This window comes from Pseudomonas flexibilis (genome assembly GCF_000806415.1).
Lineage (GTDB): Bacteria > Pseudomonadota > Gammaproteobacteria > Pseudomonadales > Pseudomonadaceae > Serpens > Serpens flexibilis.
On the sequence record NZ_JTAK01000002.1, the window covers coordinates 279,554 to 500,436 of the forward strand.

The following is a 220,883-nucleotide window of genomic DNA, read 5'->3' on the forward strand; positions in this document are numbered from 1 at the left end:
CCGTTGTTCTCGGCCCTGCAGGCCCTGCAGAGCGCCGCTCCGCAGCCGCCGACCCTTGCGGTTGCCATGCATGCCGGCCATGGGGTTGACTCGCACGCCCAGCACGCCCAGCACGCCCAGCACGCCCAGCACGCCCAGCACGCCAGCCACGCCGCTTCCGAGCAGGCTGGCGGCCATGGCATGCATCACCGTTCGACGCCCGGCGAACCGGCCTGGCTGGCCGCGCTGGAAATGTGCGGCTATTGCGAGCTGCTGACCCTCAATCCGCCGCTTAGCCTGTCCCTGCAACTGGTGCTGCCCGAGCACCGGCCCACCTTCGCGCTGCCGCTGCCGGATGCCCCCCAGCCGGCGGCGCCGCGCCGCAGCAGCGGCCACCCGCGCGCACCTCCCGTCTTGCACAGCTGATCGAGCAGTCGAGCCGCGCCGGCGGCTTGTCCGAATTCTCTGTGAGAGACCCTTTTATGACTCGTAACATCCGTTACGCGGCCTCTGCGCGCGTGCGCACCGCGTTTACCTTCAATGTGCACCGCATGCGCTGGAAGCTGGCCCACGCCGCTTTGCTGGCCGGACTGAGCGGCGGCGTCCTGGCCGCCGACCATTCCCAGCACGAGCTGGCGCCCACCGTCATCACCGGCGTGGCACCGGCCGCCAGCGTGACCGTGGTCACCGATCCGAAGATCCCGCGCCAGCCGGTGCCGGCCAGCGACGCCGGCGACTACCTGCAGACCATTCCTGGCTTCTCCGCCGTACGTGGCGGCGGCTCCAACGCCGACCCGGTGTTCCGCGGCATGTTCGGCTCGCGCCTGAACCTGCTGAGCAACGGCGGCGTGATGCTTGGCGCTTGCCCGAGCCGCATGGACTCGCCGAGCTCCTACATCACCCCGCAGAACTTCGACAGCCTCACGGTGATCAAGGGCCCGCAGACCGTGCTCTGGGGACCGGGCGCCTCGGCGGCGACCATCCTGTTCGAGCGCGAGCCGGAGAACTTCACCGAGCTGGGCGGGCGTGTCGACGCCAGCCTGCTGGCCGGCTCGGAAGGGCGCTTCGACAGCGCCATCGATGCCGCCACTGGCAGCAGTCAGGGCTACCTGCGCCTGCTGGCCAACCACTCCACCTCCAACGACTACCAGGACGGCAACGGCGATGACGTGCATTCCCAGTGGGAGAAGTGGAGCAGCGACCTGGTGCTCGGCTGGACACCCACCGCCGACACCCTGGTCGAACTGACCGTCGGCACCGGCGACGGCGAAACCGCCTACGCCGGGCGCGGCATGGACGGCACCCAGTTCGAGCGGCAGAGCCTGGCGCTGCGCGTGGCGCAGGAGAACCTCGGCGAGGTGCTGCAGAAGGTCGAGGCGCGGGTTTATTACAACTACGCCGACCATGTGATGGACAACTACACGCTGCGCCAGCCCAACCCCAACGACGTGATGATGCCCATGCGCAACCCCATGGCAACCAACGTGGATCGCCGTACCCTGGGCGGACGTCTGGCCTCCACCTGGCAATGGGGTGCTTACGAACTGGTCACGGGGGTCGACGCCCAGACCAACGAGCACCGCAAGCGCAGCGGCATGGGCATCGACACCTACCGGGATGCGTCCTGGGTCAAGGATGCCGAGTTCAGCCAGTACGGGGTGTTTGGCGAGCTGACACGTCGGCTGGAAGGCGAAAGCCGGATCATCAGCGGTCTGAGGGCCGACCGGGTTTCGGTCACGGATGAGCGTGCGCAGCTCTGCAACATGATGGGCATGGCCTGCCGCGTGAACCCCACGGCAGAAGACAAGCGCAGCGACACGCTGGGCAGCGGCTTCCTGCGCTACGAGCATGCGCTGGCCAGTCTGCCGGCCACCGCCTATGTGGGTCTCGGTCACAGCCAGCGCTTCCCTGACTATTGGGAGCTGTTCTCCGCCGCCAACCAGGTTGGCAAGCCGACCGCCTACGAGACGGTGGAGCCGGAGAAGACCACCCAGCTGGACGTGGGTCTGCAGTATCGCAGTGGCCCGGTCGAAGCCTGGGTTTCCGCCTATGCCGGCGAAGTGCGGGACTACATCCTGTTCTCTTACGGTCCGGGAGCGAACCCGCTGCACACCATTTCTTGGGTAAACAACATCGACGCCCGCATCGCCGGCGCCGAACTCGGCGGCAGCTACAAGCTGACCGACAACTGGAAGGCCGACGCCAGCCTGGCCTACGCCTGGGGTGAAAACACCACCGACGAGCGCGCCATGCCGCAAATTCCGCCGCTGGAAGCCCGCTTCGGCCTCGGCTACGAGCGCGGCAACTGGAGCGCTGCCGGCCTGTGGCGCGTGGTGGCGGCGCAGACCCGGGTGGCCGAGATGCAGGGCAACGTGACCAGCAAGGACTTCGACGAAAGCAGCGGCTTCGGCGTTCTGTCGCTCAACGCGGCCTACCGCGTGAGCAAGAACTTCAAGCTCAGCGCCGGCGTCGACAACCTGCTGGACAAGGCCTACAGCGAGCACCTCAACCAGGCTGGCAATGCCGGTGTCGGCATGTCTGCCAGTGAACGCATCAACGAGCCGGGTCGCAGCCTCTGGGCCCGCATGGATGTGAGTTTCTAAATCGAGGGAGGGGAGCGCAACGCTCCCCGATCGCGGGTTGGCGCTGGGCATGGAGCTCGGGCGCCGGCTCGAGGGCTGGCCTCAGGGACGAGGCAATGGGCAGTCCGACCGTCGGCGCTCGCGCCTCGTGCGCAGCGCCAACCCGCGCTCTCGTGAAGCCATCAGCAAAGCCAAGGTCCGCACCAGCCTGTAGGAGCGACTTCAGTCGCGAACTCCCGGGTGAGTCCTGCACGACAAGCAAAGCTCGCGGACCAGTCCGCTCCCACCGAAAAGCGGCGCCGCACGCACCCTCCCCTGTGGGAGCGAATTCATTCGCGAGCTCCTGAGCATGGTCCAGCCGAAGCGCCTGCCAGCCCCCTTCGCTACCGCCTGACCACCAGCGTCTTCTGCCGCAGGATGTAGATGCTCACCAGCGTGGCGCTGGTCAGCATGCCGACGCGCGCCCAGAACAGCGGCACCAGCCAGCAAGCGAAGCCGATGCTCGTCCACATCAGCAGCAGCGTATACACCTTGCCCTTGAGCGGGATGCCCTGGCCTTCCAGGTAGTCACGAATCCACGGGCCGAGGTGCGGGTGGCCGACCAGCCAGGTGTAGAAGCGCGGCGAACTGCGCGCGAAACAGGCGGCGGCCAGCAGGAGGAAGGGGGTGGTGGGCAGCACCGGCAGGAAGATGCCGATCACGCCAAGAACGACGCTCAGCCAGCCCACCGACAGCAGCGTGTAGCGCAGCCAGAGCGGCAGCGCACGCGGCAATCGGTGGGGCTCGCGCATGGTCTCAGTGGCGCGGCTTGAGCAGCGAGGGCTTCTCTTCCGGGGCCTGGAACAGCAGGTAGAGGGCGGTGAGCACCTCCGGGATCTGCTCGATCATGCTGTCGACCAGGTCGCGGTCGGCGGCGATCTCGTCGAACTCCGGCTGCTCCTCGAACAGGCCGGAACCGACCATGATCGGCAGCAGCAGCTCGCTGACTTCATCCTCGGCGTTCTCGAACCAGGCGGCCTCGCGCAGGAACACGCCTTCCATGAAGCCGATGCACCAGCCGCGCAGGTCGGAGAGGTCCGGCTCCTCGCCCAGGTCCAGATCGCAGGGCAGTTCCATGTCCTCGTCGCTGGCCAGCTGCTGGGCGATGCGCGCCTTGAGCTGCACCAGGGCCTGTTCGATGTCCTGGCGCTGAGCCTCGTCCTGGTAGTGCGGCGGCTCGGCGAACAGCGCGTCGATCCACTCGCGCTCCTCGACCGGTTCAGGCGAGACGCACAGGGCAGTCAGATAGCCATGGGCGGCCACGTAGTCCAGCGCTTCCTCGTGCAGGTCATCGGAATCGAGGAACTCCTGCAGACGGGTCAATTGTTCGGCAAACGACATACGGGCACTACCTTGGCGGATGGATAGCGACGAATTCTAGTCGAGTGGGGAGGGCAGGGCTACCGGCATGCGCAGCGGCGCGCCGATCCGTCGCGCGGCGGGACGCCGCCGACGCGAGGCTCGCGTATACTTCGCCGCCTGTTTCGGAGACCGGCATGCTCGACCAAGCCCAGCGCATCCTCAAAGACGTATTCGGCTACGACGCCTTTCGTGGCAATCAGGCCGCCATCATCGAGCGGGTGGCCGGCGGCGGCGATGCCCTGGTGCTGATGCCCACCGGTGGCGGCAAATCGCTCTGCTATCAGGTGCCGGCGCTGCTGCGCGACGGCCTGGCGGTGGTGGTGTCGCCGCTGATCGCACTGATGGACGACCAGGTCGCGACCCTCGACGAACTGGGCGTGTCGGCCGTGGCGCTCAACTCCACGCTGAGTGCCGACGAGCAGCGCGAGATCGCCGAGCGCCTGCGCCGCCAGGAGATCAAGGCGCTGTACCTGGCCCCCGAACGCCTGGTGCAGCCGCGCATGCTGGCGTTCCTGCAGCGCCTGCCGATCGCGCTGTTCGCCATCGACGAGGCGCATTGCGTGTCCCAGTGGGGCCACGACTTCCGCCCGGAGTACCTGCAGCTGGGCCAACTGGCCGAGCTGTTCCCCGGCGTGCCGCGCATCGCCCTGACCGCCACGGCGGACAAGCGCACCCGCGAGGAGATCGTCCAGCGCCTCAAGCTGGAGAACGCCGAGCGTTTCCTGTCCAGCTTCGACCGGCCGAACATCTTCTACCGCATCGTGCCCAAGGATCAGCCGCGCAAGCAGTTGCTGGCCTTCCTGGCCGAGCGCAAGGGTGACGCCGGCATCGTCTACTGCATGTCACGCAAGAAGGTCGACGAACTGGCCGCCTTCCTCACCGAACAGGGCTTTCCCGCGCTGCCCTACCACGCCGGCCTGCCCAGCGACCTGCGCGCCTACCACCAGAAGCGCTTCCTCAACGAGGAAGGGCTGATCATGGTGGCGACCATCGCCTTCGGCATGGGCATCGACAAGCCCAACGTGCGCTTCGTGGCGCACCTGGACCTGCCCAAGAGCCTGGAAGCCTACTACCAGGAAACCGGCCGTGCCGGCCGCGACGGCCTGCCCGCCGACGCCTGGATGGCCTACGGCCTGCAGGACGTGATCTTCCTCAAGCAGATGCTCAGCAATTCCGAGGGCGACGAGCAGCACAAGCGCGTCGAGCAGCACAAGCTGGAAGCCATGCTGGCGCTGTGCGAGGAAACCCGCTGTCGCCGCCAGGCGTTGCTGGCCTACTTTGATGAAGACCTGCCGCAGCCCTGCGGACATTGCGACAACTGCGTCGACGGCGTGCAGACCTGGGACGTGACCGAGCCGGCGCGCCAGGCGCTGTCGACCATCTACCGCAGTGGCCAGCGCTACGGCGTCGGCCATCTGGTCGACATCCTGCTGGGTCGCGACAACGACAAGATCCGCCAGTTCGGCCATCAGCACCTGTCGGTGTACGGCGTCGGCAAGGCGCTGTCGGAAGGCGACTGGCGCACGCTGTTCCGCCAACTGGTCGCCCGCGGCCTGGCCGATGTGGACCTGGACGCCTTCGGCGGCCTGCGCCTGACCGACAAATGTCGCCCGCTGCTGCGCGGCGAGGTCACCCTGGAGCTGCGTCGTGAGCTGATCGGCAAGCAGCCCAAGCAGACCGGCGGGCCGAGCCCGGCCAGCCAGCTGGTGCGCGCCGAGGAGCGCGACACCTGGGAAGCTTTGCGCAGCCTGCGCCGCAAGCTGGCCGAGGAACACGGCGTGCCGCCCTACGTGATCTTCCCCGACGCCACGCTGCTGGAAATGCTGCGCAGCCAGCCGCGCACCCTGGCCGAGATGGGGCGGGTCAGCGGCGTTGGTGCGCGCAAACTGGAGCGCTACGGCGAGGCGTTCCTCGAAGTGCTCGGCGGCGGCGCCCAGGGCGAGGCGCCGCGGGTGGTCACCGACCTGCGCCACGAGCTGATCAGCCTGGCCCGCGCCGGCATGACCCCGGCGCAGATCGCCAGCCAGCTCAACTGCACCGAAAAGAACGTCTACAGCCTGCTCGCCGAAGCCATCGGCAACCAGCAGCTGTCGCTGGACCAGGCCCTGGACCTGCCCGAGGAACTGATGATGGAAGTGCAGGACGCCTTCCTCGACGGCGAAGGCGAACTGCCGCCGGTGGCCGAGATCGCCGAACAGTTCAAGGGGCGTGTGCCGGTCGGCGTGCTGCACTGCGTGCGCGCGGCGCTGCAGAGCGAGTTCGAGCTTTAAGCGGTTGACCACCCTACGTGCTGCGGGGCTTGGGTAGGGCGGTCGGCGTTGTTCCGGCCGCCGCTGCGCGCGACGGCGCCAACGTTGTCCGCCCTACGCTGGCTCCTCGGTCGTCTTCGTGAACAGCTTCTCCCCGCAGCGGCTGCAGAACGCTGCCTGGGGTTCGTGGTGGTCCTTGTGGCAGGTCGGGCAGTCGTGGAGCAGGCTGTCCTGGCGCATGGCGTTGGCCAGTTCGGCGGTGAAGATGCCGGTGGGCACGGCGATGATCGAGTAGCCGGTGACCATGATCAGCGTGGCCAGTGTCTTGCCCAGTCCGGTGTGCGGCACCATGTCGCCGTAGCCGACAGTGGTCAGCGTCACCACCGCCCAGTACACGCTGGTGGGTATGCTGGTGAAGCCGTTTTCCGGGCCCTCGATCACGTACATCAGCGTGCCGAAGATCACCACCAGGGTGCTCACCGTGAGCAGGAACACGATGATCTTCTGCCGGCTGCCGCGCAGCGCCACCAGCAGGAAGTTGGCCTGGCTCAGGTAAGGGGTCAGTTTGAGAATCCGGAACACCCGCAGCAGGCGCAGCACGCGCACCACGATCAGGTATTGGCTGCCGGGCACCAGCAGGGCCAGGAAACTGGGCAGGAACGACAGCAGGTCGACCACCCCATAGAAACTGAAGATGTACTTGCGCGGTTCCGGATGGCAGTAGACGCGCACTCCGTATTCGACCATGAACAGCAGGGTGAACAGCCATTCCAGCGCCAGCAGCGGCAGACCCGCTTCGGCATTGACCGAGGGGATGCTGTCGAGCATCACCACCAGCAGGCTGGCCAGGATAGTCACCAGTAGCCAGGCATCGAAACGCCGACCTTCCGGGGTGTTGGTGAAGAAGATCACCACGTACAGGCGCTCGCGCCAGCTCAGTTCACTCAGGGGATTGTCCATCGCTGCTCGCCCAGATCGTCGACTGCCGGCTAGGGTAACCGCTGCACGCCGCCTGTGCCGCGCCCGGGGGCGGAAAATCTGCCACAATCGCGCCCTTTCCGATTTGCCCGCGACTGCTCGATGACCGACGCCCTGCCTGCCATTGCCACCCTGCTGAAGAATCTCGACCAGGCGTTCTCCGCCGATCGCCATCGCCTGCGCCGCCAGCTGCAGGACCTGCAGAAGAAGCCCGACGACGCCCGCCTGGCCCAGTGGCTGGAGCGCTTCCAGGCCAGTTGCGCCAAGGTGCAGGCGCGCCGCGCGAGCGTGCCGGCCATTCGTTACGACGATGCGCTGCCGATTGCCGCCAAGCGCGACGAGATCAAGGCCGCGCTGGAGAAGCATCAGGTGCTGGTGATCGCCGGCGAGACCGGTTCGGGCAAGACCACCCAGTTGCCGAAGATCTGCCTGGAGATCGGCCGGGGCGTGAACGGCCTGATCGGCCATACCCAGCCGCGCCGGCTGGCGGCGCGCAGCGTGGCCACCCGGGTCGCCGAGGAGCTGGCCGCGCCGCTGGGTGAGCTGGTCGGCTACCAGGTGCGCTTCGAGGACCAGAGCACCGAGCGCACCCTGATCAAGCTGATGACCGACGGCATCCTGCTGGCGGAAACCCAGCACGATCGCTTCCTGGAAAAGTACGACACGCTGATCGTCGACGAGGCCCACGAGCGCTCGCTGAACATCGACTTCCTGCTCGGCTACCTGAAGAAGCTGCTGCCGCGCCGCCCGGACCTGAAGGTGATCATCACCTCGGCGACCATCGATCTGGAGCGCTTCAGCAAGCATTTTGATAACGCGCCGATCATCGAAGTCTCCGGGCGCACCTACCCGGTGGAAACCTGGTACCGCCCGCTGGCCGCCGAGACCGACGAGGACGGCAACCGGGTCGAGGACGACCTGACGGTCGATCAGGGCATCCTCGCCGCGCTGGCCGAAATCGAGGCCCACGAGAAGAGCGTTGGCAAGCGCCCCGGCGACGTACTGGTGTTCCTGCCCGGCGAGCGCGAGATTCGCGACGCCGCCGAGGTGCTGCGCAAGGCCAATCTGCGCCTGACCGAGGTGCTGCCGCTGTATGCGCGGTTGACCCCGGCCGAGCAGCAGAAGATCTTCAAGCCCGCCGCCGGGCGCAAGATCGTGCTGGCCACCAACGTGGCGGAAACCTCGTTGACCGTGCCGGGCATCCGCTACGTGATCGACTCCGGCACCGCGCGCATCAGCCGCTACAGCTATCGCTCCAAGGTGCAGCGCCTGCCCATCGAGGCGGTGTCGCAGGCCAGCGCCAACCAGCGCAAGGGCCGCTGCGGACGCGTCGAGCCGGGCATCTGCATCCGCCTGTACAGCGAGGAGGATTTCCTCGGCCGGCCGGAATTCACCGATCCGGAGATCCTGCGCACCAACCTGGCGGCGGTGATCCTGCAGATGCTGCACCTGCGCCTGGGCGACATCGCGGATTTCCCCTTCATCGAACCGCCGGACGGCAAAGCGATCAGCGACGGTTTCAACCTGCTGCAGGAACTGTCGGCGGTGGACCGCGAAGGCCGCATCAGCGCCCTGGGTCGCCAGCTGGCGCGCATTCCCATCGACCCGCGCCTGGGCCGCATGCTGCTGGAAGCCGCGCGCCTGGGCAGCCTCGACGAGGTGCTGATCGTGGCCAGCGCGCTGTCCGTGCAGGATGTGCGCGAACGCCCGGCCGACCGCCAGCAGGCCGCCGACCAGGCCCATGCCCAGTGGAAGGACCCGGATTCGGACTTCGCCGCGCTGATCAACCTGTGGCGCGGCTTCGAGGAAAAACGCCAGGAGCTGGGCGCCAACGCGCTGCGCAGCTGGTGCCGCAAGAACTTCCTCAACTACCTGCGCCTGCGCGAATGGCGCGATGCGCATCGGCAACTGCTGTTGATCGTGCGCGAACTCAAGCTCAGCGCCGGCAAGGCGGTGGATGGCTCCGGCCATCCACCCTACGCAGCGACCAACGACCGTAGGGTTGAAGACGGCGAAGCCTCTTCCACCAATCGCATCACCCCCACCACCGACACCAAGCTCAACGCCAAGCTCAAGGAGCAGGCCGAAGCCCGGGCCGCCGCCCAGCGCGCCAAGGGCTACGCCGCCGTGCACCAGGCGATTCTGTCCGGCCTGCTCAGCCACATCGGCAGCAAGACCGAGGACGGCGATTTCCTCGGCGCCCGCCAGCGGCGCTTCTGGATTCACCCCTCCAGCGTCATCGGCCGCAAGAAGCCGCAGTGGGTGATGGCCGCCGAGCTGGTGGAAACCACCAAGCTGTTCGCGCGCATGGTGGCGAAGATCGAGCCGGACTGGATCGAGCCGCTGGCCGGGCACCTGATCAAGAAGAACCACTTCGAGCCGCACTGGGAGAAGAAGCGCGGCCAGGTGGTGGCCTTCGAGCAGATCACCCTGTTCGGCCTGATCGTAGTCGGCAAGCGCCCGGTGCATTACGGCCCCGTCGACCCGCCGGCGGCCCGCGAGCTGTTCATCCGCGAGGGGCTGGTGCGCGGCGAGATCAATAGCCGCGCCAAGTGCCTCACCGAAAATCGCGACCTGCTGGAGCTGCTCGACGAGCTGGAGGCCAAGGCGCGGCGCCGCGACATCCTCGCCGACGAGGACACGCTGTTCGCCTACTACGACGCGCGCCTGCCGCAGGACATCTACCAGGCCGCCAGCTTCGAGAGCTGGTACAAGCGCGAGAGCCAGAAAAACCCGCAGCTGCTGCTGATGCGCGAGGAAGACGTGCTGGCCCGCGACGCCAGCGAGATCACCGCCGCCCAGTACCCGGATCACCTGCGCCTGGGCGAGCTGCAATTGCCGCTGACCTATCACTTCGAGCCCGGCCATCCGCGCGACGGCGTGACCGTGCGCGTGCCCGCGCCGCTCCTGCCGCAGTTGCCGGCCGAGCGCCTGGAATGGCTGGTGCCGGGCCTCCTGGAAGCCCGCGCCATCGAGCTGGTGCGCAACCTGCCCAAGGCGATGCGCAAGAACTTCGTGCCGGTGCCGGACTTCGTGCGCGCCGCGCTGGCCAAACTGCCCTTCGCCGAAGGCTCGCTGCCCGAGGCGCTGGGCCGCGAACTGCAGCGCATGACCGGTGCCCGGGTGCCGGAGGAAGCTTGGGCCGAGGCCGGCGAGAAGGTGGAAAGCCATCTGCGCATGAACATCGAAGTGGTGGACGCGCGCGGCAAGTTTCTCGGCGAAGGCCGCGACCTGGCGGAAATCACCGCGCGTTTCAGCGAAGCCAGCCAGGCGGCGCTGGCGCTGCCGGCGCAGAACGCCGAACAGCAGAAGCCGGTGGAGGCCAAGGGCTTCGCCCCGGTGGCCGAGAAGACCCAGCAGAAGATCGCCGGCCTGGCCATGACCGTCTACCCGGCGCTGGTGGAAGAGGGCGGCGTGGTCAAGGAAGGGCGCTTCCCGACCCAGGCCGAGGCCGAGTTCCAGCATCGCCGCGCGCTGCAGCGCCTGCTGCTGCAGCAGTTGAGCGAACAGGCGAAATTCCTGCGCGGCAAGCTGCCGGGGCTGACCGACATGGGCCTGCTCTATCGCGACCTGGGCCGCGTCGAGGCGCTGACCGAGGACATCCTGCTGGCCAGCCTGGACAGCTGCATCCTCGACGGCGTCGAGCCGCTGCCGCGCGACGGTGCGGCGCTAGCCTCGCTGGCCGAGCAGAAGCGCGGCGCCTGGACCGAGCACGCCGAGCGCCTGTCGCGGCTGGTGCTGGAAATCCTCAAGCACTGGCATGCCCTGCAGAAGCGCTTCAAGGGCCGCATCGACCTGGCCCAGGCGGTGGCGCTCAACGACATCAAGGCGCAGCTGGGCAATCTCATCTACCCCGGCTTCGTGCGCGAGACGCCGGGCGAATGGCTGCGCGAATATCCCCGTTACCTCAAGGCCATCGAGCAGCGCTTCGACAAGATTGGCGCGCAGCTGCAGCGCGACCGGGTGTGGAGCGGCGAGCTGGCCGGCTACGGGGAGCAGTACCAGGCGCGCCTGAAGAAGCACCTGCAGGAAGGCAAGCGCGACCCTGAATTAGTGGCTTACCGCTGGATGCTGGAGGAATACCGCGTCTCACTGTGGGCCCAGCAACTGGGCACGAAGATGCCGGTGTCGGACAAGCGCCTGAGCAAGCAGTGGGCGCTGGTGGAAGCGTGAGTTGCGTGCGGAACCCGTAGGGCGGACAACGTCGTTCTTGTCCGCCGTGCGCGGCTACGGCCGGGGCCAGTCGGCGGACAGGAAAGCGCTGTCCGCCCTACAGGGCTGGTGACTCGTAGGGCGGGCAAGGCAATGCCTTGTCCGCCGAGACGAGGCATCGGTGCGCACCGATGCGGCGACCGGGAAAAACGCCGTTCGACCTACCGTTACCTGGCGGCGCTCCGGCTCAGCGCCTCGATGGAATATCCCAACTGATAAACGCCCAGCGCATCGGCGCACCGCCGCTGCGGGCGCGCTCCGGGTCGACCTGGTACCAGCGTTGCAATTCGACGCGCTGGTCGGCATCGATCGGCCCGAAGGCCCAGGCCACGCGCTGGGCGAATGCCTCGAAGTCGCGAGTGCCGCCCAGGCGGTTGCGGGTTTCCAGGTAGTCCAGGCGCGGGTGGATGTCGCGCTGGTGCAGCAGGCTGACGGTGTACAGGTAATCCGGCAGGCGCCGGGGCTGGCGGCCGAGCAGGGCGGCGATTTCCGGCTCGCTGAAGGCGCCACCGACCAGTTGGGTCATGTAGGCGCGCAGCCGGCCGTGGCGGTTCATCTTGTCCAGGGCGTCGGCCAGGTCTTCGACCAGCCCCGAGCGCGACGCCACCACGATGTCGCACACGGGCACGTCGCTCCAGTCCTCTTCCCAGGCGCGCTGGATGCCCTGCACATTGCCCAGGCCCTGCTCTTGGGCGTTCTGGGCCAGGCAGGCGAGCATGCCGGCGCTGAAGTCCAGGCCGTACACCCGCTCCAGCCGCGCGGCCAGCGGCAGCGCCAGGGTGCCCGGCCCGCAGCCGATGTCCAGCAGCGTGCGGGCGCCGTCCAGGTTCATGCGGCCGATGAAGTCGCTGGCGTAGCGCGAGGCCTGGCTGCTGCGGTTCAGTTCGCCGGCGCGGCGGTCCCAGTCGCTGGCCGGCTTGGGCGCGCGGCCGGCCTGGCGCAGGTGCTCGCGGTAGAGGGTGGCGAAGTCGATATCGTCGAGGGTCATGGGCGGGGTCGATCGTTTGCGGCCGGTGGACCCAGTCTGGCGGCGCAGCCGCGACAATCCCCTGCGACCCGTCGTCGCGGCGGACGGGGCGCCTGATGGAGCGGATGCTGGCCAGACGACGTCATCCGGGGCTTTTCGGCCTTTCCGGGGGCTGCACACGCCTTCCGTTCGGTAGACCAAAAGACTGCGTTCGGTGCATTTTCCCCGGCGATAATCATTGACTCGCTTCCTGCGGGGTCGGTAGCGTGCGCAGCCGGCCGCCCGCCGTAGGCGCGCTGAATAAAGCCAAGAGCCATAGACAACAATAATGCTGGCGCTCCACAAGGGCGTCCTTCGGAGAGTTGCATGCAAACCAGCCAACTTCTGCTCGAAGGTGTTGAACTCATGCTATTCGGCATGGGTTCGGTCTTCGTCTTCCTGATTCTGCTGATCTTCTGCATTCGCCTGATGACCTTCCTGACCGGCCGCTTCGTCAGCGAGCCGCCGGCCACGCCGACTCAGCAGGTTGCCACGCCTGCGCCGGCCGATGCAGACACCCTGGCCGCCATCCGGGCCGCGATTCACCTTCACCGCGCGCGCCGCGCCTGACCCAGGAAAGGGAAATCCCCATGACCGTTTCGAACAAGAAGCCGCTCGGCATTACCGATGTGGTGCTGCGTGACGCCCACCAGTCCATCCTCGCCACCCGCGTGCGCCTGGAAGACATGCTGCCCATCGCGCCCAAACTCGACCAGGTAGGTTTCTGGTCGGTGGAAAGCTGGGGTGGCGCGACCTTCGACGCCTGCATCCGCTATCTGGGCGAGGACCCCTGGGAGCGCATCCGCGAGCTGAAGAAGGCGATGCCCAACACCCGCCAGCAGATGCTGCTGCGTGGCCAGAACCTCCTCGGCTACCGCCACTACGCCGATGACGTGGTGGAGAAGTTCGTCGAGCGCGCCGCGATCAACGGCGTGGACGTGTTCCGCGTGTTCGACGCGATGAACGACCCGCGCAACCTGGACACCGCGCTGCGCGCCGTGAAGCGCCAGGGCAAGCACGCCCAGGGCACCATTTCCTACACCACCAGCCCGGTGCACACCCTGGACATGTGGGTCGACCTGGCCAAGCAGATCGAAGACATGGGCGCCGACTCGGTGGCCATCAAGGACATGGCCGGCATCCTCACCCCGTACCAGGCCTACGAGCTGGTCTCGCGCCTCAAGACCAGCCTGGCCATTCCGGTGCACATGCAGTGCCACGCCACCGCCGGGCTGTCCACCGCCGCCATCCTCAAGGCCGTGGAAGCCGGCATCGACAACGTCGACACCGCCATCTCCTCGCTGTCCATGACCTACGGCCATTCGCCGACCGAGTCGGTGGTGGCGATCTTCCAGGGCACCGAGCGCGACACCGGCCTGAACCTGGAACTGCTCGAAGAAGTGGCCGCCTACTTTCGCGAGGTGCGCAAGAAGTACGCGAAGTTCGAAGGCACCCTGCGCGGCGTCGACTCGCGCATCCTGGTCGCCCAGGTGCCCGGCGGCATGCTGACCAACATGGAAAGCCAGCTCAAGGAACAGGGCGCGCTGGACAAGTTCGACCAGGTGCTGGACGAGATCCCGCGCGTGCGCGAGGACCTGGGCTTCATCCCGCTGGTCACCCCCACCTCGCAGATCGTCGGTACCCAGGCGGTGATCAACGTGCTCACCGGCGAGCGCTACAAGTCGATCACCAAGGAAACCGCCGGCGTGCTCAAGGGCGAGTACGGCGCGGCGCCGGCGCCGTTCAACGCCGAACTGCAGGCCCGGGTGCTGGATGGTGGTGAAGCGATCACCTGCCGCCCGGCCGACCTGCTCGAGGCCGAGATGGACAAGCTGACCGCCGAGCTCAAGGGTATCGCCCGCGAGAAGGGCATCCGCCTGGCCGCCGACGAGATCGACGACGTGCTGACCTATGCGTTGTTCCCGCAGATCGGCCTGAAGTTCCTGGAGAACCGTGGCAACCCGGCGGCCTTCGAGCCGGCGCCGAACGGCCGGGAAGCGGCGCCCCGCGAGGAGGGCAAGCCGGAGGTCTACACCGTGGACGTCAATGGCAAGTCGTTCGTGGTGCAGGTCAGCGATGGCGGTGACATCGAGGGTATCAAGCCGCTCAATGGCGCCGCTTCGCCGACGGCCGCCGCGTCCGCCGCCGTGCCGGCGTCCGGCGAGCCGCAGCCCGCGCCGCTGGCCGGCAACATCTTCAAGGTCCTGGTACAGCCCGGCCAATTGGTACAGGAAGGCGACCTGGTGGTGATCCTCGAGGCCATGAAGATGGAAACCGAGATCCGCGCCTTCAAGGCCGGCACCGTCTCCACCGTCGAGGTGAAGGTCGGCGACGCGGTCGCGGTTGGCCATCCCCTGCTGAGCATCGCCTAAGGAGCGTTCCATGGAAAAGTTGCTCACGCTCTGGCAGAGCACCGGCCTGTATCATCTGGAGGCCGGTCAGGCGCTGATGATGCTGGTCTGCATCGGTCTGATCTACCTGGCGATCCGCAAGGGTTTCGAACCCTTGCTGCTGATTCCCATCGGCTTCGGCGGCATCCTGGCCAACATCCCGGTGGCCAACATGGCCGAGGGCGCCGGCATCCTGCACCTGTTCTACGAGGTGGGTCTGCCGACCAGCGTGTTCCCGCTGCTGATCTTCATGGGCGTCGGCGCCATGACCGATTTCGGTCCGATGCTGGCCAACCCCAAGACGCTGCTGCTCGGCGCCGCCGCGCAGTTCGGCATCTTCGGCACGCTGCTGGGCGCCCTGGCGCTGACCGCCAGCGGCATCCCCGGCCTGGAGTTCACCCTCAAGGAAGCCGCGTCGATCGCCATCATTGGTGGCGCCGATGGTCCGACCTCGATCTTCGTCACCTCCAAGCTGGCGCCGGACCTGCTCGGTCCGATCGCCGTGGCTGCATACTCCTACATGGCCCTGGTGCCGCTGATCCAGCCGCCGATCATGCGTGCGCTGACCACACCGGAAGAGCGCGCCATCGTCATGACCCAGCTGCGGCATGTCAGCCAGGTGGAGAAGATCGTCTTCCCGCTGCTGCTGTGCCTGCTGGTCGGCATGCTGCTGCCGGATGCCGCGCCGCTGATCGGCATGTTTGCCTTCGGCAACCTGCTGCGCGAATGCGGTGTGGTGGATCGCCTGGCCGATACCTCGCGTAACGCGCTGATCAACATCATCACCATCGCGCTGGGCTTGACCGTCGGCTCCAAGCTGTCCGCCGAGGCCTTCCTGCAGATGAAGACCCTGGGCATCCTGGCGCTGGGCATGGTGGCGTTCTCGGCCGGTACCGCCGCGGGGATCATCATGGCCAAGATCATGAACCGCTTCAGCACCAACCAGATCAACCCGCTGATCGGCTCGGCGGGTGTCTCGGCGGTGCCAATGGCAGCCCGGGTGTCGAACAAGGTCGGGCTTGAGGCCAACTCGCAGAACTTCCTGCTCATGCACGCCATGGGACCCAACGTGGCCGGTGTCATCGGCTCCGCCGTGGCCGCAGGGGTGCTGCTCAGCTTCGTTGGCTGACCCGCCTTCGAGCTCCGAGATAAGAACCCCGCCGCCGGCGGGGTTCTTTTTTGCGGCCGCCAGAATCGGTCCACAGAGCGGGGCGTGACGCGCGTCACGCTTTTCTGTGCGGAGGCGCAGGCCGCAACGGCATCGACTAAAGTTCGCACTGCCTTCCCCACGGCCGCCGCCGCGCAGCAGGATGCTGATCGCCGACATGGACTTCGCCCGCGTATCGCCCTTATTTGCCCGAACCCTTCTGTGCCTGTTGCTGCTGCTGCCCGCGAGCCCGGTCCGGCCCGGCAACCTGGACGACGAGCTCAATGGTTTCATCGTCGACCAGACGATCAGCCACATCGGGCACCGGTTCTACCGGTATTTCAGCGAGCGGCTGCGCGACACCAGTCGCCTGGACTTCAATCTGGTGGTGCGCGAGCGACCCTCGGCGCGCTGGGGCAGCCTGATCTGGGTGGAGTACGAGCAGCGCACCGTCTACCGTAGCTTCCTGGCGCCCAACACCGCGCAGCTGCAAACGGTGGCCTACGCGGCAGCCGATCAGGTCAAGGAAACGGTGATCCGAAGGCGGCTGGAAATCCTCCTGCAGGACACCACGGACATGGAGCGAGACGAGTTATGAGATGGCAGTGGAGCGCGCGGTTCGCCGCGCTGGGGCTGGCCTGTAGCGGCCTGCTCGCAAGCGTTCAGGCCAGCGAGCTGGTCTATACGCCGATCAACCCTTCGTTCGGGGGCAACCCGCTGAATGGCGGGTGGCTGCTGGGCAATGCCCAGGCACAGAACGACCACTCAGCCCCAGGGTCCGGGCTGGGCGCGGGCTATACCGGTACCACCGCGCTGGAACGTTTCACCAGCCAGCTGGAATCGCGGCTGCTGTCGCAGCTGATGACCAACATCGAGAGCGGCCAGACCGGCACCCTGACCACCAGTGCCTTCATCATCGAGATCCAGGACAACGCGAACTCCGGAATCCTCAGCATTCTGGTGACCGACCGCGTCACCGGCGAGGTGTCGGAGATCGTACTCAGCGGCTGGACGCCGAACTGATCCATGAAACAGGGATGTGGCATGAGAACCTTACTAGCGGTGGCATTGGCCGGCGCGCTGTTGCAGGGCTGTTCGTTGCGTGAGCCGATGCCGGCCGAGCACGATGCGGAAATACCCACACTGACCCCCCGGGCATCGACCTACCATGACCTGGTCAACATGCCCAAGCCGAGGGGATTGGTCGTCACGGCGGTCTACGGGTTCCGTGACCAGACCGGGCAATACAAGCCGTCTCCGGCCAGTTCCTTTTCCACCAGCGTCACCCAGGGCGCGGCCAGCATGCTGATGGATGCTTTGCAGGCCAGCGGCTGGTTCATGGTGCTGGAGCGCGAGGGCCTGCAGAACCTGCTGACCGAGCGCAAGATCATCCGCGCCTCGCAGCAGAAGGATGGCACGCCGGCCAATATCCTCGCCGAGTTGCCGCCGCTGCAGGCGGCCAACATCGTGCTGGAGGGCGGCATCGTCGCCTTCGACAGCAATGTGCGCACGGGCGGCGAGGGCGCCCGTTACCTGGGCATCGGCGTGTCGAACGAGTACCGGGTGGACCAGGTATCTGTGAGCCTGCGGGCGGTGGATGTGCGCAGCGGACAAGTGTTGGCCAATGTCATGACCAGCAAGACGATCTACTCGGTGGCGCGCAGCGCTGGCGTGTTCAAGTTCATCGAACTGAAGGAGCTGCTCGAAGCAGAGGCCGGTTACACCATCAACGAGCCTGCGCAGCTCTGTGTGCTGTCGGCCATCGAAGCGGCGGTCGCCCACCTGATCGCTCAAGGCATCGAGCGCAAGCTGTGGCAGGCCGCCAATCCGGCCGCACTGGCCGATTCGACGCTGGGCAAGTACCTGGCCAACGCCCGTTGAGGTGATCCAGGACAAAACAAAGGGGGGGACGGAAATCCGTCCCCCCCTTTGTTTTGCGTGTTGCGAAGGCGCGGGAGCGAAAAACTTCGCTCCCGCGCACGGCCTCAGCGCTGCAGCGCGCTGGCCTGGTTGCCGTAGCCGTACTGGTGGATGGTGCTGACCTGGTTGTAGCCCGCCTGGTTCACCACGGCGTAGTTCAGCGAGCCTGCCTGGCTGACGTAAGCGCTGCCGTTGCTGCCGTACTGCGTGATGTCCGCGGTGTTCAGGTGGCCGCTCTGGCGCAGGGTGGCCTGGTTGAAGCTGCCGTCCTGGTCCAGATAGCCGGTGTTGTGCCAGCCGTTGCTGCTGCCATCGAAGCGGTTGGAGGTGCCACGCTGCTCGGCAATCAGCAGGTTGTCGCTGCCGTTCTGATCGAAGTACAGCTCGTTGTAGTTGCCGGTCTGGGTCAGCCGCACGCGGTTGTCGCCGCCGTTGGCAGTCAGGGTCACGCTGTTGCCTTCGCCGCTTTGCTCCAGGGTCTGGTTGTTGCCCACGCCGTGCTGGGTGAGTCGCGCGGTGAGGTGGGTGCCGTCGATCTGCTCGACCTGCAGGCTGTTGCCTTCGCCGGTCTGCAGGGTCTCGATCAGGCTGTGGTCGGCGGCTGCCTGGTGGACGGTGACGTCCTGCAGGCCGCCGAACTGGGTGATCTGCACCTGGCTGCCAGTCTGGCTGCGCTGGGTGATGCTGGCGGAGCTGTTGACGCCGTTCTGCAGGGTGGTCACCCGGTTGCCGGCGGTGTCGAGCTGATACACGCTGATCTGGTGCAGGGTGCCCTGTTGCTCGATGTCGATGCTGCCGCCCAGCGTGAAGCGCTGCTCGGCGGAGGCCTCGTTCAGCGAGCCTTGCTGTTCGATCCGGGCGCGGCTGTGCAGGCTCAGGTCCTGGCGCACCTGGGCACTGTTGTCATCCCCGCGCTGGATGGTGGTGGCGCGGCTGTGCGCACTGCCGTACTGGGCGACCGAGGAATCGTTGCCATTGCCCAGCTGGACCTGGTTGGCGCTGCTGCCCCAGCTGCCGAACTGGGTGGCGTGGGCGTCGTTGGCATGGCCTTCCTGCACCTGGCGGATGCTGCTGCCCGGGCCGGCGAGGTGCTGGTCGGCGTTCGCCCGGTTGTGAGTGCCCTGCTGGCGCTGATTGATCGTGCCGACGCTGACGGTCTGCAGCGAGCGAGCGTCGTTGCCGGCGCCATCCTGCAGTTGCAGGGCGTGCGCGTTGCCGCCGACCTGCACCACTGCCGCGTCATTGTGCCAGCCCTGTTGGGTTTGTTCGGAAACGCCGTCGGCCAGCACCGGACCGGCGCTGAGCATCAGAATCGCTGCGGCGAGGGGGGATTTGTTGAACATGGTATTGCCTCCTTGTTGGTGTACTACTGCTTTCCTTATTGGTGTTTCTCGGGGCGTCAGCGCTGTCGCACCTGCGCGTGCAGCCCGACGCCCACCTGCGTGATCCGGCCATATAGCCCTGATCCGGATTGCTCGATGCTGGCCGTGTTGTGTGCGCCGGCCTGGATGATCTGGGCTTCATTGCCGTAGCCGAACTGGAGGATGGCGGCCTGGTTGCCATAGCCCTGCTGCCAGATGCTGGCCATCAGGTTGCTGCCTTGCTGCAGCAGATAGGCTTCGTGATGGCTGCCCTGTTGCACGATGCCGCCAAGCAGCGAGTCACCCTGCTGATCGAGCATGGCCAGGTTGTGCTGACCCTGCTGGCTGATGTGCAGTTGCAGTTCGCCGGCTATCACCTGGCGCGCCTCGTACAGATCGGCATTGCCAGCCAGGTCGCCGTTGTCCAGCAGGTCGAAGGCGAATGCCGCACCACTCTGCAGGATCAGGGCCATGGTTGCGGCGAAGGGGGCGTGGCGTTTCATTCCCGTGTCCTTGGGTCTTTGTTCCGGTAAGGCGCTCGCGTCCTGCGGGTCGCCGTCGGTGGGTCGACTTGCGCAAGAGCATGGTTCAGGTTGTGAATTCCAGCAAATCGCCGCGCGCATCGGTGGGCCTGGGCTGGCCGACGGATTGGGGCGATGCCCCTCTCTGGACGGGAGAGGGGGCAGGAGGGGAGGTTAGGGGCGGCCCACTGGCGGGCTGTCCAGCGAATCGTTGCCGGTCACGGTGCTGGTGTGCGTGGCCGCTTCGGCGTTGCGCCGTTGCTGCTCATGTTCCTCGATCGAGCAGTACTCGCCCTCGGCGCAGGATCGGCACAGGGCCCGCTTGGCCGCGCATTGGCCGGTCATGCCGCGGGCCAGCGCCATGCCGCCGAGGCCCAGTTCCACCAGGCCGGCAAGACCACCCTTGCGCAGGCCATAGGCCAGCAGGAAGAAGCCGCCGGCGATGGACAGGGTACGTTCCCAGCCGTGCACGTTTTGCGCCCGGTGTTCGGAGGAGGTGTCGTAGCCATGCATAGTGCGTACTCCCGGTTCGAGGCTGTGTTCTGCTGACTGCCGCGCGTGCGGGCTGTTCGCGGCAGGCGACTACCGGCCTTTGTCCGGATGAAGAAACTTATGCCGCTGCGCCCCGTCCCTGTTCAGGCGAGCTGAAGGGAGAGGAACGCATGTTCGATCTGCGCGGACTGGGCTTCGTCGAGCTGATGAAGCGATCGTTCAGGGAGTTCGGCGAAGACGAGATGGAAACCTATGCCGCCGCCCTGGCTTTTCGCGGGCTGTTCTCGCTGTTCCCCTTCCTGCTGTTTCTGGTGGCGGTGGTCGGCTATCTCGATCTGCAGGCTTTCTACGACTGGCTGCGCAGCCAGGCCGCGTTGCTGCTGCCGCCCCAGGCCATGGAGCAGGTGGATGCGGTGATCGTGCAATTCGAGCGTCAGAAGTCCGGGTTGTTCTCCATCGCCATCCTGTTTGCCCTGTGGACGGCGTCGGCCGGGATCCGTTCGGCCATGGTCGCCATGAACCGTGCCTATGACGTGCGCGAGGGGCGCCCCCTCTGGAAGCGCTATCCGCTGTCGGTGCTCTACACGGTGGGCATGGCTGCCATGCTGCTGACGGCGGCCGCACTGATGGTGGTCGGCCCGACGCTGATGGGCTGGCTCGCCGACCTGTTCGGCCTGCAACAGATGGTAGTGACGGTCTGGGCGTGGCTGCGCTGGCCGGTGGCGGTGCTTTTGCTGGTGCTGGCAGTGGCCGTGTTCTATTACGTCACGCCGGACGTCGAGCAGGAATTCCGCTTCATCACTCCCGGCTCGCTGATCGCCGTGCTGACCTGGATCGCCGCCTCGCTGGGCTTCGGCTACTACGTGCAGAACTTCGCCGACTACAGCGCCACCTACGGCAGCATCGGCGCGATCATCGTGCTGCTGATGTATTTCTACCTGTCCGCCGCGGTGCTGCTGTTTGGCGCCGAACTCAACGCGGTGATCGAGCACCAGGACCCGAGCGGCAAGGATCCTGGCCAGAAGGTGGCACATCCGGGCGGAGCACAGTAGGACGATTGCCTGTAGGAGCGGACGTGTCCGCGAGCTTTTTTGGCGGCCGGCGAGGTGCGGCCGGCAAGGTGCGGCCGGCGAGGTGGTTGCAACCACAGCCAGAAGCTCGCGAATGAATTCGCTCCCCCAGGTTCGCTGTGGCCTCAGCCTGTTGCCAGGCCCAGCACCTTGAGCAGGAAGGCGTATTCCAGCGCCACGTCGTGCAAGGCCTGGTAGCGGCCGCTCATGCCGCCGTGGCCGGCGCTCATTTCGGTCTTGAGCAGCAGCAGGTGGTCGTCGGCCTTGGTGGCGCGCAGGCGGGCGACCCACTTGGCGGCCTCCCAGTATTGCACGCGGCTGTCGTGGTAGCCGGCCACCACCAGCAGCGGCGGATAGATCTGGGCGCGTACGTTCTCGTAGGGCGCGTAGCCCTGGATGCGCGCATGCACCTCGGGATCGCGCGGGTCGCCCCATTCGTCGTATTCGGTGACGGTGAGCGGTAGATCCGGGTTGAGCATGCTGTTCAGCACGTCCACGAAGGGCACTTCGGCGATAGCGGCGCCGAAGAGATCCGGGCGCCGGTTGAGCACCGCGCCGATCAGCAGGCCGCCGGCACTGCCGCCGCTGATGGCCAGTTTCTCCGGCTGGGTGAGGCCGCTGGCGACGAGGGTTTCCGCCACGGCGATGAAATCGCCGAAGGTGTTGGCCTTGTGCTCCAGCTTGCCGGCGCGGTACCAGGCCTCGCCCATCTCGCCGCCGCCGCGCACGTGCGCGATAGCGAAGATGAAGCCGCGCTCCAGCAGCGACAGGCGCGCGTGGGAGAACCAGGGATCGAGGCTTTCGCCATAGGCGCCATAACCGTAGAGATAGAGTGGCGCCGGCTGGCCGGCGGCGAACACCTCGCGGCGCGCCACCAGGCTGACCGGGATGCGCGTGCCGTCCGGCGCGGTGGCCCACAGCCGCCGGCTCTCGTAGGCCTGGGCATCGAACGGGCCTTCCACCGGGGTTTCCTTGAGCACCTGCTGCGTGCCGCTGGCCAGCTCCAGCTGGCGCAGCTGCGCCGGCCGGTTGAGCGATTCGTAGCGCAGGCGGATCACCGGGCTGTCGAATTCCAGGGTGCTGGCCACGTGCAGGCTGTACACGGCATCGGGCAGGGTAACCCGGTAGGGCGCGGCGCCGGCCGGATGGACTTCCAGCACCGAGAGGCCGCCCTCGCGCAGGCTGAGCACATGGGCCGTGCTGTTCAGGTCGATATCTTCCAGCATCACCGCGGGGTCGTGGGCGCGCAGCAGTTGCCAGTGGGCACGTTCCGGGTTGGCCTGCGGGGCGGTGTACAGGGCGAAATTGATGCCGGCCTGGTTGCTGCGGATGAACCAGCGCCACTCACCGTCGAGCAGGCCGTGATCGAGATCGTACTCGTGGCCTTCCTCGCGCGGCGCGACGCAGACGAAGGCGTCGTGCGGCCGCTCGGCGTCCAGCACCCAGGCCTCGCTGGTGGTCTTGCTGGTACTGGCCAGCACCAGCTGGCGCTCGGAGCTGGTGCGGTAGCAGTGGATGAAGAAGCGCCCGTCCGGCTCGTTGAACACCAGCTGCGCCTCGGCGTCGCCCAACCGGTAGCGGTACAGCTTGTGCGGGCGGTGGGTGTCGTCCAGTTCGGCGAAGAACAGCGTCTGGCTGTCGTTGGCCCAGCACAGGCTGCCGTCGCAGTCCTCGAACGGCAGTTCGCTGATCTCGCCGCTGTGCAGGTCCTTGATGAACAGCCGGTAGATCTCGTCGCCGGTGGTGTCCAGGCTGTAGCCGAGCAGGCGCTGGTCGGGACTCAGGCTGAAGGCGCCCAGCGACAGGAAGCCGCCGTCGGCCAGGGTGTTGGGGTCCAGCAGCAATTGTTCGCTGGCGTCGTCGATGGCCAGCGAGCCATCCGCCGGGCGGCGGCAGCGATAGTGGCGCGGATACTCGTCACCCGCAGTGGTGCGCTGGTAGTAGAGAAAGTCCTTCCAGGGTGCCGGCAGGGAAAGGTCGGTCTCGCGGATGCGGCCCTTGATCTCCTCGAACAGCCGCTGGCGCAGCTCGGCCTGGTCCGCCAGGCAGGCGTCGGTGTAGGCGTTTTCCGCCTGCAGGTAATCGAGCACCTCGGCGCTGTCGCGGTTTTCCAGCCACTGGTAGGGATCGGCGCCAGGGATGCTGCGGGCGATGGGGGCTTGGCTCATGGGTGGCCTCGAAAGCGGGAGAGGGTGCACCGGGTAGGTGGCCCGCTGCAAAAGCCGCTATCATATGCGCCCCTTTCACCGCCCGAAACGCCAATGATCGACAACGACTACCTGCTTGCCTGGGCCCTGTACCTCAGCGCCGGCCTTGGCCTGATGCTGGTGTGGATGCGCCTGACCCGCTGGATGTGGCGCTGGTTGCGCGAAATCCTGCGTCTGGCGGCCGCCGTGCTGCTGTTCACGCCGACCCTGGTGGACCCGTCCCGCGACTTGCTGGCGCCAGCCATCGCCATCGGTGCGCTGGATCTCGGCTTCAAGGTTGGCGACAGCGTGTGGCGGGCGCTGGCCGACCTGTCCATGTACGGCCTGATCGCCCTGGTGCTCTACCTGATCTTCGCCGCCGCGCGCTGGCCGATCGAGCGCTGGCTGCGGGAGCGCGCCGCTGCGCGGGCGGACGGCGGGGACGCCCGCCGCGTCGAGCCGCAGGCCTGACCGCGGAGACGCTGCCATGTGTGAACTGCTCGGCATGAGCGCCAATGTGCCCACCGACATCCTGTTCAGCTTCACCGGACTGATGCAGCGTGGCGGCCGCACCGGCCCGCACAGCGATGGCTGGGGCATCGGCTTCTACGAAGGGCGCGGGCTGCGCCTGTTCCAGGACCCAACCGCCAGTGCCGACTCCGAGGTGGCGCGCCTGGTACAACGCTATCCGATCAAGAGCAAGGTGGTCATCGGGCATATCCGCCAGGCCAATGCCGGGCCGGTCTCGCTGGCCAACACCCACCCCTTTTCCCGCGAGCTGTGGGGGCGCTACTGGTGCTTCGCCCACAACGGCCAGCTGCGGGATTTCCATGCCGAGGCGGGCTTCTATCGGCCAGTGGGCGAAACCGACAGCGAGGCGGCGTTCTGCGAACTGCTCAACCGGGTTCGCCAGGCCTTTCCCGCCCCGGTGGACGTGACGCTGCTGCTGCCGACGCTGGTGGCCGCCTGCGCCGAGTACCGTGGCAAGGGCGTGTTCAACTGCCTGCTCAGCGATGGCGACTGGCTGTTCAGCTTCTGCACCACCAAGCTGGCGCAGATCACCCGCCGCGCGCCCTTCGGGCCGGCGCGTCTGAAGGATGCCGACGTGACCGTGGATTTTCAGGCGGAAACCAGCCCCGACGACGTGGTGACCGTGCTGGCCACCGAGCCGCTGACCGATAACGAACGCTGGATCGCCCACGAGCCGGGCGACTGGACCCTGTGGCGGCGCGGCGAGTGCATCGCCAGCGGCAAGGCCTGAGCGGCACGCCGCTTGCAGTCAGTCCGCACCTTCAGTCAGGAATCTCTCCATGTTGCGTAGTTACCTGCGTCTGCTGCTGTTTGCCTTCGGCCTGCTGGTGGGGGTGCAGATCCCCGCGTTCATGGATGTCTACACCCAGCGTCTGGAAGCCCACCGCCTGGAATCGGCGCACAGCCTGGAAGGCTTCCGCGACACCGCGCGGCGTTTCTTCGCCGGCGACCTGCAGGCGCTGCTGCGGCATTATCGCGCCAGTGACGATCCGGTGATGCGCAGCGATGCCGGCAGCATCGAGCACCTCGTGGGCCGCGCCGAATTGCTCGACCGCGAGTGGCAGGCCATGCAGGGGCCCTGGTACGCGCGCGCCTGGCACCTGTTCAGCGCCGCCGACCCGCGACTGACCCGTGATGCGTTGCGTGGCTACCAGTACCAGGTACCGCTGGACCCGGCGGCCATCGCCTGGGGTCTGTCCTGCGGCCTGCTGCTGGCGGCGCTGGTGGAAAGCCTGCTGGCCATGCTCGGCTCCCTGCTGTTCACCCGCCGCGTGCGTCCCCTCTGATCTTGCGGCGGGCGCCCGTACCGATCGTAGGAGCGACTTCAGTCGCGAGCTCTTGGCTAAGGCCCGCACGAAGGCCACGGCGCTGAAGCCCCTCGGCATCACTCCACGCGCAGCTCGCCAGTGAACTGCAGCGTTGCCCTGCAGCGTCGGCACAGATAGCGCCGACCCTTGGCGACCAGGCCGTGGCGCTGGGCGCTGAACGGGAACAGGCCTTCCGGGCATTGGCAGCGATAGACGTAACGGGTCGCCTTGCGCCGTGGCACGTCGTAGTGATGGCAGCGCTCGGGGGGCAACTGGAACACGCCGCGCATGATTTTCTGCCATTCCTCGCCATGCGGGCGGATGCGCAGGCCGAACAGCTGGTGGGCGACCAGATGGGCGACCTCGTGGGCCACGGTCTGGCGCAGGAAGTGTTCGGTGTTTTCCCGATACAGCTGGGCATTGAAGCGCAGCAGGTTCTCCTGCAGATGCGCGACGCCCGCCTTCTGCCCGCGCAACTGCAGGCTGACCCGCGGGCGGGAGAAGCTGCGCTTGAAGAACGCCTCGGCCTGGCGATAGCACTCTTCGACGCGGGCTTCGAGCAACTGGGGCATGGCGGCCTCTCGGTGGGACAGGCGCGCCAGTATAGAGAAGTCGCGGGGCGCAGGCAGCATGCGCCCCGGCTTGGGTCAGAGCGTGTAGATCGGGCCGATGCCCATGCCCCACAGCACCACCGAGACTGCCAGCATCGCCACCAGCACCACCAGGCCCACCGCCAGCACCGAGCTTGAGAACAGGAAGCCCTCGTCCGGGTGGATGTCCATGAAGGTAGGCAGACCGACGTACAGCAGATAGGCGGTATAGGCCACCGCCGCCGTGCCGATGATCATGCCAAGCCACAGGCTGGGATACAGCGCCGACAGCCCGGCGATGAACAGCGGCGTGGCCGTATAGGCCGCGAACATCACGCACTGACGCAGGGTCGGGTTGGCGTGGTAGGTGCGGGCCATCCAGTGGATGAACCAGCCCATCACCAGCACACCGACCAGCATGGCCAGGTAGGACAGCACCGCCAGGGGCAGGGCGCTGGCTTCGGTCAGCCGCACCGCCGGGGCGTTGCCGTGGGCCCAGCCGACCCGGGTGGTGCCGATGAAGGCGGAAACGGGCGGGATGGCCGCCAGGACGAACAAGGCATACAGCCGTGGATGGCTGGTCTGCTCCTCGCCGCGGATCTCGCGCCATTCGCTGTTGGGATGGGTGAACAGCCCCCAGACATGATTGATCATGGCCTGCACCTCCTCGTTAGCGGGTCGTCTCCCGTGGCAGTCCGCCAGCGTGCGACCTTGTGTCGCAGTATAGGAGTGCTGGCGAAACGGTTACCGGGGCGCCCGCTGATCCGGATCAGTGGTAATGGCGCTCGAGGATTTCCATGGCGGCGTTGATGCTCTGCAGGTGTTCGGTGCTGCCGCCACGGTCAGGGTGGTGGCGACTGACCAGTTGGCGGTAGCGAAAACGGATGCGCGCCAGGTCCAGCTGCGGTTCATCCTCCAGTTCGAACAGGCGCAGTGCGTCGCGGGTCTGGTCGCCGCCGTTGTCCAGGCGCTTCCAGAAGCTGTCCAGCAGCTGTTCCACATCCGCTTCGGTGGTCGCATACAACTGGTTCATGTCCAGGTAGTAGTCGCGCAACGGGTCGCTTTCGCTCAGCCCCTGGCTGCCGGCCTGGTAGGGCAGCAGGCGAATGCGCAGCGGACTGATTTCCAGATGCCCGGCCTGTTCGCGCCAGAGCCGTTCGCGCAGGCGATACAGGGCGTTGAACACCAGGAAATGGGTGCGGAACAGCACCAGCGGGTCCTGCAGTGAGCGCTGCGACAGGTGCGGGTTGCCATCGGCGCGCAGCGTCTGGATCAACTGGTACTCGCTGCTGCCGCCGGGCGCCGCGCGCAACAGCGTGAGCAGCGTATCGCTGAGGTCGGTGGCGGGAAAGGCGTCGACGGTCATGGGCGGTGGGGTTGGGCGGCGTGGGTGCAGGGGAGCCTAGCACAGGGTCTGAATCCGCAACCGTTGATGACCGACTGTCGGGCTGGGGAAATGGCGGCTTTGCGCGTAAAATGCGCGTCCCTTTCAACCGCCGGGATTTGCCACGCATCATGGGTACGCTGTCCGTCAACCAGAACAAACTGCAGAAACGCCTGCGCCGGCTGGTCGGCGAAGCGGTCGCCGACTTCAACATGATCGAGGACGGCGACAAGATCATGGTCTGTCTGTCCGGTGGCAAGGACAGCTACACGTTGCTGGACATCCTGCTGTACCTGCAGAAGGTGGCGCCGATCCGCTTCGAGATCGTCGCGGTGAACCTCGACCAGAAGCAGCCCGGCTTCCCCGAGCACGTGTTGCCGCAGTACCTGGAATCCATCGGCGTGCCGTACCACATCATCGAGAAGGACACCTATTCGGTGGTGAAGGAGAAGATCCCGGAGGGCAAGACCACCTGCTCGCTGTGCTCGCGCCTGCGTCGCGGCACGCTGTACACCTACGCCGACGAGATCGGCGCGACCAAGATGGCGCTGGGGCACCACCGCGACGACATCCTGGAAACCTTCTTCCTCAATCTGTTCTACGGCGGCACCCTGAAGGCCATGCCACCCAAGCTGCGTTCCGACGATGGCCGCAACGTGGTGATCCGCCCGCTGGCCTACTGCAGCGAGAAGGACATCGAGGCCTACGCGAAACTCCAGGAATTCCCGATCATCCCGTGCAACCTGTGCGGTTCGCAGGAGAACCTGCAGCGTCAGGTGGTCAAGGAGATGCTGCTGGACTGGGAGCGCAAGAGCCCGGGGCGTACCGAGGTGATGTTCCGCGCGCTGCAGAATGTGGCGCCCTCGCAGCTGGCCGACCGCAACCTGTACGACTTCAAGAGCCTGAAGATCGACGAGGCCGCTACGCCACGCTTCATCGATGCGATGAGCATCTGAGGCTTGAACCGGGCCGGTGGATTGCAGTAAGGTCCGGTCCATCGTTTCGGAGAATCCGACCCATGCTCGACCACACCGTATCTTCCGCTTCGCTCGGCGCCCCGCGTGCCCTGGCATGCGGCTGCGCGGTCGAAGCGACTGGTTATTTCTTCTACGGGTATTGGTTTAGCCACTCCGGCGTCTGATACCCAGCAGGCGCCCCGGCAAACAGGGTCGCCTACCGCAACGTTTCACAAGAACCCCCGGTCGGCCACCCGACCGGGGGTTTTGTTTTTCCGGGCCCACAAGGCCGTGCCAACCACATCGAGGACTACACCATGTACCGCTATCTCACTGCTTACCGCTACACCCGTGCCTTCTGGCGATTTAGCCGCGTTGCCGCCGCGCTGACACCACTCGAACGATCGACTCGCTAGTGCCGGGCGGCTCTCGACCGCCGGCACACACAAGGAACTTGCCAGATGAACGCTTCCGCCCCACTCGCCGCACTTCAGCCTGCCGTCGCCGCGCGACGCATCGCCCAGCCCCTGCCTTCTCCCGCCCTGCTGCGCCAGCGCCTGCCGCTGGAACCCGCCCTGGCCGCCCGTGTGCATGATCAGCGCCAGGCCGTTCGCGCGATCCTCGATGGTCGCGACCCGCGCCTGCTGGTGGTGGTCGGTCCCTGCTCCATCCACGATCCCGAGGCCGCCCTGGATTATGCCCGTCGCCTGGCTGATCTGGCGCCCGAGGTGGAGGACCAGTTGCTGCTGGTGATGCGCGCCTACATGGAAAAGCCGCGCACCACGGTCGGTTGGAAAGGGCTGGCCTACGATCCGCACCTGGATGGCAGTCACGCCATGGCGGAAGGGCTCACGCTGTCGCGGCGCCTGATGCTCGACATGCTGGCGCTGGGCCTGCCGCTCGCCACCGAGCTGCTGCAGCCGCTGGTGGCGGGCTACTTCGACGACCTGCTGGCCTGGGCGGCCATCGGCGCGCGCACCAGCGAATCGCAGATCCACCGCGAGCTGGTCAGCGGCCTGGACCTGCCGGTGGGCTTCAAGAACGGCACCGATGGCAGCCTGGGCATCGCCTGTGACGCCATGCGCTCGGCGGCCCACCCGCACAGTCACTTCGGCATCGATGCGCTAGGGCACCCGGCGCTGGTGGAAACCGCCGGCAATCCCGACACCCACCTGGTGCTGCGTGGCGGGCATGCCGGCCCCAACTTCGATGCGGCCAGCGTCGCGGCGGCGCGCGCAGCGCTGGAGAAGCAGGGGATCGCCCCGCGCATCATGGTCGATTGCAGTCATGCCAACAGCGGCAAGGACCCGCTGCGCCAGCCGGCGGTGCTGGCGGAGGTGCTGACCCAACGCCTGGCCGGCGACCGCACGCTGCGGGGCGTCATGCTGGAAAGCCACCTGTTCGACGGCTGCCAGCCGCTGTCCGGTGAATTGCGCTATGGCGTGTCGGTCACCGACGGCTGCCTGGGTTGGAGCGGTACCGAGCAACTGTTGCGCGAGGCCGCCAGCCGCCTGCGCGGTTGACCACCCTACGGAGCCGCGTTCGCCCCGTGCGGTTGCCGCAACGGAGCGGACGGGGCACCCTGTGCACCGCTTCGCTCCCCAAGAGACACTTGCCCATGCGTGACTACCGCTGGCTTCACGAATACTGCCTCAACCGCTTCGGCTCTGCCGAGGCGCTGGAGGCGCGGCTGCCGGTGCCGGCGAGCGCCGAGACGCTGCGCGCCGTGCCGGACGACCGCTACCTGTCGCAGATCAGCCTGCGGGTCTTCCGCGCGGGCCTCAAGCACAGCCTGGTGGATGCCAAGTGGCCGGCCTTCGAGGAGGCGTTCTTCGGTTTCGTGCCGCAGAAGGTGGTGCTGATGGGCGCCGAGCACCTGGAGCGGTTGATGGGTGACGCCCGGCTGATTCGCCACGCGGGCAAGCTGGCCAGCGTGCCGCGCAATGCGCAGATGATTCTCGAGATCGCGGCCGAGCACGGCAGCTTCGGCGCCTTCCTGGCCGACTGGCCGGGCGAGGACATCGTCGGCCTGTGGCGTTACCTGGCCAAGCACGGCAATCAGTTGGGCGGGCTCTCCGCGCCGCGTCTGCTGCGCATGGTCGGCAAGGACACCTTCATCCCCAGCGAGGACGTGGTGGCCGCACTCAAGGCCCAGGGCATCGTCGACAAGGCGCCGAGCAGCCAGCGCGACCTGGCGGCGGTGCAAGCCGCCTTCAACGCCTGGCGAGCGGAGAGCGGTCGGCCGCTCTGCCAGCTGTCGATGATGCTGGCGCTGACCGTCAATCACTGAAACGGGCGCATTGGCGTTGTTGTGCTACCCGCTTCGGTCAAATACCGTTGATCGATAGTTTTTGAAAATCGATCCCTGGGTAGGCATAGTCCGCGCACTGTTTTTTGCCACGACACGATCGAGCCATGCCCAACCGCCTTGCTGCCCTCGTGCCCCTCGCCCTCGCCACGCTCCTCGTGGGCTGCGCCACGACGCCCGCCCAGTCGCTACCGGAGCACACGGCCCTGCGTGAAACCCAAACCCGCCTGGCGGACCTTGAAGCCGAGCTGGAGCTCGCCCGGCAGCTGGCGCTGGAGCAGCGCCGCCAGGAACGCCAGGTGGAGCGCCTGCTGGATCGCGGCTTCCAACTGGTTGGCACCCGCTATCGGTATGGCGGCACCACGGTCAAGACCGGCTTCGATTGCAGTGGCTTCATCGGCTATCTGTTCCGCAACGAGGCGGGCATTCGCCTGCCGCGTTCCACGCGCCAGCTGATTCGCTACGACGCCCCCAAGGTCGCGCGCGACGCGCTGCAGCCCGGGGACATCGTGTTCTTCAGTACCCGTCGCCACGGGCGGGTGGATCATGCCGGCATCTATATCGGCGACAACCGTTTCATCCACTCGGCCAGCCGCCGCAGCGGCGTGCGTGTGGACCGGCTCGATCAGGGCTACTGGGCGCCGCGCTACCTGCAGGCCAAGCGCGTGCTGGAGAGTCCGCCGCAGGCCCTGAATCTGGCCCGGCTGGAGCCCTGATATCGCGGCTGAGGCCGCTCCTACAACAGCGGCGAACCTGTAGGAGCGACTTCAGTCGCGAGCTCCTGGCTCGGGCCTGCACAAAAGCTGCGGGCCGGCGCGGGTTGCTCTCGGCCGCAACACTGGGCAAAGTGATGGCTCTCTCGTCCGAGGAGCCCGCCATGCCCACCCCGGTCCGTCTACTGCTCTGGCCCGTTCTGTTTGGCCTGCTGGCTGCCTGTTCTTCCCACCAGCCGGATTCCGGCGTCGTCTATACCGCACGTTCGGCCTCCGCGCAGCCCAGTGACGTGCTGTTTCGCGCCATCGGGCTGGTGGGCACGCCGTACCGCTGGGGGGGCAACACGCCGGAAAGCGGCTTCGATTGCAGCGGGCTGATCGGTTTCGTCTACCGCGATGCGGCGGGTATCGTGCTGCCGCGCACGACGCGCCAGCTGGGCGAGCTGGGCGCCCCCGCGGTCAAGCGTCAGGCGCTGCAACCGGGCGACCTGGTGCTTTTCGCCACCAGCGGTTGGGGGAAGGTCAGCCACGCGGGCATCTATGTGGGCGAGGGGCGTTTCGTGCATGCGCCCTCCTCGGGAGGGACGGTGCGCCTGGACAGTCTGTCCAATCGGTATTGGGCGAACGCCTATGTCGGGGCGAAACGAATTCTTGACGACAAGGAGCTGGCGCATCGTTGATCCTTCGACCAATGATTGAGCGTTTTTAATAAGTTTTTGCCTCCAGTTTGTGCCCGGAACATCCCTATAATCCCGCCGGTTTTCGCTGTACACATGCAATCGTTCCTGCAAGGTCCGGCCGGTGGTAATTCGGCATCGACTCTGCCGAAGGTTGATCGTGATGAATTCGCGGCTGGTCCGCGAGTAGCACTAGGAGCCGCCTCATGAGCCTGTTTTGGTGGCAGGAACCCTGTCAGTCGCTGGACCATGTCGCCTTGCGCAAGGCCACCGAGCGCCAGCGTCGCCAGCTCAAGCCGGTCCGCGCCCTTGGCCGGCTGGAACCCGTCGTGATCCGTCTTGCTGCCCAGCAGGGGAGGGAGCTGCCCCAGCTGTCCCGCCTGGGATGCTATCTGTTCGTCGCCGACCATGGTGTGGCCGAAGTGGGTGTATCGGCCGTGCCGCGCCCGGTAACCGGCATGATGCTCGGCAATCTTGCCGAGGGTGTGTCGACGTTGGCCATCCTGGCCAGGCGGCTGGATGCCACGCTGGACATCATCGATCTGGGTACCGTGCGTCCCTCGACAGGGCTGCCGGGGGTGCGCCATCTGCAACTGGCCGCCGGTACGCGCAACTTCCTGGTCGAGGATGCCATGACGCCGGCGCAGTGCCTGGTCGCCCTGCAATCCGGGCGCGAAGCGGCAGAGCGTGCGATGGCCGCCAATCTCGACCTGTTCATCGGCGGTGCCCTGGGGGTGGGGTCCAGCACGGCCGCCAGTGCGCTGGCCTGTGCCTTGCTCGGCTGCCCCGCGGAGCTGATGGTCGGTCCCGGCTGTGGACTGGACGCCGCTGGCGTGGCGCGCAAGCGAACCCTCATCGAAGCAGCCCTGGAGCGGCACGAGGCCTCGCTGGCCAATCCGCTGGGTCTGCTGCAGAGCCTCGGCGGCTTCGAGATCGCCGCGTTGACCGGTGCCTACCTGGGCTGCGCCCAGCTGGGCGTGCCAGTGCTGGTGGATGGTTTTGTCAGCACCGTCGCCGCCTTGCTGGCCACTCACTTGAATCCCCGATGCCGCCCCTGGTTGCTGTTCTCCCATTGCACCGCCGAACCGGGCCACCACTGGTTGCTGGATGCGCTCAAGGCCGAGCCGTTGTTGCAGCTGGACCTGCTGCTCGGCGACGGCAGCGGCGCCGCCCTGGCGGTGCCCATGCTGCAGGCGGCGTGTGCGCTGCATGCCGAGCTGGTGACCCTGGATGAAGGCCTGAAGCACATGGCGGCGCCGGAAGAATCCGTGCCGGCGCGGCAGGTGGGCGGCTGACGTTAGGCCAGTGGCAGGTCGAGGGTGGCGATGAAGCCGCCTTCGGGATGATTGGCCAGCAAGAGTTGCCCACCATGACGTTCGGCCGCCCGGCGAGCAATGGCCAGACCCAGGCCGTAGCCCGCAGCGGCCTGGCCCGGTGCCCGGAAGAACGGTTCGCCGAGTTGGCCCAGATGCTCGTCCGGAACACCGGGGCCATGGTCGCGCACGCTCAATACCAGACGACCCTGGTGCCGCTCGGCGCGCACCTCGACGGGCTGGCCTTGTGGACCGAAGCGCAATGCGTTGCGCAGCAGATTGTCTACCGCCCGCTCCAGCATGTCCGGCCAACCCAGCAGGGTCAGGCCGGGCTCCATCTCGAGGCGGATTTCCTGCTCGGGTGCTGTCAGCCGCGCGTCGTCGCGCAGCCGGCCGAGCAGCTCGGCCACGTCGATGGCATGGCTGGCACCGGGGTTGCTGTCGAGGCGGGCCAGGGCCAGGATTTCGCTGATCAGTGCCTCGAGGCGATCGCACTCCTGATTCAGGCGTGGCCAGAGCCTGGCCCGCTCTGCGTCGTCGGCCCGTTCCGACAGCGCCAGGGCGATGCGCAGGCGCGCCAACGGCGAGCGCAGCTCATGGGAAACGTCGCGCAGCAATTGGCGCTGGCTGTTGATCAGCCCCTGCAGGCGTTCGCCCATGCGGTTGAAGTCGCCGGCCAGCACGCCGAATTCATCCTTGCGCGCCGCCAGCGCCGCCAGGCTGTTCTGCTGATAGGTCGTCTGTCCCAGGTCGTGCACCGCGCTGCGCAGGCGGTTGAGCGGCCGGCTGATGGCCAGGGTCAGCAGCAGGCTGAACAGGGTGAGCACCACCAGCGCGATGCCCAGCGCACTCAGCGGCCAGAGCAGGCTGTCGCGATGCCAGGCGGCCAGTTCCGTATGGGGAATGCGGTACAGAAAGAGGTAGGTATCGCCCGTCTGCGGACTGGTGTAATCGGTTCCCAGGCGCCGCCAGGGTAGGTGCTGCCCACGGGCCCGGGGGCCTTCCAGAGCGGCGATGCGACGTGGCGTGGTGCCGCGCAGCAACGGCTCGCCACTGTCGTCGAACACCTGCACGTCGATACGGTGTTCGCGGCGCACGGCTTCGAGGAACTGCTGGGCCCTGGCCGCCCCCTGTCTTTCATAGACCTGGGTCCAGCGCTCGGCGAGGTCCTTGACCACCGGATGGCGCGCCAGGATCCACGAATCCTGATTCAGGGTGCGGCCCAGCAGCAGCGACAGGCCGGCCACCAGGGCCAGGGCCAGCCAGAAGCTCGCCAGGATTCGCCAGAAGATCGAGCGCACGGCATTCTCCGGAAGCAAAAATGCCGGTCAGGCTGTGACCTGACCGGCGTTACGGTGGGTGTGGATATTACCGGGCTTTGGCCTTGTCGGCCTTCCACTCCTGGAACTCGCTCCACTCGGCCTGGCGCTCGTCCATGGCCTTGCGCATCTCGTCGAAGCGCTTCTGCTGTTCGGGTGTCAGCAGCTTGCGCACTTCCTGCTGGCGCTTCTCGCGGTTGTCGCGCATTTCCTTCTGCATGGCTTCGCGCTCTTTCTGCGGCAGCTTGTCCAGGTAGCGCTGGTGGATTTCCCAATGAGCCTTGTGCTGTTCGCCCATGATGCGGCGCATCTCGCGACGCTGCTCGCGGGTCAGGTCCAGGTCGCGCATGCCGCCGTCATGCTTGCCGTGGAAGGCCTTGTGCTGCATGCCTTGCACGGCCTCCGGTGCGCAGGGTGCCGACGGGCCGGGCATGGCCAGGGCGGCGGCGGGGAGGGCGGCGGCGATCAGCAGGGCAGCGAGAGTCTTGCGCATGGGTACATCCTCTTCAGTCGTTCCGGCGATTCCGGATGAGCCCAGTCTAAGGATGCGAAGGTCAGGCGCGGTCAGCCGACGGTAAAGCCTGGGTAAAGGAAGCGCCGCGCGATCAGCGGGGCTGGCGGCTGTAGTAGTAGCCGCGGCTGCGCAGCGCGAGGATGCGCGGGCTGCCGTCCGGGTGCGGGCCGAGTTTCTTGCGCAGGTTGCTGACGTGCATGTCCAGGCTGCGGTCGTAGAGCGTCAGCTTGCGGCCGAGGGCCAGCTGGGCGAGCTCCTGTTTGTCCAGCGGCTCGCCCGGCTGCGCGAGCAGGGCTTCGAGCAGGCGGCCTTCGGACACCGTGAGGCTGACCTCGTGCTCACCGATGCGCGCCACGCCACGCGCGGGGCTGAAGGTCAGGTCGTCCAGCTCCAACTGGCTGGGCGCGCTCGGCGCCACGCTGCGGCGCAGTACGGCGCGCAGGCGGGCGGTCAGTTCGCGGGGATCGCAGGGCTTGGCCAGATAATCGTCGGCGCCCAGCTCCAGGCCAAGAATGCGGTCCAGCGGTTCGCCACGCGCCGAAAGCATCAGCACCGGCAGCTCGGCATGCCGACTGCGCAGCTGCTTGAGCAGCTCCAGGCCGCTGCCGTCGGGCAGCATCACGTCCAACACCACGGCGGCGGGCGCGTTCTGCGCCAGCTCCGCGCGCGCGCTTTGCCCATCGTGGCAGGCGCGCACCTCGAAACCTTCCTGACGCAGCCAGCTGGCCAGCAGCTCGCAGAGCTCCTGGTCGTCGTCGATCAGCAGCACATGGCTCATGGCGTCAGGGGAAGACCTGCTTGAACGGTTTGACGATGACGTTGGCGTACACGCCGGCATCTCGATAGGGATCGGCGGCCGCCCAGTCACGCGCGGCCTGCAGGGAGTCGAACTCGGCGACCACCAGGCTGCCGGTGAAGCCTTCGCCGTCCTCGGCCGGGTGCGGGCCGGCCAGCACCAGGCGGCCCTCGTCCTTCAGCTGTTGCAGGCGCGCCAGATGGGCCGGACGGGCGGCCAGGCGCTGTTCCAGGGTGCCAGGTACATCGGTGGCGATAATGGCGTACAGCATGTTCAATCCTCGCCCTGCTTGGGGGCGTCGTGTTGCAGGTGGCGCGCCAGGAAGATGCCCTGGCCGACCAGGAACAGCAGGGTCATGCCCAGGCTGCCGAAGACCTTGAAGTCCACCCAGATGTCATGGAAGGTGAAGGCCACGAACAGGTTGGCGAAGCCGCTGATCAGGAAAAACACCACCCAGGCCAGGTTCAGGCGCACCCACAGGTGCTGCGGCAGGCTGATGGCGTGGCCCATGATGCGCTGCACCAGCGGGCGGTCGCCGATGAAATGCGTGGCGGCGAAGGCCGTGGCGAACAGCCAGTTGACCACGGGGGCTTTCCACTTGAGGAAGGTCTCGCTGTGGAAGGCCAGCGTCATGCCGCCGAACACCAGGCAGGCGAGGAGGGTCAACCACTGGCCCTTCTCCAGTTTTTTCTGTTGCACGAAGAGCAGGCCGTAGACGATCACCGAGCTGGCGATCAGCACGGCGGTGGCGCTGAAGATGCCGCCGAGCTCGATGCTCTGGCCGGCCAGTTCGACGCTGCGCGGGTCCATCTTGTAGACGATGAAGAACAGGATCAGCGGAATGAAATCGATCAGTTGTTTCACAGTGGCAGCCAGGCGCGGGATGACGCGGCATAATAACAAACATGACTGAATGCGAAAGCGGCCCCCTGAAGGTCGACCTGCACTGCCACAGCACTGCTTCCGACGGCGTATTCGCGCCCGCCGATGTGGTGGCGCGCGCCCATGCCTGCGGCGTGGGCCTGCTGGCCCTGACCGATCACGACACCCTGGACGGCCTGGACGAAGCCCGTGCCGCAGCCGAGCGGCTGGGCATGCGCTTCGTCAACGGCGTTGAGCTGTCCTGCCTGTGGGGTGGCGCCACCATCCATGTGCTGGGTTACGGCTTCGACCGCCAGGCGCCAGCACTGTGTGCGGCGCTGGAAGACTTGCGCCTGGCGCGCTGGAGCCGCGCCGAGGAGATCGCCCGACGCCTGGCGGCCAAGGGCATGCCCGGCGCGCTGGAGGGCGCCCGGGCGATCCAGCATGAGCTGGGCGACGGCCAGAATGCCCCGGGGCGACCGCATTTCGCCGAATTCCTGCTGCGCGCCGGGCATGTGCGCGATCGTTCCGAGGCGTTCCGCAAGTGGCTGGGCGCCGGCAAGCTGGGTGACGTGAAACAGCACTGGCCGAGCCTGGAGCAGACAGTGGCGACCCTGCGTGCCGCCGGCGCCTGGGTCAGCCTGGCCCATCCGCGCCATTACGACTTCACCCGCAGCAAGCGGCGTCGGCTGGTCAGCGAATTCATTGCCGCCGGCGGCCAGGCGCTGGAAGTGGTCAATGGCCTGCAGCCCGCCGAGCAGGTCGGCAGCCTGGCCATCCTGGCCCGCGAGTTCGGTCTGCTGGCCAGTATCGGCAGCGATTTCCATGCGCCGGCCCAGTGGGCCGAGCTGGGACTTTATCGCCCTCTGCCGGAAGATCTGTCGCCATTGTGGCTGCGTTTCAGCGACAGTCCGCCCAGGGCCGTGCATTGAGCAAGGGAGAGGTCATGAGCCAGTTTTTCCAGATCCACCCGGAGAATCCCCAGCCGCGGCTGATCAAGCAGACCGCGGAAATCCTGCGCGCCGGCGGGGTGATCGTCTACCCGACCGACTCCTCCTACGCGCTGGGCTGCCAGTTGGGCGACAAGGGCGCGCTGGAGCGCATCCGTCGCCTGCGCCGGCTGGACGACAAACACAACTTCACCCTGGTGTGCTGCGACCTCTCGCAGCTGGGCATCTTCGCCAAGGTGGACACCGGCGCGTTCCGGCTGCTGAAGACGCATACCCCGGGCCCCTACACCTTCATCCTCGACGCCACCCGCGAAGTGCCGCGCATGCTGCTGCACCCCAAGCGCCGCACCATCGGCCTGCGCGTGCCGGCCCACCCGATTGCCCAGGCGCTGCTGCGCGAGCTGGATGCGCCGCTGATGTCGGTGAGCCTGATCATGCCCGGCGAGGACCTGCCGCTCAGCGATCCCTACGACATGCGCGGCCTGCTGGAACATCATGTCGATCTGATCATCGACGGCGGCTTCGGTGGCCTGGAGGCGTCGACGGTGGTCAACCTGACCGGCGACAGGCCCGAGGTGGCGCGGGTCGGCTGCGGCGATCCGGCGCCGTTCCAGGAAAGCGCCTGACGCCATGACGTCGATCGAGGCGCAGGCCGCCATCCCCGTTCCGGAGCAGTTGCCGCTGGCGCTGGTATACGGCGAGGCCGTCACCGAAATGCCCCAGGACCTGTACATCCCGCCGGATGCCCTGGAGGTGTTCCTCGAAGCGTTCGAGGGGCCGCTGGACCTGCTGCTCTACCTGATCCGCAAGCAGAACATCGACATCCTCGACATCCCGGTGGCGGAGATCACCCGCCAGTACATGGGGTATGTCGAACTGATGAAGGTCGCGCGCCTGGAGCTGGCCGCCGAGTACCTGGTGATGGCCGCCATGCTGGCGGAGATCAAGTCGCGCATGCTGCTGCCGCGCTCCAGCGAAGAAGATGAGGACGAGGAGGACCCGCGTGCCGAGCTGATCCGCCGCCTGCAGGAGTACGAGCGCTTCAAGGCCGCCGCCGAGGACCTCGACGAGCTGCCGCGCCTGGGCCGCGATCTGCATGTACCGCGTCTGGAAGCGCCGCAGGCGCGGGCGCGCATGCTGCTGCCGCAGGTCGAGCTGTCCGAGCTGCTGCTGGCCATGGCCGAGGTGCTGCGTCGCGCCGATATGTTCGAAAGCCACCAGGTGACCCGCGAGGCGCTGTCCACCCGCGAGCGCATGAGTGAAGTGCTGGAGCGCCTGCGCGACGGGCACTTCGTGCCGTTCGTCCAGCTGTTCCGGGTGGAGGAGGGCCGCCTGGGTGTGGTGGTGACCTTCATGGCCATTCTCGAACTCATCAAGGAATCCCTGGTCGAGCTGGTGCAGAACGAACCCTTCGCCCCCATCCACGTCCGCGTCCGCGCAGAGGCCGAGCAAGCATGAACCTGTCCGACCCGAACGATCTGGCCACCCTGCTGGAAGCCCTGCTGCTGGCAGCTGGCAAGCCCTTGTCACTGGAACGCATGAGCGAGCTGTTCGACGAGGCCGAGCGTCCGGATGCCGCCCAGCTGCGTGCGGCGCTGGAGGTGCTGGGCCTGCGTTGCGAAGGGCGCGCCTTCGAGCTGAAGGAAGTCGCCAGCGGCTACCGCCTGCAGGTGCGCGAGCGCTTCGCCCCATGGGTCGGCCGCCTGTGGGAGGAGCGCCCGCAACGCTATTCCCGCGCGCTGCTGGAAACCCTGGCGTTGATCGCCTACCGCCAGCCGATTACCCGGGGCGAGATCGAGGATATCCGCGGCGTGCAGGTCAGCAGCCAGATCGTCAAGACCCTGCAGGAGCGCGAGTGGATCCGCGTCGTCGGTTATCGCGAGGTGCCCGGCCGGCCGGCGATGCTGGCCACCACCAAGGCCTTTCTGGACCATTTCAACCTGAGCAGCCTGGATGCGCTGCCGCCGCTGGCCGAACTGCGCGCCATGGAGCCGGAGCCGACGCCGGTACAGGATGACGAGCTGCCGGTGCCGGCGGGCCTGCAAGCCCGTGCCGACGTTGCCGGCGCGGACGAGGAGGGGGGCTCGCCGGCGGCGGGCGAGATCAGCTTCCGCACCTTGTTGGCCGAACTGGACGAGATGGAGCAGGGGCTCAAGACCGATTTCGACGACCTGCTCGAAGAGACTGTCGAGTCATCCGAAGGGGCTGATGAAGAGGATCCATCGTTCGAACCTGGGCGCTGATCGCGCTTTTGTGCCGGCCTTTTGACACATTATGATGTCATATTGCAGTCAGTCACCCAGGGCGTTAGGGTGGCGCGAGTTGATAGATCAGGGAATGACAATTGGGCAATGCGCTTCGCTTACGACTTGAGGATGTACCCACCAACCCCTATGCGGAACAGCTGGAACGCGGCTTCCGGTGGCTGAGCTTCACGCCGGAGCTGGAGGCGGAGTACCAGCGTTACCAGCTTGACCACACGTTTGCGCTGCGGCGCATTGCCTTGCTGGTCTGTGTCCTGATCCTGCTGGTGCAGGGGCTGCTGGACTTCCGTTTCATTGCCCCGCCGGTGCTCTGGTGGGTGCTGGCCGTGCGCGCCGGGGTGCTGGTGTTGCTGCTGGCCTGTGTTGGCCTGGTGCTGCAGCGCCGCCATATCGTCCTGCTGGGTCCGCTCACCCTGGTCTGTGTGCTGGCCATGGGCCTCGGCACCGCCGTGGTGGTGGTGATGGCGCAATGGGTCTTCCCCGGCTATCCCTCCGAAGGCCTGCTGCTGATCTGTCTGGGCAGCTATTTTCTGGCCGGCCTGCGCCTACCCGAAGCCATCGGGGTCTCCCTCGCCATCCTGCTCGGCTATGCAGCGCTGGAGTTCACCATCGGTACCCAGAGCTCGCTGCTGTCGCAGCTGCTGTATCTGCTGTTCGGCAACCTGATTGGCGCGGTGGGCTGCTACCAGCTCGAATACAAGTCCCGGGAGCAGTTCCTGATCCGCTGCCTGTTGCGCCAGCTGGCCGATCACGACAGCCTCACCGGCCTGCACAACCGGCGCAGCTTCCACCGTCACCTGGACGCCCTGTGGCGCCAGAGCCAGCGCGAGGGACAGCCGCTGGCGATGCTGCTGGGCGACATCGATCACTTCAAGCGCTACAACGACTGCTACGGTCACCAGGCCGGCGACGAGACGCTGCAGCAGGTGGCCCGGCTGTTCGAGCAGGCCGCGCGCCGGCCGCTGGACATGGCGGTGCGTCTGGGCGGTGAAGAGTTTGCCCTGCTGTTGTATGGCAGCACTGCCCACGATGCCCGCGAACGGGCCGAAGCCCTGTGCGCGCGGTTGCGCAATCTGGCCATCGAACACGCGGCGTCGCCCTCCGGCGTGGTGACGCTGTCGCTCGGTGGCGTCAGCATTGTCAACGGCGACGTGCTGCGCTCGATCGACGAGCTGTACGTGCGGGCCGACCAGGCGCTGTACCGGGCCAAGGCGTCCGGCCGCAACCGTGTGGTGATGGCCAGCGACCGGCTGGATCTGGAGCCGGAGGTCGATCTGGATCGCGACGACTTCCGCCAGGACGTCTGAGACGTGCGGCGTCGAGCGACGACACAACCCCCACAACAGGAAGACCAGACGCCATGGACCGCCTGATACAGGCCGACGGCCAGCCAAGGATCGGGATCTTTCCCCGAGGTCCGGCGCTGGTCAATCATCGCGACTTCGATCTGCGCTCACCCATGGGGCGGCGGCTGGGCCGGCTGGCCAAGTGGCGCCGCTTTCACCAGTTCCAGTATTTCGGCCTGATCAGCGACGAGTTGATCGGCGGTTGTGCACTGGCCGATCTGAGTCTGCTCGGGGCCGGGTTCGTCTACCTCTACCACCCGGCCAGCGGCCGGCGCGTTGAGCGGCAGTTTCGCCTGCCGCTGGGCCTGGGGAAGCGGTTCTCGCAGGCGCCGGACGACGGTATCTGCGAGTTGAGCTGGCGCGGCAACCGCTTGCGCATGGACAACCGGGGTGGCGTGAAGCGCCTCGATGTCGCCCTCGACGACGGCTTGCACATCGAGGCGTCCTTCGACGAGCAGGCCTTCCAGCCCATGCACATCTGCACGCCCACCGGGCCGACCGGCTGGGTTTACGCCCGCAAGGTGGCCGGCGTGCGCTGCGACGGGCAGGTGCGCAGCCCGCTCGGTGCGTTCGATCTGCAGGCGCTCGACTGTTTCGCCCACCACGACTGGTCGGCGGGCTACATGCGTCCGGAAACCTACTGGAACTGGGCCTGCCTGTCCGGCGTCGCGCAGGGCCAGCGGGTCGGCCTCAACCTGTCCTGCGGCGTCAATGAAACCAGCTTCAGCGAAAACTGCTTCTGGCTGGACGGCGAGCTGGTGCCGGTGGGCGGGGTGCGTTTCGAGTTCCAGCGGGACCGGCCGCTGGCACCCTGGCGTATACGCTCCGGCGATGGCCGGGTCGAGCTGACGTTCGCGGGCTGCGGCTTGCACGCCGAGCGGGTGAATGCCCTGCTGCTGGCCAGCAATTTCAAGCAGGTGTACGGCCGTTTCGACGGCTGGCTGCGGCCGCCCGGTCGCGCCGCCATCCGTCTCGACAACCTCTGGGGCTTCGTCGAGGACCACTATGCGAAATGGTGACGCCTCCCTGGTCGGCGTCCTGGCGTATTATTTAGCCCACTAATGGTTAGCCCAACTACAAGAATATGAGTCAGTTCGAACAGCACACCTTCGCAATGCAGCTCACCCAACTGTCCCGTTCCTGGCGCGCCGAGCTGGACCGCCGGCTGGCGGACATCGGCCTGTCCCAGGCGCGCTGGCTGGTGCTGCTGCATCTCTCGCGCTTCGAGGCTGCGCCCACCCAGAGCCAGTTAGCGCAAAGTGTCGGCATCGAGGGGCCGACACTGGCGCGCCTGCTCGACAGCCTGGAAGGCCAGGGACTGGTGCAGCGTCTGGAGGCGCCGGAAGACCGCCGTGCCAAACGGGTGATGCTCTGCGAGCAGGCGCTGCCGCTGATCAAGCGCATCCAGCACATCGCCGATGAGCTGCGCGGCCAGCTGCTGGCCGGCATCGACCCCGCCGACCTGCAGCTGTGCCAGCAGGTGCACCGTCGCATCCTGGCCAATCTGCAGGCGTTGGGGTAAAGGGGCGCAATCCGCGTTGAGCGCTTGGCTCGGGCAGGCGTATAATGCCGCGCTTCCGAAATTTCCCGCCTGGGAGCCCCCGCCATGCTGCGTATCAGCCAAGAAGCCCTGACTTTCGACGACGTCCTCCTGATCCCCGGATATTCCGAGGTGCTGCCCAAGGATGTCAGCCTCAAGACCAACCTGACTCGTGGCATCGAGCTGAACATTCCGCTGGTTTCCGCGGCAATGGACACGGTCACCGAGGCGCGCTTGGCCATTGCCATGGCCCAGGAAGGCGGCATCGGCATCATCCACAAGAACATGAGCATCGAGCAGCAGGCTGCCGAGGTGCGCAAGGTCAAGCGTCACGAGACCGCCATCGTGCGCGATCCGGCGACCGTCACCCCGGAAACCAAGATCAGCGAGCTGCTGGCCAAGGCCCGCGAGTATGGCTTCAGCGGCTTCCCGGTGGTCAAGGGCAACGAGTTGGTGGGTATCGTCACCGGTCGTGACCTGCGCTTCACTCCGAACGCCGGCGACACCGTGGCCGCCATCATGACTCCCAAGGACAAGCTGGTCACCGTGCTGGAAGGCACGCCGCTGGAAGAGATCCGCGCCAAGCTGTACGAGAACCGCATCGAGAAGATGCTGGTGGTTGACGATGGCTTCAACCTGCGTGGCCTGGTGACGTTCCGTGACCTGGAGAAGGCCAAGACCTATCCGCTGGCCTCCAAGGACGATCAGGGCCGCCTGCGCGTTGGGGCCGCCGTCGGCACCGGCGCCGATACCGAAGAACGCATCCGCGCGCTGGCCGCCGCCGGCGTCGACGTGGTGGTGGTGGACACCGCCCACGGCCATTCCCGTGGCGTGATCGAGCGTGTGCGCTGGGTCAAGCAGAACCTGCCCGAGCTGCAGGTGATCGGCGGCAACATCGCCACCGCTGAAGCCGCCCTGGCGCTGGTCGAAGCCGGCGCCGATGGTGTGAAGGTCGGCATCGGCCCGGGCTCCATCTGCACCACCCGCATCGTCGCCGGTGTCGGCGTGCCGCAGATCAGTGCCGTGGCCAATGTCTCCGAGGCCCTCAAGGGCACCGGCGTGCCGATGATCGCCGACGGCGGCATCCGCTTCTCCGGTGACCTGGCCAAGGCTATCGCCGCTGGCGCCAACGCGGTGATGATGGGCTCCATGTTCGCGGGCACCGAAGAAGCCCCGGGCGAAACCGAGCTGTTCCAGGGTCGTACCTACAAGGCCTACCGCGGCATGGGCTCGCTGGGCGCCATGGCCCAGGCCCAGGGTTCCTCCGACCGCTACTTCCAGGACTCCTCCGCCGGCGCCGAGAAGCTGGTGCCGGAAGGCATCGAAGGTCGTGTGCCGTACAAGGGCGCCCTGTCGGCCATCATCCATCAGCTGATGGGCGGCCTGCGCGCCTCCATGGGCTACACCGGCAGCGCCGACATCGAGACGATGCGTACCCGTCCGCAGTTCGTGCGCATCACCGGCGCCGGCATGGCCGAGTCCCACGTGCACGATGTGCAGATCACCAAGGAAGCCCCGAATTATCGAGTGGGCTGATCCACTCGGCTAAACAGGCGCCGGAAGCTGGAAGTTGAAAGTCGCGAGCATGGGCTCCGCTTTCTCTTCCAGCTTCCGGCTTTCCGCTTCAAGCTTTTTCCGAAGGAAAGCCCATGTCTCATCCTGACATCCACGCCCACCGGATCCTGATCCTGGACTTCGGTTCCCAGTACACCCAGCTGATCGCCCGCCGCGTGCGCGAGATCGGCGTGTACTGTGAACTGCACCCGTTCGACATGAGCGACGAGGCGATCCGCGCCTTCAATCCGCGCGGCATCATCCTCGCCGGCGGGCCGGAGTCGGTGCACCAGGCCGAAAGCCCGCGCGCGCCGCAGGCGGTATTCGACCTGGGCGTACCGGTGTTCGGCATCTGCTACGGCATGCAGACCATGGCCGAACAACTGGGCGGCAAGGTGGAAGGTTCCGACCTGCGCGAATTCGGCTATGCCCGTGTCGATGTGGTTGGCAAGAGCCGCCTGCTGGACGGCATCGAGGACCATGTGGACGCCGATGGCGTGCTGGGCCTGGACGTGTGGATGAGCCACGGTGACAAGGTCACCCGCCTGCCGGAAGGTTTCCACATCCTGGCCAGCACCCCGAGCTGCCCGATCGCGGCGATGGCCGACGACACGCGCGCCTACTACGGTGTGCAGTTCCACCCGGAAGTGACCCATACCAAGCAGGGCCTGCGCATCCTGTCGCGCTTCATTCTCGACATCTGCGGCTGCGCGGCGCTGTGGACCCCGGCCAACATCGTCGAGGACGCCATCGCCCAGGTACGCGCCCAGGTCGGCGACGCCAACGTGCTGCTCGGCCTGTCCGGCGGCGTGGACTCCTCCGTGGTTGCCGCGCTGCTGCACAAGGCCATCGGCGACCAGCTGACCTGCGTGTTCGTCGACAACGGCCTGCTGCGCCTGCACGAGGGTGACCAGGTGATGGCCATGTTCGCCGAGAACATGGGCGTCAAGGTCATTCGCGCCAACGCCGAAGAAAAGTTCCTCGGCAACCTGGCCGGCGTTTCCGACCCGGAGCAGAAGCGCAAGATCATCGGCCGCACCTTCATCGAAGTGTTCGACGAGGAGTCCGGCAAGCTGGACAACATCCAGTTCCTCGCCCAGGGCACCATCTACCCGGACGTGATCGAGTCGGCCGGCGCCAAGACCGGCAAGGCCCACGTGATCAAGAGCCACCACAACGTCGGCGGTCTGCCCGAGGACATGAAGCTCAAGCTGGTCGAGCCGCTGCGCGAACTGTTCAAGGACGAGGTGCGCAAGATCGGCCTGGAGCTGGGCCTGCCCTACGACATGGTCTACCGCCACCCGTTCCCGGGTCCGGGCCTGGGCGTGCGCATCCTTGGCGAAGTGAAGAAGGAGTACGCCGACCTGCTGCGTCGCGCCGACCACATCTTCATTGAGGAGCTGCGCAACTTCGACTGGTACCACAAGACCAGCCAGGCCTTCGTGGTGTTCCAGCCGGTGAAATCCGTCGGTGTGGTCGGTGATGGCCGTCGCTACGCCTGGGTCGTCGCTCTGCGCGCCGTAGAAACCATCGACTTCATGACCGCGCGCTGGGCGCACCTGCCCTACGAGCTGCTGGAGAAGGTCTCCAACCGCATCATCAACGAGATCGAAGGCATCTCCCGCGTCACCTACGACGTGTCGAGCAAGCCGCCGGCCACCATCGAGTGGGAATGATCAGGTAGCGTTTTTTACCGTTCAACGTCATTCGTGAAATACACAAAGGCCCCTGTAAATACAGGGGCCTTTGTGTTTCTGTCGTTCGCTAACCATCATCGGTAGACACTGGCTGGCGCCGGTCGATCTGGTGGCCGACCTGTCGGCCACCACAATCTAGAACCTGGAGAAGCGCGGCGAGTTCCCGCAGCACTTCATGCTGACGCCGCGCTGCGCCGGGTGGTTCGAGGCCGAAGTCGATGCCTGGCTGGATCAGCGCATGGCCAAGCCCAGGAGCTGCCGCAGGGCGCCTATGTGGGCGCTGTCGAGCTGCTCACCGACGGCCCGCCGTGCGCGCCTTGCCTTGAAAAGGCCCGCAGCACCTAGGCTCACGCCTGCGTGGGAGCGACGGAAAATGGTCTTTCCGCGTCTCCCCAAATAGTTGTATAGAATCAACAGCTTGCGTGTTAATTGCTGGATAATAATCTAACCAGTAAGCGTTTATTTATTTCCGGGAAACCTGCAAAGAAAATAAAACTATACCTTTTCAGGAATTAGCGTATATTCGACTCACTGCTTTGCGATTGCCACTTCGATACACAGTTTGATGCTTCAATGCCTCATCTCCCTGGTTCGTTTTGCTATTGGCTTCTCAGTCTCGGCCTGAATGTTTCAGCGTCGAAGTCTTAATTTACCCTGGAGATACAGCATGTCTACTCGTCAAACTGGCACCGTCAAGTGGTTCAACGATGAAAAAGGTTTCGGCTTCATCACCCCGACTGATGGCAGCGCCGACCTGTTCGTTCACTACCGCTCAATCGAAAGCGCAGGCTTCAAAAGCCTGAGCGAAGGCCAATCCGTCTCTTTCGTGCCGGCCAAAGGCCAGAAAGGGATGCAGGCTGATCAGGTTCAAGTCAACTAAGACGCCTGATGCAAAAAGGCCCCGCAATGCGGGGCTTTTTTTCGTCTGGAATAAACTGGACCCTGCCGGGAAGAGCAGGGTGGGGAGGATTTTCTGGAGCACGGCTGACCCTAGCCTGCGCTTTGCTGGCAGTCAGCGCGGAAATTGAATCTGTCCTTTTTATTGGATCGCTTTCGAAGCGGTGGGCGGTCGGCCGCGGATAGAACAGCAGACTGGGACGATCAATCTGCAGCCGGGTTGAACCATGCACGACCGTTATCGGTCCCCTTCGAATCAGGTGCAGCTGACCGGTGCCGCCCTGGGCCTGCAGCAGGTGGCTGCCCCACAGGGTGCCGGCATGCAAAGGCAATCACGCCACGTCATCAGAGGAACATCCCATGTCCATCGCCAAAGTTCTTTATGAAGCAACAGCTACCGCCACCGGTGGCCGTGACGGCAAGGCCACGTCGTCCGATGGCGTCCTGTCCGTTCAGCTGGCCACACCCAGGGAGCTGGGCGGCGCAGGCGGCAGCGGCACCAATCCGGAACAGCTGTTTGCCGCCGGTTATTCCGCCTGCTTCCTGGGCGCCCTGAAGTTCGTCGCGTCCCGCCAGAAGCAGACCCTGCCGGCCGACACGCAGGTCACCGCCAAGGTGGGCATCGGGCAGATTCCCACCGGGTTCGGCATCGAAGTGACGCTGCGGATCAGTGCCCCCGGCGTGGAGCGGGCCGTACTGGATGATCTGGTCAACCAGGCCCACATCGTGTGCCCCTACTCGAACGCGACCCGCGGGAACATCGATGTTTCACTGGTTGTTGCGGACTGATCTCTCCACCTTTCGAGGTGTCCACATGACCCACTCTGCCAACTACATCGCCACCCCCGATGGCGTGCATCTCTACAAGGACTGGGGGTCACGAAACGTCATTCAGCACTAGGTCGGCTGGCCGAGGTCGGTGTTGGTACAGGGCAGCCTGGGCTGCCCTGTACGTTGCCGTTTCAGAACCTTCTCCTTTTCCCCGGGGTCGTCTTGTAGCGGCGAGATGATCAGGAGATTCGGTTGTGAAGAGAACCGTGAACCCCCCTGTGTTTCTGCTCTCATCGATCCTGTTGCTGGCGCTGGTCCTGTTCGCCATCGGCTTTCCCGAAACGGCACAGGCAGTCTTCGGGCAAGCGCAGGCGTGGATCACCGAGAACGCCAGCTGGTTTTACATCCTGGCCGTGGCGATCCTCCTGCTGGCGGTGGTCTTCATGGGAGTCAGCCGCTACGGGGACATCAAGCTCGGTCCGGACCACAGCGTGCCGGATTTCGCCAACTACAGCTGGTTCGCCATGCTGTTCTCGGCCGGCATGGGCATCGGCCTGATGTTCTTCGGCGTCGCCGAACCCGTCATGCACTACCTGTCGCCCCCGGTCGGCGAGGGGGGATCGGCGTTCGCCGCCAGCGAGGCGATGAAGATCACCTTCTTCCACTGGGGACTTCACGCCTGGGCCATCTACGCGATCGTGGCACTGATCCTCGCCTACTTCGGCTACCGGCACGACTTGCCGCTGACCCTGCGTTCGGCCCTGTACCCCCTGATCGGCGAACGGATCTACGGACCGATCGGCCATGCCGTGGACATCTTTGCCGTGCTGGGCACCGTGCTGGGCGTGGCCACCTCGCTGGGCTTCGGCGTCGCGCAGATCAACAGCGGGCTGAACTACCTGTTCGACGTCCCCGTCGCCATCTGGGTGCAGGTGGTGCTCATCGTCGTGGCCATGGTGCTGGCCACTATTTCGCTGGTCAGCGGACTGGACCGCGGCATCCGCATTCTCTCGGAGACCAATCTGCTGTTCGCCGTGCTGCTGATGATCATCGTCCTGGTGCTCGGGCCGACGGTATTCATCCTCAAGGCCTACGTGGAGAACACGGGGGGCTACCTGGCTGAGCTGGTGGACAAGACCTTCAACCTCTATGCCTATGAGCCCAGCGACTGGATCGGTGGCTGGACGCTGTTCTACTGGGGCTGGTGGATCGCCTGGTCGCCCTTTGTCGGCATGTTCATCGCACGGATCTCCCGGGGCCGGACCATCCGCCAGTTCGTCAGCGGGGTCATGCTGGTACCGGCGGGTTTCACCCTGGCGTGGATGACGGTGTTCGGCGACACCGCGATCTACATGATCCATGTGCAGGACATCGCCAGCCTGGGCGAGGCAGTCGAGGCGGACAGCGCCCAGGCGCTGTTCGCCTTCCTGGAACATTTCCCGCTGGGGTACTTCCTCTCGCTACTGGCCATGCTGATGGTGCTGGTGTTCTTCGTGACCTCGGCGGACTCCGGCGCCCTGGTGGTGGACATGCTGGCGTCCGGCGGGCGCAACAAGACGCCGCTCTGGCAGAAGCTGTTCTGGGCGACGACCATGGCGGCCATTGCTATCGCCCTGCTGTTGGCCGATGGGTTGACCGCGCTGCAAACCGCCACGATTGCCAGTGCCTTGCCCTATACCCTGTTCCTGCTGGCGGCCACCTGGGGGCTGCTCAAGGCCCTGCGACTGGACGCCACCAAGCGACGGGTGCGCTTCCAGTCCCTGAGCCTTTCCCGTGCCCATGGCCATGGCAGCGAGAGCTGGCAGCGGCGCCTGCGCGGCATGGTGATGATGCCGCGGCGCAGCCATGTGGCGCGCTTCATCCAGGACACCGTGACCCCGGCCTGCGAGGCGGTGGCCGAGGAGCTGCGCAAGCAGGGCTTCGAGGTTGAGGTGGATACCGGGAGGCCCGAATCGGTGAGTCTGGTCATTCGCCATCCGGGCGAGCCGGATTTCCTTTACGGGGTACGCCCCAGGGCCTACGTGCAACCGAGTTTCGTCGTCAGCGAGGACGAAGAGGATGAAGCGCGCAAGTACTTCCGGGCCGAGGTGTACCTGAGGGAGGGCGGCCAGGACTACGACATCATGGGTTGGAACCGCGATGGCGTGATCGGCGACATCCTTGACCAGTACGAACGGCACCGGCACTTCGTGCACGTGGTGCGTTGAGCGAGACATTTTGTCGCGAAGCCCGCGCATCGCGGCGCTCGCCCTGACCCCTTAACAAGTGAGAAGATCTCTCATCTTTTGACGGTCAGGAGTAACAGCGATGGGTGTCAGCCGTCGTCAGGTGTTGACTGGGCTTGCGGCGCTGGGGGTGCTGGGTATCGGCGCCGGCGGCGCGCGCTATTGGCTGGGTCGGCCGCGGCACGTCACCACCCATGATTACGAGCTGATCGCCGCCCCGCTGGATGTGGAGCTGGTGCCCGGCTTCACCACGACCGCCTGGGCCTACGGCGGGCAGGTGCCTGGCGTCGAGCTGCGCTGCCGGCAGGGCGAGCGCCTGCGGGTACGCTTCATGAATCGCCTGCCGGAGCCGACCACCATCCACTGGCATGGCCTGCGCATCCCGCTGGAAATGGACGGCGTGCCCTACCTATCGCAGCTGCCGGTGCTGCCTGGTGAGCATTTCGACTACGACTTCCTCTGCCCGGATGCCGGCACCTTCTGGTACCACCCACACACCGCCAGCGGCGAACAGCTGGGGCGCGGCCTGGTGGGGCCGGTCATCGTCGAGGAGCGTGAACCCAGTGGTTTCCGTCATGAGCGCACGCTGAGCATCAAGCACTGGCATGTGGACCCGCAGGGGGCGTTCACCGCCTTCAGCGTGCCGCGCGAAGCGGCGCGCGGCGGCACGCCGGGCATCCTGTCCACGGTGAACGGCAGTCACAACCCGACACTGGAACTGCCGGCTGGCCAGGTGGTGCGCTTGCGCCTGCTCAACCTCGACAATACCCATAACTACCGGCTGGCCCTGCCGGGCGCCGAGGTACGCATCTACGCGCTGGATGGCAACCCGATCCCGCCACGCCCGCTGGGCAAGGATTACTGGCTGGGGCCGGGCATGCGCATCGATCTGGCCATCCGCGTGCCGTCCGCCGGCACCGAGCTGCCGGTGCGCAACGGTCCGCTGCGCCTGGCCACGCTGAAAAGCGTGGCCTCCAGCGAAGCGCCGGGTGACTGGCCGCCGGCGTTGCCGGCCAATCCGATTGCCGAGCCGGACCTGGCCCGTGCCGAGACGCTGCGCTTCAACTTCGAATGGGCGGGCGCGCTCTCGACGAATGCCGAGCAGGGTGGGCCGTTCACCTTCTGGCAGATCAACGGGCAGGCCTGGAACATCAGCGACAACAGCTGCATGGAGCGGCCAATCGCCACGCTGAAGCGGAACGGGCACTACATCTTTGAGCTGCGCAACGTCAGCCAGTACCAGCACCCGGTTCACCTGCACGGCATGACCTTCAAGGTGCTGTCCTCCGATCGCAAGCGCATCGAGCCCTATTTCACCGATACCTACCTGCTGGGCAAGAACGAAACCGCCCGGGTAGCGCTGGTGGCGGATAACCCGGGTACCTGGATGTTCCACTGCCATGTCATCGACCACATGGAAACCGGCCTGATGGCTGCCATTGAGGTGGTGTAGCGGAAAGTCTGTTCGGGGTGCCGGGAGAAACTCGCGGATAAGTCCGCTCCCAAGGCACCCTTTTATTGCCGCGCGCCGCCCAGGTAGGCGCAGCCGGTCAAGCGCTGGCCGTCCAGGCGCAGCTCGGCGCTCAGGTGGCGTAGCGCGCCGCTCATGTCGTCCTGGCAGCGCTGCGGCGCCAGCCACAGGCTGAGGCTGTGACCATTGGCCTCGCTAGAGAAGTACAGACGGCCTTCCGGCAGCTGTTCCTCCAGGTAGGGCACGGCCAGCGGCTCCTCGCCGGGGCGTTGCAGGATCAGCCCCTTGGCCGAGATGGACACGCTCCAGAAGGGCTCGTTGCCGCTGGCGCGGGCGATCAGCCGCCCGAAGTCTGCGTCCTGGCAGCCCTGGCCTTCCGCCTGCAGGCGGTAGAGGCGGGTCGCCTGCAGTTTGTCACCCAGGTCGTTGCCGGCCAGATCGGCAAACAGCCGTCCGGCGCTCCCGCCGAGCATCTGCTCGGCTTCGCGCAGCAATCCCAACGAGCCGGCATCCTGCACATCGAGCTGCCGGCCGCCACCGCAGGGCTGGAGTCGCAGCCGTCCCTGGTCAACACTCAGCTCACCCATCAGTCGTTGCACCGGTACGAAATCCTCGGACTCGCCGGACAGCGACTGGCAACCAAGCAGCAAGGGCAGAAGCCCGTAGCACAGGACGCGAAGGCGGGGCATGGGCATTCTCCGTAAGGTCAGGGGGCGTCACGTTAACCAGCCGCCTCGACGGGAACAAGGGGGCACGCATGATCGCCTGCAAGCGAGTGTATGACACGGCGAGCCCGCAAGACGGGCGCCGGATACTGGTGGACCGGCTGTGGCCGAGGAGGGTGCGCAAGGAGGCGCTGGCGCATGACGACTGGCTGCCGGCGCTGGCGCCCAGCGCGGATCTGCGCAAGGCGTTCGGTCATTCTCCGGAACGCTTTGGTGAATTCCGTGATGCCTATCGACGGGAGCTGGCGGCACATCCGGAACATTGGTGGCCGCTGCTGGAGCCGGCCGGCCGGGGCACGCTGACGCTGCTGTACGCTGCGAAGGACGAACGGCACAACAACGCCGTGGTGCTGGCGGAGTTCCTGGAGGACGAGCTGGAGCGCCAGGCGCCGGGCAGTTCGCCGCCCTGCTATGCGGGGGAGGTCGGACAGACGTAGGGTGGACAGCGCAGTTCCTGTCCACCACCGCGCCGCTACGGCGCGCCTGGCGGCGCGCGTGGTGGATCGGTGAAGCGCGATCCACCCTACGTGTCCAAGATGCGCCGGCATGTTGAATCGGTGGACGCCACGTAGGGTGGACAACGTTGTCCTTGTCCACCAGCGCGCCGGTGCGGCGCGCCTGTGGGGTGCGTGGCGGATCGGTGATGCGCGATCAACCCTACGCCACGTCTACCAGCACCACCTCCGTGTCGTTATCCAGCGCCTCGACGCGGATCTGCGCTTCGTCCTTGATGGCCACGCCGTCACCGGCGGCTGCTTCGATGCCGTTGACCTTGAAGCGCCCCTTGGCCGCGACCAGGTAGCCCTTGCGCTCTTCGGCGAAGGCGTAGTCGGTGGCCTGGCCGGCATTCAGCGTCGCGGCGGCCAGGCGGCCGTTGGCGCGGATCGGCAGGGCGTCGGCGTCTCCCAGGCCGCTGGCCAGGGTGACGAAGGCGCCGCTGCGCTCGCCCTTCGGGAACGGGCGGGTGCCCCAGCTCGGCTGGCCGCCACGCTGCTCCGGCATGATCCAGATCTGGAAGATACGCGTGGTGACGCTTTCCAGGTTGTACTCGCTGTGGGTGATGCCGCTGCCGGCGCTCATCACCTGCACATCGCCGGCTTCGGTGCGACCCTTGTTCCCCAGGCTGTCCTGGTGGCTGATCGCGCCTTCACGCACGTAGGTAATGATCTCCATGTCGTGGTGCGGATGCGGCGGGAAACCGCTGTGCGGCGCGATGGTGTCGTCATTCCACACGCGCAGCCGGCCCCAGTGCACCCGCTGCGGGTCGTGGTACTCGGCGAAGGAGAAATGGTGCTTGGCATTCAGCCAGCCGTGGTTGGCGGCGCCGAGACTGGCGAAGGGGCGTACTTCGATCATGGCGATCTCTCCTGAAAGGGGCTTCCGCTGAAGCGATGGTGCCATGATCCTCTCGGCTGGCTCGATTGATAAGCGCAAAAAGTGCCTGATAAGAATCGAATCAATCGATGTTTTGTCGCCTGGTACGGAAGGAGCCGGGGCGTTTCAACCCTAGAACGCCTCCAGCCGGTACACCTCGTAGGCAGGCGTCTCGTAGGGGTGGGCGGCCTTGAGGGCGGCGACGACTGCCTGGATGCGATGCGCCTCGACCACCAGCTCCACCTTCCATTCCTCCAGGCATTCCAGCGCGCCGGTGCTACCAAGATGTGGCTCGCTGCCCGGCAGCGGGCGGAACTGGCCGTGACCGAGCACCTGCCAGCAGCACTGGTCGTAGAGGCCGATACGCCCTGCGCCAGCCTCGAACAGCGCGCTCTTCACGCTTTCCAGGTGGCTGTCGGGGACGAAGAAGCAGAGCTTGAACATGCAGGGTTCCTCCAGATGCAAAAAGGCCATATCCGAGGATATGGCCTTTTCGTGACACGCGCGTGCTGGATCAGCCCACCCACACCCGCGCGTTGCGGAACATGCGCATCCAGCCGGCATCTTCCTGCCAGTCATCCGGACGCCAGCTGTTCTGCACGGCGCGGAACACCCGCTCCGGGTGCGGCATCATGATGGTCACGCGGCCGTCGCGGCTGCACAGACCGGTGATGCCACGCGGAGAGCTGTTCGGGTTGGCCGGATAGGCCTCGGTGACCTTGCCGTGGTTGTCCACGTAGCGCAGCGCCACGGTGCCGGACAGGTCGGCCTGCAGCAGGGCCTCCTCGCTTTCGAACTCCGCGTGTCCTTCGCCGTGGGCGATAGCGATCGGCAGGCGCGAACCGGCCATGCCTTGCAGGAAGATCGACGGCGATTCCTGCACCTGCACCATCGCCACGCGCGCTTCGAACTGCTCGGAGCGGTTGCGCACGAAGTGCGGCCAGTTCTCGGTGCCGGGAATCAGCTCGTGCAGGTTGCTCATCATCTGGCAGCCGTTGCACACGCCCAGGGCGAAGCTGTCCTGGCGCTCGAAGAAGGCGCTGAAGTTGTCGCGGGCGCGGGCGTTGAACAGGATCGACTTGGCCCAGCCCTCGCCAGCGCCCAGCACGTCGCCGTAGGAGAAGCCGCCGCAGGCCACCAGGCCCTTGAAGTCTTCCAGGCTGACGCGGCCGGCGATGATGTCGCTCATATGCACATCGACCACCGCGAAGCCGGCGCGGTGGAAGGCGGCGGCCATTTCGGTCTGGCCGTTGACGCCCTGCTCGCGCAGGATCGCCATGCGCGGGCGCACGCCCTTGGCGATGTAGGGCGCGGCGACATCCTCGTTGACGTCGAAGCTCAGCTTGGCGTGCAGGCCCGGGTTCTGCTCGTCGAGCAGCAGGTCGAACTCCTGATCGGCACACTCGGCGTTGTCGCGCAGGCGCTGGATCTGCCAGCTGGTTTCCGCCCACTGGCGCTGCAGCACGCGGCGCTGTTCGCGGAACACCGGCGCGCCGGCGAAGCTCAGCAGCACGTCGCTGCCCGTCACCGGCTGACCGATCAGATGGACGCAGTCGCCCAACCCGGCGGCGGCGAAGCGCGCCAGCACCTCGGCGCTGTCGGCCTGGCGAACCTGGATCACCGCACCCAGCTCCTCGTTGAACAGGGCGGCGGCCAGCGCCTCGCGGGAAGTGGCCAGCGCGTCCAGTTGAACATCCAGGCCGCAGTGCCCGGCGAAGGCCATTTCCACCAGGGTGGTCAGCAGGCCGCCGTCGGAACGGTCATGGTAGGCCAGCAGGCGGTCGTCCTGGTTCAGGCTCTGCACGGTATCGAAGAACGCCTTGAGGTCGGCGGCGTTGTCCACGTCCGGCGCCTGGCGGCCGATCTGGCCGTACACCTGGGCGAGGATGGAGGCGCCCATGCGGTTCTGGCCACGACCGAGGTCGATCAGCAGCAGCTGGCTGTCGCCCTGGTCCAGGCGCAGCTGCGGGGTCAGGGTCTTGCGGATATCGGCCACCGGGGCGAAGCCGGTGACGATCAGCGACAGCGGCGAGGTGACGCTCTTCTCGGTGTCGCCCTCCTGCCAGCGGGTCTTCATGGACATGGAGTCCTTGCCCACCGGGATGGTGATGCCCAGCGCCGGGCACAGTTCCATGCCGACGGCCTTGACGGTGTCGTACAGGCGCGCGTCCTCGCCCGGGTGGCCGGCGGCGGCCATCCAGTTGGCGGACAGCTTGATGTCGCCCAGCTTGGCGATGCGCGAGGCGGCCAGGTTGGTGAGGGTCTCGCCGATGGCCATGCGGCCGGACGCCGGGGCGTCCAGCAGGGCCAGCGGGGTGCGCTCGCCCATGGCCATGGCTTCGCCGGTGTAGACGTCGAAGCTGGTGGCGGTCACGGCGCAGTCGGCGACCGGCACCTGCCAGGGGCCGACCATCTGGTCGCGGGCCACCAGGCCGGTGATCGAGCGGTCGCCGATGGTGATCAGGAAGCTCTTGCTGGCCACCGCCGGGTGGCGCAGCACGCGGGACACGGCCTCGCCCAGCTCGATGCGTTCGGCGGCGAAGTCATCGCCCAGCGCGGCTTCGCGGCTGGCGCTGCGGTGCATGCGCGGCGGCTTGCCGAGCAGCACGTTGAGCGGCATGTCCACCGGGTTGTTGCCGAAGTGGCTGTCGGCCACGGTCAGCTGGCGCTCCTCGGTAGCCTCGCCGACCACGGCGAACGGGCAGCGCTCGCGCTCGCAGATGGCGGCGAAGCGCTCCAGGTCCTCGGCGTCCACGGACAGCACGTAGCGTTCCTGGGACTCGTTGCACCAGATTTCCAGCGGGCTCATGCCCGGCTCGTCGTTGGGCACGTTGCGCAGCTCGAAGCGGCCGCCGCGCCCGGCGTCGTTGACCAGTTCCGGGAAGGCGTTGGACAGACCGCCGGCGCCGACGTCGTGGATGAACTTGATCGGGTTGCGCTCGCCCAGCTGCCAGCAGCGGTCGATGACCTCCTGGCAGCGGCGTTCCATTTCCGGGTTCTCGCGCTGCACCGAGGCGAAGTCCAGGTCCGCGGCGCTGGCGCCGGTGGCCATGGAGGAGGCCGCGCCGCCGCCCAGGCCGATGAGCATGGCCGGGCCGCCGAGCACGATCAGCTTGCCGCCGACCGAGATGTCCTTCTTCTGGATGTGCTCTTCGCGGATGTTGCCCAGGCCGCCGGCCAGCATGATCGGCTTGTGGTAGCCGCGCACTTCCTCGCCGCGCGGGGTCGCCACGGCCTGTTCGAAGGTGCGGAAATAGCCGGTCAGCGCCGGACGGCCGAACTCGTTGTTGAACGCGGCGCCGCCCAGCGGGCCTTCGATCATGATGTCCAGCGGGGTGACGATGCGCTCGGGCTTGCCGTAGGGCGTTTCCCAGGGCTGCACGAAACCGGGGATGTTCAGGTTGGAGACGGTGAAACCGGTCAGGCCGGCCTTGGGCTTGGAGCCGATGCCGGTGGCGCCTTCGTCGCGGATCTCGCCGCCCGAGCCGGTGGAGGCGCCGGGGAAGGGCGCGATGGCGGTCGGGTGGTTGTGGGTTTCCACCTTCATCAGGATGTGCACCGGCTCGCGGTGCGGCGCGTACTCGCGGCTTTCCGGATCGGGGAAGAAACGCCCGGCCACGTGGCCGACGATCACCGAGGCGTTGTCCTTGTAGGCGGACAGCACGCCCTCACGGTTCATTTCGTAGGTGTTCTTGATCATGCCGAACAGGGACTTTTCCTGGCTTTCGCCGTCGATGTCCCAGCTGGCATTGAAGATCTTGTGGCGGCAGTGCTCGGAGTTCGCCTGGGCGAACATCATCAGCTCGATGTCGTGCGGGTTGCGGCCCAGCTCGGTGAAGCTCTTCACCAGGTAGTCGATCTCGTCCTCGGCCAGGGCCAGGCCCAGGTCGCGGTTGGCCTGCTCCAGAGCGGCGCGACCGCCGCCGAGCACGTCAACGGCGACCAGCGGCTTGGGCTGGGCATGGCTGAACAGCGCGGCGGCGTCCTCGAAGCGTTGCAGCACGGTCTGCGTCATGCGGTCGTGCAGCAGGGCAGTGACCTGCGCGACATCGGCGTCGCTCAGGCTGCCGCTCACGTAATAGGCGATACCACGCTCCAGACGCTGGATCTTGCCCAGGCCGCAGTTGCGAGCGATGTCGCTGGCCTTGCTCGACCAGGGCGACAGGGTGCCGAAGCGCGGCACTGTGAGGAACAGACGTCCGGCGGGTTCCTGCACCGGGACACTCGGACCGTACTTGAGCAGGCGGTCCAGCACGGACTGCTCGTCGCCGGTCAGCTCGCCGGTCACATCGGCGAAGTGGGCAAACTCGGCATACAGGCCGGTGACGGCCGGGACCTTGCTGGTCAGTTGCTCGAGCAGTTTGCCGTGACGGAAGGCGGAAAGGGCGGGAGTGCCGCGCAGGATCAACATCGTCGAAACAGCCTCGGGAGGGGGTGCGTGGAAACGGCGCATTCTACCCTATGAACCGCGCCGTAGGCCAAAGTCACCGCCGGGCGCGGCGGGCAGTTTTCCCGGCGGGTGGATATGCCGATTCCCGGCATTGCGTATAATGCGCCGATGTTTCTGCGAACCGCGTATCTGCGTCGCGCCGGCCGTCTGCTGGCGACCAGCGTCTTCCTGCTGCTTGTGGGGTGTAGCGAGGCCAATCAGCCGTCCACACTCGAGCGAGTCAAGGAGGAGGGCGTACTGCATGTGATCACCCGCAACAGCCCCTCCACCTATTTCCAGGACCGCAACGGCGAGACCGGGTTCGAGTACGAGCTGCTCAAGCGCTTCGCCGACGAGCTGGGTGTCGAGCTGCAGGTCGAGGTGGCCGACAACCTCGCCGACCTGTTTACCCGCCTCAATGAAAGCGACGGTCCGGTACTGGCGGCGCCGGGGCTGACCATCAGCAAGGCGCGCGCCGCCGAGGTGCTGCTGTCGCGTCCGTATCTGCAGGTCGTTCCGCAGGTCATCTATCGGCAGGGGCGCGAACGTCCGAGGCGTACCCGGGAGCTGGCCGGGCGGCAGATCCTGGTGTTGCGTGACAGTCGGCATGCCGAGCTGCTGGCGGAGATGAAAAGCCTGCTGCCGACCCTCAACTATGAGGAGTCGGATGCCGTCGAGGTGGCCGACCTGCTGCGCATGGTGGACGAGGGCGAGACCGACCTGACGGTGGTCGATTCCAACGAGCTGGCCATGAATCAGGTGTACCTGAGCCAGATCCGCGTCGGTTTCGACCTCGGCGAACCGCTCGGCCTGCACTGGGCGGTGGCCGGCGGCGAGGATCGCAGCCTGCTGGAGCTGATCGATCCCTTCCTGGCCAAGGCAGAGGAATCGGGACTGGTGGAGCGTCTGTACGAGCGCTACTACGGCCACCTGGACGTGCTTGGTTTCGTGGGCGCCAACACCTTCGCCAAGCACCTGCAGCAACGCCTGCCGCGCTATGAAGACTACTTCCACAAGGCGGCCGCCGAGTACAAGGTCGACTGGCGCCTGTTGGCGGCCATCGGCTACCAGGAATCCCACTGGCGCCCCAATGCCGTCTCCAAGACCGGCGTGCGCGGCCTGATGATGCTCACCCAGAACACTGCCAAGGCGATGGGCGTGGCCAATCGCCTGGATCCGCGGCAGAGCATCGACGGTGGCGCCAAGTATTTCGCCAAGGTCTATCACGGTCTGCCCGAGAGCATCGTCGAACCGGACCGCACCTGGTTTGCGCTGGCCGCCTACAACGTCGGCGGCGGCCATCTGGAAGACGCCCGCCGGCTGACCCAGGCCGAAGGGCTGAACCCGAACAAGTGGCTGGATGTGAAGAAGATCCTGCCGCGCCTGGCGCAGAAGAAGTGGTATACCAAGACCCGCTACGGCTATGCGCGCGGCGGCGAGCCGGTGCATTACGTGGCCAACGTGCGGCGCTACTACGACATCCTCATCTGGTCGACCCAGCCGCAGCTGGAAGATACCCAGATCGCCGAGAGCGGCCTGCACATCCCGGGCATCAACCGCGCCGAGGCGCCGCCCGAGCCGCCGCTCTAAGGGGCACAGCCCGGACCGTGGGAGGCGAACTTGTTCGCGAGCTTCTGGGTGCGCTGTGCTGGAAAAGCTCGCGGACAAGCCTGCTCCCACAGGAATTTTCTTCGCTACGGCCGAATCTCGATCAGCGTGCCGTCGTCCACCAGCTCCCAGACTTCCTGCATGTCGGCGTTGCTCAGGGCGATGCAGCCGTCCGTCCAGTCCAGGCTGTGGAAGTACCACTCGGGATAGTGCTCGTCGACGGGTGTGCCGTGCAGCATGATCATGCCGCCGGGCTCGACGCCCTCACGGCGCGCGCGGGCCAGGTCGCGGATGTTGGGGTAGGAGATGTGCATGGAGAGGTTGAATTTGTCGCTGGTCTTGCGCCAGTCGATCCAGTAGAAGCCTTCCGGGGTGCGCTTGTCGCCTTCGCGCAGCTTGTGTCCGGCGGGCCGCTTGCCCAGCGATACGCGGTAACTCTTCAGGGTCTCGCCCCGACTGATCAGGTGCAGCCTGCGCTCGGACTTGAGCACCAGCACCTTGTCCACCTGAGGTTCCTTCAGGAAACCGCTGGCGCTGGCGTGGGCCAGCGATGCGCAGCAGAAAAACAGGGCGGCAAGCATCCAGCGCATCGAACAATATCCCCCGACCGATCACGAAGGACCACCGGCAATTACAGGAAGACAGGCAGCCGCTGGCCGCCACCACGTAACGAAGCCGCATTCTAGGGATCGCCCGATGGTCGGGAAAGGCGCTTCCGACCAAGGAACCCCTGGCGTGCCGCAGAGTCGCACCTGCAGGCCCGGCGACCCGCCAGGGGCAGGCTGGGTTGGGCGGGGCCGGGGTCTTGGGCGGCTGACATTCTTCATGCCATGATGCGACCCTGAATGTAGGACGAGAACGATCATGCAGGACGAACTGCTGCGGCGGATCCGCAATTACGCGCCGCGGCCCCTGGAGCGCGAAGACAGGCGTTATCCCGAGGCGGCCGTGCTGGTACCCATCACCCGGCACGAGGAGCCGGAGCTGGTGCTCACCCTGCGTTCCAGCAACCTGTCCACCCATGGCGGCGAGGTGGCCTTTCCCGGCGGGCGCTGCGATCCGGGCGATCCGAGTCTGGCCGATACGGCGCTGCGCGAAGCGGAAGAGGAGGTAGGCCTGCCGCCTGGCCTGGTCGAGGTGATCGGCCCCCTCAGCCCACTGGTGTCGCTGCATGGCATCAAGGTGACCCCGATCGTCGGGCTGGTCCCCGACTTCGTCGAGTACCGGCCCAATGACGCCGAGATCGCCGCGGTGTTCCAGGTGCCGCTGGAGTTCTTCCTCGATTACCCGCCGGAAACCACCCACCGTATCGACTACCGTGGCGTGCCCTGGTACGTGCCGTGCTACCGCTATGGCGACTTCAAGATCTGGGGGTTGACCGCGATCATGGTGGTCGAGCTGGTCAATCTGCTGTACGACGCCGGGATCGACATGCGAGTGGCGCCGGACTCCTTCGTTACCCTGCGCCGCTAGAACAACAACAAGGAGAAAATGCCGTGAAATACCGTCTGGGAGAGCACCGCGTGCAAGCGGACCCGAAAAGCTGGATTGCGCCGAATGCCACCCTGGTGGGCAAGGTGAAGCTGGAAGCGGGCGCCAGCGTCTGGTTCAACTGCGTGCTGCGTGGCGACAACGAGCTGATCCATATCGGCGAGAACAGCAACGTGCAGGATGGCAGCGTGATGCACACCGACATGGGCTACCCGCTGACCCTCGGACGCGGTGTGACCATCGGCCACAAGGCCATGCTGCACGGCTGCACGGTAGGCGACTACAGCCTGATCGGCATCAACGCGGTGATCCTCAATGGCGCGAAGATCGGCAAGCACTGCCTGATTGGCGCCAATACCCTGATCCCCGAAGGCAAGGAAATTCCCGATGGCTGCCTGGTGATGGGCTCGCCCGGCAAGGTAGTGCGCGAGCTGAGCGAACAGCAGAAGAAGATGCTGGAAGCCAGTGCCGCCCACTATGTGCATAACGCCGAGCGCTATGCCCGCGAGCTGCTGGCCGAGGAAGACTGATGAGCGATGAACGCCCCGTACGCTCGCCCTGCGTGGACATCTGCGCGCTGGACGAGCGCGATGTATGCCTGGGCTGCCAGCGCACCGCCCAGGAAATCGGCCGCTGGGGGCGTATGGACAACGCCGAGCGTCGCGCGGTACTGGCGCGCTGCGTGCAGCGCGCACGCGAAAGCGGCCAGTTGAATTGACAACAAGGGCGCCCGATGGCGCCCGCTCCATATATAGGAAACAGCGTGATGCCTCGTATTGGAACGCCCCTCTCGCCCACGGCGACCCGGGTCCTGTTGTGCGGTTCGGGTGAGCTGGGCAAGGAAGTCGTGATCGAACTGCAACGCCTGGGGGTCGAGGTCATTGCGGTGGATCGCTATGCGGATGCGCCGGCCATGCAGGTGGCGCATCGTAGCCACGTGATCAGCATGCTGGACGGCGCTGCGCTGCGTTCGGTGATCGAGCGCGAGCGACCCCATTACATCGTTCCCGAGATCGAGGCCATCGCCACCGCCACCCTGGTCGAGCTTGAGGCCGAGGGCTACACGGTGATCCCCACCGCGCGGGCGGCGCAACTGACCATGAACCGCGAGGGCATTCGCCGCCTGGCGGCCGAGGAGCTGGGCCTGCCCACCTCGCCGTATCACTTTGCCGATACGTTCGAGGCCTACGCGACGGCCGCCGAAGCCCTGGGCTACCCCTGCGTGGTCAAGCCGATCATGAGCTCGTCCGGCAAGGGGCAGAGCGTGCTGAAGAGCGCCGCCGACCTGCAGGCCGCCTGGGACTACGCCCAGGAAGGCGGCCGTGCCGGCAAGGGTCGGGTGATCGTCGAGGGCTTCATCGATTTCGACTACGAGATCACCCTGCTGACCGTGCGGCACGCCGCTGGCACGTCGTTCTGCGAGCCGGTCGGCCATCGCCAGGTGAAGGGTGACTATGTTGAGTCCTGGCAGCCGCAGGTCATGTCGCCAGTGGCGCGCGCCGAGTCGGAGCGCATCGCCCTGCGGGTCACCGAGGCGCTGGGCGGGCGCGGCCTGTTCGGGGTCGAGCTGTTCGTCAAGGGCGACCAGGTGTGGTTCAGCGAGGTGTCGCCGCGTCCCCACGACACCGGGCTGGTGACGCTGATTTCCCAGGATTTGTCGGAGTTTGCCCTGCACGCCCGGGCCATTCTCGGCCTGCCGATTCCGGTCATCCGCCAGTTCGGGCCCTCGGCCTCGGCGGTGCTGCTGGTCGAAGGCCATTCCCGGCAGACCGCCTTCGCCAATCTGGGCGCGGCGCTGGCAGAGCCGGACACCGCGCTGCGGCTGTTTGGCAAGCCGGAAGTTGCCGGGCAGCGGCGCATGGGCGTGGCACTGGCGCGTGACGAATCGATCGACCTGGCGCGCGCCAAGGCGACCCGCGCGGCCCAGACCATCCGCGTGGAGCTGTAGGGTCGATGCGCGGCCTGCTCTGGTGGATGGTCGCCGTACCGCTCTCGCCGGTGATGCTGCCGCTGGCCCTGCATGCGCTGCGCACTACGGTGCGATTGCCGGTCGCGAGAGGGCCGGAGGAAGGCGTTGCCGGTATCGAACGAACCGGCAGGCCGCTGCGTCTGCTGGTGCTGGGGGAATCCACGGCGGTGGGCGTCGGGGTCGATCAGTTGGAAGACGGTCTGGCCGCCCAGCTGGCCCGCTGCCTGTCGGAGCGGTTTGCACGGACGGTGCGATGGAAGACCTGTGGCGAAAGTGGCATTCGTCTGGCTGGAGCGCTGGAGCGCCTGCTGCCCGACGTGCGGGAGGAAGAGCCGGCTGACATCGTTCTGCTGGTGCTGGGCGTCAACGACACCATGGGCCTGTGCGGCAAGCGCCGCTGGCAGGAGGGTCTGGCACGCCTGATCGACGGTTGTGCGGATGAGGGGGCTCGCGTGGTGCTGGCGGGCGTGCCGCCCATCCAGCATTTTCGTGCCTTGCCCTGGTTGCTGCGTCATGTGTTTGGCTGGCGCGCTTCGCTGCTGGACCGCTGGGCGCGCCAGGTGGCCGAGCGTAAGCAGGCGCTTCATCTTCCCGTCCGCCTGCTTTTCGAACCTCGCTTTCTGGCGCGTGACGGTTATCACCCCTCGTCGGCGGGATATCGGCACTGGGCGGAAGGTCTGGCCGATCAGTACCTGGCGGCTCTGGACAGCCAGCAAGCCGAGGGTTCGCGCCCGGAAAACGAAAAGGCCGGCATTCAAGCCGGCCCTCGGGTGCGTCTGTAGCCCTTATACGTGCAGGATGAATTCCCGCACCAGCTTGCTGCCGAAATAGGCCAGCATCAGCAGCAGGAATCCGGCCAGGGTCCAGCGCACGGCGGTATGGCCGCGCCAGCCCAGGCGATGGCGGCCCCACAGCAGGATGCCGAACACCACCCAGGCGATGATCGAGAGCAGGGTCTTGTGGGCCAGGTGCTGGGCGAACAAGTCACCCAGGAACAGCCAGCCACTGAGCAGCGACAGGCTGAGCAGTACCCAGCCGGCCCAGATGAAGCCGATCAGCAGGCTTTCCATGGTCTGCAGCGGGGGAAAGCTGCGTACCGCCAGGCTGGACAGGCGCTTCTGCTTGAGTTGATGGTCCTGCAGCAGCAACAGCAGGGACTGGAACATGGCGATGGTCAGCAGTCCATAAGCCAGGATCGACAGCAGGATGTGGCTGAGGATGCCGGCATTCTCGTTGATGGTGGCGGCGGTTCCGCTGGGGGCGAAGGCGGCCAGCAGGACCGTCAGGAAGCCAAGCGGAAAGAGCAGCAGCAGGAGGTTCTGCACCGGCATGCGCTGGCTGGCCAGCAGGATCAGGGCGATCACCGCCGCGGAAATCAGGCTGGCGGCGCGGAAGAAGTCCAGGGTCAGCCCTGCCGGGCTGAACAGCTGGTTGACCAGGGTGTAGACATGGGCGATCAGGGCCAGCACCCCCAGCAGCGTCAACAGGGTGCGCGCGGGGTTGTTCCGCTGGCCGAGGCGCATGCCCTGGTAGGCAGTGGCGCCGGCGTAAAGACAGGCGGCGGCGAGGCTGGGCAGCAGAGGATGCATAGTCGATTCGAGGGTGATTCGCGAAGGCGCTGAGTGTGGCATAGACCATCGGGCGACGAAAGACTGCCAGCCGTGATGACCGTCAGCACTCTTGATATACTCCGCCGCCTGCCGCAACCGCCCTTTGAAGGACCGCGCATGTTCGAAAACCTTACCGACCGCCTCTCGCATACCCTGCGTACCGTCACTGGCAAGGCCAAGCTGACCGAGGACAACATCAAGGACACCCTGCGCGAGGTGCGCATGGCCCTGCTGGAGGCCGATGTTGCCCTGCCGGTGGTCAAGGATTTCGTCAATCGGGTCAAGGAGCGCGCGGTGGGCACCGAGGTGTCCAAGAGCCTGACGCCTGGCCAGGCCTTCGTGAAGATCGTGCGTGCCGAACTGGAAACGCTGATGGGGGCCGCCAACGAGGACCTGGCGCTCAACGCCGCGCCGCCGGCGGTGGTGTTGATGGCCGGTCTGCAGGGTGCGGGCAAGACCACCACGGTCGGCAAGCTGGCGCGCTTCCTCAAGGAGCGCAAGAAGAAATCGGTGATGGTGGTGTCGGCGGACGTCTACCGCCCCGCGGCCATCAAGCAGCTGGAAACCCTGGCCAATGATATTGGCGTGACCTTCTTCCCCTCCGATATCAGTCAGAAGCCGGTGGCCATCGCCGAGGCGGCGATCCGCGAGGCGAAGCTGAAGTTCATCGATGTGGTGCTGGTGGACACCGCCGGCCGCCTGCACGTCGATGCCGACATGATGGCCGAGATCCAGGCGCTGCATGCCGCCATCAAGCCGGTGGAAACCCTGTTCGTGGTCGACGCCATGACCGGTCAGGACGCGGCCAATACCGCCAAGGCCTTCGGTGACGCGCTGCCGCTCACCGGCGTGGTGCTCACCAAGGTGGATGGCGATGCCCGTGGCGGTGCCGCGCTGTCCGTGCGCCACATTACCGGCAAGCCGATCAAGTTCCTCGGCATGGGCGAGAAGAGCGATGCGCTCGAGCCGTTCCACCCGGACCGCGTCGCCTCGCGCATCCTCGGCATGGGTGACGTACTCAGCCTGATCGAGCAGGCCGAGCAGACCATGGATCGCGAGAAGGCCGAGAAGCTCACCAAGAAGCTCAAGAAGGGCAAGGGCTTCGACCTGGAAGATTTCCGCGACCAGCTGCAGCAGATGAAGAACATGGGCGGCTTGGGCGGCCTGATGGACAAGCTGCCGTCCATGGGCGGCATCAACCTGGCGCAGATGGGTAACGCCCAGGGCGCGGCAGAGAAGCAGTTCAAGCAGATGGAGGCGATCATCAACTCCATGACCCCGGCCGAGCGCCGGGATCCGGACATCATCAGCGGCTCGCGCAAGCGTCGCATTGCCCTGGGTTCCGGCACCCAGGTGCAGGACATTGGTCGCCTGATCAAGCAGCACAAGCAGATGCAGAAAATGATGAAGAAGTTCACCGCCAAGGGGGGCATGTCCAAGCTGATGCGTGGCATGGGCGGCATGTTCCCCGGCGGCGGAATGCCGAAGTTCTGATGATTCGCTTGGCGGATCATCGACCGGGCGCCAGCGCCCGCAACGGCCACAGGCCCTGGCGAGGCGTATCGCGCTTCGCCGGGGCTGCGGCCATTCCCGCAAAAGCCATTTGCAATCGCCGGGATATTCCTTAAAATACGCGGCCTTTCGGGCCGTGCGCCCGCGTTGCATCTGGTTTTGCAGCACCGACTACAGGAACGAAGTTCACATGGTAACCATCCGTCTCGCCCGTGGCGGCGCCAAGAAGCGCCCCTTCTACCACCTGATCGTGACCAACAGCCGCAATCCTCGCGATGGCCGCTTCGTTGAGCGCATCGGCTTCTTCAACCCGGTTGCCGCCGGCGCTGAAGTCAAGCTGTCCGTCAACCAGGAACGCGCCAACTACTGGCTGTCCCAGGGTGCCCAGCCGTCCGAGCGCGTTGCTCAGCTGCTGAAGGAAGCTGCTCAGGCTGCCGCCTAAGCGCAACCGCTATGAATACGACGCCGGCCCCGGCCGAAGACCTGATCGTCATCGGCAAGATCGTTTCGGTGCATGGTGTGCGAGGTGAGGTGAAGGTCTATTCCTTTACCGATCCGATCGACAACCTGCTGGACTACCGCCACTGGACGCTTCGGCGAGGGGGTGAGGTGCGGCAGGCAGAGCTGGTGACGGGCCGCCTGCATGGCAAGGTCCTGGTGGCCAAGCTGAAAGGGCTGGATGATCGCGAAGAGGCACGCTTGCTCGCCGAATTCGAGATCTGCATCCCGCGCAGCCAGCTGCCACAGCTGACCGACGGCGAGTACTACTGGTACCAGCTCGAAGGTCTGAAGGTGATCAATCAGGACGGGCAACTGCTCGGCAAGATCGACCACCTGCTGGAAACCGGTTCGAATGATGTGATGGTGGTCAAGCCCTGTGCGGGCAGCCTGGATGATCGCGAACGCCTGTTGCCCTACACGGAGCAGTGCGTACTCGAGATCGACATGGCCGCCGGCGAAATGCAGGTGGACTGGGACGCGGACTTCTGACCATGCGGGTCGATGTCATCACGCTGTTCCCGGAAATGTTTGCCGCCATCAGTGAGTACGGCATTACCAGTCGTGCGGTCCGGCAGGGGTTGTTGAACCTCAATTGCTGGAATCCGCGGACCTACACCGAGGATCGTCACCAGACCGTGGATGACCGACCCTTCGGCGGCGGTCCTGGCATGGTGATGAAGATTCAACCCCTGGAACGGGCGCTGTCCGCAGCGCGTGAAGCCGCCGGGGATCGGGCGAAGGTGATCTACCTCTCGCCGCAGGGTCGCCCGCTCAAGCAGGCAGCCGTGCGCGAGCTGGCGAACGAAGAGTCTCTGATTCTCATCGCCGGGCGCTACGAAGGCATCGACGAACGCTTCATTGAGGCGCATGTCGATGAGGAATGGTCGATTGGCGACTATGTACTGTCCGGTGGCGAGCTGCCGGCGATGGTGCTGATCGATGCAGTGACGCGGTTGCTGCCGGGGGCCCTGGGCCACGCAGATTCCGCCGAGGAGGACTCGTTCACCGACGGCCTGCTCGACTGCCCGCATTACACGCGACCGGAGGTATATGCGGACCAACGTGTTCCGGAGGTGCTGCTCAGCGGCAACCACGAACACATCCGGCGCTGGCGCTTGCAGCAAGCCCTCGGGCGAACCTGGGAACGCCGTGCCGATCTTCTGGATTGCCGCTCGCTTTCTGGAGAAGAGAAAAAGCTGCTGGACGAGTACATACGCCAGCGGAACGATAGATAACGTATCGATGGCAAACCGAGACGGTTTGTCTTAGGAGCACAGCATGACCAACAAGATCATTCAGCAGATCGAAGCTGAACAGATGAACAAAGAGATCCCGGCGTTCGCCCCTGGCGACACCGTGATCGTGCAAGTGAAGGTGAAGGAAGGCGACCGTTCCCGCCTGCAGGCCTACGAAGGCGTGGTGATCGGCAAGCGTAACCGCGGCCTGAACAGCGCCTTCACCGTGCGCAAGATCTCCAACGGCGTGGGTGTCGAGCGTACCTTCCAGACCTACTCCCCGATCGTTGACAGCATCACTGTCAAGCGTCGCGGTGACGTGCGCAAGGCCAAGCTGTACTACCTGCGCGACCTGTCCGGCAAGGCAGCGCGCATCAAGGAAAAGCTGGTCTAACCGACCCGCCTTTTCACAAAAAAAAGCAGCCTACGGGCTGCTTTTTTCATTTGGGCGTCATGCCCACCCTTACGTGCAAGATAGAGCAAGCAGTCATGAGCACCCGCGAAGAAGAAATCCAGCGCCGTATCGAGCTGTCGACCACCTGCATCAGCAAGGCGGTGTTCCCGCCGACCACCAACCACCACGGCACCCTGTTCGGCGGCACGGCGCTGGCCTGGCTGGATGAGGTGTCGTTCATCACCGCCACGCGCTTCTGCCGCAAGCCGCTGGTGACGGTTTCCTCCGATCGCATCGACTTCAAGCATCCGATTCCGGCCGGTTCGATCGTCGAGCTGGTAGGGCGCATCATCAAGGTGGGCAACACCAGCCTGAAGGTGCAGGTGGATATCTACGTGGAAAGCATGTACGCAGATGGGCGCGAACACGCCATCACAGGCGTGTTCAGCTTCGTGGCGGTGGGTGACGACAATCGACCGGTGCCGGTGCTGCCGGTCGAGAGAGCCTGATAGCGTGGGAGCGAATTCATTCGCGTGCCTTTCGCCGCCTCGGGTATGAATTCGCTCCCACAGGGCTGATCAGCCTTCCTGTTCGGCCTTGAGGCTCTCGTAGGCCGGCGCGGCGTAGATGCCCACCTCCACAGCCAGGTCCAGGACGCGCCGCAGGTCGCTGGCATACACCAGCACGGCCTGCAGCTCGTCATCCAGCGGCTCGCTGAAGTCGACCAGGACGTAGCCGCCCTTTTCCGGATACAGCGCGCCGAGCTGCACCTGGATGCGCTTGAGTGCTGTCAGGGCGTCGGCCTTGGCCAACTGCTTGGCCTGCAGCACGAACGTCACCTCTGGGCCAAAGGAATCGCGGATCTGCTGGAACAGTTCCTGATAAGTGTCGGCCTGGAACAGCACGGTGTCCGGCAGGCTGCCAGCCACCACCCACTCGCCCAGCGGGATGGGGAAGCTCTCGTCGTAATTGATGTCCGGGTTGGCGGCCAGGAACCCCTCGGGGTCGGCATAGGCCTGCGCGGCCTCGTCGGCAATGCGCAGCACGTCCTCTTCGGCGAGGCAGCCGGAAGCGATCAGGCGGATCAGCTCGGCAAGCGAATCTTTCATGGCGGTTATCGGCATGTGAAAAAAGGGCGGCAAGGATAAACCCAAAGCCGTGTTCAGTCCCGCTTCGTGGCGACGAAGCGCGTCGGCTCGCTGCCGTCCGCGTTGAGCTGCAGCACTTCCCGGGGGCGGCCCCGATCATCAAGCAGTACCTGCCCGATGCCCGCACCGTTCCACAGGCGCTCGCCGCGCTGGCTGCGGCTCGGAATGCGCGGGGTGATCGCCAGGTGGCGCCGCTTGGTGAGCAGGTTGAGCGGTGAGCGAGGCGCGTAGAGCCAGCGGTTCAGGCGGTCGAACCAGTCGAGCAGGCGGCGCGGGAATTCGTTCTTGATGCCGCTACTGGTGATCTGCCAGATCCGTGGTCCGCGTGCACGGCGCACCGCCACGTCGTACATGAACGAGTAGTGCACATCGCCGGAAAGGATCACGTAGTTGCCCGGGGTGCGGGAGTGGCAAAAGATGTTGAGCAGGGTATGCGAGGCGCCGGGGTGGGCCATCCAGTTCTCGGCATCCACCAGCAGTGGGTGGCCGAACCAGGTGAAGATGCGCTGGATCACCTCGATGAGCTTCACGCCGAACACCGGGGTGGCCGAGACGATCACCGCGCTACGGTGATCCAGCAACTGTTGCTGGAAGTCGCTCAGGGCTTCCCAGTCCATCAGGCCCGATGGTCGGCTTGGGTGACGCTCGCTGCGCCAGCGCTGGGTACGGGTATCGAGCACGATCAGCGCCGGCTCGCCCGGCACGACATAGCCCCAGCGATTGAAATGGAACAGCGCGGTCAGGTAGTCATCATGGGCCTTGCCGGGCAGCTTGCCCTGGGGATCCACACTGGCCAGCAGGCGGGCCGCGCCTTCCAATGGTTCGGCGCAGGCGTCCGGGTCGTTGCCCCAGCCCTGCCCGAGCAGGTAGCCGAGCAGGGCGTTGCCGATGATGCGGCGCGAGAAGGGGTGGCCATAGGCGCTGGTTTCCCAGCTGGCCGACAGGTTCCAGTCATCGGAGACGTCATGGTCGTCGAAGATCATCAGGGTCGGCAGGTGCGCCAGGCTGCGCGCGATCTGTGGCAAGCCGTCGATGAAGTGACCCAGTCGTCCGCGCTCCTGCTCGTAACGCGTGGCGTCCGCCGGCGCCAGGGCGGGTGCCTGCAGGTCGATCAGAGACCACGGAGTCGGTGACCAGACCAGCAGGTACATGGCCAGCATCTCGGCGAGGCTGATCAGGTGGTTGTGCGCATTGGCGCTGGTGAAGATGGGCTTCTCCACACCGCCAAAGAACCGCTCGCGCAGCGGTTCGTTGCGGCGAAAGGCCGGCAGCAGCGCTTCGCGCCGGTAGAAGGTATCCGGGTGGCGGTACAACTGGTCGGTATCGCTGACCACCGCGCCGTCCAGGTATTCGCCGAACAGGCCCAGGCGCTCGATCAGCCGATGGATGGCCGCCAGGGTCGGTCCGGCCACGTCATCGGCATAGACCTGGTCGCCGCTCATCAGCAGCAGGCTGGGGCGGGCTTGTGGTTCCGTGGTCCGGGCCAGCAGGGCGTCGACCTGCAGCAGGCCGTCCGGGCAGGCGGAATGCGGTTTGCGGCATGAGCCGTGCAGGAGATTGTCCAGTCGCTCGCGCAGGACGAAATTCGGACGCTCTTCTCCGGGATAGAGCAGATGCGGCGCCCATTGGGCGATGCCCTGGCCGTCGACGGTCAGGTCGTAGCGAATCAGGCGGTCCGGCGGCAGGGGCTCGGGCAGCGCGATGTCCAGCAGGTGCAGCACCGCGTGTTGGCCGAAGCGCAGGCGGCGGCAGCTCTCGCTCAGGGGAAGCGTGCGCACTGTGTCGCCGGCGTCGAGGTGCAGGGTCAGGTTCAGCTCCCGGCTGCCGACCAGCCAGATCAGCAGGCGATCGGGCGTGCAGCGTCGCAGCACGGGGCCGGCGAGGACGGAGGGAAGAGGGGGCGCTAGGGTGTCGGACATCGTTCGATTACAGCGGAGTGCAGCAGGCGCTGCAGGAAACAGGGTGCAGGGCGCCTTGGATAGCCGGCTGCGCATGATGCGCGGGATGAATCGGGCAGGGAAGTCTGGCGGTAAGGTTTGAAATTTTCGGGCACAATATCGTCACATTTATTACATGAACACCAGCCAAGAGGACCGACAGTGCATAACGTCGTGATCAGCGGTACCGGCTTGTATACCCCGTCCCAGAGCATCAGCAATGATGAGCTGGTGGCTGCCTTCAATGCCTACGTCCAGCAGTTCAATGCCGAGAACGCCGACGCCATCGCGCGTGGCGATGTCCAGCCGCTGAGCGAGTCCAGCGCCGCTTTCATCGAGAAGGCCTCGGGCATCAAGAGCCGGTACGTGACCGACAAGGCCGGGATTCTCGATCCGCAGCGCATGACCCCGCGCATCCCGGAGCGCTCCGACGACGAGTGGAGCATTCTCTGCGAGATGTCGGTGGCTGCGGCCCGCGAGGCGCTGGCGCGTGCCGGTCGCACCGCCGCCGACATCGACGCGGTGATCGTCGCCTGTTCCAACCTGCAGCGTCCGTATCCGGCCATTGCCATCGAGGTTCAAGCCGCGCTGGGCATCCAGGGTTTCGGTTATGACATGAACGTGGCCTGTTCCTCCGCCACCTTCGGTCTGCAGGCCGCGGCCAACGCCGTGCAGCTCGGCCAGGCCCGGGCCGTGCTGATGGTCAACCCGGAAATCTGCACCGGTCACCTGAACTTCCGCGACCGCGACAGCCACTTCATCTTCGGCGATGCCGCCACGGCGGTGATTGTCGAGCGCGCCGACCAAGCCGCCTCGCCGCACCAGTGGGAGATCGTCGGGACCAAGTTGGTCACCCAGTTCTCCAACAACATCCGCAACAACTTCGGCTTCCTGAACCGCTGCGCCGAGGAAGGCGTCGGGGCGCGCGACAAGCTGTTCGTCCAGGAAGGGCGCAAGGTGTTCAAGGAAGTCTGCCCGATGGTGGCGGAGCTGATCGCAGCGCACCTGCAGGACGTCGGCGTACCGGTGACCGAGGTGAAGCGCTTCTGGCTGCACCAGGCCAACCTGAACATGAACCAGCTGATTGCCCGTCGACTGCTGGGGCGCGACGCCGAAGCCCATGAGGCGCCGGTGATCCTGGACACCTATGCCAACACCAGTTCGGCAGGTTCGGTGATCGCCTTCCACAAGCACCAGGACGATCTGCCTGCCGGCTCGGTGGGTGTGCTGAGCTCCTTCGGCGCGGGCTATTCCATTGGCAGCGTGGTGCTGCGCAAGCGCTGATACATCCCTGCTGGAAAGCATCGGGGCTGAAGCCCCTCCTGCGGACATGCGGATCACCGCTTTGGCAGGAGGGGCTTCAGCCCCGAGCTTTTTTGGGCGCCAGCTTTCGAAGGCGGAACATGGGTTTTGCCTGACGCAACGGCGATGCCTCGGTTGGCGGCCAGAAAAGCGCTGGCCGACGGAACTTTTTTGGTTTTTCTCCGTCGCCACCCCGCAAGTTGGACGGCTTCTTGCTATCACTCCTGCGCGTTTGTGATGCGCGTCAAAAAATTGTTTCAGCGAGTGGGAGAAGCGGGTGGATCGCACGCGGTTGACGAACTTGCGCGGCAACCTGGCCAGTCTGAGCCGGGGCAATCTGGGCGTGCCGCTGCTGGTGCTGGTGTTGCTGGGCATGATGACCCTGCCGATGCCGCCTTTCCTGCTCGACGTGTTCTTCACGTTCAACATCGCCCTGTCCATCGTCGTCCTGCTGGTCAGCGTCTATGCGCTGCGGCCGCTCGACTTCGCCGTGTTCCCGACCATCCTGCTGGTTTCCACGCTGCTGCGGCTGTCGCTGAACGTTGCCTCCACCCGCGTGGTGCTGCTGCATGGCCAGGAGGGTGAAGGCGCGGCCGGCAAGGTGATCCAGGCGTTCGGCGATGTGGTGGTCGGTGGCAACTACGTGGTCGGTGCGGTGGTGTTCGCCATCCTGGTGATCATCAACTTCGTGGTGATCACCAAGGGCGCTGGGCGCATCTCCGAAGTGAGCGCGCGCTTCACCCTGGATGCCCTGCCCGGCAAGCAGATGGCGATCGACGCCGACCTCAATGCCGGCCTGATCGATCAGGCCGAGGCCAAGAAGCGCCGCGCCGAGGTGGCGCAGGAAGCCGATTTCTACGGCTCCATGGACGGCGCCAGCAAATTCGTGCGTGGTGACGCCGTCGCCGGCCTGCTGATCATGTTCGTCACCCTGCTCGGCGGCATGGCCATCGGTACCCTGCAGTACGACCTCTCGGCGGGCGAGGCGGCGCGCATCTATTCCCTGCTGACCATCGGCGACGGCCTGGTGGCGCAGATTCCCTCGCTGCTGCTGTCCACCGCGGCGGCCATCATGGTGACCCGCGTCTCCACCTCCGAGGACATGGGTCAGCAGGTCAATCGGCAGATGTTCTCCTCGCCCAAGGCACTGGCGGTGGCGGCTGGCCTGCTGATCGTCATCGGCCTGGTGCCGGGCATGCCGCACACGCCCTTTGTCGGCCTGGGCCTGGTGGCGGCCGGCCTTGCCTGGCTGATCTGGCGCAAGGCGAACGGCAAGGCGCGCGCCGAGGCCGATGCGGCGCCGGCGCTGCCCGCCGACCAGTTGCCGGCCCTGCAGGAGCCGGAAAGCAAGGAACTCGGCTGGGAAGACGTCAATCCGGTCGATCTGGTGGGCCTGGAGGTCGGCTACCGGCTGATCCCGCTGGTCGACCGCAACCAGGGCGGCCAGTTGTTGGCGCGCATCAAGGGCGTACGCAAGAAGCTCTCCCAGGACCTGGGTTTCCTGATTCCGCCGGTACACATCCGCGACAACCTCGATCTGCTGCCCAACGCCTACCGCCTGACCCTGATGGGTGTCAGCGTGGCGGAGGCCGAGCTGTACCCGGATCGCGAGATGGCCATCAATCCGGGCCAGGTGTTCGGCACCCTGAACGGCATCGCCGGCCGCGATCCGGCGTTCGGCCTGGAGGCGGTGTGGATCGAGGGCTCGGCCCGCGAGCAGGCGCAGACCCTGGGCTACACGGTGGTGGACGCCAGTACCGTGGTCGCCACGCACCTCAACCAGGTGCTCTACAAGCACGCCCACGAACTGATCGGTCACGAAGAGGTCCAGCAGCTGCTGCAGGTGCTGGCCAAGAGCTCGCCCAAGCTGGCCGAGGAACTGGTGCCGGGCATGGTCTCGCTGTCCACCTTGCTCAAGGTGCTGCAGGCGCTGCTGCAAGAGCAGGTCTCGGTGCGGGACATCCGCAGCATCGCCGAGGCCATCGCCAGTGTGCCGGGCAAGAGTCAAGATCCCGGCGCGCTGGTGGCAGTGGTCCGCGTGGCGCTGAGCCGCGCCATCGTGCAGGGCATTGTGGGGCTAGAGCCGGAGCTTCCGGTGATCACGCTGGACCCGCGGCTGGAACAAATATTGCTTGGCAGCGTTCAGAAGGCCGGCCAGGGCGCCGATGAAGGTTTCCTCCTCGAACCCGGCATGGCGGAGAAGCTGCAGCGCTCCCTGGTGGAGACCGCGCAGCGTCAGGAAGCCCTCGGCAAGCCGGTGGTACTGCTGGTTGCCGGGCCGATCCGCGCCATGCTCTCCCGCTTTGCACGTCTGGCTGTACCCAGCCTGCATGTGCTGTCCTACCAGGAAGTGCCGGACAACAAGCAGGTCACCATCGTCGCCACCGTAGGCCAGAACTAACCGAGGTATTCCGACCATGCAGGTCAAACGCTTCTTCGCCGCCGACATGCGCCAGGCCATGAAGCTGGTGCGTGACGAACTGGGCGCCGATGCCGCGATCATCGGCAATCGTCGTCTGGCCGGTGGTGTCGAGCTGGTCGCGGCGCTGAACTATCAGCTGCCCAATGAACTGGTGCGCGAGCCCAACCTGCAGCTGGAAGCCGAGCTGCGCAAGACCCAGGAAATGATTGCCTCCGCCCAGGTGGAGATGGCCATCCGCAGCGAAAGCGAGCAGACCCAGCCGGCACCGGTCGCGCCGGTCGCCCCGCCGGGGCCGCGTCGCGATCCGGAGAGCACCGAAGGCATGCTGGATGCGGTGCGCAGTGAGCTGACCGGTCTGCGCGAGCTGATCGAGATGCAGCTGGGCACCATGGTCTGGGGCAACATCCAGGAAAATCGGCCGCTGATCGCCAACCTCTGGCGGCGCATGCAGCGCATCGGCCTGCCGGTGGATGTGTCCAAGAAGCTGATGGACGAGGTCAGTGACGAGACAGACTCGCGTCGCGCCTGGCGCATCGTGCTTGCCCATCTGGCGCGCAGCCTGATCGTGCCCGAGCGCGAGCCGCTGGAAGAGGGCGGCGTGATTGCCCTGGTCGGCCCGGCCGGCATGGGCAAGACCACCACGCTGGCCAAGATGGCGGCGCGCTACGTGCTCAAGCACGGCGCCAAGAATATCGCTCTGGTGAGCATGGACGGCTACCGCATCGGCGCCCAGGAACAGCTCAAGACCCTTGGCAAGATACTTAACGTGCCGGTCACCCAGGTGGAGCCCGGCGAATCGTTGATCGAGGCCCTGGAGCCGCTGAGGAAGAAGCGTCTGGTGCTGATCGACACCGCCGGCCTACCGACCGCCGATCCGGCCCTGCGCCAGCAGCTCGACGCGCTGGCCGCCGCTGATCTGAACGCCCGCAATTATCTGGTGCTGGCGGCCACCAGCCAGGAACAGGTGTTGCGTGCCACCTATCAGAGTTACAAGCGCTGCGGCCTGGCTGGCTGCGTGATCACCAAGCTTGACGAAGCACTGAGCCTGGGCGAGATCCTCGGCGTGCTGGTCAGCGAGAAGCTGCCCCTGGCCTACCTGGCCGACGGGCCGCGCATTCCCGACGATCTGCATACGCCGCGCAGCCACCAGCTGGTGAGCCGTGCCGTGCGCATGCAGATGTCCGAAGATCCCAGCGAGGATCTGATGGCCGACATGTTCGCCGGCCTATACAACAACACCACGGCGCGTCGCGTCGGATAAGAATCAGGGGAAGCGGCTGGCTAGCCAGACCCTTCGCGCCGCGGCGCGAACAAGGACAGCAGGCCAGACTGGCGAATCAGTGGAGAGAACATGGGTAGCTTGCACCCCGTACAGGTGATCGCCGTGACCGGCGGCAAGGGTGGTGTTGGGAAGACCAGCGTCTCGGTCAACCTGGCGCTGGCCCTGGCCGACCTCGGCCGCCGGGTGATGCTGCTGGACGCCGACCTTGGCCTGGCCAACGTCGACGTGATGCTGGGCCTGACGCCCAAACGCAACCTGGCCGACGTGATCGAGGGCGAGTGCGAACTGCGCGACGTCATCTTGCAGGGGCCCGGCGGTATCCGCATCGTGCCGGCCTCCTCGGGCGCGGCCAACATGGTGCGCCTGACCAGTCAGCAACATGCCGGGCTGATCCAGGCGTTCAGCGACATCAGCGACAGCATTGACGTACTGATCATCGACACCGCCGCCGGTATCGGCGACGGCGTGATCAGCTTCGTGCGTGCGGCCCAGGAAGTATTGCTGGTGGTCACCGACGAGCCCACCTCGATCACCGACGCCTATGCCCTGGTGAAACTGCTCAACCGCGACTACGGCCTGAGCCGCTTCCGCGTGCTGGCCAACATGACGCACACCCCCGAGGAAGGCCGCAACCTCTACGCCAAGCTGACCAAGGTCACCGAGCGCTTCCTCGACGTGGCGCTGCAATACGTGGGGGCGATTCCCGCCGACGAGCTGGTGCGCAAATCCGTGCAGAAACAGCGCGCCGTGTACGAGGCCTACCCGCGTTCCAAGTGTGCGCAGGCCTACCGCGCGGTCGCCCAGAAGGTGGACAGCTGGCCGTTGCCGGCCAATCCGCGCGGCCACCTGGAGTTTTTCGTCGAGCGTCTGGTGAACAGGCCCACAACAGGTTCTTCCGCATGAGCTCACCCGTTCACATGTACAGCCATGCCCAGTCCCGTGACTCCCAGTACCAGCTGATCGAGCGCTACGCGCCGCTGGTCAAGCGGATCGCCTACCACCTGCTCGGCCGCCTGCCGGCCAGCGTGCAGGTCGAGGATCTGATGCAGGCCGGCATGATCGGTCTGCTGGAGGCGGCGAAGAAATACGATTCGGGCAAGGGTGCCAGTTTCGAGACGTATGCCGGCATCCGCATCCGTGGCGCCATGCTCGACGAGGTGCGCAAGGGTGACTGGGCGCCGCGTTCGGTGCATCGCAACAGCCGCATGGTCAGCGACGCCATCCGCGTGGTGGAGGCCAGAACCGGCCGCGACGCTAAAGATCACGAGGTTGCTGCCGAACTCCAGTTAAGTCTCGAAGAGTATTACGCGATCCTCAACGACACCCTGGGGAGTCGCCTGTTCAGTTTCGATGACCTGTTGCAGGAGGGCGAGGGCGGCGGTGCGCTGGAAGATATCGAGCACTCCCACCCGAGCCCTTCGCGCGAGCACGAGGACCAGCGCTTCCAGAATGCGCTGAGCGAAGCGATCGCCAACCTTCCGGAGCGCGAGCGCCTGGTGCTGTCGCTGTATTACGACGAAGAACTGAATCTCAAGGAAATCGGTGAGGTACTGGGGGTCAGCGAATCCCGCGTCAGCCAGTTGCACAGCCAGTGCGCCGCCCGTTTGCGGGCCCGGCTGGGCGAATGGCGGGCTCGCTGACAGGGCTTGCCGGTTTTCTGAAGAAGGGGACGCAGTCGGGATGACCCGGCTGCGTTTTTGGACTGTATGGAGGTCGACCGTTGGACAAAAACATGAAGATTCTCATCGTGGACGATTTCTCGACGATGAGGCGGATCATCAAGAACCTGCTCCGTGACCTGGGCTTCACCAACACCACCGAAGCTGACGACGGCCTCACCGCCCTGCCGATGCTGCAGAGCGGCAACTTCGACTTCCTGGTGACTGACTGGAACATGCCGGGCATGAATGGCATCGACCTGCTGCGCGCGGTGCGTGCCGATGAGCGCCTGAAGCACCTGCCGGTGCTGATGGTGACCGCTGAAGCCAAGCGCGACCAGATCATCGAGGCAGCCCAGGCCGGTGTGAACGGCTATGTGGTCAAGCCGTTCACCGCCCAGGGACTGAAGGACAAGATCGAGAAGATCTTCGAACGCGTCAGCGGCTGAACAGCGCCTTGGGGGCATGATGGAGCAGCACACAGATCCAAGGGGCGAGCTCGAAGCGAGCCTGATGGACAATGCACGGGAGCTGATTCGCAGCCTTGAGCAACGCGACTTCGGCGATGCCGTGCAGATCATCAACGAGCTGAACAAGGTGCGTGACCGTGGCCTGTACCAGGCCGTGGGGCGGCTGACGCGCAAGTTGCACACCGCGATCGTCAGCTTCCATATCGACCCGAATTTCCCCGAGTCGCGGGAGATGTCGGAGATCGCCGATGCCACCGAGCGCCTGAACTACGTTGTGTCGATGACCGAGCGCGCGGCCAATCGCACCATGGACCTGGTCGAGGCCACCGCGCCGGTGATCAGTCGGCTGAACGACGACGCCCGCGAGTTGCGTACCGATTGGCAGCGCTTCATGCGTCGCGAGATGGATGCCGAAGGCTTTCGCCAGCTGGTCAAGCGGGTCGAGCAGTTCTTTGTCCGCAGCGAACGCGAAAGCGAGAAGGTCGGCGCGCAGCTGAACGAGATCATGCTGGCGCAGGACTATCAGGACCTCACCGGCCAGGTCATCAAGCGGGTCACCAATCTGGTCACCGAGGTCGAGCGCGATCTGGTCGAACTGATGCTGATGGCCAGCCAGGTGGACAACTTCGCGGGCATCCAGCACGACCATGCCCAGCTGCGGGCGGAGCTCGATCAACAGAAACAACCCTCGCAGGGTGAAGGTCCGCAGATCCATGCCGATAAACGGGAAGATGTCGTCAGCAATCAGGACGACGTGGACGATCTGCTTTCCAGTCTAGGGTTTTAAGGGGCACGTAATGGGCGTCGATGCCGATGATGAGATCCTTCAGGATTTCCTGGTAGAAGCCGGCGAGATTCTCGAACAGTTGTCCGAACAGCTGGTGGAGTTGGAGAGCCGTCCGGATGACATGGATCTGCTCAACGCGATCTTCCGCGGCTTTCACACCGTCAAGGGCGGCGCGGGCTTCCTGCAGCTGAACGAGCTGGTGGAATGCTGCCACAGCTCGGAAAACGTCTTCGACATGCTGCGCAAGGGCGTGCGCCTGGTCGACGCCGAGCTGATGGACGTGGTGCTGCAGGGCCTGGACGCCATCAACGGCATGTTCGCCCAGGTGCGTGAAGGCAGCGAGCTCACGCCGGCCAGCCCGGAGCTGCTCGAAGCGCTGCACCGCCTGGCCGATCCGGCCGCCGCGCCCGCCGCGCCCGTTGCACCGACCCCGGTGCCTGCCGCGCCCGCACCCGGTCCCGTGGCGACGGAAAAGGAACAGGACCTGACCGACGCCGAGTTCGAAAGCCTGCTGGACGCCATTGGTGGCCCCGAAACGGCGGCTGACGGCGGCGAGTCCGCTGGCGACGAGATCACCGACGCCGAGTTCGAGAACCTCCTCGACCAACTGCACGGCAAGGGCCAGTTCAAGCCCGAGACGTTGCCGGCCAGCGATGCCGCCGCCGGTGACAGCATCACCGAATCCGAATTCGAGAACCTGCTCGACCAGCTGCATGGCAAGGGTCAGTTCAAGCCTGACGTTCTGGCAGGCCAGGAGCAGGCGCCAGCAGCCGGTAAGACGGCCGCTGGCGACGACATCACCGACGACGAGTTCGAGGCGCTGCTCGACCAGCTGCACGGCAAGGGCCAGTTCAAGCCCGAGCAGGTCGCCAGCGAGCCGCCCAAGGCCGCCGCGCCGGCGCCTCAGTCGGCGGCGGTCAAGCCACCCGCCGCCGTACCCACGGAAAGCGCGCCGGCCGCCAGGCCTGCCGCTGCCGCGCCGGCCAAGGCACCCGCGGCCATCGAGTCGGAAACCACCGTGCGCGTGGATACCGCGCGGCTGGACGAAATCATGAACATGGTCGGCGAACTGGTGCTGGTGCGTAACCGCCTGGTGCGCCTGGGCTTGAACAGCGGTGACGAGGAACTGGCCAAGGCCGTTTCCAGCCTCGATGTGGTCACGGGCGACCTGCAGACCTCGGTCATGAAAACCCGCATGCAGCCGATCAAGAAGGTCTTCGGCCGCTTCCCGCGCCAGGTCCGCGACCTGTCGCGCCAGCTCAAGAAGGAAATCAACCTGGAGCTGGTGGGTGAGGAGACCGACCTCGACAAGAACCTGGTCGAGGCGTTGGCCGACCCGCTGGTCCACCTGGTGCGCAACGCGGTGGACCACGGCATCGAGATGCCCGAGGAGCGCCTGGCCGCCGGCAAGCCGCGCACCGGCAAGGTGGTGCTGTCCGCCGAGCAGGAAGGCGACCACATCCTGTTGCTGATCACCGACGACGGCAAGGGCATGGATGCCAACATCCTGCGCGCCAAGGCGGTGGAAAAGGGCATGCTCGACAAGGACGCCGCCGATCGCCTGAGCGATACCGAGTGCTACAACCTGATCTTCGCGCCGGGCTTCTCCACCAAGAAGGAAATTTCCGACGTGTCCGGCCGCGGGGTGGGCATGGACGTGGTGAAGACGCGCATCGCCCAGCTCAACGGCACGGTGTTCGTCGATTCCACGCCCGGCAAGGGCTCGCGCATCGTCATCAAGGTGCCGCTGACCCTGGCGATCATGCCGACGCTGATGGTCATGCTCGACGACCAGGCGTTCGCCTTCCCGCTGGTCAACGTCAAGGAAATCTTCCACCTGGATCTGTCGCACACCAACGTGGTGGACGGCCAGGAGGTGATCATCGTCCGCGACAAGGCGCTGCCGCTCTTCTACCTCAAGCAGTGGCTGGTGCCCGGCTTCCGCAACGCGGTACAGAAGGAAGGCCACGTGGTGATCATCGCCATCGGCAACCAGCAGATCGGCTTCGTCGTCGACCAGCTGGTGGGCCAGGAGGAAGTGGTCATCAAGCCGCTGGGCAAGATGCTGCAAGGCACGCCGGGACTGGCGGGCGCCAGCATCACCAGCGACGGCAGCATCGCGCTGATTCTCGATGTGCCCAGCATGCTCAAACACTACGCGCGACGCGGCTGATGCCGAACCGGCCCCGCTGGGGCCGGTTCGTTTAGGAGTAGTTATGGCAATTAAAGTCCTGGTGGTGGACGACTCGGGATTCTTTCGGCGCAGGCTGACGGAAATCCTGGGCTCCAACCCCCAGATCGAGGTGGTGGGCACGGCCAACAATGGCCAGGAGGCGATCGACAAGACGCTGGCCCTCAAGCCCGATGTCATCACGATGGATTACGAGATGCCGTTGATGAACGGCATCACCGCCGTGCGCGAGATCATGCGCCGCTGTCCGACCCCGGTACTGATGTTCTCCTCGCTGACCCACGAGGGCGCCCGGGTCACCCTGGATGCGCTGGACGCCGGCGCAGTGGATTACCTGCCGAAGAATTTCGAGGACATCTCGCGCAACATCGAGAAGGTCAAGGCGCTGCTCTGCGAGAAGGTGCTGACCATCGCACGCAGCAGTCGGCGCGGGCCGGCGGTGTCGTCTGCGGCGGCTGTGGCGCCTGCCACCCCCGCGCGTCGACCGCTGCGCGGCGCAGCGCCCGCCGAGGCGGAGCCGGCGCCGAGCGTGAGCGAGCGCTGGCCGGCCCCCAAGCGCAAGGCCTACAAGCTGGTAGCGATCGGCACCTCGACCGGCGGTCCGGTGGCGTTGCAGCGCGTGCTCACCCAGCTGCCGGCCAGCTTCCCGGCGCCGCTGGTGCTGATCCAGCACATGCCGGCAGCCTTCACCGGCGCCTTTGCCGAGCGCCTGGACAAGCTGTGCAAGATCCGCGTCAAGGAAGCCGAGGACGGCGACCTGCTGCGCCCGGGCCTGGCCCTGCTGGCGCCCGGCGGCAAACAGATGATGGTGGACGGCCGCGGCGTGGTGAAGATCCTGCCCGGCGATGACCGCCTGAACTACAAGCCCTGCGTGGACGTCACCTTCGGCTCGGCCGCCAAGGCCTACGGCGACAAGGTGCTGGCCGTGGTGTTGACCGGCATGGGTGCCGACGGCCGCGAAGGCGCGCGCATGCTCAAGCAGGCCGGCAGCCAGGTGTGGGCCCAGGATGAGGCGAGCAGCGTCATCTACGGCATGCCCATGGCGGTAGCCAAGGCCAACCTTGCCGACGGCATCTACGACCTGGACGAGATCGGACGTCACCTGAGCGAGGCTTGCCAGTAATGGATGTCTTGAGCCTGATCGGCATTCTGCTGGCGTTTATCGCCATCCTGGGCGGCAACTTCCTGGAGGGCGGCAGCCTTGCGGTGCTGCTCAACGCGCCGGCCGCGTTGATCGTCATTGGTGGCACGCTGGCCGCCTGCCTGCTGCAGACGCCGCTGCAGACGCTCAAGCGGGCGGTGGCGGTGGCGCATTGGGTGTTCTTCCCGCCGGCGATCCGCATGGAGGAGGGCATCGAGAAGGTCACCCGATGGAGCCTGGTGGCGCGCAAGGAAGGCCTGCTCGGCCTGGAGCCGATGGCCGAGCGCGAGCCCGACCCCTATGCCCGCAAGGCCATGCAGCTGCTGGCCGATGGCGTGGAGAGCGAGAACATCCGCACCATCCTGGAAGTGGAGATGTACAGCCACGAGGAGCGCGACTTGCAGGCCGCCAAGGTGTACGAGGCGATGGGTGGCTATTCGCCGACCATCGGCATCATTGGCGCGGTGCTCGGCCTGATCCAGGTGATGGGCAACCTGACAGATCCCTCCCAGCTGGGTACCGGTATCGCCGTGGCCTTCGTCGCCACCATCTACGGTGTGGCCTTCGCCAACCTGCTGCTGCTGCCGCTGGCCAACAAGCTCAAGGCAGTGATCCGGGTGCAGACCCGTTATCGCGAGATGCTCATCGAAGGCGTGCTGTCCATCGCCGAAGGCGAAAACCCGCGTTCCATCGAACACAAGCTCAAAGGCTTCCTGGTGTAGGGCCCAGCCATGCGTCTACGCCGTAGCCGACAGCAGGACACCGAGCCCAGCCATGACCGCTGGCTGGTGTCCTTTGCGGACTTCATGACCCTGATGTTCGCCTTCTTCGTGGTGATGTATGCCACCTCGTCGATCAACGAGGGCAAGTACAAGGTCCTGGCCGACACCCTGGTGGGCATCTTCAACCAGAACGAGAAGGCGATCAAACCGATCCCGGTTGGCCAGGAGCGCCCGCGCACCCGCGACTACGACCTCAGCATGGAAGATGACGGCGGGCCCATGCCCATGGAAGACGGCGACCCGCTGGCGCAGATCACCCGCAACATCGAGCAGGCCTTCGCCGGCTTGATCGCCGAAGGACAGCTGATCGTGCGCGGCACCGAGTCCTGGGTGGAGATCGAACTCAAGTCCAGCCTGCTGTTCCCCAGCGGCGACGCCATCCCCAACGACCACGCGTTCGACATCATCGAGAAGATCGCCAGGATTCTGGCGCCCTTCGACAATCCGGTGCAGGTCGAGGGATTCACCGACAACCTGCCGATCAGCACGCCGCTCTATCCCACCAACTGGGAATTGTCCGCCGCCCGTGCCGCCAGCATCGTGCGCATGCTGAACATGGACGGCGTGGCGCCCGGACGCCTGGCCGCCGTCGGTTACGGCGAGTATCACCCGGTGGCCGACAACGCCACGCCCGACGGGCGTGCCAAGAACCGTCGCGTGGTGCTGGTGGTGTCGCGCTTCCTGGAAACCCGGCGCAGCGGGAGCACCCGTGTGGAAAATCGCCAGGCGGTCACTGGCACGCAATCTGCACTGGCGCCGCACACTGACGCCCGGATCGAAGGTGCTGTCAAAACGCCGGCATTGATGGCCGGTAGTGGTCCGCGCTGAGTCGCGGACGAGAAGGAGCAGTTGATGAAAATCTGGGCAGTAGCCAATCAGAAGGGCGGGGTCGGCAAGACCACCACGAGCGTGGCCCTGGCCGGCCTGCTGGCCGACGTCGGCAAGCGGGTACTGATCGTTGACCTCGACCCCCATGGCTCGATGACCAGCTATTTCGGCTACAACCCCGACAACCTCGAACGCACCGGCTTCGAGCTGTTCCAGCATGGCGGCCAGGTGCCCGATGGGCTCGCCGCACAGCTGCTGCAGAAGACCAGTCATCCGCGCATCGCCCTGCTGCCGGCCAGCACCGCGCTGGCCACTCTGGAGCGCCAGACGCCCGGGAAGAGCGGCCTGGGGCTGGTGATTTCCAAGACGCTGGCGCAACTGTGGAACGATTTCGACCACGTGCTGATCGACAGCCCGCCGCTGCTCGGGGTGTTGATGGTCAACGCCCTGGCGGCCTGCCAGCAGTTGGTGGTGCCGGTGCAGACCGAGTTTCTCGCCGTGCAGGGCCTGGAGCGCATGGTTCACACCCTGACCATGATCAACCGCTCGCGCCGCCAGGCGCTGCCCTACCTGATCGTGCCGACCCTGTTCGATCGCCGCTCGCAGGCCTCGCTGTCGACGCTCAAATTGCTGCGCGACCGCCACAAGGAGCACATCTGGCCGGCTTATATCCCCACCGACGGGAGGCTGCGCGATGCCAGTCGCGCCGGTCTGGTGCCGTCGCAGTTCGATCCCGGCTGTCGCGGCGTGATCGCCTATCGGGCCTTGCTGAAATCCCTGCTGGCACGCCAGCCGGGACAGCCGGCGTGACGCCCGGCTATCAAGCTGTCGCCCCTGTCGGCCGATAGCATTCAGAGGAAAGACTTACGGATGCAGGATATGAGCACCCAGGACGCCCCTCGGATCGGACCGCAGCAGGCCCTGCAGTCCTATCTGGACGAGCTGTTGCAAGAGGCGACTGATGACCGGCCGGTACGTGCCGAGGATTTCTTGCGCCCGCAGGCGGTGCCTGCCAGCGCCAGGCCGGTGGCCGAGCCGCAGGTACTGGAACCGCGACCGCTGGTATTGCCGACCATCAAACTGACCGACATCAAACTGGTCGAGGCCCCCGTGGCGGTGATCGATGCGCCGGTGCCTGCCGCGCCAGTCGCCGTGAGCACGCCGAGCGAGCCGGAGCCGCTGGCGCCGGTCGCGGTGCCTGTGGTCGAAGCCCCCGCCAGGGTCGAGGCACCGGTGGTTGCGGCCCCGCAGGTCGAAGCGCCTGTCGCGCTGCCGGCGGTCGAGGTGCCGGTGGTTGCGTCGCCAGTGGCCGAAAGCCCGGTCGTTGCGCAGCCTGTGGTTGAAGCGCCTGTCGCGCCGCCAGTGGTCGAGGTCCCGGTGGTTGCGGCACCCGTGGTGTCCGCGCCTGTTGCTGAGGTCGCTGCGCCGGTGGCTCCGCCGCGTGTGCAGCCAGCCGAGGCGAAGGTCCAGGCACCGCTCGCCGAGCCTGTCGTTGCAGCCGCGGTGCCCCCGCTGCCACCGAAGGTGGTGGCTGGCCGTCCCGAGTGGGGTGAGCAGCGTTTCGAGTGCCTGCTGTTCGACGTGGCCGGGCTGACCCTGGCGGTGCCGCTGGTCTGCCTGGGCACCATCCATTCGCTGGAAGGCCAGACGCTGACCCCGCTGTTCGGGCAGCCGGACTGGTTCCTGGGCATGCTCAAGACCCACAGCGGCAACATCAAGGTGATCGATACCGCGCGCTGGGTGATGCCAGAACGCTATCGCGACGAGTTTCGCGATAACCTGTCGTTCGTCATCACCATCCAGGGCTTCGACTGGGGACTGGCGGTGCACAAGGTGGACCGTTCCATCCACCTGCACCCGGACCAGGTCAAGTGGCGCAGCCTGCGCACCCAGCGCCCGTGGCTGGCGGGTACGGTGATCGAACACATGTGCGCGCTGCTCGACGTGGCGTCGCTGGCCGACCTGATTGAAAGCGGTGCGCTCAAGCGCGCGCGCTGAAAGGCGCCCGCCAAGGCGGGCAGAACGGATACGCGCCGCGGGCCGGGCCCGGGCGTTCGACGACGAGGTGGACAATGAAGAATTCGACAGCGCAAAGCTCCGACGATCCGATGCTGCAGTGGGTGACCTTCCGCCTGGACAACGAAACCTATGGCATCAATGTGATGCAGGTCCAGGAAGTGCTGCGCTACAGCGAAATCGCACCGGTGCCCGGTGCGCCGAGCTATGTGCTGGGCATCATCAACCTGCGCGGCAACGTGGTGACGGTGATCGACACCCGCCAGCGTTTCGGCCTGGACTCGGCGGAGATCACCGACAACACCCGCATCGTCATCATCGAGGCGGACAAGCAGGTGGTCGGTATCCTGGTCGACAGCGTGGCTGAAGTGGTTTATTTGCGGCAGTCCGAGATCGAGACCGCGCCGAACGTCGGCAATGACGAGTCGGCGAAGTTCATCCAGGGCGTATGCAACAAGAACGGCGAGCTGTTGATTCTTGTCGAGCTGGACAAGATGATGACCGAGGAAGAATGGTCGGAACTTGAGAACTACTGAAGATGGGACACGGAATCGCCCTGATCGTACTGGCAGGGGTCTGCCTGGCGCTGATCATGACCTGCGTCTGGCTGGCCACTCGCCTGCAGCGCCTGAACAAGAGCATGGAATATCAGTTCAGGCAGCATGCCGAGCGTCACCTCAAGCGTGACCAGAGCATGCAGGAGCTGACCCGTCGGGTGGATACCTACATCGGCGTGTGCGTGAAGATGGGCGATGAACTGCAGGCGCTGCAGCAGCTTGCCGCGCCGCTTCCCGAGCGGCTCAGCAAGCTGGAGCAGAGTGACCCGGCGATGATTTCCTACATCCAGGCCTCGCGGCTGGTGACCCTGGGCGCGAGTGTCGAGGATCTCACCCAGTCCTGCGGCCTGACCAAGGGCGAAGCGGAACTGGTCAGCAAGCTGCACAAGGCCCGCGGCGCCACGCCACCGGCCAACTGAGCGCCACGCCGCTCAGTCCGCCATTGGCAGCGAGTCGTCCTGCCGGGTGAATCCCTCGGGCGCCTTGCCTTTCAGGTACCAGGCGAAGGCGATGATTGCCGCCACGCTGCGGTACAGCGCCTCGGGGATCTCATCGCCGACCTCCAGTCCGGCCAGCAGGCGCAGCAGGTCGGCATTCTCGTAGATAGGCACTTCGTATTCGCGGGCCAGCTCGATGATCGCCTGGGCGATCTCGTCGTCGCCCTTGGCTACCAGGGTCGGGGCGTTCTGGCCGTCGTAGCGCAGGGCAATGGCGCGGGGCTCGTTCATGCGGTCACGTGTATCCAGTGGGTTTCCAGGGGCGTGCTCGGCGGCGCGGGGGGCGTGCCGCGATGGCAGTCGAGTTCGCCGATTTCCAGTCCGGCCTCGCTGAGCGTGCGACGCAGTTCACCCAGCTCCCGATCAATCAGCGCCGCGGTGGCGGGGCGCTCGGCCCACAGCTGGCCGCTGAACTGGTTGCGACATAGCTGGGCCTGCACCTGCAGGGGGCCTAGTGGTTCCAGATCGAAGGCCAGATCGATCTTCCATTGCCGTTGACGCTCAGAACCCTTGCGTTTGCGCGGTTCGCCGTCCTCGCTGCGGATGCGCAGTTGGATCGGGGTGGGCAGTTCGCGTACCGGTATCTCCATCTGCAGCACGGTGGCCGGCTGGCCTTCCGTGCTGCTGGCCTGGCCCTGCGCCAGGCTTGCCAGCTGGTGGCTCTGCACCCGGGCCACGGCGCCGGCGGCGAGCTTCAGCAGCGTCTGCAGGCTGGGGTTCTCCAGACCCTCCAGGCGCTGCGTGGGTAGCGGAAAGCTCAGCCCCGGCTGGCGCTCGGGCCGCTGGCCGAGTGCGCCGAGCACCTGGCGGGCCAGGGTCGGCAAGGTGGCCATCAGCAGGGTGCCGGCGGGGGATTGCAGGGTCGTGGCCGGATTGAAGCTCGACAGCTGGCCGAGCAGGCGCAGCAGGTTGGCCTTCAGGTCGCTGTCCAGTGCGCCGCCCTGGCCACTGAGTACGCGGTGCTCCAGTCCGACGCCGGCGTTGCGCAGAATGGCCGCCAGCTGGCGGGAGTCGCTGAGCTGCGCCGCGCTGGGCTGACTGTTCAACAGGCGTTCGATGCTCTGCTGCAGGCCCGATGGCAGGGGCTGGCCCTGCAGCGAGCGCAGCGCGGTGAACAGTGCGGACAGTGGCGACTGGCGGGCGAACTGGCTGGCCAGTTGCTGCAGCAGGTCCAGTTGCTGGACGCGCGCGTCCGGGCTGATGGCTTGCAGGCTGCGATCGTCCAGCACGCGGGCATTGATCAGGCTGCCGACGGGTAGGGGCCTGGCGCTCTCCAGCAGCAGCTGACGGCCGTCCGGCAGCTGCGCGACGATCTGCTGCAGATTGCCGCTGGGCGTGCTGGACAGCACGCGGGCCTGCAACAGGCTGCCGGCGGGCAGGTCGAGGCGGGTCAGCGGGCGGGCCGCGTCGGGCTGAGTGATCAGCAGGCGGTTGTCCGGCAGCGCGGTGAGTTGCAGGCGCGTGCCGGCCGGCAGCTCGGGCTGTCGAGTGGCCAGGGCGTCCAGCGTCACGCTGCGCCCGTCGGCGAGGGTCAGGCGCAGGCTGATCTGCTGTCCCTGGGCAGCCTCGGCTCGGCCCAGCACCTGGGCCTGGGCCTGCTGGCCGGGAGCGAGCAGTCCCTCCAGGGTGGTGAGCGCCTTCAGTGTGTGGGGCGCCAGGCCGCCGGCGGCGCTGGTGGAGCCGGGCAGGGAAGGCGGAAGGGTAAAATTGATCTCGCTCATCAAAAAGGAATTGCCTTTACAACCTGTCGTAATTACCCGTCTTGATAGCCAAGTCACGCATGTATAATGCCGAGCCATTCGCCGGGGCGCCCGTTACTAGATAGCGGCTGCCGTTGGTCCGACTTAAGACGGATCGTCGATTTTCAGCGGCGGCCCGTCTGGCCCTGATTGCATACTGAAGTGGATACGCATGTCGTGAGCCGTCCATTCCTCGAAGCCGTTGCGTTGACCTGCGAGCGTGACTGGCGGCTGCTGTTCGAAGCGTTGGACCTGCGCCTGATGCCCGGTGACATGCTGCAGATCGTCGGCCCCAACGGCAGTGGCAAGACCAGTTTGCTGCGTCTGCTGTGCGGCCTGATGCAGCCGACCGCCGGCGAAGTGCGCCTGCAGGGCGAGCCGCTGGCGGCGCAGCGTGGCGAGCTGGCCCGTAACCTGCTGTGGATCGGCCACGCCGCCGGCATCAAGGGCCTGCTGACCCCCGAGGAGAACCTGGCCTGGCTGTGTGCGCTGCACCAGCCGGCCGAGCGCCAGGCGATCTGGCAGGCTCTGGCCGCCGTCGGCCTGCGCGGTTTCGAGGATGTGCCCAGCCATCGGCTGTCCGCCGGGCAGCAGCGCCGTGTGGCACTGGCGCGCCTGTACCTGGATGCACCGCCGCTGTGGATCCTGGATGAGCCCTTCACCGCCCTGGACAAGCAGGGCGTGGCCCAGCTGGAAGCGCATCTGGCCGGGCATTGCGAGCGGGGCGGCATGGTGGTGCTGACCACCCACCACACTCTGGAAAACAAGCCTTCCGGCTACCGCGAACTGGACCTTGGGCAGCGTGCCGCATGAGTAGTGTCTTCGCCCTGTTGCTGGCCCGCGAGAGCCGACTGCTGTTCCGCCGTCCGGCCGAGCTGGCCAACCCGTTGGTGTTCTTCGCCATCGTCATCGCCCTGTTCCCGCTGGCGGTGGGGCCGGAAAGCCAGCTGCTGCAGACCCTGTCGCCCGGCCTGGTCTGGGTCGCCGCGCTGCTGGCGGTGCTGCTGTCGCTGGACGGCCTGTTCCGCAGCGATTTCGAGGACGGCTCGCTGGAGCAGTGGGTCGTTTCGCCGCAGCCACTGGCGCTGCTGGTGCTGGCCAAGGTGCTGGCGCACTGGTTATTTACCGGCCTGGCGCTGGTGCTGCTGTCGCCGCTGCTGGCGCTGATGCTCGGCCTGCCGCCGCGCTGCCTGCCGGTGCTGCTGCTCTCGCTGCTGCTCGGCACGCCGGTGCTGAGCCTGCTGGGCGCGGTCGGCGCGGCGCTGACCGTGGGTCTCAAGCGCGGCGGCCTGCTGCTGGCGCTGCTGATTCTGCCGCTGTACATCCCGGTGCTGATTCTCGGCAGCGGGGCGCTGCAGGCGGACCTGCAAGGATTGCCCACAGCCGGCCACCTGCTGTGGCTGGCCACCCTGACCGCGCTGGCGGTCACCCTGACCCCGTTCGCCATTGCGGCGGGGCTGAAGATCAGCGTCGGTGAATGAGACATCAACGCGTCGGGCCCGCCCGGCGCAGGACGGTAAAACGCACGGGGCGGCGATCCGGCCCCGCGACACGAAGAGAGCTGCAATGAACTGGACATGGTTTCACAAGCTGGGTTCGCCCAAGTGGTTCTACGAAATCAGTGGTCGCTGGCTGCCCTGGCTGGGCGGCGCGGCGATTGTCCTGTTGCTGCTCGGCAGCGTCTGGGGACTGGCCTTCGCGCCGCAGGACTACCAGCAGGGCAACAGCTTCCGGATCATCTACCTGCATGTGCCCACGGCGATCCTCGCCCAGTCGATCTACGTGATGCTGGCAGTGGCCGGCGTGGTCGGCCTGGTGTGGAAGATGAAGCTGGCCGACGTGGCCCTGCAGCAGGCCGCGCCCATCGGCGCCTGGATGACCTTCCTGGCGCTGCTCACCGGCGCGGTGTGGGGCAAGCCCACCTGGGGTGCCTGGTGGGTGTGGGACGCGCGGCTGACCGCCATGCTGATCCTGCTGTTCCTTTACTTCGGCATCATTGCCCTGGGCAACGCCATCAGTAACCGTGACAGCGCCGCCAAGGCCTGCGCGGTGTTGGCCATCGTCGGCGTGGTCAACATTCCGATCATCAAGTACTCGGTGGAGTGGTGGAACACCCTGCACCAGCCCGCCACGTTCAAGCTCACCGAAAAGCCGGCCATGCCGGTGGAAATGTGGGCGCCGCTGCTGGTGATGGTCATCGGCTTCTACTGCTTCCTGGCCGCCGTGCTGCTGATGCGCATGCGCCTGGAAATTCTCAAGCGCGAGGCGCGCGCCAGCTGGGTGAAGACCGAGCTGCGCGCCCAGGTGGAGGGTCGTCCGTGAGCTTTGCCTCCTTCTCCGAATTCCTCGCCATGGGCAACCATGGCGTGTATGTCTGGACCAGTTACGGCATCGGCCTGCTGGTCGTGCTGATCAATGTCGCTCTGCCGCTGCTCGGACGCCGGCGTTACCTGCAAGATGAGGCGCGCCGTCTGCGCCGGGAGGAAATGAAGTGAATCCGGTCCGCAAGAAACGTCTGTACATCATCCTCGCCCTGCTCGTCGGGGTGGGCGCGACCGTTGGCCTGGCCCTCTCGGCGCTGCAGCAGAACATCAACCTGTTCTATACCCCGACGCAGATCGCCAATGGCGAGGTGCCGGACGGCGTGCGCATTCGCGCCGGCGGCATGGTCAAGGAAGGCTCGCTCCAGCGCACCGGGGATTCCCTTGATGTGGAGTTCGTGGTGCATGACGGCGCCTCCGAAGTGCGCATGCGCTACCGGGGCATCCTGCCGGACCTGTTCCGCGAAGGGCAGGGCATCGTCGCGCTGGGTCGCCTGAACGAAGAGAACGTGCTGGTGGCCGACGAAGTGCTGGCCAAGCACGATGAGAACTACATGCCGCCGGAAGTCGCCCAGGCGATGGACAAGGCGATCCAGGCGAAGGCGGAGAGCGCGCAATGATTCCCGAGATCGGCCATCTGGCCCTCATCCTGGCCCTGTGCCTGGCGCTGGTGCAGTCGACCCTGCCGCTGATCGGCGCCTGGCGCGGCGACCGTCTGTGGATGGGCATCGCCCGTCCGGCGGCCTGGGGCCAGTTCGCCTTCCTGCTGCTGTCGTTCGCCTGCCTGACTTACGCGTTCATGGTCGACGACTTCTCCGTAGCCTATGTGGCGCACAACTCCAACAGCGCACTGCCCTGGTACTACAAGTTCAGCGCCGTGTGGGGCGCCCACGAGGGCTCGCTGCTGCTGTGGGCGATGATCCTCGGTGGCTGGACCTTCGCCGTGGCGGTGCTGTCGCGGCAGTTGCCGGAGGAGATGCTCGCCCGCGTGCTGGCGGTGATGGGCATCATCAGCATCGGCTTCCTGCTGTTCCTGATCGTCACTTCCAACCCGTTCGAGCGCCTGCTGCCGCAGGTGCCCACCGACGGCCGTGACCTCAACCCGCTGCTGCAGGACTTCGGCCTGATCGTGCACCCGCCGATGCTGTACATGGGCTATGTAGGTTTCTCGGTGGCCTTCGCCTTTGCGGTCGCCGCGCTACTCGGCGGCCGTCTTGACGCTGCCTGGGCGCGCTGGTCCCGGCCCTGGACGCTGGTGGCCTGGGCCAGCCTGGGCATCGGCATCGTGCTCGGTTCCTGGTGGGCCTACTACGAACTGGGCTGGGGCGGCTGGTGGTTCTGGGACCCGGTGGAAAACGCGTCCTTCATGCCCTGGCTGGTGGGCACCGCGCTGATCCACTCGCTGGCGGTCACCGAAAAGCGCGGCGTGTTCAAGAGCTGGACCGTGCTGCTGGCCATCGCCGCCTTCTCGCTGAGCCTGCTGGGTACCTTCCTGGTGCGTTCCGGCGTGCTGACCTCGGTGCACGCCTTCGCCGCCGACCCCGAGCGCGGCACCTTCATCCTGGCCTTCCTGCTCATCGTGGTTGGCGCTTCGCTGACCCTGTTCGCCCTGCGCGCGCCGGTGGTGAAGAGCAAGGTAGGCTTCGCCCTCTGGTCGCGGGAAACCCTGCTGCTGGCCAACAACCTGATCCTGGTGGTGGCCTGCGCAATGATCCTGCTCGGCACCCTGTATCCGCTGCTGCTGGACGCCATCTCCGGCGCCAAGCTGTCGGTCGGTCCGCCGTACTTCAATGCCCTGTTCCTGCCGTTGATGGCCATCCTGATGGGCGCGGTGGGTGTCGGTGTGCTGGTGCGCTGGAAGGACACCCCTGGCAAGTGGCTGGCCGGCATGCTGATGCCGGTGCTGATCGCCAGCGCGGTGCTCGGCGGCCTGGCCTCCGTGCTGCTGGGCGACTTCCACTGGGCGGTGCTGGCGGTGTGCATCCTGTCTGCCTGGGTGGTGCTCACCGGCGTGCGCGACCTGCTCGACAAGACCCGCCACACCGGCCTGCTCAAGGGCATCCCGCGCATGACCCGCAGCTACTGGGGCATGCAGCTCGGTCACCTGGGCATCGCCGTATGCGCCATCGGCATCGTGCTGTCCACCCAGCACAACGCCGAGCGCGACTTGCGCATGGCGCCGGGCGACATGCAGGAGCTGGGCGGCTATCAGTTCGTGTTCGAAGGCGCGCAGCACCATGAGGGTCCGAACTACACCTCCGACCGCGCCACCGTGCGTGTGCTGGAGGAAGGTCGCGAGATTGCCGTGCTGCACCCGGAGAAACGCCTGTACACCGTGCAGATGATGCCGATGACCGAGGCCGGCATCGATCCGGGCCTGTTCCGCGATCTGTACGTGGCGCTGGGCGAGCCGCTGGAAGATGGCGCCTGGGCCGTGCGCCTGCACGTCAAGCCCTATGTGCGCTGGATCTGGCTGGGTGGCCTGCTGATGGCCTTCGGCGGCCTGCTGTCGACCCTCGACCGTCGCTACCGCATCAAGGTCAAGACCCGCGTCCGCGAGGCGCTGGGCATCTCTGGAGCACAACCGGCATGAAACGCGCATTGCTGCTGATTCCCCTGGCGATCTTTCTGGTGGTTGCCGGTTTCCTCTACAAGGGGCTGTTCCTCGACCCGCGCGACATTGGTACCACCATGATCGGCAAGCCGCTGCCCGCGTTCAGCCTGCCGTCCGTGGAAGACCCGGCGCGCACCCTGACCACCGCGGACTTCAATCCGGGCGAGCCGGCGCTGGTCAACGTGTGGGCCACCTGGTGCCCGACCTGCCGCGCCGAGCACGCGATGCTCAACCGCCTGGCCGGGCAGGGCGTGGCCATCTACGGCATCAACTACAAGGAAACCGGCGATGCGCGCCGCTGGCTCAGTGAGCTGGGCAACCCCTACCGGCTGAATGTCGCCGACCCGCAGGGCAGCCTGGGCTTCAACCTGGGCGTGTACGGCGCGCCGGAAACCTTCCTGATCGACAAGAACGGCATCATCCGCCACAAGTACGTGGGCGCCATCGACGAGCGTGTTTGGCGTCAACAACTGGCACCGCTCTACCAGGAGTTGCTCGAGCAATGAAACGCCTGCTAGCCGCCGTTTTCTGTAGCCTGGCCCTGGGCGGTTTCGCCCAGGCCGCCATCGACACCTACGAGTTCTCCAGCGAGACCGAGCGCCAGCGCTTCCGCCAACTGACCAGCGAACTGCGCTGCCCCAAGTGCCAGAACCAGAACATCGCCGACTCCGACGCGCCCATTGCCATGGACCTGCGCCGCGAGATCTTCCGCATGCTGGAAGATGGCCAGGCCGATGAGCAGATCGTCGAGCACCTGGTCGACCGTTACGGCGACTTCGTGCGCTACAACCCGCCGGTCGAGCTGCGCACCCTGCTGCTCTGGTACGGCCCGTGGGTGCTGCTGGGCGGTGGTCTGCTTGCCCTGGTGGTCATCGTGGTCCGCCGTCGCCGGGTCGAGAACGCCCCGCAGAATGCCCTGCTGTCCGCCGAGGAGCAGGAGCGCCTTTCCCAATTGCTGGATAAGAAAGACCCATGATCGATCTCTGGCTTGTCGCCGGCCTGCTGTTGCTGGCCGCCCTGGCGTTCATCCTGGTTCCGGTGCTGCGCGGTCAGCGCGCCCAGGCCGAGGAAGACCGCACCGCCCTTAACGTGGCGCTCTACGAAGAGCGCGTGCGTGAACTGGAAACCCAGCACGCCGCTGGCACTCTGACGGATGAACAGCTGGCCGCCGGCAAGGCCGAGGCTGGTCGCGAGTTGTTGGTGGATACCGAGGGCGATGCGCAGCGCCACGGCAACCTGGGTCGCGCCGTGCCGATCGCCGCCGCCGTGCTGGTGCCGGTGCTGGGCCTGGCGCTGTACCTGCACTGGGGCGCCAGCGACAAGCTGGAACTGGCCCGCCAGTTCGACCACCAGCCCGCCTCCATGGAGGAAATGGTCGCGCGTCTGGAGCAGGCCGTTAAGGCGCAACCCGATGGGGTGGAAGGCTGGTATTTCCTGGCTCGTGGCTACATGGCCATGGAGCGCCCGGCCGAGGCCGCCAACGCCTTCGAGCGCACCGTGGCACTGGCCGGTCGCGATCCCTCGCTGCTCGGCCAGTGGGCGCAGGCGCTGTACTTTGCCAACGGCCAGCAGTGGAGCGAACAGATCCAGGGGCTGACCGACGAGGCGCTGCAGAGCGATCCGGGCGAAGTCACCAGCCGCGGCCTGCTGGGCATCGTTGCCTTCGAGGCCGGCCGTTACCGGGATGCCATCGAGCATTGGGAATTCCTGATGAATGGCCTGGATCCCCAGGATCCGAACCGCATGGCCATTGCCCAGGGCATTCAGCGCGCCCGCGAGATGCTCGGTGAAGCAGCCCCGGCCGCTTCGGCCGACGAGGCGCCCGTGGAGATGCGCGTGCGTGTGGAGCTGGCGCCGAATGTCGCAGGCCAGGTGCAGCCCGAGGACAGCGTGTTCATCTTCGCCCGCCCGGCCGCTGGTGAGGCGATGCCCTTGGCGGTCAAGCGCCTCAAGGTCGCCGACCTGCCGGCGGAAGTGATCCTCAGCGACGCCGACGCCATGATGGAGCAGCTACGCTTGTCCAACTTCCCGCAGGTGGAGTTGGTAGCGCGCGTGTCGCGCAGCGGCAACGCCACCGCCGGCGAGTGGATCGGGCGCAGCGGTGCTGTCAGCAGCACGGAAGACCGGCTGCAGAGCTTGCGCATCGATCAGCCCGAGAAGCGCTGACGGCCGAACTGACCACCGGCCCTGGAGAGGATATGCAGCGTGCCGCAGGCCGGCTGCTGCTGCTCGGCAGCCTGCTGCTGAGCGGTTGCGCCAGCGATATCTACCAGCTGCCGGGTTCCCGGCAGACACCGCAGCCCTGGCCGGAACCCCGGCCAGCGCCCACGCCCGAGCCATCGCGCCCGGTGATCACCCCGGTGCCGCCGCGCCCGGAGGTTCCCTCGCAGCCGCAAAGCACTGGCACCCACCCACGCTACGCGCCGCCTCCGCATGTGGAAGCGCGCTGGGATGCGCGTCTGGGCGTCTATGTGGTGAGTGGGCGCGAGCTCTACTACCGCGAGCGGCTCTACTACCGCTGGGAAGACGGCTGGCTCTGTTCCGCGCAACCGGACGGTCCCTGGGAGTCGGTGGCCGAGGTCAGTGTGCCGATGGGGCTGCGTGGCCTGCATTGAGGCGTTGTGCCGGCAGAGTAGGGCGGGGGTGAGCGGCGGCTGTGGGAGCGGCGTCAGCCGCGATCAGGGCTGGGGTGGCTGTGAGCTCACCTGTGCGCTCCCACGCGTCGGAAAAGCAGATGGAACGGTGATGAATCGGCCTTACAGGGCCTTGTTGCGGGCGCGTTGAATGACTTGCTGCAGGCGTTCGCCCTGGCATTGCTCCGGATACAGGCGCTCGCTGTGGCGGGCGACACCGTGCTGGTCGACCAGGGTGAAGCTGAAGGTGCCCTTGCGGCCGGGGGCCACGATATAGCAGTGCAGTGGGGCGAAGGCTTCGCGCAATGCGCTGATGGCGTTCTGGGTATGCGAGTGGTTGCTCATGGTTCTTCCTTTTATTGTCTTGGTGGCGCCCGGTTCGCTTGGGGCGGGGGCCTGAAGAGGTCCGCCTGTATGGGAGCGACATCGGGGGCGATGGTTCCGTGCCTGATTTCAAGCAATTAATGGGCCGGAACAGCTGTCAGGGTGGCCCGTGCGGTGCCGTCGAGAGATCAGCTTAGCCGGGTTGCCAGGGTTTGCCGGGGTTCTGGCTGTGTCAGCGACCAGTGATCGCCTGCCAGAATGCTCGGAGAGTTTGACGACTTGATGACTGTTTTCCGGCGTCTCGTCAGGGCGGCGCGGAACAGTTTTCGGAATGACAAAACCCCGCCGTGAGGCGGGGTTTGCGGGGATTTGGTCGGAGCGACTGGATTCGAACCAGCGACCTTCTCGTCCCGAACGAGACGCGCTACCAAGCTGCGCTACGCTCCGTTTGGATGGCGCGCATTCTACCGAAAAACTTTTGATGCACAAGGGGTTAGGCGAAAATTTTTTTGCAGGGCGGGATGCAGGCGTTTTGCCGCTGGGCACGGCATTCCGTCAAACGGACTCATTGCAGCAGCTCCGGACTGTTGAGATTGGCCAGCCGGTCATCGTCCTCGGTGCAGTCGAGCGCCACGGCGCCCATAGCGGTGAAGATATGCCGGGGGCTGCGCTGGCCTTCCTGCCAGGCGCGCTCCAGGTCGGGTAGCACGCGGGTCGGCAGTAGGCAGAACAGCGGTTGCCACTGCGCACCCTGGCGCAGCAGCAACGGACGGCCTGGCAGGGCGGCCTGCCGCATGCTCGTCAGTAGGGCACTGTCCACCCTGGGTGCATCGCAGGGCAGCACCAGCAGCCAGGGATGCCGTGCCACGGCGAGGCCGGCGCGAATGCCGGCCAGCGGGCCGGGGAAGTCCGGCTCGGCATCCGACACCAGTTGATCGGCAAAGGGCTGGTAGCACTCGGCGTTGCGGTTGCACGAGACGATCAGGTCATCGGTGAGCGGGCGCACGACATCATGCAGCCAGGCGATCATCGGTCGGCCGCGCCACGGCACCAGCCCCTTGTCGCGCCCACCCATGCGCTGACCGCGCCCACCGGCCAGCAGCAGCACGGAGCAGGGCGCAAGAGAGGGAAGCGTTGGCACGATGGGGCTCCTGGGACGAGTGGCGAAAGGCCTGTGATATAACACCGGCATTGTGAACCCTCAACAGGATCCTCCATGTCCCACAAGGCTGCCGTTCCCTTCACTCCGCTGAACATCGCCGTCCTGACCGTCAGCGACACCCGCACCCTGCAGACCGACACCTCCGGGCAATTGCTGGTCGAGCGCCTGACCGAAGCCGGCCACCGGCTGGCCGACCGCGTGCTGCTCAAGGACGACCTCTACCACATACGCGCGCTGGTGGCTGCCTGGATCGCCGATGCATCGGTGCAGGTGGTGCTGATCACCGGCGGCACCGGCTTCACCGCGCGCGACAGCACGCCGGAAGCCGTCACCTGCCTGCTGGACAAGCAGGTCGATGGCTTTGGTGAGCTGTTCCGGCAGATCTCCTACACGGACATCGGCACCTCCACGATGCAGTCGCGCGCCCTGGCCGGGCTGGCCAACGGCACGCTGGTGTGCTGCCTGCCGGGCTCCACCAACGCCTGTCGCACCGCCTGGGACGGCATCCTCGCGCAACAGCTGGACGCCAGCCACCGGCCCTGCAACTTCGTGCCGCACCTGCGCATGGCGGTGGCCTGCGAGAGTCGCGAATGAGCCTGATCAGCGTCGAGGACGCCCTGCAGCGTCTGCTGGCTTGGGCCGAGCAGGCGCCGCTCGATGGGCAGGAAACCGTGCCACTGGCACAGGCCGACGGCCGCGTGCTGGCGGCGCCGCTGCTGGCCGGGCTGGACCTGCCGCCCTGGGACAACAGCGCGATGGACGGCTACGCCTTGCGCCTGGCCGACGGGCAGGGCGAGCCGCTGCCGGTCAGCCAGCGCATCCTCGCCGGCAGCGCGCCGCAGCCGCTGAAACCGGGCACCTGCGCGCGCATCTTCACCGGCGCGCCGCTGCCGCCCGGCGCCGACTGCGTGGAGATGCAGGAAAACACCGAGGTGCTGGCGGACGGTCGCGTGCGCTTCCTCGAAGCCTTGCGCCCGGGACGCAATGTCCGCCCGCGCGGCCAGGAAGTCCGTACTGGCGAGACACTGCTGGCGGCCGGTTCACAGCTCGGCCCGATCGAACTGGCACTGGCCGCCAGCATCGGTATCGGCACCGTGACGGTGCGTCGTCGGCCCCGGGTGGCGCTGCTGTCCACCGGTGACGAGCTGGTCGAGCCCGGGCAGCCGCTGGGGCCGGGGCAGATCTACAACAGCAACCGTCGCCTGCTGGCCGCCTGGCTAATGCGGCTGGGCTGTGAGGTGCGCGACGCCGGCATCCTGGCGGACGACCTGCAGGCCACGCGCGCGGCACTGGCCGGAGTGGGCGAGGTGGACCTGATTCTCTCCACCGGCGGCGTGTCGGTCGGCGAAGCCGATTATCTCGGCCAAGTGCTGCGTGAAGCCGGCGACCTGGCGCTGTGGAAGCTCGCCATCAAGCCCGGCAAGCCGCTGACCTGCGGACATTACCGGGGCGTGCCGGTGCTCGGCCTGCCGGGCAACCCGGCCTCCACGCTGGTGACCTTCGGCCTGCTGGCGCGCCCCTATCTGCTGCGCCGCCTGGGTGTCGAGGCTGTCGAACCGCTGGGCGTCGAGGTGCCGGCCGGCTTCGCCTGGGAGCGCGCCGGCAACCGCCGCGAGTACTTGCGCGCTCGTCTGGAACAGGGGCGCGCCGTGCCGCACCCGAACCAGAGCTCCGGCGTGTTGCGCAGCGCCGCCTGGGCCGATGGGCTGGTGGAAGTGCGCGAGGAACGCACCTTCGCCGAGGGAGCGCCGGTGCGCTTCATTCCGTTCAGCGAGCTGCTGGGCTAGCGCGGGATGCCGCGCGGCCCCGTTTTTTAGGAGCGGCTTCAGCCGCGATGTTTTCCGCGCAGGTTCAGCATGGCTGGACGGCCCTGGTCGGGCACCTCCCCCCCAAAAAAAGCTCGCGACTGAAGTCGCTCCTACAGTCGCTCTTACAGGTCCATGCCTGCCTCGAACCATCCTCCCTGCGGTGCTTTCCAATGCTGCGGCAGCACGGAACCAGGAGGCATTCATGCAGCGGCGGGCGTGGCTGATTCTGCACGGCAAGCAGGCGCAGAACGAGGCGGTGCGCGAGGCGGTCCAGGCGTGTCGTGAGCGGGGCTGGGAGCTCGCGGTGCGCCTGACCTGGGAAGCCAGCGACGCGCGGCGCCTGGTGGAGGAGGGGCTGCGGGCCGGTTACCCCTGCCTGATTGCCGGCGGCGGCGACGGCACTCTCAACGAGGTGGCCTCGGCGCTGATCGAGCTGCAGGGGGATGCCAGTCTGGCCCTGCTGCCGCTGGGGTCGGCCAACGACTTCGCCCGGGCCGCGCAGGTTCCCCTGGAGCCGGACGCCGCACTGGCGCTGCTGGAGCTGCAACCCACGCCGGTCGACGTGGGCATGGCCAATGAGCGCTTGTTCGTCAACATGGCCACCGGCGGCTTCGGCTCGCTGGTCACCGCCAATACCTCGGAGGAGCTGAAGAAGGTGCTCGGCGGTGGCGCTTACCTGCTCACCGGACTCACCCGCTTCGCCGAGGTGCGCAGCGCCTTCGGCCGTTTCCATGGTCCCGGCTTCGACTGGCAAGGTGATTTCCTGGCCATGGGCGTGGGCAATGGGCGCCAGGCCGGAGGCGGTCACGCCCTCTGCCCGCGCGCGACCATCACCGACGGGATGCTCGATCTCTGCCTGATTCCCGCGCCGCAGGATGTCGGCGAAACCCTGCGGGTAATGCTGAGCGGCGGCATGCTCGGGCTGGATACGGTCGCCGTGACCGCACGCTTGCCCTGGCTGGAGGTCGAGGCGCCGGACGGGCTGGATCTGAACCTCGATGGGGAGCCTGTGCACAGCCCCCGGGTGCGTTTCGAAGTGCGCCCGCAGCTCCTGCGTCTGCATCTGCCGGTGGATTCGCCGCTGCTGACCGGGGCTGCGGCGGAGTGACGCGGCCGAGCGCTGCCTTTGGTCTGCATTCCTGCGTGATGCCGGTTTGATATTAAACTCGCTGGCGTCGCGGCCGATAACTTTTGAAACGTTGCGCCGCAACTCACTTCGACGTCAGGTAAGCACATGGCGAGTATTCTCGACTCGGTCGATCAGCGCACCCAGCTGGTGGGTGAAAATCGCCTGGAAATTCTGCTGTTCCGCCTCGCCGGGCGGCAGCTCTTCGCGATCAACGTCTTCAAGGTGCAGGAGGTCCTGCACCTGCCGCGCCTCAACCGCATGCCGCACCGCCATCCGTGCGTGTGCGGGGTGATCAACCTGCGCGGCCAGACCCTGCCGGTGATCGACCTGTCCAAGGCCATTGGCATGCGCCCGCTGCAGCCGGAGGCCAACACCATCATCGTCGCCGAGTACAACCGCTCGGTGCAGGCCTTCCTGGTGAGCAGCGTCGAGCGCATCTACAACCTCAACTGGGAAGAGGTGCAGCCGCCACCCGGTGGCAGCGGCCGTTCCCACTACCTGACCTCCATCACCCGCGTGGATGACCAGCTGGTGGAAGTCATCGACGTGGAGAAGGTGCTGGCCGAGATCGTGCCCTACAACGCCCGCGTTTCCAGCGAGCGTCTGGCCGATCCGATTCTCGCCCGCGCCGCCGGTCGCGAGGTGCTGCTGGTGGACGACTCCAGTGTGGCGCTCGCCCAGCTGACGGAGACCCTCAGCCAGCTGAACCTGAAGATCCACACCGCCAGCAACGGCCAGATGGGCCTGCGCAAGCTGCGCCAGTGGGCCGACGAGGGCCACGACCTCAACGAGAAGCTGCTGATGGTGTTCACCGACGCGGAGATGCCGGAGATGGACGGTTACCGGCTGACCGCCGAGATCCGCAACGACCCGCGCATGAAGGACCTGTACGTGGTGCTGCACACCTCCCTGTCGGGCTCGTTCAACGAGGCGATGGTCAGGAAGGTCGGCTGCGACAACTTCCTCTCCAAGTTCCAGCCGGAACGCCTGATCGACGTGATCCGCGATCGCCTGCAGCGCGACGCCTGATCCTCGTGCGTGACGGAAGGCCGCCGATTATGCTGGCGCCTTCCGCTCACCACCGATCGAGGCCGTCATGCAGCTCGCCGCGCTATATCGCTACCCCCTGAAATCCGCCATCGGCGAGTCCCTCGACCGCGCCTGGGTCGACGGCCTGGGCATTCGCGGCGACCGCCGATGGATGCTGGTGGAAGCCGACAGCGGCCGATTCCTCACTCAGCGGGTGCTGCCGCAGATGACCCAGTTGCTGGCGCGCTGGAAGGCTGAGCAGGGGGTGCGCCTGCGCGCGCCGGGCATGCCGGACCTCGACGTGCCGGTGCCAGCGGAAGAGGCGCCGCTGCGCCGTGTGAGCATCTGGAAGGACGAACCGTCGGCCGCCGATGCCGGTGACGCCGCCGCCGAGTGGCTCAGCCAGTGGTTGGGGCGTGCCTGCCGTCTCGTTTATCTGCCGCCCGAGCGGGCCCGCCAGGTGGATCTTAAGTATGCCGAGCCCGGCCAGCGTGTGGCCCTCGCCGATGGCTTTCCGCTGCTGCTGATCGGTCAGGCTTCGCTCGACGACCTGTCGGCCCGCGTGGGCCGGCCGCTGGAAATGCGCCGCTTCCGTCCGAACCTGGTGATCGCCGGTAGCGACCCCTATGCCGAGGACGGCTGGCGGCGCATCCGCATCGGCGAGCTGATCCTGCGCCCGGTCAAACCCTGCACCCGCTGCATCATCACCACCCTCGACCCGGATAGCGGCGAGCGCAGCGCCGACCAGGAACCGCTGGCCACCCTGGCGCGCTATCGCAAGAGCGACAAGGGCGTGATGTTCGGCCAGAACCTGCTGGTCGACGGCCAGGGCTGGCTGGAAGTGGGCATGCCGGTTGAGCTGCTGGAGTGATCCCGCAAATACCGTAGGGTGGATTCGCTCCACCGATCCACCCAGTGCGCTGCAGGCGCGCTGGTGGACAAGAAAGACATTGTCCACCCTACGGCAGCCCACGAATCCGCACGCTGCTCCCCGAGGAATCCACCGGTTCGAAACGCGGTTCGTAGGGTGGATCGACGCCAGCGATCCACCAAGCGCGCCGCAGGCGCGCCGTGTCGGCGCGATGTACGTTGTCCGCCCTACAGGTGGATCCACCAGAGGCGCGGCTCAGTACAGCCATTCCCGCAGCCCATCCAGGTTGGCCACCACGATCTGCTGGGCCTCTGCCTTGGTGTGCACCTTGGTCGGGTCGATGTGGTAGCGCTGCAGCACGTACTGCACCAGCGCGCCCCGCGTGTCGATCACCAGCCGGCCGTCGCGCATGCCGAAGTCGTGCTCGATGATCGCCCGCTGCTCGGGCTTCAGGCGCGAGTCCGGCTCGATGATCACCTGCACCTCGGCATTCCAGCCGGCGTCGCCGTCGCGGCCATGCTCGGAGGGCAGGTCGAGCAGCTCCGGCGTGCCGCGCAGGCGACTGAGCACGAAGTCCCGGTAGTCGCGGTTGCGCTCGCAATAGGCGCGCACATGCCAGCGCATGCCGGTGTAGACCAGGGTGTGCGGCGCGATCAGGCGCGTTTCGCCATCCGGCGTGGCGAACGACACATAGCCGCACTCCAGGCGCAGCCCCTCGCGGCAGGCACGCAGCAGCGGGCGCAGCACCTCAGGGGTCACCGAGCGATCCGGCACGCGCAGCACCTCGGTGTGCGCATACGCCAGCGCCAGTCCCTCGATGTGCGGCGCGCGTTCGTGGTTCTGGTTGAGCAGGTGCAGGTAGGCGCTGGCGCTGTCGTCGATGAACAGCGGCGCGAAGTCGCGGGTCGGCACATAGCCCTTCAGGTGCCGGTCATATGTCAGGTTATGCGGCGCATGCTCGGCGATGTAGGTGTTGATGTCCCTGGAGGCTTGCTGACGGCTGATGCCGAAGCTCTGGATCAGGTGGTTGGTGGTCAGCCGGCCTTCCCACCAGGCCACCGTCTCGATTAGCCGGTAACGCAGCGCCAAGTCCCAGCGCACGGATTCGATCGACTGTTGGCGTTTCATGCTCACTCCATCTGCCTGAAAACTTTACCTGTACAGGTAAACACTCTGGATATGTCGGGTAACGCTACATATCGTTTCGCCACTATTCAAGCGGAACCGGCTGTAATAAGGAGAGTGCAGATGACCCATCAGGTTGCCGATACCGTGCTGTTCGAGGGCACACGCTATCTCAACTGGGATACCCCCCTGGATGGCTATTTCATCGAACGCGGGCTGATGACCCGCATCGTCGAGGAGGGTGCGCGCCATCCGGCTTGCCGGCGCGGCTACGTGGCGCGCTGGGTGGTGGTCGACGGCCTGCTGCGCCTGGCCGAGCTGGAGCGCCACCAGCAGCCGGGTAGCCTGTTCCGCCGCGTATTCGGCAAGGCCGCCGGCCGCCCGCTGGCGGCGCTCTGGTACAGCGGCACGCTGCGCCTGTTCGAGGCCGACAGGCCCCAGCCGGGGCGCTGGCTGGAACTGGACGTCAGCGCGGGGCGGGTGTGCGCGGTGCGGTGGATGCTGCGGGAGGGGTGGGAGAAGGCATAATCCACTGCACCTCGATCATCCGAACAGGCACGCGCTCGCCATGTCCGCCCTCGACCACCCGCTGATCGACCGCTTCCTCCAGGCCCTGTGGCTGGAGAAGGGCCTGTCGGCCAACACCCGTTCCTCCTACCGCAGCGACCTGACGCACTTTCATGGCTGGCTGCATGAGCGCGGTATCGGGCTGACCGGAGTCTCCCGCGAGGCGCTGGGCGATCATCTGGCCTGGCGGCTCGACCAGGGCTACAACGCGCGTTCCACCGCGCGGCTGCTGTCCGGCTTGCGCGGTTTCTACCGCTTTCTGCTGCGAGAAGGGGTGATAGCGGAAGACCCGACCCTGCTGGTCGAGCAGCCGCGCCTCGGGCGTTCGCTGCCGCAAAGCCTGAGCGAAGCGGATGTGGAGGCGCTGCTGGCTGCGCCCGATCTGGACGAGCCTCTGGGACTGCGCGACCGCGCCATGCTGGAGGTGCTGTACGCCTGCGGGCTGCGGGTCACCGAGCTGGTGTCGCTGACCCTGGAACAGCTCAATCTGCGCCAGGGCGTGGTGCGGGTGTTCGGCAAGGGCAGCAAGGAGCGCCTGGTGCCGCTGGGCGAGGAAGCCGTGCACTGGCTGGAGCGCTACCTGCGCGAGGGGCGCGCGGCGCTGCTGGCCGGGCGGCCTAGCGATGTGCTGTTCCCCAGTCGCCTGGGCGAGCAGATGACCCGGCAGACCTTCTGGCACCGCATCAAGCGGCACGCGCGGGTGGCGGGGATCGCCAAGCACCTGTCGCCGCACACGTTGCGGCATGCCTTCGCCACCCATCTGCTCAACCACGGCGCCGACCTGCGCTCGGTGCAGATGCTGCTCGGCCACAGCGATCTGTCGACGACACAAATCTACACACACGTGGCCCGCACGCGCCTGCAGGAGCTGCACGCCCGGCATCATCCGCGCGGATGAGCTGTGATAGGCTCTGGCGCCTCGCAACCCATTCCGGAGTATCCATGCGCTGTTCCTCGCTCTTCGCCGCCCTGGCCCTGACTGTCGCTGCACCCCTGGCGCAGGCCGCCGACGCCGAGCAGGCGATTCGCAAGACCCTGAACACCCTGCAGCCGGACCTCAAGGTCGAATCCGTCAGCGCGAGCCCGCTCAAGGGCCTGCATCAGGTGCAGCTGGAGGGCGGCCGGGTGCTCTACATGAGCGAGGACGGCCAGTACCTGATGCAGGGCTACCTGTACCAGATGCGCGACGGGCAGATGGTCAACCTCACCGAGCAGGCCGAGAACGTGGCCGTGGCCCGCCAGCTCAACGCGCTGCCGCGCAACGAAATGGTCATCTTCGCGCCGAAGAACCCCAAGACCCACATCACCGTGTTCACCGACACCGATTGTGGCTACTGCCAGCTGCTGCACAAGGAAGTCGCCGAGCTGAACCGCCAGGGCGTGGAGGTGCGCTATCTGGCCTACCCGCGCGCCGGCGTGGGTTCTCCGACCTACGAGACGCTGGTCAGCGTCTGGTGCGCCAAGAACCCTCAGGAGGCCATGAACCAGGCCAAGGCCCGCAAGAAGGTGCCGGCGGCCACCTGCGAGAACCCGGTGGCGAAACAGTTCGAACTGGGCCAGCGCATCGGCGTGCAGGGCACCCCGGCGATCTTCCTGGCCAACGGCCAACTGATCCCCGGCTACCAGCCGGCCGACAAGCTGGGCCCGACGGCGCTGCAGGCCCGCTGAGGCGTTGCTTCTGCGCGGAACCCCGTAGGAGCGACTTCAGTCGCGAGCGCTTGATGCGGCCTGCACGAACGCATCGCGGCTGAAGCCGTTCCTACAAAGCCTCCCCGGAACCGCCAGCGCCTCAGGTCCTCCAACACCGGTAGGTAAAGGAGGGCATGCGATGCACCTGCAAGGCTCCTGTCATTGCGGCGCGGTGCGTTTCAGCGTCGAAGCGCACCAGCCCTATCCGTTCATGCGCTGCTATTGCTCGATCTGCCGCAAGACGGCGGGTGGCGGTGGCTACGCCATCAACCTGGGCGCCGATTACGCCAGCCTCACCGTCGAGGGCGAGGAGCACCTTTCCATCTACCGTGCCCGGCTGGAGAGCGGCGAGGCGAGCACCGGTCAGCGGCATTTCTGCCGGCACTGCGGCAGCGCGCTGTGGCTGTACGACCCCACCTGGCCCGAACTGGTGCACCCGCACGCATCGGCCATCGACACACCGTTGCCGCTGCCGCCCGAGCATGTGCACATGATGCTCGGCTCTCGGGCGCCCTGGGTGGAGGTCGCGTGCAAGCCGAATGATCGCTGCTTCGACGACTATCCGGATGAATCCCTGGCCGACTGGCACCGGCGCCACGGCCTGACCGACTGACGCTTCCAACCGCAGGGCCAATTGACTTGACCCCCCTGGCCTTCGTAATGTGCGGCTCTTTTCCGCGCCTTGCGGGCGCGCCACGCCGCACACATGGGGAGTCAAGCGTGAAATCGGTGAAAGTAGGCATCTGTGGGTTGGGCACCGTCGGTGGCGGTACCTTCAATGTACTCAAACGCAACGCAGAGGAGATCGCCCGGCGCGCCGGGTGCACCATTGAGGTTGCGCAGATTGCCGCCCGTGACACCAACCCGAAGTGCGACACCACCGGTACCCCCATTACCGCTGACGTCTTCGAACTGGTGACCAACCCCGAGATCGACGTGGTCGTCGAGCTGATCGGCGGCTACACCATCGCCAAGGAACTGGTGCTCAAGGCCATCGAACACGGCAAGCACGTGGTCACCGCCAACAAGGCGCTGATCGCCGTGCACGGCAACGAGATCTTCGCCCGCGCCCGCGAGAAGGGCGTGATCGTCGCCTACGAAGCCGCGGTGGCCGGCGGCATCCCGGTGATCAAGGCGATCCGCGAGGGCCTGTCCGCCAACCGCATCAACTGGCTGGCCGGCATCATCAACGGCACCGGCAACTTCATTCTCACCGAGATGCGCGAGAAGGGCCGTGCCTTCGAGGACGTGCTCAAGGAAGCCCAGGCCCTGGGCTACGCCGAAGCCGATCCGACCTTCGATGTGGAAGGCATCGACGCCGCCCACAAGCTGACCATCCTGGCCTCCATCGCCTTTGGCATCCCGCTGCAGTTCGACAAGGCCTACACCGAAGGCATCACCAAACTGACCACCGCCGACGTGAACTACGCCGAGGCGCTGGGCTACCGCATCAAGCACCTGGGCGTGGCCCGTCGCACCGACGCCGGCGTCGAGCTGCGCGTGCACCCGACGCTGATCCCGGCCGACCGCCTGATCGCCAACGTCAACGGCGTGATGAACGCAGTGATGGTCAACGGCGACGCCGTGGGCAGCACCCTGTACTACGGCGCCGGCGCAGGCATGGAGCCGACCGCCTCGGCCGTGGTGGCCGACCTGGTCGACGTGGCCCGCGCGCTGTCCTGCGCGCCGCAAGGCCGCGTGCCGGCCCTGGGCTTCCAGGCCGATGCGCTGTCCGAGCTGCCGATCCTGCCGATCGGCGAGTGCGAGAGCGCCTACTACCTGCGCATCCACGCCCAGGACCGTCCGGGCGTGCTGGCCAAGGTCGCCACCATCCTCTCCGAGCGCGGCATCAACATCGAGTCGATCATGCAGAAGGAAGCCGAGGAGCAGGACGGCCTGGTGCCGATGATTCTCGTCACCCACCGCGTGGTGGAGCGCAACATCGACGACGCCATCGCCGCCCTGGAAGCCCTGGACGACATCAGCGGCAACGTCGTGCGTATCCGCGTAGAACAGCTCAACTAATGCTCAGGGCCCGGGGCGCAGGCGCCGGGCCCGCACCGAAGGTTTGATGACATGCGCTATATCAGTACCCGTGGCCAGGCGCCGGCCCTGAATTTCGAAGACGTGCTGCTCGCCGGCCTGGCCAGCGATGGCGGCCTGTACGTGCCGGAAAACCTGCCGCGTTTCACCGTCGAGGAGATCGCCTCCTGGGCCGGCCTGCCGTACCACGAGCTGGCCTTCCGGGTGATGCGCCCGTTCGTGGCCGGCAGCATCCCGGACGCCGACTTCAAGAAGATCCTCGAAGAAACCTACGCCGTGTTCGCCCACAGCGCCGTGGCGCCGCTGCGTCAGCTGGACGGCAACGAGTGGGTGCTGGAGCTGTTCCACGGCCCGACGCTGGCCTTCAAGGACTTCGCCCTGCAGCTGCTGGGTCGCCTGCTCGACTACGTGCTGGCCAAGCGCAACGAGCGTGTGGTGATCATCGGCGCCACCTCCGGCGACACCGGCTCTGCGGCCATCGAAGGCTGCAAGGCCTGCGAAAACGTCGACATCTTCATCCTGCACCCGCACAACCGCGTGTCCGAAGTGCAGCGTCGCCAGATGACCACCATCCAGGGCGACAACATCCACAACATCGCCATCGACGGCAACTTCGACGACTGCCAGGAGATGGTCAAGGCCAGCTTCGCCGACCAGGGTTTCCTCAAGGGCACCCGTCTGGTGGCGGTCAACTCGATCAACTGGGCGCGGATCATGGCCCAGATCGTCTACTACTTCCACGCCGCCATCCAGCTGGGCGCGCCGGCCCGTTCGGTGGCCTTCTCGGTGCCCACCGGCAACTTCGGCGACATCTTCGCCGGCTACCTGGCGCGCAACATGGGCTTGCCGATCAACCAACTGATCGTGGCCACCAACCGCAACGACATCCTGCACCGCTTCATGAGCGGCAACCAGTACGTCAAGGAAACCCTGCATCCCACTCTGTCGCCGTCGATGGACATCATGGTGTCCTCGAACTTCGAGCGCCTGCTGTTCGACCTGCACGGTCGCAACGGCGCCGCCATCGCCGCGCTGATGGACACCTTCAAGCAGGGTGGCGGTTTCAGTGTCGAGGCCGATCGCTGGAGCGAAGCCCGCAAGCTGTTCGACTCGCTGGCCGTGAATGACGAAGAGACCTGCGAGACCATCGCCCAGGTGTACCAGCAGTGCGGCGAACTGCTCGATCCGCACACCGCCATCGGCGTGCGCGCCGCCCGCGAGTGCCGCCGCAGCCTGGCCACCCCGATGGTTACGCTGGGCACCGCGCACCCGGTGAAGTTCCCGGACGCCGTGGTCAAGGCCGGCGTCGGCCAGGCCCCGGCCCTGCCTGCGCACCTGACCGACCTGTTCGAGCGCGAGGAGCGCCTGAACGTGCTGCCCAACGACCTCAAGGCCGTGCAGCAGTTCGTCAGCCAGCACGGCAACCGCGGCAAACCGCTTTAAAGGCGAACTGCGCAGGGGCGCAACGGCACCATGATGAAAAGCCCGCACCTTTCGGCTGCGGGCTTTTTCGTTGGTTAGTCAGACGTAGGGCGGACATCGCCGTTTTGTCCGCCGCAATGTGCACGCCGGGCGGTGGACAACGAAAAACGATGTCCACCCTACGTGGTCGCCATGACCGTAGGGCGGTCGGCGTTTTTCCGGCCGCCGATTCGGTGCCCCGGCGGCGGCCTACCTGAGCATCTCCTCCAGCAGCCGCTTCTCGGTGCGCAACTCGTCCTGCCGCGCTTCGATGCGTGCGGTCAGCGGGAAATTGCCGATCACCCGGCGCTTGGCGTAGTCCAGTTGGGTCAGGGCCTGTCCGTAGTCGCCCACCAGGGCAAAGAATTCGGCGCGCGCCTGGTGCACGCCGATGATGTTGCCTGCGAGGCCGCGCACTTCCGCGACCTGATACCAGATGTCCGGGTCCTTGGGCCGCTCGCGCAGCAGACGGTCAAGAATGGCCTCGGCGTCCGCCGGACGCGACTGGGCCAGCAGTAGCTCGACCTGCATCTGCAACAGCGGGTAATTGCCGGGATGGGCCTTGAGCAGCCGTTCCAGGCGCTGGCTGGCCTGGCTGTAGCGCTGCGCATCCATGTCCAGCTCGACGCGCGCCAGGTTGTAGACGATGTCGTCCGGGCTCTTGTCCAGCAGCGGTTGCAGGAGGCTGCCGGCTTCTTCCGACTGTCCGGCGCGACGCAGGCTGATGGCCAGGCCGTAGCGGGCGGCGTCGTTCTGCGGGCTTTCCTCCAGCTGCGCACGGAAACGCTTGGTGGCCAGCCCCGGCGTGCTTTCGAACTGCAGCTGGGTGCGGGCGCGCATCAATTGGTAGGCGAGGCTGTCGATCTTGCCGCCGGCCGGAGTCTGTTCGGCGCGGTTTCGGCTGTCGGCGACGCGCGATTCAGACAGCGGGTGAGTGAGCAGGAATTCCGGCGGCTTGGCGTCGTAGCGGTACTGCCGGGCCAGGCGCTCGAACATGCTCGGCATGCCGCGCGGATCGTAGCCGGCGTTGCGCAGGTTGCTCAGGCCGATGCGGTCGGCTTCCTGCTCGTTCTGCCGCGAGAAGCTGCGCTGGCTCTGGATGGCGGCGGCCTGCCCGGAGGCGATGGCGGCGATGGCTGCATCCCCGGCGCCGGCCGCCGCGGCGACCACGCCGGCGAGCATGGCCGCCATCAGCGGCAGCTGCATGCGCTGCTGCGCTTCCAGGCCGCGCGCGTAATGGCGCTGCGACAGGTGGGCCAGTTCGTGGGCGAGCACCGAAGCGAACTCGGCTTCGGTCTGGGCGTGCAGGAACAGGCCGCCATTGACGCCGACGATGCCGCCCGGCACGGCGAAGGCGTTGAGCTGCGGGCTGTCGAGGATCACGAACTCCAGGCGCCGGTCCTGCAACTGGCTGGTCTCGGCCAGGCGGTAGACGTGCCGTTCGACGAAGTCCTTGAGCAGCGGGTCGGACAGCTGCGAGACCTGGCCGCGCAGCATGCTCAACCAGGCGCGTCCGAGCTGGTACTCCTGTTCGGGGGCGACTATGGCCGAGCTGGCATCGCCCAGCGACGGCAGGTCGTTGGCGTGCGCCGCCGGACTCAGGGCCAGGCAGACGGCAAGCAGCAGAGTGGGGCGCGGGGCAGTCATGCGGGTACTCGCTCGAATCGCGGGGGCTAACTGTAGCCTTGTCCCGGCGTCGCTGGCCAGCCACGCCGGGGCTTGGGTATTCTCGCCCGCTCACTGCGCAGAGGTGTGAAATGACTGACCAAGTGCAGGCCCCGGCCTGCGATGCGGAACTGGACGCCAGCGGCCTGAACTGCCCGCTGCCGTTGCTCAAGGCCAAGCTGGAACTCAACCGCCTGCCCAGCGGCGCGGTGCTCAAGGTCACCGCCACCGATGCCGGTTCGCAGCGCGACTTTCGTGCGTTCGCGCGGTTGGCCGGGCATGAGCTGGTGCGTGAGGAAGAGGAGGCGGGGGTTTTCCGCTACTGGTTGCGCAAGGCGTGACAGCGCCGTGAAGCGGCGCTCAGGTGGCCGGCGATCCGGACCCCGTAGGGTGGTCAACGTTTACGTTGGCCACCATCGAGGCCGCGAATCGGCGGCCGGATAAAGCGCCGACCGCCCTACGCCGGCCGGCGAAGCCCAGCTCGGCCCCGATGCATCACCCGCCTCGGGCGGCCGAGATAAACACGGCCCCACAGGTTTGCACGGGGCGTCAGCGGCCTTCGTGCAGTGCCCGGGCGGCGTCCAGCACCGCCTCCACATGGCCCGGCACCTTCACGCCGCGCCACTCCTGGCGCAGCACGCCGTCCCGGTCGATCAGGAAGGTGCTGCGGTTTATGCCCATGTGCTCGTGACCGAAGAGCTTCTTCAGCTTGAGCACCTCGAACAGCTGGCACAGCTGCTCATCCTTGTCGGAGATCAGGTCGAAGGGGAAGCACTGCTTGGCCTTGAAGTTTTCGTGGGACTTCAGGCCGTCGCGGGACACGCCGAACACCAGGGTGTTGGCGGCCAGGAACTCGGCGTGGCGATCGCGGAAACCCTGGCCCTCGGTGGTGCAGCCGGGGGTGCTGTCCTTCGGGTAGAAATACAGCACCAGCTGGCGACCCTTGAGTGCACTCAACTGGACGGTCTGGCCGCCGGTGGCCTGGGCCTGGAAGTCGGGGACGGGCTGGTCGAGGCTGACGGTCATGGCGGATTCCTTACGGGTTGTTCGGGCGCCAGGGCTCGATCAGGGCATCAAGGTTCAGGGCATCGGCGAAATCCAGGAACTGGTCGCGCAGCCAGCTGATCTGGGTGCCCGGCGGCAGGGTGACGTTGAGGGTGGCGTTGAGCATGGTGCCGCCCGTGTGCGGCGCCTGGTAAGTGTCGCAGCTCAGGCTTTCCAGCTCGATGCGGTGATCGGTGAAGAACTGGCAGAGCTCGCCGAGGATGTCCGGCCGATAGGCCGCACTCACGTAGGCGACGTACGGCAGCGCCTGCGGGCGGACTTCCAGCGGCACACTGCGCACCACATTGAGGGTGAAGTCGTGACGCTTGGCGATCGACGGCAAGGTCCCTTCCAGGCGGGCCAGGGCGTCCCAGCTGCCGCCGACCTGCAGGGTGAGCACGCTGCATTCGCCGTGGCGGCTGAGCTGCGTGGAGGTCACTGCGCAGCGGCTTTCCTGGCAGGCCCGGTACAACACGCTGGTCAGCGTCATGGGGTTGTTGCCGAGGGCGCTGACAACCAGAAATTGTTCACGAACGGGCGGGGTGGACATGCAGGCTTCCTAACGCAGATGAAGACAACGCCGAAGGCGTCGAAACGAGGGCGAAAGGGTAGCGAAAAGCGCCGCCCAAAGGAATGGCGGGCCCCCGGAACTTCGCTTGTGCGAGGCCGGGGCCGACAGTACCATTGGCCCCTCTCTTTTCTGGCAGGAGTGGTGGTAGATGATTTCGGGCAGCATGGTGGCGCTGGTCACTCCCATGGATGCGCAGGGCGCACTGGATTGGGACAGCCTGAGCAAACTGGTGGACTTCCACCTGCAGGAAGGCACCAACGCCATCGTCGCGGTGGGTACCACCGGCGAGTCCGCCACCCTGACCGTGGACGAACACATCGAAGTGGTGCGTCGCGTCGTCGACCAGGTCAACGGTCGCATCCCGGTCATCGCCGGCACCGGGGCCAACAGCACCCGCGAAGCCATCGAACTCACCGAGCTGGCCAAGGGCGTGGGCGCCGATGCCTGCCTGCTGGTCACCCCGTATTACAACAAGCCGACCCAGGAAGGCCTGTACCGCCACTTCCGCGCCATCGCCGAAGCCGTGGCCATCCCGCAGATTCTCTACAACGTGCCGGGTCGCACTGTGTGCGACATGCTGCCGGAAACCGTCGAGCGCCTGTCCCGCGTGCCGAACATCATCGGCATCAAGGAAGCCACCGGCGACCTGCAGCGCGCCCGCGAAGTGCTCGAGCGTGTCGGTCAGGATTTCCTGGTGTATTCCGGTGACGACCCCACCGCCGTGGAAATGATGCTGCTCGGCGGCAAGGGCAACATCTCGGTGACCGCCAACGTCGCACCGCGCGCCATGAGCGACCTGTGCGCCGCCGCCATGCGTGGCGAGGCCGCCATCGCCCGCGCCATCAACGACCGCCTGATGCCGCTGCACAAGGCGCTGTTCCTGGAGTCCAACCCGATCCCGGTGAAGTGGGCGCTGCACGAGATGGGCCTGATCCCGGAAGGCATCCGCCTGCCGCTCACCTGGCTCAGCGAGCGCTGCCACGAACCGCTGCGCCAGGCCATGCGTCAGACTGGCGTGCTGGCCTAACACACCAAGGAAGCGAAACGCATGAAGCGACTGGCCGGACTCACCGCACTCGCCCTGATCATCACCGGCACTGGCGGTTGCAGCTGGCTGGGCTTCCGCGATCGCGGCAGCGATTACCTGCAGGCGCAACAGACTGCGCCGATGCGTTTGCCTGAGGGCGTCCAGGCCAAGCACCTGGACCCTCTGCTGCCGATTCCGACCCAGATTCCGACGCTGGCCGCGCGCGACGACGAGTTCGAGACGCCGCGCCCGCAAGCCCTGGCCGCTGGTCCGGACAGCGGCGAGTTCAGCCTGCAGAAGAGCGGTGATGCGCGCTGGCTGCTGGCGCTGCGCCCGCCGGCGGAAGTCTGGCCGCTGGCCCGTCAGTATTTCGAGCGCAACGGCCTGGCGATTGCCGAAGAGCGGCCACAGACCGGCGAGTTCATCACCGCCTGGCAGCGTTACGATCGCCTGTCACCGGAGCTGAGCCGCCGCCTGGGGGGGCGCGTGACGGTCGCCGCTCCCGATGCCCAGGTGCGGGTGCGGGTGCGCATCGAGCCGGGCGTGCAGCGCAACACCAGCGAGATCTTCCTGGCTGCCGTGGAACGCCCGGCGGACAGTACGGCCAACCTGAGCTTCCCCAGCCGCTCGGCCAACCAGGCGCTGGACAGCGCGCTGCTCGACGAGCTACTGGCCGGCCTGGAGCGTGGCGCGGGGCAGGGCGGTTCGGTGTCCCTGGCCGCGCGCAGCGCCGATAGCCGCGTGCGGGTCACCGCCGGCGAGGATGGTAGCGGCAATCCGGTACTGAACGTCGAGGCCGATTTCGACCGCAGCTGGTCGAGCATCGGCCGCGCCCTGGAGCGCGCCGACCTGCGCATCGACGACCTCAACCGCAGCCTGGGCCTGTATTACCTGAACCTGTCCGGCGATGCGCGCAAGCCCGGCGAGAAGCCCGGCTTCTTTGGTCGCCTGTTCGGCAGTGACGAAGCCGCCGGCGAGCGTTACCAGGTGCGCCTGACCCGACTGGGCAATGGCGTGCAGGTCTCGCTGGAGCAGGATGCCGATACCCTGGCACCCAAGGACATCGCCCAGCGCGTGCTGGGGCAGATCCAAAGCAATCTGAACTGAAACCCGCGTTTCAGCTCGAACCCCAGGCGAAACCCCGCAGCGTGGTTTCGCCTGTTTTCTTTCCGATGATGCGGACCTTTTTCGACATGAGCACACCCACCGCCCTGAGCCTGAAGAAACTCTACTCCGGCAAAGTCCGCGACCTGTACGAGATTGACGACAAGCGCATGCTGATGGTCGCCAGTGATCGCCTGTCGGCGTTCGACGTGATCCTTGAGGAGCCGATCCCGGAGAAGGGCAAGATCCTCACCGCCATCTCCAACTTCTGGTTCGACAAGCTCAAGGGCCTGGTGCCCAACCACTTCACCGGCGACAAGGTCGAGGACGTGGTGCCGGCTGCCGAGCTGCCGCTGGTGGAAGGTCGCGCCGTGGTGGCCAAGCGCCTCAAACCGGTACCGGTGGAGGCCATCGTGCGTGGTTACCTGGTGGGCTCGGGCTGGAAGGAATATCAGAAGAGCGGCACCGTCTGCGGCATTCCGCTGCCGGCCGGCTTGAAGGAGGCCGCCAAGCTGCCGCAGCCGATCTTCACCCCGTCCACCAAGGCAGCCGTGGGCGACCATGACGAGAACATCTCCTTCGCGCGCTGCGAGGAGATCATTGGCGCCGAGCTGGCCGCCAAGGTGCGCGACACCGCCATCGCCCTGTACAGCGCCGCCGTCGATTACGCCGCCACCCGCGGCATCATCATCGCCGACACCAAGTTCGAGTTCGGCCTGGACGAAGATGGCACCCTGACCCTGATGGACGAGGCGCTGACCCCGGATTCCAGCCGCTTCTGGCCGGCTGACAGCTACGCCGAAGGCAGCAACCCGCCGAGCTTCGACAAGCAGTTCGTGCGCGACTGGCTGGAATCCACCGGCTGGAACAAGCAGCCGCCGGCGCCCAAGGTTCCCGCCGAGGTCTGCCAGAAGACCGCCGACAAGTACCGTGAAGCGCTGACCCGCCTGACCGGCGACGCCTGAACCTTTCCCGGCGCAGTGCAAGCGCTTGAAATGCGAGCGAAAAACTTGCGTCGGGGGTTAGACAAATGCGCCGCAGCTGGTATGATGCGCGCCGACCTCTGGGGAGATGCCGGAGTGGTCGAACGGGACGGATTCGAAATCCGTTGTGTCCTCACGGGCACCTAGGGTTCAAATCCCTATCTCCCCGCCATACATCAAGCCTGAGCCCCTGATTTTCCTAGCGAATTTCAGGGGTTTTTGCTTTCTGGGACCCAGGTGTCGAAAGCCGGCCACTGGATCAACGGGCACCGCATCGTCATGGCCAGCGTGGCTCATCTCTGGACGATCCTCGCCCGTTGTTCGCCATGCGGGGTTGCACGGTAACCGCCCCAGTACCGAGGACATTTTGCATCGCGAGCTGCCCTCGGTCTTCCAGATGAACCTGCCGACTTTTTTCTTCCGATAGCCAACCTGGCGGGCAGCCTGACCGTTCAAAGGTGTCAACTCGCCATAACCCCTTGATGTAAAAGGAAATTTGCTCATCGCTAATGGCTATGAGATAGCAAATTGACACTTTTCCTCTGTTTTCGAGCTATCGACAAATAACCGGCGCTGAACGAAAATGTGCGCCGCTTCACAGTTCGAGGTCTGCGTTGGACGGCTGGAAAGCCCGTTCCAGACGCGTTTGTTGTCGGTGTTGCCGGTCAGGGCAGGCACCAATGGCGAAAACCAGGCCCGGCTCGCTGTGTAGTGGCCCTTTTTCGGTCGCAAGGTTGGCAGGCCGCATCGTCAGCAGTAGTCGCTCGCAGCACGCGCAGGAAGGCATGGTGCGAAACGGTCTTTGACAGGTAGCCTCAGTGGCGTGGTTGAAAAGGACGAAGCCCCTGCCAGACGGACTGGTGGGCCTGGAATTCAGTCATCAGGGCATTGCGCTTGCGCAGGTGCGCAGGCGTGCCGGCCAGGCACCTGAACTGCTGCACTGCGTGTATCGCGAAGCCGAACTGCCCGAGCGTGCCGCCGTGCTCAAGGCGCTGGTCGATGAGCTCGGCCTGTCCGGCCTGCCCGCCAACCTGGTGCTGCACTCCGCCGATTACCGTACCTTCCTCCTCGAAGCCCCCGAAGTTCCCGCCGATGAGCTGCGCGACGCCATGCGCTGGCGCGTCAAGGACATGCTCGGCGAGCCGCTGGACCAGGTCGTGCTGGATTGCTTCGCGCTGCCGGCCGATGCCTATCGCGGGCGCATGCGCATGGCCTATTGCGCCGTACTGGGCAAGGCGCAGATGAACCAGTACGCCGCCTGGCTGCGTGGCAGCGGCCTGCGACTGACCAGCATCGACATCTCGGAAATGGCCTACCGCAACCTTGGCCTGCTGGCCGGGGCGCCGGACCTTAACATCGCCGTGCTGCGCCTGCGCACCACGGAAAGCATGATCTGCATCCAGAAGGGCGCCGACCTGTACATGGCGCGACGCCTGGAGCAGGGCGCGCGGGGCGGGGTCGACGACCTGGCCAACATGACCCTGGAGATCCAGCGCAGCCTGGATTACTTCGAAAGCCAGATCGGCGCCGGCCGGCTCAACCGCATCCTGCTGCTGCCCATGAAGCACAAGGCCGCCGAGGCCCGCACAGAGCTGACCTACGGGCTGGCCACGCCGCTGCAGGTGGTCGATCTGCGCGAGCTGTTCCCCGGGCAGCCGGCCGCCGAGCTGGCCGAACTGCAGCAGGTGCAATGCCTGGGCGCCATCGGCGCGGCGCTGCGCCAGGATGCCGCCTGATGCAGAACATCAACCTCTACCAGCCGGAAACGCCCCAGTCGTCGGGTCCGCGCCCCCGGCAGATGCTGCTGGGCCTTGCCGTGCTGGCGTGTCTGCTGCTGTTGCATGGCGGCTGGACGCTGTGGCGCAGCCACCTCGGCAGCCAGGCTCTGGCGCGCGCCGAGCAGCAGTCCCGTGCCGTGGAAGCCGAGCTGCTCAACCGCCAGGCCAGCTTCCGCGAGCCGCAACTGGACAGCGGGCTGAGCGAGCGGCTGGCCGAGCTGCAATCCGGCAACCAGCGCCTCCAGCAGCTGGCGGACCACCTGTTGTCCCTGGAAGCCCAGCATCGCGCGGGCTTCGCGCCGCTTCTGGCCGGGCTGGCCGACCGGCACATCCAGGGGCTGTGGCTGACCCGTATCCGCATGCGGGAAGGCGGACAGCTGCTGCGTCTGGAAGGCCTGGCGCAGGAGCAGACCCAGGTGCCGCGCTACCTGGCCAGCCTGAGTGGCAGCCCCGCGTTGCAGGGCCGTGAGTTCGCCCAACTGCAGGTGCAGCGTGAAGACAGCGGTCTGCTGCGCTTCAGCCTGGCTTCGCAGGTCGAGCAGGAGCCGGGCGATGAATAGCCTCGTGCAGTTCTGGCGCCAGCGGGCGCCGCGTGAGCAGTGGCTGATGTATCTGGTCGGCCTGGCGCTGGTTGGTCTGCTGTACGTGCAGTGGCTGGCCGCGCCCCTGGCGGCGCGTACGGTTGCCCAGGAGCAACGCCTGCGCCAGGTGGAGCAGGGCATTGCGGCGGCGCAGGCGGCCATGCGCCAGCTGGATGAACGCCTGGCCGCCGACCCCAACCCCCGCTATCGCCAGGCCATCGGCGAGGCCGAGGCTCGACGCGAGGCGATCTTCGCCGGGATCGACAGCGGCACGGCCCGGCTGATCTCGCCCACCGACATGCAGAAGCTGCTGGAAGACCTGCTGCGTCGCCAATCCGGCCTGCGTCTGGTGGAGTTGCAGAGTTTCAGCGCCCCGCTCAGCCTGCCGGATGCGCAACAGGCCCCCTCGGTGCTCTATCGCCACGGCCTGCGCCTGACCCTGGAAGGCGGCTACTTCGACCTGCTCGCCTACCTGCAAGCCGTGCAGGCCAGTGGCTGGCAACTGCACTGGAACAGCCTGGACTACCGGGTCGGCGAAGCCGGGCCGGCCAAGGCGAGCATCCGCCTGGAGCTCTATACCCTCAGCCGACATGCGGGGTGGCTCGGTGTTTAGGTCCTGCCTGCCCCTCGCCCTGGCGCTGCTGAGCATTCCCCTGTTCGCCGCCGACCCGACCCTGCCGCCGCGCCAGGCGTTGCCGGCCGCTGCCAACCAGCCCGCTCCGGTTCTCGAACCGCTGCGCCTGCAGGCCATCCTGCGCACCGCCGATAGTGCGCGCGCGGTGATCAACGGCCAGACCCTGCGAGTCGGTGATCGCGTCGACGGCGCCCGCGTGCTGGCCATCGGCGCGCGCTCGGTGAGCGTCGAGCGCCAGGGGCGGCGCAGCACCCTGCAACTGGTTTCTCCCCTTCTGACTCCGAGCCGAAACACGCCATGATCTTTTCCTTTGCCCCGCGCTTCGGCCTGCTCGGCCTGTTCGTCCTGATCAGTGCCTGCCAATCCTTCCCGGACGGAGAACGGCGCCTGGCCGACGAGACCGCCCGGTCCTTCCAGGACAGCCTCGCCCACAGCCAGGCCGCCCTGCAGGCACCGCTGCCGGCCACGCGCGGCGCCCCGGTCGAACCGCCCGTGCCCGCTGCGCCGAGCGCCGCTGCGCCGCGTTTCGACGTGCTGGTCAGCGACATGCCGGCGCGCGCCTTCTTTCTCAGCCTCATGGATAGCGCCGGGCAGAACATCCTGGTGCCGCCGCAGGTCAGCGGCGAGATCACCCTCAGCCTGCGTCAGGTCACCCTGCCGGAAGTACTGGCCGCGGTGCGCGACGGCTACGGCTACGACTACCGGCGCACCAGCTACGGCTACCAGATCCAGCCCAACCAGGCGATCACCCGTACCTACGACCTCAACTACCTGAACGTGCAGCGCCAGGGCATGAGCGACACCCGGGTCAGCTCCGGCCAGGTGACCACCAGCGACAGCATCGGCGCCGGCGCCGCCGGCACCACCACGAGCAGCACCGCCAGTACGGTGAGCGCCAGCCACCTGCTGACCAGCAGCAACGCCGACTTCTGGAAGGAAGTGCAGGCCGTGGTGGCGATGATCATCGGTACCGAGGAAGGCAACAGCGTGGTGGTCAACCCGCAGGCCGGCCTGCTGGTGGTGCGCGCCTCCAGCGCCGACCAGCAGAGCGTGGCCGACTTCCTCGACAAGGCGCAGCGCAACCTGCAGCGCCAGGTGATCCTGGAAACCAAGATCCTCGAAGTCAGCCTGACCGACGAATTCCAGGCCGGCATCCGCTGGAGCGACCTGGGCCGCGAGCGCAACAGCCGCTTCGGGGTGGCCCTGGCCGGCGCCGAGCTGGCCGGCGCCCAGGGCATCGGCGGTGTGTTCAGCGCGGCGCTGAGCGTCGGTGATTTCGACGGCATCCTGCAGTTGCTGGAAACCCAGGGCGACGTGCGCGTGCTGTCCAGCCCGCGCATCTCCACGCTGAACAACCAGAAGGCGGTGATCAAGGTCGGCACCGACGAGTTCTTCGTCACCGACGTGTCCACCACCACCACCACCCTGGCCGGCGGCGGCACCGCCCCGGACCTGGACATCACCCTGACGCCGTTCTTCTCCGGCATCTCCCTGGACGTGACGCCGCAGATCGACGAGCGCGAGCAGGTCACCCTGCACGTGCGACCCACCGTCAGCCGCGTTCAGGACCAGAACAAGAGCATCCAGCTGGGCAGCTCCAGCAACACCTTCCTGCTGCCGTTGGCGCTGTCCACCACCCGCCAGTCCGACTCCATCGTGCGCGCGCGCAGCGGCCAGGTGGTGGTAATTGGTGGCCTGATCGAGAACGGCGCCGACAACACCGACGCGCAGGTCCCGTGGTTGGGCCGCCTGCCCGGACTCGGCTGGCTGTTCAAGCAGCAGCGCAAGGTCTCCACGCAGACCGAGCTGGTCATCCTGATGCGTCCGCTGGTGGTCGGCGACCAGACCTGGCACGAGGTGCTGCAGAGCAGTGCGCGCTCCTTCGACGAGAGCGGCCGGCGATGAACCAGGATTTCCGCCAGGGCCGCGTGCGGCTCGGTGATTTGCTGATCGAGGCCGGGCTGATCGACGACGCCCAGCTGCAGCGTGCCTTGCAGGAGCAGAAGCGCACCGGCGTGAAGCTCGGCCGCGCGGTGGTCGACCTCGGTTTCATCAGCGAGACGCGCCTGCTCAAGGCGCTCTCCGAGCAGCTGCGCATCCCGTTCGTCGAGCTGCCGCACTACAAGTTCGACCCGGCCCTGACCCAGAGCCTGCCCGAAGCGGTGGCGCGGCGTTTCCGGGTGATCGTGCTGTCGCGCCAGGGCGACGGCCTGCTGCTGGGCATGGCCGATCCGCTCAACCTCTATGCGCTGGACGAGGCCGAGCGCCTGCTGGGCAAGCGTGTCCATCCGGCGGTGGTGCTGGAGGCCGACCTGCTGGCCGCGCTGGACCGCATCTACCGGCGCAGCAGCGAGATCGCCTCGCTGGCGGGCGAGCTGGACGAGCGCCTGGAGGAAGCCGATTTCGACTTCGGCGGCATCAGCCAGGACAACCAGGACGCCCCGGTGGTGCGCCTGCTGCAGACGCTGTTCGAGGACGCGGTGCAGATGAAGGCCTCGGACATCCACATCGAGCCGGACGACAAGGTGCTGCGCCTGCGCCTGCGCATCGATGGCGTGCTCAACGAGCAACTGATCAAGGAAACCCGCATCGCCTCGGCGCTGGTCATGCGCCTGAAGATCCTCGCCGGCCTGGACATCTCCGAGAAGCGCCTGCCCCAGGACGGCCGCTTCAACATCCGGGTGAAGAACCGCAACCTGGACGTGCGCGTCTCGACCCTGCCGGTGCAGTTCGGCGAATCGGTGGTGCTGCGTCTGCTCGACCAGAGCGCCGGGGTGTTCAGCCTGGACGGCACTGGCATGCCGGTGGAGATGCTCGAGCGCTTCCGCCAGCTGCTGCGCCGTCCTCACGGGCTGGTGTTGGTCACCGGCCCGACCGGCTCGGGCAAGACCACCACGCTGTACGCGGGCCTGGCCGAGTTGAACAGCGCCGAAACCAAGATCATCACCGTGGAAGACCCGGTGGAATACCGCCTGCCGCGCATCAGCCAGGTGCAGGTCAATCCGAAGATCGAGCTGACCTTCGCCCGCGTGCTGCGCGCCGCGCTGCGTCAGGACCCGGACATCGTGCTGGTCGGCGAGATCCGCGATGGCGAGACCGCCGAGATCGCCCTGCGCGCCGCGCTGACCGGCCACCTGGTGCTGTCCACCCTGCACACCAACGACGCGCTGACCTCGCCGCTGCGCCTGATCGACATGGGCGCCGAGCCGTTCCTGGTCGCCAATGCCCTGAACGCCGTGCTGGCCCAGCGCCTGGTGCGCCGCGTGTGCGAACACTGCCGCGAGGAGCACGCGCCCGAGGAGCGTGAGCAACGCTGGCTGGAAGTCATCCATGGCCGGCCGCTGAACGGTCGGTGCTTCGTGCGCGGCCGCGGCTGCCATCACTGCCACAACACCGGCTACCTCGGGCGCATCGGCGTCTACGAACTGCTGGAAGTCAACGCCGCCATGGCCGCCGCGCTGCGCCGCAACGACCCGCAGGCGTTCGTCGATGCGGCGCGCCGGCAACCCCACTACCGTCCGCTGGCCCCGGTGGCGCTGGACTACGCCCTGGCCGGGCTGACCAGCGTCGATGAGGTGTTCCGCGTCAGCGCCAGTCTGGTTGAGGAGTTCGACTGATGGCCGCGTTCCGCTTCACCGGTCGCGACGCCCAGGGCCAGAAGGTCAGCGGCGTACGCCAGGCGGCGAGCGCCGAAGCGCTGGCCGGCGAGCTGCTGGCCGAGCGCATCACCCCGCTGACCATCGAGGCGCAGGCCGCGTCGACGGCCGGCGGGAGCGCGGATGTGCTGCGCCAGCTCAACCGGCTGCTGGGCCGCGAGCGGGTGTCGCTGGAGGAACTGATCATCTTCTGCCGGCAGATGCACAGCCTGAGCAAGGCCGGCGTGCCGATCCTGCGTGCCATGGGCGGATTGGCCGATTCCACCCGCAACCCCTATTTTGGCGAAGTGCTGCGCGAGGTACGCGCCGACCTGGAAGCCGGCAACGGCCTGGGCGTGGCGCTGTCCAGCCATCCCAGGGTGTTCACGCCGCTGTTCATCAGCATGGTCAGCGTCGGCGAGAACACCGGCCAGCTCGACTTGGCCTTCAAGCAACTGGCCGGTTATCTGGACATGGAGCGCGAAACCCGCAAGCGCATCCAGCAGGCAACCCGCTACCCGCTGTTCGTGCTGCTGGCCATGGGCGTGGCGCTGGTGGTCATCAACTTGCTGGTGATCCCGGCGTTCTCCAAGGTGTTCGCCCAGTTCAAGAGCGAGCTGCCACTGCCCACGCGCATCCTCATCGGTTTTTCCGAGTTCACCCAGCAGTGGTGGTGGCTGATTGCTTTGGCCCTCGCTGGTGGGTTGGTGCTGCTGCTGCGCTGGCTGCAGACCGAGCCCGGCGCGCGCCTCTGGGACCGCTACAAGCTGCGCCTGCCGATTGTCGGCGGCATCTTCGAGCGCATCGCCCTGGCGCGCTTCACGCGCACCTTCGCGATGATGTACCGCGCCGGCCTGCCGCTGCTGCAGGCCCTGGCCATCAACAGCAACACCGTGGGCAACCGCCATATCGGCCAGGCCATTCTGGCCATGCGCGACGGCGTCGAGCGTGGCGAGTCCCTGACCCGCGGCGCCGTGGCCAGCGGCCTGTTCACCCCGCTGGTGCTGCAGATGCTGGCGGTGGGCGAGGAGACCGGCGCCCTGGATGACCTGTTCATCGAGGTCGCGGACTTCTATGAGCAGGAGGTCGATTACGACCTCAAGCGCCTGGCCGACTCCATCGAACCGATTCTGATCGTCGCCATGGGCGGCATGGTGCTGGTGTTGGCGCTCGGCGTGTTCCTGCCCATGTGGGAACTTTCCGCCGCCACCAAGGGGGTGCGATGAGCCGGTACGCGCAACAGGGCTTCACCCTGCTGGAACTGGTGGTGGTCATCGTCATCGTCGGCCTGCTCGCCGCCGTGGCGCTGCCGCGCCTGATGAGCGCCGCCGGCGATGCCCAGGCCGCCTCGGTCAACGGCACCGCCGGCGCCCTGGCCGCCGGCGTGGCCATGGTGCGCGCCCAGTGGGAACTGAACCGCGCTAGCGGACGCGGCGGACTGAACAACGTCGCCGGCTTCGGCGACGGCGACGTGGACGTCAACGAACTGGGCTGGCCGATGGCGACCGCCTCCGGACCCGGCGCGCAAGGCTGCGCCGAACTCTGGCGCGGCGTGCTGCTCGGCTCCGCGCCCAGCGTGGCCGTGCGCGGCAGCGCCGCCTATCTCAGCGAATTCGCTGCGCCGCTGTGTCGCTACCGCTACCAGAGCGACACGCGACGCATCGAGTACGACACCCGAACCGGCGCGGTTACCGTCGCCGAATGACATTTGTTTTTAAACACACCCAAAGGGGGAGCTGTATATGAAGAAGCAACAGAGTGGTTTCACCCTGGTCGAGCTGATCATGGTGATTGTGGTGCTGGGCATTCTGGCGGCGTTTGCGTTGCCGCGGTTTGCGGATTTTGGGGGGCAGGCGCGGGTAGCAGCGGTGGAAGGCGTTGCTGGTAGCCTGCGTTCGGCGGCGGCGATTGCGCATGCTGCGGAGTTGGCAGGAACTGGCCCGGTAGTTCTGGAAGGGGTAACCATCGCCATGGTCGGTGGCTACCCGGCGGCGACTCGGGCGGGCATCGTTGCTGCTGCACAAGTAGATGGCGTGGAAGTTTCCGCCGACGCTGCTGGGTCTGCCGGCGTCCTGTATTTCGCACCGAATGGTGGCGAGGCTACCGCTGCGAGTACCTGCAAAGTGACCTACACCGCTGCTGATACGAGTACGGATCCCGTTACTCCGGCAAGCATCGCAGTGGACGATGACTGCTAATTCTTTGGTAGCTGATAGGTGGGCAGCGTGTTTCTGTCCACCGCGCGGACGCCACGGTGGCCAAGGCTGCGTCTTGACCACCCCACGTCGGGTTCATGCCTTATGAACACACAACGCGGTTTCACCCTGGTCGAGCTCATCCTGGTGATGGTCGTCATCGGCATCCTTGCCGCCGTGGCGGGGCCGCGTTTCTTTTCCCGTGATGTCTTCGACGAGCGGGTCTATTTCGAGGAGGCCCTGGCCGCCGTGCGCTATGCGCAAAAGGTGGCCGTGGCCTCCGGTTGCCCGATCCGTGTCGAGCTGGACAGTGCGGGCTACCGGCTGCTGCATCACTCGACCTGCGGCGGCTTGGCGCCTGAGGCGTCGGTCGCCGACCCGGCCGGCGGTCCTTACCAGGCCGGCAACCCACGCAGTGTGTCCGTGGTCCCGGCGCTGAAGGTGGTCTTCGACGCCCGCGGCGGCACGAGTAAGCAACACAGCACCACCGTCGGGGGCACCTTCATGATGACCGTGCACGAAACGGGCTTTGTCGAGGTGACGCCATGAGTATGCGCCCCCTGTGGGAGCGGACTTTTCCGCGAGTTGCTGGGTTCGGTGCGCACCGCATCGCGGACAAGTCCGCTCCCACGGTTCCTTGCGAGCTCCGGCCGCCGGTGGCGGGCCCGTGCGCCAGCCATGCGGCCAGCCAGCGCGGCATGACCCTGGTCGAGCTGATCCTCACCATCGTCATCGTTGGCATCGCCGCCACCGCGCTGTTCAGCGCCATGGCCTCGATCACCGCGCGTTCCGCCGATCCCATGCTGCGCCAGCAGAGCCTGGCGATTGCCGAGGGGTATCTGGAAGAGATTCTGTTGCAGGACTATGCATCCGCCCCAGATCCCTGCACCGGACGAGCCTGTTTCAACGATGTGCGGGACTACCACGATCTGGACGACCGTCCGCCCCGGGATATGAACAACGATGTGATTCAGGGGCTGGACAACTACCGGGTGGAAGTGGACATCGCCGCCCGGAGCGGGACGGAAGGCCTGGGGCCGATCGGGCATAAAGTCCCGGCCCTGCATATCCGCGTCACCGTCACCGACCCAGCCGGAGGCACACTGAGCCTCGATGGCTATCGGGCGGAATACTGACATGCGCCTTTCACCCCGTAGGGTGGACAACGTTGTCCTGTCCACCAGGCCGCCGCTCCAGGGCAACCCACAAGCCACCCCGCTTCGGAAACAGCACGGCTTCACCCTGGTCGAGCTCGTGCTGGTCATCGCCCTGGCCGGCGTCGTGGCGGTGATGATCTCCACCGTGCTCTCCCGCCCGTTGCAGGGCTTCGTGGATCAAAGTCGCCGCGCGGAACTGACCGATCAGGCCGCGACGGCATTGAACCGCATGGCCAGGGATATTCGGATGGCGGTGCCCAATTCCATGCGGGAATCGCCCGGAACAAACGGGCTGGATTTCGTGCCGCTGCACGAGGTTGGGCGCTACCAGGGCAGCCTGGACGAACACGGTGTTCTGCACGATCCGCCGATATGTGACACCGACCCTTGTCGTATCAGCATGGTTACCGATCTGGAAGCGGCATCTGTCGCCGAGTCGCGTTGGCTGGTGATTTACAACCTAGGCGCCGAGTCGGGTGGTGTGCCTGTGGATGGCCAGAATCTTTGGGCATATCAGGCTCCAGGTGTGGTCACCCCCTCCAACGCGCGGTTTGAACTGGATGTATCAGGTTCCTCGCAACGTCTGGTCGTGAAGGACGCAATCGGTTTCCGCTTTGCCTTTGCTTCTCCGCAACGTCGCCTATATCTGGCGCGCGAGGCGGTGCGCTACCGCTGCGATCTTGCTACGGGAGTGTTATGGCGGGAGACCTTCGACACGCTGGATCTGACGAAACCGCCCCTGAGTCGTACACCGTTGGCCGACAGCGTCTCCCACTGCGCTTTCACCTACCAGCACGGCACGCACACCCGCAACGCCCTTATCACCCTGCGTTTGTCCCTGAGCAAGGGCGGCGAAACCATCAGCCTCGTCCAGCAGGTCCACGTCGACAATGCACCCTGACTTCGCTCCCGCCCAACGCGGCTTCGGCCTGGTCGCCGCGCTGTTTCTGATTCTGGTCATCGCCGGCGTGATCGCCGCCATGGCCCGTCTGGCTGCGACCCAGCACAGCACCAGCAGCCTGGCGCTGCAGCAGGCCCGCGCCTACCAGGCGGCACGGGCGGGGCTGGAGTGGGGGATTTCTCAGTTCGTGAATCAGAAAACCTGTGCGATGAGTCTGGAGCTCTTTGCCTTGGATGCATTCGAGGTAACGGTGCAGTTCATACCCCGGCCGCCGGAAGCGGGAGTGGTGTTATGCACGGTATGGGCCACGGCCGAGTACTCCACTCCGGGCAGCCCGGACCATGTACACCGTAAGCTGGAAGCTGTTCTGGAAGAGGACGCACCGTGACGACTCGTTCTTTACTCCCCGGACTTGTCGGCCTGTTCGCCTGCCTGTTCGCCTCGCTCGCCCAGGCCGCCCTGCAATGCACGCAGGTCTTTCCGGGCGGCATCCAGAGCCATTCGCCCACGGGCTTCATCCAGATGGGCTACAAGTCGCGGGTCTATGGTAGCGGCCCGACACTGAACGCCCCCACCGTTACCCACACCCATTCGTGGGGGGATCAGGTGGGACTGTGCGATGGGGTCAAATGCACTGCGACCGGGAAACATGCCGCCAGTTCGGCCCCTGCCTTTCAGACAGGCTCCTTGATGCCGGGCATTTTCCGCACTGGCAACGCAGTGGATGGTCCTCTAGCTACGGAAAGCGGAAAGGAGCTGTCGAAGATCGCGGGCGACTACGGCGCGGTTACCGTGGCTCAGGAATCGACCCTGCGCTTCACGAGCATTGGAGGAACCTACCTCATGCGTGGCGTTACGACACGCTACAAGTCCGCCCTGGAATTTGCTCCCGGCGAGTATTGGGTAGACGGTTCCTTTACCAACGCCGAGCAGACTGTCATCCGTCCGCAAGTCGGTAGCGCCGGGGTGGTGCGCCTGTATGTGAGAGGCAGTTTCAAGTCCGGCTACATGCGCTTCGAGGGATTCTCGCCGGGACAGATCGAGCTTTACGTACAGGGCGACGTGCAGGTTGGCGAGAACTTCCGGTTTCCCGGTTCCATCCATGCCACTGGCAAAGTCGAATTCGGAACCCACGCGAAAGTGGAAGGTGGTGTATTCGCCCGGCAGTTCGCCAAGGGCAACTCGGCGACTATCACCTACGCGGAGGGCACAGAGGATCGCTATATGGGCATCCTCAGGCCTGACTACAACGCCACTTTCGAGCTGGGCACCGGCAGCTACTGGATCGACGGCGACCTGGATGCCAGTGTTGCCAGCCGGATTCGCAAGTTACCGGGCGCCGGGACGGTGCGCCTGTTTGTGAGGGGCGACATTCAACTGGCCTATGCTGCCCAGTTCGAGGGCTTCGCACCCGGCGAACTGCTGATGTACGCCACCGGTGATATCACCCTAAACAGCCAGAAGGACATTCCCGCCTTTGTCTATGCCGCGGGCGATGTCCGGATCAACTTCAGCGGCGGCGCCCGCTACCGCGGCGGTATAACCGGGCGCAATGTCTACATTGGGCAAGAGTCCATTGTTGAGTACGTGGATCCTGTGGACTTGGGGGATCTATGTGATAACTCGGGTGGCCATGTTGTCGACCATTACCGACTTTCGTTTTCTACCCCGCAATTCAGTTGCGAACCCATCCCGGTGCTCATCCGTGCCTGCGCCGACGCCAGCTGTTCCCGCACTGTGCCCGTGACCAAAAACCTGACCTTGACGCCGGCCAATCGCTGGCTCGGCAACGGTACGGTGACCTTTGTGGATAGCGACACGGCCACCGCGTATCTGAAACGGATACCCGGCCTGCTGCAGCTGGGGTTGGTTGGCGAACCCTATCGCTGCAACCGCGGGGACTGTGGGCTGGAAATTCTGGAGAGCGGCTTCGCGATTCGTGTTCCTGCCCTGATTGCCGGCCAGCAGGTGGCCGCCGAGGTGCAAGCGATGCGCCTGGACGAGAGCAGTGGCGCCTGCGTGGCGGACGGTAGCTTCGCCAGCAGCGAGCGGACGGTGGCGCTCTGGTCGGCCTACAGTGCGCCGGACAGCGGATCTCGGGTGGTGTTGATTGCCGGCGGCAGCATCGGTACGCATGCTGGCGACGCCAGCCTGAGAACCCTGCGCTTCGATGCCCAGGCGCGCAGCGGGTTCCCGATCCGCTATGACGATGCCGGGGCCTTGGATCTGCACGTCCGCTATCTGGGCAGCGGGGCGGAAGACGGGCTCGACATGCAAGGCAGCACGACCGTCGTATCCCGGCCCTACGGGTTCTGCATCGAGACGGGCGCATACCTTTCGGGGTGCAGCGATGCCGATTGTCCGCTGTTCGCGCCGGCTGGGAATACCGTGCGTGCTGGTGACCCCTTCGACCTGCGTATCACCCCGGTGGCGCTGCCAGCCGATGGCAATCTCTGTGCGGCGCAGCCGACCCCGAATTTCACCGGCCCGCTGGAGCTGCGCGCACTCGTTCAGGAGCTGGACGATGGCGTCGACGGCCCGTTGGAGATCGACCGTTACGCCCATCCCTTGGGCGGGCGTCACGAGCTGCAGCAGAAGCTGCACGAGGTGGGCATCTTCTCTATCGAGGTGCACAGCACCGGCTATCTTGGCGGCTCGGACTTCATGAGCCAAAGCGCTCCTTTTGGGCGCTTCGCACCGGCCTATCTTCAGGCGCGCCTCAACACGCCGGAGCTCAAGGCCGGATGTGTGTCGGCGACGGGCTCCTTCAGCTACCAGGACCAGCCCATCGAGTACGCTGTGACGCCCGAGCTCACGATCACAGGCAAGAGCAGCAACGGGGCAGTGACGCGCAACTATGACCGGGGCGCTTTCTGGAAGCTGGGGGATACCCTGGCCCCGACCCTGGGTTTTGCTCCGGGCCAGGTGCAGGATGCCTCGCGGTTATCCGGTTCCGGCGACTTCAAGGTGATACCCGACGCTACGTCGGGTGATGGTGAAAAGGCTTACCTGCTCACGGCGGGCCACATGGTCTACCAGCGTGCCGGCACCGGTCCCGCGGCCAGCGATGTGCCCTTTTCGCCGAATCTGCTGATGATGATTGCCGCCGGGCAATTGAGTGACAGCGATGGAACCCGCCACGGTGCGGGCAGTGGTGCGGATTTCGTATCCGAGCCATTCGGCTTCCAGACGCCGGGCGGCGAGATCCGCCTAGGCCGAATCCGTGTGGGTAGCGCCCATGGCCCCGAGCACGCACCGCTGGATCTGCCCTATCAGGTGGAAACCTGGCAGTCCGGCAATGCCTTCGTGCCGGATGGCAGCGATGCCTGCGCGGTGATCACCGGTGTGCAGTTGGGTTCGTACACCGGACAACTGGAGGGCAAAACCCAGGCGCAGGTTTCAGCGCTGGCCCAGGGCAGGGGCGTGATCCGCCTGACCGCTCCCGGCCCGGGTGGCGAAGGGAGCGTAGTCGTCACGCCGCAGGTCCCCGACTGGCTGACATACGACTGGAAGGGCGATGGCTTCGAGAACCCCAGCGGCCTAGCCACCTTCGGCATCTACAAGGGAAACGAGAAGATCATCTTCCGCCGCGAGGTGATCGGGCGCTGAGCTGGGTTGTGAACGAAGTTCGGCAATCCGGCCTGCCTTCCGTGGAGTCAACTTCAGTCGCGATGCGCGTGGGCCGGGGCGCACAAAAGCATCGCGGCTGAAGCCGCCCCTAAAGGTCCGGAGGCCGGCACCGCCTTAGTACCTCACCTCCAAGACCACCCGATTCTCCCCACCCTCCACCACCTCGAACGCACTGTCCTCGAAGCTCGGCGGGCCCATCACCGTGGGGTTGTTGGACAGCGCGTAGCCTTCGGTGGGGAACATGCCGAAGCGGCGGTTGAGTTCGCCGTTACCGTCCTCGTCGTGGTAGGCCATGATCGCGTAGCGGCCGGCGGGCAGGTTTTCCAGGGTCAGGGTGGCAGTGCCCGGGGTGGCCGGCAGCTTGTGCACCTGGAACGCCTGCGGTTCCTTGCGGAAGGTCTTGGGATCCTGGTACAGGCCGACGCTCAGCTCACCGCGGTCGTGCTGGATGCCGGTCAGTTCGATGGTCAGTCGGTTGTCGGCCAAGGCGGTGGCGCTGGCGAGCAGGGCGGGGAGCAGGAGGAAGACTAGGCGGAACATGGTGGTAGGTCCTTCAAGGGTGGGAAACACGGGGGCGCAGCACAACGTAAGCCAGCACGCCGAGGGCGATGCCCAGGCCATCGGCCAGCAGGTCGGCCCATTCGGCGAACCGGTAGCCGGTCAGGCCCTGCAGCAGCTCGATGAGCACGCCATAGCCGAGCAGGCCCGCCGTGATCATCAGCCAGCGGCCGCGCAGCGCCATGCAGCCCAGAAACGCCAGGCTGGCAAAGGCCAGCAGGTGGTTGCCCTTGTCCCAGCCGGTGCTCAGGCGTGGGTCGGGATCGGGAAGCAGGGCGAGTACCAGCACGGCAAGCAGGCAGGCGGTGAAGGCCAGGCGCCAGAGCGAAAGGGGAATGCGGTGGAGCAGGTGCATGGGTGGTCCTTGCGGTGAAAGCGGAAGCAGCGGGTACAGGCGGCGGGTGTATTCCGGCCGGCGTGAGGCCGGCCCTACAGGGTAGTGCCCCACAGGGACGGTCGCCCACCGGGGCCGCTTCGCATCACTCCAGGGCGAACTGGAAGGTACTGACCACACGCAGGCGCTTGCCGATGGTGCGCGAGCTGTCCATGTCGCTGCCGTCGTCGTCGAGTACGCGGATCACGCCCTGGTTGGCGTTTCTCAGATCGCCCAGGGTGGCGCCGGCGTCGGCGGCGAATTTGGCGGCCTGTTCGCGGGCGTTGCGGGTGGCTTCTTCGAGGAGCTGCGGTTTGACTTCGTTGAAGCCGCGCAGTTGGTAGCGGGGTCCGGCGAAGCCGTCGGGGTTCTCCAGCTGGATGCCGGCCTGGATCAGCGGATCGCTGGCGTTGGCGGCCTTGGCCACGGCATCCACGCGGGAGGACTTCACCAGCACCTGTCCCTGGCCGGTGAAGCGCAGCGCCACGTCGCTGTTGCCCCATTCGCGGGCCAGCAGGTCCTGCACCTGCAGTGGGCGCACCTCGATCTCCTCGGCGGTAAAGCCCTGCTCGCTCAGGAAGGCGACCACCCGCTGGCGGTCCGCGGCCAGCTGGCGCTGCACTTCGTCGAAACTCGATCCGCCCCGGCGGAAGCCCAGGGTCCAGATGGCGAAGTCGCTCTTCACGTCCAGCTCGGCCAGCCCCTTCACGGTCACCGAACGGTCTGCCAGGCGAAAACGCTCGATACCCTGGCCCACTGACCAGCCAGCGAAGGCCAACGCGGCTCCGAGGATAAGGGCGGGGACGATTCCGAAACGGGTCACGGGCATGGTGGCTCTCCGGTAGGCAGCGAGGCGAGTACAATGCCGGCTTTTTTTTGCAGGTGCCACCGCCAATGAACCCCGACGCCCTCGCCACACTGGAGCAGTGTGTGCTCGATGCGCTGGTCTCGCCGCCCGCCGAGACCCGCCGCCTGCTGCATGGTCGCGGCCGTTGCTGGCCGGGTCTGGAGCAGCTTACGGTCGACTGGCTGGAAGGCGTGTTGCTGGTGTCGCTGTTCCGCGAGCCGGAGGGCGACGGCCTTGAGGCGCTGCGCGCGCTGCTGCTGCGCCTAGGCGAGTCGGCTGCCTGGCAGGGCAGCGGTGCCCGTCATCTGTTGCTGCACCTGCGTTACCAGCCCGGCAGCCCGACCGAGTTCCTGGTTGGCGAGGCACTGGACGGCTGGCAGATCACCGAGGACGGCCTGCGCTACCAGCTGGATCTGGGCCGCAAGCAGAACAGCGGGCTGTTCCTCGACATGCGCTACGGGCGCCGCTGGGTGCGCGACAACGCGGCCGGCAAGCGAGTGCTCAACCTCTTCGCCTACACCTGCGGCTTCTCGGTGGCGGCCCTGGCCGGCGGCGCCGAGCGGGTGGTCAACCTGGACATGGCTGGCGCCGCCCTGGCGCGTGGCCGGGACAATCACCGACTCAACGGTCATGACCTGGGGCGGGTGAGCTTTCTGCCCCATGAACTGTTCAAGTCCTGGGGCCGGGTGCGCCGGGAAGGGCCGTATGACCTGGTCATCATCGACCCGCCCAGCTTCCAGAAGGGCAGCTTCGCGCTGACCCGCGACTACGCCAAGATCCTGCGCAAGCTGCCGGAATTGCTGACGCCGGGCGGTGGGGTGCTGGCTTGCATCAACGCGCCGGACATCGACGCCGCTTTCCTGATCGAGGGTATGGCCAGCGAGGCGCCGAGCCTGCGCTTCGAGCAGCGGCTGGAGAACCCGCCGGAGTTCGCCGATATCGATCCGCACGGTGGATTGAAGGCACTGGTTTTCCGCGACGCGTCGTGACATGCGTCAAGTTTTGCCGTTTGTTTCCGATAAATGCCTTAACGGGCACGCCAGGCCCATTCGCCAGTACAAAAGGGGGAGTGATGGATAACCGCACGCAAACGCTCAAGGCGCGTCTGTGGCTGCTGGGCTGCGCCAGCGTGCTCGGGGTGCTGGTACTGGCAGCGGTGACGCTGTTCTATGCGCAGCGCGCCAAGGATCAACTGGTCGAGTTCGTGGAGCATCACGTGGCGCTCAGCCAGCTGGCTACCGAGACCTATGCCAACGGCCTGCAGATGGGGCAGGCGTTGCGCAACATCCTGATCGATCCTGCGAATCAACAGGCGTACAAGAACCATCAGGCGGCCCTGGAAAACCTTAATTCCGCCGGTGAGCGGCTGGTCGCCCTGTTGGCGAACGATCCTGAGCATGTCGCCGATGCCGAGACGCTGCGGCGCCACCTGCGTGCCTGGCCGCCGCTCCAGGCGCAAGTCATCGAGCGAGTCCGGGTCGGCGAGCTCATCGAGGCGCGCTTGCTGCTGGTCGAACAGGAAACCCCGGCCTGGCGCGCCCTGCGCGGTCCGTTGCTGGAACTGGTGAAGCAAAGCGACCAGGAAGCCGATGCCGGCTACGTGTCGCTGGTGGCCGGGCTCGATGCGTCTTCGCGCATGGCCCTGTTCATCAGCCTGGCCACCCTGCTGCTGGTGGCTGGCGCCACGCTGCTGGTCGGTCGTGGCGTCTTCCGTCAGGTGGGCGGCGAGCCCGCCGAGGCGGCGCTGGCGCTGCGCCGGATAGCCAATGGCGATCTCACCCAGAAGCTGCCGGTGGCGGCGGATGATCGCAGCAGCATCCTGTTCGCCACCCGCGAAATGCAGGAGCAGCTGGCCACGCTGATCGGACGCATCCAGGGTTCGGCCACCCAACTGGCGTCGGCCTCCGAGGAACTGCACGCGGTCACCGAGGACACCGCGCGCGGCATCGCTCGCCAGAACGACGAAGTCCAGCAGGCCGCCACGGCGGTCACCGAGATGTCCACCGCCGTGGACGAGGTGGCTGGCAACGCCACGCGTACCTCGACGGCGTCCAGCGACGCCGAGCAGGAAGCCCGCGACGGCCTGCGCCAGGTGGCGGCGACCCGCGAAAGCATCGACCAGTTGGGCGGCAAGCTCGGACAGACGGCGGCGACCGTCGAGCGGCTGGCCGCCGAGGCGGAGTCCATCGGCCAGGTGCTGGTGGTGATCCAGGCCATCGCCGACCAGACCAACCTGCTGGCCCTCAACGCGGCCATCGAGGCGGCCCGCGCCGGCGACGCCGGACGCGGCTTTGCGGTGGTGGCCGACGAGGTGCGCGGCCTGGCGCAGCGCACGCGCAGTTCGACCCAGGAGATCGAACGGATGATAGGCGCCATCCAGAGCGCCACCCAGGCTGCCGTCAGGGAAATGCATGAAAGCAGCGAAGTGGCCGCGCACAGCCAGGGCATGGCCGGGCAGGCCGACCAGGCCCTGGCGCGCATCGCCGAACGGGTCGGGCAGATCAACGAGATGAACCTGGTGATCGCCAGCGCCGCCGAGGAGCAGGCCCAGGTGGCCCGCGAAGTGGACCGCAACCTGGTGGCCATCCGCGACATCGCCCAGCAGAGCGCCGCCGGCGCCCAGCAGACCTCGGCCGCCAGCGACGAGCTGACGCGCCTGGCCACCGATCTGACCCGCCTGACCAGCCGCTTCCAGCTCTAGATCGAGTGGGGGTGCCGAAAATGGACTCAATTTTCGGCATCTCCTGCCGATAACGGCGCGTCGGACCCGCTGCGGCGGGCTACCAGAACCCTATAAACCGACTGCCAGCGTCTGCGTGTCCCCTCTGGGGAAGCTTCCGAGGGCCGAAGCGCCGATGTGCTTCGGCGTTTCGCCGTGTTCACTTCAAGGAGAAGGCCATGTTGCAAAACTGGACCATACGCACCCGTCTGCTGCTGCTGGTCGGCATGATGCTGCTCGGTACCCTGATCACTGGCGTGGTGTCGCTGGTCGCCCAGCAACGCAGCCTGGTGGGGCTGAACTCGATGTACCTGGACCGCGTCGTCCCGCTGCGCGAACTCAAGGTGGTGTCGGACATGTATGCCGTGCAGATTGTCGACGCCGCGCAGAAGGCCAATCTCGGCCTGATGTCCTACGAACAGGCGCTGGGTGATGTGGACAAGGCCCTGGCGGACATCGACCGGGCCTGGAAGCGTTACCTGGGTACCTTCCTGCTGGAGGACGAGCAGCAACTGGTGGCGCGTATCGAGCCGATGATGCAGGACCTGCGCGCCCCGCTGAGCAACCTGCGCGAGATCCTGCGCAGCAAGAACTCCTTCGACCTGCAGCAGTTCGTGGACACCGAGCTGTATGGCCGCATCGATCCGATCTCCGCGGCCATTAATGCCCTGATGGATGTCCAGCTGCAGGCGTCCCGTGCCGTGTACGACGAGTCCGTGGCCCGTTACGAAACCAACCAGCGGATCACCATCGGCGTCATCGTGGTGCTGCTGGCGCTCGGCGCGGGGCTGGCCGCGCTGCTGCTGCGCAGCATCATGGGCCCGCTGGATACGCTCAAGCAGGCCGCTGGCCGCGTGGCGGAAGGGGATCTGACCCAACCGCTGAACCCGGTCGGTCGTGACGAGATCACCGAGGTGCAGCGTTCGGTGCAGCAGATGCAGCAGAACCTGCGCGATACCCTGCAGCGCATCCAGGGCTCGGCCACCCAGCTGGCCTCGGCCGCCGAGGAGCTGCACGCGGTGACCGACGACACCGCGCGCGGCATCACCCGCCAGAATGACGAAGTGCAGCAGGCCGCCACGGCGGTCACAGAGATGTCCACCGCCGTGGACGAAGTGGCCGGCAACGCCACCCGCACCTCGACGGCCTCCGGCGAGGTCGAGCGCGAGGCCCGTGACGGTCTGCGCCAGGTGGCGGCGACCCGCGAGAGCATCGATCAGTTGGGCGGCAAGCTGGGCCAGACGGCAGCCACCGTCGAGCGTCTGGCGGCCGAGGCGGAATCCATCGGCCAGGTGCTGGTGGTGATCCAGGGCATCGCCGACCAGACCAACCTGCTGGCCCTCAACGCGGCCATCGAGGCGGCGCGTGCCGGTGAGGCAGGGCGCGGCTTTGCGGTAGTGGCCGACGAGGTGCGCAGCCTGGCGCAACGCACCCACAGCTCGACCCAGGAAATCGAGCGCATGATCGGCGCTATCCAGACCGCAACCCAGGCGGCGGTCCGGGAAATGCACGAAAGCAGCGAAGTCGCGACCCATAGCCAGGGCATGGCCGGGCGCGCCGACCAGGCGCTGGGACGCATCGCCGAACGCATCAGCCAGATCAACGAGATGAACCTGGTGATCGCCAGCGCCGCCGAGGAACAGGCCCAGGTGGCCCGCGAAGTGGACCGCAACCTGGTGACCATCCGCGACATCGCCCAGCAGAGCGCTGCCGGCGCCCAGCAGACCTCGGCAGCCAGCGACGAGCTGGCGCGCCTGGCCACCGACCTGAACCGGCTGACCAGTCGCTTCCAGCTTTGAGGGGTGTGTCGCCCTGCTTGCGGAAGGAGGGATTTCAACTGCGGCTCCGTTCGGGGTAGGGCGGTCAGCGTCGTTCTGGCCGCCAAGGTCTGGGGCGGCACCGCAGGTTCTGATGCGTCAGATCAGCAGCCCCACCGCCATCAGCAGCGGCGTTCCCACGCTGACTGCCGCGTTCAGCCCCAGCGCCGGCAGCAGGCGTTGCGGTTCCAGCGCATTGCGGCGCAGCAGCCAGGCGGCGCGCAGTGCCAGCGGCAGGGTCAGCAAGCCCAGCGCGGCGCCGGCCAGTTCGCGCTGCCACAGGGCCGCCAACAGCACGCCATAGGCCAGCAGCCAGTGCAGCAGCGCCACCCGCAGCGCTCCGGCAACACCGATCTGCATGGGCAGCGTGCGGCGGCCGGCGGCGCGGTCGGCGTCGATGTCGGGAATCTGGCTGAGCAGCAGCAGGTTGTTGCACAGCAGCAGCAGCGGCAGCAGGGTCAGCAGCAGGTCGCCACTGTCCAGCGGGCCGCCGAGCACCAGACGTGCGCCAAGCACCATCAGGGCGAAGCCGAGGCCCGGGGCGAACAGGCAGAGCCAGGGATGGCGGGTCAGCCAGGGGGTATACGCCAGCACCAGCAGCAGGCCGGCCAACCCCAGGGGCGCCAGGCTGGCAAACAGCTGCGGCTGGCGCAGCAGGAAGAACAGGCCGATCAGCGCGCAGGTCAATAGGCTGCCAATGCCCAACAGCAGGGTGCGGCCGAGCAACTGCGGATGCGCCACCAGCGTGCCGCTGCCACCGCTGAAGGCGGTGCGCCGGGTGCGCAGGTCCAGCCCGCTGCGGTAATCGCCGTACTCGTTGAGGGCGTTGACCGCCACGTGGGCAGCCAGCGCGCCAATCAGTACGAGGAGGGCTTCGCCGAACGGCAGCGATGCGGATGGAGCCGGCGGCAGGGACAGCGCCAGTCCGAGCGCCACGCAACTCAGCGTCAGCGGCAGAAAGCGCCCACGCGCCACGCCCAGCCAGGCCCAGGTTTCGCTCATTTCGATGTTCCTTTTCCGGTATCGGGAGGGCAGGGCCGCGCACTCTGCCAGCAAACCGCGCGGCCGGTATTGATGGGGCTCAGTCGTCCGGGTGCTGGCAGCAGTGGCGCTCGTCCAGTGCTTCGAGCAGCCGGCAGTGCTCGGCCTCGGCACTCGGGCAGTTGCCCAGCTTGCGCAGTTCCTGCTGCAGGTTCTGCAGGTCGCGGATGCGTGTCTCGATGGCATCCAGATGCTCGCGGACCATGCGGTCGGCGCTGGCGCAGGGTTGTTGCGGGTGGGCGGCCAGTTCCAGCAGTTCGCGGATTTCCTCCAGGCTGAAGCCCAGCTCGCGACCACGGCGGATGAAGCGCAGCCGGCGGACGTCCTCGGCGCGGTAGCTGCGGTAGCCGGACGGGGTGCGCTGGGGCGCGGGCAGCAGGCCGGAGCGCTCATAGAAGCGGATGGTCTCCACGTTGACGCCGCTTTGCTTGCTCAATGCGCCGATGGTGAGGGGAGTGGACATGGTCTTGACCCTGTAGCAACTACAGGCTTTAGCCTACGGCCAGTTCTGAAAAACACCAAGGAGACTCCATGGGAGCCAATTGCTGCAGTCACGCGACCGCGCTGCGGTCGGGCCGTTACCGGAAGATTTTGTGGATCGCGCTGGTGGTGAACTTCACCATGTTCGTGGTGGAAATCGGCGCCGGCTTCACGGCCGGGTCGGTATCCCTGCTGGCAGACTCGCTGGATTTCGCCGGCGACGCTGCCAACTACGGCATCAGTCTGCTGGTGCTGGGCATGGGGGTGGTGGCGCGGGCACGGGCCTCGCTGTTCAAGGCGCTGTGCATGCTGCTGTTCGGCATCGCGGTGCTGGCCACCGCCCTGTGGCATCTGGTCAGCGGCACGGTACCGAGCGCGCCGACCATGGGCGTAGTGGGCACCCTGGCGCTGCTGGCCAACGTCGGCGTGGCGGCGCTGCTCTACGCCTACCGCGAGGGCGACAGCAACATGCGCAGCGTCTGGCTGTGTTCGCGCAACGATGCGCTGGGCAACCTCGCGGTGCTGATGGCCGCGCTGGGCGTGTTCGGCACCGGCAGCGCCTGGCCGGACCTGCTGGTGGCCGGCATCATGGCCAGCCTGGCGACCAGTGCCGCGACGCAGATCCTGCTGCAGGCGCGCGGTGAGTTGAACGGTGAGCAGGCGCACGCCGGTCACCGGCACTGAGCTGCGGCTGCGCGCTTTCCTGTAGGAGCGGCAACAGCCGCGATGCTCTTTCGTGCAGGCCGGCGGTGCGGCGGTTGCGGGCGGTGGGGGATCAAAAAAAGCCCCGGTCTCTGGCGAGGCCGGGGCTTTGCTGTACATCCGGATCAGCGCGGCATCAGCGCCATTCGTAGATGTTCTTGTCGGTGGCTTCGCCCATCGGCGTGGCCAGCTCGCGGAACTGCTTCATGGAGGTCCAGATGCGCTGGTTCAGGTCGCTCTCGGCGGCGAACTTGTCCATCACCTGCTCGGATTGCTGTTGCAGCGCGGCGAGCACGGTGTCCGGGAACTTCTTCAGGATCACGCCCTGCTTCTGCAGTTCCTGCAGCGCCTTGGCGTTGTTGTAGACGTACTCGTCGATCATCAGCTGCAGCGAGCCCCGGGCGGCCTCTTCGAGGATCGCCTGCAGGTCGGCGGGCAGTTCATCCCAGGCGGCCTTGTTGATCAGCAGCTCGATGGCGGCCTGCGGTTCGGCCCAGCTCGGGTAGTAGTAGTACTTGGCGGCCTTGTGGATGCCGGAAGCCAGGTCGTTGTACGGGCTGACCCAGTCGGTGGCGTCGATCATGCCGGTCTGCAGGGCGGTGAACACCTCGCTGCCGGGGACGATGATCGGCGTGGCGCCGATGCTGCCGATGACTTCGCCGCCCAGACCCGGCATGCGGATCTTCAGGCCCTTGAGGTCGTCGACGCTGTTGATTTCCTTGTTGAACCAGCCGCCCATCTGCATGCCGGAGTTGCCGCCCAGCAACGGCTTCACGCCGTGCGGCGCGTAGGCTTCTTCCCACAGCTGCATGCCGCCGCCGTAGGTGACCCAGGAGTTGAACTCCATGGTGGTCAGGCCGAAGGGCACCGAGGTGAAGAACTGTGCTGCCGGCACCTTGCCCTTCCAGTAATAGGAGGGGCCGTGGCCCATCTGCGCGGTGCCGCGCGACACGGCATCGAACACTTCCAGGGCTGGCACCAGCTCGCCGGCGGCGTAGGTCTTGATGACCAGGCGGCCGTTGCTCATGCGCTCGACGCGCTTGGCGAAGTCATCGGCCCCGGTGCCCAGGCCCGGATAGTTCTTCGGCCAGGTGGTGACCAGTTTCCAGTGCACGGTTTCCACCGGCGCGGCGGCGGTGGCTTGTGATTGTTGTTCGTCCTTGCACCCGGCCAGGCCGAGAGCCAGCAGTAGCGCCGAAGTGGCACCGAACAGTTGGCGGCGATTCATCAGGAGTGTTCCCCTCGCGGAAGGTTGGGCCCCGCCCGGTCGGTTCCGGGGGCGGGGAGACCGCGGTCCGGTGCCGAATTGCCTGGGCGGAGCGAGGCAGAGCCCGCGTGCCAGAGGCTGCGGGCGTCGCGCACAATAATCCAGCGTTGGCGCGATTCACAAGCTCGCGAGCTTCTGCACCGCCATCGACAGGCTCACCAGCACCAGCATCAGGGCGAACAGCCGCTGCAGCAGCGTGCTGTTCAGGCGCTGCGCCAGCAGGTTGCCGGACAGCACGCCGATGGCGCCGCCCAGGGCCAGGCCGCCGAGCAGCGGCAGTGGCGGATTGGCGCCGGTGAGGTAGATCAGGAAGCCGCCGCCGCTGACCAGAGCGATCACCGCCATGGAGGTGGCCATGGCGCTGAGCAGCGGCAAGGGTGAGAACCACAGCAGCGCCGGCACGATCAGAAAGCCGCCGCCCACGCCCATCAGTCCGGACAGGGTGCCGACGCCGACGCCGATGGCCAGCAGCGGGCCCGGACGCAGCGGACCCGGATCGACGCGAGGCGGCTGCCCGCTGCTGCGCCACAGGCGCCAGGCGGACCACAGCACCAGCGCGCAGAAGGCGACGATCAGCGCGGTTTCCGGCACGAAGCGACCCAGCCACTGGCCCAGGGCATTGCCCGGCAGGCCAGCCACGGCCAGCAACACGACGGGGCGCCAGGCCACCTGGCCGAGGCGCGCGCGGGGGATGGCGCCGATCAGTGCGGACATGGCCACCGCGCCGAGGCTCACGCCGATGGCGTCGCGCAGCGGCAGGTGCAGGCTGAGCAGCAGGGGCAGGGCGACTAGGGAGCCGCCGGCGCCGGTCAGGCCCAGCAGCAGGCCGAGCACCAGCCCGATGCCCAGCGCTTCGGCCAGTAGAAGTTCCATCAGCGGGTCCCGGGGTGGAGGGGCAGCGTCATGCGGATACTGCCTCCGGGTATCAGGTGTATTTGGTGAAGATGGTGCGTACCCGGCTGAGCATCTGTGCATCGTCCCGCTCGGGGTCCAGCACGGTCTCTTCCAGCAGGCAAGCGAGCATCTCCTGATAGGCCTTGTCGAGCGCCTTGCGCGCCGCAGCGAACTGCTGGGCGACCGCCTCGCAGTCCTCGCCCCGGCGAATCATGCCCTGGATGCCGCGTATCTGGCCTTCGACGCGGGCCAGGCGCTTGAGCATGGCCTCTTGGTGCAACTGGATGGAATCGGGCATTTCTACTCCCTGGGGGTATTGGTGGCGAAGTGTACTGTCGGGCGCAACGACGCGGCAACGCGACAACGGACCGGTGGCGAGCCCTGGATCATCCGCCTTGTCCGCGCACCTGCTGCCGGAGCAGGAAGCGGTTGGGGTGGCAGGCCTCGGCAACCGCCACTGGCACCGGCAGGGGTTCGGCCTCCAGCCAGGCGGCCAGTAGCTCGCCGCACAGCGGCGCGGTCACCACGCCCCGCGAGCCGTGGGCCAGGTTCACATACAGGCCGTCCAGCCAGGGGCAGGGGATATCCGGCACCTGGCGCGCGTCGCGGGCCAGTACGGCATAGCAGTTGGCGAATGCCGCTGCGTCAGCCAGCGGGCCGACCAGGGGCAGATAGTCCGGGCTGGTGCAGCGGTAGGCGGCGCGGCCTTGCAGGCTCGCCGGATCGAGCTGGCCGGCGTCCAGGCGCGTGGCCAGCTCGGGCGCGATCTCGCGCAGGCGATTCAGGTTGCCGATGTGCTCCTCGGGGGTGACGCCCTGGAAGCGGTTGTGCAGGTCGAAGCTCGCACCCAGGGTGTGCTCGTCGCCGCGCGGCGGCGCCACATAGCCCTCGGCGCACAGTACGGTGCGCAGGGCGCGGCTCTCCGGCGTGGCGGGCACGCGGGTGATCTGGCCGCGAATGCGCTTGAGCGGCAGCGCGCGGGTCGGCTCGAAGGCGGTGGCGTCGGCGGCGTTGGCCAGCACCAGGATCGGTGCGGCGGCGAGCAGGCCGTCCGCACCGTGGGCCTGCCATGCGCCGGCTTCGCGGCGAATCGACAGCGCTTCGCGGCGCGTCAGCAGCTGGATGTTCGGGTGATGGGCCAGCAGCCGGCAGAGCGCCGGCGGGTGCGCCCAGCCGGCCTCCGGGTAGAAGAGGCCGCCGCAGGGCAGGGCGATGCCGGCACGTTGTTCGGCCTCCGTCTGGCTCATGGGCTGCAGCAGGCTGGGCGGGAAGGCTGCCGCCAGTTGCGCCTGGCGCTCGGCTTCCTTGGCATCGAAGGCCAGTTGCAGCACCCCGCAGGCGTCCCAGTCGACGCCACGTTCCAGGCGCTCCAGCAACCGGCGGGTGAAGCCGAAGCCGGCGAGCAGCAGGCGCGACAGCGGCGTGCCGTGCGCCGACAGCTTCAGGTAGAGCACGCCCTGCGGGTTGCCCGAGCCTTCCTCGGCGACTTCGCCGTGGCGCTCCAGCAGCGTCACCTGCCAGCCGCGCGCGGCCAGGCTGGCGGCGCTGGCGCAGCCGGCCAGCCCGGCGCCGATGATCAGCGCGCGGCGCGCGGCTGGGCGCGGTGGGCGGGCGAACCAGGGTTTGCCGCCCGGCGCCGGCTGGCCTTCATAAAGCCCGGCGAGCATTTCGCGCTTGTGGCCGAAGCCCTTGACCTTCTCCATGCGGAAGCCGGCCGCGATCAGGCCACGGCGCACCGTGCCGGCGCAGGTGAAGGTGGCCAGGCTGGCGCCGGGGGCGGACAGCCGCGCCAGCTGCGCGAACAGTTCGGGCGTCCACATCTGCGGGTTCTTGGCCGGGGCGAAGCCGTCGAGGAACCAGGCGTCCACCTGCGCCTCCAGCTGCGGCAGGCATTCCAGGGCGTCGCCGACCAGCAGGGTCAGCACCACCCGGCCGCCGTCGAACAGCAGCCGCTGAAAGCCCGGCTGGATGCCGGCGTACTGTTCGAGCAGCGGTGTGCTGAACGGGGCCAGCTCCGGCCACAGTGCCAGGGCGCGCCGCAGGTCATCCTGACCGAGCGGGTACTTCTCGACGCTGACAAAGTGCAGGCGCGCGCCAGCTGGCGCCTGCTCGGCGAACGCCTGCCAGGCGCAGAGGAAATTCAGGCCGGTGCCGAAGCCTGTCTCGCCGATGACCAGGCGGCCGTCGCTTTCCAGCGCGGCGCAGCGCTCGGCGATCCGGTTGTGACGCAGGAACACGTGGCGGCTTTCCTCCAGGCCGCTGGCGCGGGAGAAATACACGTCGCCGAACTGGCGGGACAAGGGCTGGCCCTGCTCGTCCCAGTCGAGCTGGGCCCGGGAACTCTCGGTCATGAATCTGGCTCCGCAAAAGGTGCGGCATTGTAGCCTGCGTGATGGCATTTCGACTTTGTGGGCGAGTGCACATTTGGGTAGTCTGGCCGCCTTGCAGTCAGGAAGCTTTCTCCATGTTCGAATCCGCCGAAATCGGCCATGCCATCGACAAGAAAACCTACGAAGCCGAATTGCCCGCGCTGCGCCAGGCCTTGCTGGAAGTCCAGTACCAGTTGCGCGAGCAGGCGAACTTCCCGGTGATCATCCTGATCAATGGCATCGAGGGCGCCGGCAAGGGGGACACGGTCAAGCGGCTCACCGAATGGATGGACCCGCGCCTGATTCAGGTCTCCACCTTCGACCTGCAGACCGACGAGGAGCTGGCCCGCCCGCCGGCCTGGCGCTACTGGCGCCAGCTGCCCGCCAAGGGGCGCACCGGCATCTTCTTTGGCAACTGGTACAGCCAGATGCTGCAGGCGCGGGTCAAGGACAAGATCGACGATGCCCAGCTGGATCAGGCGATAGAGAGTTCGCAGCGCCTGGAGCGCATGCTCTGCGACGAGGGCGCGCTGATCTTCAAGTTCTGGTTCCACCTGTCCCGCGAGCAGATGGAAGCGCGCCTGAAGAGCCTGGCCGACGACCCGCTGCACAGCTGGAAGCTGAGTCCCCTGGATTGGCAGCAGAGCAAGACCTACGACCAGGTGGTGCAGCATGCCGAGCACATCATCCGCCGCAGCAGCCGGGACTATGCGCCCTGGTACGTGGTGGAAAGCAGTGATCGCAACTACCGCAACCTGACCGTCGGCAAGATTCTCCTGCAGGGCTTGCGCGCAGCCCTGGAGGGGGCGCGCGGCCCGCAGCCGGCGCCGCATGCCGCGCCGGTGGCGGTCAACCTGGGCACCCGTCGCCTGCTGGAAAGCCTGGACCTGGGCCAGGCGCTGGAAAAAGCCGACTACAAGGCGCAGCTGGCTCGCGAACAGGCGCGACTCTCCGCACTGCTGCACGACAAGCGCATGCGCCGGCATGCCCTGGTGGCAGTGTTCGAAGGCAACGATGCGGCCGGCAAGGGTGGCGCCATTCGCCGTGTGACCGAGGCGCTGGACCCCCGCGAATACCGCATCATTCCCATCGCCGCACCCAGCGACGAGGAGCGCGCGCAGCCCTACCTGTGGCGCTTCTGGCGGCATATCCCGCCGCGCGGGCAGTTCACCATCTTCGACCGCTCCTGGTACGGCCGCGTGCTGGTGGAACGCATCGAAGGCTTCTGCTCGCAGGCCGACTGGCTGCGCGCCTACGGGGAAATCAACGACTTCGAGGAAAGCCTGGTGGAGCACGGCGTGGTGCTGGTGAAGTTCTGGCTGGCCATCGACAAGGACACCCAGTACGCGCGCTTCAAGGAGCGCGAGGCCACGCCCTTCAAGCGTTTCAAGATCACCGAGGAAGACTGGCGCAACCGCGAGAAGTGGGACCAGTACCTGGATGCCGTGGAGGACATGGTGGACCGCACCAGCACTGGCCTGGCCCCGTGGACCCTGGTGGAAGCCAACGACAAGCGCTTCGCCCGGGTGAAGGTGCTGCGCACCATCAACGATGCGCTGGAGCGGGCGTTCGCGCGGGACCGGTAGCACGTAGGGGTGGTCGGCGCGCAGCCTTGGCCACCACGGTGGCCAAGGCGATGCCTTGACCGCCCTACGGAGTTAGCTGCCGCAGTTTCAAGGATCAGAGACTCAGGCGCATCGACAGGTCGATGGCCTTGATGTCCTTGGTCAGTGTGCCCAGGGAGATGTAATCCACGCCGGTCTCGGCCACGCCGCGCAGCGTGCGCTCGTTGATGCCGCCGGAGGCTTCCAGCTTGGCCCGGCCGGCCGTCAGGCGTACGGCCTCGCGCATATCATCCAGGCTCAACTCGTCGAGCATCACGATATCGGCGCCGGCCTCCAGGGCCTGGCGCAGCTCGTCGAGGCTTTCCACTTCCACTTCCACCGGCTTGCCGGGCGCGATGCTGCGCGCCGTGGCCACCGCCGCGGCGATGCCGCCGCAGGCGGCGATATGGTTTTCCTTGATCAGGAAGGCGTCGTACAGACCGATGCGGTGGTTGTGGCAGCCACCGCACGTCACCGCGTACTTTTGCGCCAGGCGCAGGCCCGGCAACGTCTTGCGGGTATCCAGCAGCTTCACCGCGGTGCCGTCCACCAGATCGGCGTAGTGCCGGCAGCGGGTGGCCACGGCTGACAGGGTCTGCAGGAAGTTCAGCGCACTGCGCTCGCCGCTGAGCAGCGCGCGCGCCGGCCCCTCGACACTGAACAGCACCTGGTTGGGCTCCACGCGGTCGCCATCCTTCACCCGCCAATGCACGGCCACGCGGGCGTCCAGCTGACGGAACACCGCGTCGACCCAGGCAGTGCCACAGACCACGGCCGCCTCGCGGGTGATCACGCTGGCGTGTGCCAGGCGTTCGGAGGGGATCAGCTGTGCGGTGATGTCACCGCTGCCGAGGTCCTCGGCCAGTGCCAGACGGACGTTGGACTCGATCTCGGCGCTCAGCTCGGCAAGGGTGAGGTTGGCCATGGCGGACTCCTGCGGGGTGGGGAGGGCGGCGATTATACGAGCCCTGGCGCCGGCGTGCCCGGGTTGCGTTCGTCGGAACAAAGCGGCGCCCTGTGAACCGCATCATGTCCGGGCCGCTCCGCACTTGAGCCCTTGGCGCGTCGGCCAATAATTCGGCCCGTTGGTTTCTCCGGCGCCTGGCACAGGCGTCCGCGGCCGGCAGCCAATGCTGTCGGCCGCTCTATCCCGAGGTTCTTACGATGAAAACTGAAGCCAAGGTGGTGGCCTTCGGTCTGCCGACGTCGCGCCGCCGTAACGATCAACCATTGCCGGTTCCGCTTGAGCAGATCCGTGACCTGGCCCAGGCCCAGTTGCGCCAGGGGATACAGGCGCTGTTCGACGACGTTGACGATGCGCTGTTCGATCGCGCCGATCGTGCCGACAACAGCCAGGAGCAGGAGCTGTACTTCGAGGCCATGCGCGATCTGCGCCTCAAGCGGCAAGGCATCGAGCGCACCTTCCTCGACCGCTGTGCGGGCGGCTTCGAGAGCCTGCTGCAGGAGCAGGGGGCGGAGCTGCGTACGCTCGGCCATGCCGAACTGGAGGCCCGCGTGGCAGACGAAGCGATGATCGGCAAGGCGTTGGGCCAGCTGGAACCGGGGCTCGGCCAGCTGAGCCTGCGTCTCGGCGCTTTGCTCGGGCGTCCGGTGGGGGAGGGCGGCAATCCGCTGGGGCCGCATGCCCTCTGCACATTCTTCGCCGAGGCCTGCAGCGAAGCGGACATGCCGATCCGCATCAAGCTGATCGTGCTCAAACTGTTTGAGCGGCATTGTTTGGGCCGCCTGGGCGTCCTCTGCAAGGAAGCCCATCGATTGCTGGAAGCGGAAGGCGTGCCGTCCGCCGAGAGTCCGCCAGCGGCGGTCACTGAGCAGGAGGCGGCGATGGACGCCGCTGCCGAGCCTGCAGATGCGCAGGTCGATCAGCTGCGAGTGGGCAGCTGGCTGGAGCTACGCATGGATGACGAACAGAAGCTGCGCTGCAAGCTGGCCGCTTTCATTCGGCCGACCGGCCGCTACATCTTCGTCAACCGCAGCGGCGTGAAGGTTCTGGAGAGGACGCGGGCCGAGCTGGCGGCCGATCTTGCGGCGGGGGCGGTTCGTCTGCTGGATGATGCGCAGATCTTCGATCGTGCCCTGGAATCAGTGATCAATCTGCGTCGGGTAAAGACGGACCAACCCTGACGGTTCCAGGGTTGTAAGCAAAAAAATAAAGGGGCGGAGGATGGCTCCGCCCCTTTCGTCCCGATCCCTGTGCTCCCCCGTCGTCCTGACGACGATACATCCTGCATCGGTTCCTGCGGGTCGCCTTCCTGGCAACCCGGTCGCTCCCTCGACACGCTGTGGATTCTAGTGTGCCGGCCGACGGCGGCAACCTTGCCGCCCCGTTCATTCGGGACGCTTCAGGTACTGAGGATGGAGGAAAAATTCAAGTATTTCAGATGGTTAGGCGAATGCCGGGGTGCGGGCTTGACGTATTTCGGGCGGCTCTCCTACAGCGGATGTAAGCAATTTCCTACAAGGAGCGCCGCGAGGAAGCGCCTGCTCCTCCCGTCCGTGGCCAATGGCCTGCGAGGGGGACGAGCGGGAGTGAACAGGCGCGGCCATTCTCGCCGCCCGCGTCTGAGGGCTGAATGACCGTCGTCAATTCCGCGAGGTAGTCGCTGAATCCGTGACCGCGGAACCTTGGCAGCCGCGTGTCACTCCTATCGCGGTAGCCAGTTTTCGCGGCGGGCTGCTAAGCTCGCCGCTTGATCGATACCCCCCGCAAGGCGGAAGAAGGAAACAGCATGAGACAACATCGGTTGGCGGCGTCCATGGCGCTGGTGGGTCTGGTTCTCTCCGGCTGCGATTCGCAGACCAGTGTGGAACTGACAACCCCCGCCCAGAAAGCCTCCTACGGCATTGGCCTGAACATGGGACAGAGTCTGGCCCGTGACGGCATGGACGATCTGGATCCGCAGGCAGTCGCCCTGGGTATCGAGGATGCGCTGGCCGATCGCGAGCCGCGTGTAAAGGACGAAGAGCTGATCGAGGCGTTTTCTGCCCTGCAGGCCCGTGTCGACGAGCGTATGGCAGCCCAGCAGGCGGAAAATGTTGCTGCGGGCAAGAAATTCCTCGAAGAGAACGGCAAGCGTGAAGGCGTGGTGACCACCGCCAGCGGGCTGCAGTACGAAGTGCTGAAGAAAGCCAACGGTGCCAAGCCGAAGGCCGATGACGTGGTGACCGTCCACTATGTCGGTACCCTTACCGACGGCAGCGTGTTCGACAGTTCGGTCGAGCGCGGTGCGCCCATCGACCTGCCGGTGGGTGGCGTAATCCAGGGCTGGGTCGAAGGCCTGCAACTGATGAACGTGGGCGAGAAGTACAAGCTGTACATCCCCAGCGAGCTGGCCTATGGCGATCAGAGCCCGAGCCCGCTGATTCCGCCGAGCTCGGTGCTGGTCTTCGAGCTGGAGCTGCTGGGTATCAAGGGCAAGAACGCCCAGTAAGCGTGCGTGAATGTCGAGCGCCCCGTCCTGACGGGGCGCTTTCGTTTCTACCGGTGGAAACCCGCATTGACGGCGACAGGTCTGAGAATAGGAGTCCGGGATCGGCGTGCGGATGAAATGCCGGCAACCCGTCCGAGTCCTGTGTACCCTTTCAGGGCAGTCCCCCTGTTTCGCGTCGAGATAGGAGTGCCGGCAATGCGGAGATCACCATGAATGTGCCGCGGCATCTGGCCCGCTTCCTGCCCCTTGCGGCGCGTATCCTGCGCGGCAAGCGGCTGCCCGCGTTGCTGCTGGCAGTGTCCGGCAAGGCGGCGCGCCGGGGTGCCGGTCAGCGCGGGCTGGTCGCGAATCTGGGACTGTTTCAGGCACTCTGCCTGGCCTGGTGGCGCGGCGAGTATCGGGCGGTCAGTGGCAAGGCGCTGCTGACTGTGGTCGCGGGCCTGGCGTATTTCCTCTCGCCGCTGGACCTGATTCCGGACTTCCTGCCGGGTCTGGGTCTGCTCGACGATGTGGCTGTGCTGTCCTGGATCATGCGGACCTGGAGCGGCGAGCTGGATGCGTTCGCCGCCTGGCGGGATGCGCAGTCCACCGCGCGGCGCCAGGCGCTGGAGCGCTTGCCGGACGAGGCGGAAATTCGTTCCCGTTCGGACTGATGTGCGCTCGGCGGACGTAACAAGAAGGCTGTGCTTGTTAAGATGTGGTCGCCGAGGGATCGGTGGTCGTACTTTCAGGAGACGTATCAATGAGTGTTCAAGTGATATTGCGCGAAGGCCAGCCGGAGTATGCCGTGCTGCCCTGGGATGAATACCAGGCGCTGCTGAGTGCCGCCGGCCAGTCCGGGGGGCAGGAAGAGGCTGCACCCGCGCCGACGCCGACCGGCGGTTTGGTTCTGGAGCGGCTCGCCGCGTTGCGTGAGGGCGTGGGCATGAGTCAGGCGGAACTGGCCCGCAGCGTGGGCATCAGCCCGTCCTACCTGGCGATGATCGAGCAGGGCGAGCGCGAGCCCGACGATGCGATTCGTCGTTCCCTGGCCCGGGTACTCGGTGTCGCCACCGAGGGGGTCTGAGATGCGTATCAGCCGACAGCATTGGGAAGCCCTGCTCGCTGAATTGAACGATGCCTGCCGCCAGCGTCACCTGCTGACCTATCGGGCGCTGATCGAACGCCTGCAACTGCCGGCGCCGGCCATGCAGACCCTGGTGGCTGCGTTGGAATATCTGGCTACGCTGGATGCGCGGTCCGAGCGACCGTTGCGCAGCTCGCTGGTCATCAGCCAGGGGGCAAGCCGGTTGCCGCGTCCGGGCTTCTTCGAATGTGTGACGCGCCTGGGTCGTTTCACCGGGCCGAGTGATGGCGCCGCCGCCGCTTCCTGGCATGCCGCCGAGGTGGCGCGGGTTTTTGAATTCGATTACCCACAGGAGCCTTGATATGGCGTGGTGGTGGCGGCTTCGGGCGCGACTGGGCTATGCGCTGGCGCGTCGCTTGTTTCATTGGCGCTGGCTGATGCAGAAACCTGGGGCCTGGCGCTGGATGGAAGGTCAGTTCGCGCGCATGGCCACGCTCGGTCATGTTCCGGCGCAGAGTTTCTATGGGCATGTGCTGCTGTTTCGGGGGCGTGGCCTGGGTGCGCGCGAGGAAGGGCTGCGGTTGCTGCGCCTGGCCGCCCAGGGGGGGGACAGCAAGGCCGCCTATCAGTTGGGGGTGACCAGTTTGGCGGGCAGCCCGCAGCAGGAGCCCGACGGTCAGGAAGCCGCCCGCTGGTGGATGCTGGCCGCCCAGGCGGGGCATCCGCTGGCGGCCCGCAAGCTGGCCGAGTTGTATCGCGACGGTGGTTATGGCCTGATGGCCGACGCCGACCTCGCCGAGCGCTACAAGCGCCGTGCCGAGGAGCTCGGGTTGTAGTTCGCTTGAATGAAAAAGCCGGCGTGAGCCGGCTTTTTCTTTTATACAGCGTCGCGAAGCTTCCAGAGCGGCCAAGTCAACGCTGTTTATGGCCGCCCAAGGCGGCTACCCTAGCCCCATGTCGCCCCTTTAGTGCCTGGCCACGCGGCTTTCCAGGGTCAGGTAATCGAGCAGGATGTGCCCGGTTTCCGCCAGGTAGGCATCTTCTTCCGGCTTGGGCTTGTCGGCGGTGTGTGGAATCGCCGGTTCCTCGTCCTCGGTCTTGATCTTCTTCAGCGGTTCCTCGCCGCGTGCCAGGCGACGTGCGTTTTCCAGTTTCAACTGGCGCGCCTCGATGGCGGCCTGCTGGCTGCGGCGCTTGGCTTCGTTCAGGGAAACCCGGGTTTCCTTCATCAGTTCCTGGGACAGCTGCAGGCGTTCGCGGGTGAACACGAAGTCCGGGTTCTGCGCGGCGCGGGCGTCATGGCGGGCCTTGAGGTCTGCCAGGAACGGCTTGAACGGATCGCTTTCCGGGCGTATCGCCGGATGGATGCGGTCCCAGGGCATCGCCTCGGGCAGGGCGCTTTCGCCGATCTCGTCGGTGTCCACCTCGGAGGGGTAGCTGATGTCCGGCACCACGCCCTGGTGCTGGGTGCTCTGCCCGGACACCCGGTAGAACTTGGCCAGGGTCAGCTTGAGCTCGCCGTGGTTGAGCGGCTGGATGCTCTGCACGGTGCCCTTGCCGAAGGTCTGCACGCCGATGATCAGCGCGCGGTGATAGTCCTGCATGGCGCCGGCGAAGATCTCCGAGGCCGAGGCGGACAGGCGGTTGACCAGCACGGCCATCGGTCCGGTGTAGTAGGCGCCGGGATTCTCGTCCGCCAGTACATCGACGCGGCCATCGCTGTTGCGCACCAACACGGTGGGCCCTTGCTCGATGAACAGGCCGGTCAGCTCGGTGGCTTCCTGCAGGGAGCCACCGCCGTTGTTGCGCAGGTCGATGACGACGCCATCCACCTTCTCCTGCTTCAACTCGGTCAGCAGCTTCTTCACGTCGCGGGTGGTGCTCTTGTAGTTAGGATCGCCGGCCCGGTAGGCCTTGAAGTCCAGGTAGAACGCCGGAATCTCGATGACGCCGAGCTTGTAGCTGCGGCCCTCGTGCTCCAGGTTCAGCACCGATTTCTTGGCCGCCTGCTCCTCCAGCTTCACCGCCTCGCGGGTCAGGGTCACGATGCGGCTGGTCTGGTCATTCGGCGCGTTGCTGGCCGGAATGATCTCCAGGCGGACCTTCGAGCCCTTGGGGCCGCGGATCAGCTTGACCACTTCATCCAGGCGCCAGCCGATCACGTCGACCATCTCGTCGTTGCCCTGGGCCACGCCGACGATGCGGTCGGCAGGCACCAGCTGCTTGCTCTTCTCGGCCGGGCCGGCGGGCACCAGGCGAACGATCTTGACCATCTCGTTGTCGCTTTGCAGCACCGCGCCGATGCCCTCCAGCGACAGGCTCATGTTGATGTCGAAGTTCTCGGCGTTGTCGGGCGAGAGGTAGCTGGTGTGCGGGTCGTAGGTTTGCGCGAAGGCATTGATGTAGGCCTGGAAGATGTCCTCGCTGCGCGTCTGGTTCAGCCGGGTCAGCTGGTTCCGGTAGCGCTTGGTCAGCAATTCCTGGATGGCCGCGGGCTCCTTGCCGGCGATCTTCAGACGCAGCACCTCATCCTTGACCCGTTTGCGCCACAGGTCGTCCAGCTCGGCGCGGTCGCGCGCCCAGGACGCCGTCTCGCGGTCGATTTCCAGTTCTTCATCGATCGTGAAGTCCAGGCTGTCGATGTTCTCGAGCAGACTCAGGGCGTACTCGATGCGCTGGATCAGCCGCTCCAGATGGCGCTGGTAGATGGTGAAACCGGGCTCCAGCTGCCCTTCCTTGAGGAAGTCATCGAACTGCAGGCGCCAGGGCTCGAACTCGGCGATATCGTCGGCGGTGAAATAGCTGCGCGCCGGATCGAGCAGCTTGATGTAGCTGTCGTAGATCTTGGCCGAGCGGGCGTCGTCCAGCGGGGGTTTGTTGTAGTGATGACGGCGCAGCAACTCGACGACGTTGAGGCTGGCGATCACCTGGTTGCGGTCGGGCTTGAGGCTGGCCCAGTCGAGATCGGTGGTCTTGGCCTGCAGGGGCAGGCTCAGGCCCATCACCAGGGCCAGGGCCGCACCGCCGAGCAGGCGCGGGAGAGTGGGTCGACGCAAGGACAAGTGATAACGCATAGTAGGCCGTCTATTGATACCGGTTTCGCACGAAACCGGCGTAATGGCGCGAAAGCCCGGCATCGTCCGGGCTCGATGTGAGAGTCACTATGGAGGCAGCGTGAAGGCATTGCAAGGTATCGAGGGACGCGTGGAGTGGGCCGAACGGACCAGTGAACCGTGCGGTTCCGGGCAGATTCGCATCCGTGTGGCCGCGGCAGGGCTTAACCGTGCCGATCTGTTGCAGCGGGCCGGTCATTACCCGCCGCCGCCTGGCGCCAGTGACATCCTCGGCCTGGAATGCGCCGGGGTGGTCAGCGAGGTGGGCGCAGGCAGTCCGTGGCGGGTGGGTGATCGGGTCTGTGCGCTGCTGGCCGGCGGCGGCATGGCCGAAGACGTGGTGGTGCATGCCGGACACGCATTACCGGTGCCGGACGGACTGAGCCTGGCCGAAGCCGCAGCGCTGCCGGAGGTGTATGCCACCGCCTGGCTCAACCTGTTCCAACTGGCCCGCCTGCAACCGGGCGAGAAGGCGCTGATCCATGCCGGCGCCGGCGGGGTCGGCTCGGCGGCCATCCAGCTGTGCAAGGCATTCGGCAATCCCTGCTGGGTGAGCGTCGGCTCGGCCGATCGCCTGGCCTATTGCGAGAGCCTCGGCGCCCAGGGCGGTGTGCTGCGCGGCGAGAATCTGGACAGCCTGAAGGACTTCGCGCCGTTCGACGTGATCCTCGATCCGGTGGGCGCCAGCTATGCGGCGCTGAACCTCAGTCTGATCGCCCTGGATGGCCGCTGGGTGGTCATCGCCATGATGGGCGGGCGTCGCGCCGAGCTGGACCTGGCCAAGTTCCTGGCCAAGCGCGTGCAGATCACCGGCTCGACGCTGCGCAACCGCGACGATGCCTTCAAGGCGGCGCTGATTGCCGAACTGCGCGACAAGGTCTGGCCGCTGTTCGCCGAAAAGCGGCTGGCGCCCCAGCTGGAGCGGACCTTCCGTGCCGATCAGGCCGAGGAAGCCTTCGCGCTGCTGGAGAGCAACCAGGTGAATGGCAAGATCGTGCTGCTGCTCGACGACAGTCTCTAGTCGAGAGGCCTCCAAAGCCTTTGAAACCGCAGGTTTCGGTAGGTTGGTCAACGCGTCGCGTTGGCCAACCTCGGGCCCGCCAGTCGGCGGCCGGAACAGCGCCGACCGCCCCTACGCTCCGGGCCGCGCTTTGCGGCTGGCATCACATCAGTGCGCTTTACCCCTCCAGCTCGCGAACCGCCTCCGGGGCGATCTCCAGCGCCACGGAGCGGCCGCTGGGCAACAGGTCCCCGGCGGAGCGGTTGAGCACATCCACGTACAGTTCCACACCGCGACTCTCCACGCGGTAGCGAATGACGTTGCCGAGCAGGCTGTGGCTGCGGATCAGCCCGCTGAGGTCGCCGCTGCCCAGGCGGATGGCTTCCGGGCGGATCGCCACGCGACGGCTCATCGAGCGGCCGAGCAGGCGCCCGGCCGCTTCGGCATCCAGCAGGTTGTAGTGGCCGATGAAGCCGGCGGCGAAGGCGCTGGCCGGCTCGGTATACAGGGCCTCGGCGCTGCCGCTCTGGACGATGCGTCCGGCGTCCATGAGCAGGATGCGATCCGAAAGGGTCAGCGCCTCCTCCTGGTCGTGGGTGACGAACAGCGTGGTCAGGCCCAGTTCCCGCTGGATACGGCGGATTTCCTCGCGCAGGTGTTTGCGAATGCGCGCATCCAGCGCCGACAGCGGCTCATCGAGCAGCAGCAGGCGTGGCCGCGTGACCAGCGAACGGGCCAGGGCGACGCGCTGGCTCTGGCCGCCGGACAGCTGCTGCGGATAGCGGTCAGCGAGCGCTTCCAGCTCCACCAGGGCCAGCACCTCGGCGACGCGCCGGGCACTTTCCGCGCGCGGCACCCTTTGCATGCGCAGGCCGAACGCCACGTTCTGGGCCACCGTCATGTTGGGAAACAGCGCATAGCTCTGGAACACCATGCCGATGCCGCGCTTCTGGGGCGGCAGGGGCAGCAGGTCCTGGCCGTCCAGCCGGATCGTGCCGCCGTCCACCTCGGTCAGGCCCGCCACGCAGCGCAGCAGGGTGGATTTGCCACAGCCCGAGGGGCCGAGCAGGGTGACGAATTCGCCCTGCTCGAGGGTGCAGTCGATGTCGCTGAACACCGGTGTGGCGCCGTAGCGCTTGTGCAGTCCCTGAATGACCAGAAAGCTCATGGCAGATCCTTGTTCAGGCGGTTGGCCGCCCAGGTGAACAGCAGCACGAAGAAGAAATAGGAGATCACCAGGGCGCTGTTGAAGTGGCCGCTGCTGTTGCGCATGTTGTTCAGGTACACCTGCAGGGTCTCGTAGCGGGTGCCCACCAGCAGATTGGCGAACACGAATTCGCCGAGCAGGAACGAAAAGGACAGGAACAGCGCCACCATCACCCCCTTGCGCAGGTTGGGCAGCACTACCCAGAAGGCCGCCTGCCAGGTGCTGGCGCCATGGACGCGCGCGGCGTCCATCAGGTCGCGCAGGTTCAGCGCCAGCAGGTTGTTGCTGATCGCCCGGTACATGAACGGCAGGGCCACGGTGAAATAGCAGCCAATGAGGATCCAGGGCGTGCCGATCAACGGCAGGGGTCCGCTGCCGTACACCTGCAGCAGCCCCACCGAGGAGACTACCGGCGGGATGGCGAAGGGCAGCAGGATCAGCACGTTCATCAGGCCGTCCAGGCGCGGGAAGTGGTAGTGCACCACGAACAGCAACGGCAGGATCAGCAGCACCGACAGCAGCAGCGCGCCGAAGCACACCAGCAGCGAATGGCCGAAGGCGCTGAGGAAGCGCGCGTCGCTCCACAGCGCCAGGTACCACTTGAGGGTCAGTCCGCTGGGCAGCACGGTCGCCGACCAACTGGTGGCCAGCGAGTAGAGCAGCGTGCCGGCCAGCGGCAGCAGCAAGATCAGGAACAGCAGCCAGACCACCAGCCGGTGGTAGAGCAGGACAGGGCCTTGTTCAGCGCGCCGCATGGTAGCTCCTCCTCAGCAGCCATTGATGCACCAGCGTGATCAGCGCCATCAGGCCGACCAGCAGCATGGCCAGGGCGCTGGCCAGCCAGGGGTCTAGGTTGATGTCGCCGGCCACCAGCGCGGCGATGCGGATCGGCACGATGTTGAAGTTGCCGGTGGTCAGCGCGTACACGGTGGCGTAGGCGCCCAGCGCGTTGGCCAGCAGGATCACGAACGTGCCGACCAGTGCCGGGGTGAGCACCGGCAGGCCGATGTGGCACCAGTAGCGCCAGGTCGACGCGCCGAGCAGTGCGGCGGACTCGCGCCAGTCCTCGCGCAGCGCGTCGAAGGCCGGGTAGAGCAGCAGTACCCCCAGCGGGATCTGGAAGTAGGTGTAGATGACGATCAGCCCGGTCTTGGAATAGAGGTTGAAGTCCTCGATCCAGCCGATCTGCCGCAGCAGCAGCGTGAGCGCACCGTTGAAGCCGAGCAGGATGATGAAGGCGAAGGCCAGCGGCACCCCGGCGAAGTTGCTGGTCATGGTGGCGAAGGCGTTGACGAAGTCGCGCAGCCGCGAGTCCACCCGGTGCAGCGAATAGCTGCCAAGCAGGGCGATGAGCAGGCCGAACAGGCTCGACCAGAAGGACACCTGCAGGCTGTGGCTGATCGCCTGCCGATAAAAGCGCGACTCCAGGATGCGGGTGAAGTTGGCCAGGCTCCAGCCGTCGGCCGTCTGCAGGCTGTTGACCGCCACCCAGAGCAGCGGCGCGATCTGGAAGGCGAAGAACACCAGCGCGAATGGCAACAGACAGAGCGCCGCCAGCCAGCGGCCGCGACGGGCGGCGCTCCACGGCGGCGCGCGGCGTGCAGGAGCCGTCATGGGCTGGCCGTGCTAGCGCATCTCGATGATCACGTGTTCCTGCCAGAGCTGCGGCAGCGCCCGGGAGGTCTTCTCCCAGGCAGCCGCGTCTCTGATCGGCTGGACATTGGCGTACTGCTCGTTGGGTAGCAGCCTGGCCTGCACATCCGCCGGCAGGGTCAGGTGCTCGGCGCGGATGGGGCGGGCGTTGCCCTTGGCCAGATTGATCTGCCCGGCGTCGGAAAGGATGTACTCGCGGGCCAGCTTGGCGGCGTTGGGGTGCTTGGCGTACTTGTTGATGATGGTGGTGTAGCCGGAAATCACCGAGCCGTCGGAGGGGATCAGCACTTCGAAGCGGTTGGGGTCGATCTGCTCGCGATAGCCCAGGCCGTTGAAGTCCCAGACCACGCCGACTTCCACCTCGCCCTTTTCCAGGGTCTGGATGGTGGGGTTGGCCAGCGACAGCCGGCCCTGACGGGCAATGTCGGCGAAGAAGTCCAGGCCCGGCTGGATGTTCTTCTCGTCGCCGCCGTTGGCGAGGGCCGCTGCCAGCACACCGTTCACCGCCTGGGCAGCGGAACTGACGTCGCCAATGGCCACCTTGTAGCGGCCGGTTTTCAGCTCGGCCCAGGAACGGGGCACCTCCTTGACCAGCTGCGTGTTGACGATGAAGGCAATGGAGCCGGTGTAGGCCAGCATCCAGTGGCCGTCCTCATCCTTGGCCCATTCGGGAATCTGCGCCCAGGTGCTCGGCTTGTAGGGCTGGGTGACGCCCTGCTGCACGGCGATGGGGCCGAACGCCGCGCCCACGTCGCCGATGTCGGCGGTGGCGTTGTTCTTCTCGGCGGCGAACTTGGCGATCTCCTGGGCCGAGCTCATGTCGGTATCGCTGTGTTCCAGACCGTACAGGCGCTTGAGGTCGGCCCAGGTGTCCTTCCAGTTGGCCCAGCTGTCCGGCATGCCCACGCTATCCACGCGACCCTCGGCGCGCGCAGCCTGTTCCAGCTGTGCCAGGTCCTGGGCGTTGGCCGGATTGCCTCCGGCCAGCGCCGCGCTCATCAGAGAAACCAGTAGCAGTCGTTTCATCGTGCAGCTCCTTGCAGGGGTGAGTCCTTGGGGCGGTACCGCCACTGTGGCGGCCCTGGATGACCGGTGAATGACAGGCGGGGCGTTGGCAAAGCGTAGACCAGGCTGGACCGCGTTCAGCCCGTTGTCGCTGCACCATAGAGGTGCGCCGGATAATGGCGAAGGGCCGCTAAAGCACCGAAAAGGAACGAAAAACCATGCAAAAGTGCCCGTAACCCTTTGTTTTTTAAGGTGGCACGCTTGCTGCTATGAGGTGTTCAGCGCGGTGTTCGAAATACTGGCCGCGCGTATCCCTAGACGTGGAGAACATCATGCAAGCCTTGGGTATTACGCTGGGTGCAATGCTGGGTGTGCTGTCGGTCGGCATCGCTCAGGCATCGGAAACCTTCGTTCCGGAAGTATTGACGGTCGAGAAGGCCATCAAGCCGGGCGCGAACGTCTTCGTTCTGGATCAGAGCTGGAAGGGAGCCAGTCGCATCAACGTGCTGTCGGCCGATGACCTTGAGCACAAGGGCATCCTGAGCGTCGGTATCACCGGCCAGATGGTCTACAGCAAGGATCGCAAGACGGCCTACGCCATGTCGGCGTATGCCACTCGCATCACCTACGGTCCGACCGAAGCGGTGCTGCAGGAGTTCGATGTCGACACGCTCACGCTCAAGCGCGAGGTGATCATTCCCGAGAAGATGGCGCAGGTCGCGCCCTCCAGCGCCGTGCTGGCGCTGTCCGGTGACGAGCGCTTCGCCTTCGTGCAGAACGCCACGCCGGCCACTTCGGTGACCGTGGTGGATCTGCAGGCCGGCAAGTTCCTCACCGAGATCCCGACCCCGGGCTGCTTCGGCATCTTCCCGACCCCGGCGGGCAGCCGCTTCACCACCGTGTGCGGTGACGGCACCCTGGCCACCTTCGAGGTCAAGGCCAATGGCGAAGCCTCCGCCCCGGCGCGCAGCGCCAAGCTCTTCGATCCGGATGCCGACGCCCTGTTCATCGTGCCCGAGCGGGTTGGCCAGGACCTGGTGTTCCCGTCCTTCAAGGGCAACCTGTACCGCGTCTCCGACAGCGGCAAGGCGCCGAAGCTGGTCGAGAAGTTCTCGGTAGTGGAGGGCATCGACGGCGACTGGGCGCCGGGTGGCGTCGATGTGTCCGCCTACAACGCGGCTCACAACGTGCTGTTCCTGACCATGCACTCCGGTGCCCAGGAGGGCAGCCACAAGAACGGTGCCGAGGAGCTGTGGGCGATTGACCTCAAGCGCAAGCAGGTCCTGTACCGCTCGGTGGTTCCGCATTTGGCCTCTATTGCCGTCACCAATGGCAAGCAGCCGGTGCTGTTCGGCCTGAATGAAGACAGTGAACTGATCCGCTACGCGATCGACCCGCAGGCCCGCTTCGCCGCCAAGCCGACCCACACGGTGGAAGGCGTGGGTGAGTGGACCGTGTACGCAGTTACCGGCGAGTAAGTGCCATGAATGCCTCTGTCCTTCATCTGGCAGCCCTGGCCGCGGTGGTCTTCCTGGCGCTGCTGTTCCTGCGAGCCGCTTGGCACAAGGCGGCTGACTACGGGCGCTTCGTTGGCTTCGTGGCCGACTACCGCCTGGTCCCCGACGCGCTGTTGGGCGTGGCCAGCCGCCTGCTGGTCGCCGCCGAGTTCGCCGTCGTGGCCCTGCTGGTCTGGCCGCCGCTGGCGGTCTGGGGGGCAGTGGGCGCGCTGGTGCTGCTGGGGCTGTATGCCCTGGGCATCGCTGTGAACCTGCTGCGCGGTCGCACTCGCATCGAGTGTGGCTGCGGCGGGGCGGCGCAGCCGCTGTCCTGGCTGCTGGTGGTGCGCAACGGGGTGTTGATGGCGCTGGCCGGTCTGGCCCTGTCGATCCCCTACACGCTCGCTGGTGTGCTGGAAACCGCTGTTGCGCTGCTGGCAGGCGCGTTGGCCTTCAGCCTCTACGTCATCGCCGAACAGGTGATGGCGAATCCGGGCCCCCTGTTGTTGGCACGCAAGGCCAACTCGCTTTCCCAACCGAACTGAAGAAGAAGCCGTCCCATGTCCTTACTTATCTTCGCCGTCTGTGTGCTCACTGTGCTGGTCCTGGCACTGATCGTCATGGTCTTCGCCCTGGCCCGCCAGATCGGCATCCTGTTCGAACGTATCTCTCCCGTCGGCGCCATGGTCAATGACAGCGGGCCGAAGCTGGGCGAGGTGTCTCCCGCCTTCAACCTGCCGAGCCTGACCGGCGGCCTGGTGCAGATCGGTGCGGTTTCTCCGAAACACACCCTGATCTTCTTCCTGTCGCCGACCTGTCCGATCTGCAAGAAGCTGCTGCCGGTGCTTGCGTCCATTCGCCAGAGCGAAACCTGGCTGGACGTGGTGCTGGCCAGCGATGGCGAGGAAGCGCGTCACCGCGACTTCATCGCCCGTGCCGAGCTGGAGCAGTTCCCCTACGTGATCTCCGAGCAGCTGGGCGTGACCTACCGGGTGGCGCGTCTGCCGTTCGCGGTCCTGCTCGATGGCGAAGGTGTGGTCAAGGCCAAGGGTCTGGTCAACACCCGCGAACAGCTGGAAAGCCTCTTCAACGCCGCCGAAACCGGTTACGCGTCGATCCAGGACTTCGCCAGCCGTACCGCACATTCCTGATCCCCCGTGGAGTCATCAATCATGTCCAAGTTCTTTGATCGCCTGTTCACCGTCATCGACAAGACCGCCGAAGCCGGCGCGCGAAAGACGGCCATGCAAACCGGTCGCCGCTCCTTCCTGGCCAAGGCCGGCGTGGCGCTGGCCGGTACCATGGCCATGCCGCTGTTGCCGTTCGACCGCTCCCTGGGCGGCCTGGCGATGGCCGCCACCGGCGCCGGTGGAGACGTCAATGACGAATACAGCTGTGACTACTGGCGCCACTGCGCCCTGGACGGCAACCTGTGCAGCACCTCCGGCGGCACCATGACGTCCTGCCCGCCCGGCAGCGAAGCGTCCAAGGTGGCCTGGGTCGGAACCTGCCGTAACCCCAACGACGGCAAGGACTACCTGGTCTCCTACAACGACTGCTGCGGCAAGGCCTCGGTGGCCAGCTCCACCTTCTGCTTCCGCAGCGAGCGCGAGCGTCCCGGCTACCGCATGGGTCTGCACAACGACATCAACTGGTGCATGGCCAACACCAACAAGGGCTACCACTGCACGGTGTCGGTGGTGGTGGGGCTGGCCGATGCGTGATCTGGCTGTAAAAGGCGGGGCGCTCTGCGCCCTGCTGCTGGCCCTGGGCGGTACTGCCCAGGCCAGTGAAGCGTTGTTCCAGAAGCACTGCGCCAGCTGTCATGGCGCCAGTGCCGAAGGCATCCCCGGACTGGCCCCGCCGCTGGCGCATCCCGCGCTGTGGCAGGGCCTCGGCGAGCAGGCTCCGCAGTATCTCACCGGCGTGATGGCATCCGGCATGAGCGGCAAGCTCACCGCCATGGGCCAGCTGTACATCGGCCTGGTGATGCCGCCGCAAAGCAACCTGCCCAGCGACGAGCTGGCGCAAGTGGCCAGCTACCTGTTGAAGCTCAACGGTGTGTCGGCCTCGGTGAGCGCGGCGGATGTGGAGCAGGCGCGCAGTCCGGCTCAGACCCATGCGCAACTGCGTGCCCTGCGGCCGCAGAATCTGTAAGCGAGGTAGCACTATGCAACGGTGGCAGTTGTGGGTGGTAGCGATGGGGCTATCACTGGCTGCCCCCGTGCTGTCGGCCCAGGAGTATTCGGCATCGGTCAACTATCAGTTGCGCTGCGCCGGATGCCACGGGCAGGACGGCATGGGGGTTCCAGCGGGTGGCATCCCGCCGTTTCCCAAGTATGTCGATGGCTTCTTCTCGACCGAGAACAGCCGCCTGTACCTGATGCACGTGCCGGGCATCAACGGGGCCAGTCTCACGGATCGCGAGATCGCCGCGGTGATGAACTATGTGGGCGAACGCTGGGGCGAGCCCGGTGCACGCAAGGCGTTCACGGCAGAGGAAGTGACGGCACTGCGAGCCAGGCCCGTGGAGGATGTGGTGGCGCTGCGCCGCGATGTTACGGAAGAGCTGAACCTCGCGGGCTACGAGGTTCCGGATTATCCCTGGCCGTGACGTTTTGAACCTTAGCGCGGTCAAGGCGCAGCCTTGGCCGCCGTGGTGGCCAAGGCATGGCGTTGACCACCCTGCGCAGTCAGCGCCAGTCGAGAATGTCCCAGCCCTGCGCCTCGGCGTGGGCGCGCAGGGTCGCATCCGGGTTGACGGCGTGCGGGACGTCGACCGCGCAGAGCAGCGGCAGGTCGTTCTGCGAATCCGAATAGAAGTGACAGGTTTCGGCGGGCCGGCTTTGCTGGCGTTGCCAGGCGTGCAGCGCTGCGATCTTGCCTTCCCGATAGGTGAGGATGCCCTGGGTGAGGCCAGTGTAGCGACCGTCTATCACCTCCATGTCGGTGCCCAGCGCGTGCTGGATGTCCAGCTGCGCGCAGATGGCTTCGACCAGGAAGCGCTGCGTGGCGGAGATCACCAGGATCTGGTCACCGGCTTCGCGATGGCGCTCCAGGCACTGCAGCGCCTCGGCATAGAACAGCGGCGCGATCACCTCGACCGCGAACCGATCAGCCAGCGCCCGGCATTCGGCGGGCGTGCGACCGGCCAGCGGTTGCAGGGTGAAGGCCAGGTAGTCTTCCAGCGTCAACTGGCGCTCGGCATACAGCCGTACCATCGCCTGCTCGCGCGGCACGAACTGTTCCAGATCCAGCCAGCCCTGCGCGCCCAGGTAACGGCCCCAGAGGCTGGGGCTATTGCCGGCGATCAGGGTTTCGTCCAGATCGAAGATCGCCAGCGCCATCAGGCCAGCTCGGCGCTGTTGTAGAAGGCGGTCAGCACCTTCACCAGATGCTCCAGATCCTGGCTGCCGGCCAGCTCGCGGATCGAGTGCATGGCGAAGGTCGGCAGGCCGATGTCCACCGTCGGCACGCCCAGGCGGCTGGCGGTGATCGGGCCGATGGTCGAGCCGCAACCCATGTCGCTACGGGTCACGAAGCTCTGCATCGGCACTTCGTTCTCCAGGCACAGGTGGCGGAAGAAGCCGGCGGTTTCGCTGCTGGTGGCGTAGCGCTGGTTGCTGTTCACCTTGATCACCGGGCCGGCGTTGAGCTTCGGGCCGTGGTTGCCGTCGTGCTTGTCCGGGTAGTTCGGATGCAGGCCGTGGGCGTTGTCGGCGGAGATCAGCAGCGAGCGCTGGGTGATGCGCACCAGGTCCTCGCCGGCGGCGAAGGCGCGCTCCAGGGTCTGTTCCAGGAACGGGCCATCGGCGCCGCAGCAGGAGGTAGAGCCCACTTCCTCGTGGTCGGTGCACACCAGCACGCAGCTCTGCTCGTCGTCGGCGGCCAGCAGCGCCTGCAGGCCGGCGTAGCAGGACAACAGGTTGTCCAGGCGCGCGCCGGCGATGAAATCGCCATGCAGGCCCACCACGGCGGCGGGCTGGGTGTCGTACAGGCTGAGCTCGAAGTCGAGGATGATGTCGGCGGTCAGCTCATGCTCGCGGCTCAGCTGGTCGGCCAACAGGGCGCGGAAATCGTAGGGCTCGGCGCCGGCGATCTGGGCGAGGATCGGCGGCAACTCGTTCTGCGCGTTGATCGCCCAGCCCTGGTTGGCCTCGCGATTGAGGTGGATGGCCAGGTTGGGAATGACCGCGATGGGCGCCTGGAAGTCGATCAACTGGCTTTCCACCCGGCCGTCGCGGCGGAAGGTCACGCGGCCGGCCAGCGACAGGTCGCGGTCGAACCAGGGCGCCAGCAACGCGCCGCCGTAGACCTCCACGCCCAGTTGCAGGAAGCCGTGACGCTGCATCTCGGGCTGCGGCTTGACGCGCAGGCAGGGGCTGTCGGTGTGCGCGCCGACCAGGCGCAGGCCACCTTCCAGCGGGCTGCGGGTGCCGGCTTTGAAGGCGATCAGCGAGGAATCGTTGCGGGTGACGTAGTAGCGGCCGCCCGGCTCGCACTGCCAGGGCTGGCGTTCATCCAGCGGCTGGTAGCCAGCGGCTTCGAGTCGCTGGGCGAGGGTGGCGGTGGCATGGAAGGGGGTGGGTGACGCCTTGAGGAAATCGATCAGACCTTGGGTGAGCTCAGCACGCATGACGGACTCCGAACAACAGTGGCGGCAGTGTATCGGATTTGTCCGCGGCTGAGGCGCGGCACAGGCTCAGATGATCTTGTCGCGCAGCTTGTCCGCCGCCTCGCGCAACGCCTCGATCACATGCTCCTTGTCGAGCTGCTGCAGGCTGTTGGTGTCCAGGTACATGGAGAAGCCGGGCAATTCGTGCTCGATGAAGCTGGGCGAGGCGCCCAGGTCGCGGCGGAAGTCGATCACCTGGTAGATGTGGATCGGCCGGGCGAAGCCCTTGACGGTGATCTGTCCCTTGTCGCGGCACATGATCACGTCCTTCACCAGTGAATAGGTTTCGTGGGAAATGAGGATCTCGCCGATCTCCGCCGCGTTTTCCAGGCGGCTGGCCAGGTTCACCTCGCGGCCGATGATGGTGTAGTCCATGCGCGTTTCCGCGCCGAAGTTGCCCACCGTGCAGTAGCCGGTGTTCAGGCCCATGCGGATTTCCAGCGGCTTGGTGATGCCCTGGGCGCGCCATTGCTGGCGCAGCACCTTCATGTGCTTGCGCATGGCGATGGCCATGGACACCGCCGCCACGGCATCCTTGCGCGCCCCTTCGGTGGTCGGGTCGCCGAAGAACACCATCACGCAGTCGCCGACGAACTTGTCGATGGTGCCGCCGTACTTGAGGGCGATCTTCGACATGTCGTTGAGGTAGGTGTTGAGCAGGTCGGTGAGCTGCTCGGCCTCCAGCTCCTCGGAGAGTTCGGTGAAGCCCTTGATGTCCGAGAAAAACACCGTGAGTTTCTTGCGCTGGGTTTCCAGGCACACGCTCTTGCGGCCGCTGAAGATGGATTCCCAGATCTGCGGCGACAGGTACTTGGACAGGCTGCGTGCCAGCCGCGCGGCCTTTTCCTGTTCGCGCTGGATCTCGCTGCGTGCCAGGTAGAGCTTGAGGCTCTGCTGGTGCACGAAATAGGCGGTGATGCAGATGTAAAGGCCGCTGGACAGGATGCTCACCAGCACCACCAGCGGCGGGGTGTCCAGGTGCAGTTCCGGCGGCCGGTGGTAGGCGTAGCCCAGCGCCGTGAGGCCGGCTACCAGCAGGGTCATCAGGAATGACAGCACGCCGCCGCCGATCATGGCGCTGAAGCCGAGGATCAGCAGGATCATCAGCGCGGGGATGGCCGACAGGCCAAGCAGCACCAGGGCGAAGCCGGCATGCAGGGCATCCAGGAGCAGCAGCGCCTGGTCGGTTCGTTGCGGGTTGCGCCGGTGGAACGGGCGGCTCAGCAGGTGGGCCAGCTGGGGGTACAGCAGGGTGTAGGGCACCATCCAGAGGATTTCCTGCGGGCAGTGCTGCACATAGGTGCCGGTTACGACGGTGGCGGCCACAGTGAGGTAGGCGAGCACACGGGAGTAGTAGTCGCGAAGGGGCAGGAGGCTTCCCCGGGAACCGGACACGATGGCGGACTTGATAGGCACGACGTTTCCCTGTGTACGCTACTGCAAAGCCAGGTGCCGGATCATAACCAAGCGGAAGGAAGGGGCCAAGCGGTGCGACGGGCCGCGCCAGCCTTTGGGCCGCCCTCCGCACCCTTGCCGGTCGTCGTGGTCTATTGGCCCGGGCGCAAGGAAAGGAGGGCAGGCGATGCGGCGGTGGCGCTGGGTGCTGATGCTGGTGGGGAGCGGCCTGCCCCTGTTCTTGCAGGCTGACGAACAGACCCTGTTCAGCTTCGTTCGCCCGCTGGATGTGGTGCAGGTGTCCACCGAGGATGCCTGGTTCCCGGAACTGACCGCGGAAACCACCCCGGAGGGCGCCATCCTGCGACGCCTGAGCTTCAACAATGCCGCGCAGCCGACGCTGTCGCTCGAACCGCAGGACGGCGTCTGGGACTGGACCGGCCAGCGCACCATGACCCTGCGCCTGCGCAACGCGATGGAGTGGGACCTGACCCTGCATGTGCGTATCGAAAGTGGCGATGGCCAGGCGCTGGAGGCGCGGATCGGCCTGCCAACCGGGCCGACGCAGACCCTCGCCGTGCCCCTGCAGGCCACCTCGCCGCAGGCCTGGGGCATGCGCGCCGGTCCGCCGATGCCCTGGTCGCAGGGCGGCCGGCGCTTGCTGGTGGCCACCCAGGTGCAGGGGGAGATCAGCCTGGATCGGGTGCGCGCGGTCAAGGTCTACCTGCGCAATCCCGATGTGCCGCAGCACATCCTGCTCGGCCAGTTCGGCGTCAGCGCCAGCGATGAGCTGGTGACCGCCTACCAGGGGCTGGTCGATGGCTATGGCCAGTACACCCGGCGCGCCTGGGGCGACAAGATCAACGCTGACAGCCAGCTGCGCCGTCTGCTCGACAATGCCAGCGCGGCGCTGGACAGCTGGAACCGCCAGTTGCCTGAGCGTGATCGTTTCGGTGGCCTGCGCGGCGGTGCGCGCTTCGAGGCCACCGGCTTCTTCCGCACCGAGAAACAGGCGGAGCGCTGGTACCTGGTGACACCGGACGGCCACCCGTTCTTCTCGCTGGGGGTCAATGCGGTGAGCCGCCAGCACAGCCAGACCTACGTGCAGGGGCGCGAAGTAATGTTCCAGTCGCTGCCGGCGCCCCATGAGCCGCTGGCGCTGTTCTATGGCCAGGGCGACAGCCGCACCGGTGTGATGGCCACGCGCGAGCGGCAGTTCGCCCACGGTCGCTGGTTCGATTTCTACAGCGCCAACCGCTACCGCGCCCAGGCCGAGCAGGCCTGCGAGCGCCACGAGCCCTGTGCACCCTGCCGGACGCGGCAATCGCTGCCCGACGCCGAGCGCCGCGACGAGACCGCCTGCCTCGTCCTGCGCACCCAGGCGGTGAACGCCCTGTGGCCCGAACAGACCCTGGCACGCCTGCAGGCCTGGGGCTTCAACACGCTGGGCAACTGGAGCGATGCGGAGCTGCACGAACAGCCGCGCATGCCCTATGTGCTGCCGCTGTCCATTGCCGGTGACTACGCCAGCATCCCCACCGGCCACGACTGGTGGGGTGCCATGCCCGACCCGTTCGATCCGCGTTTCGCGATGGCCGCCGAGCGCGCGGTGGCCATTGCCGCGCGCGGGCGGCGCGAGGATCCGTGGCTGATCGGCTACTTCGTCGACAACGAACTGCCCTGGGTGGCGCCTGGTGACACGCCCCAGGCCCGCTACGCGCTGGCCTACAACACCCTGCGCCAGACCACCGATGTGCCGGCCAAACGCGCCTTCCTGAAACAGCTGCGCGACCGCCACCGCAACCAGCAGGGGCTGGCGGCCGCCTGGGGCATCGAGCTGCCGGCCTGGGAGCTGATGGAGGACCCCGGCTTCGAGGCGCCGCTGCCCGACCCGGCCCATCCGGCCATCGAAGACGATCTGCGGCGCTTCCTGGCGCTGTACGCCGACACCTACTTCCGCACCGTCGCCGAGGCGCTGGCCTGGCATGCGCCGAACCACCTGCTGCTGGGCGGGCGCTTCTCCATCGCCACGCCGGAAGCGCTGGCCGCCTGCGCGCGCTATTGCGATGTCCTCAGCCTCAACACCTACACGCGTGCACCCCAGCAGGGCCAGGATTTCACCGCGCTGCACGCGTTGAACAGGCCGGTCCTGATCGCTGAGTTTTCCTTCGGCTCGCGGGATCGCGGGCCCTTCTGGCCGGGGCCGCTGGAGGTGCCAGGCGAAACCGCGCGAGGCGCCGCCTATGCACACTTTCTCGAGCGGGCCCTGCAGGAGCCGGTGATTGTCGGCCTGCACTGGTTCCAGTATCTGGACCAGCCGGTGACGGGCCGCCTGCTGGACGGCGAGAACGGCCATGTCGGCCTGGTGGCCATCACCGACGTGCCGTTCGACGGCTTCGTCGACGCCGTGCGTCGCGCCAACCTGCGCCTGCTGCGCCGCTGGCTGCCCCCGGCCGAGCGCACGGCGCCATAACCGCCGTCCCCTATACGCCGTCGGCCCGCCTAAGGCCGGCCCTGCAGGGTTGCTGCGCACAAACTTGCCGCACGCGCCGCGCCGCGCCGACAATACCGCCCATCCAATCGATACCCCGGAGTGCGAGCGTGCAGATCCAAGGCTATTTCGACCTGCGTTTCGAGGCGGTTCGCGACGCGTTCGCCGCTCTGTTCGACAATCCCGGTGAGCGCGGCGCGGCGCTCTGCGTGCAGGTCGCCGGCGAGACGGTCGTGGACCTGTGGGCCGGCCCTGCGGACAAGGACGGCCAGGAAATGTGGCAGCAGGACACCCTGCTCAACCTGTTTTCCTGCACCAAGGCCTTCGCCGCCGTCGCGACCCTGCAACTGGTGGGTGAGGGCAAGCTGGAACTGGATGCTCCGGTGGCCCGCTACTGGCCGGAATTCGCCGCCGCCGGCAAGGAGCGCATCACCGTGCGCCAGTTGCTCTGCCACCAGGCCGGACTGCCCGCCATTCGCGCTCCGCTGTCGGGTGAGGCGCTGTACGACTGGCCAGCCATGTGCGCGGCACTGGCCGCCGAGGAGCCGTGGTGGACGCCGGGGACCGCCCACGGTTACGCGCCGATCACCTTTGGCTGGCTGGTTGGCGAGTTGCTGCGCCGTGTCGAAGGCCGCGAGCCGGGCGAGGTCATCGTTGCGCGCACCGCCGAACCGCTGGGTCTGGATTTCCATATCGGCCTGGACGACGCCGAATTTCACCGCGTGGCCCACATCGCCCGGGGCAAGGGACCCGTCGGAGACGAAGCCGCCCAGCGGCTGCTGCGCACCATCATGCGCGAGCCGCAGTCGCTCACCACCCGTGCCTTCACCAATCCGCCTTCCGTGCTGACCAGCACCAACCGCCCGGAATGGCGCCGCATGCACCAGCCAGCGGCCAACGGTCATGGCAATGCCCGCTCGCTGGCCGGCTTCTACACCGGCCTGCTGGAGGGTCGGTTGCTCGAGCCGGAGCTGCTCGCCGAGCTGACCCGTGAACATTCTCGGGGCGAAGACCGCACCCTGCTGACCTCCACCCGCTTCGGTCTCGGCTGTATGCTCGACCAGCCGGGCGTCGCCAATGCCACCTATGGTCTCGGACCGGGTACCTTCGGCCACCCTGGTGCGGGCGGCTCCGTCGGCTGCGCCGATCCGCAGCGGGAACTTAGCTTCGGTTTCGTGACAAATACATTGGGACCCTATGTGCTGATGGATCCGCGTGCGCAGCAGTTGGCCCGGGTGGTAGCCGCCTGTCTGGCCTGATCGGCCAATAGGCGAGCGATTTACGCAGTCTTTCAAGTGCTTACCGTCCGTCAGCTGGTTGGCGCCAATATCTTGCGTATTCCTCGCCTGCCGGCAAAATGCCACTGGCATGCCAATGAACGGGCGGTCTGAAACCGACTGCTGTTATCAACTTTTGTGCTAGGGCAACCGTCCATGAATATGAAAATGATCCACTCCGCGACCCTGATGCTCTGCATGGCTGTAGCGGGTTGCAGCTCCACCGGCAACACTGGCAGCGCGCGTCCCGAGGTCTCCCAGTCCTGGCTGGACAGCCAGGAAACCGCCTTGCGCACCGCCATGGCGGGCAGCAGCTTCACCCTCAGCCGCATCGACAACGCGCTGGTGGTGACCGCTCCGGCCGATACCACCTTCAACGCCGATCGCCCCGACATGCTGCTGCCGGCCAGCCTGAAACCCATCACCACCGTGGCCAAGCAGGTGGGTGGCAACACCGAAGCCGGCGTGCTGATCGTGGGTCACCTGGACAACACCCTGAACACCGAAGCCGCCGCCAAGCTGAGCCAGTCCCGCGCCCGCGCCGTGGCATCCATCTTCCGTCTGAGTGGTCTGAAGCACGATCGCCTGCAGGCGCTGGGTCTGGGCGGCGCCCAGCCGGTGGCCAGCAACGACAGCGCTGACGGCCGTGCCAAGAACCGTCGCGTGGAAATCCTGGTGACCGAGCAGAAGGCCCTGGCCGCCGTGGCTGCCGACTACCGCGCCAGCGCCACCAAGCTTGCAGCCAAGTAAGCGGCGTCTCGGTTAAGCTGGGGGCCGTTTCTACCTTCCGGAGACGACCATGTCCCCCAGCCTTGCCGATATGCGTCGCGAATACGTTCGCGACGGTCTCACCGAAGAACAGGCGCCGGCCGAACCGCTGGCCCTGTTCCGCACCTGGTTCGCCCAGGCCGTCGAAACCGAGCACCTGCCGGTCGAGCCCAACGCCATGACCCTGGCCACCGTGGATGCCAACGGTCGCCCGCATTGTCGGGTGCTGTTGCTCAAGGGCCTCGACGAACAGGGCTTCACCTTCTTCTCCAACTACGACAGCGCCAAGGGCGAGCAGCTCAGGGCCAATCCCTTCGCAGCCATGACCTTCTTCTGGCCAACCCTGGAACGCCAGGTGCGCATCGAAGGCCGCATCGAGCGGGTCAGCGCCGAGGAGTCCGATGCCTATTACCGTGTGCGTCCGCTGGGCAGCCGTCTCGGCGCCTGGGCCTCGCCGCAGAGCCGTGTGATCGCAGGGCGCCACGAGCTGGAACAGTTGATGCGCGACACCGAGGAACGCTTCCGCGACCAGGAACCGCATTGCCCCGAGCACTGGGGCGGCTACCGTCTGGTACCGGAGCGCATCGAGTTCTGGCAGGGTCGGCCCAGCCGACTGCACGACCGCCTGAATTACCGCAGGGTCGGCGACGCCTGGGTGCGCGAACGACTGGCGCCGTAAGAGATCTTGTAGGGGGGCTGCAGCCGCGACCGGGTGCGGGTCGCCACGGTGGACAAACAAAGCGTTGTCCACCCTACGAGGCTGCAGGGTTCTCGACTCATCGGCGGCCGGAAAGGCGCCGATCGCCCTGCAAACGCAGTCTGCCGAGCCTCGTGGCTAATGCTTCTGGCGGGCGGAGAGGGCAATCGCCAGTAGGATCAGCGCCCCGCCGGCCGCCATGCGCAGGGTGGGCTGTTCGTCGAACAGCCACCAGGCCACGGCGATGCCGTAGACCGGCTCCAGGGCGAAGACCAGCGCCGCGCTGCGCGCCTTGAGTACGCTCAGGCTGGCCACGAACAGGCTGTGGGCAATGGCCGTGCAGAACACGCCGAGCAGTCCCAGCCACAGCCAGTCCAGTGGCCTCACCGCTGGCAGCAGATGCCACGCCAGCGGCAGCAGGCACAGGGCGATGGTCAGGTTCTGCCAGAGTGCCGCCTGGAACGGGTGGATGCCCTTCACCGAGGCGCGGTTGGCCACCGACAGCAGGGCGAACAGCAGTCCGGATAGCACGGCCCACAGCAGCCCGGTGGTCTGTGTGCTGGCCAGTTCGAACTGGGGGGTCACCAGCAGCAGCCCGGCGCTCACCAGCACCAGTGTCAGCCATTCCATGCCCCGAATGCGCTCACGGAACAGCAGCCCTTCCAGCAACACGGTGAAGGCCGGGAAACTGGCGAAGCCCAGGGTCGCCACCGCTACCCCGGACAGCTTCACCGCGTGGAAGAACGTCAGCCAGTGCCCGCCCAGCAGCAGGCCGCCACCGGCCAGCAGCAACAATTGGCGCCAGCCTGGCCGGGCATGCCGCCAGGCCAGCGGCAGCAGGCTGATCACCGCGAACAGCGCGCGTCCGAAGACGATCACCAGCGGTGCGGCGATCGCCAGTTTGCCGAACACGCCGGTCAGGCCGAACGCCAGGGCGCCGATGTGCAGCCCGAGCAGGGCGCGTCGTGGGGTCATGGGGGCTCCGGTAGATAGGGCAAGGGTGCGTAGGGTAAGCGCTTTTGGTAGGCGCGGACCTGTCCGCGAGGCAGGCCGACACCTGGCCGGCCACACCGGGCGGCTCGCGAACAGGTTCGCTCCTACTGGTTCGTGCAGGGCTCGGGTTTCGGAAGCGGGCTATGTGCGGGCAGTGCTCGCCGCGCAGCGCGCATGAGCGCCACGGCCAGCAGTGCGCAGGTCAGCGCCCAGGCCACGGCCTGGCCATTGACGATTCCTTCCTGCCATAGCTGCAACGGGATGCCCAGCGCCAGCACGCCTGCCAGTAAACGCCCCTCGCGCGGGCGGATGGGGCGCGGGTGCAGCAGGAAGAAGATGGCCGGAAACAACAGCGCGTACCAGGGAAACCCACGATAGCGCGCATCCAGCACCAGCCCAAGCATCAGCACCGCGCCGGCAAAACCGCTGGCCAGCAACAGCGGCGCGTCGAGCCATGGCCAGGTTCGGCGCCGTGCGGTGGCTGACAACGCCGCCTGGGCCAGCACCAGCAGATTGAGGCATATCAGTGTGGAACCCCACAGCCACTCCGCCGGGCTGCGGCTGATCACCGCGAGCTGCTGCGCCTGGAACGCCACGCAGCCCGCACCCAGTGTCGCCAGCGGCGGCAGCCAGAGCCGCGTACCCGGCCCGGCCAGCAACAGGGCCGCTCCGTACAGGGCCAGCGCGAGCGCGAGCCACACCGGCCAGTCCGGCAGGTTGGATACCGGCCCGCTCAGTACCCCCTTGTCGGCGCGATCGGCGTCGAACAGCCCCCAGTAGCCGCCCACGGTGCCTTCGCTGCGCCGCTTCCAGGGTTGATCGAAGGCTTCGATGAGGTTGTAGCGCCAGCCCTGGGCCTCGGCCTGTTGCACGAAGCCGCGAATGAAGCGCGCCTGGTTGAGTGGGCTGGGCACGGCGGTTTCCCGCTGCCGGCCCTGGCTGGGCCAGCCGGTTTCGCCAATCAGGATGTCCTTGGGAGCAAAACGTTGAACAAACTCGTCGTGAACACGGGCAGCCTCGTCCAGCGCGCTGTCGATGCCCTTGGGTTCGTCCTCCCAGTAGGGCAGCAGATGTACGGTAAGGAAATCCACCGCCGGGGCGATTTCCGGGTGGCGCAGCCAGAATTCCCACACATCCGCGTAGCTGACCGGTTGCGGCACGTTGTCGCGGACTCGCTCGATCAAGCGGGCCAGTTGCGCAGCGGTGACCTCACGACGCAGCAGGGTTTCATTGCCCACCAGCACCGCCCGGACCACATCGGGGTAGGCGCGGGCGGTCTCGATAAGCAGGCGGATCTCGGCTTCGGTATCCCGTGGATCGGCATTGACCCAGGCGCCCAGCAGGAGCGTGAGGCCGTGCTTGCGGGCCAGCGCCGGCAGGGCCTCCAGCCCGCTCATCGAATAGAGGCGTATGCAGGAAAAGCGCTGAGCGAGCAGTGCCAGATCGGCATCCAGCTGGGCGCTGTCCAGACGCAGCGGCAGGTCGAAGGGCGACTGCTCACGGCCGAACGGGCTGTACGACACGCATTGCAGACGCTGGTCGTCGGCGATGGCGTCGGCCAGCGGATGGCTGCGACCGAGCCAGGCCCAACTGGCGCTCAGCAGCAGGGCGAAACACAGCAGGAAGGCAAGGTAGTGAAGGCGTGGTCGCATGGGGCGGGCCGGCGGAAGCGTCCTTGCAGCTTAGCGCCGTCCAACGACCCTGCCGGTCCGCTTGGCGGATCAGGCCTGATGGTGCAGCCAGGCATGTTCCGGAATGGGGGCGGGGGCCGACTTTCCGAAGCGCTCCCAGAGCTTCTCGTGGAAGTAGAAGCCCACCGAGTTGCACAGGGGTTCGATGGCCGCCACCAGTCCCCCGATGGCCACGCTGCCGGTCAGGGCATAGGTCACCGCGAAGGCAATGCAGAAGTGCATGACGGTGAAGGTAGCGGTCTTGAGCATGGTGGAGTCCCCGGATTGAGTTGGGAATCGTTGTCGTTTGTGTGAACCTTAACGGGGGCGGGTCGATTGAGAAAATTTTTCTCCTGTATAGGGGTGATAGCTTTTTGACGATGGAATAACGGCGCGGCCTTCGGGCAGGCCAACTCAGGAAATGTCGACCACAGCAACCTTTTGCGACCGGCGGCCAATTCGACCAATGTCGACTTTTGTTGACGGGGCAGGGGCTTAGAGTGCCCCCCGTCCAGAATTCCCTGGCTTTTAGGACAAGAACAAGATGTACGACGTTGTAACCCAGCGGATTGAACAAAGTCCGCGCTTCAAAGAACTGGTGGCCCGTCGCGGTCGCTTCGCCTGGACCCTGTCCGCCATCATGCTCGGCCTCTACGTGGCTTACATCCTGGTGATCGCATTCGATCCCCAGCTGTTCGGCACGCGCATCAGCGCCGACTCGTCCATCACCTGGGGCATCCCCGCAGGTCTGGGCCTGATCTTCTCCGCCTTCATCCTGACCGGCATCTACGTCAAGCGCGCCAACGGCGAGTTTGACGACCTGACCGCGGAAATCATCGAGGAGGCGCAGCAATGATGTCCCGTCTCCTGGCAGGTGCCGCCCTGCTGTTCGTCGCCCCCAGCCTGTGGGCGGCCGGTGCCCTGGAAGGCGAAGTGGTCAAGCAGGCCACCAACTACACGGCCATCGTCATGTTCCTGGTGTTCATCGCAGCCACCATGGGCATCACCAAGTGGGCCGCCAAGCGCAACACCTCGACCTCCGACTACTACACCGCCGGTGGCAGCATCACCGGTTTCCAGAACGGCATGGCGATCGCCGGCGACTACATGTCCGCCGCCTCGTTCCTGGGTATTTCCGCCCTGGTGTTCGCCTCCGGCTATGACGGCCTGATCTACTCGATCGGCTTCCTGGTGGGCTGGCCGATCATCCTGTTCATGATCGCCGAGCGCCTGCGCAACCTGGGCAAGTTCACGTTCTCCGACGTGGCTTCCTACCGCCTCGGCCAAACCCAGATCCGCATCCTCTCCGCCTTCGGCTCGCTGACCGTGGTGGCCTTCTACCTGATCGCCCAGATGGTCGGCGCCGGCAAGCTGATCCAGCTGCTGTTCGGCCTGGACTACCTGGTCGCCGTGGTGCTGGTCGGGGTGCTGATGGTCATGTACGTGCTGTTCGGCGGCATGCTGGCCACCACCTGGGTGCAGATCATCAAGGCGATCCTGCTGCTCTCCGGCGCCACCTTCATGGCCATCATGGTGATGAAGCACGTCGGCTTCGACTTCGGCCGCCTGTTCTCCGAAGCGATCAGCGTGCACGCCAAGGGCGAGTCGATCATGAGCCCCGGCGGTCTGGTCAGCGACCCGATCTCCGCGATCTCGCTGGGCCTGGCGCTGATGTTCGGCACCGCCGGCCTGCCGCACATCCTGATGCGCTTCTTCACCGTGGCGGACGCCAAGGAAGCCCGCAAGTCGGTGTTCTACGCCACTGGCTTCATCGGCTACTTCTACATCCTGACCTTCATCATCGGCTTCGGCGCCATCCTGCTGGTGGGCACCAATCCGGAGTTCAAGGACGCCTCGGGCGCCATCGTCGGCGGTAACAACATGGTCGCTGTACACCTGGCCAGCGCCGTGGGTGGCAACCTGTTCCTGGGCTTCATCTCGGCCGTGGCGTTCGCCACCATCCTGGCCGTGGTGGCCGGTCTGACCCTGGCCGGTGCCTCGGCGGTGTCCCATGACCTGTACGCCTGCGTCATCAAGAAGGGCAAGGCCCGCGAGCAGGACGAGCTGAAGGTCACCAAGATCACCACCCTGGCCCTGGGTGTGGTCGCCATCCTGCTGGGTATCGCCTTCGAGAAGCAGAACATCGCCTTCATGGTCGGCCTGGCCTTCTCGATCGCCGCCAGCTGCAACTTCCCGGTGCTGTTCCTCTCCATGTACTGGAAGGGCCTGACCACCCGCGGCGCGCTGTTCGGCGGGATCCTCGGCCTGGGTACCGCGGTGGTGCTGACCATCCTCAGCCCGACCGTGTGGGTGAGCATCCTGGGCAACGCCCAGGCGATCTTCCCCTACGAGTACCCGGCGCTGTTCTCGATGATCGTCGCCTTCGCCACCACCTGGTTCTTCTCGGTCACCGACAAGTCCCAGGCTGCCAGCGAGGAACGCGCGCGCTTCCTGCCGCAGTTCATCCGCTCGCAGACCGGCCTCGGTGCCAGCGGCGCTGTCGCGCACTGATCCCTGTCCCACCAATGAAAAAGGCAGCCGCAAGGCTGCCTTTTTCGTTTCCGGAATGGATGAGCGTCAGGCCGTCACCGCCGTCCGCGACAGACGCTGGATGGCTTCGTCAAGCACTTCCAGCGCTTCGTGTGCCTCCGGCGCGTCCTGCTTGAGCAGGGTTTCGCAGCGTTGGCAGGCGGCACGCAGCTGGGGCACGCCGCAGTAACGGGTGGCGCCATGCAGGCGGTGGATGCGCTCGATCAGCGCCTCGCGGTCCCAGCGCTCCCAGGCGATCAGGATGGCCTGGCGGTCGGCGTTCAGCGAATCCAGCAGCATGGCCAGCATGTCGGCCGCCAGGTCAGCCTTGCCGGCGGCCAGGCGCAGGCCTTCCTCGGAGTCCAGTACCGGCAGACCGCTGCCGGGTTCGCCCGCCGGCTCGCTCGGACGTACCGGCTGACCGCCGCGCAGGCTCAGACCGGTCCACTTGAGCACCACCTGGCTGAGCTGGTGCTCGTTGATCGGCTTGGTCAGGTAATCGTCCATGCCGCCCTGCAGCAGGGCGCGCCGTTCGTTGGCCAGGGCGTGGGCGGTAAGGGCGACGATGGGCGTCTGTGCCCGGGCCTGCTCGGTTTCCCAGGCGCGGATCACCTCGGTGGCCTTCAGGCCATCCATGCCGGGCATCTGCACGTCCATGAAGATCAGGTCAAAGCTGTGCCGGCGCACCTGCTCGACGGCGGCGAAGCCGCTGTCCACCGCGGTGACCTCTGCCCCCAGGTCGGCGAGCAGGGTTTCCACCAGCAGGAGGTTGGCCGGGTTGTCATCCACGCACAGCAGGCGCGGCGGACGCGACTGGCCCGCCAGTGGCGCAGGAGATTCGTTGCGACTCGCCAGACGGCCGCCGCGCAGCTCCCACAGGCCGTTATGCAGCTGGCGCGTGCAGATCGGCTTGCTGAGCAGTTGCTGATGTTCGTCGCCGAGCTCCTGGTTGTAGAGCATCTGGTCCGTGGTCGGGCAGAGGATGAGCGCCTTGCAGCCCTGGGCTTCCAGCTCGTGCAGGTACTGTCCCAGCCGTTCCGGCGGCAGGCTGCGGCTGTCGATGCTCAGCACCGTCAGCTCGATCGGGCGGGCATCCGGGGAGTTGGCGACCGCCTCCAGCAGCTCGCCGGGGTTGGCGTACTCGAGTACCTCGAGACCGGCGTCTTCCAGTTGATGACGCAGCGCCTGGCGAGCCAGGTCGTGGCCATCCAGCAGCGCGACGCGCAGGCCGCGCAGGTCTTCGCAGGTTTCTTCGTCCAGCGGCTCGGCCTTGGGCAGGCTGATGCTGATCCAGAAATCCGAACCCTGGCCCGGCACGCTTTCCACGCCGATTTCGCCGCCCATCTGCTCGACCAGGCGCTTGGAAATCACCAGGCCCAGGCCGGTGCCGCCGGCCTGGCGGCTGATGGAGTTGTCGGCCTGGCTGAAGGCATGGAACAACTGGCGCAGGTCGTCCTCCGACAGGCCGATGCCGGTGTCGCTGACGCTGATGCGCAGCTGTGCGCGTTCGTCGTCTTCGTCCTCCACCATGGCGCGCACGGCCACGGTGCCCTGGTGGGTGAACTTGATGGCGTTGCTCACCAGGTTGGTGAGTACCTGCTTGAGGCGCAGCGAATCGCCGACCAGCGACTGCGGTGTATCGCGGTAGATCAGGCAGACCAGTTCCAGCTGCTTGCCATGCGCTTCCGGGGCCAGCATGGTCAGGGTGTCCTGCAGCAGGTCGCGCAGGTTGAACGGTGCGTTCTCCAGCACCAGCTTGCCGGCCTCGATCTTCGAGAAGTCGAGGATCTCGTTGATGATGCCCAGCAGGTTGTTGGCGGACTTCTGGATGGTCTGCAGGTAGTCGCGCTGGCGCGGGGTCAATTCGTTGCGCAGCAGCAGCTTGGTGAAGCCGAGGATGCCGTTGAGCGGTGTGCGGATCTCGTGGCTCATGTTGGCCAGGAACTCCGACTTGATGCGACTGGCCTCCAGCGCCTCCTTGCGCGCCAGGTCCAGCTCGATGTTCTGGATCTCGATGGTTTCCAGGTTCTGGCGCACGTCCTCGGTGGCCTGCTCGATGCTGTGCTGGAGCTCCTCCTGGGCATTCTGCAGGGCAGCGGCCATGCGGTTGATGCCGGCGGCCAACTGGTCCATCTCGCGGCTGCCCAGGTCCGGCAGGCGGGTCTGCAGATCGCCGTCCTTCAGGCGCGCCACGCCCTTCTGGATGATCGTCAGCGGCACGTTGATCGCCCGGCTCATGCGCAGGGCCAGCAGCGCGGCCACCCCCAGGCAGGCGCCGATCAGCATCAGGCTGGCGAACAGGCTGCGGTAGCCGCGCAGCAGGGTGCCCTGGTGGGAAATTTCCAGCTCGATCCAGCCCAGCGGCCGGTCGTCAGTGGCAGCGGCCTCGCCAAGGGTCAGGTGGCTGATCAGGATCGGCTGGATGAAGCGCGTGGTATCCCGGTCGGTCAGCCGTTGCGGCTGATCGGTTCGGCGGACGGGACGGGTCTGCGGCAGCATGTTCGGCCCGGCATGGGCGCGCATCTGACCGTCCTGGTCATACAGCGTCACCGCACGCACGTCGGGCTGTTCGAGCGCCTTGCTGGCGATGCGCTGCAGCAGTGCGGGATCGCTGTTGGGCAGCGCTGGCGCGGTGAGCGGTGCAAGGTGCTCGGCGACCATCTGACCGCGTTGCAGCAACTGTGACTGCAGGTCCGCCAGTTGCATCGAGGTGAAGTAGATACCCAGCAGCAAGGCCAGCAGGCTGGTGGGCAAGAGGGTCAGCAATAGGACGCGACCCTTGATGCCGAGTTGGCTTAACACACTGGAGTCCCCTGGTTGACCGATGGCGTGAGTGTAGCGAGACGACCGCTCATCGGGCAGTCGGAGGGTGTGATACCGATCAATCCAGTCCGCGAATGTTCTCGGAATCGTACTGCGGCAGGCGCCAGCCGAAGCGGATGGCCAGCATGCGCAGCAGGAAACCCGACACCAGCGCCGCCAGCGAGGCAATCTGGATGTCGATGCCCAGCCACAGCAGGGACACGTAGAGCACGCCGGTGAACAGGGCCACGGTGGCGTACAGCTCGCGGCGCAGCACCATGGGCACCTCGTTGCACAGGATGTCGCGCAGCAGACCGCCGAAGATGCCGGTGATCACGCCGGCCAGCACCACGATGGAGGGGTGCGCCTCCATGCCCATGGCCACGTCGCAGCCGATCACGGTGAAGGCCACCAGGCCCAGGCCGTCGACAATCAGGAACAGCTTGCGCAGATGGTGCATCTGGCGGGCGATGAAGGCTGTGACGATGGCCGCGCCGATGGTGAAGGACAGGTACTCGGGGTGCGCGATCCAGCCCACTGGGTAGTGACCGAGCAGTACGTCGCGGGCGGTGCCGCCACCCAAGGCGGTGACCGTGCCCAGCAGGCTGATGCCGAACAGATCCATGCCGCGCCGCATGCCCATGATGGCCCCGGACATGGCTTCGGCGGTGATGGCGATCAGGTAGATGACGTACAGCAGGGTGAGGGTCACGACAGGCTCCGGAGCACGCGGATGTGAGGGGCGCGATTATCCGTGGGCCGCCGGGAAAATGAACATGGCTAAGGTTTTTTAGGGTATACAAACATTTTCTTAATCCGAGCCCTGTCATGCAGTTGGACCCTAGACAAACGCAGGCTTTCCGGGCCGTGATCGAATGCGGCAGCTTCGAGCAGGCGGCGGCGCGCCTGCACCTCACCTCGCCGGCCATTTCCCAGCGGGTGCGCGCCCTGGAAAGCACCCTAGGCACGCCGCTGGTGGTGCGCAGCCGGCCGTGCCGGCCCACCGAGCTGGGCCAGCGCCTGTTGCAGTACCTGCGCCGCGCCCAGCTGCTGGAGGCAGACCTGCTGGCCGAGCTGGCCGAGCAAAGCGACGCGCCGCTGGTGGTGGTCGCGGCGCTGAATGCCGACAGTTTGGGCACCTGGTTCTTCCCGGCGCTGGCCGAGGTGCTGATCCGCGAGCGGGTGCTGCTGGACCTGACCGTCGAGGACCAGGACTACACCTACAGCCTGCTGGAAAGCGGTCTGGCCATCGGCTGCATCAGCACCGAGCCCAAGCCGATGCGAGGCTGCACGGCGGCGCCGCTGGGCATCATGCGCTACCGGCTGGTGGCCAGCGAACCGTTCCGCCAGCGCTTCTTCCCCCACGGCCTGACGCGCGCCGCCGCACGCCGCGCGCCGGTTGTCGCCTACACCCGCAAGGACCGCCTGCAGTCCGCCTTCCTGCTGGAACGTTTCGGCCTGCCGCCGGGCGCCTATCCGACCCATTACGTGCCGGGGGCCGAGCCGCACTACCAGGCCATCCGCTACGGCCTGGGCTACGGCATGGTGCCGGAGCTGCTGATCCGCGACGCGCTGGCCGGCGGCGAGGTGCTCGACCTGACTCCGGACGCGCCGCGCGATGTGGCGCTGTACTGGCACACCTGGAAGGTGCAGTCGCCGCGCATGGAGCACCTGTCGCGGCAGATCGTCGAGGCCGCGCCGCGCCTGCTGATGCCCGTGACGTAGGGCGGCCGGCGCCTTTCCGGTCGCCGCTGCGGATTGCGCCGATGCCGCGTCCGGCGGCCAAGGCGTTGCCGTGACCGTCCTAGGTGCCGTGGGAGCGAGTTCATTCGCGAGCGTGTGGCGTCAGCCCGCCGAAAAGCTCGCGGACGGGTCCGCTCCCACGGAAGCGGGATGGGACTGTTGGTGCCCGCGTGCCATCCACGCAAGCGCCGCCGGGTTATGCCTTGGCGCTATAACCTGTGATCGTTCTGCGATATAGGCCAGAGCGGTTTGCGGCTATCATAGGCGCCCTTTTTCCTGACCCTGCGATCGCGAAGTCATGTCCCAGCGCTATCCCACCATCGCCGAATGCATTGGCAACACGCCCCTGGTGCGCCTGCAGCGCATGCCCGGCGATACCAGCAACACCCTGCTGGTCAAGCTCGAAGGCAACAACCCGGCCGGTTCGGTGAAGGATCGACCGGCGCTGTCGATGATCACGCGGGCGGAGCTGCGCGGCGATATCCGTCCCGGCGATACCCTGATCGAAGCCACCTCCGGCAACACCGGCATCGCCCTGGCCATGGCCGCGGCGATCAAGGGCTACCGGATGATCCTGATCATGCCGGACAACTCCAGCGCCGAGCGCAAGGCGGCGATGACCGCCTATGGCGCCGAGCTGATCCTGGTCAGCAAGGAACAAGGCATGGAAGGCGCCCGCGACCTGGCGCTGGCCATGCAGGCCCAGGGCAAGGGCAAGGTGCTCGACCAGTTCGCCAACGATGACAATCCCGAGGCGCATTACCAGACCACCGGCCCGGAGATCTGGCGGCAGACCGGCGGCACGGTGACGCATTTCGTCAGTTCCATGGGCACCACCGGCACCATCATGGGCGTGTCGCGCTATCTCAAGGAGCAGAACCCGGCCGTGCAGATCGTCGGTCTGCAACCCATGGAAGGCTCGGCGATTCCCGGCATCCGCCGTTGGCCGCAGGAGTACCTGCCCAAGGTGTTCGATGCCAGCCGCGTGGATCGCGTCGTCGACATGTCCCAGGCCGAGGCCGAGGACACCATGCGCCGCCTGGCCCGCGAAGAGGGCATCTTCTGCGGCGTGTCCTCCGGCGGCGCGGTAGCGGCGGCGCTGCGCCTGAGCCGCGAGGTCGAGAACGCGGTGATCGTGGCGATCATCTGCGACCGTGGCGATCGCTACCTGTCCACCGGAGTCTTCGACCCGGCGCGCTGAATCGCCGGGTTGCATCCGCTTCCCCCAGGAATCACACACATGGCCAAACGTGCACCGAGTCTGCGTTTCCAGACCGGTAACGGCACCCGTTCGGCGTCGCTGCCCACGGGCAAGAAACAACAGTTGCAGATCGAACGTCTGGCCCACGATGGCCGTGGCATCGGCTTTGTCGACGGGCGCAGCTGGTTCGTCGCCGGCGCGCTGCCCGGCGAGCGGGTCGAGGCGCGGGTGCTGGCCGCGCGCAGCCAGGTCGTCGAAGCACGCGCCGAGCGCATCCTTGACGCCGCGCCGGAGCGCCGCACGCCGCCCTGTCCCCATGCCGGCCAGTGTGGCGGCTGCACCCTGCAGCACCTGCCCCATGAGGCGCAGCTGGCACTGAAGGCGCGCACCCTCGAAGAGCAATTGCAGCGCATCGCCGGCCTGCAGCCCGAGGAATGGGCGGCGCCGTTGAGTGGTCCCGAATTCGGCTACCGGCGCCGCGCGCGCATCGCCGTGCGCTGGGATGCCAAGGCTCGGCGCCTGGAGGTGGGTTTCCGCGCCGCCGCCAGCCAGGCCATCGTCGCCATCGGCGACTGCCCGGTGCTGGTACAGCCCTTGCAACCGATTCTGCGTGCACTGCCGGAATTGCTGGGCAGCCTGTCCCGGCCGCAGGCCCTGGGCCATGTCGAGCTGTTCAGCGGCACCGCGCAGGCCGTGCTGGTGCGCCATACTGCGCCGCTGGATGCTACTGATCTCGCGCGCCTGCAAATCTTCTGCGCCAACCATGACGCGCAGCTGTGGCTGCACGGCGCTGGCGAGCCGCAGCCGGCCAGCGAAGGCGCGGCGCTGGGCTATTCACTGCCGGACTGGCAACTGGCCCTGGCCTACCGGCCGGGGGATTTCGTGCAGGTCAACGCCCCGGTGAACGAGGCGATGATCGCCCAGGCGCTGGACTGGCTGGCGCCGGGCAGCGATGAGCGGGTACTGGATCTGTTCTGTGGGCTGGGCAATTTCGCCCTGCCGCTGGCGCGCCGGGCAGGCGAGGTGGTGGGCGTCGAAGGTATAGCAGGCATGGTCGAGCGGGCGCGCGACAATGCCGCCGCCAACGGCCTGCACAACGTGCAGTTTCACCAGGCCGACCTGGCCCAGCCGTTGGCCGAGGCGCGCTGGGCGCGCGGTGGTTTTCCCGCCGTGTTGCTCGATCCGCCTCGCGATGGCGCGCTGGAGATGGTCCGTCAGCTGGAAACCCTGGGTGCGCGCCGCGTGCTCTATGTTTCCTGCAATCCGGCCACACTGGCCCGGGATGCCGCCGAATTGGCGACCCGGGGCTATCGGCTCAGGCGAGGCGGCATGCTCGACATGTTCCCGCAGACGGCGCATGTCGAAGCCATGGCCTTGTTTGTGCGCGACCCGGCCTGAGCCGGGCTGTCATGCGTTGATCGACCGACCCCGCGAGAGGGCGGCGTGATGTAGTTGCCGGCATGCGTGGCATGCCACAGGGGAAGCAGAAATGGTACAGGTCAGGGCACAGCAGCCGATCAACACCGACGGGAGCGTCAACCTCGACGCCTGGCTCGAGCACATGGCGACGCTCGACCCGGCGGTGGACCGCGAAGGGCTGCGCGCGGCGTGCGAGTTTGCCCGCGAGGCCGAGCTGCAGGCCAAGGAAGGTCAGCACCGCTGGGCCGAGAACGCGTCGAGCTTTCGCACCGGCCTGGAGATCGCCGAGATCCTCGCCGACCTCAAGCTCGACCAGGATTCGCTGGTCGCCGCGGTGATCTACCGCGCCGTCCGGGAGGGGCAGGTGCCGCTGGAGAAGGTCTCCGAGCGCTTCGGCCCGGTGGTGGCCAAGCTGATCGAAGGCGTGCTGCGCATGGCGGCCATCAGCGCCAGCGTGAACCCGCGCGACACCACGGTGTTCAACAGCCAGGTGCAGGTGGAGAACCTGCGCAAGATGCTGGTGGCCATGGTCGACGACGTGCGCGTGGCGCTGATCAAGCTGGCCGAGCGCACCTGCGCCATCCGCGCGGTGAAGAACGCCGACGAGGAAAAGCGCCACCGCGTGGCCCGCGAGGTGTTCGACATCTATGCGCCGCTGGCCCACCGCCTGGGCATCGGCCACATCAAGTGGGAGCTGGAGGACCTGTCCTTCCGCTACCTGGAGCCCGAGCAGTACAAGCAGATCGCCTCGCTGCTGCACGAGCGGCGACTCGACCGCGAGCAGTACATCGCCCGCGTCATGGACCAGCTGCGCGAACGGCTGAACGCCACCGGCATCAAGGCCGACATCAGCGGGCGGGTGAAACACATCTATTCCATCTGGCGGAAGATGCAGAAGAAGGGCCTGCAGTTCAGCCAGATCTACGACGTGCGCGCGGTGCGCGTGCTGGTGCCGGAAATTCACGACTGCTACACCGCGCTGGGTATCGTGCACACCCTGTGGCGGCACATTCCCAAGGAGTTCGACGACTACATCGCCAACCCCAAGGAGAACGGCTACCGCTCGCTGCACACCGCGGTGATCGGCCCGGAAGGCAAGGTGCTGGAGGTGCAGATCCGTACCCACGCGATGCACGAGGAAGCCGAGCTGGGCGTGTGCGCCCACTGGCGCTACAAGGGCACCGACGTCAAGGCCACCTCCAGCCATTACGAGGAGAAGATCTCCTGGCTGCGCCAGGTGCTGGAATGGCACGAGGAGCTGGGCGACATCGGCGGCCTGGCCGAGCAGTTGCGCGTGGACTTCGAGCCGGACCGTGTCTACGTGTTCACCCCGGACGGCCACGCCGTCGACCTGCCCAAGGGCGCCACGCCGCTGGACTTCGCCTACCGGGTGCACACCGAGATCGGCCACAACTGCCGGGGCGCCAAGGTCAACGGGCGCATCGTGCCGCTCAACTACAGCCTGCAGACCGGTGAGCAGGTGGAGATCATCACCACCAAGCAGGGCGGGGCGCCCAGCCGTGACTGGCTGAACCCCAACCTGGGTTACATCACCACGTCGCGGGCGCGCGCCAAGATCATCCACTGGTTCAAGCAGCAGGCCCGCGAGCAGAACGTGATCGCCGGCAAGACGCTGCTGGAACGCGAGCTGGCGCGCCTGGACCTGGCCTCGGTGGACTACGACAAGCTGGTCGAGCGCACCAACCTCAAGTCGGTGGAGGACATGTTCGCCGCCCTCGGCGCCGGCGACCTGCGCCTGGCGCACCTGGTCAACCAGGCCCAGCAGCTGGTCGAGCCGGAGCGCGACTACGACCAGCTGGAGCTGATTCCGCGCCGCGCGCCCAGCCAGGTGGTTCGCCCCGGCGGACGTGGCGACATCCAGATCCAGGGCGTCGGCAACCTGCTCACCCAGATGGCCGGCTGCTGCCAGCCGCTGCCAGGCGACCCGATCGTCGGCTACATCACCCAGGGTCGTGGTGTGAGCATCCACCGCCAGGACTGCCCTTCGGTGCTGCAGCTGGAAGGTCGCGAACCGGAGCGCATCATTCAGGTCAGCTGGGGACCGGTGCCGGTCAAGACCTACCCGGCGGAGATCGTCATCCGCGCCTACGACCGTTCCGGCCTGCTGCGCGACGTGTCGCAGCTGCTGCTCAACGAAAAGATCAACGTGCTGGCGGTCAACACCCTCAGCAACAAGGAAGACAACACCGCGCTGATGTCGCTGACCATCGAGATTCCCGGCCTGGATGCCCTCGGCCGGCTGCTGGCGCGCTTGTCGCGCCTGCCCAACGTCATCGAGGCGAAGCGCCAGCGGGCGTCGTGACCGCCGAGGAATAGCCCATGTACCAGCTCGACGACCTGCTGCACCTGATGGCCCGCCTGCGCGATCCGCAGCGCGGCTGTCCGTGGGACCTGCAGCAGGACTTTCGCAGCATCGTGCCGCACACCCTCGAGGAAGCCTACGAAGTGGCCGACGCCATCGAGCGCGGTGACTTCGCGCACCTGCCGGGCGAGCTGGGCGACCTCTTGTTCCAGGTGGTCTACTACTGCCAGCTGGCCGGCGAGGAAGGGCGCTTCGGCTTTGCCGAGGTGGTGGATGCCATCACCCGCAAGCTGGTGCGCCGTCATCCCCATGTGTTTCCGGATGGCGACCTGTACGGTTCGCCGGACCTGCCGCGCCTCGACGAGGTGGCCATCAAGGAACGCTGGGAGCAGATCAAGGCCGAGGAGCGCGCCGAGAAGGCCGCCGCGCCGGAACAGCTGTCGCTGCTGGACGATGTGCCGACCGTGCTGCCGGCGCTGAGCCGCGCCGCCAAGCTGCAGAAGCGCGCCGCGCGGGTCGGCTTCGACTGGCCGGAAGCGCTGCCGATCCTCGACAAGCTGCGCGAGGAGCAGGACGAGCTGCTGGAAGCCATGAGTACCGGTGACGAAGCGGCACTGAAGGAAGAGTTGGGCGACCTGCTGTTCACCGTGGTCAACCTGGCCCGCCATCTGGACGTGAATCCCGAGGACGCCCTGCGTGCGGCGAACCAGAAGTTCGAGCGGCGCTTCCGTTTTATCGAGCAGGCCTTGCGGGAAGCCGGCCGGCCCATCGAGAATTGCCCCCTCGCCGAGCTGGATGCGCTCTGGGGCGAGGCCAAGAAGGCCGAGAAGGATGCTTCCTGCGGTTAGTCGCCCCTTTCACGAACCGATCAACGACGAGTCGAATCATGAGTCTTTCCCTTCGCGACCAGCTGCTCAAGGCCGGGCTGGTCAACGAAAAGCAGGCCAAGCAGGCCGTCAAGCAGAAGCAGAAACAGGAACGCCTGGAGAAAAAGGGCCAGGTGGAGAAGGACGATTCGCAGCGTCAGGCCGCCCTGCAGGCGTACGCCGAAAAGCAGGCGCGCGACCAGGAGCTGAACCGTCAGCAGCAACAGAAAGCCGAGCAGAAGGCGCGCACCGCGCAGATCAAGCAACTGATCGAAACCAGCCGCCTGCCCAAGCTGAAGACCGAGGACTACTACAACTTCGTCGATGGCAAGAAGGTCAAGCGCCTGGCGGTCAACGACGCCCTGCGTGACAAGCTGTCCCGCGGTTCGCTGGCGATCGTGCGTTACGAAGGCAGCTACGAACTGATTCCCCGCGACGCGGCGCTGAAGATCAAGGAGCGCGACCCGCAGCGCATCATCCTGCTCAACGAACCCAAGAGCCAGGACGTGGATCCGGACGATCCGTACGCCGCCTACCAGGTGCCCGACGACCTGATGTGGTAACGCGCGGCACGGCGCGCCCAGGGGGGCGCGCTTGGTGGATCGGTAGAGCGCGATCCACCCTACGTGGGTACGTGGGTACGTGGGTACGTGGGTACGTGGGTACGTGGGTACGTGGGTACGTGGGTACGTGGGTACGTGGGGCGTAGGGTGGACAACGTTGTTTTTGTCCCCCATCGCGCCGGCACGGCGCGCCAACCAACCAGCGCTCACCGCCCCTTCACCGCCTCGCCGTTCACCTCGCCGCTCTTCAGCATGATCTGGTACTCCTTGCCGTCGTTCTCCCGCTGGTGCAGGCGCACCAGCAGGTAGTTCCAGCTCGGCGCGAACCACAGGGTGGTCTGCCGGCGGCTCTGGCCCGGGTCGCGCACACGCTCCACCTTCAGCGCGCGGATCAGCCCGGCGCGGGTGCGCACGTTCTCCTCGCCGAGCACGCGGAAGTCGTAGGTTTCCACCTCGGTCTCGTCCAGCACCTGATAGGTCATGCTGGTCTTGCCGCGTGCCACGTCCTGCTGCAGGGCCAGCTGATAGGTCGAGCGATCCAGCAGGCCGCGATGCAGGGGTACGCGGTAGGCCTTGCCCTTGCGCAGGCCGAGGATCTGCCGGGTGCTCCAGTCGAAGTCCTGCTCTACCGTCCGCGAGGAGCCCAGGCCGTTGCGTGAATACTGGTAGCTCACCGGCACCAGGGCGCCCTGTTCGATACGGAAACGGCTGCGTTCGGTAAGGCGCGCCACCAGCATGGCGGCCTCGAAGCGCAGTTCCCAGCTGCCATCGCGCAGCTGGGCCAGGCTGCGTTCGGCGGTGCCGGCGAACGGCGCGTTCTTGAAATCGGCGGTATAGCTGGCGGAGAAGGGTTGCAGCTCGAAGGCCTGCGCAGGCGGCACAAGCAGGGTGACGAACAACAGCAGGGTGACGAACAACAGCAGGGTGCGAACCATCGGCATCTCCCAGGATAGGTTCCGGCCGCCATCGGCCGGAACGCACCTCAGGAGCGGATCAGCCTGCCGGTCGGGAGCAATGACTCGCCATCCAGCATTGCCCCATCGCCTTCCAGTCGCAAGCGACCTTCCGCGAACCAGCGCACAGCGAGCGGATAGATGCGGTGTTCCAGGCCATGGACCCGCTGTGCCAGGCTTTCCGGCGTGTCGCCCGGCAACACCGCGGTAGAGGCCTGTACGACCAGCGCACCGCCGTCGAGTTCCTCGGTGACGAAATGCACGCTGCAGCCATGCTCGGCATCGCCGGCGTCCAGCGCCCGCCTGTGGGTGTCCAGTCCCTTGTACTTGGGCAGCAGCGAGGGATGGATGTTGAACATGCGGCCATGGTAATGGCGCACGAACGCGGGGGTGAGGATGCGCATGAAGCCGGCCAGCACCACCAGGTCGGGGGTGTAGGCGTCGATGGCTTCCTGCAGGGCGGCGTCGAAGGCCTCGCGGCTGGCGAAGGCCTTGTGGTCCAGCACTTGGGTGGGAATGCCGGCGTTGGCGGCGCGCACCAGGCCGTAGGCATCCGCGCGGTTGGAAATCACCGCGCGGATGCGCGCCGGGGTATCCCCGGCGGCCAGGTCGTCGATCAGCGCCTGCAGGTTGCTGCCGCTGCCGGAAATCAGCACCACGACATTGCAGGGTGTGCTCATCAGTGCTGCTTCAGGTTGTTCAGGACGACGCGCGGGGCGTTCTCGGCGGCGCTGTCGATACGGCCGATCACGAAGGGCTGTTCACCGCTGGCCTTCAGGTTGGCCAGGGCGGCATCGACTTGGTTCTGGGCCACGCAGATCACCATGCCCACGCCGCAGTTCAGCACGCGGTGCATTTCCACCTCGTCCACGTTGCCCTGCTGCTGCAGCCAGTCGAACACCGCCGGACGGGTCCAGCTGGCCACGTCGATGACCGCCTGGGTGCCTTCCGGCAGCACGCGCGGGATGTTTTCCAGCAGGCCGCCGCCGGTGATGTGCGCCATGGCCTTCACCGCGCCGGTGTCCTTGATCAGCTTGAGCAGCGGCTTCACATAGATGCGGGTCGGGGCCATCAGCAGGTCGGCCAGCGGCTTGCCGTCCAGCTGGATCTGTTCGATGTCGGCACCGGCCACCTCGATGATCTTGCGGATCAGCGAGTAACCGTTGGAGTGCGGGCCGGAGGAGGGCAGGGCGATCAGCGCGTCGCCGGCCTGCACCTTGGAACCGTCGATGATCTCGGACTTCTCCACCACGCCGACGCAGAAGCCGGCCAGGTCGTAGTCCTCGCCCTCGTACATGCCGGGCATCTCGGCGGTTTCACCGCCGACCAGCGAGCAGCCGGCCAGTTCGCAACCGGCGCCGATGCCGGTGACCACGGTGGCGGCCACGTCCACGTTGAGCTTGCCGGTGGCGTAGTAGTCGAGGAAGAACAGCGGCTCGGCACCGCACACCACCAGGTCGTTGACGCACATGGCGACCAGGTCCTGGCCGATGCTGTCGTGCCTGCTCAGGTTCAGGGCCAGGCGCAGCTTGGTGCCCACGCCGTCGGTGCCGGACACCAGTACCGGCTGTTTGTAGCCGGCCGGGATTTCGCACAGGGCGCCGAAGCCACCCAGACCGCCCATCACTTCAGGACGAGCGGTGCGTTTGGCCACGCCCTTGATGCGTTCGACCAGCGCTTCGCCTGCGTCGATGTCGACACCGGCGTCCTTGTAGCTAATGGAGGGTTGCTTGCTCATAAAATCCGGGCCTTCTGGGGGAGAGTGCGGGGGAGGCGACCGGCCATCGGGGGCGGTCCGGGAAGGCGCGCGATTTTAGCAGGCTTGCCGGGCAGCGACTATCCTGTGCCGTCGCGGTTGCCGCTGGTCGAGCGGCTGTTTAAGGTATGGAACTTTTCCAGCTCATGGCCACTGGCCTTCTCGGGGAACCCCACATGCGTGTCATCGCCCCTCTGCTTGCCCTGTGCAGCCTGTCCCTGCTGAGTCTGAACGCACTTGCCGCGCCGGTTCCCGGCCTCTACCAGGTGCGCGAAACCGTGGGCAGCCAGCATGCCGCCGAGCGCTTGCTGGTCCTGCAACAAGCCCTGGACACCCTGGTGCTGCGCCTGACCGGCGACCCGGAAGCCAGCCTGCGCCCGGAACTGCTGGCGCTGCGCGAAGCGCCCCAGCGCCTGGTCAGCCGCTATGTGTACGACGGCAATACCCTGGTGGTGGACTTCGATCCCGCCACGACCGGCGCGGCGCTGCGCGAGGCCGGCCTGTCGCTGTGGGGGGCGGATCGTCCCGAGCTGCTGGTCTGGTGGATGACCGAAACCCCCGACGGTGCGCAACTGGTCGGTGATGCCCAGGACAGCGCCTCCCTGTTGCAGAAGGCCGCCCAGCACCGTGGCCTGCCGCTGCGACTGCCACTGGCCGATCTGACCGAGCAGATGATGATCACCCCCGATGTGCTGATGGCCCACGACGCCCAGGAGCTGCGCAAGGCGTCCCAGCGTTATGGCGTGGATGCCCTGCTGGCTGTGCAGGCCAAGCCGGCCCGGGGGAACTGGCAGGGCCGCTGGCAGGTATGGCTGGGCAAGGACCTGCTGCAGGGCGAGGCCACCGGCAACAGCCTGGCCGCACTCGGTGATGCCGTGATGCTCGCCGTGCAGCAGAAACTGGCGCCGCGTTTCGTGGTGCGCCCGGAGACGGGGGCGGCGGTGACCCTGGTGGTCGATCACGCCGATCTGCTGCGCTATGCGGAGCTGGAACGCCTGCTCGAACCCTTCCATCCGCGCCTGCGCAAGGTCGAGGGCGCGCGCCTGACCTATCGCCTGCAGGCCAGCCCCGACCAGTTGCGTGCCCAGCTCGCTCTGCTGCGCCTGCGCGAAGTGCCGCCGCCGGTACGCCTGGCGAGCGATCCGGCACAGCCTGGCGCTGCACTGGCCCAGGCGTATAGCGACAACGCGCTCTACTTCCAATAGGGCCGGCTCGGGCTAAGTATTTGATTTTCTTTGATGTGCCCGCGCATTGTGTGGGCCGTCGCCGCAGCGATACACTGGCCGCGTTTTTTCGACCGAGTGCCTTGCCGCAGCGGCCTGCATGAAACCAGTCCAGCTTCCCCTGGGTGTGCGTCTGCGAGACGACGCCACCTTCGCCAACTACTACCCCGGCGCGAACGCGGCGGCCCTCGGCTATGTCGAGCGCCTGTGCGACGCCGACGCGGGTTGGGCGGAGAACCTCATCTATCTGTGGGGTAACGACGGCGTCGGGCGCAGCCACCTGCTGCAGGCCGCCTGCCTGCGCTTCGAGCAGCATGGCGAACCGGCCCTCTACCTGCCGCTGGGCGAAGTGGTGACGCTGGGCCCGGAACTGCTGGACAACCTCGAACAGTACGAACTGGTCTGCCTCGACGACCTGGACGCCATCGCCGGCCGGGCCGACTGGGAAGAAGCCCTGTTCCACCTGTTCAACCGCCTGCGCGACGCCGGCCGACGCCTGCTGCTGGCCGCCAGCGCCTCGCCCCGCGAGCTGGGCATCCAGTTGCCCGACCTGCAGTCGCGCCTGTCCCTGTCGCTGGTGTTCCAGCTGCAGGAACTCTCCGACGAAGACAAGCTGCGCGCCCTGCAACTGCGCGCCTCGCGCCGCGGCCTGCACCTCACCGACGAGGTCGGCCGCTTCATCCTCACCCGCGGCGCGCGCAGCATGAGCGCCCTGTTCGACCTCCTCGAACAACTCGACCAGGCCTCCCTGCAGGCCCAGCGTAGGCTGACCATCCCGTTCCTCAAGGAAACCCTCGGCTGGTAAACAGCCCCTAAGCCCCAGCTCCCTCCTTCCCTCCCTGTGGGAGCGAACTCGTTCGCGAGCTTTTCAGCCCGCCCACCCAAACGCTTGGCGCTGATGGCACATCGCCTTATGCTGCCCAGCAAATCGGTGCGCCTGCGCCTGCCCAAGAGAACGAAATCTCCATCGTCAGGGGAGGGCGGTAGCGTGCCTGCCCATTCAGCCCAGCGGACTGCGCACTCCGGCAAAACCCTGCCCCAGCACATGGGTGTAGATCTGCGTGGTACGCACATCGGCGTGGCCCAGCAGGGTCTGCACCGTACGGATATCGCTGCCGCGCAACAGCAGCTCGGTCGCGAAGGTATGGCGGAAGGTGTGGCAACTGGCCGGTTTGCGTACCGAGGAACGGCGCACCGCCCCTTTCACGGCCTTCTGCACCGAAGACGCATGGATGTGGTGCCGCACGGCCGTGCCGGTCGCGTCCTGGCAAAGGGTGGCGGACGGAAAGAACCACTGCCATTCGAACGCGCGCGGCGCGCCGGGATACTTTCGCGCCAGGGCAAAGGGCAGGCTGACGCCCGCCTGATAGAAGGGATCACCGCGCTGCCACGCCGTCAGCATGCGCTGCTTGCGCTCCGCCAGCGGTTCGATCAGCGAGGCCGGGAGCAAGGTGGTGCGGTCCTTGGCCCCCTTGCCGTCACGAACGGTGATGATCTGCCGATCGAAGTCCACATCCTTGATGCGCAGACGCGTGGCCTCCACCACGCGCAGCCCGGCGCCGTACATCAAGGAGGCCAGCAGGCGATGCGGCTGACCCAGCAGGCCGAGATCTCCGTGGCCTCTGCATGGGTCAGCACCGGAGGAAGCCGCGCAGGCCGTTTGACGCGCACCACCTCGCCGATCTCATCGAGCGGCTGCAGCAGCACCTTCGCATACAGGAACACCAGCGCATTCAACGCGAGGTTCTGCGTCGCCGCCGCCACCTGACGGTGCGTGGCCAGCCAGCTGAGAAAGGCATTGACCTCCAGCGTGCCCATCTCGCGCGGATGGCGCATGCGGTGGAAACGGATGAAATAACGAATCCAGTACCAGTAGGTGCGCTCCGTGCGAATGCTGTAGTGGTGCAGGCGGATCACCGCCTCGAACTGGTCGCGAAGACGGGGTTGGGGAGCGGGGCTGTCCATGTCGGCTCCAGATGGTTGTGGCTGTATGTCTGTACAGTGTTTAGGCGAGGGTTAGACGGCAGTCAAGCGAATACGGGGTAGTGGGGGAGGGGGAAGGCAACTGATTGATTTAAAAGGAGATCGTCCTCCCGTGGGGAGGATCGAATGCGGAGTTATACCGAATCCACTGTTATCCGTTAGCATGGATTCCATCTAATTACTGTTAGCTGCCCATGCCGAAAGTCATTGCATCAATCCTAGGAGTGTTGCTTTTAATGAGCGCTAAAGCAGATGAGCCAAAAGGAATAATTGGCAGGATGTACATTGACGGCTTCCCAGTCATCTACAAATTCGTCAATGAATTTCCAGCAGAAGAAATTCGCTTGCAATATCCAAGGCTTGTCGTCGTTTCATGGCAATATGATGGCAGCGAAAACAATGGCATGCCTAAAGAATCCGTCAACAAGGAAATGATAGAACTTGAAGACACCCTAGAAGAAGGGATAGAAAATCAAGGAATTTGCAAGCATGTTTATAGCAGAACAGGAAAAAATCTTAAAGAGCTCGTATATCAAATACGAAGCGACGAAACATTTTTAGAGTCACTAAATAAATCTCTTGCTGGTCACCCAAGATATCCGATTGAAATTACTTTTTATGAAGACAAAGAGTGGCAGGATTTTAAGGAATTGCTAAATGACTTTAATAAAGGCAGCTAACAAGTCGCTCAACGCTGCTCACTTCGTTCGCCGGACAGTCAAAAGCTACGCTTTTGCCTGCCCGTTAGCTTAATCGTTAAGTAGTCTGGGTCTTTCGTATGGAGTTCGAGTTCTCTGAAGGGCGAATCGGCCCATTAAGCCAAGGTATGACAAGGAAAAGAGTGCGCTCCGTACTTGGTGGGGATTTTGTTGAGTTTCGGAAGACGGAGTTCTCTAAGAACACGACCGATGCATACGATGAGATTGGTGTGCACGTCTATTACGCTAGTAATGAGCTGATCAAAGGGGTGGAGTTATTTCCTGCGTCCGCCACGCTAATCTACAAACGTCTTCAGGTGTTTTACTACAAGTGTACCGATTTATGCGCTCTTCTTAATGAGCTTGGCGTATGTTTGGAGCACGGCTCTGACCTTATAGTGATTGATAGCCAGATTAGGCTGTATGTTCCTGACAAGGGCCATGATGATAATGCGAGAGTCGAATCGGCTTATGTCTCTCTGGCTTGAAATTGTTTCTTCAAGAAGCTTAACCATTCGTTCAAGCCGACCCGCTAAAGCGGTCGGCTTAACTCAACGTTAGAGGCAACATCAATGTCCCGCGCCTACCGAATAAGACTGATGTTCGAATGGGGCGGAGGTTCTTTGTGGTGCGGCAATGAAGCAGCATCAAGAAAGTTTGATGTCGGCCCTGTAGAAGATAAATTATCTTTGAGCAACACAGTGCTCGAACGATTAAACGCATTATCGCAATGGCACGACACGGCCTTAAATTGGGAGTATCCGCCCGATCCAGGCCCTTGGGGTCCCGACGAATATGCAAAATTCGAGACAGAAGCACTCGCTTTTTTATCGGAGCTTCAAGCGGAGCTTGGCCCTGATTTTGAGGTCGTTTATGAACCAAACTAGGTTGCCCCTAACTAGTGGTTCAAATCGTTCGCTTCGCTCACTGGGACGGGCTAAAGCCCGCCCCTTAACCAAACGTTAGGCACTCAAAATGAGCTTCGACATCATCATCCTAAAACCAGTGGAAGTTTCAATAACTGATCTAGCAGAGGCGGAAGAAATCACTCCACTGGGAAGCACTGATGTAGTTTCTGAAAAGTTCAGCGCTATATTTCCAGGCTGCCTAGAGGGTGGGTTCGTTTCTGGCGAAAACTACTCGCTTGAGCTTACGCTTTCTGGAGAACCTGTAGAGTCAGCACATTTGACGCTGCATTTCGGCCCATTTTGGGGTAATCAAGCCGAAGCTCTTTTTGAGCAACAACTAACTAGTATTTGCAGTTCTACCGGCTGGGTCGCCTTTGCAGTTTCAGACAACTCACGCATGGCTCCGTGAGGTTGCCTAACAATGCGCTCAACTATCGCTCACTTCGTTCGCTGGACAGCCAAAAGCTGCGCTTTTGTCTGCCCGTTAGCTTAATCGTTATGAGCCGTCATCGGAACAAACATGATCGAACAGGGAAAAATATACACAAATGTAATGATCAACGAGCTTCATGTGTCTCGTAACGGCGATGCATTTGATATAAGTTTTTCATTCGTGAGCGATGGAAACAAGGAAAGTGCCTTACTACTAGGTGTCCGCGACCCTAGCAATCTTCATGAAATATTATCGGCGGAAAGACTTTGGGTAGAAGCCATAAACAACCGCCAACTCGAATTTGGCCGCTATGTCCTAGGTATATCTCATGAGTATTTCACAGAGCTAGGCTTCGATGAACTGAGTAGCGACTCATAACAATTGGTTCAAGTCGCTCGCTTCGCTCACTCGGGACCGGCTAAAGCCGGCCCCTTAACCAAACGTTATGTTTCAAATGAGATAGTGCAATGGATGTTGTGACCACAGAAGAAGAGATCATAGAAAATCTTTCTATATTTGAAGATTACCTGTGTGACGGATCAGAAGAAGAGCAGCAGTTTGCCCATGATCTGATTCGTCGAGGAAGCTGTTTTATTGCGTACCAAATAGAAGGCGAACTAAGATTTTCACCAAGCCGGTACGCTGGCTATCTAAGTAACACTAGAGCCAGGCACCTTGCTAACCCAGATAAAGATGGAAAAGAAACTAACGCCGCAATAAACAAAGTCATCGGTTATACGTTATCGCCAAATGATGAGCTTGAGTCAGAATATTTGGCATTTACATCAAAACTTGGCATAACACCTAATAACAAGAACAGGAAGTACTGGCGCTTAAATTTGCAGGGTATTGACTTCGTAAATAATGCTGCTGCGGATGATGGGTTCCCGGAAGGAAAGCTTGTAGAGCGGAAACATAAATCGAGAGAACGAAATCAAGCTTTGGTTGCAGCTGCTAAGGATGCGTTCTTAAAAAATAATGAAAAGTTGCACTGTGAAATATGCGGCTTCGATTTCGAAACAAAATACGGAATAAGGGGTAGAGGCTATATCGAAGCGCATCATACTGTTCCAGTAAGCGATATGGCGCCAGGTCAGAAAACACGCTTAGAAGACATTGCGCTAGTGTGCTCGAACTGTCACCGGATGCTGCATCGTTCACGTCCTTGGTTAGAAATGGAACAACTTCGAAAGTTGGTCATAGATGAAACATAACAATCACATTCACTCGGACATCAAAAAGCGACGCTCCTTCGTCGCTATGCTTTTTGCTGCCGGTGATGTGAGGCGTTAGCTGTACAAAGGTATCACCGTGCTAAGCAAGATTAAAAACATATTTAAAAAGAAGCCTCCTGAGCTAAGTCTTACGGATAAGCTTTGGGAGCTGCTTCAGAATGAAAAATACGAAGAAGTAATTTCTGAAGCAAAGAAGCTAATTGGGCATAAATCTGCGGTCATTGCTAAAGATGCCAACAAGCTGATGGGTATGTCGTTGTTTCGACAAGCCAAATATCAGGAGGCCCTTCCACACTTTCAAAATGCTACTGAATACAATCCAGAGATCAATGACTGGTTCAATGTCGTCACCTCCGGAACTCTGTCAAAAAATGTCGAGGTTGGGCGTAATGCCTTTGATAAAGCTGTACAGTTGCAGCTAGATTCGGGTCACAAAGAACAGCCAAGCATTCCATGCATGCGCCAATATTACGCTTGTGCATTACGCGACATCGGTGAATATGAATTGGCGCTAGAGCAAATAAACGAATTGCGTCAAATATATGAGCAAATAATAATCACTGATACAACGTTTTTTTATATCCGCGGGGTTCCGTTTCTCTCCCATACAATGGATGTTGCAGTGGACGTATTCAATGGCCTTGGAGCCAGTTTTGACGCTAAAGAATGGATTGATAGCTTCTCGTCTAAACTAGACGACGAAGGCCGGGAGTATTTAAATGAGGTCAAAGCCAAAATCCACAGCTAACAAGGCGCTGCTGTCGGACAAATTTTCCGCTGCGCTCCAAATTTGCCGAAGAGCGCGGCGTTGCCCAGACAATATGACGCAATGTAGTAGTGGAACTGTAAATGGCAAGGAATCAGGGTGGCGGAAAGCCGAAAAAGCAGCTATTCCGCTGTATAGAGACTCGGGCGGGCATAGCGTAGCTATGAGCGACCCGAGTCTCTATACAGCGGTACGCCGAAGTTTTTCGATTTTCCACCGTCCTGAGTTTTCATTGCATTTACATGCTCTGCTGCGCAGAGCGGTGTGTATTGCTGGACAACCAGTCGCTAAGTCACACACTCGTGCAAGCACGAGTGGCGCTTAGCTCCGTACGTTAGGTGCTTATGCTAGCGCTCTACAAAGTACGGCTTATGTTCGAGTGGGGAGGTGGCTGCATCTGGTGCGGAAATAATGCTGCGCTCGAAAGATTTGATGTAGGCCCTATTGAAGAAAAGTTATCGCTGTCAGCGGCAACGCTTCGAGAGCTCGAAGAGTTATCTAATTGGCACGACAAGGCGCTGAATTGGGAGTATCCGCCTGACCCAAGCCCTTGGAGTCAGGCGGAATTCAAGAGCTTTGAAGCCGCTGCACTGTCTATGCGGGAAAAACTGCAAGCAGAGCTTGGGGCGGGTTTTGAGGTGGTTTATGAGTCCATTCCGTGAGTCAGCACCTAACCACTGGTTCAAGTCATTCGCTTCGCTCACTTGGACGTCCGCAAGCTGCGCTCGCGGCCGCCACTTAACCAAACGTTAGCCAGTAGGGCATCCTGTGAGATCGGTAGAGACTCCGCTAGGAAGTTTAAAATTTCATGCAGTGGTACATGGCGAAGCGGAAATGCAGATACTGGATCTGCCATGTACTCTTCAGAACGGCATGACGCTTGAGCGGGTAGTTGCATGCGTGCTAGCTGTTAAGCCAAGCATCGATGGCGCTGACCTTGCGTTCTCAGCACAGCTTGATAATGACAGCCTGGCTGGATCTCCTGAGTCTGGCGAATGTCTCGACTGTGTATCGTGGGAGTCTTCGGGATGGGCTTTGTCGCTAGGAACTGAAGATGGCGATGCTCTTTCTCAAAGGCTTAATTGTCTGGATTTCGAATCAAGCGCATATCCAATATTATACTCCCAGTCGGGCCTTGAACTCCGCCTAGCGCGGCTGAAAAGAGGGAAAGCTTTGTCATTTCACTTCATAGTCGCATATAAGAGTCTCCCGGATGATCGGGAGTGTTCCACATGGTTTGCGGTCGATGTTCCGCATGAGGTGGCTAACAAGGCCATGCACGCGACAAGCGCGTGATGGCGGCGTTATGTGGGATCGCAGAGAAACGAGCATGGATGAATATTCCAAGATCGAAAAGTACATTGTAGCGAGTGATGTTGGTGCTGATAGGGATGGGATCGGAATAGAGATTTATTCTGACAACGAGATGCTTCTGGAGGTCTTTCGAGATGATACCAAAAAGACCAGAGAAGTAACCCTTTACAAAAAGGAACTCGATCTTGAGCTTGTAGAGCAAGCAATCGCATTATTCAAAAAGGAAATCCCGTGGGAATTTCAAGAATAACATCGGCTTGCAAGTCGCCACATAACAAAGCCCAGCAGTTTGCAGGCTTCGGCTGCCGGACTCGCTACGCTCGCCGCTGTGGGCGGCGTTATGATTTTTCGAACCGAGAACATCTATAAAAAGGAAGTAAATTGGACAAGAGAAATAAACGTTTATTTTCAGTCATTGTTTTTCTGTTTGTCGTTGGAGCTTTTATATGGCAGTTAAAGATAAGCGATAGACAAGCCAAATTAGGGGAAGTTGGGGCAAAAGAAGAAACAGGAAACGCCCTGTACATTGGGCAAATTGAAAAGCATTATTGCTCTAGAGAAAGCGCAGTCGAAGTTAATGGTATTTTGAAATATTTAGAGGCTGACTTTGCGTACGCCGAGGAGGTGCTCACTAGAATTATCTCACGCGATCGTGACTGTGTGCTTGCAATCCATACTCTTGGAACGGTTCACAGTTTCAAGAGAGAATATTCAAAAGCTCTTGATACTTATCAAAAAGCTCTTAATTTATCACCTGAGGCCGCTGTAATATACCAAAGTATCGGAACGGTTAATTTCAGGTCAGGGGAGCCAGAGCTAGCTATCAAAAATTTAAAAAAGGCTGTAGAGCTAGAACGTGGTATGTGGTCGGCTCACCGAGGTCTTGCGGTCATATATAAAATGCAAGGTAAGTATCAATTAGCTAAAAAGCATTATGTAAAAGTAATAGAGCTTAGCGACGACATGAATTACGTTGATGAAGTAAAAGAAACTGTGCGTCTGCTAGAGGAGAAAGGGTACTAGAATTGAATGGCTATCATAACAAAGCCATCTTGCCTCGCACTTGCTATGCAAGCGCTGGACAAATTTTCCATGGTCCTTTTTTTGTGGCTTAACGCTACGCTACCACAAAACGGCCCATTCCAAATTTGCCGCAAATGGCGGCGTTATGCGAAGGAGATAGCATGAGCTTCCTTGAAGAGTCTTGGGAAGATCGAGAAGAAAAAGCCTATAGAGAAATATTTGGTGATACTGGGCCCGGAATTTACCAACTTTCAAACGAAATATTTAGTCGGATGAATGCCAAAAGTGTGGACCCTCGATGGCTGACACATGGTGTGTTTATGTGTCCACCTTATGGCAATAGAAGCTCGTGGGCTTATGTAACTTCTGGCATGTCTAACCCGTGGGAAGCTGAAGAGCCTGCTGAATTCTCAGGTCTTGGTGTAGAGTTTCTTATGGAAACCGAAAATGAAGAAATTTGGGCAATTGAAGTTCTTCAAACATTAATGGTATACAACCTTTTGCTTGTGTCGGGGCAAATGGGAGAGTTTCCACCCCTGGATTATGGTCATAGGGTGCCTTTAGCCTTGTCTGATTCCATTAAGGCCATGATGTTTGTACACCCAGCTAAATTTCAAAGCACGTTCGCTATAAAGTCGGGCAAAGTCGATTTGTTGCAAGTGGTAGGCATCACTCCGGCAGAATTGGCCGCTGCGAAGCAATCTTCCTCTGATGAGCTTTCAAAGTTGATAATCAATGTCACCGGCGGGCTTATAACAAAAAAGGAACGAGCCAGTGTTCTGTAAATCGCATAACAAGGCGCTGTACTCGGACCAAACTACGCGCGGCAAGCTTGTGGTTTGCTACGCAAACTTTACCACAAGCTTGCCGCACGCAGTTTGGCCGGTAAGCTGAGCGTTATGCCTACGGAGGCTAATCTCAGATGGATCAAGATTGGATTCTTCAAAAGAAGGAGACCCGTCGTACATTTTCTAAATCGACTTGGGTACCTTTGCGAGCTTCTGTAGAGAACGAGAACGGTAACGTTAAAAACATAGGTTACAGCAACGAGTTCTTTGGATGTGGGTCCGTTGCTTTCTCTCCAGAAAACCGTGAAATAGCTGAGGAATTAAGCTGGGGGGACATCGGGCTTAGCAGCACAATTGGCCCTTATGCATACGAGGATGGCTTCTACTCGACTATTGATGAGTATCAATATAACGATAAAGAACCGATAGGCGTTCACTTGGTCCTAGAGTTGCCTTTACCAGTTGTCGGGGGAAGGCAATGGATATTGAATCCGGACCTTGTTGCAGCCCTTCGCCTTATTAAAGAAGGAGATAGTTGGGTTAGGCCTGAGGAGAATTTTGTAGTTGTCGCTCGTGAGATTCTCGATGAGAACGGTGAGCAGCGCCTCATAGAAATCAAGAGAGAATACTTACTTGATTACTTGGCAGCTAGGAACCTAGCGTTACGGCTCTCTTACTACCGTCAAAGAGTGGAAAATGTAACCTCTCTTGAAACTAGCGGCTATGCAGGTCTAGAAGGCCATCAAGAAGAGCGAGATGGTGGTCGATATGAGCTACTGATTCGCGACATCAACGACGTTTTTGGCGGAAGCTGGGCGATGTTCCGCGCTTGGCGAACCGACGTAGATGAAGACGAAGATGCACCCGTAATGGGGCCAGAAACCAACGAAAATACTGATTATGAAAGTTCCCAAGGACACCAAGGTGGCTATGAAGGTGTTCGAGTGGAGGGGGAGTTCTGGCGGGACGAATGGATAGATCACCAAGGGACTAGCACTCGTGTAAGAGGGGATGCAGATAACAACCTACCTCAGTTCATAGTGGAGACTGATGGTACTCGTTTGCCGTCTGCTGAATTAAATAGTGAACATATTGGAAGATGGCTTTGGTTTCGGTCCAGTATTGTTAATGAGCTTCTTGAGCTACGTGGATTTTCGCTCGGGTGGTATACAGCAGAAACTGGCAGTATCAAATCGACTTCCGGGTATTCGATTCACTTTGGGATAAACTCTTCAGATTTAATCACCATCTATGCTTATGACATTGCTCGCCTTCCTGCATGGGAGCAGCATATTTGGGCGGCACAAAATGTCGTTCCAGATGGGAAGGTATCAAGTGAGCTGTTGGACTCACAAGTGAAAGCTCGACCGGCATCTACGCATGCTGTGGAGGAGCTTCTTTTGGAAGTGCTAGATATGCTTGAAAACGGCTTTCGTGAATCCTTTGGCGTTCCGCTTTTCACACATGAAATTAACCGTTTAGACGCTATGAAGCACATCTCTCGTTTCGCCAGCAAGGATCAGGCATCTCTTCTACGGTTGGCAAAAGAACTCGTTCGTATTTTTTCTGATAGGTTGGATGTGCGCGAGCTTCGTAAACTTTCAACGCATTCGAACAAGGATAAATTGGGTTCAAATAAACTCCTTGAGGATGTGCTGGCTCAAAAAGTAGGGCCCGAAAAAGCTCGTAAAGTGTTTGGCCCAATTGCGGGGGTTTACGATATGCGAGTAGGTGATGCACATCCTACCAGTTCGAAGATCGGGGATGCATTAAAGCTCGCGGGGATTGACGACAGCAACTCATATTTACGGCAAGGAGAACAGTTAATATCCAATTTTGGCCAATCAATTTGGTGGATTGGAAAGTTACTGTTCGGAAAGCCGTAAATTGAAATACGCAGGACGTTGGCATAACAAGGCGCTGCTGTCGGACAAATTTTCCGCTGCGCTCCAAATTTGCCGCGGAGCGCGGCGTTATGCATCCTAGGAGATATTGGTGTACAACACAAATGCTATAGCCTTTGGCTCTGTGGTCTTTCTGTCGCCGTGCCGATAGTTATTTTGCTTTCGCTTTGGGTATGGCCAAAGTGAAATTTATATCGAATGGAGATGCAGGGTAGAGTAGCATTAAAAGAATCCGAATGGCTGCCCATTTATATATATAGTTTATAGCCTTTAATAAAATATGACTTTTTTTCTTAAGATTATTGCATTTTCCTTTTGGTCGGCCACGTGCTTTGGCTGTGCTTTTTTTGGGGCGGGATTAGTTGCTCCGCTGCTTTTGAGTTTGATTAGGGGTGACGATTTATTTTTGAATTTTGATTTTAATTTGTTTGCGGTTGGCTTTGTGTTTGGTGGCGCTTTGGGCCTGGGTCTGTATCTTTTAAATATGTTTCGCAGTCGAGGGCCATAAATTCGTTGCCTCTAAAAAGGAAGGAATTGTATTTAGTCTGTTGACTTTTTTAGGCCCGGCGTAGAGCCAAGAAACAAAAAGGGCCAAATTTATTTTCAGCGAAGTACATTTGTCCCACTTTTCCTTAGTGTGTTGCGCCGGTGTTGTTAAATAGTCCGAGCGTATCTGTTTTGCCTAACAAGGCATTCAAGAACGCTCGTATCACTCGCTGGGGCGCCCGCAAGCGGGCGCCCCTTAATTTCGCGTTAGGGCAAAAGATGCTGTGTAACTGCGCCAACCTACCCAGCTGCGTTAGTTATGGTGGGTCAGAAGAAGAATTTTGCAGCGGTTTTAAACTGGTCTCGGAGCGTGAATGGTTGCGCCTATATCAGTGCTGCGGCTGCAATAAATACTGGCAGCTCGATGTAGATGGTCGCTCCGACTTTGCTATAAAAGTCTCGCAGCCTGAAATGTGGGGATCGTTTGATGATCGTCCGTACCGAAGAGAGTTCTTCATTAAATTTCATGGTGGTGAAGGCACGGGAAAATGTTCTTGGGCTAGGTGTAATCGGTCTGCATTGCAAAACATGGCCATTTGCGTGGACCACGCCTACCCAGAATTTTCATGTACTGATGAGCAACCCTAACATGGCGCTCAACTGTGCTCCCTTCGGTCGCTGGGCGCTGCGCGATAAAGCTGCGCAGCGCCGGTTAGCTTTACGTTAGGTACGCTTCATGATGACACCAGTTGATCCTGACGAGTACATGGGCAGCGATGTTATTGCTGCACTGCAAAAACTTAGGCCGTTTGTCGATTTGATTGAGTACCACAAAATAGAAGATGATGAGTTTCTAAAGCTGCCTGAGTTAGGCATTAGCTTTCACGCTAGAAGAAACTCAAAATTATCAGACGTCCGGATCTACTTGGTTGGGCGTGATGAGTTTTATGCTGCTAAAGATTCGATCGTAAATAAGTATTTTATATCAAGAAAGATTGATGATGCAGTCGTAGAGCTAGGAGAGGTTTATCGAGATATACCAAGTATAAAAATTCCTGGTGCGCGCCAAACGCTGCCGGGTAGGGCGTTTGTCAAAAACGGATGTGCCCTGACACTTTATTATGATGAACATGGTGAAATAGTGAGTGTAGTGGTGCGTCCGCATGTTAGCTCTTGAATCCCTAACAATACGCTTAACACCGTTCGCGCCGCTCACTGGACTCGAAAAAGCTACGCTTTTGCTCGCCTGTTAGCTAATCGTTAGGCCTACATTGCTTGGGGGTTGGGCATGGCCGTCAAAGAGCTTCCTGCTCCATATCCGGTCCTGGAAACTCGAGAAATTGGAAGTCTAGTCGTGGTCGTTTATGACTACATGTCGTTTCCAGAGGGTGAGCCGGCTAGGAATCTATTCGCCTATTCAGCTAAAACTGGTGTAGAAGTTTGGCGGGCTGATGACATCGGTCTCGGACAGACTGATGCTTATACAAATATAATCTCGGAAACTCCCCTAATCGTGGGGAATTTTGCTGGATACAGTTGCTGGGTTGATTTGGCTACTGGTACGGTCGTTAGCAAAGTCTTCACAAAATAAGGCCTAACCATTCATTCAAGCCGACCCGCTAAAGCGGTCGGCTTAATTCAGCGTTGAGGCTGTAGAAAAACCTGCTACCAGCCACTTTACCCACTGATACGCTGCGAATTTCAAATCGCAGGGGGGCGCAAGATGCTCGCCTCGAGCACCGTTGAGCTGGATTCCTGTGAAAAACCCCTTGCGCCACTGTCCCACCCACTACCGTTTGACTTCGACAAAGCACGACGATGAAGGAATCTGACTGGAAGCTGTTCCAAGCGCTGAAACCCACCCTGCTCAACCGACTGTGTGAGCGAGCTCTTCAAGAGTGTGTTGAGGCTATGGCTGATGAGACGCAGTCGGCACATGAGCGTTTTCTCAAGGTTTTTTACCTGATCAATGAAAGAAACGAGGATGTCGCGGTCTGTTTCGACGATCCCCGGCGCTCGAACCTGTTCTTCAAACTGGTCGAGCTTAAGGTGCGCGACTTACTTGAGCCGGATGAGCTGGCTCGGTTCAGTGAAGAGGCGCAGGCGCTGCTGAACCCCCAGCCGGGCCGATAGCCATGAACGACGCCTCTCTGCTCCAGATTCTCAAAGCCCGTTTCGACAAGCACCCTGAGCGCCACGCGGCCATCGGCTGGTCCGAGGTTCAGGCCAGGCTGGAACGGGCCCCGGAGGCGCTTGCTGCCCTGCGCGCCATGGAGGAGACGGCTGGCGAGCCGGATGTGGTCGGGCGCGATGACGATTCCGGTCAGATTCTCTTTTGCGACTGCTGCGCGGAAAGCCCGCCTGGCCGCCGCAGCCTCTGTTACGACCAGGCCGCCCTTGACGCTCGCAAGGCCAACAAGCCGCAGGGCAGCGCGCTTGAAATGGCCGCTGCCATGGGCGTGAGCCTGCTGACCGAAGCGCAATACCGGGCGCTCCAGGAACTGGGCGAGTTCGATCTGAAAACCTCCAGCTGGATACAGACGCCAGCGGAGGTGCGTGCGCTCGGCGGGGCGCTCTTCGCAGACCGCCGCTACGGCCGAACCTTTGTCTACCACAATGGCGCGCAGTCGTATTACGCCGCCCGCGGCTTTCGCGCCGTGCTGCGGGTTTGACCCGTTCGTGCCGGTGCTTCTGGTCTTAACCTGATGCGTCTGAGGGCGCCATGTTCCGGTTGACCCCGACACCGCTGGAATGGTTGCCTGCGCAGCATTGCAACCGCTGTTGGAGAAAGGTCATGTGGGATGAACGTTACGCCGCCGAGGAATACGCCTACGGCACGGAGCCCAATCAGTATCTGGCCGAGCACTATCAGGCGATTCCGAAGGGCCGGGTGCTGAGCCTGGCCGAGGGCGAAGGGCGCAACGCGGTGTTCCTGGCGCGGCAGGGCTATGCCGTGACCGCGGTGGACGGCTCGGCGGTCGGCCTGCGCAAGGCCGAGAAGCTCGCTCTGGAGCACGGCGTGGAGATCGAGCTGGTACATGCCGACCTGCTCGACTACGAGATCGGCGAGAACTGCTGGGACGGCATCGTTTCCATCTTCTGCCCGCTGCCGGCCGGCCCGCGGGCGGCGTTGCATCGCAAGGTGGTGGCCGGACTCAAGCCTGGCGGCGTGTTCCTGCTGGAAGCCTACACGCCCGAGCAGCTCCGTTATGGCACCGGGGGCGGCCCGTCGCCGGAAACCAAGACCAGCCGGGAATCGCTGATTGAGGATCTGCGCGGACTGACCTTCACCCATCTGGCCGAACTGGAGCGCGAGGTGGTGGAAGGCATCTACCACACCGGTCTGGGTGCGGTGGTGCAGGCCATCGCGGTCAAGGAGCGCTGAGCCATGAGCAGCACCGATCTGATCCTCGGCGCCCAGCCATTGGGACCGCAGATGCCCGGCATCGATCCGTTCATCTTCGCCGCCTATCACCAGGACCATTACCCCAAGGGCAACGGCCGCCTGGGGCCGGATGCCGCGCTGTTGCGCGGGCGCGACATCGGCATGGATTTCAGCGGCCGGGACGGCTGGAGCATGTACCACGGCGAGGAGATTCCGGGCTTTCCGGCGCACCCGCACCGTGGCTTCGAAACCGTGACTATCGTGCGCCAGGGACTGGTGGACCATGCCGATTCGCTGGGTGCCACGGCGCGCTACGGCGAGGGCGACGTGCAGTGGCTGACCACCGGCAGCGGCGTGCAGCACGGCGAGATGTTCCCGCTGGTGCACGAGGACCAGGGCAACACCCTGGACCTGTTCCAGATCTGGCTGAACCTGCCGGCCAAGAACAAGCTGGCGCCGCCGGATTTCACCATGTTCTGGGCGCACACCATTCCGCGCGTGACGCTGCCCGGTTCCGAGGTGGAGGTGATCGCCGGGAACTATGGCGCGGTACGCGCGTTGCCGCCGCCGCGGGCGTCCTGGGCCAGCGAGGCGGATGCCGATGTGGCCATCTGGATCGTGCGCATCGAACCAGGCGCGAGCGTCACGCTGTCGGCGGCCTCGGATCGGGCGCGGCGGGCCATCTACCTGACTACCGGGCGCTCCTTCGTGGTGGGCGGTCAGCACTTCGACCGGCGCGTGATGGTGGAGGTACGCGCCAACCAGCCGGCGCCCTTGCACAACGACAGTGCCGAGGTGATCGAGCTGCTGGTGCTGCAGGGCAAGCCGATCGGCGAACCGGTGGCCGCGCGCGGCCCGTTCGTGATGAACACCCAGGAAGAGCTGGTGCAGACCATCCGCGACTACCAGCGCACCGAGTTCGGCGGCTGGCCGTGGCCGAGCCGCGAGCATACGCATGGCACGTCGGGGCGTTTTGCGCAGCATCCGGGTGGGCGGGTGGAAAGGCCGGAGGTTTAAGTGGCTATGGGGGGACGACGGTGTGCCTGTCCGCCACCGCGCCGGTCTGGCGCCGCTTGTGCGGCGCATGGTGGATCGGTGAAGCGTGATCCACCCTACGATTGCCTCAGCGCCGTACCGCGACGTAGGGTGGACAACGTTTTCTTGTCCACCATCGCGGCGCGCTTGGTGGATCGGTGAACGCGCGATCCACCCTACGATTGTGCGCTCAGCTTTCCCCGGCCAGCTTGCGATCCAGCTGGAACTTCCAGCGCGTGTACATCAGCGCGCTGCAGAACAGCACCAGGCTGATGAGCGCTTCGGCCCAGCCGTACAGGGCACGCGCCGGGTCGAAGGCGGCCAGCACGCCCTGGATGAAGTAGATGTTCACCACGAAGCACAGCCAGGCATGGCCGCGTGCGTGGCCGAGCAGCACGCTGGGGGCGAGGATCAGCAGCGGCACCAGCACGATGCTCAGCACCACCCAGGTGCGTGCGCCGTGCAGGTCGGCGAAGACGCCGTTCCAGACGCCGATCAGCAGCAGCAGCGCCAGGTAGCCGATCAGGCTGACCCAGCGGGTGAAGCGCACGCGCGGTTGTAGCCATTCCATGGCCGGCAGCGGTTTCTTTTGCTTAGCCACGGCGCTCTCCCAGTTGGCCGGCGGTCTGCGCCAGGCGCAGGCCGAGGGCGCGGCACAGGGCGATTTCATGCTCGTCCAGCGGACGCTTGCCGTCGGCGCCGGCGTGGTGGCTGGCGCCATACGGCGTGCCGCCGCCACGGGTCTCGATCAGCGCCGCTTCGCTGTACGGCAGGCCGCAGATCAGCATGCCGTGGTGCAGCAGCGGCAGCATCATCGACAGCAGGGTGCTTTCCTGTCCGCCGTGCAGGCTGGCGGTGGAGGTGAACACCGCCGCCGGCTTGCCGACCAGCGCGCCGGTCAGCCACAGGCTGTTGGTGCCGTCGAGGAAGTACTTCATCGCGGCGGCCATGTTGCCGTAGCGGGTCGGGCTGCCGAGCACCAGGCCGGCGCAGTGCTTCAGGTCGTCGAGGGTGGCGTACAGCGCGCCCTCGGCGGGAATCTCCGGGGCCACGGCTTCGCACTCGGTGGACACCGCCGGCACGGTGCGCAGGCGCGCTTCGAAACCGGCTTGCTCAATGCCGCGGGCGATGTGCCGGGCCATCTCGGCGGTGGCGCCGTGGCGGCTGTAATACAGCACCAGGATGTAGGGTGAACTCACGGCAGGATCTCCAGCACTTTCTCGGGCGGACGGCCGACCACGGCCTTGTCGCCGACCACCAGGATCGGGCGCTCGATCAGCCGCGGGTGGGCGACCATGGCCTCGATCAGTTGGTCCTCGCTCAGGGCGGCGTCGGCCAGGCCGAGGGTCTGGTACTCCTCTTCGCCGCTGCGCAGCAGTTGGCGGGCGCTCAGGCCGAGCTTGCCGAGCAGGGTACGCAGGTCGGCGGCGCTGGGCGGGGTTTCCAGGTAACGCACCACGGTGGGGGCCAGGCCGCGGGCTTCGAGCAGTTCCAGCGCGCCGCGCGATTTGGAGCAACGCGGGTTGTGGTAGAGGGTCAATTCACTCATGGCAGGTCGCTTCCGACGTAAGGTGGCGGGTATTCTACCCGCCCGGGTTGGCGGAGGCGCGAGGCCTTTCGCGACGCCGGTGGATTCGGCAAGGAGACGGCATGCGGCAGTGGCTGGCCAATGTGGTGGAGTTCTGGAGCTTCCTGTTCCGCCGCTTCCTCGATGACCGTGGCCTGGACAGCGCCGCGTCGCTCACCTACACCACGCTGTTCGCGGTGGTGCCGACCATGACGGTGACCTTCTCGGTGATCTCGATGGTGCCGGCGTTCCGCGAGCTGGGCGGCGAGCTGCAGAGCTTCATCTTTCGCAACTTCGTGCCCTCCACCGGGGCGACGCTGCTTTCCTACCTGCAGGCGTTCAGCGAACAGGCGCGCCAGCTGACCTGGCTGGGCGTGCTGTTCCTGGTGGTCACCGCGCTGATGATGATGCTGACCATCGAACAGGCCTTCAACACCATCTGGCGGGTGCGCCAGCCGCGCCGGGGGGTGAGCAGCTTCCTGATCTACTGGGCGATCCTCAGTCTTGGTCCGCTGCTCCTGGGCGCGGGCTTCGCCATCAGCACCTACGTGGCCTCGCTGTCGCTGCTGGCGGGGCCGGATGCGCTGTTCGACGTCACCTGGCTGATTCGGATCGCGCCGCTGCTGCTGGAGGTTGCCGCGTTCACGCTGCTCTACGCGGTGGTGCCCAATACCCGCGTGCCGGTGCGCCATGCCTTGCTCGGCGGCCTGTTCAGCGCGCTGCTGGTGGAAGCGGCGAAGAAGCTGTTCAGCCTGTATGTCAGCGCCTTCCCGGCCTACCAGCTGATCTACGGCGCGTTCGCCACCGTGCCGCTGTTCCTGCTGTGGATCTACGTATGCTGGCTGATCGTGCTGCTCGGCGCGGAGCTGGCCTGCAATCTCTCATCGACCCGTGCCTGGCGCACGCGTCCCTTGCCTCGTCTGCTGGCGCTGCTGGGTGTGTTGCGGATCTTTCAGGATCGCCAGCGCACCGGCGCGACGCTGCGCCATGCGCAGCTGCGGCGCGAGGGCTGGCCGCTGCCGGAGGAGGAGTGGCACGAGATTCTCGGCTTCCTGCAGCGCGAGCACCTGGTATGCCGTACGGCCGGCAACGCCTGGGTGCTGTGTCGCGACCTGAATGCCTACCCGCTGGATCGCCTGCTGGCGCGCAGTCCCTGGGTACTGCCGGCATTGCAGAGCCTGCCGGAGGAGCTGCCGGAGGGCTGGTATCCGGCGTTGCGCGAAGGGCTGGCGGAGCTGGAGCAGGCGCGCGAGGACATTTTTCACGGCAACCTGGGTGACTGGCTGAGCGCCGGTCGCGAGGAAAGAACATGAACGGATGGAAGCGATGGGCGCTGGCGCTGTGCGTGGCGCTGGCCGGCTGCGGTGCGGCCGATCTGGGGACCGACCAGCATGGCCAGACGGTGACGCCCGAGAGCCTGCAGGGCCAGTGGCTGGTGATCAACTACTGGGCCGAATGGTGTGCACCGTGCCGCAAGGAGATCCCCGAGCTGAATGCCCTGCCGCAGCGGATCGACAAGGTGCGCGTGCTGGGCGTCAATTTCGACGGCCTGCAGGGCGAGGCACTGCTGCGGGCGGCCGAGGGCATGGGTATCGACTTCACCGTGCTGGCCGACAATCCGGCCGAGCATTTCGGCCTGGAGCCCAGTGGCGTGCTGCCGGTGACCTATCTGGTGGACGAGCGTGGCAAGGTGCGCGCGCGGCTGCTCGGCGAACAGACCGCCGACGGCCTGGTGGCAAGGCTGCAGGCGCTGCGGGAGGGCTCATGAGCATTGCCTTGCAGGCATGGGTGAGCGGCCGGGTGCAGGGCGTGTGGTTCCGCCAGGGCACCGCCGAGCAGGCGGCGACGCTGGGTGTGCACGGCTGGGTGCGCAACCTGCCGGACGGGCGGGTCGAAGCCTGGCTGGAAGGGGAGGAACTGGCGGTACGCGGCCTGGCGCGCTGGCTGGAGCAGGGGCCGCCGAAGGCGGCAGTCACCGGCGTGCAGGTGCAGGAACAGGCGCCGCAGGGATATACGGATTTCGAAGTCCGGCGCTGAAGCAACCGTAGGATGGATCGCGCTTCATCGATCCACCAAGCGCCGCCGCCAGGCGCGGCCGGCCAGGCGCGCCGTACCGGCGCGATGGTGGACAAGGAAGGCGTTGTCCACCCTACGGATCGAGGTACGGCGCCGAGGCAATCGTAGGGTGGATCACGCTTCACCGATCCACCGCGCGTGCCGCAAGGCGCGCTGTGCCGGCGAGTTGGTGACCAAGGACAGCGTTGTCCACCCTACGGGTCGAGGCCAGCGGTGAGGCAACGTAGGGTGGATCGCGCTTCACCGATCCACCAAACGTGCCGCCCCCGGCGTCAGCCGCCGATGCGCTGCTTGAGGAACTCCAGGATGCCGTCAAGGGCGACGTTCTGGCTTTCGCTATCGCGGCGGCCCTTGTACTCCAGGGTGCCTTCGCCCAGGCCGCGGTCGCTGACCACGATGCGGTGCGGGATGCCGATCAGCTCCATGTCGGCAAACTTCACGCCGGGGCTGGTCTTCTTGTCGCGGTCGTCCAGCAGCACTTCGTAGCCGGCGGCGGTGAGCTGTGCGTACAGCGCATCGGTGGCCTGCTTGACGCTCTCGTTCTCGTACTTCATCGGCACGATGGCGATCTGGAAGGGCGCCAGGGCGTCCGGCCAGAGGATGCCGCGCTCGTCATAGTTCTGCTCGATGGCGGCGGCCACCACGCGGGACACGCCGATGCCGTAGCAGCCCATGATCAGGGTGACCGGCTTGCCGTTCTCGCCCAGCACATTCAGGTTCATGGCCTGGCTGTACTTGGTGCCGAGCTGGAAGATGTGGCCCACTTCGATGCCGCGCTTGATCACCAGGGTGCCCTTGCCGTCCGGGCTCGGGTCGCCTTCCACCACGTTGCGCAGGTCGGCCACTTCGGGCAGCGGCAGGTCACGCTCCCAGTTGATGCCGAAGTAGTGCTTGTCGTCGACGTTGGCGCCGGCGCCGAAGTCGCTCATCAGCGCCACGGAGCGGTCGATGATGCAGGGGATTGGCAGGTTGACCGGGCCCAGCGAACCCGGGCCGGCGCCGATGGCGGCGCGGATCTCGGCTTCGGAGGCGAACACCAGCGGGCTGGCGACCCGTTCGTGGTTGGCGGCCTTGATCTCGTTCAGCTCGTGGTCGCCGCGCACGATCAGGGCGATCAGCTTGCCTTCCTCGGCGGCATGCACCACCAGGGTCTTGACGGTCTTCTCGACGGCCAGGTTGTAGCGCTCGACCAGCTCGGCGATGGTCTTGGCATCCGGAGTGTCCACCAGGCGCAGGGCTTCGCTGGCGGCGCCGCGTGCCTTCTCGCGCGGAATGGCCTCGGCCTTCTCGATGTTGGCGGCGTAGTCGGAGCTGTCGCTGAAGGCGATATCGTCTTCACCGGACTCGGCCAGCACGTGGAATTCGTGGGAGCCGGTGCCGCCGATGGAGCCGGTGTCGGCCTGCACCGGACGGAAGTTCAGGCCCAGGCGGGTGAACACGTTGCAGTACGCCTGGTGCATGCGGTCGTAGGTTTCCTGCAGCGACTCCTGGCTCAGGTGGAAGGAGTAAGCGTCCTTCATGATGAACTCGCGGCCGCGCATCAGACCGAACCGCGGGCGGATCTCGTCGCGGAACTTGGTCTGGATCTGGAAGAAGTTGATCGGCAGCTGCTTGTAGCTGTTCAGCTCGTTGCGGGCCAGGTCGGTGATGACTTCCTCGTGGGTCGGGCCGACGCAGAAGTCGCGCTGGTGACGATCCTTCAGGCGCAGCAGCTCGGGGCCGTACTGCTCCCAGCGGCCGGACTCCTGCCACAGCTCGGCGGGCTGGATGGCCGGCATCAGCACTTCCAGGGCGCCCGCCTTGACCATTTCGTCGCGCACGATGGCTTCGGCCTTGCGCAGGGCGCGCAGGCCCATCGGCAGCCAGGTGTACAGGCCGGAGGCAAGCTTGCGGATCATCCCGGCGCGCAGCAGCAGTTGGTGGCTGATCACCACGGCATCCGACGGGGTTTCTTTCAGGGTCGAGAGGAGATACTGACTGGTACGCATGTTGGCCGTTTCGTCCGTTGCGGGAGCGGAATAGAGCCCGGCATTGTACGGCCACGCCAACAAGGCGTACAGGCACAAACCGGGGAGGGAACATGGCGAATCTGAGCGCACACGAGGTGCAGGCACTGATCCGCGCAGGCGTGCCGATGGCCGAGGACATCGACCTGCGTATCGAACGGGTCGATGGTGAGCGGGCGCTGGCAAGGGTGCCGTTCAATGGGCGATTGGTGCGGCCGGGCGGCACGTTGTCGGGTCCGGTGCAAATGGCGCTGGCCGATACGGCCATGTATGCCGTGGTGCTGGGGGCCTTGGGCCGGGTGGAGATGGCGGTCACCAGTCACTTGAACATCAATTTCCTGGCCAAACCCGCGCCAGTCGATCTGCTGGCCGAGGCGCGCATCCTGCGCCTGGGCCGACGCCAGGCGGTCTGTGAGGTTTCCCTGTTCTGCGCGGGGCAGGAGGATGTGCTGGTGGCCCATGTCACCGGGACCTACGCGTTGCCGGGGTGAGGTGGGGCTTTGGTAGCGCACTAGGCCCGATTGGGTGAGCGCCAGCACCAGAAGCTCGCGAACGAGTTCGCTCCCACGGGCTGTGCCGCTTGCGTGGGAGCGGATTCGTCCGCGATTGGTTAGAGAATACTCAGCGGGTACTCGATGATCACCCGCACCTCGTCGATGCTCGGCGAGCCGTAGTAGACGCCGTCACTGCTGCGATAGGTGGCCTGGCGCAGGCGCAGGCTTAGGTCTTTGGCCGGGCCTTCCGGCACCACGTAGCGCAGTTCGATGTCGCGTTCCCATTCCTTGCCGTTGTCGGTGGTGCCGACGTCGGCGTCGTCGCCGTAGATGTAGCGGGTCATGAACTTGAAGCCGTTCAGGCCGACCGCCGCCAGGTCCAGGTCGTAGCGGGCCTGCCAGGACTTCTCGTCCTGGGCGTTGAAGTCCGAGCGCTGCACCGAGTTGGCCAGGTACACGGTGCCGCCACCATCGATACCGTAGTCGTAGCCAATGCCGTCGAAGCCGCCGATGGACTTCTGGTAGGCCAGCATGAAGCTGTGGGCGCCCAGGCTGTAGGTGGCCGCCAGGCTCCAGATGGTGTTGCCCTCGTCATCGCCGGTACCGGTGTACTCTGCCTCGTAATCGGTACGGTAGATGTTGAAGTCGAAGTTCAACGACTGCTCATTGACCAGCGGCACCGTGTAATTGAGGTTGCCGTAGACTTTCTGGAAGGCGTCGTGGGCGTCCGAGTAGTACAGCGAGAGCGAGAAGTTGTCGTCGACGGCGTAGGTACCGCCGACGAAGTCGAGACGTTTCAGGCCAACACTGTCATGGCCGGTCTGTGCCTGGGCATTCAAGGCAGTGAAATGGCCAGCGTTGAGCTCCAGCCCTTCGAGTTCGTTGCTGGTCAGCATGAAGCCGGTCGCGGTTTCCGGCAGCAGGCGGCTGTCGTCGGTGGCGAACACCGGCACGCCGACGATCTGCTGGCCGTACTTGAGCACGCTGCTGGAGACCCGCGCCTTGACCACGCCGCCAGCCTCGGCGTATTCGTCCTCGGCGTAGCCGTCGGAGCCGACGGGCAGCAGGCCGGTGCCGGCACGGCTCGGGCTGCTGTCCAGCTTCAGGCCGATCATGCCATAGGCATCAAAACCGAAGCCGACCGGGCCCTGGGTGAAGCCGGACTCGAAGGTGGCAGTGAAGCCGTGCGCCCATTCTTCGACCTTGCTTTGGGTGCCGGGTGCGTTGTTCTGAAAGTCGCGGTTGAAGTACAGGTTGCGGTTGAAGAGATCAAGGCTGCTGTCCTCCATCAGTCCCTTCGCTTCGGACTGGGCGCTGGCCATGGCCAGCTGGGAGGCGCCTGCGGTAACGGCCAGGGCGATTGCGCTCAACTTCATCACGTGCATGTGACTGCTCCTTTTGATTGAAGATCGAGGCCGCCCGGGTACCCCCGGGTCGGCTCCTCGTCAGGCTTGCTCTCACCCCGTTGGACCTGCTGCATCCAAGGCGGGTAATTGACGTGGTGGACGGATTCGTTCAAGGCCCCCTGCGGCTGGTACGCGTCCAAGGTTGTAAAGGCGTTTCGATATCAATGGGATATCGTCAGAACGCTTCTGTAAGAAGGCATAGCAATAAATGCCGGCAAGTCAAAAAGGCCCTGGCGCATTTGTGCGGACGTCCATGGAGCGATGAAAAACGCGAGGGCAGGCGCTATCCTCCCGGCAGGCGCCGTCGGCGCCCGGAATTCTCAGGAGAACCACGATGTTCGTGCTGGCCGAGCAACTTGCAAAAGACACCCTGCCTATTGGCGACTTCCCGCTGTGCCGTCTGCTGTTGATGAACGACAGGCAATACCCCTGGTTCATCCTGGTGCCGCGCCGCGAGGACGTCAGCGAGCTGTTCCAGCTCGACGAGGCGGACCAGCGTCAGCTGTGGAAAGAGACGACGCAGCTGGCGGAGATCCTCAAGGACACCTTCGCGGCGGACAAGATGAACGTCGCCACCCTGGGCAACATGGTCAGTCAGTTGCACATGCATGTGATCGTGCGCCGCAAGGGCGACGCGGCCTGGCCGGCGCCGGTGTGGGGCAAGCATCCGGCCCAGCCCTATTCCGCAGCCGAGCTGCAAGGCATCCGGGACAAGCTTGGCCTGGTGCTGACCGAAGATTTCCATTTCGAGGAGGGCAAGGCATGACGGTAGAAGAACGTATCGCCGACCTGGAAAGCCGCCTGGCTTTCCAGGATGACACCCTGCAGGCCCTGAACGACGAGGTGGTTCGCCAGCAGCGCGACATCGAGCGACTGCAACTGCTGGTCAGTGCGTTATCGCAGCGCCAGGACGAGTTGCAGACGCAGATCGGCAGCGAGGATGAAGACGAGGTTCCGCCCCATTACTGAAGCGTCAGGCAACTGGTGAAGGTGCGCGCTTGCCCATTCAGCGGGTCCTGGAAGCTCAGGCTCCGGGCGAGCAGCTGCAGGGGGCGGGTGTGGTCTTCGGGTGCGTCGCTCAGGCTCGGATACAGCGGGTCGTTGAGAATCGCCGCGCCCAGCCCGGCCATGTGCAGGCGCAACTGGTGCTTGCGGCCGGTGACCGGGTAAAGCGCGTAGCGCCAGTGCTCGCCGCAGGGCTCCAGAACCTCGATACGCGTTTCGCTGTTGGGCTTGCCGTCGCCTTCCTGCATGCGGAAGAACGGCTCGCCCTGCTCAAGATGGGTTTGGCGCAGGACGGGGAAGTTCAGCCGAGGCAGCGGCGGCGCCATGGCCTCGTAGCGTTTGACGATGCGCTGCTGGCGAAAGAGGGCCTGGTAAGCGTCGCGGGTTTGCGGGTTGCAGGAAAACAGCACAAGCCCGGCAGTCAGGCGATCCAGCCGATGCAGCGGCACCAACTGCGGGTTGTCGAAGCGCTCCACCAGCCGGTTGAGCAGAGTTTCCCGCACGTAGCTGCCGGCGGGGACCACCGGCAGGAAGTGCGGTTTGTCCACCACCAGCAGGTGCTCGTCCTGGAACAGCACCTGCTCCTCGAACGGGATGCGCGCCTCGTCGGGCACTTCACGAAAGTAGCGGACGCGCAGGCCTTCCCGGTAGGGATGATCGGCGCGCAAGGGCTGCCCCTGCTCATCCAGCACGCGATGGCGGGCGAAGCGGTCGAGCCAGACCTCGCGGCCGATCGCCGGGAAATGTGCACACAGGCAATCGAGCACCGTCGGCCAGCGCCCGGCGGGCAGGTGCAGCGTGCTGTGTTTCAACGCCGCATCGCTTCCGTCACGCCTGCTTGCGCTCTGCGGCCAGGCAGGCGGCCGCAGTGAACAGCACGTCGGTCGACGAGTTGACGGCGGTTTCCGCGGCATCCTGCAGGATACCGATCACGAAGCCGATCGCCACTACCTGCATGGCCACCTCATTGGGAATGCCGAACAGGCTGCAGGCCAGCGGAATCAGCAGCAGCGAGCCCCCTGCCACGCCAGACGCGCCGCAGGCACTGACCGCCGAGACCACGCAGAGCAGCAGGGCAGTGGGCAGGTCGACGCTGATGCCCAGGGTATGCACGGCCGCCAGGGTCAGCACGCTGATGGTGACTGCTGCGCCGGCCATGTTGATGGTGGCACCCAGCGGAATGGAAATGGAGTAGGTGTCCTCGTGCAGGCCCAGGCGTTCGCAGATCTGCAGGTTGACGGGAACGTTGGCCGCCGAGCTGCGGGTGAAGAAGGCGGTAACGCCGCTTTCGCGCAGGCACAGGAAAACCAGCGGGTAGGGATTGCGGCGAATCTTCCACCAGACGATGACCGGGTTGACCACCAGGGCCACGAACAGCATGCAGCCGATCAGCACCAGCAGCAGCTGGGCGTAGCCGAGCAGGGCCTGCAGGCCGGTGTCGACCAGGGTGGTGGCCACCAGGCCGAACACCCCGAATGGGGCGAAATGAATCACCACCTTGACGATCAGTGTGACGCCGCGGGCCAGGTCGCTGAAGGCCGCGCGGGTGCTGTCGCTGCCCTGGCGGATCGCCAGGCCGAGGCCGATGGCCCAGGCGAGGATGCCGATGTAGTTGGCTTCCAGCAGGGCGCTGATCGGATTGCTGGTGATGTTGAACAGCAAGGTCTTGAGCACTTCGCCGATGCCGCCGGGCGGGTTGGCGCCGGTGGCGGCCTCGGCCAGCGGCAGGGTAGTGGGCCACAGGCTGCTGGCGATCACCGCGACGATGGCCGCGCACAGCGTGCCTACGAGATAGAGCACCAGGACCGGACGGATATGGGTCGGCTGACCCTGCTGGTGGCTGGCGATGGCAGAAATGACCAACAGGAACACCAGCACCGGCGCCACGGCTTTCAGCGCGGCGATGAACAGTTCGCCGAGCAGGCCGACGTGCGGGACGGCCTGGGGCAGTAACAGGGCAAGCAGGATGCCGGCGACCAACCCGATGAAAATCTGGACGACCAGGCTGGTGCGGGTGAACAACTGCAGGAGAGGACGCTGAATCATGTGGGTTTCCTGGGGTCGCCCATGCGGCGAAGCGAAGCGGTGGTTCCCGGTCATGTAGGAGAGAAGCCGAGGCGGCTGCTGTCGTACAGAACCGGAGCGATTGGGGTGTAGGTCGGCAGCAGAGTCCGACGTGGTCCGTCCCGTCCGTGGCAAGGCGGGGCGATTTTACTGGGAGTGGCGGGAAATTGCGGGCATTTTCCTCGCCGCTGGTCCTTTGTCGGGCAAAAAAAAGCCGCGCCCTTAGGCGCGGCTTTCTCGCAGCGGTATCAGCGGCGGTCGGTGGTGACCACGTCCTCGGCTTGCAGGCCCTTGTCGCGCTGCATCACGGAGAACTCCACGCGCTGGCCTTCGACCAGCACGCGGTGGCCTTCGCCACGAATCGCGCGGAAGTGCACGAAGATGTCGTCCCCGGAATCACGGGAAATGAAACCGAAGCCCTTGGTGGTGTTGAACCATTTGACCGTGCCGGTCTCGCGATTCTCACCGAGCGGCGCCTGGTAGGCATCGCCTGCGGCCCGGCGCGACGGACGGGACGGCTGCCAGTTGAGCAGCAGATGCAGCAGCACGGCCAGGGCGGCGAGCGGCAGGGCGGCGGCAACGCCCGGCAGGCCGGCGATGAACTCCAGCGGCCCCAGCAGTACCGCGGCCTGAACGGCGGTGGCAATGATCAGCAGCACGCTGGCGAGGATCTGCAGCGGACGCCGGTTGCTGAGCTGGGCATGCTCCGGCAAGGCGGCAAAGGCCAGGTTGAGCAGGCCGAACAGGGCCAGGTAGAGCGCATCGGGTTGCAGCAGGTAAGGCAGGGAATCGCCGGTGAGGCTGGGTACGAAGGACAGTAGGAGGGCGGCAACGCCCGTGAGGAGTTGGACGATTTTCAGCATTGGAATTGAACTCACAGTAGGCATGATGCAGGGAGAGCCAGTCGCCGCGCAGCTCCGCAAATACAGGTAAGGAGTGGTACAGCGGCAGGCCTATGCCGCGGGATGGAGTGCGGCACGGCGGGTATTTAACAGCAAAGCGGAAAGGGGCTCAAATCGCAGCGCCGCAAGTGAGCGCGAAGTCGCGAGCCGGGGCAGGGCGGCCAGAGGGTCGCCCTGCTGGCGGGATGTCAGGCGAGCAGGCTGCGCAGCATCCAGGCGGTCTTTTCGTGGACCTGCATGCGCTGGGTCAGGAGGTCGGCGGTGGGCTCGTCGTTGACCTTGTCCAGCAGCGGGAAGATGCCGCGTGCAGTGCGCACCACGGCTTCCTGACCCTGTACCAGCAGACGGATCATGTCCTCGGCGCTGGGTACACCTTCCTCCTCCTTGATGGAGGACAGCCGCGCATAGGCCGCGTAGGTGCCCGGTGCCGGGAAGCCCAGGGCGCGGATGCGCTCGGCAATCGCGTCCACCGCCAGCGCCAGCTCGGTGTACTGCGTCTCGAACATCAGATGCAGGGTGTTGAACATCGGACCGGTGACGTTCCAGTGGAAGTTGTGGGTCTTCAGGTAAAGGGTGTAGGTGTCCGCCAATAGACGGGACAGGCCTTCGGCGATGGCCGCACGGTCCTGCTGGGAAATGCCGATATCGATGTCCATGGTGATTCCTCCGACGATGCTTCTATGAGGTGCTATCAGCCTAACAGGGGTTTTCGCTTGCGGGCATGGATCTGGATCAACCGCCAGCGCACCGTGCGCCACGGCTGCGCGGCAGGCATTTACCCTATATAATCTCGCGCTTTGCCACGCTGGCCCGATCCGCAGGCGCCAGGGGTGGCCGGTCAAGATGAAACCAGACTCCCAGAGAGAAGCGAACACACCATGATGCGCAGCCACTATTGCGGCCAGTTGAACGAGGCCCTCGACGGTCAGGAAGTCACTCTTTGCGGTTGGGTCCATCGCCGTCGCGACCACGGTGGCGTCATCTTCCTCGACATCCGCGACCGTGAAGGCCTGGCTCAGGTGGTCTTCGACCCGGACCGCGCGGAAACCTTCGCCAAGGCCGACCGCGTGCGCAGCGAATACGTCGTCAAGGTCACCGGCAAGGTGCGCATGCGTCCGGAAGGCGCGCGCAACCCGAACATGGTCAGCGGCGCCATCGAAGTGCTGGGCTACGCGCTGGAAGTCCTCAACCAGGCCGAAACCCCGCCGTTCCCGCTGGACGAGTACTCCGACGTCGGCGAGGAAACCCGCCTGCGCTATCGCTTCATCGACCTGCGTCGCCCGGAAATGGCCGCCAAGCTCAAGCTGCGCTCGCGCATTACATCGAGCATTCGCCGCTACCTGGACGACAACGGCTTCCTCGACGTCGAAACGCCGATCCTGACCCGCGCCACTCCCGAAGGCGCGCGCGACTACCTGGTGCCGAGTCGCACCCACGCCGGCAGCTTCTTCGCCCTGCCGCAGTCCCCGCAGCTGTTCAAACAGCTGCTGATGGTCGCCGGCTTCGACCGCTACTACCAGATCGCCAAGTGCTTCCGCGACGAGGACCTGCGCGCCGACCGTCAGCCGGAATTCACCCAGATCGACATCGAGACCAGCTTCCTCGATGAAGCCGACATCATGGGCCTGACCGAGACCATGATTCGACAGCTGTTCAAGGAAGTGCTGGATGTCGAGTTCGGCGAGCTGCCGCACATGACCCTCGCCGAGGCCATGCGTCGCTTCGGTTCGGACAAGCCTGACCTGCGCATCCCGCTGGAACTGGTCGACGTGGCCGACCAGCTCAAGGATGTGGAATTCAAGGTGTTCTCCGGCCCGGCCAACGATCCCAAGGGTCGTGTTGCTGCCCTGCGCGTGCCGGGTGCCGCCTCCATGCCGCGCAGCCAGATCGACGATTACACCAAGTTCGTTGGCAACTATGGGGCCAAGGGTCTGGCCTACATCAAGGTCAACGAGCGCGCCAAGGGCGTTGAGGGTCTGCAGTCGCCGATCGTCAAGTTCATCCCCGAAGCCAACCTGAACGTCATCCTCGATCGCGTCGGCGCGGTCGATGGCGACATCGTGTTCTTCGGTGCCGATCGCGCCAAGGTGGTCTGCGACGCCCTGGGCGCACTGCGTATTCGGGTCGGTCACGACCTCAACCTGCTCACCTGCGAGTGGGCGCCGCTGTGGGTGGTCGACTTCCCGATGTTCGAGGAAAACGACGACGGCAGCTTGAGCGCCATGCACCACCCGTTCACCGCACCCAAGTGCAGCCCCGAGGAGCTGAAGGCCAATCCGGCCGCCGCACTGTCTCGCGCCTATGACATGGTGCTCAACGGCACCGAGCTGGGTGGCGGTTCGATCCGTATCCACGACAAGAAGATGCAGCAGGCGGTCTTCGAAGTGCTGGGCATCAGCGAGGAGGAGCAGCAGGAGAAGTTCGGCTTCCTGCTCGATGCCCTGAAGTTCGGCGCGCCGCCGCACGGCGGGCTGGCCTTCGGTCTGGATCGCCTGGTCATGCTGATGACCGGCGCATCCTCCATCCGCGAAGTGATTGCCTTCCCGAAAACCCAGAGCGCAGCCTGTGTCATGACCCAGGCGCCGGGTGTCGTGGACAACAAGGCGCTGCGCGAGCTGCACATCCGCCTGCGCG

General features: G+C 65.4%; 224 protein-coding genes, 2 tRNA genes and 5 pseudogenes (2 of these 231 running past the window's edge). 160 read left to right on the top strand and 71 right to left on the bottom strand.

Annotation, left to right across the window (positions count from 1 at the left end; translation table 11 throughout):
• On the top strand, positions 1-405 hold the 3' portion of the coding sequence (locus PT85_RS05080; protein WP_052199863.1) for a DUF2946 family protein. The gene continues 21 nt to the left of window position 1, outside the view; the window shows 405 of its 426 coding nt (coding positions 22-426); its start codon lies off the left edge, out of view; its stop codon occupies positions 403-405.
• A 56-nt stretch (positions 406-461) separates the two neighbouring features.
• Positions 462-2,582, top strand: coding sequence for a TonB-dependent copper receptor (locus tag PT85_RS05085; RefSeq protein WP_039606112.1), 2,121 nt, complete (start codon positions 462-464; stop codon positions 2,580-2,582).
• 362 nt (positions 2,583-2,944) lie between these two features.
• Here PT85_RS05085 and PT85_RS05090 read toward each other — a convergent pair whose 3' ends face one another.
• Entirely contained in the window at positions 2,945-3,352 is a 408-nt protein-coding gene (locus PT85_RS05090; RefSeq protein WP_051587326.1) for a YbaN family protein, read from the bottom strand.
• 4 nt (positions 3,353-3,356) lie between these two features.
• A complete protein-coding gene (locus tag PT85_RS05095) occupies positions 3,357-3,941 on the bottom strand; it encodes a UPF0149 family protein (protein ID WP_039606113.1) in 585 nt (194 codons plus the stop codon).
• Between the two features lie 155 nt (positions 3,942-4,096).
• Here PT85_RS05095 and recQ point away from each other — a divergent pair, with 155 nt between their 5' ends.
• Positions 4,097-6,232: a DNA helicase RecQ gene (gene recQ, locus PT85_RS05100; RefSeq protein ID WP_039606114.1), complete on the top strand. Its 2,136-nt coding sequence runs from the start codon at positions 4,097-4,099 to the stop codon at positions 6,230-6,232.
• Positions 6,233-6,325: 93 nt separating this feature from the next.
• Here the strand turns inward: recQ and PT85_RS05105 are convergent, their stop codons facing one another.
• On the bottom strand, positions 6,326-7,171 hold the full coding sequence (locus tag PT85_RS05105) for an ion transporter (RefSeq protein WP_027589377.1): 846 nt from the start codon (positions 7,169-7,171) through the stop codon (positions 6,326-6,328).
• A gap of 120 nt (positions 7,172-7,291) precedes the next feature.
• On the opposite strand from PT85_RS05105, the gene hrpA reads away from it, so the two are divergent.
• Positions 7,292-11,362, top strand: a complete 4,071-nt coding sequence (hrpA, locus tag PT85_RS05110) for an ATP-dependent RNA helicase HrpA (RefSeq protein ID WP_039606115.1) — start codon at positions 7,292-7,294, stop codon at positions 11,360-11,362.
• Between the two features lie 226 nt (positions 11,363-11,588).
• Here the strand turns inward: hrpA and PT85_RS05115 are convergent, their stop codons facing one another.
• On the bottom strand, positions 11,589-12,389 hold the full coding sequence (locus PT85_RS05115; protein WP_039606116.1) for a class I SAM-dependent methyltransferase: 801 nt from the start codon (positions 12,387-12,389) through the stop codon (positions 11,589-11,591).
• Positions 12,390-12,734: 345 nt separating this feature from the next.
• Between PT85_RS05115 and PT85_RS05120 the strand changes: the two genes are divergently transcribed.
• From PT85_RS05120 to PT85_RS05145, 6 genes are all read left to right on the top strand, one after another.
• The gene (locus tag PT85_RS05120; RefSeq protein WP_027589374.1) at positions 12,735-12,977 is read left to right on the top strand and encodes an OadG family protein; all 243 of its coding nucleotides are present in this window, start codon (positions 12,735-12,737) and stop codon (positions 12,975-12,977) included.
• 20 nt (positions 12,978-12,997) lie between these two features.
• The gene (gene oadA / locus PT85_RS05125; RefSeq protein WP_039606117.1) at positions 12,998-14,779 is read left to right on the top strand and encodes a sodium-extruding oxaloacetate decarboxylase subunit alpha; all 1,782 of its coding nucleotides are present in this window, start codon (positions 12,998-13,000) and stop codon (positions 14,777-14,779) included.
• A 10-nt stretch (positions 14,780-14,789) separates the two neighbouring features.
• Positions 14,790-15,926: a sodium ion-translocating decarboxylase subunit beta gene (locus tag PT85_RS05130; RefSeq protein ID WP_027589372.1), complete on the top strand. Its 1,137-nt coding sequence runs from the start codon at positions 14,790-14,792 to the stop codon at positions 15,924-15,926.
• A 181-nt stretch (positions 15,927-16,107) separates the two neighbouring features.
• On the top strand, positions 16,108-16,542 hold the full coding sequence (csgE, locus tag PT85_RS05135) for a curli production assembly/transport protein CsgE (RefSeq protein WP_234702666.1): 435 nt from the start codon (positions 16,108-16,110) through the stop codon (positions 16,540-16,542).
• Positions 16,539-16,967, top strand: coding sequence for a curli assembly protein CsgF (locus PT85_RS05140; protein WP_039606118.1), 429 nt, complete (start codon positions 16,539-16,541; stop codon positions 16,965-16,967). Before csgE ends, PT85_RS05140 begins: the two co-directional genes overlap by 4 nt.
• 21 nt (positions 16,968-16,988) lie before the next feature.
• The gene (locus tag PT85_RS05145) at positions 16,989-17,825 is read left to right on the top strand and encodes a CsgG/HfaB family protein (RefSeq protein ID WP_027589369.1); all 837 of its coding nucleotides are present in this window, start codon (positions 16,989-16,991) and stop codon (positions 17,823-17,825) included.
• 104 nt (positions 17,826-17,929) lie between these two features.
• Here PT85_RS05145 and PT85_RS05150 read toward each other — a convergent pair whose 3' ends face one another.
• The 3 genes from PT85_RS05150 to PT85_RS05160 form a co-directional block, all read right to left on the bottom strand.
• Positions 17,930-19,207, bottom strand: coding sequence for a hypothetical protein (locus tag PT85_RS05150; protein WP_027591817.1), 1,278 nt, complete (start codon positions 19,205-19,207; stop codon positions 17,930-17,932).
• A 56-nt stretch (positions 19,208-19,263) separates the two neighbouring features.
• Positions 19,264-19,728: a hypothetical protein gene (locus PT85_RS05155; protein WP_039606119.1), complete on the bottom strand. Its 465-nt coding sequence runs from the start codon at positions 19,726-19,728 to the stop codon at positions 19,264-19,266.
• A gap of 192 nt (positions 19,729-19,920) precedes the next feature.
• Positions 19,921-20,259, bottom strand: a complete 339-nt coding sequence (locus PT85_RS05160; RefSeq protein ID WP_027591819.1) for a YgaP family membrane protein — start codon at positions 20,257-20,259, stop codon at positions 19,921-19,923.
• Between the two features lie 149 nt (positions 20,260-20,408).
• On the opposite strand from PT85_RS05160, the gene PT85_RS05165 reads away from it, so the two are divergent.
• A complete protein-coding gene (locus tag PT85_RS05165; protein WP_039606120.1) occupies positions 20,409-21,290 on the top strand; it encodes a YihY/virulence factor BrkB family protein in 882 nt (293 codons plus the stop codon).
• Between the two features lie 143 nt (positions 21,291-21,433).
• Here PT85_RS05165 and PT85_RS05170 read toward each other — a convergent pair whose 3' ends face one another.
• Complete coding sequence (locus PT85_RS05170; RefSeq protein ID WP_039606121.1) at positions 21,434-23,476, bottom strand: S9 family peptidase; 2,043 nt, start codon at positions 23,474-23,476, stop codon at positions 21,434-21,436.
• Positions 23,477-23,569: 93 nt separating this feature from the next.
• Here PT85_RS05170 and PT85_RS05175 point away from each other — a divergent pair, with 93 nt between their 5' ends.
• Genes PT85_RS05175 through PT85_RS05185 form a run of 3 tightly spaced genes read left to right on the top strand, consistent with a single transcriptional unit; the run spans position 23,570 to position 25,311 of the window.
• Positions 23,570-23,965, top strand: a complete 396-nt coding sequence (locus PT85_RS05175; protein ID WP_052237612.1) for a hypothetical protein — start codon at positions 23,570-23,572, stop codon at positions 23,963-23,965.
• Positions 23,966-23,981: 16 nt separating this feature from the next.
• The gene (locus tag PT85_RS05180; protein ID WP_027590660.1) at positions 23,982-24,755 is read left to right on the top strand and encodes a class II glutamine amidotransferase; all 774 of its coding nucleotides are present in this window, start codon (positions 23,982-23,984) and stop codon (positions 24,753-24,755) included.
• 49 nt (positions 24,756-24,804) lie between these two features.
• Positions 24,805-25,311 carry a DUF2937 family protein gene (locus PT85_RS05185; RefSeq protein ID WP_027590661.1) on the top strand — a complete coding sequence of 169 codons (507 nt, stop codon included), beginning with the start codon at positions 24,805-24,807 and terminating at the stop codon, positions 25,309-25,311.
• A gap of 98 nt (positions 25,312-25,409) precedes the next feature.
• Here the strand turns inward: PT85_RS05185 and PT85_RS05190 are convergent, their stop codons facing one another.
• The 3 genes from PT85_RS05190 to PT85_RS05200 all read right to left on the bottom strand — a co-directional run bounded on the left by PT85_RS05190 (position 25,410) and on the right by PT85_RS05200 (position 27,288).
• Positions 25,410-25,904 (bottom strand): SprT family zinc-dependent metalloprotease, encoded by a 495-nt coding sequence (locus PT85_RS05190; protein ID WP_039560486.1) that lies wholly within the window; start codon positions 25,902-25,904, stop codon positions 25,410-25,412.
• Positions 25,905-25,979: 75 nt separating this feature from the next.
• Positions 25,980-26,576 (bottom strand): Yip1 family protein, encoded by a 597-nt coding sequence (locus PT85_RS05195; protein ID WP_039560485.1) that lies wholly within the window; start codon positions 26,574-26,576, stop codon positions 25,980-25,982.
• A 115-nt stretch (positions 26,577-26,691) separates the two neighbouring features.
• The gene (locus PT85_RS05200; protein ID WP_039606122.1) at positions 26,692-27,288 is read right to left on the bottom strand and encodes a DNA-J related domain-containing protein; all 597 of its coding nucleotides are present in this window, start codon (positions 27,286-27,288) and stop codon (positions 26,692-26,694) included.
• 149 nt (positions 27,289-27,437) lie between these two features.
• Between PT85_RS05200 and ttcA the strand changes: the two genes are divergently transcribed.
• The 6 genes from ttcA (at position 27,438) to cobT (ending at position 33,255) form a co-directional block, all read left to right on the top strand.
• Positions 27,438-28,262: a tRNA 2-thiocytidine(32) synthetase TtcA gene (gene ttcA, locus PT85_RS05205; protein WP_027590665.1), complete on the top strand. Its 825-nt coding sequence runs from the start codon at positions 27,438-27,440 to the stop codon at positions 28,260-28,262.
• Positions 28,263-28,723: 461 nt separating this feature from the next.
• A complete protein-coding gene (locus PT85_RS05210; protein ID WP_039606123.1) occupies positions 28,724-29,785 on the top strand; it encodes a 3-deoxy-7-phosphoheptulonate synthase in 1,062 nt (353 codons plus the stop codon).
• A gap of 95 nt (positions 29,786-29,880) precedes the next feature.
• Entirely contained in the window at positions 29,881-30,552 is a 672-nt protein-coding gene (locus PT85_RS05215; protein ID WP_039606124.1) for a DNA-3-methyladenine glycosylase I, read from the top strand.
• Between the two features lie 125 nt (positions 30,553-30,677).
• On the top strand, positions 30,678-31,286 hold the full coding sequence (locus tag PT85_RS05220; protein ID WP_039606125.1) for a C40 family peptidase: 609 nt from the start codon (positions 30,678-30,680) through the stop codon (positions 31,284-31,286).
• Between the two features lie 161 nt (positions 31,287-31,447).
• Positions 31,448-31,963, top strand: coding sequence for a C40 family peptidase (locus tag PT85_RS05225; RefSeq protein ID WP_039606126.1), 516 nt, complete (start codon positions 31,448-31,450; stop codon positions 31,961-31,963).
• 203 nt (positions 31,964-32,166) lie between these two features.
• Positions 32,167-33,255 (top strand): nicotinate-nucleotide--dimethylbenzimidazole phosphoribosyltransferase, encoded by a 1,089-nt coding sequence (cobT, locus tag PT85_RS05230; protein ID WP_065365782.1) that lies wholly within the window; start codon positions 32,167-32,169, stop codon positions 33,253-33,255.
• 2 nt (positions 33,256-33,257) lie between these two features.
• Here cobT and PT85_RS05235 read toward each other — a convergent pair whose 3' ends face one another.
• From PT85_RS05235 to PT85_RS05255, 5 genes are all read right to left on the bottom strand, one after another.
• Positions 33,258-34,574 carry a sensor histidine kinase gene (locus tag PT85_RS05235; RefSeq protein ID WP_039606127.1) on the bottom strand — a complete coding sequence of 439 codons (1,317 nt, stop codon included), beginning with the start codon at positions 34,572-34,574 and terminating at the stop codon, positions 33,258-33,260.
• A gap of 67 nt (positions 34,575-34,641) precedes the next feature.
• Entirely contained in the window at positions 34,642-35,085 is a 444-nt protein-coding gene (locus tag PT85_RS05240; RefSeq protein WP_039606128.1) for a Spy/CpxP family protein refolding chaperone, read from the bottom strand.
• Positions 35,086-35,197: 112 nt separating this feature from the next.
• Positions 35,198-35,884: a response regulator transcription factor gene (locus tag PT85_RS05245; RefSeq protein WP_039560477.1), complete on the bottom strand. Its 687-nt coding sequence runs from the start codon at positions 35,882-35,884 to the stop codon at positions 35,198-35,200.
• A 4-nt stretch (positions 35,885-35,888) separates the two neighbouring features.
• Positions 35,889-36,173 (bottom strand): YciI family protein, encoded by a 285-nt coding sequence (locus PT85_RS05250; RefSeq protein ID WP_027590673.1) that lies wholly within the window; start codon positions 36,171-36,173, stop codon positions 35,889-35,891.
• Positions 36,174-36,175: 2 nt separating this feature from the next.
• A complete protein-coding gene (locus PT85_RS05255; protein ID WP_027590674.1) occupies positions 36,176-36,766 on the bottom strand; it encodes a septation protein A in 591 nt (196 codons plus the stop codon).
• A 65-nt stretch (positions 36,767-36,831) separates the two neighbouring features.
• On the opposite strand from PT85_RS05255, the gene PT85_RS05260 reads away from it, so the two are divergent.
• From PT85_RS05260 to PT85_RS05305, 11 genes are all read left to right on the top strand, one after another.
• On the top strand, positions 36,832-37,695 hold the full coding sequence (locus tag PT85_RS05260) for a PHP domain-containing protein (RefSeq protein WP_039606369.1): 864 nt from the start codon (positions 36,832-36,834) through the stop codon (positions 37,693-37,695).
• Positions 37,696-37,709: 14 nt separating this feature from the next.
• Positions 37,710-38,339: an L-threonylcarbamoyladenylate synthase gene (locus PT85_RS05265; RefSeq protein ID WP_039606129.1), complete on the top strand. Its 630-nt coding sequence runs from the start codon at positions 37,710-37,712 to the stop codon at positions 38,337-38,339.
• A 121-nt stretch (positions 38,340-38,460) separates the two neighbouring features.
• The gene (locus tag PT85_RS05270; RefSeq protein WP_162172923.1) at positions 38,461-39,171 is read left to right on the top strand and encodes a segregation and condensation protein A; all 711 of its coding nucleotides are present in this window, start codon (positions 38,461-38,463) and stop codon (positions 39,169-39,171) included.
• Entirely contained in the window at positions 39,168-39,956 is a 789-nt protein-coding gene (gene scpB, locus PT85_RS05275; RefSeq protein ID WP_039606130.1) for an SMC-Scp complex subunit ScpB, read from the top strand. Before PT85_RS05270 ends, scpB begins: the two co-directional genes overlap by 4 nt.
• A gap of 101 nt (positions 39,957-40,057) precedes the next feature.
• Positions 40,058-41,284, top strand: coding sequence for a GGDEF domain-containing protein (locus PT85_RS05280; RefSeq protein ID WP_065365783.1), 1,227 nt, complete (start codon positions 40,058-40,060; stop codon positions 41,282-41,284).
• Positions 41,285-41,337: 53 nt separating this feature from the next.
• On the top strand, positions 41,338-42,342 hold the full coding sequence (locus PT85_RS05285; RefSeq protein WP_039606131.1) for a DUF2804 domain-containing protein: 1,005 nt from the start codon (positions 41,338-41,340) through the stop codon (positions 42,340-42,342).
• 65 nt (positions 42,343-42,407) lie between these two features.
• On the top strand, positions 42,408-42,845 hold the full coding sequence (locus tag PT85_RS05290; protein WP_027590679.1) for a MarR family transcriptional regulator: 438 nt from the start codon (positions 42,408-42,410) through the stop codon (positions 42,843-42,845).
• Positions 42,846-42,929: 84 nt separating this feature from the next.
• Positions 42,930-44,399, top strand: coding sequence for an IMP dehydrogenase (gene guaB, locus PT85_RS05295; RefSeq protein ID WP_039606132.1), 1,470 nt, complete (start codon positions 42,930-42,932; stop codon positions 44,397-44,399).
• A gap of 113 nt (positions 44,400-44,512) precedes the next feature.
• Positions 44,513-46,093, top strand: a complete 1,581-nt coding sequence (guaA, locus tag PT85_RS05300) for a glutamine-hydrolyzing GMP synthase (protein ID WP_039560471.1) — start codon at positions 44,513-44,515, stop codon at positions 46,091-46,093.
• Positions 46,094-46,256: 163 nt separating this feature from the next.
• Positions 46,257-46,514 carry a helix-turn-helix transcriptional regulator gene (locus PT85_RS17675; RefSeq protein ID WP_267958206.1) on the top strand — a complete coding sequence of 86 codons (258 nt, stop codon included), beginning with the start codon at positions 46,257-46,259 and terminating at the stop codon, positions 46,512-46,514.
• Positions 46,515-46,781: 267 nt separating this feature from the next.
• Positions 46,782-46,994 (top strand): cold-shock protein, encoded by a 213-nt coding sequence (locus PT85_RS05305; RefSeq protein WP_027590682.1) that lies wholly within the window; start codon positions 46,782-46,784, stop codon positions 46,992-46,994.
• Here PT85_RS05305 and PT85_RS17955 read toward each other — a convergent pair.
• Positions 46,987-47,343 (bottom strand): cupin domain-containing protein, encoded by a 357-nt coding sequence (locus tag PT85_RS17955; RefSeq protein WP_139181995.1) that lies wholly within the window; start codon positions 47,341-47,343, stop codon positions 46,987-46,989. The genes PT85_RS05305 and PT85_RS17955 overlap by 8 nt on opposite strands.
• 28 nt (positions 47,344-47,371) lie before the next feature.
• On the opposite strand from PT85_RS17955, the gene PT85_RS05310 reads away from it, so the two are divergent.
• From PT85_RS05310 to PT85_RS05320, 3 genes are all read left to right on the top strand, one after another.
• A complete protein-coding gene (locus PT85_RS05310; protein ID WP_027590683.1) occupies positions 47,372-47,800 on the top strand; it encodes an organic hydroperoxide resistance protein in 429 nt (142 codons plus the stop codon).
• 248 nt (positions 47,801-48,048) lie between these two features.
• A complete protein-coding gene (gene betT / locus PT85_RS05315) occupies positions 48,049-49,989 on the top strand; it encodes a choline BCCT transporter BetT (protein WP_234702667.1) in 1,941 nt (646 codons plus the stop codon).
• A gap of 100 nt (positions 49,990-50,089) precedes the next feature.
• On the top strand, positions 50,090-51,460 hold the full coding sequence (locus tag PT85_RS05320) for a multicopper oxidase family protein (protein WP_039606133.1): 1,371 nt from the start codon (positions 50,090-50,092) through the stop codon (positions 51,458-51,460).
• Positions 51,461-51,522: 62 nt separating this feature from the next.
• Here the strand turns inward: PT85_RS05320 and PT85_RS05325 are convergent, their stop codons facing one another.
• Positions 51,523-52,167, bottom strand: a complete 645-nt coding sequence (locus tag PT85_RS05325) for a COG3650 family protein (protein WP_407681073.1) — start codon at positions 52,165-52,167, stop codon at positions 51,523-51,525.
• Between the two features lie 68 nt (positions 52,168-52,235).
• On the opposite strand from PT85_RS05325, the gene PT85_RS05330 reads away from it, so the two are divergent.
• Positions 52,236-52,640, top strand: coding sequence for a DUF488 domain-containing protein (locus tag PT85_RS05330; protein WP_039606134.1), 405 nt, complete (start codon positions 52,236-52,238; stop codon positions 52,638-52,640).
• A 220-nt stretch (positions 52,641-52,860) separates the two neighbouring features.
• Here PT85_RS05330 and PT85_RS05335 read toward each other — a convergent pair whose 3' ends face one another.
• The 3 genes from PT85_RS05335 to purL form a co-directional block, all read right to left on the bottom strand.
• The gene (locus tag PT85_RS05335) at positions 52,861-53,559 is read right to left on the bottom strand and encodes a pirin family protein (protein WP_039606135.1); all 699 of its coding nucleotides are present in this window, start codon (positions 53,557-53,559) and stop codon (positions 52,861-52,863) included.
• Positions 53,560-53,709: 150 nt separating this feature from the next.
• A complete protein-coding gene (locus PT85_RS05340; protein ID WP_027590689.1) occupies positions 53,710-54,021 on the bottom strand; it encodes an NGG1p interacting factor 3 protein, NIF3 in 312 nt (103 codons plus the stop codon).
• A 70-nt stretch (positions 54,022-54,091) separates the two neighbouring features.
• Positions 54,092-57,988 (bottom strand): phosphoribosylformylglycinamidine synthase, encoded by a 3,897-nt coding sequence (gene purL / locus PT85_RS05345; protein ID WP_039606136.1) that lies wholly within the window; start codon positions 57,986-57,988, stop codon positions 54,092-54,094.
• Between the two features lie 147 nt (positions 57,989-58,135).
• Between purL and mltF the strand changes: the two genes are divergently transcribed.
• Positions 58,136-59,596: a membrane-bound lytic murein transglycosylase MltF gene (gene mltF, locus PT85_RS05350; RefSeq protein WP_027590691.1), complete on the top strand. Its 1,461-nt coding sequence runs from the start codon at positions 58,136-58,138 to the stop codon at positions 59,594-59,596.
• 104 nt (positions 59,597-59,700) lie between these two features.
• Here mltF and PT85_RS05355 read toward each other — a convergent pair whose 3' ends face one another.
• On the bottom strand, positions 59,701-60,204 hold the full coding sequence (locus PT85_RS05355) for a L,D-transpeptidase family protein (protein ID WP_027590692.1): 504 nt from the start codon (positions 60,202-60,204) through the stop codon (positions 59,701-59,703).
• Between the two features lie 274 nt (positions 60,205-60,478).
• Between PT85_RS05355 and PT85_RS05360 the strand changes: the two genes are divergently transcribed.
• From PT85_RS05360 to PT85_RS05380, 5 genes are read left to right on the top strand one after another with little or no spacing between them, the layout of a single operon-like run.
• Entirely contained in the window at positions 60,479-61,087 is a 609-nt protein-coding gene (locus tag PT85_RS05360) for a CoA pyrophosphatase (RefSeq protein ID WP_027590693.1), read from the top strand.
• Between the two features lie 23 nt (positions 61,088-61,110).
• Positions 61,111-61,635: a gamma carbonic anhydrase family protein gene (locus tag PT85_RS05365; protein ID WP_027590694.1), complete on the top strand. Its 525-nt coding sequence runs from the start codon at positions 61,111-61,113 to the stop codon at positions 61,633-61,635.
• On the top strand, positions 61,632-61,823 hold the full coding sequence (locus PT85_RS05370) for a DUF1289 domain-containing protein (protein WP_027590695.1): 192 nt from the start codon (positions 61,632-61,634) through the stop codon (positions 61,821-61,823). The genes PT85_RS05365 and PT85_RS05370 overlap by 4 nt, the downstream gene beginning before the upstream one ends.
• 48 nt (positions 61,824-61,871) lie before the next feature.
• Complete coding sequence (purT, locus tag PT85_RS05375) at positions 61,872-63,053, top strand: formate-dependent phosphoribosylglycinamide formyltransferase (protein WP_027590696.1); 1,182 nt, start codon at positions 61,872-61,874, stop codon at positions 63,051-63,053.
• A gap of 5 nt (positions 63,054-63,058) precedes the next feature.
• A complete protein-coding gene (locus PT85_RS05380) occupies positions 63,059-63,856 on the top strand; it encodes an SGNH/GDSL hydrolase family protein (protein ID WP_052199746.1) in 798 nt (265 codons plus the stop codon).
• A 3-nt stretch (positions 63,857-63,859) separates the two neighbouring features.
• Here PT85_RS05380 and PT85_RS05385 read toward each other — a convergent pair whose 3' ends face one another.
• The gene (locus PT85_RS05385; protein WP_027590697.1) at positions 63,860-64,663 is read right to left on the bottom strand and encodes a cytochrome C assembly family protein; all 804 of its coding nucleotides are present in this window, start codon (positions 64,661-64,663) and stop codon (positions 63,860-63,862) included.
• A gap of 138 nt (positions 64,664-64,801) precedes the next feature.
• Here PT85_RS05385 and ffh point away from each other — a divergent pair, with 138 nt between their 5' ends.
• The 6 genes from ffh to PT85_RS05415 all read left to right on the top strand — a co-directional run bounded on the left by ffh (position 64,802) and on the right by PT85_RS05415 (position 68,835).
• The gene (gene ffh, locus PT85_RS05390; RefSeq protein ID WP_027590698.1) at positions 64,802-66,178 is read left to right on the top strand and encodes a signal recognition particle protein; all 1,377 of its coding nucleotides are present in this window, start codon (positions 64,802-64,804) and stop codon (positions 66,176-66,178) included.
• Positions 66,179-66,386: 208 nt separating this feature from the next.
• Positions 66,387-66,638: a 30S ribosomal protein S16 gene (rpsP, locus tag PT85_RS05395; RefSeq protein ID WP_027590699.1), complete on the top strand. Its 252-nt coding sequence runs from the start codon at positions 66,387-66,389 to the stop codon at positions 66,636-66,638.
• Positions 66,639-66,649: 11 nt separating this feature from the next.
• A complete protein-coding gene (rimM, locus tag PT85_RS05400) occupies positions 66,650-67,186 on the top strand; it encodes a ribosome maturation factor RimM (protein WP_027590700.1) in 537 nt (178 codons plus the stop codon).
• A gap of 2 nt (positions 67,187-67,188) precedes the next feature.
• Complete coding sequence (gene trmD / locus PT85_RS05405) at positions 67,189-67,932, top strand: tRNA (guanosine(37)-N1)-methyltransferase TrmD (RefSeq protein ID WP_027590701.1); 744 nt, start codon at positions 67,189-67,191, stop codon at positions 67,930-67,932.
• 43 nt (positions 67,933-67,975) lie between these two features.
• Positions 67,976-68,326: a 50S ribosomal protein L19 gene (gene rplS, locus PT85_RS05410; RefSeq protein WP_027590702.1), complete on the top strand. Its 351-nt coding sequence runs from the start codon at positions 67,976-67,978 to the stop codon at positions 68,324-68,326.
• A gap of 95 nt (positions 68,327-68,421) precedes the next feature.
• On the top strand, positions 68,422-68,835 hold the full coding sequence (locus tag PT85_RS05415; RefSeq protein ID WP_027590703.1) for an acyl-CoA thioesterase: 414 nt from the start codon (positions 68,422-68,424) through the stop codon (positions 68,833-68,835).
• Positions 68,836-68,904: 69 nt separating this feature from the next.
• Here PT85_RS05415 and PT85_RS05420 read toward each other — a convergent pair whose 3' ends face one another.
• The gene (locus PT85_RS05420) at positions 68,905-69,435 is read right to left on the bottom strand and encodes a hypothetical protein (RefSeq protein WP_027590704.1); all 531 of its coding nucleotides are present in this window, start codon (positions 69,433-69,435) and stop codon (positions 68,905-68,907) included.
• 53 nt (positions 69,436-69,488) lie between these two features.
• Positions 69,489-71,393 carry a metallophosphoesterase family protein gene (locus PT85_RS05425; protein WP_039560461.1) on the bottom strand — a complete coding sequence of 635 codons (1,905 nt, stop codon included), beginning with the start codon at positions 71,391-71,393 and terminating at the stop codon, positions 69,489-69,491.
• A 180-nt stretch (positions 71,394-71,573) separates the two neighbouring features.
• Between PT85_RS05425 and PT85_RS05430 the strand changes: the two genes are divergently transcribed.
• The 15 genes from PT85_RS05430 (at position 71,574) to PT85_RS05500 (ending at position 87,266) form a co-directional block, all read left to right on the top strand.
• Positions 71,574-72,695 carry a beta-ketoacyl-ACP synthase III gene (locus PT85_RS05430; RefSeq protein ID WP_027590706.1) on the top strand — a complete coding sequence of 374 codons (1,122 nt, stop codon included), beginning with the start codon at positions 71,574-71,576 and terminating at the stop codon, positions 72,693-72,695.
• A gap of 295 nt (positions 72,696-72,990) precedes the next feature.
• A complete protein-coding gene (gene flhA / locus PT85_RS05435) occupies positions 72,991-75,114 on the top strand; it encodes a flagellar biosynthesis protein FlhA (RefSeq protein ID WP_027590707.1) in 2,124 nt (707 codons plus the stop codon).
• A gap of 16 nt (positions 75,115-75,130) precedes the next feature.
• A complete protein-coding gene (flhF, locus tag PT85_RS05440) occupies positions 75,131-76,396 on the top strand; it encodes a flagellar biosynthesis protein FlhF (protein WP_039606137.1) in 1,266 nt (421 codons plus the stop codon).
• Positions 76,397-76,486: 90 nt separating this feature from the next.
• Positions 76,487-77,320, top strand: a complete 834-nt coding sequence (fleN, locus tag PT85_RS05445) for a flagellar synthesis regulator FleN (protein WP_027590709.1) — start codon at positions 76,487-76,489, stop codon at positions 77,318-77,320.
• Positions 77,317-78,057 carry an RNA polymerase sigma factor FliA gene (gene fliA / locus PT85_RS05450; RefSeq protein ID WP_175444347.1) on the top strand — a complete coding sequence of 247 codons (741 nt, stop codon included), beginning with the start codon at positions 77,317-77,319 and terminating at the stop codon, positions 78,055-78,057. Before fleN ends, fliA begins: the two co-directional genes overlap by 4 nt.
• A gap of 92 nt (positions 78,058-78,149) precedes the next feature.
• On the top strand, positions 78,150-78,524 hold the full coding sequence (locus tag PT85_RS05455) for a chemotaxis response regulator CheY (protein WP_175444346.1): 375 nt from the start codon (positions 78,150-78,152) through the stop codon (positions 78,522-78,524).
• A 19-nt stretch (positions 78,525-78,543) separates the two neighbouring features.
• Positions 78,544-79,332 (top strand): protein phosphatase CheZ, encoded by a 789-nt coding sequence (locus PT85_RS05460; protein WP_027590712.1) that lies wholly within the window; start codon positions 78,544-78,546, stop codon positions 79,330-79,332.
• A gap of 10 nt (positions 79,333-79,342) precedes the next feature.
• Positions 79,343-81,505 (top strand): chemotaxis protein CheA, encoded by a 2,163-nt coding sequence (locus tag PT85_RS05465; RefSeq protein WP_039606138.1) that lies wholly within the window; start codon positions 79,343-79,345, stop codon positions 81,503-81,505.
• Positions 81,506-81,548: 43 nt separating this feature from the next.
• The gene (locus tag PT85_RS05470) at positions 81,549-82,646 is read left to right on the top strand and encodes a protein-glutamate methylesterase/protein-glutamine glutaminase (RefSeq protein ID WP_039560454.1); all 1,098 of its coding nucleotides are present in this window, start codon (positions 81,549-81,551) and stop codon (positions 82,644-82,646) included.
• Positions 82,646-83,386, top strand: coding sequence for a flagellar motor protein (locus PT85_RS05475; RefSeq protein WP_039560452.1), 741 nt, complete (start codon positions 82,646-82,648; stop codon positions 83,384-83,386). The genes PT85_RS05470 and PT85_RS05475 overlap by 1 nt, the downstream gene beginning before the upstream one ends.
• 9 nt (positions 83,387-83,395) lie before the next feature.
• Complete coding sequence (motD, locus tag PT85_RS05480) at positions 83,396-84,274, top strand: flagellar motor protein MotD (RefSeq protein WP_027591267.1); 879 nt, start codon at positions 83,396-83,398, stop codon at positions 84,272-84,274.
• 24 nt (positions 84,275-84,298) lie between these two features.
• A complete protein-coding gene (locus tag PT85_RS05485) occupies positions 84,299-85,084 on the top strand; it encodes a ParA family protein (RefSeq protein ID WP_039606139.1) in 786 nt (261 codons plus the stop codon).
• Positions 85,085-85,153: 69 nt separating this feature from the next.
• Positions 85,154-86,272, top strand: a complete 1,119-nt coding sequence (locus PT85_RS05490) for a chemotaxis protein CheW (protein ID WP_082013044.1) — start codon at positions 85,154-85,156, stop codon at positions 86,270-86,272.
• Between the two features lie 74 nt (positions 86,273-86,346).
• Positions 86,347-86,826: a chemotaxis protein CheW gene (locus tag PT85_RS05495; RefSeq protein ID WP_027591264.1), complete on the top strand. Its 480-nt coding sequence runs from the start codon at positions 86,347-86,349 to the stop codon at positions 86,824-86,826.
• 2 nt (positions 86,827-86,828) lie between these two features.
• Entirely contained in the window at positions 86,829-87,266 is a 438-nt protein-coding gene (locus PT85_RS05500) for a DUF2802 domain-containing protein (protein ID WP_027591263.1), read from the top strand.
• 12 nt (positions 87,267-87,278) lie between these two features.
• Here the strand turns inward: PT85_RS05500 and PT85_RS05505 are convergent, their stop codons facing one another.
• Complete coding sequence (locus PT85_RS05505) at positions 87,279-87,575, bottom strand: EscU/YscU/HrcU family type III secretion system export apparatus switch protein (RefSeq protein WP_037009418.1); 297 nt, start codon at positions 87,573-87,575, stop codon at positions 87,279-87,281.
• A complete protein-coding gene (gene fliK / locus PT85_RS05510; RefSeq protein WP_039606140.1) occupies positions 87,572-89,065 on the bottom strand; it encodes a flagellar hook-length control protein FliK in 1,494 nt (497 codons plus the stop codon). Before fliK ends, PT85_RS05505 begins: the two co-directional genes overlap by 4 nt.
• Before the next feature lie 195 nt (positions 89,066-89,260).
• On the opposite strand from fliK, the gene ccmA reads away from it, so the two are divergent.
• From ccmA to PT85_RS05560, 10 genes are all read left to right on the top strand, one after another.
• Positions 89,261-89,896: a cytochrome c biogenesis heme-transporting ATPase CcmA gene (gene ccmA / locus PT85_RS05515; RefSeq protein WP_027591261.1), complete on the top strand. Its 636-nt coding sequence runs from the start codon at positions 89,261-89,263 to the stop codon at positions 89,894-89,896.
• Positions 89,893-90,564: a heme exporter protein CcmB gene (gene ccmB / locus PT85_RS05520; protein WP_027591260.1), complete on the top strand. Its 672-nt coding sequence runs from the start codon at positions 89,893-89,895 to the stop codon at positions 90,562-90,564. Before ccmA ends, ccmB begins: the two co-directional genes overlap by 4 nt.
• An 85-nt stretch (positions 90,565-90,649) precedes the next feature.
• On the top strand, positions 90,650-91,405 hold the full coding sequence (locus PT85_RS05525; RefSeq protein WP_027591259.1) for a heme ABC transporter permease: 756 nt from the start codon (positions 90,650-90,652) through the stop codon (positions 91,403-91,405).
• Complete coding sequence (gene ccmD, locus PT85_RS05530; protein ID WP_027591258.1) at positions 91,402-91,578, top strand: heme exporter protein CcmD; 177 nt, start codon at positions 91,402-91,404, stop codon at positions 91,576-91,578. The genes PT85_RS05525 and ccmD overlap by 4 nt, the downstream gene beginning before the upstream one ends.
• On the top strand, positions 91,575-92,024 hold the full coding sequence (gene ccmE, locus PT85_RS05535; protein WP_027591257.1) for a cytochrome c maturation protein CcmE: 450 nt from the start codon (positions 91,575-91,577) through the stop codon (positions 92,022-92,024). Before ccmD ends, ccmE begins: the two co-directional genes overlap by 4 nt.
• A complete protein-coding gene (locus PT85_RS05540; protein ID WP_027591256.1) occupies positions 92,021-93,997 on the top strand; it encodes a heme lyase CcmF/NrfE family subunit in 1,977 nt (658 codons plus the stop codon). The genes ccmE and PT85_RS05540 overlap by 4 nt, the downstream gene beginning before the upstream one ends.
• Positions 93,994-94,524: a DsbE family thiol:disulfide interchange protein gene (locus tag PT85_RS05545; protein ID WP_027591255.1), complete on the top strand. Its 531-nt coding sequence runs from the start codon at positions 93,994-93,996 to the stop codon at positions 94,522-94,524. The genes PT85_RS05540 and PT85_RS05545 overlap by 4 nt, the downstream gene beginning before the upstream one ends.
• On the top strand, positions 94,521-94,994 hold the full coding sequence (locus tag PT85_RS05550) for a cytochrome c-type biogenesis protein (protein WP_039560447.1): 474 nt from the start codon (positions 94,521-94,523) through the stop codon (positions 94,992-94,994). The genes PT85_RS05545 and PT85_RS05550 overlap by 4 nt, the downstream gene beginning before the upstream one ends.
• Positions 94,991-96,184 carry a c-type cytochrome biogenesis protein CcmI gene (ccmI, locus tag PT85_RS05555; RefSeq protein ID WP_039606141.1) on the top strand — a complete coding sequence of 398 codons (1,194 nt, stop codon included), beginning with the start codon at positions 94,991-94,993 and terminating at the stop codon, positions 96,182-96,184. The genes PT85_RS05550 and ccmI overlap by 4 nt, the downstream gene beginning before the upstream one ends.
• A 32-nt stretch (positions 96,185-96,216) precedes the next feature.
• Positions 96,217-96,633 carry a hypothetical protein gene (locus PT85_RS05560; protein ID WP_027591252.1) on the top strand — a complete coding sequence of 139 codons (417 nt, stop codon included), beginning with the start codon at positions 96,217-96,219 and terminating at the stop codon, positions 96,631-96,633.
• 141 nt (positions 96,634-96,774) lie between these two features.
• Here the strand turns inward: PT85_RS05560 and PT85_RS05565 are convergent, their stop codons facing one another.
• From PT85_RS05565 to mobA, 3 genes are all read right to left on the bottom strand, one after another.
• On the bottom strand, positions 96,775-96,996 hold the full coding sequence (locus tag PT85_RS05565; protein ID WP_027591251.1) for a hypothetical protein: 222 nt from the start codon (positions 96,994-96,996) through the stop codon (positions 96,775-96,777).
• Positions 96,997-97,345: 349 nt separating this feature from the next.
• Positions 97,346-97,422 (bottom strand) — tRNA-Pro (locus PT85_RS05570).
• Positions 97,423-97,540: 118 nt separating this feature from the next.
• Entirely contained in the window at positions 97,541-98,116 is a 576-nt protein-coding gene (gene mobA, locus PT85_RS05575) for a molybdenum cofactor guanylyltransferase MobA (RefSeq protein ID WP_027591250.1), read from the bottom strand.
• A 75-nt stretch (positions 98,117-98,191) separates the two neighbouring features.
• Here mobA and moaB point away from each other — a divergent pair, with 75 nt between their 5' ends.
• From moaB to PT85_RS05600, 5 genes are all read left to right on the top strand, one after another.
• Complete coding sequence (gene moaB / locus PT85_RS05580) at positions 98,192-98,731, top strand: molybdenum cofactor biosynthesis protein B (protein ID WP_027591249.1); 540 nt, start codon at positions 98,192-98,194, stop codon at positions 98,729-98,731.
• Positions 98,728-99,924: a molybdopterin molybdotransferase MoeA gene (locus PT85_RS05585; protein WP_027591248.1), complete on the top strand. Its 1,197-nt coding sequence runs from the start codon at positions 98,728-98,730 to the stop codon at positions 99,922-99,924. The genes moaB and PT85_RS05585 overlap by 4 nt, the downstream gene beginning before the upstream one ends.
• A gap of 223 nt (positions 99,925-100,147) precedes the next feature.
• Positions 100,148-101,053, top strand: a complete 906-nt coding sequence (gene yegS / locus PT85_RS05590) for a lipid kinase YegS (protein ID WP_039606142.1) — start codon at positions 100,148-100,150, stop codon at positions 101,051-101,053.
• 126 nt (positions 101,054-101,179) lie between these two features.
• A complete protein-coding gene (locus PT85_RS05595; RefSeq protein ID WP_027591246.1) occupies positions 101,180-102,103 on the top strand; it encodes a chemotaxis protein CheV in 924 nt (307 codons plus the stop codon).
• Positions 102,104-102,170: 67 nt separating this feature from the next.
• On the top strand, positions 102,171-102,974 hold the full coding sequence (locus tag PT85_RS05600; RefSeq protein ID WP_039606143.1) for an MOSC domain-containing protein: 804 nt from the start codon (positions 102,171-102,173) through the stop codon (positions 102,972-102,974).
• Positions 102,975-103,229: 255 nt separating this feature from the next.
• Here the strand turns inward: PT85_RS05600 and PT85_RS05605 are convergent, their stop codons facing one another.
• Entirely contained in the window at positions 103,230-104,102 is an 873-nt protein-coding gene (locus PT85_RS05605; RefSeq protein ID WP_027591244.1) for a helix-turn-helix transcriptional regulator, read from the bottom strand.
• Positions 104,103-104,222: 120 nt separating this feature from the next.
• Here PT85_RS05605 and PT85_RS05610 point away from each other — a divergent pair, with 120 nt between their 5' ends.
• The 6 genes from PT85_RS05610 (at position 104,223) to thrC (ending at position 109,841) form a co-directional block, all read left to right on the top strand.
• Positions 104,223-104,627: a hypothetical protein gene (locus PT85_RS05610; RefSeq protein ID WP_027591243.1), complete on the top strand. Its 405-nt coding sequence runs from the start codon at positions 104,223-104,225 to the stop codon at positions 104,625-104,627.
• Positions 104,628-104,667: 40 nt separating this feature from the next.
• Positions 104,668-105,564: a site-specific tyrosine recombinase XerD gene (gene xerD / locus PT85_RS05615; protein ID WP_039606144.1), complete on the top strand. Its 897-nt coding sequence runs from the start codon at positions 104,668-104,670 to the stop codon at positions 105,562-105,564.
• Positions 105,565-105,608: 44 nt separating this feature from the next.
• Positions 105,609-106,334, top strand: coding sequence for a DsbC family protein (locus tag PT85_RS05620; RefSeq protein WP_027591241.1), 726 nt, complete (start codon positions 105,609-105,611; stop codon positions 106,332-106,334).
• Positions 106,335-106,494: 160 nt separating this feature from the next.
• Positions 106,495-106,968: a GFA family protein gene (locus PT85_RS05625; protein ID WP_039560441.1), complete on the top strand. Its 474-nt coding sequence runs from the start codon at positions 106,495-106,497 to the stop codon at positions 106,966-106,968.
• A gap of 107 nt (positions 106,969-107,075) precedes the next feature.
• On the top strand, positions 107,076-108,380 hold the full coding sequence (locus PT85_RS05630; protein WP_039606145.1) for a homoserine dehydrogenase: 1,305 nt from the start codon (positions 107,076-107,078) through the stop codon (positions 108,378-108,380).
• 51 nt (positions 108,381-108,431) lie between these two features.
• Positions 108,432-109,841: a threonine synthase gene (thrC, locus tag PT85_RS05635; protein WP_039560438.1), complete on the top strand. Its 1,410-nt coding sequence runs from the start codon at positions 108,432-108,434 to the stop codon at positions 109,839-109,841.
• A gap of 228 nt (positions 109,842-110,069) precedes the next feature.
• Here thrC and PT85_RS05640 read toward each other — a convergent pair whose 3' ends face one another.
• Positions 110,070-111,506, bottom strand: coding sequence for a M48 family metalloprotease (locus PT85_RS05640; protein WP_039606146.1), 1,437 nt, complete (start codon positions 111,504-111,506; stop codon positions 110,070-110,072).
• Positions 111,507-111,616: 110 nt separating this feature from the next.
• On the opposite strand from PT85_RS05640, the gene PT85_RS05645 reads away from it, so the two are divergent.
• Positions 111,617-111,865, top strand: coding sequence for a sulfurtransferase TusA family protein (locus PT85_RS05645; protein ID WP_039606147.1), 249 nt, complete (start codon positions 111,617-111,619; stop codon positions 111,863-111,865).
• 208 nt (positions 111,866-112,073) lie between these two features.
• Here PT85_RS05645 and PT85_RS05650 read toward each other — a convergent pair whose 3' ends face one another.
• On the bottom strand, positions 112,074-112,550 hold the full coding sequence (locus PT85_RS05650) for a peroxiredoxin (protein WP_039606148.1): 477 nt from the start codon (positions 112,548-112,550) through the stop codon (positions 112,074-112,076).
• Positions 112,551-112,560: 10 nt separating this feature from the next.
• Positions 112,561-113,118, bottom strand: a complete 558-nt coding sequence (locus tag PT85_RS05655; RefSeq protein ID WP_027591234.1) for a glycine cleavage system protein R — start codon at positions 113,116-113,118, stop codon at positions 112,561-112,563.
• Positions 113,119-113,287: 169 nt separating this feature from the next.
• On the opposite strand from PT85_RS05655, the gene dapA reads away from it, so the two are divergent.
• From dapA to PT85_RS05745, 18 genes are all read left to right on the top strand, one after another.
• On the top strand, positions 113,288-114,166 hold the full coding sequence (dapA, locus tag PT85_RS05660) for a 4-hydroxy-tetrahydrodipicolinate synthase (RefSeq protein ID WP_027591233.1): 879 nt from the start codon (positions 113,288-113,290) through the stop codon (positions 114,164-114,166).
• 21 nt (positions 114,167-114,187) lie between these two features.
• Entirely contained in the window at positions 114,188-115,273 is a 1,086-nt protein-coding gene (bamC, locus tag PT85_RS05665; protein WP_039606149.1) for an outer membrane protein assembly factor BamC, read from the top strand.
• Between the two features lie 86 nt (positions 115,274-115,359).
• A complete protein-coding gene (locus tag PT85_RS05670) occupies positions 115,360-116,235 on the top strand; it encodes a phosphoribosylaminoimidazolesuccinocarboxamide synthase (protein WP_039606371.1) in 876 nt (291 codons plus the stop codon).
• Between the two features lie 100 nt (positions 116,236-116,335).
• Positions 116,336-116,425, top strand: a tRNA-Ser gene (locus PT85_RS05675).
• Between the two features lie 688 nt (positions 116,426-117,113).
• The gene (locus PT85_RS05680) at positions 117,114-117,989 is read left to right on the top strand and encodes a type IV pilus biogenesis protein PilM (RefSeq protein ID WP_234702669.1); all 876 of its coding nucleotides are present in this window, start codon (positions 117,114-117,116) and stop codon (positions 117,987-117,989) included.
• Positions 117,989-118,591: a PilN domain-containing protein gene (locus PT85_RS05685; RefSeq protein WP_027591229.1), complete on the top strand. Its 603-nt coding sequence runs from the start codon at positions 117,989-117,991 to the stop codon at positions 118,589-118,591. Before PT85_RS05680 ends, PT85_RS05685 begins: the two co-directional genes overlap by 1 nt.
• The gene (gspM, locus tag PT85_RS05690) at positions 118,584-119,225 is read left to right on the top strand and encodes a type II secretion system protein GspM (RefSeq protein ID WP_039606150.1); all 642 of its coding nucleotides are present in this window, start codon (positions 118,584-118,586) and stop codon (positions 119,223-119,225) included. Before PT85_RS05685 ends, gspM begins: the two co-directional genes overlap by 8 nt.
• Entirely contained in the window at positions 119,218-119,547 is a 330-nt protein-coding gene (locus PT85_RS05695) for a general secretion pathway protein GspB (RefSeq protein ID WP_234702670.1), read from the top strand. Before gspM ends, PT85_RS05695 begins: the two co-directional genes overlap by 8 nt.
• Positions 119,544-121,151, top strand: a complete 1,608-nt coding sequence (gene mshL, locus PT85_RS05700) for a pilus (MSHA type) biogenesis protein MshL (protein ID WP_039606151.1) — start codon at positions 119,544-119,546, stop codon at positions 121,149-121,151. The genes PT85_RS05695 and mshL overlap by 4 nt, the downstream gene beginning before the upstream one ends.
• Entirely contained in the window at positions 121,148-122,863 is a 1,716-nt protein-coding gene (locus PT85_RS05705) for a GspE/PulE family protein (RefSeq protein WP_039606152.1), read from the top strand. Before mshL ends, PT85_RS05705 begins: the two co-directional genes overlap by 4 nt.
• Positions 122,863-124,107, top strand: a complete 1,245-nt coding sequence (locus PT85_RS05710; protein WP_039606153.1) for a type II secretion system F family protein — start codon at positions 122,863-122,865, stop codon at positions 124,105-124,107. The genes PT85_RS05705 and PT85_RS05710 overlap by 1 nt, the downstream gene beginning before the upstream one ends.
• Complete coding sequence (locus PT85_RS05715; protein ID WP_039606154.1) at positions 124,104-124,586, top strand: prepilin-type N-terminal cleavage/methylation domain-containing protein; 483 nt, start codon at positions 124,104-124,106, stop codon at positions 124,584-124,586. Before PT85_RS05710 ends, PT85_RS05715 begins: the two co-directional genes overlap by 4 nt.
• A gap of 37 nt (positions 124,587-124,623) precedes the next feature.
• Positions 124,624-125,079, top strand: coding sequence for a type II secretion system protein (locus PT85_RS18360; RefSeq protein WP_039560420.1), 456 nt, complete (start codon positions 124,624-124,626; stop codon positions 125,077-125,079).
• 102 nt (positions 125,080-125,181) lie between these two features.
• Positions 125,182-125,625: a pilus assembly FimT family protein gene (locus tag PT85_RS18395; protein ID WP_039560418.1), complete on the top strand. Its 444-nt coding sequence runs from the start codon at positions 125,182-125,184 to the stop codon at positions 125,623-125,625.
• Positions 125,626-125,627: 2 nt separating this feature from the next.
• A complete protein-coding gene (locus PT85_RS05730; RefSeq protein WP_267958207.1) occupies positions 125,628-126,212 on the top strand; it encodes a type II secretion system protein in 585 nt (194 codons plus the stop codon).
• Between the two features lies 1 nt (position 126,213).
• Entirely contained in the window at positions 126,214-127,134 is a 921-nt protein-coding gene (locus PT85_RS05735) for a PilW family protein (protein WP_052237614.1), read from the top strand.
• Positions 127,124-127,522: a hypothetical protein gene (locus PT85_RS05740; protein ID WP_039606156.1), complete on the top strand. Its 399-nt coding sequence runs from the start codon at positions 127,124-127,126 to the stop codon at positions 127,520-127,522. The genes PT85_RS05735 and PT85_RS05740 overlap by 11 nt, the downstream gene beginning before the upstream one ends.
• Positions 127,519-130,743: a DUF6701 domain-containing protein gene (locus PT85_RS05745; RefSeq protein ID WP_139181993.1), complete on the top strand. Its 3,225-nt coding sequence runs from the start codon at positions 127,519-127,521 to the stop codon at positions 130,741-130,743. Before PT85_RS05740 ends, PT85_RS05745 begins: the two co-directional genes overlap by 4 nt.
• Before the next feature lie 135 nt (positions 130,744-130,878).
• Here PT85_RS05745 and PT85_RS05750 read toward each other — a convergent pair whose 3' ends face one another.
• From PT85_RS05750 to PT85_RS05760, 3 genes are all read right to left on the bottom strand, one after another.
• Positions 130,879-131,304, bottom strand: coding sequence for a DUF2141 domain-containing protein (locus tag PT85_RS05750; protein ID WP_039606158.1), 426 nt, complete (start codon positions 131,302-131,304; stop codon positions 130,879-130,881).
• Between the two features lie 13 nt (positions 131,305-131,317).
• Complete coding sequence (locus tag PT85_RS05755; RefSeq protein WP_052237615.1) at positions 131,318-131,677, bottom strand: VanZ family protein; 360 nt, start codon at positions 131,675-131,677, stop codon at positions 131,318-131,320.
• Positions 131,678-131,801: 124 nt separating this feature from the next.
• On the bottom strand, positions 131,802-132,524 hold the full coding sequence (locus PT85_RS05760; RefSeq protein WP_027591215.1) for an SIMPL domain-containing protein: 723 nt from the start codon (positions 132,522-132,524) through the stop codon (positions 131,802-131,804).
• Positions 132,525-132,589: 65 nt separating this feature from the next.
• Here PT85_RS05760 and PT85_RS05765 point away from each other — a divergent pair, with 65 nt between their 5' ends.
• The 3 genes from PT85_RS05765 (at position 132,590) to PT85_RS18640 (ending at position 137,060) form a co-directional block, all read left to right on the top strand.
• A complete protein-coding gene (locus PT85_RS05765; RefSeq protein WP_039560412.1) occupies positions 132,590-133,531 on the top strand; it encodes a class I SAM-dependent methyltransferase in 942 nt (313 codons plus the stop codon).
• Between the two features lie 647 nt (positions 133,532-134,178).
• On the top strand, positions 134,179-135,243 hold the full coding sequence (locus PT85_RS17470) for a methyl-accepting chemotaxis protein (RefSeq protein WP_139182006.1): 1,065 nt from the start codon (positions 134,179-134,181) through the stop codon (positions 135,241-135,243).
• Positions 135,244-135,440: 197 nt separating this feature from the next.
• Positions 135,441-137,060, top strand: a complete 1,620-nt coding sequence (locus PT85_RS18640; protein ID WP_039560410.1) for a methyl-accepting chemotaxis protein — start codon at positions 135,441-135,443, stop codon at positions 137,058-137,060.
• 117 nt (positions 137,061-137,177) lie between these two features.
• Here the strand turns inward: PT85_RS18640 and PT85_RS05780 are convergent, their stop codons facing one another.
• Together PT85_RS05780 and PT85_RS05785 are read right to left on the bottom strand one after the other, a co-directional pair.
• Positions 137,178-138,080 carry a prenyltransferase gene (locus tag PT85_RS05780; RefSeq protein WP_039606159.1) on the bottom strand — a complete coding sequence of 301 codons (903 nt, stop codon included), beginning with the start codon at positions 138,078-138,080 and terminating at the stop codon, positions 137,178-137,180.
• A 79-nt stretch (positions 138,081-138,159) separates the two neighbouring features.
• Complete coding sequence (locus PT85_RS05785) at positions 138,160-138,582, bottom strand: MerR family DNA-binding protein (protein WP_027591904.1); 423 nt, start codon at positions 138,580-138,582, stop codon at positions 138,160-138,162.
• A gap of 68 nt (positions 138,583-138,650) precedes the next feature.
• Between PT85_RS05785 and PT85_RS05790 the strand changes: the two genes are divergently transcribed.
• On the top strand, positions 138,651-139,283 hold the full coding sequence (locus PT85_RS05790) for a cation transporter (RefSeq protein ID WP_039560406.1): 633 nt from the start codon (positions 138,651-138,653) through the stop codon (positions 139,281-139,283).
• A 154-nt stretch (positions 139,284-139,437) separates the two neighbouring features.
• Here the strand turns inward: PT85_RS05790 and PT85_RS05795 are convergent, their stop codons facing one another.
• The 4 genes from PT85_RS05795 to mnmC form a co-directional block, all read right to left on the bottom strand.
• Entirely contained in the window at positions 139,438-140,529 is a 1,092-nt protein-coding gene (locus PT85_RS05795; RefSeq protein ID WP_039560405.1) for a TRAP transporter substrate-binding protein, read from the bottom strand.
• 156 nt (positions 140,530-140,685) lie between these two features.
• Positions 140,686-141,441, bottom strand: coding sequence for a sulfite exporter TauE/SafE family protein (locus PT85_RS05800; RefSeq protein WP_039606160.1), 756 nt, complete (start codon positions 141,439-141,441; stop codon positions 140,686-140,688).
• A gap of 52 nt (positions 141,442-141,493) precedes the next feature.
• Complete coding sequence (locus PT85_RS05805) at positions 141,494-141,760, bottom strand: metal-sensing transcriptional repressor (RefSeq protein WP_027590379.1); 267 nt, start codon at positions 141,758-141,760, stop codon at positions 141,494-141,496.
• Between the two features lie 88 nt (positions 141,761-141,848).
• Positions 141,849-143,813 (bottom strand): bifunctional tRNA (5-methylaminomethyl-2-thiouridine)(34)-methyltransferase MnmD/FAD-dependent 5-carboxymethylaminomethyl-2-thiouridine(34) oxidoreductase MnmC, encoded by a 1,965-nt coding sequence (gene mnmC / locus PT85_RS05810; protein WP_039606161.1) that lies wholly within the window; start codon positions 143,811-143,813, stop codon positions 141,849-141,851.
• 113 nt (positions 143,814-143,926) lie between these two features.
• On the opposite strand from mnmC, the gene pap reads away from it, so the two are divergent.
• Entirely contained in the window at positions 143,927-145,417 is a 1,491-nt protein-coding gene (gene pap / locus PT85_RS05815) for a polyphosphate:AMP phosphotransferase (protein WP_039560400.1), read from the top strand.
• A gap of 94 nt (positions 145,418-145,511) precedes the next feature.
• On the opposite strand, the gene nadC is transcribed toward pap, so the two are convergent.
• A complete protein-coding gene (gene nadC / locus PT85_RS05820) occupies positions 145,512-146,360 on the bottom strand; it encodes a carboxylating nicotinate-nucleotide diphosphorylase (RefSeq protein WP_027590382.1) in 849 nt (282 codons plus the stop codon).
• 239 nt (positions 146,361-146,599) lie between these two features.
• Between nadC and PT85_RS18495 the strand changes: the two are divergent.
• The 7 genes and pseudogenes from PT85_RS18495 to PT85_RS05850 all read left to right on the top strand — a co-directional run.
• Positions 146,600-147,220, top strand: a pseudogene (locus PT85_RS18495) (DUF1631 family protein); the annotation flags it as partial.
• Between the two features lie 45 nt (positions 147,221-147,265).
• Positions 147,266-147,580 (top strand): annotated as a pseudogene (locus tag PT85_RS18500) (DUF1631 family protein); the annotation flags it as partial.
• 605 nt (positions 147,581-148,185) lie between these two features.
• A complete protein-coding gene (locus PT85_RS05830) occupies positions 148,186-148,887 on the top strand; it encodes an FKBP-type peptidyl-prolyl cis-trans isomerase (protein ID WP_027590384.1) in 702 nt (233 codons plus the stop codon).
• A 209-nt stretch (positions 148,888-149,096) separates the two neighbouring features.
• A complete protein-coding gene (locus PT85_RS05835; RefSeq protein WP_039606163.1) occupies positions 149,097-149,540 on the top strand; it encodes a YkvA family protein in 444 nt (147 codons plus the stop codon).
• Positions 149,541-149,629: 89 nt separating this feature from the next.
• Positions 149,630-149,953, top strand: a complete 324-nt coding sequence (locus PT85_RS05840; protein ID WP_039606164.1) for a helix-turn-helix domain-containing protein — start codon at positions 149,630-149,632, stop codon at positions 149,951-149,953.
• A gap of 1 nt (position 149,954) precedes the next feature.
• A complete protein-coding gene (locus tag PT85_RS05845) occupies positions 149,955-150,314 on the top strand; it encodes a hypothetical protein (protein ID WP_027590387.1) in 360 nt (119 codons plus the stop codon).
• 1 nt (position 150,315) lies between these two features.
• On the top strand, positions 150,316-150,789 hold the full coding sequence (locus tag PT85_RS05850) for a tetratricopeptide repeat protein (RefSeq protein WP_027590388.1): 474 nt from the start codon (positions 150,316-150,318) through the stop codon (positions 150,787-150,789).
• 129 nt (positions 150,790-150,918) lie between these two features.
• Here PT85_RS05850 and PT85_RS05855 read toward each other — a convergent pair whose 3' ends face one another.
• Positions 150,919-153,027: a carboxy terminal-processing peptidase gene (locus PT85_RS05855; RefSeq protein ID WP_081798273.1), complete on the bottom strand. Its 2,109-nt coding sequence runs from the start codon at positions 153,025-153,027 to the stop codon at positions 150,919-150,921.
• Positions 153,028-153,127: 100 nt separating this feature from the next.
• Here PT85_RS05855 and PT85_RS05860 point away from each other — a divergent pair, with 100 nt between their 5' ends.
• Positions 153,128-154,087, top strand: coding sequence for a zinc-binding dehydrogenase (locus PT85_RS05860; protein WP_039606165.1), 960 nt, complete (start codon positions 153,128-153,130; stop codon positions 154,085-154,087).
• A gap of 157 nt (positions 154,088-154,244) precedes the next feature.
• On the opposite strand, the gene PT85_RS05865 is transcribed toward PT85_RS05860, so the two are convergent.
• The 4 genes from PT85_RS05865 to PT85_RS05880 are packed head-to-tail and all read right to left on the bottom strand — an operon-like array spanning position 154,245 to position 157,952.
• On the bottom strand, positions 154,245-155,234 hold the full coding sequence (locus PT85_RS05865; protein WP_039606166.1) for an ABC transporter ATP-binding protein: 990 nt from the start codon (positions 155,232-155,234) through the stop codon (positions 154,245-154,247).
• Positions 155,231-156,028: an ABC transporter permease gene (locus PT85_RS05870; RefSeq protein ID WP_039560394.1), complete on the bottom strand. Its 798-nt coding sequence runs from the start codon at positions 156,026-156,028 to the stop codon at positions 155,231-155,233. The genes PT85_RS05865 and PT85_RS05870 overlap by 4 nt, the downstream gene beginning before the upstream one ends.
• A complete protein-coding gene (locus PT85_RS05875) occupies positions 156,015-156,887 on the bottom strand; it encodes an ABC transporter permease (protein ID WP_052237616.1) in 873 nt (290 codons plus the stop codon). Before PT85_RS05875 ends, PT85_RS05870 begins: the two co-directional genes overlap by 14 nt.
• A 12-nt stretch (positions 156,888-156,899) precedes the next feature.
• Positions 156,900-157,952, bottom strand: coding sequence for an ABC transporter substrate-binding protein (locus tag PT85_RS05880; RefSeq protein WP_039606167.1), 1,053 nt, complete (start codon positions 157,950-157,952; stop codon positions 156,900-156,902).
• A gap of 311 nt (positions 157,953-158,263) precedes the next feature.
• Here PT85_RS05880 and PT85_RS05885 point away from each other — a divergent pair, with 311 nt between their 5' ends.
• Genes PT85_RS05885 through PT85_RS17680 form a run of 6 tightly spaced genes read left to right on the top strand, consistent with a single transcriptional unit; the run spans position 158,264 to position 162,041 of the window.
• Positions 158,264-159,409: an amine dehydrogenase large subunit gene (locus PT85_RS05885; RefSeq protein ID WP_051587422.1), complete on the top strand. Its 1,146-nt coding sequence runs from the start codon at positions 158,264-158,266 to the stop codon at positions 159,407-159,409.
• A 5-nt stretch (positions 159,410-159,414) separates the two neighbouring features.
• Positions 159,415-159,972, top strand: a complete 558-nt coding sequence (locus PT85_RS05890) for a MauE/DoxX family redox-associated membrane protein (RefSeq protein ID WP_051587423.1) — start codon at positions 159,415-159,417, stop codon at positions 159,970-159,972.
• 15 nt (positions 159,973-159,987) lie between these two features.
• Positions 159,988-160,578 carry a methylamine dehydrogenase accessory protein MauD gene (gene mauD / locus PT85_RS05895; protein WP_039606168.1) on the top strand — a complete coding sequence of 197 codons (591 nt, stop codon included), beginning with the start codon at positions 159,988-159,990 and terminating at the stop codon, positions 160,576-160,578.
• Positions 160,579-160,599: 21 nt separating this feature from the next.
• Entirely contained in the window at positions 160,600-161,151 is a 552-nt protein-coding gene (locus PT85_RS05900) for a methylamine dehydrogenase light chain (protein ID WP_027590396.1), read from the top strand.
• Complete coding sequence (locus PT85_RS05905) at positions 161,144-161,584, top strand: c-type cytochrome (protein WP_052155490.1); 441 nt, start codon at positions 161,144-161,146, stop codon at positions 161,582-161,584. The genes PT85_RS05900 and PT85_RS05905 overlap by 8 nt, the downstream gene beginning before the upstream one ends.
• A 13-nt stretch (positions 161,585-161,597) precedes the next feature.
• Positions 161,598-162,041, top strand: coding sequence for a c-type cytochrome (locus PT85_RS17680; protein ID WP_139181992.1), 444 nt, complete (start codon positions 161,598-161,600; stop codon positions 162,039-162,041).
• A gap of 79 nt (positions 162,042-162,120) precedes the next feature.
• On the opposite strand, the gene PT85_RS05915 is transcribed toward PT85_RS17680, so the two are convergent.
• The 3 genes from PT85_RS05915 to PT85_RS05925 form a co-directional block, all read right to left on the bottom strand.
• Entirely contained in the window at positions 162,121-162,774 is a 654-nt protein-coding gene (locus tag PT85_RS05915; protein WP_039560393.1) for an HAD family hydrolase, read from the bottom strand.
• Positions 162,774-164,063: a M18 family aminopeptidase gene (locus PT85_RS05920; RefSeq protein ID WP_039606169.1), complete on the bottom strand. Its 1,290-nt coding sequence runs from the start codon at positions 164,061-164,063 to the stop codon at positions 162,774-162,776. Before PT85_RS05920 ends, PT85_RS05915 begins: the two co-directional genes overlap by 1 nt.
• 66 nt (positions 164,064-164,129) lie before the next feature.
• Entirely contained in the window at positions 164,130-165,518 is a 1,389-nt protein-coding gene (locus PT85_RS05925) for an adenylate/guanylate cyclase domain-containing protein (protein ID WP_407681074.1), read from the bottom strand.
• Between the two features lie 166 nt (positions 165,519-165,684).
• Here PT85_RS05925 and PT85_RS05930 point away from each other — a divergent pair, with 166 nt between their 5' ends.
• The 4 genes from PT85_RS05930 (at position 165,685) to pdxH (ending at position 170,712) form a co-directional block, all read left to right on the top strand.
• Positions 165,685-167,970, top strand: coding sequence for an alpha-amylase family protein (locus tag PT85_RS05930; RefSeq protein ID WP_039606170.1), 2,286 nt, complete (start codon positions 165,685-165,687; stop codon positions 167,968-167,970).
• Positions 167,971-168,098: 128 nt separating this feature from the next.
• Positions 168,099-169,247, top strand: a complete 1,149-nt coding sequence (locus PT85_RS05935; RefSeq protein WP_039606171.1) for an EstA family serine hydrolase — start codon at positions 168,099-168,101, stop codon at positions 169,245-169,247.
• A 174-nt stretch (positions 169,248-169,421) separates the two neighbouring features.
• Positions 169,422-170,015, top strand: coding sequence for an OmpA family protein (locus tag PT85_RS05940; protein WP_051587425.1), 594 nt, complete (start codon positions 169,422-169,424; stop codon positions 170,013-170,015).
• Between the two features lie 49 nt (positions 170,016-170,064).
• Positions 170,065-170,712 (top strand): pyridoxamine 5'-phosphate oxidase, encoded by a 648-nt coding sequence (pdxH, locus tag PT85_RS05945; RefSeq protein WP_039606172.1) that lies wholly within the window; start codon positions 170,065-170,067, stop codon positions 170,710-170,712.
• A gap of 156 nt (positions 170,713-170,868) precedes the next feature.
• Here pdxH and PT85_RS05950 read toward each other — a convergent pair whose 3' ends face one another.
• From PT85_RS05950 to PT85_RS05960, 3 genes are all read right to left on the bottom strand, one after another.
• Entirely contained in the window at positions 170,869-171,705 is an 837-nt protein-coding gene (locus PT85_RS05950; protein WP_039606173.1) for a DMT family transporter, read from the bottom strand.
• Positions 171,706-171,827: 122 nt separating this feature from the next.
• Positions 171,828-173,375: a glycoside hydrolase family 17 protein gene (locus PT85_RS05955; RefSeq protein ID WP_052237618.1), complete on the bottom strand. Its 1,548-nt coding sequence runs from the start codon at positions 173,373-173,375 to the stop codon at positions 171,828-171,830.
• Positions 173,376-173,444: 69 nt separating this feature from the next.
• Positions 173,445-173,663 (bottom strand): DUF2061 domain-containing protein, encoded by a 219-nt coding sequence (locus PT85_RS05960; protein WP_039606174.1) that lies wholly within the window; start codon positions 173,661-173,663, stop codon positions 173,445-173,447.
• 274 nt (positions 173,664-173,937) lie between these two features.
• Here PT85_RS05960 and PT85_RS05965 point away from each other — a divergent pair, with 274 nt between their 5' ends.
• Both PT85_RS05965 and PT85_RS05970 read left to right on the top strand, forming a co-directional pair.
• Positions 173,938-174,249 carry a DUF485 domain-containing protein gene (locus PT85_RS05965; protein ID WP_027590408.1) on the top strand — a complete coding sequence of 104 codons (312 nt, stop codon included), beginning with the start codon at positions 173,938-173,940 and terminating at the stop codon, positions 174,247-174,249.
• The gene (locus PT85_RS05970; RefSeq protein ID WP_027590409.1) at positions 174,246-175,904 is read left to right on the top strand and encodes a cation acetate symporter; all 1,659 of its coding nucleotides are present in this window, start codon (positions 174,246-174,248) and stop codon (positions 175,902-175,904) included. The genes PT85_RS05965 and PT85_RS05970 overlap by 4 nt, the downstream gene beginning before the upstream one ends.
• 66 nt (positions 175,905-175,970) lie before the next feature.
• Here PT85_RS05970 and PT85_RS05975 read toward each other — a convergent pair whose 3' ends face one another.
• Both PT85_RS05975 and PT85_RS05980 read right to left on the bottom strand, forming a co-directional pair.
• Positions 175,971-178,724: a response regulator gene (locus PT85_RS05975; protein ID WP_039606175.1), complete on the bottom strand. Its 2,754-nt coding sequence runs from the start codon at positions 178,722-178,724 to the stop codon at positions 175,971-175,973.
• 79 nt (positions 178,725-178,803) lie between these two features.
• Positions 178,804-179,436 carry a trimeric intracellular cation channel family protein gene (locus tag PT85_RS05980; protein ID WP_037008862.1) on the bottom strand — a complete coding sequence of 211 codons (633 nt, stop codon included), beginning with the start codon at positions 179,434-179,436 and terminating at the stop codon, positions 178,804-178,806.
• A gap of 116 nt (positions 179,437-179,552) precedes the next feature.
• On the opposite strand from PT85_RS05980, the gene argP reads away from it, so the two are divergent.
• The 6 genes from argP to PT85_RS06010 all read left to right on the top strand — a co-directional run bounded on the left by argP (position 179,553) and on the right by PT85_RS06010 (position 186,839).
• Entirely contained in the window at positions 179,553-180,449 is an 897-nt protein-coding gene (gene argP, locus PT85_RS05985; protein WP_027590412.1) for an HTH-type transcriptional regulator ArgP, read from the top strand.
• 316 nt (positions 180,450-180,765) lie between these two features.
• Complete coding sequence (cysM, locus tag PT85_RS05990) at positions 180,766-181,668, top strand: cysteine synthase CysM (RefSeq protein ID WP_039562940.1); 903 nt, start codon at positions 180,766-180,768, stop codon at positions 181,666-181,668.
• A 39-nt stretch (positions 181,669-181,707) separates the two neighbouring features.
• Entirely contained in the window at positions 181,708-183,066 is a 1,359-nt protein-coding gene (rlmD, locus tag PT85_RS05995; protein WP_039606176.1) for a 23S rRNA (uracil(1939)-C(5))-methyltransferase RlmD, read from the top strand.
• Between the two features lie 91 nt (positions 183,067-183,157).
• Positions 183,158-185,410 (top strand): GTP diphosphokinase, encoded by a 2,253-nt coding sequence (relA, locus tag PT85_RS06000; protein ID WP_027590415.1) that lies wholly within the window; start codon positions 183,158-183,160, stop codon positions 185,408-185,410.
• A 17-nt stretch (positions 185,411-185,427) separates the two neighbouring features.
• Positions 185,428-186,258: a nucleoside triphosphate pyrophosphohydrolase gene (gene mazG, locus PT85_RS06005; RefSeq protein WP_027590416.1), complete on the top strand. Its 831-nt coding sequence runs from the start codon at positions 185,428-185,430 to the stop codon at positions 186,256-186,258.
• Positions 186,259-186,296: 38 nt separating this feature from the next.
• A complete protein-coding gene (locus tag PT85_RS06010; protein WP_027590417.1) occupies positions 186,297-186,839 on the top strand; it encodes a DUF2058 domain-containing protein in 543 nt (180 codons plus the stop codon).
• Between the two features lie 206 nt (positions 186,840-187,045).
• Here PT85_RS06010 and PT85_RS06015 read toward each other — a convergent pair whose 3' ends face one another.
• From PT85_RS06015 to purM, 3 genes are read right to left on the bottom strand one after another with little or no spacing between them, the layout of a single operon-like run.
• Positions 187,046-187,774, bottom strand: coding sequence for a DUF3108 domain-containing protein (locus tag PT85_RS06015; RefSeq protein WP_039606377.1), 729 nt, complete (start codon positions 187,772-187,774; stop codon positions 187,046-187,048).
• Positions 187,775-187,821: 47 nt separating this feature from the next.
• Positions 187,822-188,472, bottom strand: coding sequence for a phosphoribosylglycinamide formyltransferase (gene purN, locus PT85_RS06020; protein ID WP_027590419.1), 651 nt, complete (start codon positions 188,470-188,472; stop codon positions 187,822-187,824).
• Positions 188,472-189,530, bottom strand: coding sequence for a phosphoribosylformylglycinamidine cyclo-ligase (purM, locus tag PT85_RS06025; RefSeq protein ID WP_039606177.1), 1,059 nt, complete (start codon positions 189,528-189,530; stop codon positions 188,472-188,474). The genes purN and purM overlap by 1 nt, the downstream gene beginning before the upstream one ends.
• Before the next feature lie 194 nt (positions 189,531-189,724).
• Here purM and PT85_RS06030 point away from each other — a divergent pair, with 194 nt between their 5' ends.
• On the top strand, positions 189,725-190,753 hold the full coding sequence (locus tag PT85_RS06030; protein ID WP_039606178.1) for a DUF2066 domain-containing protein: 1,029 nt from the start codon (positions 189,725-189,727) through the stop codon (positions 190,751-190,753).
• A 118-nt stretch (positions 190,754-190,871) separates the two neighbouring features.
• Positions 190,872-191,576, top strand: a complete 705-nt coding sequence (hda, locus tag PT85_RS06035) for a DnaA regulatory inactivator Hda (RefSeq protein WP_039606179.1) — start codon at positions 190,872-190,874, stop codon at positions 191,574-191,576.
• A 195-nt stretch (positions 191,577-191,771) separates the two neighbouring features.
• Here the strand turns inward: hda and PT85_RS18505 are convergent.
• Positions 191,772-192,736: pseudogene (locus tag PT85_RS18505) on the bottom strand (integron integrase).
• Between the two features lie 212 nt (positions 192,737-192,948).
• On the opposite strand from PT85_RS18505, the gene PT85_RS17685 reads away from it, so the two are divergent.
• From PT85_RS17685 to PT85_RS06075, 18 genes are all read left to right on the top strand, one after another.
• Positions 192,949-193,434, top strand: coding sequence for a DUF695 domain-containing protein (locus PT85_RS17685; protein ID WP_197058161.1), 486 nt, complete (start codon positions 192,949-192,951; stop codon positions 193,432-193,434).
• Positions 193,435-193,532: 98 nt separating this feature from the next.
• A complete protein-coding gene (locus PT85_RS17480; protein WP_139181990.1) occupies positions 193,533-193,940 on the top strand; it encodes a hypothetical protein in 408 nt (135 codons plus the stop codon).
• A gap of 84 nt (positions 193,941-194,024) precedes the next feature.
• Complete coding sequence (locus PT85_RS17690; protein WP_074467491.1) at positions 194,025-194,339, top strand: hypothetical protein; 315 nt, start codon at positions 194,025-194,027, stop codon at positions 194,337-194,339.
• An 88-nt stretch (positions 194,340-194,427) separates the two neighbouring features.
• Positions 194,428-194,769, top strand: coding sequence for a hypothetical protein (locus tag PT85_RS17970; protein ID WP_074467490.1), 342 nt, complete (start codon positions 194,428-194,430; stop codon positions 194,767-194,769).
• Positions 194,770-194,880: 111 nt separating this feature from the next.
• Positions 194,881-195,171 (top strand): hypothetical protein, encoded by a 291-nt coding sequence (locus PT85_RS17695; protein WP_197058162.1) that lies wholly within the window; start codon positions 194,881-194,883, stop codon positions 195,169-195,171.
• Positions 195,172-195,260: 89 nt separating this feature from the next.
• The gene (locus PT85_RS17700) at positions 195,261-196,007 is read left to right on the top strand and encodes an HNH endonuclease (RefSeq protein ID WP_074467489.1); all 747 of its coding nucleotides are present in this window, start codon (positions 195,261-195,263) and stop codon (positions 196,005-196,007) included.
• Between the two features lie 97 nt (positions 196,008-196,104).
• Positions 196,105-196,776, top strand: coding sequence for a hypothetical protein (locus tag PT85_RS17975; protein ID WP_139181989.1), 672 nt, complete (start codon positions 196,105-196,107; stop codon positions 196,774-196,776).
• A gap of 389 nt (positions 196,777-197,165) precedes the next feature.
• The gene (locus PT85_RS17705) at positions 197,166-197,456 is read left to right on the top strand and encodes a hypothetical protein (RefSeq protein WP_197058163.1); all 291 of its coding nucleotides are present in this window, start codon (positions 197,166-197,168) and stop codon (positions 197,454-197,456) included.
• 668 nt (positions 197,457-198,124) lie between these two features.
• A complete protein-coding gene (locus PT85_RS06050) occupies positions 198,125-198,358 on the top strand; it encodes a hypothetical protein (protein ID WP_039606180.1) in 234 nt (77 codons plus the stop codon).
• 131 nt (positions 198,359-198,489) lie between these two features.
• Entirely contained in the window at positions 198,490-199,131 is a 642-nt protein-coding gene (locus tag PT85_RS17980; protein WP_139181988.1) for a tetratricopeptide repeat protein, read from the top strand.
• A 161-nt stretch (positions 199,132-199,292) separates the two neighbouring features.
• Complete coding sequence (locus PT85_RS17485) at positions 199,293-199,916, top strand: suppressor of fused domain protein (RefSeq protein WP_052237620.1); 624 nt, start codon at positions 199,293-199,295, stop codon at positions 199,914-199,916.
• A gap of 137 nt (positions 199,917-200,053) precedes the next feature.
• Positions 200,054-201,805: a hypothetical protein gene (locus PT85_RS06055; RefSeq protein WP_039606181.1), complete on the top strand. Its 1,752-nt coding sequence runs from the start codon at positions 200,054-200,056 to the stop codon at positions 201,803-201,805.
• A 991-nt stretch (positions 201,806-202,796) separates the two neighbouring features.
• A complete protein-coding gene (locus tag PT85_RS17985) occupies positions 202,797-203,036 on the top strand; it encodes a hypothetical protein (protein ID WP_139181987.1) in 240 nt (79 codons plus the stop codon).
• Positions 203,037-203,045: 9 nt separating this feature from the next.
• Positions 203,046-203,486, top strand: a complete 441-nt coding sequence (locus PT85_RS17990; RefSeq protein ID WP_139181986.1) for a hypothetical protein — start codon at positions 203,046-203,048, stop codon at positions 203,484-203,486.
• 641 nt (positions 203,487-204,127) lie between these two features.
• Entirely contained in the window at positions 204,128-204,442 is a 315-nt protein-coding gene (locus tag PT85_RS06060) for a hypothetical protein (RefSeq protein WP_039606182.1), read from the top strand.
• Positions 204,443-204,444: 2 nt separating this feature from the next.
• Positions 204,445-204,981: a DUF4256 domain-containing protein gene (locus PT85_RS06065; RefSeq protein WP_052237621.1), complete on the top strand. Its 537-nt coding sequence runs from the start codon at positions 204,445-204,447 to the stop codon at positions 204,979-204,981.
• Between the two features lie 122 nt (positions 204,982-205,103).
• Positions 205,104-205,694, top strand: a complete 591-nt coding sequence (locus PT85_RS06070) for a class I SAM-dependent methyltransferase (protein ID WP_039606184.1) — start codon at positions 205,104-205,106, stop codon at positions 205,692-205,694.
• 3 nt (positions 205,695-205,697) lie between these two features.
• On the top strand, positions 205,698-206,711 hold the full coding sequence (locus tag PT85_RS06075; protein WP_039606185.1) for a pirin family protein: 1,014 nt from the start codon (positions 205,698-205,700) through the stop codon (positions 206,709-206,711).
• Between the two features lie 208 nt (positions 206,712-206,919).
• On the opposite strand, the gene PT85_RS06080 is transcribed toward PT85_RS06075, so the two are convergent.
• The 3 genes from PT85_RS06080 to arsC are packed head-to-tail and all read right to left on the bottom strand — an operon-like array spanning position 206,920 to position 208,278.
• Positions 206,920-207,330 carry a DUF2069 domain-containing protein gene (locus PT85_RS06080; protein ID WP_027590432.1) on the bottom strand — a complete coding sequence of 137 codons (411 nt, stop codon included), beginning with the start codon at positions 207,328-207,330 and terminating at the stop codon, positions 206,920-206,922.
• A complete protein-coding gene (gene wrbA / locus PT85_RS06085) occupies positions 207,323-207,928 on the bottom strand; it encodes an NAD(P)H:quinone oxidoreductase (RefSeq protein WP_027590433.1) in 606 nt (201 codons plus the stop codon). The genes PT85_RS06080 and wrbA overlap by 8 nt, the downstream gene beginning before the upstream one ends.
• A complete protein-coding gene (gene arsC, locus PT85_RS06090) occupies positions 207,925-208,278 on the bottom strand; it encodes an arsenate reductase (glutaredoxin) (RefSeq protein WP_027590434.1) in 354 nt (117 codons plus the stop codon). Before arsC ends, wrbA begins: the two co-directional genes overlap by 4 nt.
• A gap of 101 nt (positions 208,279-208,379) precedes the next feature.
• Between arsC and PT85_RS06095 the strand changes: the two genes are divergently transcribed.
• Genes PT85_RS06095 through PT85_RS06105 form a run of 3 tightly spaced genes read left to right on the top strand, consistent with a single transcriptional unit; the run spans position 208,380 to position 210,333 of the window.
• Positions 208,380-209,609, top strand: coding sequence for a YihY family inner membrane protein (locus PT85_RS06095; RefSeq protein ID WP_039562814.1), 1,230 nt, complete (start codon positions 208,380-208,382; stop codon positions 209,607-209,609).
• Positions 209,606-210,064 carry a TlpA family protein disulfide reductase gene (locus PT85_RS06100; RefSeq protein ID WP_039606186.1) on the top strand — a complete coding sequence of 153 codons (459 nt, stop codon included), beginning with the start codon at positions 209,606-209,608 and terminating at the stop codon, positions 210,062-210,064. The genes PT85_RS06095 and PT85_RS06100 overlap by 4 nt, the downstream gene beginning before the upstream one ends.
• Positions 210,061-210,333 carry an acylphosphatase gene (locus PT85_RS06105; protein WP_039606187.1) on the top strand — a complete coding sequence of 91 codons (273 nt, stop codon included), beginning with the start codon at positions 210,061-210,063 and terminating at the stop codon, positions 210,331-210,333. The genes PT85_RS06100 and PT85_RS06105 overlap by 4 nt, the downstream gene beginning before the upstream one ends.
• 311 nt (positions 210,334-210,644) lie before the next feature.
• Here the strand turns inward: PT85_RS06105 and PT85_RS06110 are convergent, their stop codons facing one another.
• Positions 210,645-212,360: a proline--tRNA ligase gene (locus PT85_RS06110; protein ID WP_039606188.1), complete on the bottom strand. Its 1,716-nt coding sequence runs from the start codon at positions 212,358-212,360 to the stop codon at positions 210,645-210,647.
• Positions 212,361-212,461: 101 nt separating this feature from the next.
• On the opposite strand from PT85_RS06110, the gene PT85_RS06115 reads away from it, so the two are divergent.
• Positions 212,462-212,869: a PaaI family thioesterase gene (locus PT85_RS06115; protein WP_027590439.1), complete on the top strand. Its 408-nt coding sequence runs from the start codon at positions 212,462-212,464 to the stop codon at positions 212,867-212,869.
• Between the two features lie 119 nt (positions 212,870-212,988).
• Here the strand turns inward: PT85_RS06115 and PT85_RS06120 are convergent, their stop codons facing one another.
• The gene (locus PT85_RS06120) at positions 212,989-214,257 is read right to left on the bottom strand and encodes an OprD family porin (protein WP_039560654.1); all 1,269 of its coding nucleotides are present in this window, start codon (positions 214,255-214,257) and stop codon (positions 212,989-212,991) included.
• Positions 214,258-214,612: 355 nt separating this feature from the next.
• Here PT85_RS06120 and PT85_RS06125 point away from each other — a divergent pair, with 355 nt between their 5' ends.
• Positions 214,613-215,044, top strand: coding sequence for an HIT family protein (locus tag PT85_RS06125; protein WP_027590441.1), 432 nt, complete (start codon positions 214,613-214,615; stop codon positions 215,042-215,044).
• Positions 215,041-215,247 (top strand): SlyX family protein, encoded by a 207-nt coding sequence (locus tag PT85_RS06130; RefSeq protein ID WP_027590442.1) that lies wholly within the window; start codon positions 215,041-215,043, stop codon positions 215,245-215,247. The genes PT85_RS06125 and PT85_RS06130 overlap by 4 nt, the downstream gene beginning before the upstream one ends.
• Here PT85_RS06130 and PT85_RS06135 read toward each other — a convergent pair.
• The 5 genes and pseudogenes from PT85_RS06135 to PT85_RS06150 all read right to left on the bottom strand — a co-directional run bounded on the left by PT85_RS06135 (position 215,241) and on the right by PT85_RS06150 (position 218,905).
• Positions 215,241-216,095, bottom strand: coding sequence for a pseudouridine synthase (locus PT85_RS06135; RefSeq protein ID WP_039606189.1), 855 nt, complete (start codon positions 216,093-216,095; stop codon positions 215,241-215,243). The two genes, PT85_RS06130 and PT85_RS06135, sit on opposite strands and share 7 nt — an antisense overlap.
• 16 nt (positions 216,096-216,111) lie before the next feature.
• Positions 216,112-217,329: a serine/threonine transporter SstT gene (sstT, locus tag PT85_RS06140; RefSeq protein ID WP_039606190.1), complete on the bottom strand. Its 1,218-nt coding sequence runs from the start codon at positions 217,327-217,329 to the stop codon at positions 216,112-216,114.
• 266 nt (positions 217,330-217,595) lie between these two features.
• Positions 217,596-217,808, bottom strand: a pseudogene (locus PT85_RS18265) (cold-shock protein); the annotation flags it as partial.
• A gap of 81 nt (positions 217,809-217,889) precedes the next feature.
• Positions 217,890-218,234 (bottom strand): annotated as a pseudogene (locus PT85_RS18400) (cold shock domain-containing protein membrane protein); the annotation flags it as partial.
• Between the two features lie 203 nt (positions 218,235-218,437).
• Positions 218,438-218,905 (bottom strand): Dps family protein, encoded by a 468-nt coding sequence (locus PT85_RS06150; protein WP_027589271.1) that lies wholly within the window; start codon positions 218,903-218,905, stop codon positions 218,438-218,440.
• Positions 218,906-219,127: 222 nt separating this feature from the next.
• Between PT85_RS06150 and aspS the strand changes: the two genes are divergently transcribed.
• Positions 219,128-220,883, top strand: partial view of an aspartate--tRNA ligase gene (gene aspS / locus PT85_RS06155; protein ID WP_039606191.1) — the 5' portion only. The gene runs 20 nt beyond the window's last position; only the first 1,756 of its 1,776 coding nucleotides appear in the window; it begins with the start codon at positions 219,128-219,130; its stop codon lies off the right edge, out of view.

Coding starts and splice junctions, on each gene's coding strand:
- PT85_RS05085 (WP_039606112.1), top strand. CDS start 462: ATGACTCGTAACATCCGTTACGCGGCCTCTGCGCGCGTGCGCACCGCG.
- PT85_RS05090 (WP_051587326.1), bottom strand. CDS start 3,352: ATGCGCGAGCCCCACCGATTGCCGCGTGCGCTGCCGCTCTGGCTGCGC.
- PT85_RS05095 (WP_039606113.1), bottom strand. CDS start 3,941: ATGTCGTTTGCCGAACAATTGACCCGTCTGCAGGAGTTCCTCGATTCC.
- recQ (WP_039606114.1), top strand. CDS start 4,097: ATGCTCGACCAAGCCCAGCGCATCCTCAAAGACGTATTCGGCTACGAC.
- PT85_RS05105 (WP_027589377.1), bottom strand. CDS start 7,171: ATGGACAATCCCCTGAGTGAACTGAGCTGGCGCGAGCGCCTGTACGTG.
- hrpA (WP_039606115.1), top strand. CDS start 7,292: ATGACCGACGCCCTGCCTGCCATTGCCACCCTGCTGAAGAATCTCGAC.
- PT85_RS05115 (WP_039606116.1), bottom strand. CDS start 12,389: ATGACCCTCGACGATATCGACTTCGCCACCCTCTACCGCGAGCACCTG.
- PT85_RS05120 (WP_027589374.1), top strand. CDS start 12,735: ATGCAAACCAGCCAACTTCTGCTCGAAGGTGTTGAACTCATGCTATTC.
- oadA (WP_039606117.1), top strand. CDS start 12,998: ATGACCGTTTCGAACAAGAAGCCGCTCGGCATTACCGATGTGGTGCTG.
- PT85_RS05130 (WP_027589372.1), top strand. CDS start 14,790: ATGGAAAAGTTGCTCACGCTCTGGCAGAGCACCGGCCTGTATCATCTG.
- csgE (WP_234702666.1), top strand. CDS start 16,108: ATGCTGATCGCCGACATGGACTTCGCCCGCGTATCGCCCTTATTTGCC.
- PT85_RS05140 (WP_039606118.1), top strand. CDS start 16,539: ATGAGATGGCAGTGGAGCGCGCGGTTCGCCGCGCTGGGGCTGGCCTGT.
- PT85_RS05145 (WP_027589369.1), top strand. CDS start 16,989: ATGAGAACCTTACTAGCGGTGGCATTGGCCGGCGCGCTGTTGCAGGGC.
- PT85_RS05150 (WP_027591817.1), bottom strand. CDS start 19,207: ATGTTCAACAAATCCCCCCTCGCCGCAGCGATTCTGATGCTCAGCGCC.
- PT85_RS05155 (WP_039606119.1), bottom strand. CDS start 19,728: ATGAAACGCCACGCCCCCTTCGCCGCAACCATGGCCCTGATCCTGCAG.
- PT85_RS05160 (WP_027591819.1), bottom strand. CDS start 20,259: ATGCATGGCTACGACACCTCCTCCGAACACCGGGCGCAAAACGTGCAC.
- PT85_RS05165 (WP_039606120.1), top strand. CDS start 20,409: ATGTTCGATCTGCGCGGACTGGGCTTCGTCGAGCTGATGAAGCGATCG.
- PT85_RS05170 (WP_039606121.1), bottom strand. CDS start 23,476: ATGAGCCAAGCCCCCATCGCCCGCAGCATCCCTGGCGCCGATCCCTAC.
- PT85_RS05175 (WP_052237612.1), top strand. CDS start 23,570: ATGATCGACAACGACTACCTGCTTGCCTGGGCCCTGTACCTCAGCGCC.
- PT85_RS05180 (WP_027590660.1), top strand. CDS start 23,982: ATGTGTGAACTGCTCGGCATGAGCGCCAATGTGCCCACCGACATCCTG.
- PT85_RS05185 (WP_027590661.1), top strand. CDS start 24,805: ATGTTGCGTAGTTACCTGCGTCTGCTGCTGTTTGCCTTCGGCCTGCTG.
- PT85_RS05190 (WP_039560486.1), bottom strand. CDS start 25,904: ATGCCCCAGTTGCTCGAAGCCCGCGTCGAAGAGTGCTATCGCCAGGCC.
- PT85_RS05195 (WP_039560485.1), bottom strand. CDS start 26,576: ATGATCAATCATGTCTGGGGGCTGTTCACCCATCCCAACAGCGAATGG.
- PT85_RS05200 (WP_039606122.1), bottom strand. CDS start 27,288: ATGACCGTCGACGCCTTTCCCGCCACCGACCTCAGCGATACGCTGCTC.
- ttcA (WP_027590665.1), top strand. CDS start 27,438: ATGGGTACGCTGTCCGTCAACCAGAACAAACTGCAGAAACGCCTGCGC.
- PT85_RS05210 (WP_039606123.1), top strand. CDS start 28,724: ATGAACGCTTCCGCCCCACTCGCCGCACTTCAGCCTGCCGTCGCCGCG.
- PT85_RS05215 (WP_039606124.1), top strand. CDS start 29,881: ATGCGTGACTACCGCTGGCTTCACGAATACTGCCTCAACCGCTTCGGC.
- PT85_RS05220 (WP_039606125.1), top strand. CDS start 30,678: ATGCCCAACCGCCTTGCTGCCCTCGTGCCCCTCGCCCTCGCCACGCTC.
- PT85_RS05225 (WP_039606126.1), top strand. CDS start 31,448: ATGCCCACCCCGGTCCGTCTACTGCTCTGGCCCGTTCTGTTTGGCCTG.
- cobT (WP_065365782.1), top strand. CDS start 32,167: ATGAGCCTGTTTTGGTGGCAGGAACCCTGTCAGTCGCTGGACCATGTC.
- PT85_RS05240 (WP_039606128.1), bottom strand. CDS start 35,085: ATGCGCAAGACTCTCGCTGCCCTGCTGATCGCCGCCGCCCTCCCCGCC.
- PT85_RS05245 (WP_039560477.1), bottom strand. CDS start 35,884: ATGAGCCATGTGCTGCTGATCGACGACGACCAGGAGCTCTGCGAGCTG.
- PT85_RS05250 (WP_027590673.1), bottom strand. CDS start 36,173: ATGCTGTACGCCATTATCGCCACCGATGTACCTGGCACCCTGGAACAG.
- PT85_RS05265 (WP_039606129.1), top strand. CDS start 37,710: ATGAGCCAGTTTTTCCAGATCCACCCGGAGAATCCCCAGCCGCGGCTG.
- scpB (WP_039606130.1), top strand. CDS start 39,168: ATGAACCTGTCCGACCCGAACGATCTGGCCACCCTGCTGGAAGCCCTG.
- PT85_RS05285 (WP_039606131.1), top strand. CDS start 41,338: ATGGACCGCCTGATACAGGCCGACGGCCAGCCAAGGATCGGGATCTTT.
- PT85_RS05290 (WP_027590679.1), top strand. CDS start 42,408: ATGAGTCAGTTCGAACAGCACACCTTCGCAATGCAGCTCACCCAACTG.
- guaB (WP_039606132.1), top strand. CDS start 42,930: ATGCTGCGTATCAGCCAAGAAGCCCTGACTTTCGACGACGTCCTCCTG.
- guaA (WP_039560471.1), top strand. CDS start 44,513: ATGTCTCATCCTGACATCCACGCCCACCGGATCCTGATCCTGGACTTC.
- PT85_RS05305 (WP_027590682.1), top strand. CDS start 46,782: ATGTCTACTCGTCAAACTGGCACCGTCAAGTGGTTCAACGATGAAAAA.
- PT85_RS05310 (WP_027590683.1), top strand. CDS start 47,372: ATGTCCATCGCCAAAGTTCTTTATGAAGCAACAGCTACCGCCACCGGT.
- PT85_RS05320 (WP_039606133.1), top strand. CDS start 50,090: ATGGGTGTCAGCCGTCGTCAGGTGTTGACTGGGCTTGCGGCGCTGGGG.
- PT85_RS05325 (WP_407681073.1), bottom strand. CDS start 52,167: ATGCCCCGCCTTCGCGTCCTGTGCTACGGGCTTCTGCCCTTGCTGCTT.
- PT85_RS05330 (WP_039606134.1), top strand. CDS start 52,236: ATGATCGCCTGCAAGCGAGTGTATGACACGGCGAGCCCGCAAGACGGG.
- PT85_RS05335 (WP_039606135.1), bottom strand. CDS start 53,559: ATGATCGAAGTACGCCCCTTCGCCAGTCTCGGCGCCGCCAACCACGGC.
- PT85_RS05340 (WP_027590689.1), bottom strand. CDS start 54,021: ATGTTCAAGCTCTGCTTCTTCGTCCCCGACAGCCACCTGGAAAGCGTG.
- purL (WP_039606136.1), bottom strand. CDS start 57,988: ATGTTGATCCTGCGCGGCACTCCCGCCCTTTCCGCCTTCCGTCACGGC.
- mltF (WP_027590691.1), top strand. CDS start 58,136: ATGTTTCTGCGAACCGCGTATCTGCGTCGCGCCGGCCGTCTGCTGGCG.
- PT85_RS05355 (WP_027590692.1), bottom strand. CDS start 60,204: ATGCGCTGGATGCTTGCCGCCCTGTTTTTCTGCTGCGCATCGCTGGCC.
- PT85_RS05360 (WP_027590693.1), top strand. CDS start 60,479: ATGCAGGACGAACTGCTGCGGCGGATCCGCAATTACGCGCCGCGGCCC.
- purT (WP_027590696.1), top strand. CDS start 61,872: ATGCCTCGTATTGGAACGCCCCTCTCGCCCACGGCGACCCGGGTCCTG.
- PT85_RS05380 (WP_052199746.1), top strand. CDS start 63,059: ATGCGCGGCCTGCTCTGGTGGATGGTCGCCGTACCGCTCTCGCCGGTG.
- PT85_RS05385 (WP_027590697.1), bottom strand. CDS start 64,663: ATGCATCCTCTGCTGCCCAGCCTCGCCGCCGCCTGTCTTTACGCCGGC.
- ffh (WP_027590698.1), top strand. CDS start 64,802: ATGTTCGAAAACCTTACCGACCGCCTCTCGCATACCCTGCGTACCGTC.
- rpsP (WP_027590699.1), top strand. CDS start 66,387: ATGGTAACCATCCGTCTCGCCCGTGGCGGCGCCAAGAAGCGCCCCTTC.
- rimM (WP_027590700.1), top strand. CDS start 66,650: ATGAATACGACGCCGGCCCCGGCCGAAGACCTGATCGTCATCGGCAAG.
- trmD (WP_027590701.1), top strand. CDS start 67,189: ATGCGGGTCGATGTCATCACGCTGTTCCCGGAAATGTTTGCCGCCATC.
- rplS (WP_027590702.1), top strand. CDS start 67,976: ATGACCAACAAGATCATTCAGCAGATCGAAGCTGAACAGATGAACAAA.
- PT85_RS05415 (WP_027590703.1), top strand. CDS start 68,422: ATGAGCACCCGCGAAGAAGAAATCCAGCGCCGTATCGAGCTGTCGACC.
- PT85_RS05420 (WP_027590704.1), bottom strand. CDS start 69,435: ATGAAAGATTCGCTTGCCGAGCTGATCCGCCTGATCGCTTCCGGCTGC.
- PT85_RS05425 (WP_039560461.1), bottom strand. CDS start 71,393: ATGTCCGACACCCTAGCGCCCCCTCTTCCCTCCGTCCTCGCCGGCCCC.
- flhF (WP_039606137.1), top strand. CDS start 75,131: ATGCAGGTCAAACGCTTCTTCGCCGCCGACATGCGCCAGGCCATGAAG.
- fleN (WP_027590709.1), top strand. CDS start 76,487: ATGGGTAGCTTGCACCCCGTACAGGTGATCGCCGTGACCGGCGGCAAG.
- fliA (WP_175444347.1), top strand. CDS start 77,317: ATGAGCTCACCCGTTCACATGTACAGCCATGCCCAGTCCCGTGACTCC.
- PT85_RS05455 (WP_175444346.1), top strand. CDS start 78,150: ATGAAGATTCTCATCGTGGACGATTTCTCGACGATGAGGCGGATCATC.
- PT85_RS05460 (WP_027590712.1), top strand. CDS start 78,544: ATGGAGCAGCACACAGATCCAAGGGGCGAGCTCGAAGCGAGCCTGATG.
- PT85_RS05465 (WP_039606138.1), top strand. CDS start 79,343: ATGGGCGTCGATGCCGATGATGAGATCCTTCAGGATTTCCTGGTAGAA.
- PT85_RS05470 (WP_039560454.1), top strand. CDS start 81,549: ATGGCAATTAAAGTCCTGGTGGTGGACGACTCGGGATTCTTTCGGCGC.
- PT85_RS05475 (WP_039560452.1), top strand. CDS start 82,646: ATGGATGTCTTGAGCCTGATCGGCATTCTGCTGGCGTTTATCGCCATC.
- motD (WP_027591267.1), top strand. CDS start 83,396: ATGCGTCTACGCCGTAGCCGACAGCAGGACACCGAGCCCAGCCATGAC.
- PT85_RS05485 (WP_039606139.1), top strand. CDS start 84,299: ATGAAAATCTGGGCAGTAGCCAATCAGAAGGGCGGGGTCGGCAAGACC.
- PT85_RS05490 (WP_082013044.1), top strand. CDS start 85,154: ATGAGCACCCAGGACGCCCCTCGGATCGGACCGCAGCAGGCCCTGCAG.
- PT85_RS05495 (WP_027591264.1), top strand. CDS start 86,347: ATGAAGAATTCGACAGCGCAAAGCTCCGACGATCCGATGCTGCAGTGG.
- PT85_RS05500 (WP_027591263.1), top strand. CDS start 86,829: ATGGGACACGGAATCGCCCTGATCGTACTGGCAGGGGTCTGCCTGGCG.
- PT85_RS05505 (WP_037009418.1), bottom strand. CDS start 87,575: ATGAACGAGCCCCGCGCCATTGCCCTGCGCTACGACGGCCAGAACGCC.
- fliK (WP_039606140.1), bottom strand. CDS start 89,065: ATGAGCGAGATCAATTTTACCCTTCCGCCTTCCCTGCCCGGCTCCACC.
- ccmB (WP_027591260.1), top strand. CDS start 89,893: ATGAGTAGTGTCTTCGCCCTGTTGCTGGCCCGCGAGAGCCGACTGCTG.
- PT85_RS05525 (WP_027591259.1), top strand. CDS start 90,650: ATGAACTGGACATGGTTTCACAAGCTGGGTTCGCCCAAGTGGTTCTAC.
- PT85_RS05540 (WP_027591256.1), top strand. CDS start 92,021: ATGATTCCCGAGATCGGCCATCTGGCCCTCATCCTGGCCCTGTGCCTG.
- PT85_RS05545 (WP_027591255.1), top strand. CDS start 93,994: ATGAAACGCGCATTGCTGCTGATTCCCCTGGCGATCTTTCTGGTGGTT.
- PT85_RS05550 (WP_039560447.1), top strand. CDS start 94,521: ATGAAACGCCTGCTAGCCGCCGTTTTCTGTAGCCTGGCCCTGGGCGGT.
- ccmI (WP_039606141.1), top strand. CDS start 94,991: ATGATCGATCTCTGGCTTGTCGCCGGCCTGCTGTTGCTGGCCGCCCTG.
- PT85_RS05560 (WP_027591252.1), top strand. CDS start 96,217: ATGCAGCGTGCCGCAGGCCGGCTGCTGCTGCTCGGCAGCCTGCTGCTG.
- PT85_RS05565 (WP_027591251.1), bottom strand. CDS start 96,996: ATGAGCAACCACTCGCATACCCAGAACGCCATCAGCGCATTGCGCGAA.
- moaB (WP_027591249.1), top strand. CDS start 98,192: ATGTCCCACAAGGCTGCCGTTCCCTTCACTCCGCTGAACATCGCCGTC.
- PT85_RS05585 (WP_027591248.1), top strand. CDS start 98,728: ATGAGCCTGATCAGCGTCGAGGACGCCCTGCAGCGTCTGCTGGCTTGG.
- yegS (WP_039606142.1), top strand. CDS start 100,148: ATGCAGCGGCGGGCGTGGCTGATTCTGCACGGCAAGCAGGCGCAGAAC.
- PT85_RS05595 (WP_027591246.1), top strand. CDS start 101,180: ATGGCGAGTATTCTCGACTCGGTCGATCAGCGCACCCAGCTGGTGGGT.
- PT85_RS05600 (WP_039606143.1), top strand. CDS start 102,171: ATGCAGCTCGCCGCGCTATATCGCTACCCCCTGAAATCCGCCATCGGC.
- PT85_RS05605 (WP_027591244.1), bottom strand. CDS start 104,102: ATGAAACGCCAACAGTCGATCGAATCCGTGCGCTGGGACTTGGCGCTG.
- PT85_RS05610 (WP_027591243.1), top strand. CDS start 104,223: ATGACCCATCAGGTTGCCGATACCGTGCTGTTCGAGGGCACACGCTAT.
- xerD (WP_039606144.1), top strand. CDS start 104,668: ATGTCCGCCCTCGACCACCCGCTGATCGACCGCTTCCTCCAGGCCCTG.
- PT85_RS05620 (WP_027591241.1), top strand. CDS start 105,609: ATGCGCTGTTCCTCGCTCTTCGCCGCCCTGGCCCTGACTGTCGCTGCA.
- PT85_RS05625 (WP_039560441.1), top strand. CDS start 106,495: ATGCACCTGCAAGGCTCCTGTCATTGCGGCGCGGTGCGTTTCAGCGTC.
- thrC (WP_039560438.1), top strand. CDS start 108,432: ATGCGCTATATCAGTACCCGTGGCCAGGCGCCGGCCCTGAATTTCGAA.
- PT85_RS05640 (WP_039606146.1), bottom strand. CDS start 111,506: ATGACTGCCCCGCGCCCCACTCTGCTGCTTGCCGTCTGCCTGGCCCTG.
- PT85_RS05645 (WP_039606147.1), top strand. CDS start 111,617: ATGACTGACCAAGTGCAGGCCCCGGCCTGCGATGCGGAACTGGACGCC.
- PT85_RS05650 (WP_039606148.1), bottom strand. CDS start 112,550: ATGACCGTCAGCCTCGACCAGCCCGTCCCCGACTTCCAGGCCCAGGCC.
- PT85_RS05655 (WP_027591234.1), bottom strand. CDS start 113,118: ATGTCCACCCCGCCCGTTCGTGAACAATTTCTGGTTGTCAGCGCCCTC.
- dapA (WP_027591233.1), top strand. CDS start 113,288: ATGATTTCGGGCAGCATGGTGGCGCTGGTCACTCCCATGGATGCGCAG.
- bamC (WP_039606149.1), top strand. CDS start 114,188: ATGAAGCGACTGGCCGGACTCACCGCACTCGCCCTGATCATCACCGGC.
- PT85_RS05670 (WP_039606371.1), top strand. CDS start 115,360: ATGAGCACACCCACCGCCCTGAGCCTGAAGAAACTCTACTCCGGCAAA.
- PT85_RS05685 (WP_027591229.1), top strand. CDS start 117,989: ATGCAGAACATCAACCTCTACCAGCCGGAAACGCCCCAGTCGTCGGGT.
- gspM (WP_039606150.1), top strand. CDS start 118,584: ATGAATAGCCTCGTGCAGTTCTGGCGCCAGCGGGCGCCGCGTGAGCAG.
- mshL (WP_039606151.1), top strand. CDS start 119,544: ATGATCTTTTCCTTTGCCCCGCGCTTCGGCCTGCTCGGCCTGTTCGTC.
- PT85_RS05705 (WP_039606152.1), top strand. CDS start 121,148: ATGAACCAGGATTTCCGCCAGGGCCGCGTGCGGCTCGGTGATTTGCTG.
- PT85_RS05710 (WP_039606153.1), top strand. CDS start 122,863: ATGGCCGCGTTCCGCTTCACCGGTCGCGACGCCCAGGGCCAGAAGGTC.
- PT85_RS05715 (WP_039606154.1), top strand. CDS start 124,104: ATGAGCCGGTACGCGCAACAGGGCTTCACCCTGCTGGAACTGGTGGTG.
- PT85_RS18360 (WP_039560420.1), top strand. CDS start 124,624: ATGAAGAAGCAACAGAGTGGTTTCACCCTGGTCGAGCTGATCATGGTG.
- PT85_RS18395 (WP_039560418.1), top strand. CDS start 125,182: ATGAACACACAACGCGGTTTCACCCTGGTCGAGCTCATCCTGGTGATG.
- PT85_RS05730 (WP_267958207.1), top strand. CDS start 125,628: ATGCGCCCCCTGTGGGAGCGGACTTTTCCGCGAGTTGCTGGGTTCGGT.
- PT85_RS05735 (WP_052237614.1), top strand. CDS start 126,214: ATGCGCCTTTCACCCCGTAGGGTGGACAACGTTGTCCTGTCCACCAGG.
- PT85_RS05740 (WP_039606156.1), top strand. CDS start 127,124: ATGCACCCTGACTTCGCTCCCGCCCAACGCGGCTTCGGCCTGGTCGCC.
- PT85_RS05750 (WP_039606158.1), bottom strand. CDS start 131,304: ATGTTCCGCCTAGTCTTCCTCCTGCTCCCCGCCCTGCTCGCCAGCGCC.
- PT85_RS05755 (WP_052237615.1), bottom strand. CDS start 131,677: ATGCACCTGCTCCACCGCATTCCCCTTTCGCTCTGGCGCCTGGCCTTC.
- PT85_RS05760 (WP_027591215.1), bottom strand. CDS start 132,524: ATGCCCGTGACCCGTTTCGGAATCGTCCCCGCCCTTATCCTCGGAGCC.
- PT85_RS05765 (WP_039560412.1), top strand. CDS start 132,590: ATGAACCCCGACGCCCTCGCCACACTGGAGCAGTGTGTGCTCGATGCG.
- PT85_RS17470 (WP_139182006.1), top strand. CDS start 134,179: ATGGCCCTGTTCATCAGCCTGGCCACCCTGCTGCTGGTGGCTGGCGCC.
- PT85_RS18640 (WP_039560410.1), top strand. CDS start 135,441: ATGTTGCAAAACTGGACCATACGCACCCGTCTGCTGCTGCTGGTCGGC.
- PT85_RS05780 (WP_039606159.1), bottom strand. CDS start 138,080: ATGAGCGAAACCTGGGCCTGGCTGGGCGTGGCGCGTGGGCGCTTTCTG.
- PT85_RS05785 (WP_027591904.1), bottom strand. CDS start 138,582: ATGTCCACTCCCCTCACCATCGGCGCATTGAGCAAGCAAAGCGGCGTC.
- PT85_RS05790 (WP_039560406.1), top strand. CDS start 138,651: ATGGGAGCCAATTGCTGCAGTCACGCGACCGCGCTGCGGTCGGGCCGT.
- PT85_RS05795 (WP_039560405.1), bottom strand. CDS start 140,529: ATGAATCGCCGCCAACTGTTCGGTGCCACTTCGGCGCTACTGCTGGCT.
- PT85_RS05800 (WP_039606160.1), bottom strand. CDS start 141,441: ATGGAACTTCTACTGGCCGAAGCGCTGGGCATCGGGCTGGTGCTCGGC.
- PT85_RS05805 (WP_027590379.1), bottom strand. CDS start 141,760: ATGCCCGATTCCATCCAGTTGCACCAAGAGGCCATGCTCAAGCGCCTG.
- mnmC (WP_039606161.1), bottom strand. CDS start 143,813: ATGACCGAGAGTTCCCGGGCCCAGCTCGACTGGGACGAGCAGGGCCAG.
- pap (WP_039560400.1), top strand. CDS start 143,927: ATGTTCGAATCCGCCGAAATCGGCCATGCCATCGACAAGAAAACCTAC.
- nadC (WP_027590382.1), bottom strand. CDS start 146,360: ATGGCCAACCTCACCCTTGCCGAGCTGAGCGCCGAGATCGAGTCCAAC.
- PT85_RS05830 (WP_027590384.1), top strand. CDS start 148,186: ATGAGACAACATCGGTTGGCGGCGTCCATGGCGCTGGTGGGTCTGGTT.
- PT85_RS05835 (WP_039606163.1), top strand. CDS start 149,097: ATGAATGTGCCGCGGCATCTGGCCCGCTTCCTGCCCCTTGCGGCGCGT.
- PT85_RS05840 (WP_039606164.1), top strand. CDS start 149,630: ATGAGTGTTCAAGTGATATTGCGCGAAGGCCAGCCGGAGTATGCCGTG.
- PT85_RS05845 (WP_027590387.1), top strand. CDS start 149,955: ATGCGTATCAGCCGACAGCATTGGGAAGCCCTGCTCGCTGAATTGAAC.
- PT85_RS05850 (WP_027590388.1), top strand. CDS start 150,316: ATGGCGTGGTGGTGGCGGCTTCGGGCGCGACTGGGCTATGCGCTGGCG.
- PT85_RS05855 (WP_081798273.1), bottom strand. CDS start 153,027: ATGCGTTATCACTTGTCCTTGCGTCGACCCACTCTCCCGCGCCTGCTC.
- PT85_RS05865 (WP_039606166.1), bottom strand. CDS start 155,234: ATGAGCTTTCTGGTCATTCAGGGACTGCACAAGCGCTACGGCGCCACA.
- PT85_RS05870 (WP_039560394.1), bottom strand. CDS start 156,028: ATGCGGCGCGCTGAACAAGGCCCTGTCCTGCTCTACCACCGGCTGGTG.
- PT85_RS05875 (WP_052237616.1), bottom strand. CDS start 156,887: ATGACGGCTCCTGCACGCCGCGCGCCGCCGTGGAGCGCCGCCCGTCGC.
- PT85_RS05880 (WP_039606167.1), bottom strand. CDS start 157,952: ATGAAACGACTGCTACTGGTTTCTCTGATGAGCGCGGCGCTGGCCGGA.
- PT85_RS05885 (WP_051587422.1), top strand. CDS start 158,264: ATGCAAGCCTTGGGTATTACGCTGGGTGCAATGCTGGGTGTGCTGTCG.
- PT85_RS05890 (WP_051587423.1), top strand. CDS start 159,415: ATGAATGCCTCTGTCCTTCATCTGGCAGCCCTGGCCGCGGTGGTCTTC.
- mauD (WP_039606168.1), top strand. CDS start 159,988: ATGTCCTTACTTATCTTCGCCGTCTGTGTGCTCACTGTGCTGGTCCTG.
- PT85_RS05900 (WP_027590396.1), top strand. CDS start 160,600: ATGTCCAAGTTCTTTGATCGCCTGTTCACCGTCATCGACAAGACCGCC.
- PT85_RS05905 (WP_052155490.1), top strand. CDS start 161,144: ATGCGTGATCTGGCTGTAAAAGGCGGGGCGCTCTGCGCCCTGCTGCTG.
- PT85_RS17680 (WP_139181992.1), top strand. CDS start 161,598: ATGCAACGGTGGCAGTTGTGGGTGGTAGCGATGGGGCTATCACTGGCT.
- PT85_RS05915 (WP_039560393.1), bottom strand. CDS start 162,774: ATGGCGCTGGCGATCTTCGATCTGGACGAAACCCTGATCGCCGGCAAT.
- PT85_RS05920 (WP_039606169.1), bottom strand. CDS start 164,063: ATGCGTGCTGAGCTCACCCAAGGTCTGATCGATTTCCTCAAGGCGTCA.
- PT85_RS05930 (WP_039606170.1), top strand. CDS start 165,685: ATGCGGCGGTGGCGCTGGGTGCTGATGCTGGTGGGGAGCGGCCTGCCC.
- PT85_RS05940 (WP_051587425.1), top strand. CDS start 169,422: ATGAATATGAAAATGATCCACTCCGCGACCCTGATGCTCTGCATGGCT.
- pdxH (WP_039606172.1), top strand. CDS start 170,065: ATGTCCCCCAGCCTTGCCGATATGCGTCGCGAATACGTTCGCGACGGT.
- PT85_RS05950 (WP_039606173.1), bottom strand. CDS start 171,705: ATGACCCCACGACGCGCCCTGCTCGGGCTGCACATCGGCGCCCTGGCG.
- PT85_RS05955 (WP_052237618.1), bottom strand. CDS start 173,375: ATGCGACCACGCCTTCACTACCTTGCCTTCCTGCTGTGTTTCGCCCTG.
- PT85_RS05960 (WP_039606174.1), bottom strand. CDS start 173,663: ATGCTCAAGACCGCTACCTTCACCGTCATGCACTTCTGCATTGCCTTC.
- PT85_RS05965 (WP_027590408.1), top strand. CDS start 173,938: ATGTACGACGTTGTAACCCAGCGGATTGAACAAAGTCCGCGCTTCAAA.
- PT85_RS05970 (WP_027590409.1), top strand. CDS start 174,246: ATGATGTCCCGTCTCCTGGCAGGTGCCGCCCTGCTGTTCGTCGCCCCC.
- argP (WP_027590412.1), top strand. CDS start 179,553: ATGCAGTTGGACCCTAGACAAACGCAGGCTTTCCGGGCCGTGATCGAA.
- cysM (WP_039562940.1), top strand. CDS start 180,766: ATGTCCCAGCGCTATCCCACCATCGCCGAATGCATTGGCAACACGCCC.
- rlmD (WP_039606176.1), top strand. CDS start 181,708: ATGGCCAAACGTGCACCGAGTCTGCGTTTCCAGACCGGTAACGGCACC.
- relA (WP_027590415.1), top strand. CDS start 183,158: ATGGTACAGGTCAGGGCACAGCAGCCGATCAACACCGACGGGAGCGTC.
- mazG (WP_027590416.1), top strand. CDS start 185,428: ATGTACCAGCTCGACGACCTGCTGCACCTGATGGCCCGCCTGCGCGAT.
- PT85_RS06010 (WP_027590417.1), top strand. CDS start 186,297: ATGAGTCTTTCCCTTCGCGACCAGCTGCTCAAGGCCGGGCTGGTCAAC.
- PT85_RS06015 (WP_039606377.1), bottom strand. CDS start 187,774: ATGGTTCGCACCCTGCTGTTGTTCGTCACCCTGCTGTTGTTCGTCACC.
- purN (WP_027590419.1), bottom strand. CDS start 188,472: ATGAGCACACCCTGCAATGTCGTGGTGCTGATTTCCGGCAGCGGCAGC.
- purM (WP_039606177.1), bottom strand. CDS start 189,530: ATGAGCAAGCAACCCTCCATTAGCTACAAGGACGCCGGTGTCGACATC.
- PT85_RS06030 (WP_039606178.1), top strand. CDS start 189,725: ATGCGTGTCATCGCCCCTCTGCTTGCCCTGTGCAGCCTGTCCCTGCTG.
- hda (WP_039606179.1), top strand. CDS start 190,872: ATGAAACCAGTCCAGCTTCCCCTGGGTGTGCGTCTGCGAGACGACGCC.
- PT85_RS17685 (WP_197058161.1), top strand. CDS start 192,949: ATGCCGAAAGTCATTGCATCAATCCTAGGAGTGTTGCTTTTAATGAGC.
- PT85_RS17480 (WP_139181990.1), top strand. CDS start 193,533: ATGGAGTTCGAGTTCTCTGAAGGGCGAATCGGCCCATTAAGCCAAGGT.
- PT85_RS17690 (WP_074467491.1), top strand. CDS start 194,025: ATGTCCCGCGCCTACCGAATAAGACTGATGTTCGAATGGGGCGGAGGT.
- PT85_RS17970 (WP_074467490.1), top strand. CDS start 194,428: ATGAGCTTCGACATCATCATCCTAAAACCAGTGGAAGTTTCAATAACT.
- PT85_RS17695 (WP_197058162.1), top strand. CDS start 194,881: ATGATCGAACAGGGAAAAATATACACAAATGTAATGATCAACGAGCTT.
- PT85_RS17700 (WP_074467489.1), top strand. CDS start 195,261: ATGGATGTTGTGACCACAGAAGAAGAGATCATAGAAAATCTTTCTATA.
- PT85_RS17705 (WP_197058163.1), top strand. CDS start 197,166: ATGTTCGAGTGGGGAGGTGGCTGCATCTGGTGCGGAAATAATGCTGCG.
- PT85_RS06050 (WP_039606180.1), top strand. CDS start 198,125: ATGGATGAATATTCCAAGATCGAAAAGTACATTGTAGCGAGTGATGTT.
- PT85_RS17485 (WP_052237620.1), top strand. CDS start 199,293: ATGAGCTTCCTTGAAGAGTCTTGGGAAGATCGAGAAGAAAAAGCCTAT.
- PT85_RS06055 (WP_039606181.1), top strand. CDS start 200,054: ATGGATCAAGATTGGATTCTTCAAAAGAAGGAGACCCGTCGTACATTT.
- PT85_RS17985 (WP_139181987.1), top strand. CDS start 202,797: ATGATCGTCCGTACCGAAGAGAGTTCTTCATTAAATTTCATGGTGGTG.
- PT85_RS17990 (WP_139181986.1), top strand. CDS start 203,046: ATGATGACACCAGTTGATCCTGACGAGTACATGGGCAGCGATGTTATT.
- PT85_RS06060 (WP_039606182.1), top strand. CDS start 204,128: ATGAAGGAATCTGACTGGAAGCTGTTCCAAGCGCTGAAACCCACCCTG.
- PT85_RS06065 (WP_052237621.1), top strand. CDS start 204,445: ATGAACGACGCCTCTCTGCTCCAGATTCTCAAAGCCCGTTTCGACAAG.
- PT85_RS06070 (WP_039606184.1), top strand. CDS start 205,104: ATGTGGGATGAACGTTACGCCGCCGAGGAATACGCCTACGGCACGGAG.
- PT85_RS06075 (WP_039606185.1), top strand. CDS start 205,698: ATGAGCAGCACCGATCTGATCCTCGGCGCCCAGCCATTGGGACCGCAG.
- arsC (WP_027590434.1), bottom strand. CDS start 208,278: ATGAGTGAATTGACCCTCTACCACAACCCGCGTTGCTCCAAATCGCGC.
- PT85_RS06095 (WP_039562814.1), top strand. CDS start 208,380: ATGCGGCAGTGGCTGGCCAATGTGGTGGAGTTCTGGAGCTTCCTGTTC.
- PT85_RS06100 (WP_039606186.1), top strand. CDS start 209,606: ATGAACGGATGGAAGCGATGGGCGCTGGCGCTGTGCGTGGCGCTGGCC.
- PT85_RS06105 (WP_039606187.1), top strand. CDS start 210,061: ATGAGCATTGCCTTGCAGGCATGGGTGAGCGGCCGGGTGCAGGGCGTG.
- PT85_RS06110 (WP_039606188.1), bottom strand. CDS start 212,360: ATGCGTACCAGTCAGTATCTCCTCTCGACCCTGAAAGAAACCCCGTCG.
- PT85_RS06120 (WP_039560654.1), bottom strand. CDS start 214,257: ATGCACGTGATGAAGTTGAGCGCAATCGCCCTGGCCGTTACCGCAGGC.
- PT85_RS06125 (WP_027590441.1), top strand. CDS start 214,613: ATGTTCGTGCTGGCCGAGCAACTTGCAAAAGACACCCTGCCTATTGGC.
- PT85_RS06130 (WP_027590442.1), top strand. CDS start 215,041: ATGACGGTAGAAGAACGTATCGCCGACCTGGAAAGCCGCCTGGCTTTC.
- sstT (WP_039606190.1), bottom strand. CDS start 217,329: ATGATTCAGCGTCCTCTCCTGCAGTTGTTCACCCGCACCAGCCTGGTC.
- PT85_RS06150 (WP_027589271.1), bottom strand. CDS start 218,905: ATGGACATCGATATCGGCATTTCCCAGCAGGACCGTGCGGCCATCGCC.